205 protein-coding genes and 3 pseudogenes (1 of these 208 running past the window's edge) are annotated in these 228798 nt (G+C 72.4%); 120 read left to right on the top strand and 88 right to left on the bottom strand.

Going from position 1 to position 228798, the window contains the following annotated elements; all coding sequences use genetic code 11:
• The first annotated feature begins 851 nt into the window (after positions 1-851).
• From QSK37_RS10380 to QSK37_RS10370, 3 genes are all read left to right on the top strand, one after another.
• A complete protein-coding gene (locus QSK37_RS10380; RefSeq protein WP_285619351.1) occupies positions 852-1940 on the top strand; it encodes a HesA/MoeB/ThiF family protein in 1089 nt (362 codons plus the stop codon).
• The gene (locus QSK37_RS10375) at positions 1937-3175 is read left to right on the top strand and encodes a zinc metalloprotease (RefSeq protein WP_285619349.1); all 1239 of its coding nucleotides are present in this window, start codon (positions 1937-1939) and stop codon (positions 3173-3175) included. The genes QSK37_RS10380 and QSK37_RS10375 overlap by 4 nt, the downstream gene beginning before the upstream one ends.
• A gap of 369 nt (positions 3176-3544) precedes the next feature.
• Complete coding sequence (locus tag QSK37_RS10370; RefSeq protein WP_285619348.1) at positions 3545-4813, top strand: MFS transporter; 1269 nt, start codon at positions 3545-3547, stop codon at positions 4811-4813.
• On the opposite strand, the gene QSK37_RS10365 is transcribed toward QSK37_RS10370, so the two are convergent.
• From QSK37_RS10365 to eccCa, 5 genes are all read right to left on the bottom strand, one after another.
• Positions 4793-5833, bottom strand: coding sequence for a pentapeptide repeat-containing protein (locus QSK37_RS10365; protein ID WP_285619347.1), 1041 nt, complete (start codon positions 5831-5833; stop codon positions 4793-4795). The genes QSK37_RS10370 and QSK37_RS10365 overlap by 21 nt on opposite strands.
• A 198-nt stretch (positions 5834-6031) precedes the next feature.
• Positions 6032-6853 carry a class I SAM-dependent methyltransferase gene (locus tag QSK37_RS10360; protein WP_285619346.1) on the bottom strand — a complete coding sequence of 274 codons (822 nt, stop codon included), beginning with the start codon at positions 6851-6853 and terminating at the stop codon, positions 6032-6034.
• Between the two features lie 94 nt (positions 6854-6947).
• The gene (locus QSK37_RS10355; protein WP_285619344.1) at positions 6948-9686 is read right to left on the bottom strand and encodes an AfsR/SARP family transcriptional regulator; all 2739 of its coding nucleotides are present in this window, start codon (positions 9684-9686) and stop codon (positions 6948-6950) included.
• 109 nt (positions 9687-9795) lie between these two features.
• Complete coding sequence (locus QSK37_RS10350) at positions 9796-12027, bottom strand: hypothetical protein (RefSeq protein ID WP_285619343.1); 2232 nt, start codon at positions 12025-12027, stop codon at positions 9796-9798.
• Positions 12009-15971 carry a type VII secretion protein EccCa gene (gene eccCa, locus QSK37_RS10345; protein WP_285619341.1) on the bottom strand — a complete coding sequence of 1321 codons (3963 nt, stop codon included), beginning with the start codon at positions 15969-15971 and terminating at the stop codon, positions 12009-12011. The genes QSK37_RS10350 and eccCa overlap by 19 nt, the downstream gene beginning before the upstream one ends.
• Before the next feature lie 156 nt (positions 15972-16127).
• On the opposite strand from eccCa, the gene eccD reads away from it, so the two are divergent.
• From eccD to QSK37_RS10270, 15 genes are all read left to right on the top strand, one after another.
• Positions 16128-17501, top strand: a complete 1374-nt coding sequence (gene eccD / locus QSK37_RS10340; protein WP_285619339.1) for a type VII secretion integral membrane protein EccD — start codon at positions 16128-16130, stop codon at positions 17499-17501.
• A gap of 12 nt (positions 17502-17513) precedes the next feature.
• Entirely contained in the window at positions 17514-18950 is a 1437-nt protein-coding gene (gene eccB / locus QSK37_RS10335; RefSeq protein ID WP_285619337.1) for a type VII secretion protein EccB, read from the top strand.
• Positions 18951-19013: 63 nt separating this feature from the next.
• The gene (locus tag QSK37_RS10330; RefSeq protein ID WP_285619335.1) at positions 19014-19343 is read left to right on the top strand and encodes a hypothetical protein; all 330 of its coding nucleotides are present in this window, start codon (positions 19014-19016) and stop codon (positions 19341-19343) included.
• Between the two features lie 40 nt (positions 19344-19383).
• The gene (locus QSK37_RS10325; protein ID WP_285619333.1) at positions 19384-19674 is read left to right on the top strand and encodes a hypothetical protein; all 291 of its coding nucleotides are present in this window, start codon (positions 19384-19386) and stop codon (positions 19672-19674) included.
• A gap of 5 nt (positions 19675-19679) precedes the next feature.
• Positions 19680-20207 carry a hypothetical protein gene (locus QSK37_RS10320; protein WP_285619332.1) on the top strand — a complete coding sequence of 176 codons (528 nt, stop codon included), beginning with the start codon at positions 19680-19682 and terminating at the stop codon, positions 20205-20207.
• Positions 20208-20275: 68 nt separating this feature from the next.
• The gene (locus tag QSK37_RS10315; protein WP_285619330.1) at positions 20276-22285 is read left to right on the top strand and encodes a hypothetical protein; all 2010 of its coding nucleotides are present in this window, start codon (positions 20276-20278) and stop codon (positions 22283-22285) included.
• A 40-nt stretch (positions 22286-22325) separates the two neighbouring features.
• On the top strand, positions 22326-22634 hold the full coding sequence (locus tag QSK37_RS10310) for a hypothetical protein (protein WP_285619328.1): 309 nt from the start codon (positions 22326-22328) through the stop codon (positions 22632-22634).
• A gap of 72 nt (positions 22635-22706) precedes the next feature.
• On the top strand, positions 22707-23150 hold the full coding sequence (locus QSK37_RS10305) for a hypothetical protein (protein WP_285619326.1): 444 nt from the start codon (positions 22707-22709) through the stop codon (positions 23148-23150).
• Complete coding sequence (locus QSK37_RS10300; protein WP_285619323.1) at positions 23143-24153, top strand: hypothetical protein; 1011 nt, start codon at positions 23143-23145, stop codon at positions 24151-24153. Before QSK37_RS10305 ends, QSK37_RS10300 begins: the two co-directional genes overlap by 8 nt.
• A 37-nt stretch (positions 24154-24190) precedes the next feature.
• Positions 24191-27502, top strand: coding sequence for a right-handed parallel beta-helix repeat-containing protein (locus QSK37_RS10295; RefSeq protein WP_285619321.1), 3312 nt, complete (start codon positions 24191-24193; stop codon positions 27500-27502).
• The gene (locus tag QSK37_RS10290) at positions 27499-28743 is read left to right on the top strand and encodes a S8 family serine peptidase (protein ID WP_285619318.1); all 1245 of its coding nucleotides are present in this window, start codon (positions 27499-27501) and stop codon (positions 28741-28743) included. Before QSK37_RS10295 ends, QSK37_RS10290 begins: the two co-directional genes overlap by 4 nt.
• A gap of 229 nt (positions 28744-28972) precedes the next feature.
• The gene (locus QSK37_RS10285) at positions 28973-29377 is read left to right on the top strand and encodes a hypothetical protein (protein ID WP_285619316.1); all 405 of its coding nucleotides are present in this window, start codon (positions 28973-28975) and stop codon (positions 29375-29377) included.
• A 155-nt stretch (positions 29378-29532) separates the two neighbouring features.
• Positions 29533-30105: a sigma-70 family RNA polymerase sigma factor gene (locus QSK37_RS10280; protein ID WP_285619314.1), complete on the top strand. Its 573-nt coding sequence runs from the start codon at positions 29533-29535 to the stop codon at positions 30103-30105.
• Positions 30106-30206: 101 nt separating this feature from the next.
• Positions 30207-30668 (top strand): YbaB/EbfC family nucleoid-associated protein, encoded by a 462-nt coding sequence (locus QSK37_RS10275; RefSeq protein WP_285619311.1) that lies wholly within the window; start codon positions 30207-30209, stop codon positions 30666-30668.
• Between the two features lie 64 nt (positions 30669-30732).
• Entirely contained in the window at positions 30733-40827 is a 10095-nt protein-coding gene (locus QSK37_RS10270) for a WXG100-like domain-containing protein (RefSeq protein ID WP_285619310.1), read from the top strand.
• A 22-nt stretch (positions 40828-40849) separates the two neighbouring features.
• Here the strand turns inward: QSK37_RS10270 and QSK37_RS10265 are convergent, their stop codons facing one another.
• From QSK37_RS10265 to QSK37_RS10240, 6 genes are all read right to left on the bottom strand, one after another.
• Positions 40850-43642: an AfsR/SARP family transcriptional regulator gene (locus tag QSK37_RS10265; protein ID WP_285619307.1), complete on the bottom strand. Its 2793-nt coding sequence runs from the start codon at positions 43640-43642 to the stop codon at positions 40850-40852.
• 70 nt (positions 43643-43712) lie between these two features.
• Positions 43713-44918 (bottom strand): histidine kinase, encoded by a 1206-nt coding sequence (locus QSK37_RS10260; protein WP_285619305.1) that lies wholly within the window; start codon positions 44916-44918, stop codon positions 43713-43715.
• Positions 44915-46666: a sodium/solute symporter gene (locus QSK37_RS10255; RefSeq protein WP_285619304.1), complete on the bottom strand. Its 1752-nt coding sequence runs from the start codon at positions 46664-46666 to the stop codon at positions 44915-44917. Before QSK37_RS10255 ends, QSK37_RS10260 begins: the two co-directional genes overlap by 4 nt.
• A 35-nt stretch (positions 46667-46701) precedes the next feature.
• A complete protein-coding gene (locus QSK37_RS10250) occupies positions 46702-47073 on the bottom strand; it encodes a hypothetical protein (RefSeq protein WP_285619303.1) in 372 nt (123 codons plus the stop codon).
• 354 nt (positions 47074-47427) lie between these two features.
• Entirely contained in the window at positions 47428-48225 is a 798-nt protein-coding gene (locus tag QSK37_RS10245) for a LytR/AlgR family response regulator transcription factor (protein WP_285619302.1), read from the bottom strand.
• A gap of 539 nt (positions 48226-48764) precedes the next feature.
• Positions 48765-49310 carry a hypothetical protein gene (locus QSK37_RS10240; protein ID WP_285619301.1) on the bottom strand — a complete coding sequence of 182 codons (546 nt, stop codon included), beginning with the start codon at positions 49308-49310 and terminating at the stop codon, positions 48765-48767.
• Here QSK37_RS10240 and QSK37_RS10235 point away from each other — a divergent pair.
• Positions 49276-49692 (top strand): SGNH/GDSL hydrolase family protein, encoded by a 417-nt coding sequence (locus QSK37_RS10235; protein WP_285619300.1) that lies wholly within the window; start codon positions 49276-49278, stop codon positions 49690-49692. The genes QSK37_RS10240 and QSK37_RS10235 overlap by 35 nt on opposite strands.
• Positions 49693-49776: 84 nt before the next feature.
• Here QSK37_RS10235 and QSK37_RS10230 read toward each other — a convergent pair whose 3' ends face one another.
• The 10 genes from QSK37_RS10230 to QSK37_RS10185 form a co-directional block, all read right to left on the bottom strand.
• On the bottom strand, positions 49777-50781 hold the full coding sequence (locus QSK37_RS10230) for a substrate-binding domain-containing protein (RefSeq protein ID WP_285619299.1): 1005 nt from the start codon (positions 50779-50781) through the stop codon (positions 49777-49779).
• 33 nt (positions 50782-50814) lie between these two features.
• Positions 50815-51816 (bottom strand): ABC transporter permease, encoded by a 1002-nt coding sequence (locus QSK37_RS10225; RefSeq protein ID WP_285619298.1) that lies wholly within the window; start codon positions 51814-51816, stop codon positions 50815-50817.
• Positions 51813-53306 (bottom strand): sugar ABC transporter ATP-binding protein, encoded by a 1494-nt coding sequence (locus QSK37_RS10220; protein ID WP_285619295.1) that lies wholly within the window; start codon positions 53304-53306, stop codon positions 51813-51815. The genes QSK37_RS10225 and QSK37_RS10220 overlap by 4 nt, the downstream gene beginning before the upstream one ends.
• 13 nt (positions 53307-53319) lie before the next feature.
• Positions 53320-53724, bottom strand: coding sequence for a D-ribose pyranase (gene rbsD, locus QSK37_RS10215; protein WP_285619293.1), 405 nt, complete (start codon positions 53722-53724; stop codon positions 53320-53322).
• Positions 53721-54659, bottom strand: coding sequence for a ribokinase (locus QSK37_RS10210; RefSeq protein WP_285619291.1), 939 nt, complete (start codon positions 54657-54659; stop codon positions 53721-53723). The genes rbsD and QSK37_RS10210 overlap by 4 nt, the downstream gene beginning before the upstream one ends.
• Positions 54660-54759: 100 nt before the next feature.
• The gene (locus QSK37_RS10205) at positions 54760-55614 is read right to left on the bottom strand and encodes an aldehyde dehydrogenase family protein (protein WP_285619289.1); all 855 of its coding nucleotides are present in this window, start codon (positions 55612-55614) and stop codon (positions 54760-54762) included.
• Positions 55611-57026 (bottom strand): aldehyde dehydrogenase family protein, encoded by a 1416-nt coding sequence (locus tag QSK37_RS10200; RefSeq protein ID WP_285619286.1) that lies wholly within the window; start codon positions 57024-57026, stop codon positions 55611-55613. Before QSK37_RS10200 ends, QSK37_RS10205 begins: the two co-directional genes overlap by 4 nt.
• Before the next feature lie 4 nt (positions 57027-57030).
• Positions 57031-57975, bottom strand: coding sequence for a deoxyribose-phosphate aldolase (gene deoC, locus QSK37_RS10195; protein WP_432705560.1), 945 nt, complete (start codon positions 57973-57975; stop codon positions 57031-57033).
• A 14-nt stretch (positions 57976-57989) separates the two neighbouring features.
• Positions 57990-59036: a LacI family DNA-binding transcriptional regulator gene (locus QSK37_RS10190; RefSeq protein ID WP_285619284.1), complete on the bottom strand. Its 1047-nt coding sequence runs from the start codon at positions 59034-59036 to the stop codon at positions 57990-57992.
• Between the two features lie 276 nt (positions 59037-59312).
• Entirely contained in the window at positions 59313-59765 is a 453-nt protein-coding gene (locus tag QSK37_RS10185; protein ID WP_285619283.1) for an Lrp/AsnC family transcriptional regulator, read from the bottom strand.
• Positions 59766-59875: 110 nt separating this feature from the next.
• On the opposite strand from QSK37_RS10185, the gene QSK37_RS10180 reads away from it, so the two are divergent.
• From QSK37_RS10180 to QSK37_RS10170, 4 genes are all read left to right on the top strand, one after another.
• Positions 59876-60775 (top strand): EamA family transporter, encoded by a 900-nt coding sequence (locus QSK37_RS10180; RefSeq protein WP_285619281.1) that lies wholly within the window; start codon positions 59876-59878, stop codon positions 60773-60775.
• Positions 60772-61752, top strand: coding sequence for an aldo/keto reductase (locus QSK37_RS10175; protein ID WP_285619280.1), 981 nt, complete (start codon positions 60772-60774; stop codon positions 61750-61752). The genes QSK37_RS10180 and QSK37_RS10175 overlap by 4 nt, the downstream gene beginning before the upstream one ends.
• 68 nt (positions 61753-61820) lie before the next feature.
• Entirely contained in the window at positions 61821-62354 is a 534-nt protein-coding gene (locus QSK37_RS51670; RefSeq protein WP_432705551.1) for a DUF3761 domain-containing protein, read from the top strand.
• A 149-nt stretch (positions 62355-62503) separates the two neighbouring features.
• A complete protein-coding gene (locus QSK37_RS10170) occupies positions 62504-62809 on the top strand; it encodes a hypothetical protein (protein ID WP_285619279.1) in 306 nt (101 codons plus the stop codon).
• Here the strand turns inward: QSK37_RS10170 and QSK37_RS10165 are convergent, their stop codons facing one another.
• Positions 62810-64003 carry an ROK family transcriptional regulator gene (locus QSK37_RS10165; RefSeq protein ID WP_285619278.1) on the bottom strand — a complete coding sequence of 398 codons (1194 nt, stop codon included), beginning with the start codon at positions 64001-64003 and terminating at the stop codon, positions 62810-62812. It abuts the gene before it with no gap.
• Between the two features lie 169 nt (positions 64004-64172).
• On the opposite strand from QSK37_RS10165, the gene QSK37_RS10160 reads away from it, so the two are divergent.
• From QSK37_RS10160 to QSK37_RS10140, 5 genes are all read left to right on the top strand, one after another.
• Entirely contained in the window at positions 64173-65036 is an 864-nt protein-coding gene (locus QSK37_RS10160) for a sugar phosphate isomerase/epimerase family protein (protein ID WP_285619277.1), read from the top strand.
• A gap of 21 nt (positions 65037-65057) precedes the next feature.
• Entirely contained in the window at positions 65058-65714 is a 657-nt protein-coding gene (locus QSK37_RS10155) for a nucleoside/nucleotide kinase family protein (protein WP_285619275.1), read from the top strand.
• Positions 65711-67402, top strand: coding sequence for a sodium:solute symporter family protein (locus tag QSK37_RS10150; protein ID WP_285619274.1), 1692 nt, complete (start codon positions 65711-65713; stop codon positions 67400-67402). Before QSK37_RS10155 ends, QSK37_RS10150 begins: the two co-directional genes overlap by 4 nt.
• A gap of 19 nt (positions 67403-67421) precedes the next feature.
• Complete coding sequence (locus QSK37_RS10145) at positions 67422-67685, top strand: hypothetical protein (protein WP_285619273.1); 264 nt, start codon at positions 67422-67424, stop codon at positions 67683-67685.
• A 195-nt stretch (positions 67686-67880) separates the two neighbouring features.
• Positions 67881-68753: an alpha/beta hydrolase gene (locus QSK37_RS10140; protein WP_285619271.1), complete on the top strand. Its 873-nt coding sequence runs from the start codon at positions 67881-67883 to the stop codon at positions 68751-68753.
• Here the strand turns inward: QSK37_RS10140 and QSK37_RS10135 are convergent.
• Positions 68709-69707, bottom strand: a complete 999-nt coding sequence (locus tag QSK37_RS10135; protein WP_285619269.1) for a LysR substrate-binding domain-containing protein — start codon at positions 69705-69707, stop codon at positions 68709-68711. The genes QSK37_RS10140 and QSK37_RS10135 overlap by 45 nt on opposite strands.
• A 192-nt stretch (positions 69708-69899) precedes the next feature.
• On the opposite strand from QSK37_RS10135, the gene QSK37_RS10130 reads away from it, so the two are divergent.
• From QSK37_RS10130 to QSK37_RS10095, 8 genes are all read left to right on the top strand, one after another.
• Positions 69900-71228, top strand: a complete 1329-nt coding sequence (locus QSK37_RS10130; protein ID WP_285619267.1) for an MFS transporter — start codon at positions 69900-69902, stop codon at positions 71226-71228.
• Positions 71225-72070: an MBL fold metallo-hydrolase gene (locus tag QSK37_RS10125; protein WP_285619265.1), complete on the top strand. Its 846-nt coding sequence runs from the start codon at positions 71225-71227 to the stop codon at positions 72068-72070. Before QSK37_RS10130 ends, QSK37_RS10125 begins: the two co-directional genes overlap by 4 nt.
• A gap of 98 nt (positions 72071-72168) precedes the next feature.
• Entirely contained in the window at positions 72169-73617 is a 1449-nt protein-coding gene (locus QSK37_RS10120) for a 2-hydroxymuconic semialdehyde dehydrogenase (RefSeq protein ID WP_285619263.1), read from the top strand.
• Between the two features lie 10 nt (positions 73618-73627).
• Positions 73628-74413 carry a 2-keto-4-pentenoate hydratase gene (locus QSK37_RS10115; RefSeq protein ID WP_285619261.1) on the top strand — a complete coding sequence of 262 codons (786 nt, stop codon included), beginning with the start codon at positions 73628-73630 and terminating at the stop codon, positions 74411-74413.
• A gap of 133 nt (positions 74414-74546) precedes the next feature.
• Positions 74547-75290, top strand: coding sequence for a 2-keto-4-pentenoate hydratase (locus QSK37_RS10110; protein ID WP_285619259.1), 744 nt, complete (start codon positions 74547-74549; stop codon positions 75288-75290).
• Positions 75287-75739 carry a RidA family protein gene (locus tag QSK37_RS10105; RefSeq protein ID WP_285619257.1) on the top strand — a complete coding sequence of 151 codons (453 nt, stop codon included), beginning with the start codon at positions 75287-75289 and terminating at the stop codon, positions 75737-75739. Before QSK37_RS10110 ends, QSK37_RS10105 begins: the two co-directional genes overlap by 4 nt.
• Entirely contained in the window at positions 75736-76311 is a 576-nt protein-coding gene (locus tag QSK37_RS10100; protein WP_285619255.1) for a 3-hydroxyanthranilate 3,4-dioxygenase, read from the top strand. Before QSK37_RS10105 ends, QSK37_RS10100 begins: the two co-directional genes overlap by 4 nt.
• Positions 76308-77315: an amidohydrolase family protein gene (locus tag QSK37_RS10095; RefSeq protein ID WP_285619253.1), complete on the top strand. Its 1008-nt coding sequence runs from the start codon at positions 76308-76310 to the stop codon at positions 77313-77315. Before QSK37_RS10100 ends, QSK37_RS10095 begins: the two co-directional genes overlap by 4 nt.
• A gap of 142 nt (positions 77316-77457) precedes the next feature.
• Here QSK37_RS10095 and QSK37_RS10090 read toward each other — a convergent pair whose 3' ends face one another.
• Complete coding sequence (locus QSK37_RS10090) at positions 77458-78012, bottom strand: EF-hand domain-containing protein (protein ID WP_285619251.1); 555 nt, start codon at positions 78010-78012, stop codon at positions 77458-77460.
• A 201-nt stretch (positions 78013-78213) separates the two neighbouring features.
• Here QSK37_RS10090 and QSK37_RS10085 point away from each other — a divergent pair, with 201 nt between their 5' ends.
• Both QSK37_RS10085 and QSK37_RS10080 read left to right on the top strand, forming a co-directional pair.
• A complete protein-coding gene (locus QSK37_RS10085; protein WP_285619249.1) occupies positions 78214-78555 on the top strand; it encodes a hypothetical protein in 342 nt (113 codons plus the stop codon).
• A 48-nt stretch (positions 78556-78603) separates the two neighbouring features.
• Positions 78604-78825: a hypothetical protein gene (locus QSK37_RS10080; protein WP_285619247.1), complete on the top strand. Its 222-nt coding sequence runs from the start codon at positions 78604-78606 to the stop codon at positions 78823-78825.
• Positions 78826-78846: 21 nt separating this feature from the next.
• Here QSK37_RS10080 and QSK37_RS10075 read toward each other — a convergent pair whose 3' ends face one another.
• The gene (locus tag QSK37_RS10075) at positions 78847-79551 is read right to left on the bottom strand and encodes a hypothetical protein (protein ID WP_285619246.1); all 705 of its coding nucleotides are present in this window, start codon (positions 79549-79551) and stop codon (positions 78847-78849) included.
• A gap of 123 nt (positions 79552-79674) precedes the next feature.
• Between QSK37_RS10075 and QSK37_RS10070 the strand changes: the two genes are divergently transcribed.
• A complete protein-coding gene (locus QSK37_RS10070; RefSeq protein ID WP_285619243.1) occupies positions 79675-80196 on the top strand; it encodes a MazG-like family protein in 522 nt (173 codons plus the stop codon).
• 285 nt (positions 80197-80481) lie between these two features.
• The gene (locus QSK37_RS10065) at positions 80482-81711 is read left to right on the top strand and encodes a DUF4136 domain-containing protein (protein WP_285619242.1); all 1230 of its coding nucleotides are present in this window, start codon (positions 80482-80484) and stop codon (positions 81709-81711) included.
• A 19-nt stretch (positions 81712-81730) separates the two neighbouring features.
• Here QSK37_RS10065 and QSK37_RS10060 read toward each other — a convergent pair whose 3' ends face one another.
• The gene (locus QSK37_RS10060) at positions 81731-84505 is read right to left on the bottom strand and encodes a glycosyl hydrolase family 95 catalytic domain-containing protein (RefSeq protein ID WP_285619241.1); all 2775 of its coding nucleotides are present in this window, start codon (positions 84503-84505) and stop codon (positions 81731-81733) included.
• A 183-nt stretch (positions 84506-84688) separates the two neighbouring features.
• On the opposite strand from QSK37_RS10060, the gene QSK37_RS10055 reads away from it, so the two are divergent.
• From QSK37_RS10055 to QSK37_RS10010, 10 genes are all read left to right on the top strand, one after another.
• The gene (locus QSK37_RS10055; protein WP_285619239.1) at positions 84689-85474 is read left to right on the top strand and encodes an SDR family NAD(P)-dependent oxidoreductase; all 786 of its coding nucleotides are present in this window, start codon (positions 84689-84691) and stop codon (positions 85472-85474) included.
• Positions 85475-85477: 3 nt separating this feature from the next.
• Entirely contained in the window at positions 85478-86845 is a 1368-nt protein-coding gene (locus QSK37_RS10050) for a class-II fumarase/aspartase family protein (RefSeq protein WP_285619236.1), read from the top strand.
• Positions 86838-87785: a thiamine pyrophosphate-dependent dehydrogenase E1 component subunit alpha gene (locus QSK37_RS10045; RefSeq protein WP_285619234.1), complete on the top strand. Its 948-nt coding sequence runs from the start codon at positions 86838-86840 to the stop codon at positions 87783-87785. The genes QSK37_RS10050 and QSK37_RS10045 overlap by 8 nt, the downstream gene beginning before the upstream one ends.
• Entirely contained in the window at positions 87778-88785 is a 1008-nt protein-coding gene (locus tag QSK37_RS10040) for an alpha-ketoacid dehydrogenase subunit beta (protein ID WP_285619233.1), read from the top strand. The genes QSK37_RS10045 and QSK37_RS10040 overlap by 8 nt, the downstream gene beginning before the upstream one ends.
• Positions 88786-88848: 63 nt before the next feature.
• Positions 88849-89829: a sugar ABC transporter substrate-binding protein gene (locus QSK37_RS10035; protein WP_285619231.1), complete on the top strand. Its 981-nt coding sequence runs from the start codon at positions 88849-88851 to the stop codon at positions 89827-89829.
• Entirely contained in the window at positions 89826-91337 is a 1512-nt protein-coding gene (locus tag QSK37_RS10030) for a sugar ABC transporter ATP-binding protein (protein ID WP_285619229.1), read from the top strand. Before QSK37_RS10035 ends, QSK37_RS10030 begins: the two co-directional genes overlap by 4 nt.
• Positions 91327-92556, top strand: coding sequence for an ABC transporter permease (locus QSK37_RS10025; RefSeq protein WP_285619228.1), 1230 nt, complete (start codon positions 91327-91329; stop codon positions 92554-92556). Before QSK37_RS10030 ends, QSK37_RS10025 begins: the two co-directional genes overlap by 11 nt.
• Positions 92553-93026 carry a VOC family protein gene (locus tag QSK37_RS10020; RefSeq protein WP_285619226.1) on the top strand — a complete coding sequence of 158 codons (474 nt, stop codon included), beginning with the start codon at positions 92553-92555 and terminating at the stop codon, positions 93024-93026. The genes QSK37_RS10025 and QSK37_RS10020 overlap by 4 nt, the downstream gene beginning before the upstream one ends.
• Positions 93017-93859 carry an amidohydrolase family protein gene (locus tag QSK37_RS10015; RefSeq protein WP_285619224.1) on the top strand — a complete coding sequence of 281 codons (843 nt, stop codon included), beginning with the start codon at positions 93017-93019 and terminating at the stop codon, positions 93857-93859. Before QSK37_RS10020 ends, QSK37_RS10015 begins: the two co-directional genes overlap by 10 nt.
• Before the next feature lie 2 nt (positions 93860-93861).
• Positions 93862-94947, top strand: a complete 1086-nt coding sequence (locus tag QSK37_RS10010; RefSeq protein ID WP_285619221.1) for a Gfo/Idh/MocA family protein — start codon at positions 93862-93864, stop codon at positions 94945-94947.
• 40 nt (positions 94948-94987) lie between these two features.
• Here the strand turns inward: QSK37_RS10010 and QSK37_RS10005 are convergent, their stop codons facing one another.
• Together QSK37_RS10005 and QSK37_RS51665 are read right to left on the bottom strand one after the other, a co-directional pair.
• Positions 94988-95539, bottom strand: coding sequence for an RNA-guided endonuclease InsQ/TnpB family protein (locus QSK37_RS10005; protein ID WP_285619220.1), 552 nt, complete (start codon positions 95537-95539; stop codon positions 94988-94990).
• Between the two features lie 274 nt (positions 95540-95813).
• Positions 95814-95909, bottom strand: a pseudogene (locus QSK37_RS51665) (helix-turn-helix domain-containing protein); the annotation flags it as partial.
• Positions 95910-96016: 107 nt separating this feature from the next.
• Here QSK37_RS51665 and QSK37_RS10000 point away from each other — a divergent pair.
• The 3 genes from QSK37_RS10000 to QSK37_RS09990 all read left to right on the top strand — a co-directional run bounded on the left by QSK37_RS10000 (position 96017) and on the right by QSK37_RS09990 (position 101447).
• Positions 96017-97009: a LacI family DNA-binding transcriptional regulator gene (locus tag QSK37_RS10000; protein WP_285619218.1), complete on the top strand. Its 993-nt coding sequence runs from the start codon at positions 96017-96019 to the stop codon at positions 97007-97009.
• Positions 97010-97137: 128 nt separating this feature from the next.
• On the top strand, positions 97138-100023 hold the full coding sequence (locus QSK37_RS09995; protein ID WP_285619216.1) for a beta-galactosidase: 2886 nt from the start codon (positions 97138-97140) through the stop codon (positions 100021-100023).
• A gap of 14 nt (positions 100024-100037) precedes the next feature.
• Positions 100038-101447: a glycoside hydrolase family 28 protein gene (locus QSK37_RS09990; RefSeq protein ID WP_285619214.1), complete on the top strand. Its 1410-nt coding sequence runs from the start codon at positions 100038-100040 to the stop codon at positions 101445-101447.
• A gap of 64 nt (positions 101448-101511) precedes the next feature.
• Here the strand turns inward: QSK37_RS09990 and QSK37_RS09985 are convergent, their stop codons facing one another.
• Complete coding sequence (locus QSK37_RS09985) at positions 101512-101841, bottom strand: hypothetical protein (protein WP_285581122.1); 330 nt, start codon at positions 101839-101841, stop codon at positions 101512-101514.
• 399 nt (positions 101842-102240) lie between these two features.
• Between QSK37_RS09985 and QSK37_RS09980 the strand changes: the two genes are divergently transcribed.
• A complete protein-coding gene (locus QSK37_RS09980; protein WP_285619212.1) occupies positions 102241-103098 on the top strand; it encodes an endo alpha-1,4 polygalactosaminidase in 858 nt (285 codons plus the stop codon).
• Between the two features lie 220 nt (positions 103099-103318).
• Here QSK37_RS09980 and QSK37_RS09975 read toward each other — a convergent pair whose 3' ends face one another.
• The 3 genes from QSK37_RS09975 to QSK37_RS09965 all read right to left on the bottom strand — a co-directional run bounded on the left by QSK37_RS09975 (position 103319) and on the right by QSK37_RS09965 (position 105676).
• Entirely contained in the window at positions 103319-104125 is an 807-nt protein-coding gene (locus QSK37_RS09975) for an acyl-CoA thioesterase (protein WP_285619210.1), read from the bottom strand.
• A gap of 75 nt (positions 104126-104200) precedes the next feature.
• Positions 104201-104860, bottom strand: a complete 660-nt coding sequence (locus tag QSK37_RS09970) for a class I SAM-dependent methyltransferase (protein ID WP_285619209.1) — start codon at positions 104858-104860, stop codon at positions 104201-104203.
• Positions 104861-104923: 63 nt separating this feature from the next.
• A complete protein-coding gene (locus QSK37_RS09965; protein WP_285620082.1) occupies positions 104924-105676 on the bottom strand; it encodes an aldehyde dehydrogenase family protein in 753 nt (250 codons plus the stop codon).
• Between QSK37_RS09965 and QSK37_RS09960 the strand changes: the two genes are divergently transcribed.
• Together QSK37_RS09960 and QSK37_RS09955 are read left to right on the top strand one after the other, a co-directional pair.
• On the top strand, positions 105642-105881 hold the full coding sequence (locus tag QSK37_RS09960) for a hypothetical protein (protein ID WP_285619208.1): 240 nt from the start codon (positions 105642-105644) through the stop codon (positions 105879-105881). The two genes, QSK37_RS09965 and QSK37_RS09960, sit on opposite strands and share 35 nt — an antisense overlap.
• A 19-nt stretch (positions 105882-105900) precedes the next feature.
• Entirely contained in the window at positions 105901-106443 is a 543-nt protein-coding gene (locus QSK37_RS09955; protein WP_285619207.1) for a hypothetical protein, read from the top strand.
• 49 nt (positions 106444-106492) lie between these two features.
• On the opposite strand, the gene QSK37_RS09950 is transcribed toward QSK37_RS09955, so the two are convergent.
• On the bottom strand, positions 106493-107308 hold the full coding sequence (locus QSK37_RS09950; RefSeq protein ID WP_285581135.1) for an SAM-dependent methyltransferase: 816 nt from the start codon (positions 107306-107308) through the stop codon (positions 106493-106495).
• Positions 107309-107482: 174 nt separating this feature from the next.
• Here QSK37_RS09950 and QSK37_RS09945 point away from each other — a divergent pair, with 174 nt between their 5' ends.
• Complete coding sequence (locus QSK37_RS09945) at positions 107483-108349, top strand: alpha/beta fold hydrolase (RefSeq protein ID WP_285619206.1); 867 nt, start codon at positions 107483-107485, stop codon at positions 108347-108349.
• 3 nt (positions 108350-108352) lie between these two features.
• Here QSK37_RS09945 and QSK37_RS09940 read toward each other — a convergent pair whose 3' ends face one another.
• Positions 108353-109225 carry a LysR family transcriptional regulator gene (locus QSK37_RS09940; protein ID WP_285619205.1) on the bottom strand — a complete coding sequence of 291 codons (873 nt, stop codon included), beginning with the start codon at positions 109223-109225 and terminating at the stop codon, positions 108353-108355.
• Between the two features lie 72 nt (positions 109226-109297).
• Here QSK37_RS09940 and QSK37_RS09935 point away from each other — a divergent pair, with 72 nt between their 5' ends.
• A complete protein-coding gene (locus QSK37_RS09935) occupies positions 109298-110212 on the top strand; it encodes a DMT family transporter (RefSeq protein ID WP_285619203.1) in 915 nt (304 codons plus the stop codon).
• A 17-nt stretch (positions 110213-110229) separates the two neighbouring features.
• Here QSK37_RS09935 and QSK37_RS09930 read toward each other — a convergent pair whose 3' ends face one another.
• Positions 110230-110868: a flavin reductase family protein gene (locus QSK37_RS09930; RefSeq protein ID WP_285619202.1), complete on the bottom strand. Its 639-nt coding sequence runs from the start codon at positions 110866-110868 to the stop codon at positions 110230-110232.
• 251 nt (positions 110869-111119) lie between these two features.
• On the opposite strand from QSK37_RS09930, the gene fes reads away from it, so the two are divergent.
• On the top strand, positions 111120-112364 hold the full coding sequence (gene fes / locus QSK37_RS09925) for an enterochelin esterase (protein WP_285619201.1): 1245 nt from the start codon (positions 111120-111122) through the stop codon (positions 112362-112364).
• A 24-nt stretch (positions 112365-112388) separates the two neighbouring features.
• Here fes and QSK37_RS09920 read toward each other — a convergent pair whose 3' ends face one another.
• The gene (locus QSK37_RS09920) at positions 112389-116282 is read right to left on the bottom strand and encodes an amino acid adenylation domain-containing protein (protein WP_285619200.1); all 3894 of its coding nucleotides are present in this window, start codon (positions 116280-116282) and stop codon (positions 112389-112391) included.
• A gap of 92 nt (positions 116283-116374) precedes the next feature.
• On the opposite strand from QSK37_RS09920, the pseudogene QSK37_RS51660 reads away from it, so the two are divergent.
• Positions 116375-116455: pseudogene (locus QSK37_RS51660) on the top strand (helix-turn-helix domain-containing protein); the annotation flags it as partial.
• A gap of 50 nt (positions 116456-116505) precedes the next feature.
• Entirely contained in the window at positions 116506-117525 is a 1020-nt protein-coding gene (locus tag QSK37_RS09915; protein WP_285619199.1) for an RNA-guided endonuclease InsQ/TnpB family protein, read from the top strand.
• A 44-nt stretch (positions 117526-117569) separates the two neighbouring features.
• Here the strand turns inward: QSK37_RS09915 and QSK37_RS09905 are convergent, their stop codons facing one another.
• From QSK37_RS09905 to QSK37_RS09885, 5 genes are read right to left on the bottom strand one after another with little or no spacing between them, the layout of a single operon-like run.
• A complete protein-coding gene (locus tag QSK37_RS09905; RefSeq protein WP_349497952.1) occupies positions 117570-118436 on the bottom strand; it encodes an isochorismatase family protein in 867 nt (288 codons plus the stop codon).
• Positions 118437-118447: 11 nt separating this feature from the next.
• Entirely contained in the window at positions 118448-120097 is a 1650-nt protein-coding gene (locus tag QSK37_RS09900) for a (2,3-dihydroxybenzoyl)adenylate synthase (RefSeq protein ID WP_285619198.1), read from the bottom strand.
• Positions 120094-121299, bottom strand: a complete 1206-nt coding sequence (locus QSK37_RS09895) for an isochorismate synthase (RefSeq protein ID WP_285619196.1) — start codon at positions 121297-121299, stop codon at positions 120094-120096. The genes QSK37_RS09900 and QSK37_RS09895 overlap by 4 nt, the downstream gene beginning before the upstream one ends.
• 50 nt (positions 121300-121349) lie before the next feature.
• Positions 121350-122147 (bottom strand): 2,3-dihydro-2,3-dihydroxybenzoate dehydrogenase, encoded by a 798-nt coding sequence (locus QSK37_RS09890; RefSeq protein ID WP_285619194.1) that lies wholly within the window; start codon positions 122145-122147, stop codon positions 121350-121352.
• Positions 122144-123103: an ABC transporter substrate-binding protein gene (locus QSK37_RS09885; RefSeq protein ID WP_285619193.1), complete on the bottom strand. Its 960-nt coding sequence runs from the start codon at positions 123101-123103 to the stop codon at positions 122144-122146. Before QSK37_RS09885 ends, QSK37_RS09890 begins: the two co-directional genes overlap by 4 nt.
• A 159-nt stretch (positions 123104-123262) precedes the next feature.
• Between QSK37_RS09885 and QSK37_RS09880 the strand changes: the two genes are divergently transcribed.
• From QSK37_RS09880 to QSK37_RS09855, 6 genes are all read left to right on the top strand, one after another.
• Complete coding sequence (locus QSK37_RS09880) at positions 123263-124348, top strand: FecCD family ABC transporter permease (protein WP_285619191.1); 1086 nt, start codon at positions 123263-123265, stop codon at positions 124346-124348.
• On the top strand, positions 124345-125394 hold the full coding sequence (locus QSK37_RS09875) for a FecCD family ABC transporter permease (protein ID WP_285619189.1): 1050 nt from the start codon (positions 124345-124347) through the stop codon (positions 125392-125394). Before QSK37_RS09880 ends, QSK37_RS09875 begins: the two co-directional genes overlap by 4 nt.
• The gene (locus QSK37_RS09870; protein ID WP_285619187.1) at positions 125391-126212 is read left to right on the top strand and encodes an ABC transporter ATP-binding protein; all 822 of its coding nucleotides are present in this window, start codon (positions 125391-125393) and stop codon (positions 126210-126212) included. The genes QSK37_RS09875 and QSK37_RS09870 overlap by 4 nt, the downstream gene beginning before the upstream one ends.
• A gap of 87 nt (positions 126213-126299) precedes the next feature.
• Positions 126300-126686 carry a DUF2752 domain-containing protein gene (locus QSK37_RS09865; protein ID WP_285581161.1) on the top strand — a complete coding sequence of 129 codons (387 nt, stop codon included), beginning with the start codon at positions 126300-126302 and terminating at the stop codon, positions 126684-126686.
• Positions 126687-126697: 11 nt separating this feature from the next.
• Positions 126698-126982: a hypothetical protein gene (locus tag QSK37_RS09860; RefSeq protein ID WP_285581163.1), complete on the top strand. Its 285-nt coding sequence runs from the start codon at positions 126698-126700 to the stop codon at positions 126980-126982.
• 126 nt (positions 126983-127108) lie between these two features.
• Complete coding sequence (locus tag QSK37_RS09855; protein WP_285619185.1) at positions 127109-128230, top strand: NAD(P)/FAD-dependent oxidoreductase; 1122 nt, start codon at positions 127109-127111, stop codon at positions 128228-128230.
• A gap of 13 nt (positions 128231-128243) precedes the next feature.
• On the opposite strand, the gene QSK37_RS09850 is transcribed toward QSK37_RS09855, so the two are convergent.
• Positions 128244-129488, bottom strand: coding sequence for a serine/threonine-protein kinase (locus tag QSK37_RS09850; RefSeq protein WP_285619183.1), 1245 nt, complete (start codon positions 129486-129488; stop codon positions 128244-128246).
• Between the two features lie 128 nt (positions 129489-129616).
• On the opposite strand from QSK37_RS09850, the gene QSK37_RS09845 reads away from it, so the two are divergent.
• Positions 129617-130534 carry a DUF72 domain-containing protein gene (locus tag QSK37_RS09845; protein ID WP_285619182.1) on the top strand — a complete coding sequence of 306 codons (918 nt, stop codon included), beginning with the start codon at positions 129617-129619 and terminating at the stop codon, positions 130532-130534.
• A gap of 158 nt (positions 130535-130692) precedes the next feature.
• Here QSK37_RS09845 and QSK37_RS09840 read toward each other — a convergent pair whose 3' ends face one another.
• The 3 genes from QSK37_RS09840 to QSK37_RS09830 all read right to left on the bottom strand — a co-directional run bounded on the left by QSK37_RS09840 (position 130693) and on the right by QSK37_RS09830 (position 133837).
• A complete protein-coding gene (locus QSK37_RS09840; RefSeq protein WP_285619180.1) occupies positions 130693-130956 on the bottom strand; it encodes a hypothetical protein in 264 nt (87 codons plus the stop codon).
• 1035 nt (positions 130957-131991) lie between these two features.
• Positions 131992-132876 carry a Gfo/Idh/MocA family protein gene (locus tag QSK37_RS09835; protein ID WP_285619178.1) on the bottom strand — a complete coding sequence of 295 codons (885 nt, stop codon included), beginning with the start codon at positions 132874-132876 and terminating at the stop codon, positions 131992-131994.
• A 34-nt stretch (positions 132877-132910) separates the two neighbouring features.
• Complete coding sequence (locus tag QSK37_RS09830) at positions 132911-133837, bottom strand: TIGR03620 family F420-dependent LLM class oxidoreductase (RefSeq protein WP_285619176.1); 927 nt, start codon at positions 133835-133837, stop codon at positions 132911-132913.
• 162 nt (positions 133838-133999) lie between these two features.
• On the opposite strand from QSK37_RS09830, the gene QSK37_RS09825 reads away from it, so the two are divergent.
• The 4 genes and pseudogenes from QSK37_RS09825 to QSK37_RS09815 all read left to right on the top strand — a co-directional run bounded on the left by QSK37_RS09825 (position 134000) and on the right by QSK37_RS09815 (position 136427).
• Positions 134000-135313, top strand: coding sequence for an NAD(P)/FAD-dependent oxidoreductase (locus tag QSK37_RS09825; protein ID WP_285619174.1), 1314 nt, complete (start codon positions 134000-134002; stop codon positions 135311-135313).
• A 60-nt stretch (positions 135314-135373) separates the two neighbouring features.
• Positions 135374-135583 (top strand): annotated as a pseudogene (locus tag QSK37_RS51655) (serine hydrolase); the annotation flags it as partial.
• A gap of 58 nt (positions 135584-135641) precedes the next feature.
• Complete coding sequence (locus QSK37_RS09820) at positions 135642-136067, top strand: hypothetical protein (RefSeq protein WP_285619172.1); 426 nt, start codon at positions 135642-135644, stop codon at positions 136065-136067.
• Between the two features lie 42 nt (positions 136068-136109).
• Positions 136110-136427 carry a putative quinol monooxygenase gene (locus QSK37_RS09815; protein WP_285619170.1) on the top strand — a complete coding sequence of 106 codons (318 nt, stop codon included), beginning with the start codon at positions 136110-136112 and terminating at the stop codon, positions 136425-136427.
• A gap of 74 nt (positions 136428-136501) precedes the next feature.
• Here the strand turns inward: QSK37_RS09815 and QSK37_RS09810 are convergent, their stop codons facing one another.
• From QSK37_RS09810 to QSK37_RS09790, 5 genes are all read right to left on the bottom strand, one after another.
• Positions 136502-137557: an MBL fold metallo-hydrolase gene (locus QSK37_RS09810; RefSeq protein WP_285619168.1), complete on the bottom strand. Its 1056-nt coding sequence runs from the start codon at positions 137555-137557 to the stop codon at positions 136502-136504.
• Between the two features lie 49 nt (positions 137558-137606).
• Entirely contained in the window at positions 137607-138500 is an 894-nt protein-coding gene (locus QSK37_RS09805; protein ID WP_285619166.1) for a diacylglycerol/lipid kinase family protein, read from the bottom strand.
• Between the two features lie 93 nt (positions 138501-138593).
• The gene (locus QSK37_RS09800; RefSeq protein WP_285619165.1) at positions 138594-141119 is read right to left on the bottom strand and encodes an FtsX-like permease family protein; all 2526 of its coding nucleotides are present in this window, start codon (positions 141117-141119) and stop codon (positions 138594-138596) included.
• Between the two features lie 3 nt (positions 141120-141122).
• Complete coding sequence (locus QSK37_RS09795) at positions 141123-141884, bottom strand: ABC transporter ATP-binding protein (RefSeq protein WP_432705550.1); 762 nt, start codon at positions 141882-141884, stop codon at positions 141123-141125.
• Positions 141881-142114 (bottom strand): hypothetical protein, encoded by a 234-nt coding sequence (locus QSK37_RS09790; protein WP_285619138.1) that lies wholly within the window; start codon positions 142112-142114, stop codon positions 141881-141883. Before QSK37_RS09790 ends, QSK37_RS09795 begins: the two co-directional genes overlap by 4 nt.
• A 170-nt stretch (positions 142115-142284) precedes the next feature.
• Between QSK37_RS09790 and QSK37_RS09785 the strand changes: the two genes are divergently transcribed.
• Positions 142285-143562: a sensor histidine kinase gene (locus QSK37_RS09785; RefSeq protein WP_285619136.1), complete on the top strand. Its 1278-nt coding sequence runs from the start codon at positions 142285-142287 to the stop codon at positions 143560-143562.
• Positions 143550-144209, top strand: coding sequence for a response regulator (locus QSK37_RS09780; protein ID WP_285619134.1), 660 nt, complete (start codon positions 143550-143552; stop codon positions 144207-144209). The genes QSK37_RS09785 and QSK37_RS09780 overlap by 13 nt, the downstream gene beginning before the upstream one ends.
• A gap of 5 nt (positions 144210-144214) precedes the next feature.
• On the opposite strand, the gene QSK37_RS09775 is transcribed toward QSK37_RS09780, so the two are convergent.
• Together QSK37_RS09775 and QSK37_RS09770 are read right to left on the bottom strand one after the other, a co-directional pair.
• Positions 144215-144604, bottom strand: a complete 390-nt coding sequence (locus tag QSK37_RS09775; protein WP_285619133.1) for a 4Fe-4S dicluster domain-containing protein — start codon at positions 144602-144604, stop codon at positions 144215-144217.
• Entirely contained in the window at positions 144601-146199 is a 1599-nt protein-coding gene (locus tag QSK37_RS09770; protein WP_285619132.1) for an FAD-dependent oxidoreductase, read from the bottom strand. The genes QSK37_RS09775 and QSK37_RS09770 overlap by 4 nt, the downstream gene beginning before the upstream one ends.
• A 299-nt stretch (positions 146200-146498) precedes the next feature.
• On the opposite strand from QSK37_RS09770, the gene QSK37_RS09765 reads away from it, so the two are divergent.
• Complete coding sequence (locus QSK37_RS09765) at positions 146499-146945, top strand: hypothetical protein (protein ID WP_285619130.1); 447 nt, start codon at positions 146499-146501, stop codon at positions 146943-146945.
• Positions 146942-147187, top strand: a complete 246-nt coding sequence (locus QSK37_RS09760; protein ID WP_285619129.1) for a hypothetical protein — start codon at positions 146942-146944, stop codon at positions 147185-147187. The genes QSK37_RS09765 and QSK37_RS09760 overlap by 4 nt, the downstream gene beginning before the upstream one ends.
• A gap of 146 nt (positions 147188-147333) precedes the next feature.
• Here the strand turns inward: QSK37_RS09760 and QSK37_RS09755 are convergent, their stop codons facing one another.
• The 7 genes from QSK37_RS09755 to QSK37_RS09725 form a co-directional block, all read right to left on the bottom strand.
• Positions 147334-147966, bottom strand: a complete 633-nt coding sequence (locus QSK37_RS09755; RefSeq protein WP_285619127.1) for a GntR family transcriptional regulator — start codon at positions 147964-147966, stop codon at positions 147334-147336.
• 33 nt (positions 147967-147999) lie between these two features.
• Positions 148000-148779: an N-acyl homoserine lactonase family protein gene (locus QSK37_RS09750; protein WP_285619125.1), complete on the bottom strand. Its 780-nt coding sequence runs from the start codon at positions 148777-148779 to the stop codon at positions 148000-148002.
• Positions 148776-150230 carry an FAD-dependent tricarballylate dehydrogenase TcuA gene (tcuA, locus tag QSK37_RS09745; RefSeq protein ID WP_285619123.1) on the bottom strand — a complete coding sequence of 485 codons (1455 nt, stop codon included), beginning with the start codon at positions 150228-150230 and terminating at the stop codon, positions 148776-148778. Before tcuA ends, QSK37_RS09750 begins: the two co-directional genes overlap by 4 nt.
• Before the next feature lie 80 nt (positions 150231-150310).
• A complete protein-coding gene (locus tag QSK37_RS09740) occupies positions 150311-151213 on the bottom strand; it encodes an NAD(P)-dependent oxidoreductase (protein WP_285619121.1) in 903 nt (300 codons plus the stop codon).
• Positions 151210-152541 (bottom strand): MFS transporter, encoded by a 1332-nt coding sequence (locus QSK37_RS09735; protein WP_285619119.1) that lies wholly within the window; start codon positions 152539-152541, stop codon positions 151210-151212. Before QSK37_RS09735 ends, QSK37_RS09740 begins: the two co-directional genes overlap by 4 nt.
• A 21-nt stretch (positions 152542-152562) precedes the next feature.
• Entirely contained in the window at positions 152563-154035 is a 1473-nt protein-coding gene (locus QSK37_RS09730) for an aldehyde dehydrogenase (RefSeq protein WP_285619117.1), read from the bottom strand.
• Positions 154032-155237, bottom strand: a complete 1206-nt coding sequence (locus tag QSK37_RS09725) for an alpha/beta fold hydrolase (RefSeq protein WP_285619116.1) — start codon at positions 155235-155237, stop codon at positions 154032-154034. Before QSK37_RS09725 ends, QSK37_RS09730 begins: the two co-directional genes overlap by 4 nt.
• Positions 155238-155364: 127 nt before the next feature.
• Between QSK37_RS09725 and QSK37_RS09720 the strand changes: the two genes are divergently transcribed.
• Complete coding sequence (locus QSK37_RS09720; protein WP_285619114.1) at positions 155365-156849, top strand: FAD/NAD(P)-binding protein; 1485 nt, start codon at positions 155365-155367, stop codon at positions 156847-156849.
• A gap of 14 nt (positions 156850-156863) precedes the next feature.
• Here QSK37_RS09720 and QSK37_RS51650 read toward each other — a convergent pair whose 3' ends face one another.
• On the bottom strand, positions 156864-157841 hold the full coding sequence (locus tag QSK37_RS51650; RefSeq protein WP_432705549.1) for a PaaI family thioesterase: 978 nt from the start codon (positions 157839-157841) through the stop codon (positions 156864-156866).
• Between the two features lie 227 nt (positions 157842-158068).
• On the opposite strand from QSK37_RS51650, the gene QSK37_RS09710 reads away from it, so the two are divergent.
• From QSK37_RS09710 to QSK37_RS09700, 3 genes are all read left to right on the top strand, one after another.
• The gene (locus QSK37_RS09710; protein ID WP_285619112.1) at positions 158069-158983 is read left to right on the top strand and encodes a LysR family transcriptional regulator; all 915 of its coding nucleotides are present in this window, start codon (positions 158069-158071) and stop codon (positions 158981-158983) included.
• Between the two features lie 2 nt (positions 158984-158985).
• Positions 158986-159321, top strand: a complete 336-nt coding sequence (locus tag QSK37_RS09705; RefSeq protein WP_285619108.1) for a hypothetical protein — start codon at positions 158986-158988, stop codon at positions 159319-159321.
• Positions 159322-159499: 178 nt separating this feature from the next.
• Entirely contained in the window at positions 159500-160990 is a 1491-nt protein-coding gene (locus QSK37_RS09700) for an LCP family protein (protein WP_285619105.1), read from the top strand.
• Between the two features lie 6 nt (positions 160991-160996).
• On the opposite strand, the gene QSK37_RS09695 is transcribed toward QSK37_RS09700, so the two are convergent.
• Positions 160997-162331, bottom strand: coding sequence for an MFS transporter (locus QSK37_RS09695; RefSeq protein WP_285619104.1), 1335 nt, complete (start codon positions 162329-162331; stop codon positions 160997-160999).
• Positions 162332-162440: 109 nt separating this feature from the next.
• Here QSK37_RS09695 and QSK37_RS09690 point away from each other — a divergent pair, with 109 nt between their 5' ends.
• The gene (locus QSK37_RS09690; RefSeq protein WP_285619102.1) at positions 162441-163058 is read left to right on the top strand and encodes a TetR/AcrR family transcriptional regulator; all 618 of its coding nucleotides are present in this window, start codon (positions 162441-162443) and stop codon (positions 163056-163058) included.
• A gap of 27 nt (positions 163059-163085) precedes the next feature.
• Here the strand turns inward: QSK37_RS09690 and QSK37_RS09685 are convergent, their stop codons facing one another.
• Positions 163086-163283: a DUF3072 domain-containing protein gene (locus QSK37_RS09685; protein ID WP_285619100.1), complete on the bottom strand. Its 198-nt coding sequence runs from the start codon at positions 163281-163283 to the stop codon at positions 163086-163088.
• A 243-nt stretch (positions 163284-163526) separates the two neighbouring features.
• On the opposite strand from QSK37_RS09685, the gene QSK37_RS09680 reads away from it, so the two are divergent.
• Positions 163527-164564: a fatty acid desaturase family protein gene (locus QSK37_RS09680; RefSeq protein WP_285619099.1), complete on the top strand. Its 1038-nt coding sequence runs from the start codon at positions 163527-163529 to the stop codon at positions 164562-164564.
• Between the two features lie 326 nt (positions 164565-164890).
• Here the strand turns inward: QSK37_RS09680 and QSK37_RS09675 are convergent, their stop codons facing one another.
• Positions 164891-165622: an SDR family NAD(P)-dependent oxidoreductase gene (locus QSK37_RS09675; RefSeq protein ID WP_285581222.1), complete on the bottom strand. Its 732-nt coding sequence runs from the start codon at positions 165620-165622 to the stop codon at positions 164891-164893.
• Positions 165623-165684: 62 nt separating this feature from the next.
• Here QSK37_RS09675 and QSK37_RS09670 point away from each other — a divergent pair, with 62 nt between their 5' ends.
• Together QSK37_RS09670 and QSK37_RS09665 are read left to right on the top strand one after the other, a co-directional pair.
• On the top strand, positions 165685-166554 hold the full coding sequence (locus QSK37_RS09670; RefSeq protein WP_285619098.1) for a DMT family transporter: 870 nt from the start codon (positions 165685-165687) through the stop codon (positions 166552-166554).
• The gene (locus QSK37_RS09665; RefSeq protein ID WP_285581225.1) at positions 166551-167411 is read left to right on the top strand and encodes a DMT family transporter; all 861 of its coding nucleotides are present in this window, start codon (positions 166551-166553) and stop codon (positions 167409-167411) included. The genes QSK37_RS09670 and QSK37_RS09665 overlap by 4 nt, the downstream gene beginning before the upstream one ends.
• Here QSK37_RS09665 and QSK37_RS09660 read toward each other — a convergent pair.
• Entirely contained in the window at positions 167392-168453 is a 1062-nt protein-coding gene (locus tag QSK37_RS09660) for an MGDG synthase family glycosyltransferase (protein ID WP_285619097.1), read from the bottom strand. The two genes, QSK37_RS09665 and QSK37_RS09660, sit on opposite strands and share 20 nt — an antisense overlap.
• Positions 168454-168482: 29 nt before the next feature.
• Between QSK37_RS09660 and QSK37_RS09655 the strand changes: the two genes are divergently transcribed.
• The 15 genes from QSK37_RS09655 (at position 168483) to QSK37_RS09585 (ending at position 182479) form a co-directional block, all read left to right on the top strand.
• Complete coding sequence (locus QSK37_RS09655; RefSeq protein WP_285619096.1) at positions 168483-169193, top strand: polysaccharide deacetylase family protein; 711 nt, start codon at positions 168483-168485, stop codon at positions 169191-169193.
• A gap of 186 nt (positions 169194-169379) precedes the next feature.
• Entirely contained in the window at positions 169380-170246 is an 867-nt protein-coding gene (gene hpnC / locus QSK37_RS09650; protein WP_285619095.1) for a squalene synthase HpnC, read from the top strand.
• A complete protein-coding gene (hpnD, locus tag QSK37_RS09645) occupies positions 170243-171100 on the top strand; it encodes a presqualene diphosphate synthase HpnD (RefSeq protein WP_285619094.1) in 858 nt (285 codons plus the stop codon). Before hpnC ends, hpnD begins: the two co-directional genes overlap by 4 nt.
• A gap of 240 nt (positions 171101-171340) precedes the next feature.
• Positions 171341-172666: a hydroxysqualene dehydroxylase HpnE gene (gene hpnE, locus QSK37_RS09640; RefSeq protein ID WP_285581234.1), complete on the top strand. Its 1326-nt coding sequence runs from the start codon at positions 171341-171343 to the stop codon at positions 172664-172666.
• A gap of 8 nt (positions 172667-172674) precedes the next feature.
• Complete coding sequence (locus QSK37_RS09635; RefSeq protein WP_285619093.1) at positions 172675-173676, top strand: polyprenyl synthetase family protein; 1002 nt, start codon at positions 172675-172677, stop codon at positions 173674-173676.
• Positions 173677-175548 carry a squalene--hopene cyclase gene (shc, locus tag QSK37_RS09630; RefSeq protein ID WP_285619092.1) on the top strand — a complete coding sequence of 624 codons (1872 nt, stop codon included), beginning with the start codon at positions 173677-173679 and terminating at the stop codon, positions 175546-175548. It begins immediately after the preceding gene.
• Complete coding sequence (locus QSK37_RS09625; protein WP_285619091.1) at positions 175548-176147, top strand: phosphorylase family protein; 600 nt, start codon at positions 175548-175550, stop codon at positions 176145-176147. The genes shc and QSK37_RS09625 overlap by 1 nt, the downstream gene beginning before the upstream one ends.
• Positions 176147-177151, top strand: coding sequence for an adenosyl-hopene transferase HpnH (hpnH, locus tag QSK37_RS09620; RefSeq protein ID WP_285619089.1), 1005 nt, complete (start codon positions 176147-176149; stop codon positions 177149-177151). Before QSK37_RS09625 ends, hpnH begins: the two co-directional genes overlap by 1 nt.
• A gap of 72 nt (positions 177152-177223) precedes the next feature.
• A complete protein-coding gene (locus QSK37_RS09615) occupies positions 177224-177562 on the top strand; it encodes a YbaB/EbfC family nucleoid-associated protein (RefSeq protein ID WP_285619088.1) in 339 nt (112 codons plus the stop codon).
• Entirely contained in the window at positions 177550-178452 is a 903-nt protein-coding gene (locus QSK37_RS09610) for a WXG100-like domain-containing protein (protein WP_285619087.1), read from the top strand. Before QSK37_RS09615 ends, QSK37_RS09610 begins: the two co-directional genes overlap by 13 nt.
• A gap of 31 nt (positions 178453-178483) precedes the next feature.
• Positions 178484-179026 (top strand): LysM peptidoglycan-binding domain-containing protein, encoded by a 543-nt coding sequence (locus QSK37_RS09605; RefSeq protein ID WP_285619085.1) that lies wholly within the window; start codon positions 178484-178486, stop codon positions 179024-179026.
• 93 nt (positions 179027-179119) lie between these two features.
• On the top strand, positions 179120-180169 hold the full coding sequence (locus QSK37_RS09600; protein WP_285619083.1) for a Dyp-type peroxidase: 1050 nt from the start codon (positions 179120-179122) through the stop codon (positions 180167-180169).
• The gene (locus QSK37_RS09595) at positions 180166-180966 is read left to right on the top strand and encodes a family 1 encapsulin nanocompartment shell protein (RefSeq protein ID WP_285581250.1); all 801 of its coding nucleotides are present in this window, start codon (positions 180166-180168) and stop codon (positions 180964-180966) included. The genes QSK37_RS09600 and QSK37_RS09595 overlap by 4 nt, the downstream gene beginning before the upstream one ends.
• Before the next feature lie 107 nt (positions 180967-181073).
• Positions 181074-182099 (top strand): MDR family NADP-dependent oxidoreductase, encoded by a 1026-nt coding sequence (locus tag QSK37_RS09590; protein ID WP_285619082.1) that lies wholly within the window; start codon positions 181074-181076, stop codon positions 182097-182099.
• Entirely contained in the window at positions 182099-182479 is a 381-nt protein-coding gene (locus tag QSK37_RS09585) for a MerR family transcriptional regulator (RefSeq protein ID WP_285619080.1), read from the top strand. Before QSK37_RS09590 ends, QSK37_RS09585 begins: the two co-directional genes overlap by 1 nt.
• A 177-nt stretch (positions 182480-182656) precedes the next feature.
• Here the strand turns inward: QSK37_RS09585 and QSK37_RS09580 are convergent, their stop codons facing one another.
• The gene (locus tag QSK37_RS09580) at positions 182657-183031 is read right to left on the bottom strand and encodes an RNA-binding S4 domain-containing protein (protein ID WP_285619079.1); all 375 of its coding nucleotides are present in this window, start codon (positions 183029-183031) and stop codon (positions 182657-182659) included.
• A 55-nt stretch (positions 183032-183086) separates the two neighbouring features.
• On the opposite strand from QSK37_RS09580, the gene QSK37_RS09575 reads away from it, so the two are divergent.
• The 4 genes from QSK37_RS09575 (at position 183087) to QSK37_RS09560 (ending at position 187848) form a co-directional block, all read left to right on the top strand.
• A complete protein-coding gene (locus QSK37_RS09575; RefSeq protein ID WP_285619078.1) occupies positions 183087-184112 on the top strand; it encodes an aminotransferase class V-fold PLP-dependent enzyme in 1026 nt (341 codons plus the stop codon).
• A gap of 343 nt (positions 184113-184455) precedes the next feature.
• Positions 184456-185574 (top strand): peptidoglycan DD-metalloendopeptidase family protein, encoded by a 1119-nt coding sequence (locus QSK37_RS09570; RefSeq protein WP_285619077.1) that lies wholly within the window; start codon positions 184456-184458, stop codon positions 185572-185574.
• A complete protein-coding gene (locus tag QSK37_RS09565; RefSeq protein ID WP_285619075.1) occupies positions 185561-186346 on the top strand; it encodes a hypothetical protein in 786 nt (261 codons plus the stop codon). The genes QSK37_RS09570 and QSK37_RS09565 overlap by 14 nt, the downstream gene beginning before the upstream one ends.
• A complete protein-coding gene (locus tag QSK37_RS09560) occupies positions 186343-187848 on the top strand; it encodes an NADH-quinone oxidoreductase subunit NuoF family protein (protein ID WP_285619073.1) in 1506 nt (501 codons plus the stop codon). The genes QSK37_RS09565 and QSK37_RS09560 overlap by 4 nt, the downstream gene beginning before the upstream one ends.
• A 16-nt stretch (positions 187849-187864) precedes the next feature.
• Here the strand turns inward: QSK37_RS09560 and QSK37_RS09555 are convergent, their stop codons facing one another.
• Positions 187865-188224: a hypothetical protein gene (locus QSK37_RS09555; protein ID WP_285619072.1), complete on the bottom strand. Its 360-nt coding sequence runs from the start codon at positions 188222-188224 to the stop codon at positions 187865-187867.
• 23 nt (positions 188225-188247) lie between these two features.
• On the opposite strand from QSK37_RS09555, the gene QSK37_RS09550 reads away from it, so the two are divergent.
• From QSK37_RS09550 to QSK37_RS09540, 3 genes are read left to right on the top strand one after another with little or no spacing between them, the layout of a single operon-like run.
• Positions 188248-188418, top strand: coding sequence for a hypothetical protein (locus QSK37_RS09550; protein WP_285619068.1), 171 nt, complete (start codon positions 188248-188250; stop codon positions 188416-188418).
• A complete protein-coding gene (locus QSK37_RS09545; RefSeq protein WP_285619066.1) occupies positions 188403-188618 on the top strand; it encodes a MarR family transcriptional regulator in 216 nt (71 codons plus the stop codon). Before QSK37_RS09550 ends, QSK37_RS09545 begins: the two co-directional genes overlap by 16 nt.
• A 28-nt stretch (positions 188619-188646) precedes the next feature.
• Positions 188647-188871 (top strand): hypothetical protein, encoded by a 225-nt coding sequence (locus QSK37_RS09540; RefSeq protein WP_285581270.1) that lies wholly within the window; start codon positions 188647-188649, stop codon positions 188869-188871.
• On the opposite strand, the gene QSK37_RS09535 is transcribed toward QSK37_RS09540, so the two are convergent.
• From QSK37_RS09535 to QSK37_RS09525, 3 genes are all read right to left on the bottom strand, one after another.
• The gene (locus QSK37_RS09535) at positions 188838-189188 is read right to left on the bottom strand and encodes a hypothetical protein (RefSeq protein WP_285619065.1); all 351 of its coding nucleotides are present in this window, start codon (positions 189186-189188) and stop codon (positions 188838-188840) included. The two genes, QSK37_RS09540 and QSK37_RS09535, sit on opposite strands and share 34 nt — an antisense overlap.
• Positions 189189-189421: 233 nt before the next feature.
• A complete protein-coding gene (locus QSK37_RS09530) occupies positions 189422-189769 on the bottom strand; it encodes a DUF6191 domain-containing protein (protein WP_285619064.1) in 348 nt (115 codons plus the stop codon).
• 503 nt (positions 189770-190272) lie between these two features.
• Entirely contained in the window at positions 190273-190425 is a 153-nt protein-coding gene (locus QSK37_RS09525) for a hypothetical protein (RefSeq protein WP_285619062.1), read from the bottom strand.
• A gap of 107 nt (positions 190426-190532) precedes the next feature.
• Here QSK37_RS09525 and QSK37_RS09520 point away from each other — a divergent pair, with 107 nt between their 5' ends.
• The 3 genes from QSK37_RS09520 (at position 190533) to QSK37_RS09510 (ending at position 195824) form a co-directional block, all read left to right on the top strand.
• Entirely contained in the window at positions 190533-193013 is a 2481-nt protein-coding gene (locus tag QSK37_RS09520) for a penicillin acylase family protein (RefSeq protein WP_285619061.1), read from the top strand.
• A 142-nt stretch (positions 193014-193155) separates the two neighbouring features.
• Positions 193156-194166, top strand: coding sequence for a PP2C family protein-serine/threonine phosphatase (locus QSK37_RS09515; RefSeq protein WP_285619060.1), 1011 nt, complete (start codon positions 193156-193158; stop codon positions 194164-194166).
• 404 nt (positions 194167-194570) lie between these two features.
• Entirely contained in the window at positions 194571-195824 is a 1254-nt protein-coding gene (locus tag QSK37_RS09510; protein ID WP_285619059.1) for an MFS transporter, read from the top strand.
• Positions 195825-195871: 47 nt separating this feature from the next.
• Here the strand turns inward: QSK37_RS09510 and QSK37_RS09505 are convergent, their stop codons facing one another.
• The 4 genes from QSK37_RS09505 to QSK37_RS09490 form a co-directional block, all read right to left on the bottom strand.
• Positions 195872-196423 (bottom strand): MBL fold metallo-hydrolase, encoded by a 552-nt coding sequence (locus QSK37_RS09505; RefSeq protein ID WP_285619058.1) that lies wholly within the window; start codon positions 196421-196423, stop codon positions 195872-195874.
• 67 nt (positions 196424-196490) lie between these two features.
• On the bottom strand, positions 196491-197738 hold the full coding sequence (locus tag QSK37_RS09500) for a L,D-transpeptidase (RefSeq protein ID WP_285619057.1): 1248 nt from the start codon (positions 197736-197738) through the stop codon (positions 196491-196493).
• Positions 197739-198103: 365 nt separating this feature from the next.
• Positions 198104-198598 (bottom strand): YybH family protein, encoded by a 495-nt coding sequence (locus QSK37_RS09495; protein ID WP_285619056.1) that lies wholly within the window; start codon positions 198596-198598, stop codon positions 198104-198106.
• 17 nt (positions 198599-198615) lie between these two features.
• On the bottom strand, positions 198616-199092 hold the full coding sequence (locus QSK37_RS09490; RefSeq protein WP_285619055.1) for a winged helix-turn-helix transcriptional regulator: 477 nt from the start codon (positions 199090-199092) through the stop codon (positions 198616-198618).
• Between the two features lie 62 nt (positions 199093-199154).
• Here QSK37_RS09490 and QSK37_RS09485 point away from each other — a divergent pair, with 62 nt between their 5' ends.
• Positions 199155-200600 carry an MFS transporter gene (locus QSK37_RS09485; protein WP_285619054.1) on the top strand — a complete coding sequence of 482 codons (1446 nt, stop codon included), beginning with the start codon at positions 199155-199157 and terminating at the stop codon, positions 200598-200600.
• Here QSK37_RS09485 and QSK37_RS09480 read toward each other — a convergent pair.
• Positions 200592-202298, bottom strand: a complete 1707-nt coding sequence (locus QSK37_RS09480) for an IlvD/Edd family dehydratase (protein WP_285619053.1) — start codon at positions 202296-202298, stop codon at positions 200592-200594. The two genes, QSK37_RS09485 and QSK37_RS09480, sit on opposite strands and share 9 nt — an antisense overlap.
• Before the next feature lie 92 nt (positions 202299-202390).
• On the opposite strand from QSK37_RS09480, the gene QSK37_RS09475 reads away from it, so the two are divergent.
• From QSK37_RS09475 to QSK37_RS09455, 5 genes are all read left to right on the top strand, one after another.
• Positions 202391-203050, top strand: coding sequence for a maleylpyruvate isomerase N-terminal domain-containing protein (locus tag QSK37_RS09475; protein WP_285619052.1), 660 nt, complete (start codon positions 202391-202393; stop codon positions 203048-203050).
• A gap of 79 nt (positions 203051-203129) precedes the next feature.
• Positions 203130-204647, top strand: coding sequence for a TIGR02677 family protein (locus QSK37_RS09470; RefSeq protein WP_285619051.1), 1518 nt, complete (start codon positions 203130-203132; stop codon positions 204645-204647).
• Positions 204647-206026: a DUF2398 family protein gene (locus tag QSK37_RS09465; RefSeq protein WP_285619050.1), complete on the top strand. Its 1380-nt coding sequence runs from the start codon at positions 204647-204649 to the stop codon at positions 206024-206026. The genes QSK37_RS09470 and QSK37_RS09465 overlap by 1 nt, the downstream gene beginning before the upstream one ends.
• Positions 206023-210753: an SbcC/MukB-like Walker B domain-containing protein gene (locus tag QSK37_RS09460; protein ID WP_285619049.1), complete on the top strand. Its 4731-nt coding sequence runs from the start codon at positions 206023-206025 to the stop codon at positions 210751-210753. The genes QSK37_RS09465 and QSK37_RS09460 overlap by 4 nt, the downstream gene beginning before the upstream one ends.
• The gene (locus QSK37_RS09455) at positions 210750-211997 is read left to right on the top strand and encodes a TIGR02679 family protein (protein WP_285619048.1); all 1248 of its coding nucleotides are present in this window, start codon (positions 210750-210752) and stop codon (positions 211995-211997) included. The genes QSK37_RS09460 and QSK37_RS09455 overlap by 4 nt, the downstream gene beginning before the upstream one ends.
• A gap of 56 nt (positions 211998-212053) precedes the next feature.
• Here the strand turns inward: QSK37_RS09455 and QSK37_RS09450 are convergent, their stop codons facing one another.
• The 7 genes from QSK37_RS09450 to QSK37_RS09420 form a co-directional block, all read right to left on the bottom strand.
• The gene (locus QSK37_RS09450; protein ID WP_285619047.1) at positions 212054-213994 is read right to left on the bottom strand and encodes a complex I subunit 5 family protein; all 1941 of its coding nucleotides are present in this window, start codon (positions 213992-213994) and stop codon (positions 212054-212056) included.
• Positions 213991-214335: a sodium:proton antiporter gene (locus QSK37_RS09445; RefSeq protein ID WP_285619046.1), complete on the bottom strand. Its 345-nt coding sequence runs from the start codon at positions 214333-214335 to the stop codon at positions 213991-213993. The genes QSK37_RS09450 and QSK37_RS09445 overlap by 4 nt, the downstream gene beginning before the upstream one ends.
• Complete coding sequence (locus QSK37_RS09440) at positions 214332-215012, bottom strand: MnhB domain-containing protein (protein ID WP_285619045.1); 681 nt, start codon at positions 215010-215012, stop codon at positions 214332-214334. The genes QSK37_RS09445 and QSK37_RS09440 overlap by 4 nt, the downstream gene beginning before the upstream one ends.
• A gap of 64 nt (positions 215013-215076) precedes the next feature.
• The gene (locus tag QSK37_RS09435; protein ID WP_285619044.1) at positions 215077-215346 is read right to left on the bottom strand and encodes a Na(+)/H(+) antiporter subunit B; all 270 of its coding nucleotides are present in this window, start codon (positions 215344-215346) and stop codon (positions 215077-215079) included.
• Entirely contained in the window at positions 215339-215614 is a 276-nt protein-coding gene (locus tag QSK37_RS09430; RefSeq protein ID WP_285619043.1) for a monovalent cation/H(+) antiporter subunit G, read from the bottom strand. The genes QSK37_RS09435 and QSK37_RS09430 overlap by 8 nt, the downstream gene beginning before the upstream one ends.
• 2 nt (positions 215615-215616) lie before the next feature.
• Positions 215617-215880 carry an MrpF/PhaF family protein gene (locus QSK37_RS09425; protein ID WP_285581311.1) on the bottom strand — a complete coding sequence of 88 codons (264 nt, stop codon included), beginning with the start codon at positions 215878-215880 and terminating at the stop codon, positions 215617-215619.
• Positions 215877-216335 carry a Na+/H+ antiporter subunit E gene (locus QSK37_RS09420; protein ID WP_285619042.1) on the bottom strand — a complete coding sequence of 153 codons (459 nt, stop codon included), beginning with the start codon at positions 216333-216335 and terminating at the stop codon, positions 215877-215879. The genes QSK37_RS09425 and QSK37_RS09420 overlap by 4 nt, the downstream gene beginning before the upstream one ends.
• A gap of 315 nt (positions 216336-216650) precedes the next feature.
• On the opposite strand from QSK37_RS09420, the gene QSK37_RS09415 reads away from it, so the two are divergent.
• From QSK37_RS09415 to QSK37_RS09405, 3 genes are all read left to right on the top strand, one after another.
• Positions 216651-217697 (top strand): S1 family peptidase, encoded by a 1047-nt coding sequence (locus QSK37_RS09415; protein WP_285619041.1) that lies wholly within the window; start codon positions 216651-216653, stop codon positions 217695-217697.
• Between the two features lie 87 nt (positions 217698-217784).
• Entirely contained in the window at positions 217785-218369 is a 585-nt protein-coding gene (locus QSK37_RS09410) for a TetR/AcrR family transcriptional regulator (protein ID WP_285619040.1), read from the top strand.
• 83 nt (positions 218370-218452) lie between these two features.
• Positions 218453-219205 (top strand): SDR family NAD(P)-dependent oxidoreductase, encoded by a 753-nt coding sequence (locus QSK37_RS09405; protein ID WP_285619039.1) that lies wholly within the window; start codon positions 218453-218455, stop codon positions 219203-219205.
• A 473-nt stretch (positions 219206-219678) separates the two neighbouring features.
• Here the strand turns inward: QSK37_RS09405 and QSK37_RS09400 are convergent, their stop codons facing one another.
• The 3 genes from QSK37_RS09400 to QSK37_RS09390 form a co-directional block, all read right to left on the bottom strand.
• A complete protein-coding gene (locus QSK37_RS09400) occupies positions 219679-219837 on the bottom strand; it encodes a hypothetical protein (protein ID WP_285581323.1) in 159 nt (52 codons plus the stop codon).
• Positions 219838-219925: 88 nt separating this feature from the next.
• Positions 219926-220429: a CBS domain-containing protein gene (locus QSK37_RS09395; protein ID WP_285619038.1), complete on the bottom strand. Its 504-nt coding sequence runs from the start codon at positions 220427-220429 to the stop codon at positions 219926-219928.
• Positions 220426-220854 carry a pyridoxamine 5'-phosphate oxidase family protein gene (locus QSK37_RS09390; RefSeq protein ID WP_285619037.1) on the bottom strand — a complete coding sequence of 143 codons (429 nt, stop codon included), beginning with the start codon at positions 220852-220854 and terminating at the stop codon, positions 220426-220428. Before QSK37_RS09390 ends, QSK37_RS09395 begins: the two co-directional genes overlap by 4 nt.
• 286 nt (positions 220855-221140) lie before the next feature.
• Here QSK37_RS09390 and QSK37_RS09385 point away from each other — a divergent pair, with 286 nt between their 5' ends.
• Both QSK37_RS09385 and QSK37_RS09380 read left to right on the top strand, forming a co-directional pair.
• Complete coding sequence (locus QSK37_RS09385) at positions 221141-222814, top strand: GAF domain-containing sensor histidine kinase (RefSeq protein WP_285619036.1); 1674 nt, start codon at positions 221141-221143, stop codon at positions 222812-222814.
• A gap of 234 nt (positions 222815-223048) precedes the next feature.
• The gene (locus QSK37_RS09380; RefSeq protein ID WP_285619035.1) at positions 223049-223891 is read left to right on the top strand and encodes a universal stress protein; all 843 of its coding nucleotides are present in this window, start codon (positions 223049-223051) and stop codon (positions 223889-223891) included.
• Positions 223892-223924: 33 nt separating this feature from the next.
• On the opposite strand, the gene QSK37_RS09375 is transcribed toward QSK37_RS09380, so the two are convergent.
• The 4 genes from QSK37_RS09375 to QSK37_RS09360 all read right to left on the bottom strand — a co-directional run.
• A complete protein-coding gene (locus QSK37_RS09375) occupies positions 223925-224710 on the bottom strand; it encodes an HAD-IIA family hydrolase (RefSeq protein WP_285581331.1) in 786 nt (261 codons plus the stop codon).
• A gap of 62 nt (positions 224711-224772) precedes the next feature.
• Positions 224773-226476 (bottom strand): ATP-binding SpoIIE family protein phosphatase, encoded by a 1704-nt coding sequence (locus tag QSK37_RS09370; RefSeq protein WP_285619034.1) that lies wholly within the window; start codon positions 226474-226476, stop codon positions 224773-224775.
• Positions 226473-227141, bottom strand: a complete 669-nt coding sequence (locus QSK37_RS09365; protein ID WP_285619033.1) for a class I SAM-dependent methyltransferase — start codon at positions 227139-227141, stop codon at positions 226473-226475. Before QSK37_RS09365 ends, QSK37_RS09370 begins: the two co-directional genes overlap by 4 nt.
• Before the next feature lie 225 nt (positions 227142-227366).
• Positions 227367-228798: the 3' portion of an adenylate/guanylate cyclase domain-containing protein gene (locus QSK37_RS09360; protein WP_285619032.1), read on the bottom strand. 173 nt of this gene lie beyond the right edge of the window; only the last 1432 of its 1605 coding nucleotides appear in the window; the start codon falls outside the window, past its right edge — the gene reads right to left on this strand; it ends in the stop codon at positions 227367-227369.

Below are 228798 nucleotides of genomic sequence, written 5' to 3'. Positions count from 1 at the left end.
TTCGTCCGGGCGAGGGCGGCCGTGAAGTACGGCGACCGTCGTGGACGCCGTCGGTCTCCGGCCGGACCAAGATCGGACTCAAGGGGCTTCCGGCGACATCCCGGGGCCTCGACCGATTCCGTGCGCATCGCGTGTCATGCCGCGGATCTTGTGCCGGACGATCTGTGGGAACCGGTGGCTCCCGCTCCCGAGAGGCGCCACCACTTCGCGGCGGCTTGCCGTGATCAGCGGTTCAGCAGGCGGAAGCAGTCCCCAGAGGGGTGCGGTGAGCAGCGCGGCTGGGGGGTGAGCGCAGACGTAGAAATAAAGGAGATTTTCGGCGTCGGACGCAAGAAGCCGCCCATCGCGGGCGGCGCTATTTCGCCGTCTGAAGAAATGATATCGACTCTCGGCTGTACGAACACGGGTCTAGCGCACGTATCTATCATTCTATGAATGCGATATGGAAGGCGTCCTTCAATATGCCGTCATCTCCGTCGGTCGCGCCACTGTCTTCTGCGCCATATCGGAGCGCTCCATTAGTGCAGGTCAGCCATGTTCTTCCGGTGGCGCGGCGGGCGGTGGCCCGCCCGCCGGCCTGATTGGCGCTGAGACTCAGCCGCCCTCGCCGCTGACACCGGTGGTCTGCTTCTTGTCGAGCAGCTTGATCTTAATCTTCTCCATTGTCGCCCTCCTTTCCATGTGAGTGGTAATGCGACTGACACAACAGGTAATTACCTTCTCCTCATGATTAATGTGAGGTATGAACGTGTCAAGGGTTTCGTCTGGAGCGGAGGTTCTTTGCGATGATGCTGCGGCCGCGGATTAAACCTGAGCACGCCGCCTACCGGACGGTCTCCGGCGCCGTGCGGATGGGCAGTGTGATTTTCGGGATCGGGGTGGAGATCGACGACCCGGACGGCTGGGTCTGGACGTTGACGCAGGCTCTGGACGGTGCCCGTACTTCCGGCGAGATCGCGGAGCAGGTCGCCGCGGCGCACTCGGAGGTGACCGTCGCGGAGGTTCTTCAGGCCGTGGCGGATCTTCAAGCGGCGGGCCATCTGGAAGACGTCGACGCCCCGCCGCCGTCGTTGTCCTCGGCGGAGCAGGAGCGTTACAGCCGCGGCGTCACGCTGCTGCGCTGGCTCGACCGCAGCCCCCGCCGCAGCGCGTGGGAGATGCAGGAACGGCTGCGGGACGGGCGGGTACTGCTGGTCGGCCTGGGCGGCACCGGAGGTTTCTGCGCGCAGGCCCTGGTGGCCTCGGGTGTCGGGCACCTCCACTGCGTCGACCACGACACCGTGGAGTTGTCCAATCTCAATCGCCAGCCTTTGTACCGTCAACGGGACATCGGCCGGCCCAAGCTCGACGTGGCGCTGGAGGATCTGCGAGCCCTCAACCACCACCCGGAGATCACCGGCGAGCAGCGCCGCGTGTCCGGTCCCGAGGACCTCGCGATGCTCCTGGACGCCGGCCCGGCGCCGTACGACCTGCTCGTCATGTGCGCCGACCAGCCGCCCGAGATCCGCCGCTGGGCCAACCGCGTCTGCCTGGGCACGGGTACGCCCTGGGTCGACGGCGGCTACCACGGCCCGCTGGCCACCGCCGGCATACACGTCCCCGGCGACGGGGCCTGCTGGGAGTGCCAGCGCGCGGGAGAGGCCGACCGCCGCGATCTCGGTCTGGCGCCAGGTCAGGAGGAGGAGGCGGCTTCACCGCGGATGGCGTGGCACCCTGTCACGGCGGTCACCGCCGGCCTTTCCGGTTCGCTGGTCGCGCACGCCGCCCTGGCGTTGCTCACCGGCGCCCCGCCGATGGAGCCCGGCTTCCGGTACGGCATCAACCTCGCAGCCTTGGACGATACGGTCCTGCAGCGCTTCCCGCGTCGGCCGGACTGTCCTGCCTGCGGTGAATCGTCGACGGCCGGTGACGCGACACCGCCGGCCGGAGCGGTGCGATGACGACCCGCGTCTCCCCGCCGAAGGTCGGGGACCGCACCCGCATCCGGTTGCACGAGCTGGCCTCCCGGCCGGACGGCGAGGAGGTGATCGTCGGGCGGCTCGACACCGGCGACTTCGTGGTGTTACCCGCTGTCGGCGCCCGGGCGATCGAGCTGCTCGAACAGGACCTGACCGCCGGGGAGGCCCGGCGCGTCCTTGCCGAAGAGACGGGTGCTGACCTCGACATCTGCGACTTCGTCAGTGATCTGGCGGCGCTCGGTTTCGTGGCCGAGGTCGACGGTGTCCTCCTGTCCGGCCCCGCGCCGCCACGAGCCACCTTCCCGTGGCTCACGCCCCGCCTCGTGGCCTGGTCGCTGAGCCCGATCGTGCCGATCGCACTGGGCGCGGTGGTCGCGGCCGCTTTGATCGTCCTGGCCGCTCGCCCCCGCCTGATGCCCGGTTACCACGACCTGCTCTGGAGCCCGTACGGCAGCCTGGTCCTGCTGGTGGTGTTCGCGGTCGGCTGGCCCTTGCTGTTCCTCCACGAGACCGCGCATCTGATCGTCGCCCGCGCGGCCGGGGTGCCCGCCCGGATCGAACTCGGAACCCGGTTGCAGTTCCTGGTCGTGCAGACCGACATGAGCGGGATCGACCTGGCCCCGCGCCGCCATCGGCTCACCGCGTACCTTGCCGGCAGCACCGTCAACCTCACCATCGCCGCTACGGGCATCCTCGTGCTGGCCGCGACCGGTCCCCACACCCCTGCCCACCGTGCGCTCGCGATCCTGGTACTTCTGGCGCTGATCCCGCTGCCGTTCGAAGGCATGATCTTCATGCGGACCGACGTGTACTTCGTCCTGCAGGACCTCACCGGCTGCCGCGATCTGTTCGGGGACGGCCGCGCCTATATGCGGTACCTCGCTGGCCGCGTGCTGTCACGCGGCAAGCCCCGGGTCGCGGACCCCAGCCGCCAACTGGCCCCGGCGCAGCGACACGCGGTTCGCGTCTACAGCGTCGTCCTCCTCACCGGAACCGCGCTGGCCTTGGCCGCGCTGGCCACGGTCACCGTCCCCACCGACCTCACGATGCTGATCCACGCCGTCCGCCGCGCCGGGCCCGGCCACGGCTCCGGCGAACGCCTCGACGGCCTCGCGGTACTGCTCTTTCTCGGCGGGCCGCAGGCCCTCTGGGTCCGTACGAAATGGCGTCAGTACCGCGCTCGAAAAGTCGCCCATCGGCTCGGGAGCAGCCGCTGAGCACCGGGAAGGAGCTTTTCTTGCTACTTCATCCCATGTGTCCCACTTCCTATTGACACAGAAGGAGGCGCCCGCCAAAGTTGCCTGCGAGCGCCCATTCAAGAGCCGGTCGGTCCGCCTTTACGAGGCCGCTGTGGGCGCCGTTTCCACGTGTAGGTTGGGGGTGAGACGGAATGGACAACACGCAGAACTGGGTTCCCGAGAACTGGGTCCCGAAGAACTGGGTTCCCAAGAACTGGGTGCCTCGCTGACCAGGTGTTTCTCTGGGAGCGATGCCGGTCCGGGGTGCGGGCTCCGATGCCCTGGTACACAACTCCCCGGACCGGCCGATGAGATATGCGCCGGTAGGGAAAGTGGGGCATCCTTTACATGGTGGCGTCCTCTTCGTCCACTGAATCGGACCATTCGCTCACCGGCGCGCGGGGCGACGAAAGCGCCAGGGCCGGATATGGCGCCGTGTTCGCGGTCAAAGAATTCCGTGCCGTCTTCGTCGCTCATATTCTTTCCGTGCTGGGCGGCGTCCTCGCCGAGGTCTCGCTGGCCGTCCTGGTCTTCCGGCAGACCGGCTCGGCGCTGTTGACGGCTCTCGTCTTCGCCCTCGGTTTCCTGCCCTACGCGCTCAGCGGGGTCGCGCTGTCCGGCATCGCCGACCGGTATCCGCCTCGCCGTGTGCTGGTCGCCTGCGACCTGCTGTCGGCGGGCTGTGTGATGCTGATGGCGATCCCGGCGACCCCGATCGCCGTCCTGTTCCTGCTGCGTTTCGCCGTCTCGATGATCTCACCGCTGTTCACCGGCACCCGGGCGGCGAGCCTCGCGGACATCCTGCAGGGGGACCGGTACGTCCTGGGGCGCTCGCTGATCCGGATCGTCTCGCAGGGTTCCCAGGTCATCGGCTACGGTCTGGGCGGCCTGGCGCTGGCGTGGGTGTCGCCCCGCACCGCGCTACGCGTCACCATCCTCACGTTCCTCTGTTCCGCTCTGTTGCTACGCCTGGGCACCCGTGACCGGCCCGCGCGGGTGTCGGGAGGCGGCGCGATGACACGTGATTCGATCGCCTCGGCCGGACGGTTGCTCGGCGACGCTCGCATTCGCGCGCTGCTGCTGATGTGGTGGGTGCCGCCGATGTTCTTCGTGGTCGCCGAAGGGGTCGCCGCGCCCTTGGCCGCCGCCTCTGGGGCGGGCTCCGCCGGCTTCGGCCTGTTCCTGGCCGCGATGCCCGTCGGCACCGTGGTGAGCGAGGCGCTGATCGGCACCCTGCTCGGCCCCGCCGCCCGCGACCGCCTCACGCTGCCGCTCGCGGCCGTATCGCTGCTACCGATGATCGCGTTCGCGGTCCACCCGCCGTTGCCGCTCGCGACCGGATTGATGCTGCTCACCGGGCTGTGCGCCGCGTACACGCTCGGCATGGACAGGTGGTTCGTCGAGGCGGTTCCCGAGACGATGCGAGGTCAGGCCATGTCCCTGTTGGGCGCCGGCATCATGACCCTCCAGGGTCTCGGTATGGCCGTCGGCGGCGCCATCGCCGCCGTGGTCCCTCCCTTCATGGTGATCTGCGCGGCCGGGCTGCTGGGCACGGTGAGCGTCCTCGGTGTGCTGCGCTCGGTCCGCAGACAGCTGCTACGCGGGAGGCAGCAGTAGCCCCGGGGGCGGGTCCGTGGCGAGGTCCTTGCTGAGGCCGCCCCGGCGGCCGGAGAACGTCGCGTCGGTGAAGTCGACGGTGGCGCCGGAGAAGGTCGCGCGGGTGAAGGCGATGGCGGTGCCGGAGAACTCCGCGTCGGTGAAACGGAGGGTGCCGCCGGACAACGTCGTGTCGGTGAAGTCGAGAGTGCCGCCCGAGAACGTCGCGTCGGCGAATGCGGCGGTGGTGCCGGAGAACTCCGCGCCGGTGAAGCCGATGATGCCGCCGGAGAGCGCCGTGCCGGTGAAGTGCACGGTGCCGCCGGAGAACTCCGCGCCGGTGAAGTCGACGGCGCCGCCCGAGAAGACGGCGCCGGAGAAGTCGATGGAGGCGCCGGAGAACACCGCGCCGATGAAGTGGTGGGTGGCGCCGGAGAACGTCGCGTCGCCGAAGTGGACGGTGCCGCCGGAGAACTCCGCGCCGACGAAGTGGACGGGGCCGCGGGAGAACTCCGCGCCGGTGAAGTCGATGGCGGCGCCGGAGAACCGCGCGCCGGTGAAGTCGACCGTGGCGCCCGAGAACACGGCGCCGGTGAAGTCGAGGGTGCCGCCGGAGAACACGGCCTCACGGAAGTCGACGGTGCCGCCGGAGAACACCGCGCCGCTGAAGTCGCCTCCGTCGAAGCGGACACCGGTGAAGTCGAAGTCATGGCCTCGCCAGGAGACCCGAGCGTTGTCGCGCAGGTGCGCGGTGATGATCGAGATGACGGTGTGGTGCACCTCCTGGCTGCCGCCGAACGACAGCTGTTCGGCGGCCGGAGGGCCGTCCGGCGGATGTTCGTAGGGCATCCGCAGGTAGGCGCACAGCTCGTCGATGCAGGTCTGCCGGCTGTCCTGCCAGTCGTCGGCCAGGCCGGCCAGCGCGTAAACCCCGGCCAGGCGTACCGCGGTGTCGGCGTGTTCGAGCCGCCTCGTCGCCGTGGCGAACCGTCTGTTGAACACCCGCACCCGGTCATCCTCTCCGCGCCGCTGCTCGGACATTTTCCCGCCTTCGGCGGGACACCGCTTGCGGAAGCCCATCACCGAGGAACCTCAATACGTCCAGAATGTCCTCCACCGGCGGAGACGTACACGCCCTCAAGCGCGTCAGTTTGAAACCTTCTACACCGGACTCGTCAAGGCGTCGCGAACGCCCGGCCGCCGCGTTCGTCACCACCGCCGATCACCCGCCTTGGGGACTCAGCTGGGCCGACGGGTCCAGGCGGAGATCAGGCTGAATCCGATCTCGGCGAAGGCCTTGTCATCGAGGCAGGCCAGGCCCGCCTCCGCCTCTTCCGGGCTGAGGACACCGTTCTCCACCATCGGCGGAAGTGCCTGGACCGCCGTCAGGCGCATCGCCTCGTTGCCCAGGCTGCCGCGGTAGCACGGGCACATCAGCGCGGACATGCCCAGGTCCGCCCAGCCCAGCTCGCCGAGGGAGCGGGCCACGTGCCGTGGCCATCGAACGTCGGTGCCCGTACGGCGCAGGACCTCCTCGATCGCGGTGGTCAGCCGGCCGAACGCCGGGTAGGCGGAGTCGCCGAGCGGGCAGATCAGAGGCTCCTCGATGACCAGCCAGCCTCCCGGAGCCACCCACTCGCTCATGCGCCGGATGACCCGCTCCCGGTCCGGAATGTGGGACAGGACCGCCCGGCAGTGCACCAGGTCGAACGCGGCCGCCGGGAGACGGCCGGTCCGTACGTCGTGCCGGACGATCGACAGGTTCGGCAGGCCCGCCCCGTCGAACAGGGCGGGGTCGATGTCGGTGGCGAGGACCGTCGCTCCGGGGCGGGCTCGGGCGAGCCAGCGTGCCGTCGCTCCTCCTCCCGCGCCGATCTCGGCGAAGCGGCCCGAGGCCGGCAGGTCCAGGTCGGTCAGGACCCGCTCGGTCGCCGGGGCGAAGAGGGCGTCCAGGACATCGAGCCGCTCCCGCGTCCGGACGGCCGTGTTGGCGAGGACTCCGTCCACGTATCCGTCCGCCGAGGGGGTGGGGACGGTGGGCTTGGCCTGGCTCGTCGACATGCGCGGTTCTCCCCTTCTGCGCCAAGCCCTCCAACGGGCCCTCGGCGCGTGTACCGGTCGAACGCGGCCCTGCCCCGGCCGGGTTCAGCGGTGCTCATCCGTGTAGGGAGGCACCGGTGCGCAAGCGGGTCGCCCGCACGGCCTCCACCTGAGCCGCCTCGGTCTGGCCGAGGTCCCGGAGGATCATGGCGAGCAGTTCGCGGCAGTCGGCCTCCGTGTCGGGCCGCCGGTAGCCGGTCAGGAGCCGGAGCGCGGCGCGGGCCGACTCCGCGGCCTCCTCACCACGCCGCAGCCTCCACAGCACCTCCGCTCTGGTGAACAGGGGGAATGTCCGGTTGTCGGCGGTGAGCCCGGCCGCGATGCTCAACGCCGCGTCGATCTGCGCGAGCGCGCCCGGCAGGTCGCCGGCGTCGCGGAGCGCCCGTCCCGCGTGGTGGTGGAGGACCACCCGGATCTCGGCCTCGCCGAGCGTCTCGGCGAGTGACAGCGCACGGGCGAACGCCTCATACGCCTGGCGCGCCGCGGTGCCGAGCTTCAGCAACCCCAGACCGAGCCGGACGTGGCCGTTCACGAGCAGCCGCGGGTCACCGTCGCGCTGCGCCAGCTCGATCGCCCTGGTGAGGTGCTCCACCGCCTCCCGCGGACGGCCACGTTCGGCGAGAGCCGTGCCGAGGCTGCCCACGGCCCGGGTCTCGGTGGCCCGGTCGCCGGCGGCGCGCGCGGCGTCGTACGCGGCGGCGGCGACCTCGGGCCAGCGACTCAGACTGGGCGCATGGTAATAGAGCGCCTGGACGTTCTCCGACAGCCGCCATACCTCGCGGTGTCGTCCCTCCCGCAGTCCCTCCAGGATGAGGGCGCGTACGACCGGCTCCACACCGTGGAACCAGGTGAGCGCGGCGGCGCCGTCCGCCGGATCCGGGGCGCCGCCGGAGGGCGGCCGCGCCGGGTGGGAGACCAGCATGCGGTAGACCGGGACCTTGAGCGTGGCCCGCGCCGTCGCCTCCTGGTAGTACTCCAGCAGACGCAGCCGCGCGGCCGCGCGCTCACCGGCGGTGAACTCCTCCGCGGCGAGCCCCTGGCAGTAGAGGACGACGAGGTCCTGGCGCGTGTACTGCCCGGGATGGGACTCGGTGACCATGTGCCAGGCCGCCAGCCCGTCGAGCGCCTCGCGCGCCTCGGGCAGTGAGGAGGAGAGCAGAGCCGCCGCCGCGTGCGGATCGACGCTCGTGCCGGGGTGCAGCCCGAGCAGCGTGACCAGGGTACGTTCGGTGTCCGGGAGCTGGGCGCGGGTGAGGTTCAGCGCGGCCGTGAGGCCGGTGTCGCGGTCCTGGTCGATCTCGTCCAGGCGTGTACGCTCGTCGGTCAGCTCGGCGACGAGGTCGGCGAGCCGCCGGTCCGGCCGTACCGCGAGACGGGCCGCGCAGACGCGCAGCGCGAGGGGCAGATGGTCGCACAGCTCCGCCAGTCGCGCGGCGGGCTCGGGCTCTTCGGCGACGCGCTCGCCCACGCACTTCTCCAGCAGCGCCGCTGCCTCGCCGGGGGAGAACGCCGGGAGCGCCCGGAGCGCGCCGGCGTCGGTGACCGCAAGGTCGAGCATCGCGTTCCTGCTGGTCACCAGCGTGGCGCAGCGGCGGCCGTCCGGAAGGAGCCGGCGTACGGTGTCGGCGTCGACGGCGTTGTCCAGGACGATGAGCATCCGGAGCGTACGCGTGAGGGCGCGGAAGAGTCCGGTACGCTCGCCGTCCCGCTGCGGGATCTCCGCCTCGGGGACGCCCAGCGCCAGCAGGAAGCGGGCCAGGACCGCCGCCGGGTCCTCGGGCCCGATCCCGTCGAAGCCGTGCAGATCGGCGAACAGCCGGCCGTCGGGGAACTGTTCGGCGGCGGCGTACGCCCACTGAAGGGCGAGCGTGGTCTTGCCGACTCCGGCCGGACCGGTCACGACGGCCAGGGGCGCGTCGTTCGCGGCGCCACAGATCTGGTCCAGCCAGTCGCGCTCCTCGACCCGGCCGACGAAGACCCGCGGCTCTCGCGGCAGCAGGCGGGGCGCCGGCCGCTCCGCCGCGGCCGTCGGGACGTCCGCGGTCCGGCCCGAGCCGGTCGGCGTGGCGGGTCGCCGTGACGCCTCGAGGACCTGGTCGAAGGCCGCCCGCAGCTCCGGGCCCGGCCGTACGCCCAGCTCCCGGCGGAGCCGCTCACGGGTCCGGTGGTAGACACCCAGGGCCGCGGACCGACGGTCCTCCTGGTGGAGGCAGCGCATGAGAGCGGCCAGTAGCGACTCGCGCAGGGGGTTCTCCTGCGCGGCCGTGTGCAGCAGCGGGATGAGCCGGCCACCCGAGTCCCGCTGGATCTCGATTTCGGCCCAGGACTCCAGGGCGTGCAGCCGGATCGCGTTGAGACGTTCGGCCTGCGCGCCGAAGAACTCGCCGGCCGCCAGGTCGGCGAGGGCGGGACCGCGCCACAGGCGCAGGGCCTGGTCGAACAGGTCCGGGGCGTCCACCCCGGCGGCCGAGGCGCGCGCGACGAGCCGTTCGAACCGGTGGGAGTCGACCAGGTCCGGCTCTCCGGTCAGGCGGTAGGCCGACCCATGGGTCTCCAGAAGGAGCCCGGCGGGCAGTATCCGACGCAGGGCCGCCACGTGCCCCTGCAGCGCGGCGCGTGCCTGCCGGGGCGGCGCGCCGTCCCAGACGATGTCCGCGAGCCGGTCGACGGGCACGAGATGACCGAGATCGAGAGCGAGCGCGGCCAACGCGGCGCGGCGGCGCGTCCCTCCGACGTGAAGGGGCGTGGCGTCGGCCGAGAGCAGCTCGGTCGTGCCGAGTAACCGGATCCGCACCAGGACTCCTCGGGCCGGCTCACCGGACGATCCGGTCACCGTTCCTGAGCGCACGGTACACAGCCCGGCGGCCGGATGACCATCACTGAGCGGAGGCCGGGTCACGCCATCATCCGGTCGGTTCGGCGTCGGCCGGGACGCCGGGGGCCACGTGGAAACGGCCAGGGCGGCCGACCGCCCGCCATCCCTCCGGCGACGTCGCGTCGCGCCTCTCCAGCCAGGCGAGCAGCCGGTCCCGGGCCTTGCGGTCCTGCGCCCGGTCCGGCTCCGCGCCGGACATCTCGCGGAGCAGCACCCGGGGGCCGGGCGTGTCGAGGAGGACGAACCGGGTGCCGGGCGGAAAGACCACCTGCGGCTCGTCCCCGGGGCCGGCGAACACCGCCGGACGACGCCCGGTGCTCGACCAGACGGCGATCTCCACCGGCGCGGCCAGGTCCGCGTCGGCGGCGGTGATCGCCGCGACCGGAGCCGGCTCGGTCACGACGGCTCCGGGCTCGTAGACCGCGAACGCGGTCCGCTCGAGGGCCGCGCCCAGCAGCACGGGCCCTCGGTGGCAGGGCAGCCGCCGGAGTCCGGAGCCGAGGCAGGCCAGGACCGCGCCGGCCGGTCCGCCGTCGCCGCGTCGCGCGGCCGCCACGAGTTCGGCGCGCGACATCGGTTCACCGACATCGGCCTGGTAGAGCAGCACGGCGACGAGATCCGTCCGATCGTCGCCGGACGCGGCGCGCAGGCCCGGCAGCCGGGCGATGGCCTGGTCCACCCGGCTTGCGTAGCGCAGGAAGTGCTCGCCCGCGAGTGCCCTGAACGCCGCCCGGTCGCCGGGCGTGCTGCCCTGGAACTCCTCCGAGGCGGCGACGCCGGACCTCAGTACACGCGCGGGGCGGAGAGTGGGATCGGGTACGCCGTCGCCGGACTCGGTCCGCACGGTGGGAGAGGCGGCGGCGTCGAGCCCGGCCGCCGGCTGCCCCACCGGTGCGGGAACGGCGGGCGCGCGCGTCTCGGGTACGGCGGCCGGGAGGTCGAGGCCCGCCCACTCCAGCGCGTGCGTCTCCGCGAACGCCCTGGCGGCGGCCTCGCTCCGCGGATCCGCGCGGAACGCCCCCACCAGGGCGAGGTGCGCACGCTCGGCCTCCGGCAGGTCGGCCAGGACGCCCGGGAGTTCCCTCCAGACCGCCTCGGGCACGGACCGGTCGCGGGCGCCGACGATCAGCACGGGACGCCGGAGATCAGGAGGGTGCAGCCGCGAGTCTCCGGCCGGGGTCTTGGCAGGGCGCAGCCACAGGCCCGCTGGGACCGCCTCCAGTTCCCAGCCCGCGAGGACGCGGAGGACGCCGGGCCCTACGTCCCCGGGAGGAGGCTCTGCCCAGGCTCGCCAGCCGGAGGGCAGCACCTGCCGGAGCCGCCATGACGCGGTGAGCTCGCGAAGCCACGGCTCCCAGGTGGGCCACTGGCCCGAGGCGTCCAGGAAACGGCAGGTGTGCCCGCCGGTCGTCCGTGTCGGCAGGCCGACGGCCAGCCGGACGTCGGTCCGGAGGAGATCGGACAGTCCGGCGCCCATGCGGGTGAGTTCCGCCGGCGACGCCCAGGGGGCTGCGAGGCAGACCGCCTGGCCGTCGAGCGGAACGGCGGGGCCGGGCGGCTCTTCGGCACCAGGGACGAGCGCCGCGGCCAGGTCGGCGACGGTGAGGACCGGATGCTCCGGTGTGCCGACGACGAGCAGGTGAGTGCCGTCCGGCGCCGAGGCGAGATCGGTCACGGCACCGGACGGCACGCCGTCCGCCGCGAGCCACCGTCCGCCCGCGAGCGGGACGACGGCCGGGCCCGCGGACGCGGGAGGCCAGGCCGGGCCGAGGCGGCGTGGCGGCCCGGTCGGGTCACAGCGCCACCACGACGCCGGGTCCGCCTCCGCCACGCCGGCGACCCGCAACGTGCCGTCCGGCTCGATCCAGACCATTCCGTCCGGGGCGATGACCGGCAGCCCGGCAGCCTCGGCGACCTGCGCGGCGGGCCGCCGGTCGCCGATGGGAGCGGCCAGCCCGGACGCGGCGAGGATGAGGGCCGAGGCGCCGCGACCGGCCGCGATCGCGGAGAGGCGGCCGAGCCCGTCGTAGAGCACGTCCGGAGCGTCGTGCGCCGCGGCGAGCACCACCAGGGCGCCGGGCACGGCGGGCAGCGCGGTCAGCGCCGTCGACAACGCCTCGCCCGGTCCTCCCGCGGACACGATGACGAAGTGCGGTCCGACCGCCTGGATCGACGATCTCGCCTCCGCGTGCGGACCGGATGGGGCGTCCGGGCCGGTGGCCGGGTGGTTCGCGCCGGTGTTCACGACAGTGGGGCGCATCGCCCACCCTCCTTGCCCGACAGGGCGGTCTGGATCTGGGTCGTGCGGCGCCGCGTGATGTGCAGCGCACGGCCGGTGGGGAGCCGGCGGGGCTTGACGTTGCCGAACAGATAGCCCTCCGAGGGCGGGCACGACAGGAGCACCGCGGGCGTGTTGACCTCCAGCATCCTCCGGAGGAGCGGATCGCTGAGGGCGCGGCCGGCGTTGTTGGCCCCGCGCGCGACGATCAGGTGCAGGCCGATCTCGGTGCCCTGCGCCAGGTAGTCCAGCAGCGGCGCGAACGGGTGGGTCGCCGAGCCGGTCGCGACCAGATCGTAGTCGTCCACCACCACGAAGAGCTCCGGGCCCTCCCACCAGTCGCGGAGTTTGAGCCGGGCCAACGGGATGTCCGCCGGTGGCACCCGGTTCTTCATCGCCCGCGCCGCGCCCTCCACGCCCTGGCGCAGCACGTCGACCGCGACGGCGTACCCCAGCCGCTGGTCGTCGGGTACCACGTCGTGGAGCTCGCGCCGGAAGTCGACGAGCATGATCTTTGCCTCGGCGGCGGAGTAGGCGCGCAGAACCGAGGCCGTGATGTGCTTCAGCAGGTTCGTCTTGCCGGACTCAGCGTCCCCGATGACCAGGAGGTGCGGGGACTCCTCGAAGGAGTGCCAGATCGGGGCGATCTCGGTCTCCTCGACGCCGAGGGCGATCTCCAGCCGCCCGCGCGGGGCGGGGAGCTCGGCGGCGTCGAGCAGCAGCGGCAGCATCCGCACCTCGGGCGCTCTGCGACCGGTCCACGCCTCGGCGACGGCGTCGACCAGGTCGGCGACGCCCTCGCTGAGGTCCGACGTGGCGCCGGAGCCGTCCATGCGCGGCAGCGCGGTGAGGAAGTGCGTCTGGTCGGCGGTCAGTCCGCGGCCCGGGGAGTTCGGCACCTTGGCCGCCGCCCTCATGTTGATCATGGAGTCCACCGGATCGCCCAGCCGCAGCTCGAAGCGGGTCTGCAACTGGTCTCTCAGCCCGCCGCCCACCTCGCCCCACCGCGTCGTGGCGACCATCAGGTGGACGCCGTAGTTGAGACCGCGCTGGGAGATCAGCGTCAGAGGCTGCACCAGGTCGTTGAACTCCTGCCGCAGGGTGTTCCACCCGTCGATCACCAGGAACACGTCGCCATGCGTCTCGTCCGGCAGTTCGCCCGCCGCGCGAAGCCGCCGGAACGCCGCGACCGAGTCGATGCCCAGCTCGGCGAAGTACCGCTCCCGTCGAGAGAGGACCGCGTTGATCTCGGCGACCGTACGCAGCACCCGCTCCGCGTCGTGCCGGCCCGTCACCCCGCCGACGTGCGGCAGGCGACGCAGCGACGCCAGCGTGCCGCCGCCGAAGTCCAGGCAGTAGAACTGCACCTCCTCCGGCGTGTGGGTGAGGGCCAGTCCGGCGATCAGGGTGCGCAGCAGTGTGCTCTTGCCGCTCTGCGGCGCCCCGGCGATGCCGGTGTGGCCGCCGGCCCCGGACAGGTCGGCGACGAGCAGGTCGCGTCGTTGCTGAAAGGGCAGGTCGACGACGCCCACCGGCGTGGAGAGCGTGCCCCGGTCGGTCGTCGCCGTCAGCCCGCATGACGGGTCCGGCGCGAGCGGCGGAAGCAGCTCGTCCAGCGACGGCGGCACCGCGAGCGGTGGCAGCCACACCTGGTGCGCCGGCGGTCCCGCGTCGACGAGCCGCTCGGCCGCGACCTCCAGCAGCGATCGCGACTCTTCCTCCGGGACCTCCTCCGGCTTCTGTGGTGCCCGCCGGGGCGTGACGTACCCGGTGCCGTACGCCACGACCTGGCCGGCCACCACCGCGGCCGGCGCCCCCCGGCGCCGAGGCCGGTACGCGCCGGAGACGTACGCCGCCTTGAACCGCGTGAGTGTGGAGATGTCGCTGCGCAGGAAGCCGTTCCCGGGCTGGGAGGGGAGCTCGTACGCGTCGGGGACCCCGAGGACGCCGCGGCTCTCCATCGCCGAGAAGGTGCGCAGCCCGATCCGGTACGACAGGTGCGACTCCAGCGCGTGCATGCGTCCCTCGTCCAGGCGCTGAGAGGCGAGGAGCAGGTGGACGCCGAGCGATCGACCCAACCGTCCGATCATGATGAACAGCTCCATGAAGTCGCGGTGCGCGGCGAGCAGCTCGGAGAACTCATCGACCACCACGAAGAGCGTCGGCAGGGGAGCCAGCGTCGTCCCCGCCGCGCGCGCCTTCTCATACTCCAGCAGCGAGCTGTAGTTGCCCGCGGATCGCAGCAGCTCCTGCCGCCGGACCATCTCCCCGTGCAGGGCGTCGCGCATGCGGTCGACCAGCGCCGCCTCGTCCGCCAGGTTCGTGATCACCGCGGAGGTGTGCGGCAGCCGGTCCAGACCGAGGAACGTCGCGCCGCCCTTGAAGTCGACCAGGACGAAGTTGAGCGTCTCGGAGGAATGGGTGATCGCCAGCGCGAGGACCAGGGTGCGGAGGAGCTCGGACTTGCCCGAGCCGGTGGCACCGATCAGCATGCCGTGCGGGCCCATGCCGTCCTGCGCCGACTCCTTGATGTCCAGGTCCACCGGCGTCCCGTCGGCGGTGATGCCGAGCGGCACGCGCAGTTCGTCCTTGGCCTCGCGCGCCTCCCAGTGCGCCTGGACGTCGTGGGTGTACAGGTCGCCGATGCCCAGCAGCGTGGTGAGGTCGAAGTCGGTGGCGAGCGGCTCGGTGGTGTCGGACGAGTCGCCGAGGCGGTACGGCGCCAGCCGCAGCGCGAGCCGTTCGGCGGCCCGGAGCGTCAGCTCGTCCGGCACGCCGAGACGAACGATCTCGTCCTTGCGGTTGCGGCCGGCGCCGACCATCGTCAGCTCACCGTCCTCGATCCGCAGGCGCAGCGTGCCGGGGTCGGCCTTCCACTCCAACGCCTCGCCGAGATCGACGACGATGGCGTTGCGGTAGCCGCCCCTGGCCAGCCGGCTCGACGTCGGCACCGCCACCCCGTCCAGCACGAGCACGGTGAACGGCTCGTCGCGACCCGGCATCGCCTCCCGGTCGTACGGCGGCCGGCCGGTGAACTCCTGGCCGAGCAGTTCCTCCAGTTCCCCGGCCGAGCCACCGACCAGGCGGACCAGGCCGGCACCGTCGGTCTCGGTCGGATGCAGCGCGTGCGGGAGCCACTTGGCCCACTCCCACGCCGCTCGCCGGTCGGGCGCGGCGGCGATCGCGACGCGCAGGTCGTCGGGGGCGTGGAAGACCGCCAGCTGGGCCAGGAGGGCACGGGTCATGGCACGCGCGGCCTCGGCGTCGTCGGAGCGCAGCAGCAGATGGGCGAAGCCGCGCAGGTAGATGAGCGTCGGCTGGCCGCCCACCGTCCCGTACGAGTGGATGAACCGGCGCAGTGCGTGGGCGCACAGCGGCTCGAGGTCTTCGACCGGCTTGGTGGCGAGCGGCGCGAGCTTGGCGGCGAGCCGCTGCGGGCCTGTGCCGATCCGTACGTCGCTGAAGTCAGGATGGCTCGGGCGGCGCTCCCACAGCCGGGACGTGCGGACGAGCGACCGCAGCTCCTCGGGCGCGGGATGCCGCCAGGCCAGCGCCAGCCGCTGCGCGTCGATCGTCTTGCGGACCTGGCGACGCATCTGCGACAGGTAGCGCAGATAGTCGCGGCGTTCGGCGCGCAGTGCGCGCTTGCGGTCACCGGACGCTCGCAGGAGCTGGGCGACGAGCATGCCGACGGCGGCCAGCGCCATCATGCCGATCGCCACATACGTGAGCGCGTCACCGCCGCCGGGCCGCAGGAAGAGGAAGACCATCGCGAGTGAGCTCAGCGCCATCGGCGCCATCGTGAGCATGTTCGCCATGCCGCTCTGCGGCTCCGGCAGCGCCGGCGGCTCCTGCAGCTGGATCTCCCCATCGGGCATCTCCGGTCCAGGCCGGCGGGCCGTGCGGTTGATCAGTACGACGCTCACCGAGAGGCTCCTCACTCGCGCGGTTCTGTCCGGTCAACGGCGCGCGTACGACGCCCGGTTCAGCGCGTGAACCGCCCGTCGGGTACGCGCCGTTCACCGGGTGGACACGAGGAGGTCCGCGATCGCCCGCACCGCGGGCCGGGAGGAGTGAGACGCGTGAGTAGTGCCGCCACCGGGCTGTGCCGGCTGAGGTTCCGCGCGCCCGAGTCGGTGTTCGAGCTGGCGGTTCCCGCCGACGTGCCGCTGGCCGACCTGTTGCCCGCCATCATCCGGCACGCGGGTCCGGACCTGGAGGAGAAGGGGCTCGACCACGGCGGGTGGGTGCTCCAGACTCTCGGCGCGGATCCGTTGGACGAGGAACGGACCGCCGAGTCGCTCGGCCTGTGCGACGGCGAGGAACTCCATCTCCGTCCGCGCCGTGAGGCGCTCCCGCCGGTGCACTTCGACGACCTGATCGATGGCATCGTCGAGGGAATGCGTGAGAACGGCGGCTCCTGGCGTCCGCGCGCCACCTACCGTGCCGCCGTCACCCTCACCGCGGTCGCGCTCGCCGGCGGGCTGGCCGTGCTCGCGCTGCCCGGACCGCCGCGGCCGCGGGTTCTGGCCGCGGCCCTCACCGGCGCGCTCCTGCTGCTCGGCGCGGCCAGTTCCTCGCGTGCGGTCGGGGACGCGCGGGTCGGCGCGCTGCTGGGCGCGGTGGCCGTTCCGTACGCGGGGCTGGCCGGATTCCTGCTCCCCGCCGGTGTTCCCGGACCCGGGCTGACCGGCGCCCGGCTGCTCGCCTCCGGGTCGGCCGCCGCGGGGGCGGCGGTCCTGGCCCTGGCCGCGGTGGCCTGCTCGGCGCCGCTGTTCCTCGCCATGGTGCTCGTGGCACTGCTCGAGGTGCTGGCCGGCGTGCTGGCGCTGGCCGGCATGCCGCCCGTACACGCGGCGGCGATCATCGTCGTGATCACCGTGGTCTTCGGCGGGTTCGTTCCCGGCGTCGCGTTCCGGCTGTCGGGGATGCGGCTGCCGATGCTGCCGCGCAACGCTGAGGAACTGCAGGAGGACATCGCGCCGTTCCCGGCTGGTGAGGTCATCGCCCGCAGCGCGGTGGCCGACGCCCACCTGAACGCGCTCCACATCGCGGTGGGTGCGGTGTGCACCGCCGCCGGCACTCTGCTGGGTCTGTCCGGTGGCTGGGCGCCGCGCACCATGGCGGCCGCCCTCGGCCTGCTGCTGGTGCTGCACGCCCGCACCGTCGGCGGCGTCACCCAACGGCTCGCGATGCTCGTGCCCGGCGTGGTCGCAGGGGCGCTGTTCCTCGCGCGCGTCGCCGTCGGTGACACGGACCGCATGGTCGTCCTGTCGGTCCTTCTCGGCGGCGCCTGTGCACTGCTGGTCGTCGCCTGGACGGTGCCCGGGCGGCGCCTGCTGCCGTATTGGGGCCGGGCCGGCGACCTGCTGCACACGTTCGCCGCGCTCAGCCTGCTTCCGCTGGCGCTGTACGTCACCGGTGCCTTCCACGCGCTGCGCGCCATCAGCGGCTGAGGAGGCGGACGGATGCAGTCGCGACGCGACCAGGTCCAGGCCCACCTGTTCGTCATGGGTCGGCTGGCCTCCGCCATGCTGCGGGCCGACCCCGATGCCCCGGACGCCCCGACGGCCCGTACGAACCGCGGCGCGCGGATCGGGATCGCCGTCGCCGTCGCGATGGCCGTGATCGTCGCCATCTACGGGCTGATCAAGCCGGGCGGTCGTACGGACTGGCGAAAACCCGGCACCCTCGTCGTGGTGAAGGAGAGCGGTGCGCGCTTCCTCTACCTGGGCGGCGCGCTCCGCCCAGTGCTGAACGAGACCAGCGCACGGCTGCTGGCCGGCGACCGGATGTCGGTGGTCCAGGTGCACCGCTCCTCACTCTCCCATGCGGCGCGTGGCGCGCCGGTCGGCCTCGTCGGGGCCCCCGACGAGTTGCCGGACCCGGCCGCCCTCACGGCCGTGCCGTGGCTGGCCTGCGGCACGCGGAGCCCGAACGGTTCAGGCGGCATCACGCCCCGGCTCACCCTGCTCGTCGGGCCCACGGCCGAAGGCACGCCGCTCACGGCCGGAGAGGGCGTGCTGGTCGGTACCCCGGACGGCGCCGTGTACCTGCTCTGGCGCGGGTTCCGGATGAGGCTCGACCAGAGCCGGGGCGCGGTCCAGGCGCTCGGGTACGCCGACGCGACGGCGTACCCAGTCAGTCCGATGCTCCTCAACGCGCTGCCGGCCGGACCCGATCTGACAGCGCCTCCGATCCAGGGGCGGGGGCGGACGGGCCCGTCGCTCGCGGGCCGTTCCACCCGGGTCGGGCAACTGTTCGCCGGTCCCGGCGGTCACTACGTGCTCACCGAGTCCGGCCTCGTACCGCTCAGCGGCACGCTCTTCGCGCTGCTGCGGGGCGCGCCCGGCACCCAGCGCGACGCGTACCGGGGCAAGGCGGTCACCCCGGCGGCGATCGGCCCGCAGGACGTGGCGGCGCACGAGGCACCGGGCTCGGCCTGGTTCTCCGTCGCGCTGCCTGCCGATCCGCCGGGCCTCGTCACGGTGGGGGAGGACCAGGGCGTCTGCGCCGACGTGCGTCCCTCGGCGGGGAGGCCCACCACCTCCGTCACGTTGCTGAAGGCCGCCGCGGAGTCCGGTGGCCCGCCCGCCGCCGAGCCAGGTGTGCTGCCGGCGTGCACGGCCGCCGACCGGATCGGCGTACGGCCGGGCGGCGGCTCGCTGGTCCGCGCGCTGTCCGGGGGCGGCGCCGGGCAGACGGAGTACCTCGTGACCGGCGCGGGAGTGAAGTATCCGCTGCCGTCAGCCGACGCGGCCGGACGGCTGGGATACGGCGCCGCGCCGGTCGCGGTGCCGGATGGACTCCTCCGCCTGCTCCCCACCGGGCCGAGCCTCGACCCCGCGACGCTGGCCCGGAACGGGGTCGTCGGCCCTCCCGCGGCCACGGTCACGTGCGGCTGAACCGGCCGCCGCCACAGTGCCGTTCCACCCGTGAACAGGACCATCCACAAGGAAGGAACCCAGGTGAGTGCACCGAACCTGCAGACGGACGATGCGAGCGTCTCCAGGCTTCTCGCCAGTCTCCAGACCCAGATCGAGTCGATGAACCGCTCCATGCGGGGCGTTGAGGACGTCAACGCCGAGGTCAACCAGCACTTCAAGGCGGCGGCCTCCACGGCCTACCAGAACAAGATCAGCGACTGGGAGCAGCAGTACGCGAACGTCATCCAGGCGTACCAGGACCTGTGCGACAAGCTGCACGTCGGCTACAAGGGCATCGACGCGGCCCACGGCCAGGCGGCGAGCATCGCCACGGGCTGGGGCGAAGACGTCTACAACGCCCTCACCCCCTGACCCACCCCTGCCCCGACCCTGCCGACAGAAGGCGAACACCATGGGCACCATCGAACTGCACCACCAGAACATCGACGAGGCCGCCGACGCGCTCACGCAGGCGAGCAACACCATGCACCAGAGCATGGACGACTGCCTGCACGCGGTCACCACGGCGAGCGCGGATCTCGTCGGCGACATGCAGAACGCCGCGAACGACTTCTACACGGCGGTGCAGAACGCCGACCGCGCGATGACCCGGGACATCAACCGGGCCGCCGACATCCTGCGCGAGATGCACGGCCTGCTGCGGGACGCCGACCGCAACGGCGCCGGCGGCTTCCACCACTGATCGCCATGAGCGACGATTCCGATGGCGACACCCTCAAGGTGACCGATGAGTACCTCAAGGGGGTCGCGCTCGACAAGCTCAACGGCTTCATCCGGGACCTGCGGGCCAACCCCGCGATCGCGGCGGTGTCCGGGTTCGCGAACGCCGGCGACGGCAGCGGCCTCGGCGCCGTGCCGGGGGAGTACACCAAGCTCCTGCCCGGTGGCGGGCCGCTGACCTGGGCGAAGGAGCTACAGAGCCGGTTCCAGTCGCTGTGCGTCAGCCTGCAGACCGAGCTGAACGCGCTGGACACCACGATGACCAACATCTCCGTGGACCTCCAGACGGCGCAGTTGAAGCTGCAGAACGGCGAGGACGAGGCACTGTCGGCCGCGCAGATGGTGCAGGTGCTTGACAACGTCTTCGGCGGCGGGACCGGCGGTGGCTCGTCGTCCGGCGGCGGCACCGGCGGTAATGGCGGCGGAAGCAACGGCGGCGGGTCCGAGCCCGGCAACCCCGGGTCCGGCGGCTCCGCGGCGAACCACGGCAAGTAACCCAGCTGACCGGCGGGTGCCGGCGCGGAGTCCGCGTCGGCGCTCGCCACGACCGGGAGCTTTCAGGCATGCAATGGGAGGACGCGCTTGCGTCGTTCGCCTCGACCAAGCAGACGAGCGTCACACGCCGCGAGGACGTCGCGGCGGACGGCCAGGCGAGCTGGTTCCTGAGCCAGGGTCAGAACACCACGTACGCGAGCGAGGCGAACACCGGCTGGGACATCTGGTGGCCCTACTACTTCACGGAGACATTCCCCCTTAGCACCTCCTATCAGTACGCCACCATCGTCGGCCTCAACCTGGACTGGGGGCAGTTCGGCGCCGACCAGCCGCTCGGACAGTTCCTCGCGCAGCCGCAGAACATCCTGACCCCGCTGGTGTGGTCGCCCAACCAGAACGACACGACCAGCGTGTGGAGCTTCGACGCGGCCGTGACGATGCTGCAGGACCTGGACGCGTGGCTCACCGAGTGGATGCCGGTCATCAACCGCTGGGCGGACGCGATCAACGCCCCGGACGGCGACTTCCAGGGCAGCGCGGCGGCGGCGTTCCGCTACGTGCTGCGCGGCTTCGCCACCGAGCTGGGCACTCTGCACACCGAGCTGTTCACCCCTGACCCGTACTGGGCGTCGCTGGCCACGGCGCGCACCACCCTCGGCGCGACGCACGTCGCGCTCTGGAACGGCTACTCCGAATGGCGGGCGAACCGGCGCTCCCTCCCGATCAACTGCGTCAACGACGCGTTCAACGACGCCATGAACGCCGCCACGGTCACGGTCGACGCGTCCCAGCTCACCCTGGACAACCCCAGGGGCGTCAAGGTCACGGTCGACACGCCGCTGGGGAATCCGGAGAACCAGGACTTCTGGGACCGTGTGCAGCACAACGCCAAGGAGTATTGGCTGCTCGAGGTGCGTACCGCCCTCGATGCCGCGGCCGGGCCGGCGATCAAGGCGCTGGAGGATGCCTACCGTAACGCCACGGGGGCGCTCAAGGACGTGGGCCAGACGCAGTTGTCCCCGCCGCCCTCGCCCGACGCCACCGGAGATGGCCAGGGCGATGGCACCGGCGACGGTGAAGGAGGTGCCGGCATCGGGGACGGCCAGGCCGGAGACGGCGCGGATGGCGGCGCGGGTGCCGGCGCGGGTGCCGGCGCGGGAGCGGGCGCCGGCGGTAAGGGCAAGACGCCCGCCACGCCCTCGATCACGCCGGGCTCGCCGGCCGGCGGTGGCAAGCCCGGCGCCGAGCCGAAGACCCCTCGGCCCGTGTTCACGCCGAACACGCCGTCGACCGGCACCGACGTTCCGCTGCTGAAGGACGGCAAGCAGGTCCTCGACCCGAAGACCGGCCTGCCGATCATGGTTCCGGCGGGGACGACCGTCGCACCCAACGGCGAGCTCTTCGGCCCGAACGGCAAGCCGCTGCGCGGCAAGAACGGCAAGCCGATGTACGCCCCCAAGGGCTCCGAACCCGCCAAGCCGAGCGACCCGGCCCAGCCCGGGGCGCCCGGCCACGTCGTGGAGGCCACGGTCCCCAAGGGCTCCACGATCGGCCCGGACGGCGTCGTCAAGGGCCCGGACGGCAAGACCGTGCTCGACGCGAACGGCAACCCGTTCGTCGTCGCCAAGGGAAGCAAGATCGCCAAAGCAGGGACCATCCTCGGCCCGGACGGCAATCCGGTCCCCGAGCAGACGCAGCTGCTGGACGACGAGGAGCACGCGATGCTCCACCCGCAGCTCCTTCCGCGTCCGAAGACCACCGCGGGAGTACCCGCGACGCTGTCGGAGCCGCGGATCGCCCCGGCCGGCGGATCGCTTCCGGGCGCCGGCAACATCGGCATGAGCGCGCGGGCTCTGGAGAACGGCGGCCGGCCCGTCTCCGGCGAACTCGCCGCCCCGGAGCAGGCCCAGACGATGGGCCGCCAGATGGCCACCACCGGGGGCGAGCCGATGATCCCGCCGATGGGCGGCATGGGCGCCCCCACCGGACAGGATCGCCAGCGTACGACCTGGCTGGCCGAGGACGAGGAGGTGTGGGGCACCGAGGCCGACGCGGTCAGCGGCGTCATCGGCCGCTGACCGGCCCCGATCAGGAAACGATCAGGAAAGGAGCACGTTGATGGCCGAACGCCTCACGGCGGCGTCCGACCTCAAGAAGGCCTTCGCCGAGTTCGACGACATGTCACGTCTCATCGACGACATGCGCCTCAAGGCCGACGAGATCAACAAGTACAACAAGGAGTCGGCCGGCGACGACGACGTCGGCAAGCAGTACAAGTCCACGGTCGACACCCCGACCAAGAACCTCACCGAGCTGCTCGCCACCGTGCGCACGCGGGTCGACCAGGTCGGCGTCACCGGCCAGGACACCTCCGACCAGTTCCAGAACGCCGACGAGAACGGCAAGGACCTCACGAACGGCATGTGACGCCGCCCGCTGAACGGCGCCGGTGCCCGGCGCCGTTCCTCCGGCGGACACACTCTCTCAGAAAGGCCCCCGATGCCCGACGCGCCCGCCCCCCGCGAGTTCCGTCTCGCGACCGTCTTCGACTCCGTCGACCCGCTCACCGGACCGGCCTTCGCGCCCGGCCGCCCTCGGATCGAGGACGAGGACGAACGCACGGCGCTCGCCGCGTACCTGAACGCAGGCGAGCCCCTGGTGATGACGACCACCCTGATGGACGACGTGCTCGACGCCGGACGCACCAGCGTCGTACCGATGAACTTCCGCACCGACGGCATCTGGATCTGGACCGACACCGTCACCTACTACCTGGAGGAGCACCGGCTGGCTCCCGAGCCGGGCCTCCTCGCGCACCTGCGCGCCGCGGGTCCGTACGACTGGGCCGCCGACGATGCGACCCTCGAGGCCGCCACCGCGTACGTCCTGGTCCCGGCCGGGTCCAGGCCGGCGGAACCCGTATGGGAGGTGAGCGGTGCCTGAGCGGACCGATTCCGGCGAACCGCTCCCGTCGACGGGTGACCCGGACCCCGGTACGGGTGACCCCGCAGGCGGCGCGATGACCCGGCTCTCCAAGCCCATGATCGCCACCGCCGCGACGATGGGCATCGTGCTCGCCGGGCTGCCCCTGCTGCTGTCGCGACTCGCCGACGATCCGCCGCGTCCGCCGGCGCGGGCGCGCCGGGTCGCGGCCGGCTACACCCAGCCGGACATCTCCGGCGGTTTCGTGCCGGGCACGGATCCGCGCACGGCCGGCGGCGCTGGGCCTCGCCTGCGGCCGACCACGCCCGATCGGACTCCGAGCCCACAGCCGACGGACGGGCCGGGTGGCGGCTCGCCCGGTCCTAGCACCAGCCCCTCCGCGCGTCCGAGCGACACGTCCAACGGCGGTGGGCAGAGTCCAAGCGGCCGGAACACCGGTCAGGGCACCGGAGGGAGCGGCGTCCGGCCACTGGCCCGCTCGGCGGCGCACGCGACGTACGACGCGGTGTCCGGACCGCGCTGTACCGGCCGGGGCACCGGCTTCCATCACTACAACTGGTACGGCGACGGCGACGTCGGCTGGCACGACCACACCACCGGTGGCTGGGCCGGGAACGGCTGCCAGTCGGTCTACCAGTCCGTCCCCATGTCGGGTAGCTCCGGCAAGGACAACGGCAACTCCGTCGTGTGGACCTTCAGCACCGGGCCGGTCTCTCATGGCACCTGCCGGGTTTCGGCCTACATCCCGCGCGACACCGACGTGGTCGCGGTCGGCGGCGACCCGACGTACTACACCGTGCAGAACCAGTTCTCACGGGGGAAAGGCACCGTCGGCTCGTTCACCATCACCCAGGTCGCCCATCGCGGCCAGTGGGTGAGCGCCGGTTCGTACCAGGTGAGCGGCGGCCGGTTCGCGGTCATGCTGCACAGCCGCGGCAAGCGGACGCGGCCGAACGCCCACCATGCCGCCGCGCCCATCCGCGCGACGTGCACCGAGAGCTGACCCGCGACCTCACCCGAACACAGTGAAGGGGACCGGCATGACGCGCCCAGTACTGACCGTGTGCGCCGAGGAACGGGACGGTGCGTACCGGACGATCGGCGCGGCCCTCGACGTGGCCCGCAGCGGCGCGGTCATCAGCGTGCGGCCGGGCCGCTACGAGGAGAACCTCATCATCACCAAGATGGTGACCATCGCCGCCGACGAGGCGCTCGGCAGCGTGCGGATCGTGCCACGGCGCGGCGCGGTGATCCAGGTGGTGGCCGAGGCCGTCCAGCTCACCGGCCTGGTCCTGCAGGGGTGCGACGAGGAGCTGCCGGCCGTCGACGTGCCGCGCGGCCAGGCGGCGCTCCAGGACTGCGAGGTGATCGGCGGGTCCTGGACCGCTCTGCTGATCCGCGGACGGGGCTCGCTGGCCATGCGCGACTGCCGTGTGGTCAACCCGGCGGGCGCCGGTGTCGTCGACACCTCCGCCGGCAACAGCGTCATCGAGCACTGCGTGCTGGAGCACCTCGGCACCTCCGCCGTCGTGATCGGCGAACGCGCCGATCCGGTGGTGCGCGACTGTGTGCTGCGCGACGCGCGCGGCAACGGCGTCTGCGCCAACGGTGAGGCGCGCGGCACCGTCGAGTCCTGCGAGATCGTCGCGACGGACAAGCCCGGTATCGCCCTGGAGGAGTCGGCCGCGACCCGTGTCCTGCGGTCGTCGGTACGCGACGGGCCCATCGGCGTCTTCGTCGGTACGGCCGTGCGGGTCGTCCTGGAGGACCTGACGGTCACCACCACCCGCGGACCCGCCATAGCGCTGGCGGGCGGCACGGACCCGCTGGTACGGCGCTGCCGCACGGCACGGACGCAGGGCCACGGCATCCACATCACGGGGCGGTCGCGGGGCAGGTTCGAGGACTGTGAGGTGTCCGCCACCGACGGCGCCGGAATCTGGGTCGGGGAGAACTCCGGTCCCGTGTTCGCCCGGGTCGCCGTACGGGACTGCGGCGGCGCGGGGGTGGAGCTCACCGATGGATGCGCCCCCGAGTTCGACCGGCTGGAGGTACGCGACGTGGCGGGCACCGCGGTGAGCGTACGGGAGGGCGCGGACCCGCTGTTGCGGCGGCTGACCGTCACCGGCGTCCGCGGCCACGGCGTCGAAGTGCTGCGTGGCGGCTGTGGCCGCATGGAGGCGTCCGAACTGCGCTCGACCGGTGGAGCCGGAGTGCGGGTGGCCGAGGGCGGCGACACCTACGTCGGTGGCACGACCGTACGCGACGCGGGTACGTCCGGCGTCGAGGTCGGAGCCAAGGGCACCCTGTCACTTCGCGACTGCGACATCGAGGGAAGCGCTCAGGACGCGGTGCTGCTGGAGGAGGATGGAGAGCTTTCGGCCGTACGGACCCGGATGCACGCCAGCCGTGGGCACGGCGTCTTCGTGCGCGCGGGCGCGCGGGCCGTCCTGGCGCAGTGTGACGCCGTCGGCAACGGCGGGGACGGGGTCCGCGTCGAGTCGGGCGAACAGGTGCGCCTCACCGACTGCACGGTGGCCGAGAACCGCGGTGAGGGCCTGCGCCGGACCCGGTTCTCCGACCGCGTGTCCGTGGAGAAGCTGACCAGCCGCGACAACGCCGCCGCGGAGGCGAACGCGACGGCCACGGTTGAACCCGGCGTGTCAGGGGAGACGACCGCGGAGCAGGACCCGGAGGGTCCACTCGCCGTGCTCCGGTCCCTGGTCGGCCTTGACGGCGTGAAGGAGCAGGTCACCACGTTGGTCAATCTCAACAAGCTGGCCAAGCGGCGGGAGCGTGCGGGCATGCCGAGCCTGCCGATGAGCCGCCACCTCGTCTTCGCCGGTCCGCCCGGCACCGGCAAGACGACGGTGGCGCGGCTGTACGGCGGTATCCTCGCCGAGCTCGGCGCGCTGCGCAGCGGCCATCTCGTGGAGGTGGCGCGCGCCGACCTGGTCGCCTCCATCGTCGGCGGCACGGCGATCAAGACGACTGAGGTGTTCGAACGCGCCCTCGGCGGTGTGCTCTTCATCGACGAGGCATACACGTTGTCGGCCGGCAGCGGAAGCGGGCCGGACTTCGGCCGCGAGGCGATCGACACGCTCGTCAAGCTGATGGAGGACCACCGCGACGACAATGTCGTGATCGTGGCCGGGTACTCCGCGGAGATGGAGGAGTTCCTGGGGTCCAACCCGGGGCTCGCCTCGCGCTTCAGCCGTACCGTCGAGTTCGAGAACTATTCCGTGGACGAGCTCGTCTCCATCGTGGAGCGGTCGGCCGCGGGGCACGGCTACTCGCTCGCGCCCGGCACGCGGGAGGCGCTCACGGCGCGCTTCGACCGTATGCCCAAGGGCCGTGACTTCGGCAACGGCCGCGCGGCGCGCAAGGTCTTCGAGGAGATGGTCGACCGTCAGGCGTCCCGGCTGACCGCCTGGCCCGAGGCCGGCGACGCGGACCTGGCGGTGCTGCTACCCGACGACGCAGGCACCGACGCGGGATCGCCGGGGACGGCCGAAGGTGACCGGCCGGACCTGCTGGAGCGACTGCGCTCGATGATCGGACTGCCGGCCGCCAAGCGGCAGGTCGAAGACCTGGTCAACCTCATCGCGCAGGCGCGCCGACGCGAGGCGGCGGGGCTGCCGAGCATGGCCGTCGGTCACCATGTGGTCTTCGCCGGTCCGCCCGGCACCGGCAAGACGACCGTGGCGCGGCTGTACGGCGGCATCCTCGCCGAGCTGGGCGCGCTGCGCAGCGGTCATCTGGTCGAAGTGGCCCGGTCCGACCTGGTCGGCCGGTACGTCGGGCACACTGCCCAACTGACCCGCGAGGTGTTCGAGCGGGCCCGTGGCGGCGTGCTGTTCATCGACGAGGCGTACACGCTGACACCGCGCAACGGCGGCACCGGTGACTTCGGACAGGAGGCCGTCGACACGCTGATGAAGCTGATGGAGGACCATCGTGACGAGATCGTGGTGATCGTCGCCGGGTACGACGAGGAGATGCGGGGCTTCCTGGCCTCCAACCCGGGACTCGCCTCCCGGTTCGCCCGGCGGATCGCCTTCGAGCACTACACCGACGAGGAACTGGTCGCCATCGTGGAGCTCCAGGCGGAGGCGGCCGGGTACGCCCTCGCGCCCGCGACCGTGACGGCGCTGGGCGAGCGGTTCGCCGCCACGCCGCGGGACCGCGGGTTCGGCAACGGCAGGTTGGCCCGACAGACGCTGGAGAGCATGATCACTCGGCAGGCGGGCCGGCTCTGCCGGCTCGATATGGGCGACGTGACCGAGCTCAGCCTCCTGCTGCCGGAGGACCTGCCGGCCGGCGACGGCGAGGTTCTCGGGAGCCCGCTATGAGGTCACGCGGCGCTCTCCGGGATCTCGTCACGCGTGCGGCCGCCTGGGCCGGCGCGGTCACCACGCTGACCGCGTCGATCGGCCTCACCCCCGCCGCGGCGACGCCCGGCCCCGCCTCGCTGCCGGGCGTCTCGCAGACGGTCTCCGGCGGCACGTCGGGCTGTCTCAAGCCGTCCACGGCGGAGAGCGTCCGCGTGCCCTGGCCGCAGACCTATCTTCGGCCCGAGAACGTCTGGCCGCTGACGCAGGGAGCCGGGGTGAGAGTCGCCGTCGTCGGCTCGGGAGTCGACGACGGCTCCGGCCTCCTCGGGACACGGCTGACCCTCGGCCCCCGGCTGTACGGCCACGGCGACGCCGGGCGCGATTGCGTCGGGCATGGAACGTTCATCGCCGGACTGATCGCGGCCCGGCGGCGTGCCGGCGTCGGCTTCGCCGGCATCGCGCCGCAGGCCGAGGTCCTGTCCGTCGCGGTCACCGATGACATCGGCGTCACCACGCCCGGCCTGCTGGCCAAGGGCATCAGGGCGGCCGCCGACGCCGGCTCCGACGTGATCGACGTCGCCGTCCCGGTGACCGCCGGCAGCCCGGCCCTGGCGTCGGCGGTCGGCCATGCGAACGCCCACGGCGCGCTCGTGGTCGCCCCGGCGGCGGCCGACGGCCATCCGGGCGGCCCGGTCTACCCGGCCGCGTACCGGGATGTGCTCGCCGTCTCCGACATCGGCCCGAACGGTCTGCCGCCCCAGTCGGCGGCGAGCGGCGGGAGGGTCGACCTGAGCGCCCCCGGAGACGCCGTGATGAGCGTCGGTCCCGGTGGCCCCGGCGACTTCACCGGTACCGGACCCAGCTACGCCGCCGCTCTCGTGGCCGGCACCGCGGCGCTCACGCTTGCGTACCGGCCGCGCATGAGCCCGGCGGAACTGAGGAGCCGCCTGGAGATCACTGCCTACCACCCGGGCACCACCATGCCGGATCCCCGGCTCGGCTACGGCACCGTCGACCCGGCCTCGGCCGTCGGCATGGCCCTGCCCGAGCAGGCGGGCGCGGCGGCCCGGTCGACCGGCCCGAGGCCCGTACCGGCGATGCCGCCGCCCCGGCCCCGGCAGGGCAACGCGCCGGCGTACCGCGTGGCGGCGGGCGCGGCGGCCGCGATCGCCCTGGTCGGCTTCGGCGCGGTCGTCATCCCACGAGGCCGCCGCCGCGGCTGGCGTCCGAGCATGCGACGTCCGGACCCGCCTGCGTGACGGACACCAGCCCCACACTCCCGCCGAGCGATCGCCCAGACCTTTTGGGGGCGGGGCCGATTCCCTCTTCCCTACAGGACCTCCGCTCGCATCGGGTGGAGCGCCGAGCGATCTCCGCGACGAACGGTGCGACGAGCGGGCGAGCGGTGAACCCGAGAGTGGGCACGGCACGTTCGACGAGTGGGGGAGCAGACGCTTGGGGGCGCTCCGGATGGGCAGGCGCCGAGCTGTGAGCGAGGACGACGAGGACATGGACGGCGGACGGCGCGTCGATGGCGAGCCGGCGGTACGCCGTCTCCTCCGCTCCTGGATGAGCCGGCCCGCCCCGGAGGACGATGAGGCGGACAACGCCTGGCCAGGCGGGCTCGGCGCCGGCCTCGACGTGCCGCCCGCGGCGGCGGGAGAGGTCATCGCCGCCGCTCGCCGCGTCGCGGGCGACGGCCGGGCGGACGCGGCATGGCCGGCGCCCGAGCTCCGGCTGATCGCCGAGACGATGGTGCTCGACGAGCACCCGTCCGCATCCGAGTGGACGGACGCCGAACGCGGCGAGGCCCTGCACTGGGTCACGCTGATCATCCACCGCCACGGTGAGAACGGCGTGCAGCGACTTATCGCCGAGTTGAACGCCCGCTGATCCACGGCGTAGGAGCGAAGTTCCTGGTCAGCGCCTCGCTTGAGGTGCTCCGTTAGTAAAGTTGGCTAATTATTGGGGCATCGTTGGCGCCCCTCGTCATCCTTCTGCCACAGGCCACGGAGACCGAGGCCGGAAGAAGGGGAGAGGGATCGCCCATGCCGACCGATGACGCGACCGCACGCGGTACCACCCACGGGGCCGGAGCCCCGCCGGCCAGGCTCGACGACGCGACGCTGGCCGAGCTGTACCGGCTGCACGCCGGCTTCCTGATGCGAACGCTCGTGCGGATCACGAACGGCGACCGCGGCAAGGCCGAGGACATCGTCCAGGAGACGCTGCTGCGCGCCTGGCGAAACCCCGGCTCCCTCACCCGCGGCCCGGCCGAGGCACGCCCGTGGCTGTTCACGGTCGCGCGACGGATCGCCATCGACCACTTTCGGATGGTGGGCGCCCGGCCGCAGGAGATCTCCGACGAGGCTCCGAGGGGCCGAGTCCCGACCTATGACCCGTACGACTCCGTGCTGGAGGCGTGCGACATCGAGGCCGTGCTCGCCAAGCTTCCCTCCCACCATCGCGACGTGCTCGTCGAGCTTCACCTGAAGGGCCGGTCGGTGGCCGACGCGGCACGGGCGCTCGGCGTGCCGGCCGGGACGGTCAAGTCGCGCAGCCACTACGCCATCCGGGCGTTGCGCCCCATGCTCGAGGCGGCCGGGGTTCACGCCGCCTGACGGTCCCGTCACGTCGAACCGTTGTCGCGCCGGCCGCCGTTCCCTCCGGTGAGGCGTCCCCGCGTGGGGCCCTCCCAGCTCGTCGAACGGGAGAGGTGGGCATGTCGTCGCCGCTGACGGAGCAGATCGAACAGGCCATGGTCCGGCTGAAGGAACATCGGGACCGGATGGAGGAGGTCCGCGCCGAGCTGCGAGAGGCCACCGCCTCGGTCACGTCCAAGGACCGCATGGTCACCGCCAAGGTCGGACCGCAGGGCCAGGTCGTCGCCCTGACCTTCCACACGACCGCCTACCGCGCGATGGCGCCCGCCGAGCTCGGGGACGTCGTGGCCGACGTGCTGAACGAGGCACGCGCGAAGCTCGGCGAGCAGGTCGTGGAGAAGATGCGTTCCCTCAGCGGTATCGGCGAGGCGCTGCGGCACTCGATGACCGGCGGGACCGAGCTGGAGGAACTTCTCGCCCCGCTCTACGCCATGCGCCCGGACACCGGTGGGAAGGCGATCTCCACCGGCACGACGCGCAGGGCCGGCAAGGTCCGCAGGCAGGAGGAGTTCGATGGCTGACCCGCGCACCGTTCCGCCCCGTACGGGTCCCGGCGGCCGGTAAGAGGCCCGCGGTATGGCGATCATGCTTCCTCCCGACCTGGCGTCGATCTTCGCTGCGGTCGCGGGCATGGAGTGGCCGGAGGCGAATGAGGACGACCTGCGGGCGGCCGGTGACGACTACCAGGCGATCGCCGATGACATCCCGCAGCTGAAGGAGTACATCGTCGAGCTGGTCAACGTCTGCCTCCAGAAGTTCGAAGGCGAGGCGGCCGACGCCTTCGTGTCCTCGATGCGCGAGCTCATCGGGCAGACCGGTGGAACGGACTACCTGGGCAAGGCCGCCGACGTGGCGACGGAGCTGGCCAAGACGGCGCACGACACCGCCAACGAGGTCGAGTACACGAAGTGGATGGTGATCGCCCAGCTCGTGCTGCTGGTCGCCGAGATCGCCTACGACATCTTCTGGGCACCGTTCACGTTCGGCGAATCCCTCGTCAACATCACCTGGCAGTGGGCCCTCGTCCGCGAGACCATCCAGATCATATTCAAGTGGCTCCTCAAGTCCATCACCATGCACACGTTCGCGAGCATCGGCGAGAGCCTGCTCATGGACGCGACCATCCAGGGGATCCAGTTCGCCCAGGGGCACCGGCACGAGTGGGACAAGAAGGCGACGCTGCAGTCGCTGGAGTTCGGCGTCATCGGCGGCGTGCTGTCCGGACCGCTCGACCTGATCGGCATGGGCCTGGGCAAGGTCCTCGGCGGGATCATCGGCAAGAGCCCCGGACGGATCCTCGCCCACGAGCTCGGCGACGCGATGAAGGGCGCCGGGCACATTCTCGAGGACACGGTCGGCGACTCCATCAAGCATGCGACCGGGACCGTGGTGAAGGACGTGGCCGGCGACTCCATCGAGCACGCGACGGGGAAAGCGACGAAGGACCTGGTCGACGACGCTCTCAAGCACACGACGGAGACCGGGGTCAAGGACGCGGCCGGGAAGTGGCCGGCCGGAAAGGGCGCCGCGGCCTTCGCCCGGGACCTGGGCGACGTGATGGGCGCCGCCCTGCCGCAGATCCAGCAGGGCTTCACGAAGTTCGGCAAGGGCACGATCGCGCAGGCGTTCGAGGACCGTGTCGCCAAGATCTTCGGCAAGCACCTGGGGCCCGTGCTGGGTGACGAGACGGCCGGGCAATTGGGCCGCGAGTTCGGTGCCACGTTCACCCGGGAGTGGCGCAGCCTCGACACCGACCTGAGCGCCGAACTGCGCGACGTCCTGAGCCACGCGCCGCTCAGCGACACCGGGGTCAAGGCGCTGGCCGACGCGCTGCCGGAGCTGGCCGCGCACATGCATGAGGGGAACCGGCTTTTCCAGGTCGGCCACGCCATCGGCGAGCAGCTCAAGGAGGGCGTCCACAACGTCCTCAGCGAGGGCTTCTACAACATGATCTTCACCGACGGCCACCAGTTCAGCAGTACCTGGCAGACCTTCGGTGCGGGTGTCGCGATGGGCCTGCTGGGCCGGATCGGGCACCACGTGGCCTCGCCCATCTCGGCGAAGTACGCGGCATGGGTGTCGAACTGGCAGCACGCGCCCATCCACGAGGGTGACAGCAAGTACTTCGGTCCCCTGCACCCGCTGACCCTGATGTCGCTGGCCTCGAACCTGGCCGGGCACCCCGCGCCGTTCCCCGTCCCGCGCCTGGGCCCGCATGTCGCCGGTCCGAAGACGTCCTCCGACGGCGCGCTCCCGGACGGTTCGCCGCGGGCGCACCGCGATGAGGAGAAGGAACCGCTCCTCGGCCCGTCGCGCGTACGCACCGAGAGCGGCGACACCGCCTCGATCGACGACACCGCCTCATACGACGGCTCGCGAATCTCGCTCTCCTCCGACGACGGCTCCGCCGCGTACGACGGTCCCTTCACCGGCGGCGGCCCGGTCTCACGAGAGGGGCCGGCCTCGCGCGACGACCTGGCCGCGCCCGAGCCGGTACGCACACAGTCCGGCGAGCCTCCGGCGACCGCCGAGACGCACCCGTGGCCGACCTCCGCACAGGACACTACGCACGCGGGCACTACGCACGCGGACCCCGGCACGGGCGCCGCCACACCGGTCCGTACCCACCACGACGGCCCGCCCGTACCCACCCCGGCCGCGTCCCCGGCCTCGCCGGGTGACCACGAGACACCGTTCCACTCGACGCGCGTCGACCTGTCCTCCGGCACCTGGTTCCCCCGGGCGCACAGCACGCGGACGCACGAGACCGCCGCCCGCGCGGTCCCCGGCGCCGACGGATGGCACCTCGTCGTCGGGCACGGCGCGCCCGGCAAGGTGGAGATCGGCGGGCGTCTCGCCGGCGCGGCCGAGGCGCTCGCGCACGTGGGCACCGAGAGCAAGCTCACCTTCGTCACCTGCTACGCCGCCCGGCCTGGCGACGACGGCGTCGCGCTCGCCCTGGACGCGCACCTGCGGACGGGTCAGGAGACCCTGGGGCCCACGCACGAGGCGATCGTCACCACCGGCGGCGACGTGATCTCCGGGGTGTTCGGGGTGGACGGGAACGGCCGCCAGGTCGTCATCCCCAAGGGCGACTGGGTCGTCTTCCGCGACGGCAAGGCGCACGCTCTTGGCACGACCTCGCTGAAGGAGGCGTACGCCCGGCTGAACGCGAAGGAGAGCCCGGTCGGCCCGGCACCGGCCGAGGACGTCGGTCTCGCGCACGGCGTCAGCGCGGCGCAGCGCAAGGGCCTGGAGAAGTACGGCTACGCCCCGCTGCGCGAGCACGCCACCGACTCCGCGGACTCCTTTTACACCTCGCTGCTCGCCATGACGACCCCCCAGCTCGCCGGCTTCTACGGCAGGCGCCCGACCCCCGACATGATCCGCCAGAGCCTGCACGACGGGCTGCGGGAGGACCTCGGCGGGCCGGAGCCGCGGTACGCCCGGTTCCTTGCCGAGGGGCAGCGGGTGGACCGCCTGCTGGCCGGCGTGATGGACCCCGCCGCCTGGACGTCGCAGCTCGCCGAGATCCTCCCGCACGTGGCCGCCGACGTCTTCAAGCTCGACCTCGGCGTGGTCGGCGGTGACGGCAGACCGCACATCTCCGGCCAGATCCTCGGGCCGCATCGCAAGGGGCATCCGGACGGCAACCCGTTCCTGTTCGTCCGCGTGGGTGGTGACCACTTCGTCGCGACGCAGCGCACGCACGGCGACGGCCCGGCGTCGACGGTGCCTCGGCCGGAGGAGATCCACGGCCTCGGCCAGGACGGCGGCCAGGGCGGCGGAGCGTTCACCCGCCCGCTCACGAGCGACGAACACGACCTCGTGGAACAGGCCGGCCGCGACGCGGTACGCCATCCGCAGATCGAGGTGTACAGCACGCTGGCCCACGCGCTGGGGGTCACCGAGTACCTCGGCGCCCGGCTCCGCGGGCAGGACGACGGCCTCGGGGACCTGATCCAGCGTGCCCTGCGGAACGAGCCGGGCGCCGCCGACGAACTCGACACGCTGGAGCGCATCGTCGCCGAGCACCGGAAGGCGACGTTGGAGCCGGGCCCGTTGAACGAGGCGGCTCACGTCGACCGCGTACGGACGGCGTCCGACGCGACCGGGACACCGTTGCCCGGCCATGCGGCCGTGGACGCGGCCCGCGCCGGCGCGTACCACGCGCTGCGCGACCGGCTGGGTGATGCCGTCGGCGGCCCGCCCGACTCCAGGAGGGGCATCCGCGCGGCCCTGAGCCGTGTCGAGGCGGCGGGTCGCGCGGCGCGCCAGGACGCGATCGCCGAGGCTCGCCGCCGGGTATCCCCGCCGCACAACATCGACCATGCGCCGGAAGAGGCGAAGCAGGCCGCCGTCGCGCGGTACCGGAGGCTGATGGACGAGGCGGAGAGGTCCGCCATCGCCCCAGGCGGCGCCGCCGACCGGGCCGAGCACGAGGCACGTGAGCGAGAGATCGCCCGGCGGCTCAAGTCCTACCGCGCCGACGACGAGGAGTTCGACCGGCTCCGGTGGGCGCGGCTCATGCGTACCGGCCCGCATGTGATCGAGCAGGCCGACCGCGCCGGCTTCGCGGCGGCGCGGGAGACCCGCCAGGCGATCAAGGACCAGGCGTCCACCGCCGCCGAGTGGAACCTCCGCACGGACGCGGTGCGCCACGAGCAGCTCACGGCCGACCCGCCGCGCGAGCTCCCGCCCGGCTTCGGGGAGGTCGGAGCCGGCGGCGAGAGGCACTATCCGCTCGGGCACCGCGGCCGCGTGATGCGGCTCGGCGACGCCTGGTTCGGCGACGACGCCGCGATCTCCCGGCTGGTCGGCGGAGGTCTTCCGCAAGGCACCGGCCAAGCCCTCCACGACGCGGTGAAGGCCGCCGTGGAAGAACGGCTGCGGAGTCTGGGCAACCGGGTGGTGGCCCAGCACATGCTGGAGGGCGGACTGCGGCTGCGGGTCACGGTCGACGGGCAGCGCTACGAGGTCAAGGCCGTCCTCGACCTCGGCGACTTCGGCCAGGCCCACTACCTGCCCGCGGTCGAGTCGCAGCGGAACCCGACCGGCCCGGCGTCCCAGTCGGTGCTGCCGGGCCAGCGGCACCACGGCGCGGTGGAATCCGACCACGAGAACATCGCGGGCCACCGGGTGGGCGGCGCCAACACCCGGAGCGCGAACCTGACGTGGAACCTGACCACGCCGTTCGGCATGCCCCCGAACAAGGTGATGTCGGCGACGGTCGAGGTCTCCGTCGGCGGTGAGAGCTCCACGAGCTGGGCGCAGGGCAGCGACGCGGTCGCGGCGACCAAGCGGCTGTTCGAGCTCAGCGGCGATGAGTCCCACTTCGAGTTCCCCGGTGCCCGTCTCACCGTGGAGCTGAAGAACCTCGACCAGCAGGGGGCGCTGCGGCCGGTCCACGTCCCGGTCCCGGCGCGTCTCGGTTTCCCCAAGGACCTGACGCCGCGCCAGCCGCCCGGCGGCGGTCCGGTTCGGCCCGTCCACCCGGCACAGCCCGGTGCGGACGGCTGGTACCACGGCGTCCAGCCCGCCCGGCTGGACCACGGCGGAGACGCGATTCGGGACACGGTCAAGCGCGTCGACCGCGTCCTGAGCAAGATCACGCATCTCCCGCAGTCGATCTCCGGCCTGGGCGGCCTGCGTGAGGAGGTCATCCGGCGCCTGCCGAACCACTCCGTCGACGTGGGCTCGGAGCTGTACGAGGGCATCCAGCACTGGATCAGCGAGACCAACCTGCTGCGCAACTACGGTGACCTGACCACGATCGGCACCCTGTCCCCGGCGTACCGGACCGGCGATGGCGACGCGTCCGCACACCTGACCGTGACCTCCACGATGCTGGGCGCGAAGCGGATCGGGCCCGGCCCGGTGCCGATGAAGGAGGAGGCCCAGCGCTGGATCAACACCGGCGGCACCAGCGAGAACTCCGGGGCGATCGGGATCACCCCCGTCAAGGCGAACTTCGGGTACACCATCGGCGATCCCACGGCGCCGTTCGGTTTCAACCACTCGCTCGGATTCGGCTTCAGCGTCGGCGCCCGGCTGTCGACCACGCGCACCAGCAACGCGAACATCGGCGCGGGTGAGGTCCGTGGCCTGGTCTACGACGGCCCGAGCGTCCTGTACCAGCTGACCACCCGGATGTCGGTCGAGGTCACCAGCGACATGAAGGGCTTCGCCAACGGCCGCGGCCCGCTCGCCGCCCGCGACGTGACGACCTTCGTACGCGTGCCGATACACGAGGCGAAGCGGTTCGAGGCGCTGGTCGAGCGCGAGATGGCCGGGCCGAAGGGCAGCGACGCGTGGCAGCGCGCCAACGCGCTGGTGCCGGCCGACCAGGACCCGCGGCCGGACGACCAGAAGGCCCGGAACGATCTGGAGGCGGCCGAGGCCTCGCCGCGCCACCCACCGGAGTCGATGGCTTCGGGACAGGGCATCGGGTTCTCGGCCGTGGGCCGGCTCGGCGGCGCCGAGGCCGTGCTCCCGCAGATCGAGGCGGTCCTGAAGAAGGTGGAGCACGCTCGTGACTGGGTCCCGGACTGGTCGCCGATGGAGCTGAAGTTCCTGCGCCGGTTGCTCCTGCCCAAGTTCGGAAAGGAGGCCCTCGTCAACGGGGGCAGCGGGCTATTCCAGCGTGGGATCAAGGACCGCCTGTACCGGCCGGTGGACAACGGGACCGAGGTCATCACGATCGAGGTGAAGGTGGACCGCGACCCGCTCCCGGCGGCCAGCGGACGGCTGAGCCACACCAAGCTGGAGCTCATGCCAGCCGGGTTCGCCGGCGCGAGCGGCGGCGACTCGCTGTCCTCGTCGGTGTCGGGGACCGCGAACGCCGGTGTCACCGTCGGGGTCGGTGACCGTACGGGCGACGAGCTGAGGCAGGTCAGCCTCTCGGCGGAGGGCGGCGTCTCCTCCGGCAGGTCGGCCTCGACCAGCGTCGGCGCGTCGGGTTTCCAGATCCAGGCGATGCTCTACAACGGGCCCGCCCGTACCTTCGACTATGTGGTGAGGTATTCCGTCACCGTCTCGATCAGGCATATCCCCTCACCCGTCCCCGGCGACCTGCCCAAGGTCCTCTTCCGGCACCTCAAGAACATCAGGCGGGCCTCCGACCACGAGCCGGAGGACATCTATCCGGCGAACGTCCCCGGTGCTCAGGCGAGCATGGTCGCCCGGCTCAGCGGCGCCAAGGACGACGAGTACACGGTGCGCTTCGTCGTACCCGAAGGGCTGTCCCCGACCGACCCGGCGGCGAACCCGGACGCGGGCCGGCTCACTCGGCCGTACGACTACACCGTTCCGCCGCCCACGCCGGGCAACCACGCCGGCGGCGGCAAGGCGACGGTCCGGCTGCCGGACCTGCCGCAGCCGATCCAGCGGAACCACAAGCCGCTGAACGGCGACGACATCGTGATGGAGACGATCGGCTCCCATCACGTGGAGACCGAGGTCGAGCGGCTGCTGCGCGAGGTGGGGATCGACCCGGACAAGGCGGGGGACATCACCTGGACGACCACGGGCACCGAGATGCTGACCGGCGCCAACGTGCGCGGCCCGTCGCCGGTCACCGCCACGCTGATCAAACAGGGGATCATCAAGGACGCCCACACCGTCGTACGGATCGAGGGGTATCCCATCGGCAGCCGCCCCACGCCGCAGGGGCTGAAGACGCTGAAGATGGACGTCGCCGAGGGCGGCTCGAACGTCTCGGGCAGCCATGGCTCGTCCAAGGACAGCTCGTACAAGGTCAACGTCGGCTTCGGGGTCCTCTCCGGGACATCCGGCGGGACCCAGCAGAACTTTCCCGGCATCAGCCGTGGCGGCGACATCCCCGGTGTGCCGCGGTCCAGCGAGGCACGGACCACGGCGCTCAGCCCGACGTCGGGACGGCTCATCCAGATCCAGGACAACTTCACCGAGCACGTCGCCGACCTCGCCTACGTGATCACCGTGGTGAACCAGAAGACCAACATGTTCGAGTCCGACACCCCCAAGGTGGCGGCGAGCATCATCCAGATCACCGACGGCATTCACTACCTGCGTTCGACCACGCCCCAGGTGGATCCGCACGCGCCCCACATCAGGTCCGCCGCGAACCCGGCACCCGGCGGCAAGCCCACGGTCATCCGCGCCCGACAGCCGCACGGGACGACCGTGCCCGGCGCCCCGCGGTGGCGCCGCAGCGACAAGATCGTCCCGCGCTTCCCCGCGACCCAGGCCGACGCGCAGAAGATCACCCGCGGTGAGCAGGGCCGTACGCTGCCCGTCGACGGGCTGCTGCATCACGCCGCGGCCTCCGAGCGGCTGCTGGTGCCGTCCGGCGACAACCTACGCCACGCCGGCATCACCGGAGACGGCAACCCCGTGCTGGACGGCGTACAGCGGGTCCTGCAGAAGAACGCGCCCAAGTCGCTGGAGGACTACTGGCAGGTCTTCGGCGCCGACGAGGCCCAGCAACCGCTGCCGGCCAAACTGTCGAGCCTGCTCAACGTCGGGTCCGCGGAGGCACTGATCGACACGATGCTGGGACCGGGGCTGATCCTCCACACCAGCCGTTCCAGCGTCCTGCACAACGAACGCGTGTGGCTGCTCCTACGGGCACACCGCGACCCGAACGGAAAGGGCTACTACTTCGTCGAGTCCAAGCCGAACGCCAACGTCGCGCGATATCACTTCCGGCAGAACCGCGGCGAGACCGGCCAGGGGCGTCCGCGCGGCGTCGAATGGTCCAGCAGCACCAAGACGAACGAGGCCCCGTCCAACGCCGGCCGGGCCGACTCGGCCGCCGTCACGCCGGGCGGCTCGGTCTCGCGGTCGACCAACACCGGGCGCTCGACCGCGCAGATCGACGCGAGCCGCAACACCCTGTTCGTCGGCGGCGGCGCCGACCGGTACGCCGGAGAGCTCCGGCTCGACATCTCGCTCGTCCGTACGCCGAACCCGTCCCGGACCCTCAACACCGTGCTGTTCACCCTGCCCGACAAGGTGTCGATGCTGACGCACGGCCGACTCGACATGACCAAGGTGGACGGCCACGAGTCGATCATGCTCACAGAGCGCGTCCTGATTCCTCCGTCACTGCTCAAGCCGGACATCCAGCCGTACGACCCGGCCGGCGGCCATGTCGCGGTCACCGAGGTCCCGTACAACTCGACCGTGGCGGACCTCGGAGGACAGGCGCTGCCCATCACCAAGCAGCAGCTGCTGGACCGCTCGGTGTTCACCCTGGGCTTCGACCACGACAAGCTCCAGGTGCTCAGCGACGAAGTGCTGAAACGGCTCGGAAAGAGCCCGGACAATCCGGCGTACGACGCCGCGACCGGCCGGATGGCGAGCCACGGCACCCGGGCCCGCGACGCGCTCTACACCCTGCTGTCGCACCCGATGCTGACCAACGAGCTGGAGCTCATGCTCGGGGAGCACGGCCTGGTCTCACCGCCGCTCGTCCGCGAGGGCGGGCCGTTCACCGACACGCACGCCAAGGTCACGATCAAGGCCGAGTTGTTCGACCCCCGGGTCGCCAACTACTTCGACGGCTCGCTGGAGTCCAACACCTACCACTTCACCGAGTCGAACGAGAGCCGGTCGCACGGTGACGGCTGGGGGGTGAACAGCTCGTCCGGGCTCACCGGCGTCTCCGGCAGTACGGATAAGCAACCGCCCGGGTCGCACGCGACGCAGAAGCCCTCCGGCACGGTGAACGTTGGGGGCAAGCAGACCACGAGCCGGTCCAGCACCGTGGTGCACAAGCAGATGCCGAGGACCGTCTCCCGCGGCCGTACCGAGTCCTGGCTGCGGGTGAAGACCGACGTCCTGCTGAAGATCACGATCGAGGCGCGCAACCAGCGCGGGCCGCTCGACTTCCCCGGCGGCACCTCGGAGATGGCCTTCCACGTGCGCAACGGCGTCGAGCTGGCGTTCGGCTCCGAGCTCGCGCTGAAGACGTTCGACGTGCCCGAGCTGCACGCCCACGGCATCCCGACTCCCTCGGGCGTCTTCGTACCGGCCAGGAATTTCCCCGGCGTCCCCGACGACGGGATGCGGCGGCTCCAGGCCGCGCTCAGCTTCCCCGCGGTCGGCGGCGCAACGGTGATCCACGTGCACGGCGACCCCGCGCGGCCCGGCAACTTCGTCGTGGGGAGCCGCTCACTGACACCGCAGGAGTTCGACCGGCAGGTCCTGTCGCGGCACGACCTGGGACCGGGGCGATACCTCGTCATCGTCGGCAACGACATCAGCAACCCGATCGGCGACGGTCCGTCGGCCGCCCAGATCATCGGCGCCGCCCATCCGGGCCTGCAGATCATCGGGGCCGACGGCCCGGTCCTCACCACCTACGGCGGCGCCGTGTTGACGGGCAAGTTCACCCACGACGGGCTCCAGCCGCGTGCGATCTCCTGGCAGGGCGAATGGGTGCTGATCCCGGCCGACGGCGGGCCCCCGGTGCCCCTCGGACCCGACCTCATCGGCGCGCTTCAGGCGCTCGGCCCGGGCATGACGATCACACCCCCGCGCGACGTCCTGCCCCCGCCCGGTCCCTCCTACTGGAGCGGCTCGCCCGGGCCCGGCCAGGGCTCCGGGGGCGGGGCGCCGCTGCCCGGCGGCACCTCGATCACCCTGCCGTACCTCAGCTGGGGCGGGTACCGCGGAGGCCCGTCCGGACGTGCCTGACCCGCGCCGTACGGCACGCGTCTCAGCGGTGTTCGAGTGCGGAGAGCCGCCGGCGGAGCCGTTCGGCGAGGGAGGACTCGCCGCGAAGGGAGTACAGCTCGATCGCCGCCCGGAGGTGCTGGATCGCGTCGCGGGTCCGGCCCAGTTCCAGGTTGAACTCCGCGTACTGGTGCTCGGTGAGCGCGTGAATCTGCAGCGAGCCCGCGGTACGGCAGAGCTCCAGCGTCCGGCGCCAGACCTCCTCGGCCTCCGACGAGCGGCCGAGGACCTGCAGGGCCTGCGCCTCGTTGACCATGGCCGAGAGCTGGAAGGTCGCCCCCGGATGCTCGCGGAGCAGGTCACGTGCCTCACGCGCGTAGCGCAGCGCCGCCTCGGCGTCGCCGGCCATCCCCCGTAGCGCGGCCGCGTTGCTCAAGATCGAGTCGGCGTGTTGCCGGTGACCGCCCGTACGGACCAGGTCGAGGGCCGTCTCGGAGATCTGGCCGGCCGTGCCGAGGTCACCGGCGAGGCCGGTCGCGAGCGCCCGTACACCCAGGATGTAGACGTAGAGGTCGCCGTCGGCCGGCCCGGTGCGGGCCAGCGCCCGGTCGAGGAGCTCCAGGGCTTCCTCGACGCGGCCGTTCCCGCTGAGGGCGCTCGCCGTCGCCGCCTCCATGGCGGCCAGCGAGCGTCCGCCGCCGGCGAGGCCTGCCGCCCGCAGGCCGACCCGCAGACAGCTCAGCCGGTCGGTGAGCTGGCCCGCGCCGTAGTAGAGCGGGTTGGCGGACCAGGCGAGCCGCCAGGCCCGCTCGGGCTCGCCCTGGTCGGCCGCGATGCACACCAGGGCGCGGATCACTGGTTCGTGCGCGCGGAACCAGGCCAGGGCCGACCGCACGTCCGGCACCGGCGGGAGCGCCCGCGGCGCATACTCCAGCGGCCCGGAGGTCTCGTAGAACGGCTGCACCCGGCGTACGGCGTCGCGGGCCGCCGCCATGTGGTGGTCGAGCAGCCGGGCGAGCGCCTCCCGGCGCGTCTCGGCGCCCTCGCCGGACAGCAGTTCGGCTCCGTACAGGCGGATCAGGTCATGCCGGGTGTATCGGCCGGGCGCGCTCTCGGCGAGCAGGTGGTGGGCGGCCAGCGCGCCAAGCGCCTGCCGGGCACGGGTGACGTCGGCGCCGAGCAGCGCCGCGGCCGAGGACAGGTCGACCTCCGTGCCCGGATGCACGGTGAGCAACGCCAGGAGCCGCCCGGCCGTGGGCGGCAGGTAGCGGTGGGTCATGGCCAGCGCGCCGCGCACGCTCATGGCGCCCTGCGTGTCGAGCGTGAGCAGCCGGGTGCGTTCGTCGCTGAGCTCGCCGACCAGGTCGGCCAGGCTCCAGGTGGGCCGTGCCATGAGGCGCGCCGCGGCGATCCGCAACGCCAGCGGGAGACGTTCGCACAGCTCGGCCAGACGTTCGGCGGCCTCCGGCTCGGCGCCCACGCGTTCCTCGGTCAGCAGGCGCCGGAGTAGGCCGATGGCGTCGTCGGAGGGCAGGGCGCCGAGGTGGAGCGAAGCAGCCGCCTCGGTGACGAGCAGATCCTCCAGCCGGTTGCGGCTGGTGATGACCGTGGCGCAGCCGGGCCCATCCGGTAGCAGGGGCGTGACGTCGCGAGCGGCGCGGGCGCCGTCGAGGATCACGAGAAGCCGGCGCTCCCGGGTCTGGTCGCGGAACATCGCGCTGCGAGCATCCGGGTCCTCGGGGACGGCGTTCTCCGGGACGCCCAGCGCCCCCAGGAACGAGCCGAGTATCCCGGCCGGGTCGGCGGGACCGGCCGGGTCGAAACCGCGCAGGTCGGCGTACAGGTGGCCGTCGGGAAAGCCGGAGGTCACGGTGTGCGCCCAGCGGATGACGGTGGCCGACTTGCCCGCACCGGCCGGTCCGACCACCACGGCGAGACCGCCGCCCGTCCGGTCGGGCCCGCACTCGCGGTCGAGCCGGCGCGACTCCTCCAGCCGCCCGACGAACCCGGCGGGCGGTCTGGGGAGCGCGCTGGAACGGACTCGTGGCATGGCGGGCGCGGCCGAGGACGGCCCTCCGACCGGAGTCGTCGCGGGCCGCGGCGTGCGGGCGTGGTCGTCGGCGGTCACGGACGCCAGCGCCTCTTGGAGCACCGGCCCGGGCGCTATGCCGAGCTCCTCGTCGAGCCGCACCCGCGCGTGCTGGTAGGCGGCGAGGGCGTCGGAGACCCGCCCGGCCTGGTGGAGACAGCGTATGAGCAGCGCGACCATCGGCTCCTGCAGGCCGTCGGCGCGTACGCTCTGCTCCAGCGCCGGGATCGCCGCCGAGCCCTGGCCGAGCCGCAGGCGGTGCTCCGCCCAGTCGCGCATGGCGCGGGTCCGCGCGTCGTCGAGCCGGTCGGCGAGCGCGTCGCGAAGTTCGGTCTCGGGCAGGTCGGACAGAGCCGCGCCGTTCCACAGGCTGAGCGCCTGCTCCAGCCGGGCCACGGCGCCGGCGTCGTCGAGCAGGGCGGCCTCGGCGGTGAGCGCGTCGAAGCACAGAGCGTCGACCGCGTTCGCGTCGCCGGTCAGTTCGTATCCGGGCGAGCGCGTGAGCAGGACGAACGACGACGAGGCGAGGGTCTTGCGCAGCGCGGCCACATGTCCCTGGAGCGCGGGCTTGGCCTGCGCCGGAGGGCGGTCACCCCAGAGGAGCTCGAAGAACCGCGCCAGAGGCACGCACCGGTCGAGCTCCAGGGCCAGCAGGGCGAGGACGGCACGTCGCTTCGGCCCGGACACCTCGACATGGGTTCCGTCATCCCGGTGCAGCTCGACCGGGCCGAGCAGCCGTATTCGCATGTGGTCTGTCCCGACCTCTCTAGGCAGCCGAGCGTAACGACGCCCGCCGCACGTACGCCCTGGGCCGATCTCATCGCGCCGGTCCGGGCGAGGGGAGCACGCCCTTGTGGTACTTCGGGATCCGGACGGTGACCTTCATCCCCGCCTCGACGCCCGTCTCGGCTACGAGGCCGTAGCCGTCCCCGTAGACCTGCCGCAGCCGCTGGTCGACATTGCGCAGGCCGATGCCGGTCGAGGGGCCGCCCTCGCCGTCGAGGATCCGGCCCAGGTGCCGGGGGTCCATACCGGCGCCGTCATCCTCGATGGCGACGATCGCGTCGACGCCGGCGTCCTGCGCGGTGATCGTGATGTGGCTCGTGCCCGCGGAGTCCTCCAACCCGTGCTTGACGGCGTTCTCCACCAGCGGCTGCAGGCACAGAAACGGCAGTGTCACGGGAAGCACCTCCGGCGCGACCTGCAGCGTCACCTCCAGGCGGTCGCCGAAGCGCGCCCCGGCCAGGGTGAGGTACTGCTCGATGGAGTGCAGTTCCTCGGCCAGCGTGGTGAAGTCGCCGTGCCTGCGGAAGGAGTAGCGGGTGAAGTCGGCGAACTCCAGCAGCAGTTCCCGCGCCCGGTCCGGGTCCGTACGCACGAACGACGCGATCGCGGCGAGCGAGTTGTAGATGAAGTGCGGGGAGATCTGCGCGCGCAGTGCGCGGATCTCGGCCTCGATCAGGCGGGTTCGTGACCGGTCCAGCTCGGCGAGTTCGAGCTGGACGGAGATCCATCGGGCGACCTCCTCGGCGGCGCGCACCAGCCCGGCCGACTCGGCGGGCCCGTACGCGATCAGGGTGCCCAGGACCTCGTCCTCGACGGTCAACGGCGCGACGAAGGCCCAGCCCAGCGGGCAACCGGGCTTGTGGCAGCCGGTGGGGACCGCGGCGGCCCGGCGCTCTTGGAGCATCGACGCCGCCTGCGCCAGCGCCTCCGCCCGGTGATGGTCGCCACCGATGCCGTCCCAGGTGAGGACGGACGCGCGGTCCGTCAGGCAGACCGCCCGCGTGCCCAGCAGGTCACGTATCCGCCGCGCGGACTTGCCCGCCGTGCTCTCGTTCAGGCCCGCGCGCAGGGGAGGGGCCGCCAGCGAGGCGGCGTGCAGCGCGGCGAGGGTGGACGCCTCGGTGAGCGCGCCGGCGCCGGCACCCGCCGTACGGCGAGGTCGCGCGCTCCACCTGCCGACCAGCACGCCGACCGCCAGCAGCAGGACGCCGCACACGCCGAGGAGCGCCCCGTTCATCCGCCCGCCCCGCGTACCGCGGCCGGATCCGGGCGGCCCCCCGGATCCTCCGGCGTGTGCAGCCGCCGCATCATCGCCTCCGTGCCGCCCGGGACGCCGCCCTGTGTGGCGAGCGAGACGATGACCGTGACGAGGAAGGACAGGGGAACCGACCAGAGCGCGGGAGACCCGAGTAGCGAGGCCCACCAGCCGCCGTCCATGCCCCCGACGATGGTCGCCACGACGGCGGCGAGAGCCGACCCGCCGCCGACGACCAGCCCGGCGGCCGCGCCCTGCGGCGTGAGCCGCCGCCACCAGATGCCGAGCGTGAGCAGCGGGCAGAAGGCCGCGGCGGACAGCGCGAAGGCCATGCCCACCGAATCGGCCACCGGCAGGTCACCGAGCAGCACCTGGGCCACGGCCGGGACGCCGGTGGCAAGCAGCGTGACCCAGCGGAAGCGCCGTACTCCCCACGAAGTACGGCCGCGGGACGGCAGCACGTGCTTGGTGAGCACGCCGGTCACCGCGATGGTCAGCCCGGAGGTCGTGGCCAGGAAGGCGGCGAACGCCCCGGCGGACAGCAGCGAGCCCAGCAGTTCACCGGTGACCCCGCGGATGAGCCGTGCGGGTAGGACGAGCACGGCCGCGTCGGAGTCGCCGGTGAGAATGAGGTCGGGCGCGTGGAGCCGGGCGAGCATGCCGTACACCGGGGACAGGAGGTAGAACGCGCCGAGGAGCACCAGCACGACCACCGTCGTACGCCGTGCCGCGGCGCCGGTGGGGCTGGTGTAGTACCGCACCACCACGTGCGGCAGGCCCATCGTGCCGAGCAGGGTGGCGATGATCAGGCTGTAGGTCGTGTAGAGCGAGTGCGGCTGCGGGCCGCTGTCGACCGACTGGTCGGCCCGCCCGCCGGACATGACGACGGTGTCGGGCACCGGGGTGCCCGCGGCGAAGTCCAGCCGGGCACCCTGCTCGACATGGTGCCGGCCCGGCCCCAGGTCCAGTGTGGTTCCGGCGTAGCCGCGGCCGTCCACGTCACCGGTCACCGTGACGCGGACCGGGCGGGTGACGGACAGGTCGAGGGGGGAGGACAACGTGACGTGCGTCCGTTCGCGGAAGGTGAGCTGCTTGCCGTACGCGAGCCGGTGACCGTCGTGCGTCTGCCACGCGACCAGCAGGAATGCCGCGGGGACGAGCAGCGCGGTCAGCTTCAGCCAGTACTGGAACGCCTGGACGAAGGTGATGCTGCGCATCCCGCCGGCGGCCACGACGACGGTCACCACGGCGGCGACGAGAAGGCCTCCGGCCCACCGAGGTGCACCGGTGATGACGGTCATGGTGAGCCCGGCCCCCTGGAGCTGGGGGACGAGGTACAGCCAGCCGACGCCGACGACGAACACGCTCGCGACCCGGTGGACGTACCGCGATTCCAGCCGCGCCTCGGCGAAGTCCGGCAGGGTGTACGCGCCGGAGCGCCGCAACGGCGCGGCGACCAGCAGCAGGAGCACGAGATACCCGGCGGTGAAGCCGAACGGGTACCACAGCATGTTCGGCCCGTACACCAGGATCAGCCCGGCGATGCCGAGGAACGACGCCGCCGAGAGGTACTCCCCACTGATCGCGGCGGCGTTCAGGCCCGGGTTCACGCTGCGGGACGCCACGTAGAAGTCCGATGTCGTCCGCGAGATGCGCAGCCCGAGGGCGCCGATGAGCACGGTCGCGAGGATGACCAGGACGATGGCGGGGACGGTGTAGGCGGCGTTCATCGCCGGCCCCCACGGTATGGCGCTGAGTGGACCACTCAGTCACCCTCGGTGCGACGCGCGAAGTCCCGTTCGTGGCGCTCCGCCCTGCGTACGTACCACCAGCCGAGCAGCACCAGCGGCGGGTAGCAGGCGAACCCGAGGATGAGCCAGGTCAGGCCCGGTCCCGACCGGATGCCACCGGAGGCCGGCGCCAGCACCAGGAGGAGTGGCAGTAACGCGGTGGGCACGGCGAGCGCGACGACGCCGACGAGGGAGGAGCGGAGCTGACGGCGCATGAGGGAGTGCAACCGGGGATCCTCATGGACGGCGGCCCGCGCCGCGGAGACCGGCGGGCTCACCGGAGCCTTGCGAGGGCGATTCGGGGATCGGGTGACCACTTCGCGTCGCGGGATCGGCTCGACGCTCATGGCGATCACCTCCCGGCTCACACATGCCAGCGCCAGGAGTGTATGCAGCCGAGAACGCGACGGCTAGGCCAGCCGCCGTGTCCTTTCGGGAACGTCGCTATTTCGTTGTCTTTTTCGGGATTGCGGCGGCCTCACGGTCGGGTCGTCGGGCTGCGGTGCGTTCTCTCTTTCCGCGGCCACCGTACGGGCGGTCGCCGGTACGGTCATCGGAGCGCGGGGGGCGATCGCCCGGCGGGCGGTTTCCCGCGCCGAGCGGTCGCGTTCGCGCGCCGAGTGGCAGCCCGAGAGCCGAGCGGTCGCGTTCGCGCGCCGAGTGGCAGCCCGAGATCGGTGGCCCCGGGGCCGGCCGCCGGCTCAACCGCCCTTGGCCTGCCGGAGCAGGAGTTCGCGCAGCTCGCCTGCGTGCCGGCGGCTCACCGAGAGCACCGCCGTGCCGACGCGGATGCTCATGCTCCCGCGGTCGAGGCGCAGCTCGTCGATGCGGCCCAGCGCGACCAGATGGCTGCGATGCACACGGACGAACCCGCGGGGGCGCCACTGCTCCTCCAACGTGGAGAGTGGGATGCGTACGAGGTGGACGTCGCGTCCGGTGTAGAGGCGGGCGTAGTCGCCGTGGGCCTCGGCGTACAGGATGTCGTCGATGGGGATGAAGCGGGTCACGCCGCCCAGCTCGACCGGGATGTGGTCGGGATCGCCGACCCCGGCCGCCGGCATGAGACGCTGAGCGGTGGCGGCCCCGCCCTTGCCGCGGCCGTCGCGGGCGGCGACCTGCTCGACCGCCCTGCGTACGGCCTCGGCGAGCCGTGCCTTGTGCACCGGCTTGAGGACGTAGTCGACGGCCTCCAGATCGAACGCCTGCACGGCGAAGTCCTCATGCGCGGTCACGAAGACGACGAGCGGAGGCGCGGCGAATCCGCTGAGCAGCCGTGCCATGTCCAGTCCGCTGAGACCGGGCATGTTGATGTCGAGGAAGATCACGTCGATCGCCGACTCGCCGTCGGGCCCGCCGTCGACGGCGAGCCCGATCCGGCGCAGGGCCTCGGTGGAGTCCGAGGCTCCCTCAGCCCGCGACACCCGGGGGTCGGCACGCAACAGGTAGAGCAGCTCTTCGAGTTGGGGCGCCTCGTCCTCGACCGCAAGCACGCGCAGCATGAACGCCGAGTGTAGACGCGCGCGCCCGACCGTTCGTCGCTCATCGAGCGTACGGTCGGCGCCGGCGGGCCACCGCTCGTCCGCTCGACATACGGGCCGGACGCGACGTTTACCCGCTCATCGAGTCCTCGTCGCCGCTGGTCGCGCGGGCCGCCTCGAGTGGTTCCGCCGGTCGCGCGGCGTTCGTACGGTTTGGTGCATCGGACCCACGCCGGGAGACGCAGAAGGGGCTTGGAGAAGACATGAGCACCGATTCCGCCGAAGAGAGCCGGACCGTCACGTCGCGCCACCACTCCGAATCCGCGGTCACCGCCAAGGACGCGCGCCGCTGGGCCCTTCTCTGACCTCCGCGCTCGCGTACTACCGATGTGCGAGGGCAGTCCCACCCCGTCAGGGGCGCCTCTGGCACATGGGGCGTGGGCACCGGATGACGACGCCTCACCGTGGCGGCCAGGCGTCGCCGGAGAACTCCGCGCCGCCGCCCCGGTATTTCCCGTCTCGGGCGCCGGCGTAGGAACCCTGGGACACGGCTCGACGCGTCAGTGCCAGGACTGGTGGGAGAGCACTCTGCTCACCATCGCGGGCGTGGCGACTTTCAGCTCGCAGGCGAGAGCGATCGCGGCCTCGTAGTCAGGGCCGCCGATGATGCACGGTTCGTCCAGGTCGCGCAGGTTCTGGGTCTGAACCCGGTAAGGGTGGGTCCAAGGGGCCCATGGCGCGTCGTTGCTCCAGTAGCGGTCGATCGCGGCCTCGGTCATGACCTCGCCCACGCCCGCTCCGCGATCGTAGGCGACGGATCTGCGGAAGGAGTGGTCACTGGCCTCGGTGACCGGCCATTCGCGGACAACGCGCCCATCGACCACGACCGCCAGCTTCTCCACGATGGCGAGATACCGGTATCCCATCGGGATGTCGTCGTAGACGGAACCGGGTACCACCCGCTCGTCTCCCGGCACCCAGCCGTAGCCCCAGCCGCGTGCCTCCACCACGTGCTGCGTACGGGCCTCATCGACGTCGAACGGGTCCAGTCCGCCCTTCGGCGTCTCATACGTGACCTTTGTCGGCGGAACGCGCGGAGTATTCATCGGTCGATTCCTACCCGTTCCAGCCGGAGGCCGCCAGTGCCGAGCGCGGGGCGCCTTCTACTCCGACTGCGCCGCCGTGCTCGACCAGGTGCGCACCGCCGCGCCGGACGCGCTGTTGGTGGTCGGTGGGGCGTGGATGCCGAGCGACGGAGGCATGTGGACGGACTGCCGGCGCATCGCGCACTACGACGCGCTGATCGCGGAGCAGGCGCACCGGCACGACGGCATGTACGTCCCGTTCACCGACCTGTTCGACCACGACCCGAACCGCGACCCGACGGGCGTCCCGGCGTTCGGCGAGTACACGACCGACGGGTTCCACCCGAACGACGCCGGCCACCGCGCGATCTACAACCGCTACCGGATCGCGCTCGGACTGTAGGCGGCGCAGGCACGCCGCAGGTGCCCAGCACGGCGCGATCGTCATGGGCCCGCCAGCCGTGGTGGGCTGAGCGGGCCCTCCGCGTCAGCGCAGGGACGAGGGGACGTCCGCGGTGTCGCCGAGTCCCACGAGGTACTTGGCGTACTCCTTGACGTTGTCCTTGGTGATCAGCTTCCCGTGGAGCGTCTCCTCGGTGTTGACCTTCGTCCCGGAGAGGATGTCGCTCGCGAGGCTGCTGACCTTCTGGCCGAGCGCGTACGGCGACTCGGCGTTCGTCGCCGCCATCTGGCCGGAGGCGATGGCGGCGAGCGCGTCGGAGATGCCGTCGTTGCCGACGAGTTTGACCTTGCCGGCGAGGTTGCGGGCCTTGAGCGCGGACAGCGCGCCCATCGCCATCTCGTCGTTGGCGGCGTAGACCCCCTCGATGTCGGAGTGCGCCTGCAGGACGTTGGTCATCACGTTGAGCGCTTTGGCGCGGTCGAAGCCGGCCGACTGCTTGGCGACGACGGTGATGCCCTTGTACTTGGCGATCTCCTCCTCGAAGCCCTTGCTCCGGTCCTGTGCGACGTTGGTGCCGAGGATGCCCTGGATCTCCGCGACCTTGCCCTTGCCGCCGAGGGACTTGGCGAGCGCGTCGGCGGCGTTGCGTCCCGCCTCGACCGCGTCGTAGCCGACGAAGCAGGTGAGCTTTCCACCGGACGGCTTGCGGTCGAACGCCATCACGGGGATGTTCGAGGAGTTCGCCTGGTTCACCGCGGAAGTCGCGGACTGGCTGCTGACGGGGTCGAGGATCAGGACTCCGACCTGCTTGGAGATGGCAGTCGTGCTCAGGTTGAGGGCGGTCGCGTCGGAGTTGTCGGCGTTCTGCACGGCCAGTTTGAGGCCCTGCTTGGACGACTGCGCCTGGGCGCCGTTCTTCACGCTGACGAAGAACGGGTTGTTCAGGGTGCTCATGATCATGGTCGCGTCCTTCTTGCCGGACGCGGCCTTGCCGCCGGTGGCCGCCGAGCCGCCGCCGCCCCGGCTACAGCCGGTGAGGGAGAGCGCGGCCGCCGCGGTGAGGGCGATGACGGAACGGGCGATACGCATCGTTGGGGGCTCCTTGGTTCGTTGCGATGGGGGTCACTGCCGGGCGAGTTCGGGTGTGGTCGAGGAGGGTGCCGCGTCGCCGGGTCCGCTGCGTCTGGTCACGAGTCCGCGGAGGGCGTCGAGGTTGCGGTCGAGGAAGACGGCCAGCAAGATCACCAGGCCTTTGACGACGTCCTGGAGGAACGGCGACACGTCGAGCAGGTTCATCCCGTTGTCGATGACTCCCAGCACGAGGGCGCCGACGAGGGTGCCGACCAGCGTGCCGCGGCCCCCGGCGAGGCTGGTGCCACCGATGATCACCGCGGCGATGGCTTCGAGTTCGAGGCCGGTGCCCGCGGTCGGCTCCGCGGTGGACAGCCGGGCGGTGAGGATGAACCCGGCCAGCGCCGCGAGAACACCGCTGATCACGAAGGCGAGCACCTTGACCCGCTGGGTGCGGATGCCGGACAGCCGTGCCGCCTCGGCGTTGTCGCCGGTGGCGTACACGAAGCGGCCGTAGCGGGTCCGCGCGAGCACGAAACCGAACACCGCGAACACGACGAGCATGATCAGTACCGGGACGGGGATGCCGGCCAGCCGGTTCTGGCCGATGCCCTGGAACGTGTAGTCGGTCACCGCGACCGGGTTGCCGGACGTCAGCTGCAGGCTCAGGCCGCCGAGCACCGACATGGTGGCGAGCGTCGCGATGAACGAGGGCATGCGGGCCTTGGTGACCAGCAGCCCGTTGATCAGACCGACGGCGACGCCGACCGCGACACCGGCGGCGAGCGCCGGGAGGAGGCCGTCGGAGCGCAGGACTTGCGCCGTCACGACCGCGGAGAACCCGAGCGCCGCGCCGACGGACAGGTCGATCTCGGCCAGGATGATGACGTACGTCTGCCCGACCGCCAGCAGCGCCGCCACGGAGGCGGCCAGACCGACGTTGAGCAGGTTCGTGCTCGTGAGGAAGACCGGCGAGGCGAAGCTGAGGATGATTCCGACGAGCAGCAGCATCCACAGAGCACGCAGCCGGTTCGCGAGGGTCTTGAGGTTCATGCGGCACCTACCAGGGCGTGCTCGAGGATGGACTGCTCGTTGACACGGTCGCCGGTCAGCTCCGTGACGATCCGGCCTTCGCGCATCACCACTACGCGGTCGGACATCGCCACGAGTTCCGGCAGGTCGGAGCTGACCAGTACGACGGCGACACCATCGGCGGTGAGCTTGTTGATGATGCGGTAGATCTCGGTCTTGGCTCCGACGTCGACACCGCGGGTGGGCTCGTCCATGAGGAGGACCCGGGGACCGGCCATCACCCACTTGGCGAACAGGGCCTTCTGCTGGTTTCCGCCCGACAGCGAGCCGACGGCCATGGCGGGCGACGCGGCCCGTACCCGCAGGTCGGTCATGACGGCGCCGGTCTCGGTGCGTTCGCCGGCCCTGCGTACGACCCCGCTCACGCCGGTGAAGCGATGCAGTGAGGCGAGCGACACGTTCGCCTCCACCGACAGCGCGGTGCACAGCCCCTCGGCCTGCCGGTCCGGCGACAGGTAGGCGATGCGGCTCTCGATCGCCTCGCGCGGATTCCGTACGCGGACGGGGGAGCCGTCGATGGTCACCGATCCGCCGGTCATCGGATCGAGTCCGAACAGCGCCCGGAGCAGGGTGCTGCGCCCGCACCCCACGACGCCGCCGATGCCGAGCACCTCGCCGGCGCGGACCTGGACGTCGATGTCGTGGAAGTCCGAACCGGCCACGCCTTTCGTCTCCAGCACGACCTGATCGGTGGCGTTGCGGTCCTTGGGGTAGAAGTCGTCCACGCCCTCGCCGACCATCGCCGTGACGACCTGCCGGGTTTCGAGGTTCTCCACCGCCTCGTCGAGCGTCACCCGCCCGTCGCGCAGGACCACGATCCGGTCGGCGAGGTCGAACACCTCATCCATCCGGTGGCTGATGTAGATCACCGACACGCCGGCGTCCCTGAGCCGCCGTACCTGCGTGAACAGCCGTTCCGACTCGCGCTCGTCCAGCGCTGCGGTGGGCTCGTCCAGGATCAACAGGGACGGCTCGTGCGTCATGGCCTTGGCGATCTCGACCATCTGGCGCTCGGCGACGTTGAGGCTGGAGACCGGCCGGCGTACGTCGAGGTGCACGTCGAGCTTCTGGAGCGCTGCCTCGGCGGCCTCGATCATTCGCCGCTTGGCGACGAGCATGCGACCGAACCGGCGTTCCCGGTCCAGGACGTACATGTTCTCCGCCACGCTGAGGTGCGGGAAGAGGTTCTGCTGGAACTCCTGGTAGATGACCTCGATGCCGAGCGCCATCGCGGCCTGCGGGTCCTTGAGCACGACGGGTGTGCCGTCGACCAGAATCCGCCCGGCGTCGGGCTGGTGGGCGCCGGAGATGATCCGCGTGATCGTGGACTTGCCGGCGCCGTTCTCTCCGGCCATGGCGAGGACCTCGCCCGGGGCGATCTGAAAACCGACGCCGCGCAGCACATGGTTGTCCCCGAAGGACTTGTGCACGTCGGCCAGTTCAATGCGCATGTCAGTCTCCCGGTCAGTACACGACGCCCGCGGTGAGCAGCACGTTCGCGTACGGGGTGAACTCGCCGGACCGTACGGCGGCGCGAGCGGCACCGGTGGCCCGCTTGAACTCGGTGTGCGGGACGAACTCGAGCGCCACGCCCAGGCGCTCGAAGCGCTTCTCGACCTGCGCGAGCATCTCGGGGCTGGCCTGCTTGATCTCCTCGGAGAGCAGCACCGCCTCGACCGCGAGTTCGTCCAGTACGACGTCCAGGACGTCGAGGAAGTGCGGCAGGTTCTCGCGGAGAGCCAGGTCGACGCGCTCGACGTCGGACGGGATGGGCAGGCCCGCGTCGGTGACGACGAGCCGGTCGGTGTGGCCCGTCTCGGAGATCACCCGGGCGAGCTGGCCGTTGAGGGTTCCGCCGTTGCGCCTCACTGAATGGCTCCTTCCAGAGTGGTGATGAGTGCGTCGACGGCCTGCCGGTCCGGAAGGGACGGGCTGGCGCCGGGGCGCGTGGTGGCCAGGGCGCCGGCGGCAGTGCCGCGCTGGATGGCGAGGTCGACGGGCATGCCGGCGGCGATGCCGGCGCCGAGGCAGCCGGTGAAGGCGTCGCCCGCCGCGGTGGTGTCGACCGGGGTGACAGGGAACGCCGGGAAGTGGCGGGTTCTCCCCGCCATGACGGACACGACGCCGGCCGAGCCGAGGGTGATGACCGCGTGTCGTACGCCGCGTTCGAGGAACCAGGCTCCCGCCCGTACGGCGGAGTCGGGGCCGTCGACCTCCACGCCGGTCAGCGCCTGGGCCTCGCTCTCGTTCGGCGTGACGATGTCGACGTACCGCCAGACGTCCTCCGGCAGCGGCTGCGCCGGAGCCGGGTCGAGTACGACCGTCAGCCCGGCCGCCGCGCCGGCCTTCGCGGCATGGCAGGTGACCTCGGCCCGGACCTCGAGCTGGAGGAGTAGCACGCCGACCGAGCCCTGGGTGGCCTGGATGCTCTCGTCCACCATCTCGGTGCTGAGGTCGGCGTTGGCCAGGGGAGTGATGACGATGTCGTTCTCGCCGGAGGCGTCGACGCGGATGTGTGCCACGCCGGTACGGCCCTCGACCGTACGGACCTCGCTCAGCTCCACGCCGTGGGAGCGCAGACCCGACAGGACGATCTCGCGGAACGGGTCCTGTCCCACACACGCGGCCATCCACGTCGGCGCGCCGGCGCGGGCCGCGGCGACGGCCTGGTTGGCTCCTTTTCCGCCGAGAACCAGGGTGAAGTCGTCGCCGAGCACCGTCTCCCCGCGGTTCGGGAGCCGTTGACTGAACGCCGTGACGTCCGCGGTGATGCTGCCGACGACGAGTACACCGCTCGGTTCCATGGCGGTCCTCCTGTTCCAGGGATGCTGTTTCAGGGATGACTGGGCTGGGGTCACGGCGCTCGCCGTGTCCCTGGGGCTTGTTATGAAGGGGTGGGCCGGGTCAGATCCCGACGGGGTGCCAGACGGTCTTGGTCTCCAGGAATGCGGTCATTCGTGCGATGCCGGGGTCGGTGGCCCGGTCGTTCGTTGTGGGCGACAGGACGCGTTTGAGGTTCTCCGCGGCGGCCTGTTCGCAGTCGGTGGCGAGGTCCTCGTCCGCGCCGGTGAGGTCGAGTCCGTTGATGTCCATGTGTGAGGCGATCCAGGGGGCGAGTTCGGTGCGGTGGCCGGTGAGGATGTTGACGACGCCGCCGGGGAGGTCGGAGGTGGCGAGGACTTCGGCGAGGGTGATGGCGGGGAGTGGCGCGGGTTCGGATGCGATGACGATGGTGGTGTTGCCGGTGAGGATGGCCGGGGCGAGTACGGATACGAGGCCGAGGAGGGGGCCGTCGGGTGCGAGGATGCCGATGACGCCGGTCGGTTCGGGGGTGGAGAAGTTGAAGTACGGGCCGGCGACGGGGTTGGCGGTGCCGGTGACCTGGGCGATTTTGTCGGCCCATCCGGCGTACCAGACCCACCGGTCGATGGCCGCGTCGACCTCGGTGCGTGCGGCGGTCTTGGTCAGGCCGCTGCCGCGTAGTTCGTCGGTGAACTGGTCGCGGCGTCCCTCGAGCATCTCGGCGATGCGGTAGAGGATCTGCCCGCGGTTGTACGGGGTGCGGGCCGCCCAGCCGGGTTGGGCCTTGCGGGCGGCGACGACGGCGTCGCGGACGTCTTTGCGGGAGGCGCGGGCGGCGTTGGCGAGGAAGGTGCCCTTGGCGTCGTTCACGGCGTAGGACCTGCCGGATTCGGATCGGGGGAAGGCACCCCCGATGAACAGCTTGTAGGTTTTGCGCACACTCAGCCGCTCGGTCATCGCAGGTAGGCCTCCAGTCCGTGTCGTCCGCCCTCACGGCCGAAGCCGGACTCCTTGTAGCCGCCGAACGGTGAGGCTGGGTCGAACTTGTTGAAGGTGTTCGCCCACACCACCCCGGCGCGCAGCCGTTGGGCCATCCACAGGATCCGGGACCCCTTCTCGGTCCACACGCCCGCCGACAGCCCGTAGGGGGTGTTGTTGGCCTTCTCAACCGCTTCTTGGGGGGTGCGGAACGTCAGCACCGACAACACCGGCCCGAAGATCTCCTCCCGCGCGATCCGATGCGACTGCGCCACCCCGGTGAAGACCGTCGGCGCGAACCAGAACCCCCGGTCGGGCAGCTCACACGGCGGCGACCAGCGGACCGCCCCCTCGTTGTCTCCGGCCTGGGACAGTTCACGGATCTTCGCCAGCTGCGCGGCGGAGTTGATCGCACCGACGTCGGTGTTCTTGTCCAGCGGATCACCCACCCGCAACGTCGCCATCCGCGTCTTCAGGCGATCCAGCAACTCCTCGGCCACCGACTCCTGCACCAGCAGCCGCGACCCGGCGCAGCAGACGTGGCCCTGGTTGAAGAAGATCCCGTTGACGATGCCCTCGACCGCCTGATCCAGGGGGGCGTCGTCGAAGACGATGTTGGCGGCCTTGCCGCCGAGCTCCAGCGTCAGCCGCTTACCCGTGCCGGCCACAGCCCGGGCGATCTGGCGGCCGACCTCGGTCGAGCCGGTGAACGCGACCTTGTCGATACCCGGATGTTCGACCAGCGCCCGGCCGGTCTCCCCGGCGCCGGTGACGATGTTGACCACGCCGGGCGGCAGGTCGGCCTGGCGGCAGATCTCGGCGAACGCCAGCGCGGTCAGCGGGGTGGTCTCGGCGGGTTTGAGGACCACCGTGTTCCCGCACGCCAACGCCGGCGCGATCTTCCAGGCCAGCATGAGCAGCGGGAAGTTCCACGGGATGACCTGCCCGGCCACGCCCAGCGGCCGCGGGTCGGCCACGGCGTACTCCAGCTTGTCAGCCCAGCCCGCGTAGTAGAAGAAATGCGCCGCCACCAGCGGCAGGTCCACATCGCGGGACTCGCGGATCGGTTTGCCGTTGTCGATCGACTCCAGCACCGCCAGCTCCCGCGAGCGCTCCTGGATGATCCGCGCGATCCGGAACAGGTACTTCGCCCGCTCGGCCGCCGGCAGCTTGGACCAGACATTCTCGTAGGCTTTGCGGGCGGCGGCGACGGCCCGGTCGACATCGGCGGAGTCCGCCTCAGAAATCTCGGCGAGGACCTCCTCACTCGCCGGGTTGACCGTCTTGAAGTGGTTGTTCGCGTCGGTGAACGCACCGTCGATGAACAGCCCGTAGGCGGGTTTGATGTCGACGATGTCGCGGGACTCGGGCGCGGGCGCGTACTCGAACATCGGCTCAGTCCAAGGTGAAGTAGTCGGGACCCGCGTACACGCCGGTCGTGAGCTTACGGCGCTGCATCAACAAATCATTCAAAAGCGAAGACGCCCCGATCCGGAACCAGGCCGGCGTCAGCCAATCCGGCCCGGCGGTCTCGTTGACCAGCACCAGATACTTGATCGCATCCTTGGTGGTCCGGATCCCACCGGCGGGCTTGACCCCCACCTGACGGCCCGTACGCGCCCGGAAATCCCGCACCGCCTCCAACATCACCAGCGTCACCGGCAACGTCGCCGCCGGACTCACCTTGCCCGTGGAGGTCTTGATGAAGTCCGCCCCGGCCATCATCGCCAGCCACGAGGCTCGGCGCACATTGTCGTAGGTGACCAGCTCACCGGTCTCCAGGATCACCTTCAGGTGCGCCTGACCACACGCGGCCTTGACCGCGACGATCTCCTCAAAGACCTTCGCGTAATCACCCGCGAGGAACGCGCCCCGATCGATCACCATGTCGATCTCTCCCGCACCGTCCTCGACCGCGCGACGCGTGTCGGCGAGCTTGGCCTCCAACGGCGCCCGCCCGGACGGGAAGCTCGTGGCGACACTCGCCACACCGACACCACTACCCGCCAAAGCACGCACGGCCTCGGCCACCAGATCGGAATAGACACAAATCGCCGCCACCATCGGCACGCTCGCGTCACCCGGATCCGGATGCATGCCCTTCGCGCACAACGCGCGGACCTTACCCGGCGTGTCAGCACCCTCCAGCGTGGTCAGATCCACCATCGAAACGGCCAGATCAATCGCCTCCGCCTTCGCCGACTTCTTGATCGACCGCGTCGCCAAACGCGCGGCACGCTCCTCCGCACCCACCTGATCAACACCCGGCAACCCATGCAGGAAGCCGCGGAGCGACCCGGCCGTCGAGGTGATCTCAGCCAATCCGGAGTCGGCCGGAATCGTTGGAGTGACGGTCACAGCGATCGAGTCCTTCCTGTTCGGCGTCCGGGCAATTCGGTCTCCTCTTGTGGTGGGGCGGTCGAGGCCCGTTCAACGAGCTTGGTGTCCAGGACGATCCGGCGAGGGATGTCATCGGCGTACTGCTCGTCGAAGCGGCGCAGGAGCAGCCGCATGGCGAGGACGCCTTGTTCCACCATCGGCCGGTCGATCACCGTCAGCGGAGGGCGGAGCAGCGGGCCCGTGTCGAGGTCGTCGAAACCGATCAGGCTTATCTGGGCGGGAATGTCCACCCGCATGTCGTTCAGTGCTTTGAGGGCGCCCAGGGTCATGAGGTTGTTCGCGGTGAATATGGCCGTCGGGGGTTCGGGCAGTGACAGCAGCACCATGGTGAGCTGGTAGCCGCTCGCCTCCCGAAAATCACCGATCAGGTCATGGTCAGGCCGGATGTCGACGCCCCCGGTGGCCAGCGTCTCCACGAAGCCATCGCGGCGGCAGCGGCCCGGGGTCGTGTCCTGGTTCCCGCTGATGGCGGCGATGCGCCGATGCCCGAGCCCCAGCAGATGCGCGGCGGCCTGCCGGGCACCGTCGTAATTGTTGACGAGCACGGCATCGAACTGCTCACCATCGGCGAGATCGCGGTCGATGAAGACCATCGGCACGTCGGCGTCCCGGACGTGCATCGGGGTCTGGTCCTGCTCAGTGGCCGGCGCGAGGATCACGCCGTCCACCTGCCGGACCATGTCCGCGATCACCTCGTCCTCCTGCTCGCTGCTCTCTTCGCTGTTGGCGAGCAGGATCCGGTAGCGCTGGCGGCGGGCGACGGACTCCATCCCCTTGACCACTGCGGCGAAGTAGGGATTCGTGATGTCCGGAACCACCGCCCCGATGGTCCGGGTCCGCCCGGACTTCAGGGATTGCGCGGCGGCGCTCGGCCAGTAGCCCAGTTCGTCCACGGCCGCCTGAATCGCCTCGGGCGACCGAACCCGCTGTCCGCGCAGGAACCGCGAGACCGTCGCTGGAGAGACCCCGGCGCGCGCCGCGACGTCATGGATGGTGGCCACATCGCTCCTCTACTGAAACCGTTGTCAGAGCATGGTTGCAGTTTGGGCCGCCCTGGCGTCAATAGCCCATTGCCGTCATGTTGCTGATCCGTTACATCCGGCCTCTACCAGGCTCGTTTGCTGGGGAGACGTTCACGGAGAGTCGTGGTCGGCAGTCCTGGAGCCCGGAGGTCGCGGCCACGAAGTGAAACCGTTGTCACTACGCCATGGCCTACGTCGGCGTCGGCCGTTGAACCCGGGTCTGGCCGCTCTGGTACTCCCAGAGGAGGCTTCGCCTCAACTCTTGTCCGGGTCCGGAATGGGGAGCGGGCGAGGAGGGACCGGCGTGGAGACGACGATCGAGGTCGTCGTCTGCCCGTGGATGAGGAAGCGGTCGATGACCTCCTCCAGCTCGGCGATCGACGGTGCGTGGACCTTCAGGAAGAAGCAGTCCTCTCCCGTGATCCGATGGCACTCGACCACCTGCGGGGTGCGGAGGGCGGCCTCGGCGACCTTGGGCAGCTGGCCCGGACCCGGCCGGACGCGTACGAGCGCGGTGACGGCCATCCCGAGGGCCTCAGGCGCGACGTCCATGTGGAAGCCGGTGATGACGCCCGCGCGTTCGAGGCGCTGTACGCGTTCGGTGACCGCGGGCGCGGACATTCCGACCCGGCGGGCGAGCTCGGACATCGACAGGCGGGGGTCGGCGTGCAGCTCGGAGAGGAGCCGCGCGTTGACCCCGTCGATCATGCCGGGATCATAGGCGTCACGGCCGTTACGGCGTGAATTCAACGGCAATCCGCGTCTCCCGCCTTCAAAGAGCCATTCAGGTTCGCGTCCAGGCTTGTCACGCTACTCCGGTGAAGTCGTCCATCACCACACCGGTTCTCGGGCCGTCGCGCCTCCGTGACCGCGTGCCCCCGCAGGCGTACTTCGGTGTGAGCGCGATCTTCCACTACCTCGGGCCCTCGTTCGCCGTCCTGCTGTTCGCCCACGTCGGCGTGCTCGGGGTCGCGTGGCTCCGGATCGCCGGCGCGGCGGTCGTCTTCGCCGTCTGGCGGCGCCCGTGGCGGCTGGTCGGGCGGATGCGGCCCGCGCGACTCGGCGTTCTCGTCGCACTGGGCGTGGTGCTGGCGGCGATGAACACGGTGTTCTATCTGGCCTGCGCGCGGATTCCGCTGTCGACCGTCGGGGCGATCGAGTTCCTCGGCACGGTGCTGCTGGCCGCGGTCGGTGTGCGGAACGGCCGTAACCTGCTCGCTCTCGCGCTCGCCGTCGGCGGGGTCGCCATGCTCGCCGAGATCAGGTTCGTCGACGCGCCGCTGGGGTTCGCGTTCGCCCTCGCGAACTGCGCGTTGTTCGTGGTGTACGTCATCCTCGGCCATCGCATCGCCAACACCGGGGCGGGCCTGAACGGGATCGACCAGCTCGGTGCCGCCATGCTGGTCGCCGCCATCGCGGTGACGCCGTACGGCCTCGGCGGCGCGACCCGTGCCTTCGCGCACCCGTCCTGGTTGCCGGCGGGCATCGGCGTCGGCGTGTGCTCCTCGGTCATCCCCTATGTCACCGACCAGCTCGCGATGGCCCGCCTGCGCCGGGCGACATTCGCGCTCATGCTCAGCATCCTGCCGGCGACCGCGACCGTCATCGGCCTGGTGGTGCTGGCCCAGCGCCCCACCATCGAGGACCTTGCCGGCATCGCGCTGATCACGGCCGGTGTCGCGCTCCACCAGGAACCGGCACGGAAGGAGTCTCCATGAGGTACGTCCGGCTCGGTGCGTCGGGTCTGAAAGTGTCACGGGTCTGCCTGGGCATGATGACCTTCGGCGACACGGCCACCCGGAAGTGGCACCTGGAAGAGGAGGCCGCCGAGCCGATCGTCGAGCAGGCGGTCGAGGCGGGGGTGACCTTCTTCGACACCGCCGACATGTACTCGGGCGGCATGAGCGAGGAGATCACCGGACGGTTGCTCGCCCGGCTGTTCCCGCGCCGCGACGACTATGTGCTCGCCACGAAGGTCTATTACCCGACCGGTTCCGGGCCGGGCGACGGCGGGCTGTCGCGCAAGCACGTCATGGCCGCCATCGACGCGTCGCTGCGTCGCCTCGGCACGGACCACGTCGACCTGTACCAGATCCACCGCCTGGACCGTGAGACGCCGGTCGAGGAGACGATGGAGGCCCTGCACGACATCGTGAAGGCCGGAAAGGCCCGGTACATCGGGGCGTCCAGCATGTACGCCTGGGAGTTCGCCAAGGCGCAGTACACCGCGCGGGCGGCGGGCTGGACGCGATTCGTGTCCATGCAGAACCACTACAACCTCATCTACCGAGAAGAGGAGCGGGAGATGATCCCGCTCTGCCGCGACCAGGGGGTCGGAGTGATCCCTTACAGCCCGCTCGCGCGCGGCGTACTGGCCGGAAACCGCGCTCGGGACGGCAGGCCCGTCACGGTACGCGCCGGCAGCGACCCGCTCGCCGAGTCGAGGCACGACGAGACCGACTTTGAGGTCGTCGACGTCGTACGGGCGATCGCCGGCGAACGCGGCCTCGCTCCGGCCCAGGTGTCCCTCGCGTGGCTCTTCGGCCGGCCCGGCGTGGTGGCACCGGTCGTCGGCGCCACGAAGCCGCACCATGTGGACGACGCCGTCGCGGCCCTGGAGGTCACCCTGACCGAAGAGGAGATCGCGCGGCTGGAGGCGCCCTACCGGCCCCACCCGGTCATCGGCCACTCCTGATCGTCCTGAGCGCCGGACTTACTACGTAAAGGCGGTGCCCTGGAACGGCCGCCCCGCGCGCGGGCGCCATGCTCATCCCCCCGGGCAAGCAGGATGTTTCCCCCTATGTCCGGCACCGGTCACAGCCCGCCGCTCCCGTCATCCGCGTCGACGCAACTCGCGTCACACAGGCACCAACGACGGGAGATCTTATGCGCCGATCCTTGATCATGCTGCTCGCCGCGTGTATGGCGGGTGTGCTGTTGTTGACGGGGTGTAAGTCACCACAGGACGCGAGCGGACCGGTGCCGTCCGCGTGGCCGGGGGACTCGGCTTCGGCGGAAAGCTCGCCGGACCCCGTGCCGTCGATGGTGACGCCGTCGGATCCGCCATCGAGGACGGCGCCGAGCTCACCGCCGAGAAGGACGCATCGGGTGACGCATCGCCCGGTGACGCGTCGCCCCGTCGTCCGCCGGCGGCCCACGCATCGTGCGTCCGTGCCGAAGGCGCCCTCTCATCCGTCCGGTGCCACCGCGAGATGCAAAGACGGCACCTTCTCGTACTCCCAGCACCACCAGGGCACGTGCTCCCACCACGGCGGCGTCGCGGTCTGGTACAAGTGACGCCGCCCGTGCGTGCAAGGCCGGGCCAACGGCCGTTGAAATCCGGGTGATCCCCGGCCGGTTCCGCTGCTCGCCGGGCCCCCGAACACGTACACCGGTGGGTGACAGGAGAGCCATCGGCTCTTTGGTGCGGGTTGAAGGGATCCGACGTGAAGCTCAGGACTCTTGCCGTCGCGGCCACGGCGGGCGCCGCCACTCTGCTGCCCACCGGCGCCGTGGCCGCCACCGGAGGTTTCTACTGGAGCCCGGACGGCAGCGGCGTACAGTCCGCTTCGATCGCGAATCCGGTGTCCGGCCGCTGCTACGTCCTGCGGGGCAATCGGCCCCCCTTCTACGCGGTCAACGTCACCAACAGCACCGCGCACTACTACCGTTCGGCCGGCTGCTCTGGCGAGGTGGGATCGCTGACCCCGAACATGACCGGCAACGTCACCCCGTACGTGAAGTTCGACTGATCAGGTCCAGCCGAGGGTCCGGTCGACCGCGGCCGGGGCGAAGACGGCGTCGCCCAGCAGATGGCCCGCACCGACGATGCCCGCCTCCTCGCCCAGGCCGGTGCGCACGATGGACAGGTCGCGCGTCACCAGCGGTGACGACTGCCGGTAGACCACCTCGCGGACCGTCGCGAGGAACGACTCGTCCGCGTCGACGAGCGGGCCGGCGACGGCGATCACGTGGGGGTTGATCAGGCTGGCCACGTCGGCGACGGCGTGGCCGATGATCCGGCCTGAGCGGCGGACCAGCCGCCGTACCTCGGGATCCCGGGCCCGGGCCAGGCGCACGACGTCGCGCACCGACGCGGCCTCGCGGCCCAGCTCACGCAGGTCGCGGACCAGCGCCCAGCCGGAGGCGTACGCCTCGACGCATCCGCTGTTGCCGCAGCGGCACAGCGGCGGGTCGCCGGTGCGGCCGGACTCGATCGCGGGGATGTGGCCGATGTCGCCGGCCGCGCCGAGCGCGCCGCGGTGGATGCGGCCGCCGAGCATGAGGCCCGCCCCCACGCCGGTCGCGGCCTTGACGAGCAGCAGGTCCTGCTCGCCGGGATGGCAGGCGCGGTGTTCGCCGAGGGCCATGAGGTTGGCGTCGTTGTCGACGAGCACCGGGCCGGCGAACTCTCCGGCGAAGAACTCCGGCACGCGGTAGTCGTCCCAGCCGGTCATGATCGGCGGACTGACCACGGTGCCGCTGCCGAACTCCACGGGGCCGGGCACGCCCAGCGCGACGCCACGGACCGCGTCGCGGTCGCGGCCGCACTCGGCGAGCAGCGCGCCGAAGTGACGGCGGACCGTGCCCAGCACCCGGCGCGGCCCGGTCGCCACGTCGAGGTTCACGGTGCGGCGGGCGAGCGGGCGGGCCACGAGGTCGGTGACCGCGGTGCGTACGTGGCTGCCGCCGATGTCGGCCACCAGCAGCACTCCGGCGGCGGCGTCCACCTCGAACGATCCGGCCGGGCGTCCCCTCGTCGAGTCGCCGCCGGCGGACTCGACGACGTACCGGGCGCGGGTGAGCGCGTCGAGCCGCTGCGCGACGGTCGACCGGGAGAGCCCGGTGTGCGCCATGATCTGCGCGCGCGTGGTGGCCCGCCCCGAACGGATCAGTTCGAGGAGCGCTCCCGGCCCCGTCGGACCGCCTGCGGCGACCTGTGCCACGGCGCTCCCTTCCACGACCTCCCCGGGCGTCCGTCCGCCCGTACGGGGAGAGCATAAACCGCCTTATGCGTTCTCATCAGGCGAATATGCGCAGCATCACATCCACTTTTGCTTGTCGATTACGCATAAGTCGGACTAGCTTCGCGTGGCAGGAGCCAAGGAGGTGACCGTGAACCCTCTGGGCGTGCACTCACTGGTGTGGGTCGGAGAACTGTCGCCCGAACCGCTGCGCGGCGCGGTCGAACGGTCGCGCGAGGCCGGGTTCGACCTGATCGAGCTGTCCCTGCACGACCCCGGCGTCATGGACGTCGCGGACACGCGCGCCGCCCTCGCCGCGGCCGGCCTGGACGTCGCCTGCTCGCGCGGGCTCGACTTCGACGCCGACATCTCCAGCGACGACCCGCGGACCGTCGGGCGTGGCGCCGTCCAGCTCGCCGAGTCGGTACGGCTGACCCGCGAGCTGGGCGGCCGTTACTTCGGCGGGGCGCTGTACAGCGCGCTCGGCAAGTACCCCCGCCCGGTCACCGCCCGCGGGCGGGCGAACTGCGTGGCGGTCCTGCGCGACCTCGCCGCCGAGGCCGCCGGCGTCACGCTGGGGCTCGAGGTCGTGAACCGGTACGAGAGCAACGTCGTCAACACCGCCCGGCAGGCCCTCGACCTCATCGACGACATCGGCGCCGACGGCGTGGTGGTCCACCTGGACACGTACCACATGAACATCGAGGAGGGCGACCTCGCCCGCCCGGTGCACGAGTGCGCCGAGCGGCTCGGCTACGTCCACGTCGGCGAGAGCCACCGCGGCTACCTGGGCTCCGGGACGATCGACTTCCCCCGGTTCTTCCGCGCCCTCGCGGCGATCGGCTACCAGGGGCCCATCACGTTCGAGAGCTTCTCCTCCGCCGTCGTCGCGGAGGGCCTGTCCAACAACCTCGCGATCTGGCGGAACCTGTGGGACGACGGGGCGGACCTCGCGCGGCACGCTCGCGCGTTCGTCACCGAACAGCTCACCGCCGCCCGGATGAACCGCCGCTGACCCCCGGAGGCGTCCCCCCCCATGGCGCAAGAGTCCCTCGTTCGCCGGGCCCGCACGCTCGCCCCGCCCGGAGGGCGCGCCCTGCTCGGCATCACCGGGCCACCGGGTGCCGGGAAGACGACGATGGCCGAGGCGCTGCGCGAGCGGCTCGGCGCGGCGGCGGCGTACGTGCCGATGGACGGTTTCCACCTCGCCGACGTCGAACTCGACCGGCTCGGCCGCCGCGACCGCAAGGGGGCGCCGGACACCTTCGACGCCGCCGGCTACGTCGCGCTGCTGCGGCGCCTGCGCGAGAACACCGACGAGGTGGTGTACGCCCCCGCGTTCGAACGCGACCTCGAGCAGCCGATCGCGGGGAGCATCCCGGTTCCCCGTTCCGCGCCGCTGATCATCACCGAGGGCAACTACCTGCTGCTCGACGACCCGCCGTGGCGCGCCGTACGCGACCTGCTCGACGAGGTGTGGTTCGTCGACGCCGACGAGGCGACCCGCGTCGACCGGCTCGTGCGCCGCCACGTCCGCTTCGGCAAGTCCCCTCCGGCCGCCCGAGCGTGGGTTCGGCGGGTGGACCTGCGCAACGCGGCCACGATCCTGGCCGGGCGTGAGCGCGCCGACCTCGTCGTGACCTCCCCGATGGCGCCGCGAGACCCCGAGGAGGAAGAAGTGATCGCCGAATGAACGTGTCGGCCGCCGGAACGCTGGACGTCAACGGCCTGGACTACACGATCCTCGCCATCTACTTCGCCGTCGTCGTGGCGATCGGCCTGCTCGCCAGACGGGCTATCGCCACCAGCGAGGACTTCTTCCTGTCCGGCAGATCCCTGCCCGCGTGGGTGACCGGCCTGGCGTTCATCTCCGCCAACCTCGGCGCGCTGGAGATCCTGGGCAACGCGGCCAACGGGGCGCAGTACGGCTTCGCCGCCGTGCACTTCTACTGGGTCGGCGCGATCCCCGCGATGGTGTTCCTCGGCCTGTTCATGATGCCGTTCTACTACGGCAACAAGGTGCACAGCGTGCCGGAGTACCTGCGGCGGCGGTTCAACGCGCCGACGCACTTCTTCAACGCGCTGACGTTCGCGGTCGCCCAGGTGCTGATCGCGGGGGTCAACCTCTACGCCCTCGCGCTGGTCGTGAAGAGCCTGCTCGGCTGGCCGCTCTGGCTGGCGATCATCGTGTCGGCCGGGCTGGTGCTCGTGTACATCACCCTGGGTGGTCTGTCGGGCGCCATCTACACCGAGGTCCTGCAGTTCTTCGTCATCCTGGCCGGGCTGATCCCGATCGTCGTGATCGGGCTGCACCAGGTCGGCGGGTTCGGCGGCCTGGTGGACCGGGTGCACGACCGTACGCTGCTCGACACCTGGCAGCAGAGCGGCGTCGGGCACTGGAAGAACCCGCTCGGCGACTGGCTCGGCCTGGTCCTCGGTGAGGGCTTCGTCCTGTCGTTCGGATACTGGACGACCAACTTCGCGGAGGTCCAGCGGGCGCTGTCCGCCAAGGACATGTCCGCCGCGCGCCGTACGCCGCTCATCGGCGCCTTCCCGAAGATCTTCTTCCCGCTCCTGACGATCGTCCCCGGCATGATCGCGCTGGTCACGATCCCGCACTTCGGCGGCGAGGGCGGCCCCGACTACAACGACGCGATCCCGGCGCTGATGGGCCGGCTGTTGCCGAACGGCGTGCTCGGCATCGCGCTCACCGGCCTGCTCGCGGCGTTCATGGCCGGCATGGCGGCCAACGCCAGCGGCTTCAACACCGTCTTCACGTACGACATCTGGAAGCCGTACGTCGCCCGGGACCGGTCCGACCGCTACTACCTGAACGTCGGCCGGATCGCCACCGTGGTCGGCATCCTCATCAGCGTGGGCACGGCGTTCATCGCGTCCGGCTACGGCAACATCATGAACTACATCCAGTTGCTGTTCTCGTTCTTCAACTCGCCGCTGTTCGCCACGTTCGTGCTCGGCCTGTTCTGGAAGCGCACGACGCCGTGGGCCGGTTTCTGGGGCCTGGTCGCGGGCACCGCCGCGGCGGCCGCCATGCACTTCGCGGCCTTCCACATCGGATACTTCTATCCGGGCGGGCATCTCGACCCGACGCACGCCACCATCAACGCGCAGATGGCGAACTTCTACGGCGCGATCGTGGCCTTCGTGGTCGACGTGGTGGTGACCGTCGCCGTGACCGCGGTGACCCGGCCGAAGCCGGACCGCGAACTCGCCGGCCTGGTGTGGCGGCTGCCGTCGGAGGGCGGCCTGGTGGAGGCGCGCGAGCCGCGCCGGCACTGGTGGGAGTCCGAGCCCCTGCTGGGCTCCGGCGCACTCGGCATCGCGCTCGTGCTCTCGATCGTCGTGCTGTTCGTCAAGTAGACCTCGGAAGGGTGCTTCGATGTCCGAACAATCCGGCACCGGCTCGGCCAACCGCTCGCGGCGGCTGTTCGACCTCCGGTACCTGATCAGCGGCCTGTTCCTCGTCTACGGCGCGATCGAGGTCGTCACGGGACTGCTGGACTCCGCCGCGGAACTCGCCAAGGCCGACGGCATCCGGATCAACCTCTGGCTGGGCATCGCCATGCTGGTCCTCGGGCTGGTCTTCCTGCTCTGGGCGAGGCTACGGCCGCTGCGGCCCGCCGACCACGACGACGGGGGATGAGGCGCCTCGAACGGGTGCGGCGTGCGCCCCCGCCCGAGCGGCACGGGTGAGCGGCCCGTCCTGGTCCGGGCGTGCAGCGGCACCGTTCTCGCGGCCCCCACCGTCGCCGGCATGACCGTACGGACGACGCCCGCCACACCCCCGTGACAGGGGATGGGGGAGCCGCTCGAGGTCGCGTGCTGGCATCATGCGCGCATGGATCTGCACGAATGGCCTGGTCACGACCTCACCGACGCCGAGCTCGACGTCGCCTACAACGTGAGCGCCAAGGCGGGCGAGGAACTGTTCGCCCGCCACATGGCCCGCTACCGCTCGATGTCGGAGGCGGCGGTGGACGGTCTGCCGGGGCGGCCCGGCCTCGTCTACGACGAGGCGAGCGGCGAGGCGCTGGACGTGTGGGGGATCGAGGACGGGCGGCTCCGCCCGGTGTTCGTGTTCGTGCACGGCGGCTACTGGCGGGCGCTGTCGCGCCACGACTCGGCCTTCATGGCCCGGATGCTGGACGGCGCGGGTGTGGCCACCGTCGTCCCCGACTACACGCTCGCCCCCAAGGCCACCCTGGAGGAGATCGTCCGGCAGGTGCGGGCCGCGGTCGCCTGGGTGTACCGCGACGGCCGCGAGCACGGGCTGGACCCGGACCGGATCGTGGTCGGCGGCAGTTCGGCCGGCGGTCACCTGACCGGGATGACCATGGTCGGCGGCTGGCAGGAGGGGCTCGGGCTGCCCGCCGACGTGGTCAAGGCCGTGATGCCGTTCAGCGGCCTGTTCGACATCCGCCCGATCCAGCGCGTCTACGCCAATGAGTGGCTGCATCTGGACGTGGAGCGTGCGGCGGCGCTCAGCCCGGAGCTGCTGCCGGCCGGGCGGCGGTTCCCCGCCGTGATCGCGGTGGCCGAGCACGACGGCACCGGCTTCCTGGAGCAGTCCCGCCGCTTCCACCGGCACTGGGGCGAGGCCGCCGAGCTGCTGGTCGTACCGGAGCGCGACCACTTCGACGTCGTTCTGGATCTGGCCGACCCGCGGTCAGCGGCGAGCCGGGCCCTGCTCGGCCTGGTCCGCTCCGTCTGACGCTCGGCCCGCTCCGTCCGAGGAGAGCCGCGCCGACAGCTCGGCCGCCTGCTCCCGCAGGTGGCCGAGCATCAGCCGGGCCGAGGGCGTCGGCGGGCGGCGGGCCGGCATGGTCACACCGACCCGGCGCCGTACCTGGTCCAGCGGCACCGGCAGCGGCGCGATCCCGCCCCCGGCGGTGGCCACCAGTTCGGGCAGCGCGGCGATCGTGTCGGTGTCCTGGACGAGGCTCCGCACGGTCAGGATCGAGGTGCACTCGACCAGGTCGGCGGGCAGCGGCAGGCCACGGTCCCGGAACACCTGCTCCAGCTCCTGCCGCAGCGCCGTGCGCTGGAGCGGCAGCACCCACGGATAGTCCAGCAGGTCGGCCAGCCGCAGGTCCGGCCGGCTTCGCGCCGGGTGCCCCGCCCGCGCCACCAGTCGCACGGGCTCGCTGTACAGGTCGACCTGACACAGCTCGGGAATGTCGTCGATCGGGTTGAGCCGGCTCACGACCAGGTCGACCTCGCCGTCCATCAGCCGCGGGACCAGCACGTCGAACGTGGCCTCCTGGACGATCACGGTGATGCCCGGCCGGTCCCGCTTGAGCGCCGCGATCGCGCGCGGCAAGAGCACGTTGGAACCGGCCAGCAGGGTGCCGATGGTGACGGTGCCGACCGCGCCGTCGGCCAGCCCGGTGATCCGCTCACCGGCGCGGCGCAGCTCCGCCAGCACCGACCGGGCGTGCTCGACGAACGCCTCGCCGAACAGCGTCGGCGTCATCCCGCGCGGCCCGCGAGTGAACAGCTCCACGGCCAGGATGCTCTCCACCTCGCGTAGGCTCCGGGTGACCGCCGGCTGGGCCAGCCGCAGGTGTTCGGCGGCCCGCAGCACGCTTCCCTGGTCGGCGATCGCCACCACCAGGACCAGGTGCCGCAGCTTGAGCCGTCCGTTGAGCAGGTCGATCGCACGCATGGCCACTTGATATCACAAGAAGGTGATAGGGCCGCGCGCGGCGATTACGCGGTGGTTATGCGTTGTGCGGTCGCCCCGGCGCGCCATACCCGGATGGCCATACCGCGGCGGACAAACGCTATTAGTGCGATATGTCCGCTCCTTCTAGGGTTTCGGCCACAGCGCCGAGGGCTGTCAACTGGGAGGACGCGCGTGGGCATCGACACCAGACCACGGAACCGGGCGGTCGCGGCGAGCTTCGTCGGCACCGCCATCGAGTGGTACGACTTCTTCATCTACAGCACCGCGGCGGCGCTGGTCTTCAACAAGCAGTTCTTCCCCGACTTCGCTCCCGTGGTCGGCACGTTGCTGGCGTTCTCGACGTTCGTGGTCGGGTTCGTGGCACGGCCGATCGGCGGCGTGCTGTTCGGGCACCTCGGTGACCGCAGGGGACGCAAGTCCGTGCTTGTCGTCACGCTGACCCTGATGGGCGCCTGTACGTTCGTCATCGGGCTCCTGCCGACGTACGCGCAGGTCGGCATCTGGGCACCGATCCTGCTGGTGACGGTCCGCTTCGTGCAGGGCATCGCGCTCGGCGGGGAGTACGGCGGCGCCGTCCTGATGGCCGTCGAGCACTCCAACCCCGCCCGCCGCGGCTTCTTCGGCAGCTGGGTGCAGGTCGGCGTACCGGTGGGGCTCGCCCTGTCGAACCTGGTGTTCCTCCTGACCCAGCTGCTGCCCGCGGGCGCCGTCGAGGATTGGGGCTGGCGGGTTCCGTTCCTGCTCAGCGCGTTGCTCGTCGCGGTCGGCTTCCTTATCCGCCTCCGGGTCGAGGAGACCCCGGAGTTCCGCGAGGTGAAGGAGGAGCGCGGTGCGGCCCGGCGGCCGGCGGTCGAGGCCGCCAAGAGGTCATGGGCGCCGATCCTGCTGTGCGCCGCCGCCGGGTTCGCACCCGGCACGATGTTCTACGCCACGATCGTCTTCGGCCTCAGCTACGGCACCGGCCACGTCGGGGTGAGCCGCGGGACGATGCTGGGCCTGACGCTGATCTCGATGGCCGTGGTGCTGCCCTGCCTGCTCTACTTCGGCGCGTTGTCGGACCGGATCGGCCGCAAGCCGGTCTTCGCCGGCGGAGTGGTCGGCATGGCGCTGACCGCGTTCCCCTGGCTGCTGCTGGTGGACACCGGTTCGTTCGGCCCGATGCTGGCCGGGTACCTGCTGGTCTCGATCCCGTTCAGCGCCGCGTACGGGACGCTCGCGACGCTGCTCGCCGAGCTGTTCCCGACCGGCGTGCGGTACTCGGCGGTCAACATCTCCTACGCGATCTCCAACGTCTTCGGAGCCGGTATGGCGCCGATCGTCGCCACCTCGCTGCTGATCCGCACCGGCTCGGGGCTCCCGATCGCCGGGTACATCGTGGTGGTGTGCGTGGTCTCGTTCGCCTGCCTGGCGGCACTGCGGGAGACGGCGGAGGCGCGCCGGCGCCGGGTCGCCACCCCTGCGGCGGCGGAGGCCGCGGTCGCCGACGGGGCGGCCGGGTGAGCGCGGCGGTGCCCGTGCCGAGCCTGGACCTCGGCGGGATCGAGGTCGCCTGGCTGGCGGACATTCCGAGCATGGAGTTCGCCCCGGACGATCTGCTGGTCCCCGGTGGCGGCGACCAAGGTCCGGGCCGGAGTCTCGACCTGACGTTCGGCGGCTACCTGATCACCACCGACGCCGAGACCGTGCTGGTCGACACCGGTGTGGGCGACGGCAAAATCCGGCCCCGCCCCGGCTGGGACCGGCGGTCGGACGGCGCGCTGCCCGCCGCGCTGGCGCGGGCCGGCCGCGCCCTCGCCGACGTCGGCGCCGTCCACCTCACCCACCTGCACGCGGATCACGTCGGCTGGAACACCGCCTGGGACGGCGAGTCCTGGATCCCGACCTTCCCCGAGGCGAGGTACCTGGCCTCGGGGGACGAACTGGACTGGGCGCGCGAGGGACACGGCCGCGACCCCGGCTTCCTGTACGGCTCGTACGCCGACAGTGTCCTGCCCCTGATCGAGCGGGGACGGCTGGAGGCGGTCGGGGACGGCTTCCGGATCGGCGACCGGATCGAGGTCCGTGCCGTGCCGGGGCACACCCCCGGCTCCTCGGCCGTGATCGTACGGGGGAGGCGGGAGACCGCCGTGCTCTCCGGCGACCTGATCCATCACCCGCACCAGTTCGCGCATCCCCTGACCTGCTCGCGATTCTGCGTGGACCGCGTGGCGTCGGCCAGGGCCAGGCGCGGGCTCCTGGACTGGACGGCGCGGCATGGGGCGATCCTCATGCCGGCGCACTTCGGCTGGGGGCGGGTCGAGGTCGCGGACGGTCGGTTCCGCTTCCGTTCGATCCCGCGCTGATATATCCGAAATGAAATACCTATCGAATACATAGGTATTGGACAGTTATAGCGCATCCGAATGAAGATGCACGGGATGACGAAAAAGGAGGCAGCCTCATGAAGCCGGCCCACTACGTCGGCGGGACCTTCCTCACGGACGAGCCCGGCGGGACGTGGTTCCCGCTGGTCGACCCGGTCGACGGGACCGAGTGCGGGCAGGCTCCCGAGGCCACCCGGGAGACGGTCGACTCGGCCGTACGGGCGGCGCGCGGGGCGCTGGAAGGCGCCTGGGGCGCGGCCGCCGACACCGAGCGGGCCGCCGCGCTGCGCCGGATCGCCGACGGGATCGAGGCGCGGTTCGAGGAGTTCGTCGACGCCGAGGCCGGTGACACCGGCAAGCCCCGCGAACTGGCCGCGACCATCGACATCCCGCGCGCGATCGGCAACTTCCGCGCCTACGCCGACCTGCTGTACGGGCGGCCCGAGCGGGCGTACACCACGCAGATCCCCGGCTGGAGCGCCGGGGCGGGCGGGCAGGCGCTCAACTACACCGTCCGCCGCCCCCTCGGCGTCGTGGCGATCATCTCTCCGTGGAACCTGCCGCTGCTCCTGCTGACCTGGAAGGTCGCTCCCGCGCTCGCGGCGGGCAACGCGGTGGTGGCCAAGCCGTCGGAGGAGACCCCGTCCACCGCCACCCTGCTCGCCTCGGTGATCGACGAGGCCGGGCTGCCCGGCGGCGCGTTCAACCTGGTGCACGGGCACGGCGCGGGCGCGGCGGGGGAGTTCCTCACCGGCCACCCCGGCGTGGACGCGATCGCGTTCACCGGAGAGTCCGCGACCGGCGCGGCCATCATGCGCGACGCCGCCGACCACGTCACGCCGGTCTCGTTCGAGCTGGGCGGAAAGAACCCGGCGCTGGTGTTCGCCGACGCGGACCTGGCGGCGGCCGTGGAGGGCACGGCACGCTCCTCGTTCACCCACTCCGGCCAGATCTGCCTGTGCACCGAACGGGTGTACGTCCAGCGTCCGGTCTTCGACGAGTTCGTCGCGGCGCTGGCCGAGCGCGCCCGCACGCTGGACGGCTACGGCCCGATGATCTCGGCGGAGCACCGCGACAAGGTGCTCTCGTACTACCGGCTGGCCCGTGAGGAGGGCGCCACGGTCGTCGCGGGCGGCGGCGTCCCGCGGTTCGGCGACCGCCGCGACGGCGGCTTCCACGTGGAACCGACCGTGCTGACCGGGCTGCCGGAGACCGCCCGGACCGTCCGCGAGGAGATCTTCGGGCCGGTATGCCATGTCGCACCGTTCGACACCGAGGAGGAGGCGCTGCGGCTGGCCAACGCCGGCCCGTACGGGCTGGCCGCGACCGTGTGGACCCGGGACCTGTCGCGCGCGCACCGGGTCGCGCCGCGCGTCGAGGCCGGGATCGTCTGGGTCAACTGCTGGAACCTCCGTGACCTGCGGACCCCGTTCGGCGGGGTCAAGGCCTCCGGCATCGGGCGCGAGGGCGGGGAGTACTCCCTCGACTTCTTCTCCGAGCCCGTCAACGTGTGCGTCCAGATCTGAGAGCGAGCCCGTGAGAGACACATCCATCGCCGATGCGGCGGACCGCCTCCTCGAGGCGTACGCGACCGGCGTCCCCTGCGCGCCCGTCCGCGACCTGATCGGTACGGACGACGCGTACCGCGTGCAGCGGCGCCTCACCGACCACTGGCTGGCCGAGGGCCGCCGACCGGTGGGCCGCAAGATCGGCCTGACCTCGGCGGCCGTTCAGCGGCAGCTCGGCGTGGACAGCCCCGACTTCGGGACGCTGTGGGCCGACATGGCCGTGCCGGACGGCGCCGAGATCCCCGCCGGGGCCGTGCTCCAGGGGCGGGCGGAGGCCGAAGTGGCGCTCGTCCTGGAGCGCGACCTGCCGCACGAGCGCAACACCGCCGCCGACCTTCTCCGGGCGACCGCGTTCGCGCTGCCCGCGATCGAGGTCGCGGGCAGCCGCATCCGCGACTGGGACATCACGCTCGCCGACACCGTCGCCGACAACGCCTCGGCGGGCATGTACGTGCTGGGCAACCGGCCCGTCCCGCTGTCCCAGGTGGACCTGCGGCTGTGCGGCATGGTCCTCGAACGCCGCGGCGAACAGCTGTCGACCGGCGCCGGCGCCGCCTGCCTCGGCCATCCGCTGAACGCGGCGCTCTGGCTGGCCGACACCCTCGCGCAGGCCGGCGACCCGCTGCGGGCCGGCGACACGGTGCTGACCGGCGCGCTCGGCCCGATGGTCCCGATCCTCCCCGGGGACGTGCTGGAGGCTCGCGTCGAGGGACTGGGCGACGTCCGGGTTGCATTCGCCAAGGAGGACTCATGAGTGAACGAAGTGAGCGAATCCGGGGGCACAGCGTCCATGGTCACTCTTCCGACGAAGGAGGACTCATGAGTGAACGAAGCGAGCGAATCGGGGGCACAGCGTCCATGGTCACTCCTCCGACGAAGGAGGATTCATGAGTGACGTCGAGGCGCTGGCCTGTACGTTGGACGAGGCGGCACGGGACGTCCGCGCCATCCCGAAGCTGACCGACACCGCCGAGCTGGACGTGGCGACCGCGTACGCGGTACAGCGTCGGGTGATCGAACGGCGGCTGGCGCGGCACGAGCGGCCCGCCGGGGTGAAGATGGGCTTCACCAGCAAGGCAAAGATGGTCCAGATGGGCGTGCACGACGTCATCTGGGGTCTGCTCACCGACGCGATGCTGGTGGAGTCGCACGTCGAGGTGGACCGGTTGATCCACCCCCGGATCGAGCCGGAGATCGCCTACCTGATCGGCCGCCCGGTGCGCTCGCCCGCCGACGTGGACGCGGCCGTCGCCGGGGTCGCGGTCGGCTTCGAGGTGCTCGACTCGCGCTACCTGGACTTCTCGTTCACGCTGCCGGACGTGATCGCCGACAACGCGTCCGCCGCCGGGTACGGCGTCGGCGCCTGGCACGAGCCGCGCGACGTGTCCAACGTCGGAATGCTGATGGAGATCGACGGGCGGGTCGTCCAGACCGGATCGTCGGCCGCGATCCTGGGCGACCCGATGCGTTCGCTGCGCGCCGCCGCCCGGCTCTCCGAGCAGGCGGGCATCGTGCTGGAGCCCGGCCAGGTCGTGCTCGCGGGCGCGGCGACCGCGGCCGTGCCGCTGCCCAAGGGCGTACACGTCCGGGTGACCGCGTCGGGCCTCGGCTCGGTCGAGGTGACGACGTGAGCGAGCGGAGCGAGCGAGTCGGCGGCGACGCGCTGGTGGTGGAGGGCAAGGCCAGGCCTCGGGGCCGATTCCCGCACATGAAGCGGGCCGGCGACCTGGTGTTCGTGTCCGGCACGAGCTCGCGCCGCCCCGACGGCACCTTCGCGGGCGCGAGCGCCGACGACTTCGGCGTCACCGACCTGGACATCCGCGCGCAGACTCGCGCGGTCATCGAGAACATCCGTGATCTGCTGAGGGCGGCCGGGGGAGACCTGTCCGACCTCGTCAACGTCACGACCTACCTGGTCAACATGAACGACTTCGGCGGCTACAACGAGATCTACGCCGAGTATTTCGACGAGACCGGACCGGCCCGCACCACCGTGGCCGTCCACCAGCTGCCACACCCGCACCTGCTCATCGAGATCGCCTGCACGGCGTACATCCCTGTGAAGGAGCCCGCACCATGACCCTCCTGCCGCAACTGTCCTTCGGGGCGCCGTTCAACTTCGAGCGGTGGATCGATGAGCACCGCCACCTGCTCCGGCCCCCGGTCGGCAACGTCCAGGTCTGGCAGGACTCCGGTCTGGTCGTCATGGTGATCGGCGGCCCCAACCAGCGCACCGACTTTCACGACGATCCGACCGAGGAGTACTTCTACCAGCTCAAGGGCAACATGGTGCTGCGCGTCATGGAAGAGGAGGGCAAGCCGCCGGTCGACGTGCAGATCAACGAGGGCGACGTGTTCCTGCTGCCGCCGCACGTCCGGCACTCGCCGCAGCGGCCCGAGGAGGGCAGCATCGGCCTGGTCGTGGAAACCGCCCGGCCCGAGGGCACACAGGAGGCGTTCGAGTGGTACTGCACGAACTGCCACCACCTGGTGCGCCGCGTCCAGTTGCAGGTGCGCTCGATCGTCGACGACCTGCCACCGGCGTTCCAGAGCTTCTACGACGGTGACCGCACCTGCGGCAACTGCGGCGCGGTCCATCCGGGCAAGCTGTGGCCGGAGGAGCTCCGTCCCAGGACCGAGGTCCGTGCGTGACGGTCATCGACGTACACGCGCACGTGTTCCCGCGCGTCTCCAGGGAGGAGGCGCGCGTGCTGGCCGGCGCGGGAGAGCCGTGGCTGCGCGAGAACGGCGACGGCACCGGCATGATGATGAGCGGCGATGCCGAGTACCGGCCGGTCGGCGCGGGGCTGTGGGATCCGGAGATCCGGGTCGCGGCCATGGACGCCGCCGGCGTGGACGTCCAGGCGGTCTCCTCGACCCCGCTGATGTTCGGGTACGAGGCCGAGCCCGCCCGCGCGGCCGAGTGGTGCGAACTGGTCAACCAGCGGATCCTCGACCACTGCGCGCAGGCGCCCGGCCGGCTGCTCCCGCTGTGCCAGGTGCCGCTGCAGGACGTCGAGTCGGCCTGCGAGATCGTCTCCAAGGCGGCCGCCACGGGGCACCGGGGCGTGCACATCGGCAACCACGTCGGCCCTCGCTATCCCGATGACGCGGACATCGTGGAGTTCCTCGCGCACTGCGCCCGGGAGGGCATGCCGGTGCTCATGCACCCGTGGGACATGCTCGGCGGCGATCGGATGGCGGGCCGCTACATGCTGCCCTGGCTCGTCGGCATGGCCGCCGAGACCCAGCTGTCGATCCTGTCGCTCATCCTGTCCGGCGCGTTCGAGCGGATCCCCGAGTCGCTGCGGATGTGCTTCTGCCACGGCGGGGGCAGCTTCGCCTACCTGCTGGGACGGGCCGACAACGCCTGGCACAACCGCGACATCGTCCGCGAGGACTCGCCGCGGCCGCCGTCCGCGTACACCGACCGGTTCTTCGTCGACTCGGCCGTGTTCGACCCGCGCGCCCTGCGCCTGCTGGTCGAGGTCATGGGCGCCGAGCGGGTCATGCTCGGCACCGACTACCCGTTCCCGCTGGGCGAACTGGAACCCGGCTCGACCGTCCGCGCGTGCGAGCCCCTGACCGAGGACGATCGCGATGCGATCCTCGGCGGCAACGCCCACCGCTTCTTCGGCCTGGACGGGACCGCCTGAGGGTGAAGCGGTGGATACCGTGCGCGGAGTCCCGCGTTCGGGGCGGCCCACATGAGCAGGTCGCTCATCCGGGACATGGCGCGCCGGCCGCCCTGACCCTCGGCGCCGGCGGGTGTCCATGTCCATCCGGCCGGCGCGGGCATCAGGAGTCGGGCGCCACCAGGACGTGGCCGGGAATGTCGGTGCGCTCGGAGCGGTACCAGTCCACGATCGCGGCGGCCCAGTGGTCGACCGCGATCCGGCCTTCGCCCGATGGGTCCAGCTCCTCGAACACGGTCGCGCTGGCGGCGCTCGGGAATCCGCTCGCGGTCATGCAGGTGAGAAAGTCGTCGCGTTCGACGTATCCGTCGTCGTCCCGGTCGACCAGCGCGGCGACCGAGGTCGCGTAGTCGGTCACGGTCTGTTCGGCGTCGCCGGGGTCGCCCAGCTTGGCGAGGTACTCCTCGCGGCTGATCCGGCCGTCCGCGTCGGTGTCGAGGGTCGCGCGCAGGCCCGCCCAGAAGCGGCGATGTCCGTTGAGGACCGCCTGGCCCTTGGCCGACTCGCGCGGCTCGCCCATCGCGCTGAGCACTTCGGCGGCGAGCCGGTCGAAGTCGCTCTCGTCGAGGTAGCCGTTGCCGTCGGCGTCGAGGATGCGGAACCGTAGCAGCACCCGCTCGCGGGCGCCGGAACCGTCCTGCGCGGACCCATGACTCATCGAGACCTCCTGATCACCTTATGTGACCATTAACCTACACTAAGTAGGTGTCGGCGAGAAGGTCTCGGTGGCGCCGGGCTTCCAGCGCGTGAAATGGCGACAAGGCGTGCGCGAAACGGCGAGCCGGAGCAGAGGCCGGTCATTACCGTCCCCCGTGACCGAGGCCCCGCGGAGGCGGTCCGGTGAAAGAGGGGGCGTGAGATGACGGCGCGGGCGGTGCTGACCGCAGGCCTGGTGCTCCTGATCCTTGCCTTCGCCGCCGCCTGTGGCGGCGACCACGTCGACCGGGCGAAGCTCAAGGCCGGCCTCGAGAATTCGCTCTTCCCGGTCGGTCCGGGGTTGTACAAGGACGGTCAGGTCGACTGCTATGCGGGTCTGCTGATCAAAACGGCGAACACTTCGGACCTGAACTCCTTCATTGCCGGCAAGAAGCGATACGCGCAGATTAGACCGCGCAGCGACAGCGCCAAGCGTGAATTCCACGGGAACGTGAACACCTGCATTCCCAAGGGGCAGGGATACGTTTTCCCGAATGGATGGTAGCCGTGTGACCGTGCCGGTGGGCGGCCGGTTCGCTGGTTGGAGAGGGAAATGAAGGCGGACGAGACCGAGACCCCACTCCATACCGCGTTCGGCCGCGGCTTGCTCGTGGCGGTGCTGGAGGTCCTGCTCGGCGTCATGGCCTCGATCTTCGACGGCTTCCTGCCGTACGGCGGGTTGCTCATCGTCGTGGGCGTCGGGTTCCTGGTGCCGGTGATCGTCGGGGAGGGCCGATCCAAGCGAGGCGCAGCCGAAACCGCCGGACCGTCGTGATGACGGCCGGGCGGACCCCGTCTACTCCAGGGCCGCGTGCGCCTTCCGGTACGCCTGCCGAGCCAGGCGTACGGCATCCGCCCTGGTGACGTTCGTGCCGACGAGCTCCGTCGTCCCCAGGTACCCGGAGCCGGTGAACAGGACCTGCCACGCGCGCAGCCGCGTGCCGCCGGTGACCTCATCGGTCTGGACGATCCGCCCGCCGTCTCCGATGTCGAGGGGCTGATCGGAGATCACCTTGGCCGTGATGGTCGTACCGCCCGCACGCGCCTTGACGGTCCGGCACGCCCGCGGGATCGGCTGGGCGACCGCCTGCTCGGCCGCCGGGCCGGAGGCCGCGACGAGCAGTTCCGAAGGGGACCGGCCCACCTGCGCGAAACTCACGAAGGCGCTGGGCGCGGAGCCGGCGACGTTGATGCCGGTACGGCCGGGACCGCCGCACGAAAGGTCGCCGGTGACCGGCGGCGCACCCCCGGAGAGCTTCTTGGTCACCGTCTCGAACGGACCGCTCCCTCGGGAGACCGCGACGGCTCCGGCAGGTGGTTCGATCAGCGCGCCGGCGAGCTGCCGCGCCGTGTGGCCCGGCGACGTGGATGCCGATCCGCTCTGTTCACCATGCGGCGACGCCGTGGCCGGCACCGCGCTCGTCTCACCCCCGCGACATCCCGTCATCGCCGTCACCGCGACCACCGCGACGGTCGCCGCCCATGCTGCCCTGGTCTCCATTGCCACGCTCCGCTGGCCGATTCGGCGGGGTATTGACTAGGACGCACTGGCGGCAGGCTCCGTTGACCGACACTGCCCGGACGATCGCGGGGCGTGGCGCCCCTCAACGTGAAGGAGACGGGAGTGACCGGTCTTCAGGAGCTCGCCGCCGCGATCGCCGAACGCCTGCGGGAGCATTTCCCGGACACGGATCTCGCCCAGCAGCAGGTGCTGTGTCTCGCCGAGGAGGCGGGGGAGTTCGCCGGCGCGTACCGCCGCTGGGCGGGCATGGCTCGCCGCACCGGCTCGTGGGACGACGTGATGGCGGAGCTCGCGGACGTGGTCGTGACCGCCTACGTGGCCGCGAACGTCCTCGGGCTCGCCGACGGGATGGAGGCCGCCCGTCGGCCCGCCGGCGAGCCGGCGGCCCACGACGTGTTGCGGCAGGTTCGAGCCCTGTTCTGCGCGGCGGCCGAGGTGGTCGCGGCCTTCGACCGCGGGGACGGGGAGGGGCCACCGCTCGCGACGCGTCTCGCGGGTGTCGTCGACCTCGGGGCCGAGACCGCGCGGGTGCTGGGGATCGATCTGGATGAGGCCGTGCGGACGAAAACCGCTGTGATCATGACCCGGGGCTGGCGGGACGACCCTGCCGAGACCGCCGGGTGAAAGGCGCCGGAGCACGCCCGGGAATCCCGGGCGCGCTCCGGCGCCGAACAAGCCTCGCCGCCGGGCCCGGTCAGCCGGTGACGAACGTGACGTAGCTGGAGCCGCCCTGGCCGCTCACGCCCGAGTTCGGTCCCAGGCGTACCTGACCGGCCGGCACGGTCTTCTTGAAGACCGCGAGTGGCCGGTCGCTGGCTTTGCCGCGACACCCGGGCGCATCGTCATCGCCTCCGGGCGAAATACCATGGCGGCTGGAGGCGATGCCTCGTGAAACGGGACGATGCGAGCATGCGTGCGGTCCGGCAGGGCGGCTGGTGGAGGTACGCCGCCCGACCGGCCATGGCGTTATCGCTCATCGCCGGTGCGGCGTGTGCCGCTTCGCCGGGAGGATGGAACGACGCGTTCCGCCACCCGGAGTTCCCCGAACGTACGGCGCCCGCCGGCACCTACCCGTGGGTCGAACCGGATGACCCGTCCGCGGTCAAGGTGTCGGCAGCCGATGGACTCATGAACGCCGTCGTGGTCGGCGACGTCATCGTCGTGGCGGACCGGGTCAAGAGCGTGCCCGCCGGCTCGACGGGCGCTCTCGGCGTGCGGGTGCGTGGTGTGGACCCGGCAGGACACACCCTGTTCACCGGCCCGACAATGGCGGCCGAGTCCGGCCAGTCGGACGGACCGAGACTGCATCTGATCGGAGACGGTCCCGAACTCCGTGTCGCCTTCGCATACCACAAGACCGGTCCCGGCGGACGGTTTTCCTACGCCGACTTCTATGACCCGTCCGCGCGGGGCCACGTGCGTCCCCGCACTGTGCGGTTCCCCACCGACGAGCAACTGGAATGGGCTGGAGACACCGCCTTCCAGGGCGCGCTGCTCGATGACGGCGGCCCGATCACGATCCTGGACGCCGACGGCACGCTGAGCCGGTGGCATCGCCCGGGATGGTTGCCGGTCGCGGCCACCGGCGACGTCGTCGTCGACGCCCACCGCGGCAACGACAGCCGGCACCAGGGTTTCGAGGTGGTCGACCGCCGTACCGGCCGGGTGCTGTGGTCCGGACGCGGCCAAACCGTCTACGCCGTGTCCACCAAGGCCATCATCGCCGGATACACGCGCCGGCTGGTGCTGTCGGAGCTGCGCACCGGCAAGGTCATCGCCCGTGGCAATGACCCCCTGTCGAGTGGCGGCACCCCCTCCGACGCCGACGGCACCCGGCAACAGGGCGATCTGATCACGACCTGGCAGGTCGCCGGCAGCACGCGCCATCGATGGGTGCACGGCGGCTGGAACGCCGGCTACTACGCCATCTGGAAGGACGACCTCTACGGCTTCCAGAGTCCGGGGAACCCGATGGACGACAACCCGATGGCGCTGTGGATTCCGTCTACCGGGGTCCCCCACAGGTTTCCCGTCACCGGGAAGGCCGCACCTCTCGGCGTCACCAGCGACGGTCACGCCGTCGCCCTCACCGGCACCGTTCGCGGCTATTCCCTGTACGTCCTCCCTCTGCGCCGCTGAGCGGGCCCGGTTCCCGGAGTCAGCCGGTGACGAACGTGACGTAGCTGGAGCCGCCCTGGCCGCTCACGCCCGAGTTCGGTCCCAGGCGTACCTGACCGGCCGGCGCGGTCTTCTTGAAGACCGCGAGTGGCCGGTCGCTCGTCTGGACCGTCATGTCGGTGCGCGTGAAGCCCTGGCCGGCCGGCCAGCCCGGCCACCACGATCCCTCCCCGCGCGTGTCGAAGGCCACGTACACCGTCGCCGGACGCGTCAGGTCGAACGTCAGGTAGTCCGCGGGCTCGGTCAGCTTGGAGTCGTCGTTCGCGCCGCGGATCATGACCGCGCCGTCGAGGGCGCCCGGCAGATCCGTGACCGTGTAGCCGCGATCGACGTAGACCGGGGCTCCGACGGCCGCGCGGACCAGGGCGTGCAGCTTGTCCGGCTGCTCGACGGTCACCAGGTCGCTGTTGATCTGCGGGATGCTGTGCGCGACTCCGAGCGTGCGCTGCCCGAGGGTCTTCACCTTGTCCGCGGGCTGCCCGCCCAGTTCGCCGAACGTGAAGGACGAGTAGGGCTGTGCCGTACGTTCCAGCAGGTAGCTCGCGCCGCGCTTGACCGGCAGCGTGATCTGCGCCGCCGTGGTCGCCGCGACGACGGGTCGGCCGCAGGCGCAGTCGCCGTCCACGACCTGGATCTGCCGGCCGGGCCACGGATTCTGGATCTTCAGCGTGTCCGTGCTGCCGGCCTGGATGCCGACGAGTGACGGTGTGCCGCCGCGCGTCTCCACGCTGACGCGGTGGCCGCCGGGGATCTGCACGGCGCCCGTGGTGTTCCAGTCCGCCGGCCACGCCGGGGCGACGCGGACGGTGCCCTCGTAGGACTGCACGAGGGACTCCTGCAAGGCGGACGCCACCACGGCCCCCCAGCCGTCGTAGTACCCGCCGCCGCGCACCGGATCGGAGTTGCGGCTGTGCGCGGCGAAGCCGTTCGGGAAGATCTGGAAGTCGGACGTGCCCTGGACCAGCAGGTTCTTCATGTCGGCGGCCCGGCCTAGCCGGGCGGCCCATACCGAGTCCGACGCCCATTCCCGCGTCTGGACGTACACGCGGTTGGTGAACGTCGACTGCATGAGCGAGGAGTCCGCGCCGTACCGCCCCCACGGCCACAGCGCCTCCAGGTCCGGGTCCTGGGTGTTGTGCGCCGCCTCGTCCGTGCCCGACCAGGCGAGCACCGGCTGGCCGCCCCGCGTCGTCGTACGGAACGGCGGGAGCTTGGCGACCGCCTGCCGGAGCCGCTTGGCGAGGTCGTGGTCGCCGTGCTGGTCCGCCAGGCCGGCGACGATCGGGAAGATCGTCCGCATCGCGGCGAGGTCGGGGGTGGGGTCGGTGGTGTCCCACTGCACCTCGAGGGCGTTGACGTGCTGCAGGTGCAGGTACCCGTCGTCGCCGGGGCGCAGCACGGACAGGTAGAACCGGGCGACCCCGCTCATCAGCGGATACCCGGCGTCGAGGAGCGCCCGGTCACCGGTGTAGCGGTACTGCGACCACAGGTTGGCGACGACCTCCGGGCCGGTCGACAGGATGCGGTTGACCCAGTCGGGGGCCATGCCGCTGTCGCACGATCCGGCGGTGCCGTCGAAGCGCAGGAACTCCGGCACGCATACGCCCTCGGCGCCCGGCCAGTGCTCGGCGGTCCACTTCCGCATCTTGGCGAGGCGGTCCAGGTACAGCCGGAAGTAGGGAGTGTTGAGCGCGGCGGTGCCGGCCCCGAGGTTGGTGTACACCGGCTGCCTCAGATTGAAATGCCACCAGTTGGCCGCCGACCAATGGATGTCGTCGCGCCACGGAGAGAACAGGCTGGTGACGCCGCCGTGGCTGCTCGGCACCGATGAGCGCATCGACGCCGCGGACATGTACAGCTGCGTCGCCCGCAGGTTCTCCAGGTACTCGCCGGTGCCGTCCGGCGAGCTGATCTCCATCGGCGCCGCGTCGTTCCAGAACCGATGCCACCAGCGCAGGTGGCTCGCGTCGGCGCCGGCGTCGAAACCTCCGCGCACCGCGGACCGCGCCGCACTCGCCACGTCGCCGCCCTTGTAGGCCGGAACGCCGACCACGATGCGGAAGCGGCCGTCCTGGCGGGGCTTGAAGGTGAGGTGGACGGTCAGGTCGCCGGTCACCGAGGCGTGCACCTGGCGTCCGTCCGCGGTCACCGCGGTGATCGCCCCCGACGTGGTGCCGGAGGGATCGTCGTGGAACGTCTCGGCCAGTGCCGCCACGCCGCCCGACGCGTACGTGACGGGGCTGCGGCCCCGCCACAGCTTCAGGTCGGCGGTCTGCGTCCGGTCCGGGTCGGCGCCGGCGACGTCCAGCACGAACTGGTCCGCGCCGGCGCGGACGAGGGCACTCGCCGTCATGCCCCCGCCGCGCTGCTCCAGGTCGGCGTCGTACAGGCCGAGCCGGCCGCGGTAGTCGGCGGCGCTCATCAGCGGGAACAGCCCGGGGACGACCAGCTGGCCCGCGCTCTTGAGGTCGGGGAACGTGTCGCTGCGGTTGAGCTGCGCGGTGAGTCCGTCCGCGGACCAGACCGCGGCGCCGAGCCGGCCGTTGCCGAGCGGCATGCTCTGGTGGTTCTGCCACGGCGGGCTCTGGAGGACCAGGTCCGAACGTGACACGACCCCGCGCGGATCCGTCTGCAACGCGCCGTGCCGCCAGGCCGTCGTGGGTGGTGGTGCCGCGCCGGCGGGAGCGATGGGGGCCACCATCGCCGCCGTGACCGCCGCGCAGGCGATGAGGATGGACAACCGGCCGCGTCTCATGACGTCATGCACCTCGTAGGTCAATCGATTGACTGAGGTCGAGCGTTCCGGATTGTGACCCCGGTGCCGTCGAGCCGTCAAGGTCTGGCGGTCCAGAGGCGTGGAGCGAGACGAAAACGGGCACACGTCACAGACGCCCCCTTGTTTTCGCCGTGTTTCCGCTGTTACGTTCCAGTCAATCGTTTGAACGAAGCGAAGGAGGACGCCCGGATGGGGGTCGCGATCGACCTGACGGGGCGTACCGCGCTGGTCACCGGTGCGGCGGGAGGTCTCGGGTCCGCGTGCGCCAGGGCGCTGGCCGAGGCGGGAGCCGAGCTGGTCCTCACCGATCTCGATGAGGAGCGGCTCGCCGGAAGCGCGGCCGGGCTCGAGGCGCGCGTGCGGGCCACCGACCTGACCGACCAGGAACAGGCGACCGCGCTGATCGAGGAGGTCGGCGAGCTGGACATCCTGGTGAACTGCGCCGGGATCATGCGGACCACGCCGTTCCTGGAGGTGTCACCGCAGGAGTGGCGGCGGATCGTCGACGTCAATCTCAACGCGACGTTCTGGATCACGCAGGCGGCCGGCCGCCGGATGGTGGAGCGGGGCGGCGGATCGATCGTGACGCTCGCCTCCGTCGCCGCGCGGTCCGGCCGGCCGAACGCCTCGCACTACTCGGCCACCAAGACCGCGCTGCTGTCCCTGACGAAGTCGGCGGCCGAGGCGTTCGCGCCGGTACGGGTCAACGCGGTCTGCCCGGGCGTCTTCCTCACGCCCATGTGGGAGGAGATCATCGCCGACCGGGACCGGAGGTTCGGCGCCGGTGCGGGACAGGGCTATCTGAAAGAGGTCGGCGACCGGGCGCCGCTGCGCCGTCCCGGCCGCGCGGAGGAACTCGCGTCCGTGGTGCTCTTCCTGGCCAGCGACCTCGCGTCGTACGTGACCGGCCAGGCGCTCAACGTCGATGGCGGACTGGAGATGGACTGACGGATGGCGACGCCGAGGATGACGCAGACCTTCAAGCTGCTGCCCGAGCTGTTCGGCGACGGCGGCATGGCGGATGTCTTCTCCGCCGAGCGCACGGTGTCGGCGTGGCTCCGGGTCGAGGCGGCGCTCGCACGGGCGCAGGCCGACTCCGGGGTGCTCACCGAGAGCGAGGCCGAGGCCATCGCCGGGGCGTGCGTGCTCACCAACATCGACCTGGACCGTCTCTGGCGTGAGGCGGTCAACGTGGGCTATCCGATCCTGCCGCTGGTCCGGATGATCGCGGCCGCGCTGCCGGAGGGCCCCAACGGCCGGGTCCACTACGGCGCCACGACGCAGGACATCATGGACAGCGGCCTGTCTCTTCAGATGGGGGAGGCGCTGGACCGCCTGCTCGTGCTGGTCGGGGAGTTCGGCGACGCGCTCGCCCGGCTGGTGGAGGAACACGCGGGCACCGTCATCGCCGCGCGCACCCACGCCCAGCAGGCGGTTCCCACGACCTTCGGGGCCAAGATCGCCGTGCTGCTCGCGGAGGTGACCCGGCAGCGCGAACGGCTCAGGGCCGCCGCGCGGACGGTACGGATCGTCTCGCTCTTCGGCGCCGGGGGGACCTCGGCGGCGCTGGGCGAGAAGGCCGGCGCGGTACGGGAGGGGATGGCGCGCCGGCTCGGCCTGCGCACCACCGACGTGCCCTGGCACGTGGCCAGGGACGGCGTCGTGGAGTTCGGCGTCGCCTGCGCGGGGGTGACCGCGACGGCCGCGCGGTTCGCACGTGAGGTCGTCGACCTGTCCAGGACGGAGGTCGCCGAGGTCCGCGAGGCCGACGGTCACCACCGCGGCGCCTCCTCCACCATGCCGCAGAAGGCCAACCCGATCGGCTGCGAGGCGATCATCGGCATGTCCGGCACCGCCGGAGCGCTCAGCTCGGCCCTGTTCCGCGCGATGGAGGCGGGCCATGAGCGGGCGGCGGGGGAGTGGCAGGTCGAGTGGTACGTCGTGCCGCAGCTCGCGGAGCTCGGCGCCGGCGGGCTGGCCACGGCCGCCCAGGTCGCCGGGGGACTAAGGGTCTTCCCCCAGGCGATGAGGGACAACCTCGACGCCGAGGGCGGACTGATCATGGCCGAGGCCTACATGATGCGGCTCGCTCCGGCCCTCGGCCGGGAGCGGGCCCACGATCTGGTGTACGAGGCGGCCCACCGGGCACGGGCCGAGCGCCGCCCGCTGGCGGAGACCCTGCGGGAGCTGGCCACGCCCGGCGACTCGGCCGCCCTGGAAGAGATCCCGATCGCCCCCGACTCCTATCTCGGTGACGTCGAGGCGATCTGCACGGCCGCGCTGGCGGCGTGGCGAACGGAGGGTGCCGACGATGAGTGAGCGGCGGCTCGCGGACCTGCTGGCCATGTGGCGGATCCGCGCTTTCGAGGAAAAGGTGCGCGACCTGCGGGCCGAGGGGTCGATCGTCGGCTCCGTGCACCTGTGCATCGGCCAGGAGGCCATCCCGGTCGGCGCCTGCGACGCCCTGGAACCGGAGGACGCGCTGTTCGCGACGTACCGCGGCCACGGCTGGGCGATCGCCAGGGGCGTGCCGGTCACGCCGCTGTTCGCCGAGCTGATGGGCCGGGCCACCGGCGTGAACGGCGGCCGGGGCGGCTCGGCCTACTTCACCGCGGCCGACCACGGCTTCCACGGCGAGAACTCCATCGTCGGCGCCGGCGCGCCGATCGCGTGCGGCGCCGCGCTCGCGGGCCGGTTCGACGGCTCCGGCCGCGCGGCGGTGACCGTGTTCGGCGACGGCGCGATGAACCAGGGCGCGGTGCACGAGGCGATGAACTTCGCCGCGGCCTTCGACCTGCCCGTGGTCTTCGTCTGCGAGAACAACGGCTACTCGGAGCTGACGCCGATCGCCGACATGGTCCGCAGCGACCGTCTGGCGGGCCGGGCCGCGGCCTACGGCATGCCCGGTCACCGGATCGACGGCAACGACGCGGAGGCGGTCCGCTTCCACATGCGCGACGCGCTCGAGGTCGCGCGCGAGGGAGGCGGGCCGACGCTGCTCGAATGCGTGACCGAGCGCATCGCGGGCCACTACATCGGCGACGCCGAGACCTACCGGCGCCCGGGGGAGATGGACCGGATCCGGCGGAGAGAGCCGATCACCCGGCTGCGGGAGGGCCTGCTCGCCGACGGCGTCCCCGCCGCGGAGATCGACGCGGTCGAGACGCGGGCCAGAGGCGAGATCGACACGGCCGCCCGTACCGCCCTGGCGGCGCCGCTCGCCGACCCGGCGACCGTGAAGGAGCACCTGTATGCCTGAGATGAGCGGGACCGGTGAGGTCCGCAAGCTCTCCTACGGCGAGGCCGTCAACGCGGCCCTGCACCGCCTGATGGAGGAACTCCCCGAGACCCTGGTCTACGGAGAGGACGTCGGCGAGCCCGGAGGCGTCTTCGGCGTCACCCGCGGCTTGCGCAAGCAGTACGGCGACCGCGCGTTCGACACCCCGATCAGCGAGTCGGCGATCCTGGGCAGCGCGGTCGGGGCGGCGATGATGGGCCGGCGCCCGATCGTCGAGATCATGTGGGCGGACTTCTCCCTCGTGGCCCTCGACCAGATCGTGAACCAGGCCGCGAACGTCCGGTACGTCTCGAACGGCAGGCTCGCCGCCCCGCTGACGATCCGCACCCAGCAGGGCGGCGCCCCGGGCGCGTGCGCGCAGCACAGCCAGTGCCTCGAGGCGCTCTTCCTGCACGTCCCGGGCCTTCGGGTCTGCATGCCGTCCACCCCGCAGGACGCCTACGACCTGCTGGTGACGGCGGTGCACAGCGACGACCCGGTGCTGGTGGTGGAGAACCGGATGCTCTACTTCGGGGCCAAGGAAGAGGTACGGGTCGGCGGCGCGGCGGGACCGATGGGCGGAGCGCGCGTCCGCCGCTCCGGCACCGACGCCACGGTCGTCACGTGGGGCGCGATCACCGCCCGGGTGCTCGAGGCCGCGGAGTCCCTCGCCGGTGAGGGCGTCGACGTGGAGGTGCTGGAGACGCCCTGGCTCAACCCGTTCGACACCGAGGCGGTCACGGCCGGCGCCGCCCGCACGGGCCGGCTCGCGGTGGTGCACGAGGCCAACGTCACCGGAGGGTTCGGCGCCGAGGTCGTGGCGCGCGTCACGGAGTCGGGAGTGCCACTGTCGGCCCCGCCGCTCCGCGTCGGCACCCCCGACACGCGGATGCCGGCCGCGCCGGTCCTGGCGGAGGCGCTGGTGCCCGATGCCGCGCGCATCGCACGCGAGCTGCGGGCGCTCGTGCGAGGCGCCTCCTGAGCAGACCGTCCGGAGCCTCGGGGTGCCTTTATTAGTCAATCGTTTGACCTTCAGGAGAACCCAGTGCGCAAGCCAATCCTCGTCGCGGTCGCCCTCGCGGCCGCCGTGACCGCCTGCAGCAGCTCGACCGGTTCCACGTCCGCGCAGAGTGGAGGGAAGAAGCACTACACGATCGGCGTCTCCAACCTCGGGCTGAGCTTCCCCTTCCCGGCGGCGATCAGCAAGGGGATCAAGGAGCAGGCCGCGACGCTCGGCGTCCGGCTCGTCGAGCTGGACGCGCAGGGCAAGGCCGACAAGCAGAGCAACGACGTCCAGGACCTGATCGCCCAGCAGCCGGACGGCGTCCTCATGCTGCCCGTGGACTCCGGTGTCGCCCAGGGCCTGGCGGACCGGCTCAGCGCCGCCAAGATCCCGACGGTCGCCGTGGCCTCGCAGGTCGGCGATCCCAAGCAGCGCAAGCTCAAGGACGTCTACCCGAGCCTGGTCGCCCTGGCCACCCAGGACGAGTACGCCGCCGGCGCCCAGGCGGGGCAACTCGCGGCCAAGATCGTGCCCGGCGGCGGGAAGATGGCCGTCGTGGAGGGCCAGGCGGGCTTCGCCGAGGTCACGAACCGCTGGCAGGACTTCCCCCAGGCGGCCGCGTCCAAGGGCGGGACGTTCACCGTCGTGGCCCGCCAGCCGGGCGACTGGGTCCAGGACAAGGCGCAGTCGGCGTGCCAGAACATGCTGGCCTCCAACTCCGACATCCGCCTCTTCTACGCCGAGTCCGACGACATGTCGGTCGGCTGCGCCAAGGCGGTGGCGGCCGCCGGCTCCAAGGCGAAGGTCATCGGCATCGGCGGCAGCAAACTCGGCATCGACGCGATCAAGTCGGGTCAGGTCGCCGGCACCGTCTGCTTCAAGCCGGAGGACCTCGGCAAACTCGCGCTGAACACGCTCTACCAGGACCTGACCGGCCAGAAGAAGCAGAAAGCCGCGTTCGTCACCTACGACACGCCGGTCATCACCAAGGACAACCTCAACGACTGCACGCCGCAATGGTGACCACGCTGCTGTCCCTCGAAGGCGTCGGCAAGACGTTCCCGAGCGGCATCGTCGCCCTCCGCGACGTCCGGCTGGACGTCCGGCCCGGCAGCGTCCACGGCCTCGTGGGCGCCAACGGCGCCGGCAAGTCGACGATGATCAAGGTCATCGCGGGGGCACACGCGCCGACGGCCGGCACGATGCGCTGGAAGGGCGAGGAGGCCCGCTGGCGGAATCCCGGGGCCGCCCGGAACGCCGGCATCGCCACGATCATGCAGCACGTGCCGCTGGCGCCGGCGCTGACGGTCCTGGAGAACGTCTTCCTCGGCAGCCCGGGCCCCTGGCGGCTCCAGCGCGGCCGGCGCGCGGAGCTGGACCGGCTGCTGGACCGCGTGGGCTACGCGATCGACCCCGACGCCGAAGTGGCCGACCTGGCCATCGGCGAACGGCAGATGGTGGCGATCCTGCAGGCACTGGCCACCGGCGCCGAGCTCGTCGTCATGGACGAGCCGACGGCCTCACTCGCCGACGCCGAACGTCAGGTGGTCTTCGACGTGGTCCGGCGGCTGTCCGCGCAGGGCACCGCGTTCCTGTACGTCTCGCACTTCCTCGACGAGGTGCTCGACCTGACCGACCAGGTGACGGTGCTGCGGGACGGCACCGTCGTGGAGGACGGCGCGACCGCCGCGTACGACGAGGACCGCCTGGTCCAGGCGATCGTCGGCCGGGACCTGCTCGCCGCCGAACGCCGCGCGCCCACGCCCGTCGAGACCGGCCGCCCGCCGCTGCTCACCGTCCGCGGCCTCGACTCGCCGGCCGGCGTGCACGAGGTCTCCTTCGAGGTACGGCCCGGTGAGGTCGTCGGCCTCGCCGGACTGCTCGGCTCCGGCCGGTCGGAGATCCTGCACGCGGTCTACGGGGCCGACCCCCGCGCGCGTGGCGAGGTGCTCGTCGACGGGCGGCGCGTTCGCCGTGGGCCCCGTGCCGCGGTCGCCGCCGGCATGGCGCTCGTCCCCGAGGACCGGAACGCGCAGGGCCTGGTGGGGGCGTTCCCGATCTGGAAGAACATCTCCCTGCCCGACCTGTGCTCGCTCGCCTCGGGCCGGGCCCTGCCGAAGGAGGGGGCCGAGCGGCGGCGCGCCGTCCGGGCCATCGAGGACCTCGGCATCGTCTGCCCGGGACCCGACGCCGCCGTCACCGAGCTGTCCGGCGGCAACGCGCAGAAGGTCGTGTTCGGCAAGTGGCTGTACGGCGGCGCCCGGGTGTTCCTGCTCGACGAACCCACGGCCGGGGTCGACGTCGGCGCCAAGGCCGACATCCTCGACCTCATCCGCGGGTTCACCGCCGAGAGCGGCGCCGTGCTCATCGTGAGCAGCGAGTTCGAGGAACTGCTGGCCGTGGCGACCCGCGTCCTCGTCATCCGCGAGGGGCGCGTCGTCGCCGAGCGCGCCGCCCATGAGACCTCCGAGGAGGAACTGCTGATGCTCGCCAATGGTTTCGACGGCGGAGGAGCCCCGGATGCCGACTGAGACGCGTCATCGCTCACTCACCCTCGTGGCGACCCGCTCGCGGCTGGCCGCCGCGTTCCGGCCCGGCAACGCCGGCGTTGTGTACGCCCTCGTGCTCATCGTCATCGTGCTGACGGCCCTGTCCGCCCAGATGGGCCGGCCGAGCTACCTGTCGGCGACCAACATCACCAACATCCTCGACCAGTCGTCGCTGGTCGCGATCCTCGCCGTCTTCACGACGGTCGTGCTGATCAGCGGGAACTTCGACCTGTCCATCGCCTCGGTCGCGGCGTTCTCCGCGGCCACCGCGCTCAGCCTGGTGAGCTCGCTCGGACTGCCGCTGGCCATGGCCATCGCCCTGGGCGCCGGTCTCGTGTGCGGCGTCGTCAACGGCGTGATCGTCCAACTGGTGGGGATCAACGCGTTCATCGTGACGCTCGGCACCATGACGGCCGTCCGCGGCCTGGTGCTCATCGTCACGAACGGCCGTACGATCACCGCCAAGGACCCGGACGCGCAGCGGTCCCTGATCTCCTTGCAGGCCGGCTACTGGACGCTCTCGCACCTCCTGGCGATCATCGGCGTCCTCGCGCTGGTGGCCGGGGCCGTCGTGCTGATCCGCCGGAGGGACCGCAGGGCCGGCATCGTCGCGGTGGCGGTGGGCGTCGTGCTGATCGCCCTCGACCCGGTGTTCGGGTACGAGGTGCGGCTCAGCAAGCCGACCTACTACCTCATCGTCATCGCCGCCGTCACGTGGGCGGTGCTGCGGCACACCGTGATCGGCCGCCGCCTGTACGCGGTGGGCAGCAACGCCGAGGCGGCCCGCCTGTCGGGCATCAACGTCAACCGGTACAAGATCGGCGCGTTCGTGCTCAACGGGCTCGGCTCCGGGTTCGTCGGCGTGCTGTTCGCCGCGAAGCTGCTCGCCATCAACCCGACCGGCCTGCAGGGCACCGAGCTGACCGTCCTCGCGGCGGCCATCCTCGGCGGCACCTCGCTGTTCGGCGGCATCGGCAGCGTGCTGAAGTCCGTGGTCGGCGCGCTGATACTTTTCACTCTCGACAACGGCTTCAACGTGCTGAACCTGGGCGCCAACTACCAGGGGGTCATCGTCGGTACGGTCCTCATCGTGGCCGCCGCGATCTACACGATCGCCGGCCGCCAGCGTCAGGCCCGCGGCGGGCGCAGGTCGGCGGCGCGGGCCACACCCGGTCCGAAGAAGCAGGAGGCCCTGCGGTGAACGGCGTCTGGCACTTCTCCTTCACCGTCGCGGACCTCGACCGGTCGATGGCCTTCTACCGGGACCTGCTCGGCTTCACCCTCGTGCACCGCCAGGACCAGGACAACGACTACACGCGCCGGCTCGTCGGCTACCCCGACGCCGTGCTTCGCGTGGCACAACTCGCCGTCCCCGGCCAGCCCCGCGGCGTCTCCAGCCACGACCTGGAACTCGTGGAGTACGTACGGCCACGGGGCGCGCCCCGGGACCCGGCGCGCCACCTGCCGGGCGCCGCCCACATGGCCCTCACCGTCGAGGACGCACGGGCGGAGTACACGCGGCTGTCCGCGGCGGGGGCCCGGTTCGTCTCCCCGCCGAACGAGATCACCGCGGGAGTCAACGCGGGCGGGGCGGCCTGCTACTTCCTCGACCCCGACGACATCACCCTGGAGCTCGTACAGCCGCCGCCGAGGGAGGACTCATGGCCGTGATCGACGCTCACCTGCACTTCTGGGATCTGGAGACGGGCTCCTACCCGTGGCTGACGCCCGCCTCCGGTTCGATCTTCCGCACCTTCGCGCCCCCGGAGGTGCTCCCACAGCTCGACGCCGCGGGAGTGGACCGCGTGGTGCTGGTGCAGGCCGCCGGCACCTACGCCGACACCGACGCGATGCTCGCGCAGGCGGACGCCCATGACGTCATCGCCGCCGTCGTCGGCTGGGTGCCGCTGAACCGCCCCGCCGAGGCCGCCCGGGCCCTGGAACGGTACGCCGCGCATCCCAAGTTCGCGGGGGTGCGGCATCTCATCCACGACGAGACCGATCCCGACTGGGTGGTCCAGGACCCGGTGATCGAGGGCCTCGGCCTGCTCGCCGAGGCCGGGCTGCCGTTCGACGTGGTCGCGGTGCTCCCACGGCACCTGGAGCACGTGCCGACGCTCGCCGAACGCGTGCCGGGCCTGCGCATGGTCATCGACCATCTCGCCAAGCCGCCGATCAGGGAGAAGGGGTGGGAGCCGTGGGCCTCGCTCCTCGCCCGCGCGGCCGAGTACCCCGACGTGTACGCCAAGGTCTCCGGGCTGAACACCGCCGCCGACCCCGAGACCTGGACCGCCGAGGACCTGCGGCCGTACGTCGACCACGCGCTCGGGCTCTTCGGGGCGGACCGGCTGATGTTCGGCGGTGACTGGCCGGTGGCGACACTGGCCGGCGACTACGCCAAGGTGTGGAGGGAGACCGGCGTGCTGCTGCGGGACCTGCCGGAGACCGAACGGGCCGCCGTCCTGGGCGGAACCGCCGCGCGCTTCTACGGCATCGGGGGCTGACCGTGCTCGATGTCTTCGCCCCCATCGCCGCCGCCGTCGACCTCACCATTCCGCCCGAGCACCGGCTGCCCGTCGCCGTCGTCGGCGCGGGCGCCATCGTCGACGTCGCCCACCTGCCCGCCTACCGCGCGGCCGGGCTGGAGATCACCGGCCTGTTCGACCTCGACACCGGCAAGGCGCGGGCCACGGCGCGCGACCACGGCATCGAGCGGGTCTACGGATCGCTGGAGGAGCTGCTCGCCGACGAACGGGTGGCCGTCGTGGACATCGCGGTCGCGCCGAACGCCCAGCCGGGCATCGCCAGGACCGCGATCGAGGCCGGCAAGCACCTGCTCTGCCAGAAACCCTTCGCGCCCGACGCCGCCACCGGCCGGGAACTGGTCGACCTCGCCCGCGAACGCGGCGTGAAGGTCGCGGTGAACCAGCAGCTGCGCTTCGACGAGGGAATCGCCGCCGCGCGGGCCATGGTCAGGGCCGGCTGGATCGGCGAGCCGACGGCGATGACCTTCACCGTGAACATCTACACCGACTGGAGCGCGTGGGACTGGCTCGTCGCCTCCGACCGGCTGGAGATCGCCTACCACTCGATCCACTACCTGGACGCGGTCCGCTCGATCCTCGGCGACCCGGAGCGCGTGTTCTGCACCGGGAGCCGCACGCCCGGCCAGGTCGCCAAGGGCGAGACCCGGACGATGAGCACGCTGGTCTATCCGGGCGACGTACGCGCGCTGGTCCACGCCACACACGAGAACCGGACGGGCGACTACGAGGCCGCCTTCCGGATCGACGGCGCCGAAGGGGCGATCAAGGGCACGCTCGGGCTGCTCTACGACTACCCGCACGGGCGTCCCGACACCCTGGAGGTCAACAGCCGGACCCTGCCGACCGACGGCTGGCTGCCCTACCCGGTGACCACCCGGTGGCTGCCCGACGCCGTCGCCGGGCCGATGGGGTCGCTGCTGGCCGCGATCGCCGAAGGCGGCGAGCCGGATACGGCGGCGGCGGACAATCTCCGTACCCTCGATCTCATGGACGCGCTGTATCGATCCATGCGGACCGGAGAGAGTGAAAGACTCGGTTCGTTTTGACGTCCTCCGTCTGAAGGCGGGGGATTTCAACCCGATTCCCCTACCGAGAGGAGGGAACAGGTTGAGGTTCGCGGTTCATGGCCCCGCCCAACGGCTGGAGGGCTCCCCGCACGGGAGGTCGGTCGGGGCTGGTTGGTCGGGAGAGGCACGTCACGGCATGCCCTGCCGCGATGTTCTTGGCCGCGTTCACGTCCGCGTGATCGACATGCCCGCAGGCGCGACAGCGAAAGACCGCTTGGCTCTCACGGTTGTCCGCTGCGCAATGCCCACAAACATGACAGATCTGGGATGTGTAGGCGGGGTTGATCTTCTCGACTCGGCCGGCGGCTTTGTGCTCCAGACGCCTTGCCAGATGACCCCATCCGGCCGCGTGGATGGAACGGTTGAGTCCGGCCTTGGCCCGCACGTTCACACCCGGCGCAGCGATGGTGCCGCGTGCGGAACGGACCATATTGCCGATCTTCAAATCTTCGATGCGGATCAGGTCGAAGCGGCGGGCCAGATCGGTGGAGGTCTTCTCGGCCCAGTCCGGCGGGCATGTCGCGGGACCAGCGGACGGGTACCCAGCCCACCTTCGGTATCCGAACTTCACCGACCTTGCGGGACAGCCGCCGTACATCCCAGTGGTTACCGCGCTGTCCGACGATCCGGAACCCTTCATGGATGCCCGTCTTACGCCATGTTGGACGCCGATGCGTCCCAGCGAAGAAGTTCGCCCTGGCTTGGGCGAAATCCCGCAACGCCTGCTGCTGCACCGTCTGCGATCCCGCCGCCAGCCACGCGCACTCTCTCCTGGCCTCGGTCAGCTGACGGGACTGTTCGGCATAGCCCGGCGCACTCGCCCGCCCCGGCCGCCAATGCCGATGCTGCTCCACTGCGAGATTCCACACATACCGGGCATGCGCGCAGTGCTCCAGCAACGCCGCCTCCTGAGCGGGCGTGGGCTGGAGCCGAAATCGCATGCCGGCACGCTAACCACCACCACCGACATTCTGAGGAGGGAGCGGCGTTTAGACCCCGGCCGCAAGGCCGGGGTCTCCACGCCACGTAGCCGATGAGAACGGCCCGTGTGACTCTGGCGGACGTCGCCGCGATGGCCAAGGTGGACCGCGCGGTCGTGTCCCGGGTGGTCAATGACGATCCCACCCTCAACATCCGGCCGGAGACCCGCCAGCGGGTCCTGGCGGCGATCAAGGAGCTCGGTTACCGGCCCAACGTAACCGCCCGCAGTCTCCGTACCGCGCGGGCCCACATGTTCGGGCTGTTCATCCCCGACTTCGCCAACCCCGTGTACGCGGAGATCATCAAGGGCGCCGAGGCCGCCGCCGCGGCGCTGGGGTGCGTGCTGGTCACCGGCAGCGCCACCGGCGCCGGGCTGGGCGGCTACATGGACCTGCTCGGCCCCGGCCGGATCGACGGCCTGCTGCTGGCGGGGTCGGGGGAGGACACCGGGCTGATCGAGCAGCTCCACCGTGCCGCCGTGCCATGGATCATGCTCAACCGGCGCAGCCCGGCGGTCGACCGCTACGTGATCCTGGACGACGAGCGTGCGGCCCGGCTCGCCGTCGGGCATCTCGTCGGGCTCGGCCACCGGCGCATCGCCCATCTCGCCGGCCCGTCCGGCGCGGACACGGCGCAGCGGCGGTTCGCCGGCTACTCCGCGGCGATGCGTGAGGCCGGGCTGCCGGACGGGCCGATCGCCGCCGCCGACTACACGCCGGCCGGCGGGGCCGCGGCGATGGGCTCGCTGCTCGCCGACCCCCATCCGCCGACCGCCGTCTTCGTGGCCAATGTGGCGTCCGCCATCGGCGCGATGGAGCGGGTGCGCGAGGAGGGGCTGGAGATACCCCGCCAGATGTCCATCGTGGCCGTGCATGACCTGGACCTCGCCAGCTATCTGGCGCCGCCCCTGACCACGGTGCGGATGCCGCTGGAGGAGCTGGGTCGCCGTGGTGTCTCGCTGCTGAACGGCCTCGAGCCCGACGACAGCGTCGAGGAGATCCTCGCCGGCCCGATGGCGCTGATCACCCGGGCCTCCACCGCTCCTCCGCCCGAGGACTGACGACCGCGGCGCCCCGGAGCGTGGGCGGTGCCGACGTCGGCCAATCCGGATCAAACGATTGACCTGCGTGGCACCGCACGGTAGGACCGGGGTTTAGGAAAACCTTTTCCCGACGAAGGGATGGGCCGATGGCGATCCGGCGGCCTCTTCTGGCCCTGGTGCTCGCGTGCCTGCTGACGACCGGCCTTCTCGCCGGGCCCGTGCACGCCGAGAGCGGGGCCGGACGGCACACGGTCGGCTATGACCGTTACTCGCTGACGATCGACGGTAAGCGGATCTTTCTGTGGTCCGGTGAGTTCCACTACTGGCGGTTGCCCAGCCCCGCCCTGTGGCGTGACGTCCTGGAGAAGATGAAGGCCGCCGGGTTCAACGCGGTGTCCATCTACTTCGACTGGGGCTACCACTCACCGCGCCAGGGCGTGTACGACTTCACCGGGGTGCGTGACGTCGACCGGCTGCTGGACATCGCCGACCAGGTCGGGCTGTACGTCATCGCCCGCCCGGGCCCGTACATCAACGCCGAGACCGACTCCGGCGGCTTCCCCGGCTGGCTGACGACGCTCAAGGGCAAGGCCCGCTCCACCGATCCGGCCTACCTCGCCGCCGCGAACGAGTGGCTCGGCCGGATCGACCGGATCCTCGCCCGGCACCAGGTCACCGACGGCCGCGGCCCCGTGCTCCTCTACCAGGTGGAGAACGAGCTCTACAACGTGAAGCAGAGCGAGGAGGAGAGCCGGGCGTACCTGGGCGCGCTGGAGAAGAAGGTCCGCTCCGACGGCATCACGGTGCCGTTCACCGGCGCGAACGACGCCAGGTTCACCTCCGGCACGGGCGCCGCCGACCTCGAGGGGTACACGGTCTACCCGCAGAGCTTCAACTGCGCCGAGCCCGGCAAGTGGAAGCCGGTCCCCGACGACTACGGGCAGTACCGTGCGGGGCTCCCCGACACACCGGTGAACTTCGCCGAGTTCCAGGGCGGCGCGTTCGACCAGTGGGGCGGCGCGGGCCATGAGAACTGCCGGACGCTGACCGGCCCCGACTTCGAGCGGGTCTTCGAGGAGGCCAACATCGCCGCGGGCGCGACGATGCAGAACTTCTACATGACCTACGGCGGTACGAACTGGGGCTGGCTCGCCACGGACTTCGACTACACGTCCTACGACTACGGCGCCGCGATCGACGAGGCGCGGCGGCTCACCCCCAAGTACACCGAGCAGAAGTTCCTCGGCTACCTGGTCCAGTCCGTGGCCCCGCTGCGGACCACGGATCCGCTCACCACCGCGCCGCCGGACAACACCGCGGTCCGGATGGACGCGCGGGTCGACCCGAACACCGGGACGCGGTTCTACGTCGTGCGCCACGCCGACTCGACCTCCACCGCCGACGACCGGACGCACCTCGCGCTCGACCTCGGCGCGGTGGGCCGCTACCCGAGCGTGCCGAGCGCGCCCGGCACCGACCTGACCCTCGCCGGGCGGGACTCGAAGCTGCTCGTCGCCGCGTACCGGTTCGGTGGCCAGGAGCTGGTCTATTCGACGTCGGAGCTGATGACGCAGGGGACGTTCGCCCAGCCCTCCGGCACCGGCGAGCAGGACATCGCGGTGCTGTACGGCCGCCACGGCCAGGACGGGGAGACCGTCCTGCGCTACGCCTCCCAGCCGAAGGTCACCGTGCTGTCCGGCTCGGTGCGGGCGAGCTGGGACGCCGGCCGGCACGACCTGCGACTCGACTACGCGCACGACGGCCTGGCCCGCGTGCTCGTCCACGGCGGCACGCGCGACCTGCTGTTGCTGATCGGCGACGACCAGGCCGCCGGGAGCTTCTGGCGTGTCGACACGAGCGCCGGGCCGTTCCTCGCCCGCGGCCCCTACCTGGTACGCGGCGGATCCGCCTCGGGCCGCAGCGGGGAGGTCGCGCTGACCGGCGACACCGACCGGGCCGGACCGCTGGAGGTCTTCACCCCGCAGGACGCGCGTTCGGTGCGCTGGAACGGCCGCCCGGTCCGCGTGACGCCGACGAGTTCCGGCAGCCTCAGCGGGGAGCTGGCCGGGCCGCGCCCGGTGTCGCTGCCGGCGCTGACGAACTGGCGGTACCGCTACGAGACGCCGGAGGCCCAGCCGGGCTTCGACGACTCCACCTGGCGGGCCGCCGACCACACCACGACGGACAACCCGTACTGGGACGGCAAGGCGCCGGTCCTGTACCCGGACGACTACGGCTTCCATCACGGCGACACGTGGTACCGCGGGCACTTCACCGCGACCGGAGGCCAGACCGGCATCACGCTGTCCGCCACGGTCACCGACCACGGCGCGTACGCCGTCTGGCTGAACGGCCACTACCTCGGCAGCGGCGGCGACGGGAGCAAGCAGTTCGACTTCCCCGCCTCGGCGCTCCGGCCGGGCGCGGACAACGTCGTGTCCGTGCTGGCCGAGAACATGGGCCACGATCAGGACCGGGCCGCCGACGACTCGTACCGGGAGCCGCGCGGTCTCACCGGCGCCGAGCTCACCGGCTCGGCCACGACGGTCAAGTGGCGGATCCAGGGCGACCAGGGCGGCGAGAAGCCGGCCGACCCGGTGCGCGTTCCGTACAACAACGGCGGCCTGTACGGGGAGCGGGCCGGCTGGTACCTGCCGGGCCGCCAGGACGCGGCCTGGCCGACGGTGAGCCTGCCGCACGCGGAGCCGACCCCCGGCGTGGGCTGGTACCGGACGACGTTCCGGCTGAACGTCCCCAAGGGACAGGACGTCCCGGTCGGGCTCCGGATCGACGACGACGCGGCGCGTCACTACCGGGCACTGATCTTCGTCAACGGCTGGCAGGTCGGCCGGTACATCAATGACGTGGGTCCGCAGCACGTGTTCCAGGTGCCCGCCGGAATCCTGCGGACCGACGGCGAGAACACGATCGCGATCGCGGCCTGGGGCCTGGACGGCTCCGGCGGGCTCGGTGACGTCTCGCTCGTGCGGGAGGGCGACTACGCCGGTCCCGTCTCCGATTCTTCGCGATGAAAGGAATCCTCCCGATGACCTCACACGACTGGTCGCGCAGGACGGTGCTCGGGACGGCCGGCGGCCTGTTCCTGGCCGGAGCCGCCGTGGCGGTGAGCGGGCCCGCCGGGGCCGCGACCACCGGTGGCCACGGGCGGCCCGGGTGGGGGTACGCCGAGGGCATCGCGCGGCGCGTGCGGCCGCCGCGGTTCCCGGACCGCCGTTTCCCGGTCACGTCCTACGGTGCGGTGGGCGACGGGCGGACCGCGTGCACCGAGGCGTTCGACCGGGCCGTCAAGGCATGCAACGCCGCGGGCGGCGGGCACGTCATCGTCCCGGCCGGTACGTACGCGACCGGGCCGATCCACCTGCTGGACAACGTCGACCTGCACCTGGAGAAGGGCGCGCGGATCACCTTCAGCACGAACCCCGCCGACTTCCTGCCGGTGGTCTACAGCCGGTGGCAGGGCATCGAGTGTTACAACTACTCGTCGCTCATCTACGCCTACGGCCGCAAGAACATCGCGGTCACCGGATCGGGCACGCTCGACGGCCAGGCCGGGTACGACAACTGGTGGTCCTGGAACGGCGACGACGCGGCGGACGCGGCGTGGGCCACGCTGCAGAAGATGGCCGCCGACGGTGTCCCGGTGAGGCAACGGGTGTTCGGCGCCGGATCCGACCTGCGGCCGAACTTCATCCAGTTCTACCGGTGCCGGAACGTCCTCATCGACGGGGTCACGATCGTCGACTCACCGATGTGGGAGATCCACCCGGTCCTCTCGGAGAACGTCACCGTCCAGAACGTCACCGTCGTCAGCAAGGGCCCGAACAACGACGGCTGCGACCCGGAGTCCTGCCGGTCCGAGGTGATCCGCGGCTGCTCGTTCGACGTCGGCGACGACTGCATCGCGATCAAGTCCGGTCGCGACGCCGACGGCCGCCGGGTCGGCGTGCCGTGCTCGGACGTGCTCATCGAGGACACCGAGATGATCAACCGGTACGGCGCGATCGCCATCGGCAGCGAGACCTCGGGCGGCGTGGCGAACGTGTACGTGAGGAACTGCCGGATGGGCGGCTCCGATCTGCACTACGGCCTCTACGTGAAGACGAACTCGGTGCGCGGCGGGCTGATCGAGAACATCTACCTGAGGGGCATCGCGGTCAGCGGCATCAACCACGAGTTCATCTCCATGAACCTCAACCACGGCGAGGGGGACACCGGGGACCACGACCCGATCGTGCGCAACGTCGAGGTGCGCGACCTGACCTGTGACAAGGCGCGTGCCGTCGCGAGCATGGTCGGCTACGAACGCGACCCGATCACGAATGTCCGACTGCGCGACTGCGCGTTCAGCGAAATCCAGCAGGACAGCCAGATCCAGTACGTCGAGGGCCTGTCAATTCGCGACGTCCTGGTCAACGGCGAGCCCATGACTCGTTGATTTTCGCGGAATGCAGCGATGCGTGGCGGCGGGGGCGCGCGGAGCGCCGCCACGCAGTTCAATTTCAGTCGAAATGAATCTGTGAGAACACTATCCCGGCCGGACCGAAGTACTTCTCCTGGTACTTCTTGAAGCCCACGTGCGTGCCGTTGTCCGCGCGCACGAGGTAGCCGCGGTGGTCGCCGGACCGGATGAGGTCGACGCCGACGGAGGGCATGTCATACGTGACGTCGTGCCCTTCCGTGCACTCACTCGTCGGCGTGCCGCCGGCGTAAAGGATGAAGAATGTGTCGGGAGTGCAGACGACGTCGGCGTGTGCCGGGGCGGCCATTGTGGCCGAGGCCACGGCGATGCCGGTCGCGGTCACTCCGGCGGCGACGAGTCGTTTGATCATCGGGCTCCTTTCGAAAAGCCTCCGAACGTTTCATTGGGTAAGACGTGGGCGCGCTCGGAAAGGTTTACCGATGATGACTCGTGAATTCTTCATGTCGTGACGCGCGGGCCGCGAACGGAGTTCGCCGACTCGACCCGGAGTGGGCCGCGGCCGCCGCGAAACGGCGAAACGGCAGGTCGCTCGCTTTCTCGCCGGAAAGGGTTGCGCGAGACCCGTCGATGGGCGATCCTCTCTGCTGGCCGACGGAAGGAGCGATCTTTCGCGTGCTGGCGTCAGTCCTGCGGATCCCCATGGGCGACGCCACCCCTGCCGCCGCGGTGATGCCGGGGCCGGTGAGTACGGGGAGTGCGGAACAGCACGCATGCCGCCCCGTGGTTCTCCGTCTCACGAGGAGCGTTCATGCGTCATCGAGTACGCCTCATCGTCGCCGCTCTCGCGGCCCTCTTCACCTGTCTGGCGCCGGCCGTGCCGGTCCAGGCCGCCGCCGCCCTCCCGGCTCCGGTCTCGTGTGCCGGCTGCTGGCATCCGGCCTTGAACACCAGCTGGCAGTGGCAGCTCTCATCGGTGCCGTCCGCGCCGTACCTGGACGTCACCATGTACGACATCGACGGCTTCGACGCCACGGCCGGTGACGTCTCCCAGCTGCACTCCACCAAGTCCGGCCGCAAGGTCGTCTGCTACATCAGCGCGGGCACGTACGAGGACTGGCGGCCGGACGCCGGGAAGTTCCCGAGCGGCGTCCTCGGCGACGACGTCGACGGCTGGGCGGGCGAGCGCTGGCTGGACATCCGGCAGTACGCCGGAACACTCGGCACGATCCTCAAGGCGCGCATGGACATGTGCGCGTCCAAGGGCTTCGACGCCATCGAGTTCGACAACGTCGACGGCTACACCAACGACTCCGGCTTCCCGCTCACCGCGAACGACCAGCTGAACTTCAACGCCTGGCTGGCGAACCAGGCGCACAGCCGTGGTCTGTCGGTCGGGCTGAAGAACGACAACGGCCAGCTCAAGACCCTCCAGCCGTACTTCGACTGGGCCCTCAACGAGGAGTGCTGGACCTACGGCGAGTGCACCAGCGCGCAGACCGGCGGCTACGGCTATGACAAGTACGTCGCCGCGGGCAAGGCCGTCTTCAACGTCGAGTACGACCTGGCCACCTCGAAGTTCTGCTCGAAGGCCAACGCGCAGAACTTCAACTCTTTGAAGAAGGACCTGGACCTGACCGCCTACCGGGTTCCCTGCCGCGGCGTCTGACCGTTCCGGCCGTACCGGCCCCGCCGGATCGCCTCCTCGGCGTTCCGGTGGGGCCCGTCGCAGGTAAGCGGTTCGGCCGATGTCAGATCGGCATGGCACGCGCCGTAATCGGTCGAACCGATTACGGGAAGAGGTGGTCAGATGATCGACAGGCGGGCGTTCGGGAAGCTCATCGGAACCCGGACTACGTGCGTTGTCATCCGGCGCCATCGCGCCGTGGTCATCGTCGCGACGAGTCGCCGGGTTCCCGCAGGAGGGCCTCCTGGGCCACCGAGGCGACCAGGGTTCCGTCGAGGGTCCGTACCGAGCCCTGAGCCAGGCCGCGGGCGCCCACGTGGGCGACGGGGTTCATGGAGTACAGCAGCCACTGGTCGACGCGCGGCGGGCGGTGGAACCAGACGGCGTGGTCGAGGCTCACTCCCAGTGCCCCGGACTCGGGCGACCGGGCCGCCCGTACGACGGCGAGGTCCGACAGGTAGGTGAGCACGCACGCGTGCCGTGCCGGATCCGCGCCGACCGGCGTCGTCACCCGCGCCCAGAAGGGATGGGCGACCGGGAAGGGGCCCTCGGGCGGGGCGACCGGCCGGATCTCGACCGGCTGGTCGTCGCCGAACAGCAGGGACAGCCGCACCGGGCGGAGACCGTCGGGCGGCGGTACGGACGCGGGAGCGGCCGCCTGCCAGTCCTCACCCGGCTCGGGATCGTGGAAGGAGGCGATCATCTCGAAGATCGGCTTCCCTTCCTGGCGGGCGGTGACGTCGCGCGTGGAGAAGGCGCGTCCGTCGCGCGTCCGGGTCACCTCGAACCGCAGCGGCAGGCCCGGCCGGCCGGGCCGCAGGAAGTAGGCGTGAAGGGAGTGCGCCCGCCGTCGCGCGTCGACGGTGAGACCCGCGGCGCGCAGGGCCTGCGCCGCCACCTGCCCGCCGAAGGACCGCTCCAGCGCGCCGTCCTGCGGGGCGGAGAGGAACGAATCGCCGTCGAGTCGTTGGAGTTCGAGTGAGTCCCAGAACAGCGCTGCGTCGGTCACGGGTCCCTTTCGTCCGGACGAGGCGGGCGCGGGACATTCTCCCCCAGACCGGGCGCGCGGACCCGCGCGGCATCGCTACTCGGCGTCGGTCGCCCTCCGTCCGAGCAGGTCGTATCCCACGAAGGTGAACATGGACTCGCCCGCCGCCAGAGGTCGTGGTTCGGCCGTGAAGCGGTGCACGCCGACCCCGAAGCCCGCGTCGGGCGGCGACAGCCAGAGCCGCTCGAACCCGGACTGTTCGAACCAGTCGCAGATCAGCGGCACGCGGTCGGGGGCCGAGCGATGCCGGGTCCAGATGACGGTTCCTCCGGTCTTGGTGAGCTGAGGGCCGAATGTGATGGTGCGCTGGATGTCCTCGTCGGTGAGGTTGCCGAACAGGCCGCACATCAGGACCACGTCGGCCGGGACCATGCCGCGGTAATGGTCGATGAGCGCGGCGTCGGCCGTGAGCACCTCCACCTGGTCGAGCCCCGCGGCTTCGACCGCCGCCGAGGCAGACGCGGTGTTGCGTTCGTCCAGTTCCACCAGCCGCGCTCGAACGTCGGCCCGGCGGGAATGGCCGTCGAGCACCTCCAGCAGGTCCCGGCCCTGGCCGGCGCACAGGCTGACGACCCGCAGCGGCCCGGGCGGGCAGGCGTCCAAAGCGGCACCGACCTGTCGTCGCACCGCTTTCAGCCGCCGGGCCAGCGATGAATCCGGACGGTCGTACTCGTCGTGCCAGGCCCGCCAGTCCACGAGCGTCACCCTAACCGCCGGATGGGACGGCCGCCGGCCTGTCGAAGGGGTGTCCCGGGCCGGTCATACGGTCATCGTCATCAGCTCCACGTACGTGGCGAGGCCGGCGGCGCCGTACTCGCGGCCGAGGCCGCTGGACTTGCGGCCGCCGAACGGTCCGTCGAAGGTGATGGGCCTGCCGTTGACGCCGACCGTGCCGGTGCGCAGGCGGCGGGCGACCGCGACGGCGCGGGCCTCGTCGGCCGACCAGACGCCGCCGGACAGGCCGTACTCGGCCCGCAGGTCGACGTCGTCCAGGAGCACCGCCGCGGACTTGCCGCCCGGCTCCAGGCTCACGCGCTTGAGCTGCTCGCCGGCGATGGCGGCGATGCGGCGGCCCGCGCGGGTGGAGCCGGTGAAGGAGATCTCGTCGACGCCGGGGTTCGCGACGATGTGCTCGCTGGTCTCCCGGTCGGCCGGCAGCACGCTCATCACGCTCTCGGGCAGGCCGAGCCGGTCGACCAGGTCCGCGAACAGCGCCATGCTGAGGGAGTTCTCCGGCGACACCTTGAGCACGACGGTGTTGCCCGCGAGGAGCGCCGGGACCACCTTGGCGAGCGCGGCGGACAACGGGGAGTTCCACGGGATCACCGCCGCGACCACGCCGATCGGCTCGCGCCGTACGACGGTGCGGAACGCCTGCGCGGGGTCGGAGGGCGTCCGTTCCTCCTCCCAGCCGAACTCCTCCGCCGCCCTGACGTAGGCGTTCACCGGCCGGCCCATGCGGCCCTGCCCGGCGCGGGTGAACCCCAGCGCCGAGCCGTTCTCGGCCGTGATCAGCGCGGCGATCTCATCGGCGCGTTCCTCGCGCAGCGTTGAGGCGGCGGATCAGCGCGATGCGCTCGCCCGGTCCGGTGCGCGGCCAGGAACCGTGGTCGAACGCGGCGCGCGCGACGGCCACCGCCCGGTCCACATCCGCCGGCGCGGCGCGAACGCCGTCGCCGCCGGCGGAACCTGGAACCGTCGCGCGGCCATCCGATAGGGGACGTGAGGAGCAGTGCATGACGTTCATGGATCAGCTGCCGACCCTGGCCGGTGTGATCGTCGGCGCCGTCGGCTCGTACGCCGCGTCGAGTCTCACCGAGCGGGCCCGATGGCGGCGGGCGCACGCCGAACGCTGGGACCAGCCGAGGTTCCAGGCCTACGCGAGTTACGCCAACCTTCTGAAGGCCCAGCTCCGCATCTCACTGAGGATCGGGGCGGCACGAGGCTTCGACCATGTCGTGGATCCCCTGGATCCGGAGGAGGGGCTGCAGAGGCTCGCCGAGGCGGAGTCGCGACGCGCGGCCGAATGGGAGTCCATGCTGCTGGTCGGCGACGCGTCCACCGTCGCCGCGGCCCGGACCTGGCATGAGGCCGTGTGGGCCGTGGAGTCGTACGCCCGCGGCCTGAAGGACGACTCGGCCGGCTGGGAGGGCGCGCTCAGGCGGGCGAGCCAGGCCAGAGACGCCTTCTATCACCACGCGCGCAGGGATCTCGGGATCGAGGGCCCGCCGCCGCCCTCGGGGAACTGGCCGAGATCCTGGGCCGACGAACCGGCCTGATCAGCGTACGGACATGCGCCGAACCGGTCGGCGTACGCCCCGCCGGCCGTCACACCTTGCGGGCCACGCCGCCGAACGTGGACACCTCGGACGGCGGGCCGAACGGGCTGGGCTCGGGCCGCCAGCGTGACACCGACACCACGCCCGGCTCCAGGAGTTCGAGGCCGTCGAAGAAGCGGGCGAGCTGCTCGGGACTGCGGAGCAGGTAGGGGACCGCGCCGCCCGAGTTGTAGCGCCGGTGGGCCTCCTCGCGCGCCTTGTCGACGTCGGTGCCGTCGCTGAGCACCAGGTGGCTGCCGGGCGGCAGGGCGTCCAGCAAGCGGTCCAGGATCGACCGTGCCTCGTCGTCATCGCTGATGTGCGCCATGATCCCCAGCAGGATCAGGCCGACGGGCCGGCTGAAGTCCAGGGTGCGGGCCGCCGCCTCCAGGATCGTCTCCGGCGCGCGGACGTCGGCGTCGATGTAGTCGGTGGCGCCCGGCGGTGTGCTCGTGAGCAGGGCGCGCGCGTGCGCGAGCACGAGCGGGTCGTTGTCCACGTAGACGATCCGGGACTCCGGGGCCACCCGCTGGGCGATCTCGTGGGTGTTGTCGACCGTGGGCAGGCCGGTGCCGATGTCCAGGAACTGCCGGATCCCCACGTCATCGGCGAGGTGGCGGACGGCGCGGGCGAGGAAGTGCCGGACCGCTCGCGCGACCTCCGGCATCCCGGGGAAGATCTCGCAGAACGCGTCACCGGCCTCGCGGTCCGCCGGGTAGTTGTCCTTGCCCCCGAGCCAGTAGTTCCAGATCCGGGCCGAGTGCGGGACGCCGGTGTCGAACGCGGACTGCGGTGTCCCGGTGGGGCTGAGCGAGTCGTCGGTCACGGAAACTCTTCCCTCAATGGCGCGATCTTCGGACATCTCCGAATTACGGGTATCCAACCGTTGTGACGCTGAAACCATTATTCCGGGTCGTTCGCCCGGCCGGACCGATGAGTTTCGCCGGCGCTCGAAGTCCGCACCGGGGAAGGACGAGGATCACCGGCAGGGAGAGCGACCATGACCGAACCGAAGACGGACACGCTGGCCGTACCCGGCGCCGTGCTGCACTACGACGTCCGGCGCCACGACTCCGGCGACCACCCGGTCCTGCTCCTCATCGGCTCGCCGATGGGCGCCGCGTATTTCGCCACCCTGGCCGGGCACTTCACCGACCGTACGGTCGTGACCTACGACCCGCGCGGGGCCGAGCGCAGCAGGCGTACCGACGGCGCCGCCGAGTCCACACCCGACGAGCACGCCGACGACCTGCACCGGCTGATCGCCACGCTGGACGCCGGCCCGGTGGAGATCTTCGCCAGCAGCGGCGGAGCCGTCAACGCCCTGGCCCTGGTGGCGCGGCACCCGGAGCAGGTCCGCACGCTCGTGGCGCACGAGCCGCCCGTGTCGCAGGAACTGCCGGACCGCGCGCCGGTGCTGGCCGCGTGCGTCGACATCCACGAGACGTACCTGCGCGGCGGCACGGGCCCCGCGATGGCGAAGTTCATCGCGCTCCTCAGCCACGAAGGACCGGTCCCGGACGGGTTCGCCGACCGGCCGGCGCCCGACCCCGCCGCCTTCGGCCTGCCGGCCGAGGACGACGGCTCCCGCGACGATCCGCTGCTCGGGCAGAACATGGTGTCGTGCAACCACTACCGGCACGACTTCGCGGCGCTGCGCGCGGCGCCGACCCGGATCGTCATCGGGGTGGGCGCCGAGTCCGGCCGGGTGCTGACCGGCCGCGCGGCCGTGGCAGTGGCCGACCGCCTCGGGACGAGGCCCGTGACGTTCCCGGGCGGCCACGGCGGGTTCCTCGGCGGTGAGTACGGCGGTGGCGGCGAACCGGACGCGTTCGCCGCCACCCTCCGCGAGGTCCTCGCCGGCTGACCTCTAGGCGGGCACAGCGTCCATGCCGTCCAGGCCTTCCACGATCGCGGTGACGGCCGGATGCCAGGGGCGCCCGGGCGGGCCGGTGAGCACCAGCCGGCGGGTGCTCTCCTGGGCGAGGGGCACCATGACCAGCCGTGGGACGAGCATCGCACCGGCCAGGGCCGGGACGATCGAGACGCCGATCCCGGCCCGGACCATCGCCATCAGCGTGCCCATGTCGCGGATGCGGTGCGTCGGGTCGAACGGAACGCCCGCCCGGCGGTGCAGCTCGCGGATGTGGCGTTCGCAGCCGCCGAGCGAGAGCAGGAACGCGTCGTCGGCGAGGTCGGCGACGTCGACGGCCGCCTCGCCGGCGAGCGGATGGTCGGCCGCGAGCAGGGCGTGGAAGCGGTCCCGGCCGATGGTCGCGCCCGGCCCGGGCGGCGGGTCGACGAGGACGGCGAGGTCGACGGTGCCGTCGCCGAGCCAGCCGCCGACCTCCTCGTCCTCGCCCTCGAACAGGGTGATGTCGACCCGGGGGAAGTCGGCGCGCCACCGGGTCATCAGCTCGGGCAGCAGACCCTGGCACACCGTGGTGGGCGCGGCCAGCCGGAGACCGCCGCCCGGCCTCCCGTCCCGCTCGTCCGCGAGGTCGTGGATGGCGGCCGCCGCCGCGACCGCGGCACGAGCGTGGGGCAGAACGCGCTCGCCGAAGGCGGTCGGCCGCGGGGGCGCCTGGCGGGTGAGCACGGCCGAGCCGAGGCCGCGTTCGAGCGCAGCGACCGCGTGGGAGACGGCGGACTGGCTGATCCGCAACGTCTCGGCCGCCGCGCCGAACCCGCCCTCGTCGAGCACCGTCACGAACGCCCGCAGCTGGCTGAGATTCAGGGTCATGAGTGACTCTCATGAGAGGTGGCGCGCTACTTGTTGGACTCATAGTGCCAGTCCGGCGCATCATCCGATGCCGTGATCGAGCTACGACGAACGCGAGCGGCGCGCCGGACGGCCGGCGACGGCGCCGGGCCGCGCTGGATTCCGGGCTTCGCACTGCTGTCGCTGGTCTGGGGTGCGAGTTTCGCGCTGATCAAGATCGCGGTGGACGCGGGGGTCGCGCCGATGTGGGTGGCCCTGTGGCGCTGCTTCTTCGGGGCCGTGGCCCTGGGCGCGGTGTGCGCCGTACAACGGCCGGCACAGCCGCGCGACCGGGCGACGTGGGCGCACGCGCTGGTGGTGGCGCTGCTGTTCAACGCGGTGCCGTTCGCGCTGTTCTCCTACGGCGAGACGCGGGTCAGCTCGGTGCTGGCCGGCGTCTGGAACGCCACCACCCCGCTGACCACGCTGGTCTTCGTCCTCGCGCTGATGCCGGGGGAGCGGCCCACCGTACGGCGCGTGCTCGGCCTGCTGACCGGGTTCGGCGGCGTCCTGGTGGTCCTCGGCGTCTGGCACGGGCTCCGGGGCGGCACGATCTCGGGCGACCTGGCGTGCCTGGGCGCGACCACCTGTTACGGCGCGGCGTTCGCCTACACGCGGAGGTACTTCTCCGGCCGGGGCGACGCGGCGCCGGCACTGGCGCTGACGCAGGTCCTCTGCGCGACCGTGGAACTGGCCCTCGTCACGCCGCTGCTCGCCGGGCCGCCGTCATGGCCCGGCGTGCGCGCCGGCGTCGCCCTGGTGGTGCTGGGCGCCGCCGGCACCGGGCTGGCCTACATCATCAACCTGTCGGTGATTCGCGCGGCGGGGACGACCGTGGCCGCGTCGGTCACCTACGTCACTCCGGTCTGGTCGACGCTGCTGGGCGCCTGGCTTCTCGGGGAGCCGCCGGGCTGGAACACCCTCGTCGGCGGCGCACTGGTGCTGGCCGGTGTGGTCGTGTCGCGGTGAGGCGTCCCCGGGCGGCCTCAGACGGCGCTCGGCCGGAGGCGGTGCGGCATCTGCCAGCCGCCGGCGAGCCGCGACGGGTGCACGTTGTGGCCGCCGCCGAAGAACTCGCAGAACTTCATGATCAGCGGGTCCCAGCCGACCGGGTCCACATAGTGCGTTCCCGGAATGACCAGGTCCTCCTCGACGTGGGACCGTACGACCTCGACCTCGAAGGCGGTCGCGTGCGCCGAGTCGCCGCCGAACGGGTGCGTCGCGACGAGCCGGCACTCCAGCTGGATCGGGCACTCGGCGACCCGGGGCGGCGCGACCAGCTCCGACGGCTGCTCGGTCAGTCCCGCCACGGCGAACTTGCCCGGCTCGTGCCGGTAGCCCTGCCGCGCCTTGTACTCGGGCACGACCGGCTTGCCGGTGGTGAGCGCGAGCCGGTCGACGGCCTCGGCCATCGCCGACGACGGCAGGTTCAGGACGCACTCGCGTTCGCGCCGCAGGTTCGCCGTCGTCTGGCCGCTGTCGCCCAGACCGAGCATGCAGTTGCGGCCCAGCCACCAGGCGGACGACATCGGCGCGAGGTTCGCGGTGCCGTCCTCGTTGCGTGAGCTGATCAGTACGACCGGAGTGCCGAAGTACAGCACCTTCAGATCGGGATCGATGTGCACTCTTCCGTCTCTCGTCCGGTGAGGGAACGGCCCCGGCCGGGACCGGTCACCACTGTGCGTGACACCGGCCCGCGGTCGCTGGCGGGAATCCGACCTCGCGTTCGGCGGGGGCGAGCGGCCGGTGTCTCGGGGCGCGGTCCGCCCCCTGGGCCGTGGCATCTGGACGGTACGCTCGACCGCGAGGTGGCCGGGGGACGCGGCCCCCGCGCCGATCTCGCCGTCCTCCGGGAGCCAGCCGTATGTTCGCCTCCGTGCCGCCCGTGGGCGCCCCGAGCCATCCGCCCCGATCGGCGCGGCCGCAGCCGGTGCCCCGGCTCGCCGATCCGGTGCTCGCCCTGCCCGGCCCGGATGACGTCGCGGAGTTCTGGGCGGACGTCCGCCGGCGCGGCACGCCGCTGGTCGCGCCCGACCCGCGGGGCGGCCCGGGCCGGCTGGCCGTGACGTTCCTGTGGCGGGGCACTCCCGCCACGCGCGCCGTGCAGGTGCTGCCCAACAAGCTCGGCGACCCGCGTGACCCCGAGCGCAACCTGATGGAGCGCGCGCCCGGCACCGACGTGTGGCACTGGACGGTCCGGCTGCGCGACGACTGGCGCGGCACCTACGACTTCTTCGTCGACGAGGGCGGCGGCCCGGAGCCGGGCGGGCCCGACTACTGGCGATGGCTCCGCACGCGGCGCCGGGCCGACCCGTTCAACGCCCGTACGCTGCCGCGCCGCTGGAGCGGCGACCCCGTCTCCTACGCCGAGCTGCCGGCCGCGCCGCGCGCGGTGCACTGGGAGCCGCGGCCGGACGTCGCGCGCGGCGCCGTGGCCGAGCACGAGGTGGCGAGCGAGCACCTCGGCGGCCACCGGCGCGTCTGGCTGTACACCCCGCCGGGCGCCGAGTCCTCGGCCGACCTCCCGGTCCTCGTCCTGCTCGACGGCGAGCACTGGCAGCCGCGGCTCGGCGTCGCGCGCCTCCTCGACAACCTCATCGCGGACGGGCGGATCCCGCCGCTCGCCGCCGTCCTGCCCGACTCGGTGGACGGCGACACCCGGTGGGCGGAGCTGACGTGCCGGCCGGAGTTCGTCGCCTTCCTCACCGACGAGCTGCTGCCCTGGGCGGCCGCGCGGCTGCCGCTCACCGACGACCCCGCCCGTACCGTGGTGGCCGGGCAGAGTCTCGGCGGGCTCACCGCGGCCTTCGCCGGGCTCTCGGCGCCGCACCGTTTCGGCAACGTCCTGGCCCAGTCGGGGTCGTTCTGGTGGCCCGACGGCCCGGAGCCGGAGTGGCTCACCGGCCGCATCGCGCACGGCCCCCGGCTGCCGGTGCGCTTCTGGCTCTCCTCCGGCGAGCAGGAATGGGTGCTGCTCCCGGCCGCCCGCCGCCTGCGCGACACCCTCGCCGCCGCGGGGTACGACGACGCCGTCTACCGCGAGTTCAACGGCGGCCACGACTACCTGTGCTGGCGTACGGAACTGGCCGACGGCCTGGCGGGCCTGCTGTCCGGCGGCTGAGCAGGAACGCACCCGCCAGGCCGGTCAGGGGCCGAGCTCCTTCAGGCGCGCGGCCAGCACCGCGGCGATGTCGTCGAGCCACCGGTCGCGGATCAGCTCGGGATGGGTGCAGGGCAGGTCGTGGTCGGCGATCGAACCGGTCACGTGCGGTGCCCACGCCTCGCGGGTGAGCCAGTCCTCGGCCCGGGGCGCGGCGGCGGTGAAGAACAGCAGGTCACCGTCGTAGACCCGGTGCCGGTGCTCGCGCATCATGCGCGCGTGGCCGGGCACGATCTCGACGATTCTTGACAGCGTGCGGTCGCCGAGGCCGGCGAGGGGGCTGCCCGCCCGGCGCAGTGTGGCCAGCACGTCCTCGCGGTCGCGTTCGTCCGTGCGCTCGAAGCCGGCCATGCGCAGCACCGCGGTGAGGGCGTCGCCCTCCTCCGGAGCGGGCCGCTCGCGCCACTGCTCGGCCGGGAACGCGTCGAGCAGCGCCACCAGGTCGACCCGTTCACCGGCCTCCTGGAGCGACACGGCCACCTCGTGCGCGAGGACACCCCCGACCGACCAGCCCAGCAGCCGGTACGGTCCGTGCGGCCGGACCGCGCGGATGCGGCGGACGTAGCCGGCCGCCTGCTCGCGCAGCGTGCGCGGCAGCGGCTCCTCGCGGACCAGACCCGGGGCCTGGACGCCGTACACGGGCTGGTCCGGGCCGAGGCGCGCGGCCAGGCCCGCATAGCACCAGGCGATGCCGCCCGCCGGATGGAACGCGAAGAGCGGCGGCCGGTCGCCGTCGGCGCGCAGCGGCAGCAGGACGTCCAGCGCGTCCTGCGACGCCGGTGCCGCCCCGTCGAGGCGCGCGGCGAGCGCGGCCGGGGTCGGCGCCTCGAACAGCGAGCCGATCGTCAGCTCGGTCCCGAGTTCCTCCCGCACGCGCGACACCAGCCGCGCCGCCAGCAGTGACGTGCCGCCCAGGTCGAAGAAGGCGTCGTCGGGGCCGACCCGCTCGACCCCGAGCACCTCCGCGTACAGCCGGGTCAGTGTCGCCTCGTGCGGTCCGGACGGCGGCCGCGCGTTCCCGCCGCCGGTGAACTCCGGGGCGGGCAACGCGTCGCGGTCCAGCTTGCCGCTGGGGCTCAGCGGGAAGGCGTCGAGGGCGACGACCGCCGCCGGGACCATGTGCTCGGGAAGCACCCGCGCCAGCTCCGCCCGCACGGACGCCGGGTCGGCGCCGCCCGTGACGTAGCCGACGAGCCACTGCCGTCCCGGCCGGTCCTCCCGCACCACGGCGCAGGCGCCGTCCACGCCGGGCCGCGCCGTCAGCGCCGCCTCGACCTCGCCTAGCTCGACGCGCTGTCCCCGCAGCTTCACCTGGTGGTCGGTGCGGCCCAGGTACTCCACCTCGCCCTGCTCGGTCCAGCGGGCCAGGTCGCCGGTCCGGTACATGCGCCCGTCCGCTGGACCGTACGGGTCGTCGACGAACCGTGACGCCGTCAGCTCCGCGCGGTTCAGGTAACCGTCGGCGAGCTGCCGTCCCGCCAGGTAGAGCTCGCCCGGCACGCCCGGCGGGCAGGGCCGCAGCGCCGCGTCGAGCACGTACAGGCGGGTGTTCCAGACCGGCCGGCCGATCGGCACCGGGCCGGAGCCGTCCGTCGCGCAGGCGTGGTAGGTGACGTCGACCGCCGCCTCCGTCGGCCCGTACAGGTTGTGCAGTTCGACCCCGGGCAGCGCGCGCCCGAAGGCGTTCGCGGTCTCGCGCGGCAGCGCCTCGCCGCTGCAGAAGACCCGGCGCAGGCCGCCGCACTGCGACACGTCGGCCTCGGCCAGGAAGACCTGGAGCATCGACGGCACGAAGTGGCAGGTGGTGACGCCCTGCTCCCGGATCAGGCGGGCCAGGTAGGCCGGGTCCCGGTGGCCGCCGGGCTCGGCGACGACGAGCGTCGCGCCCTCGCGCAGCGGCCAGAAGAACTCCCACACGGACACGTCGAACGACGACGGTGTCTTCTGCAGCACCCGGTCCTCCGCGGTCAGCCGGTACTCGTGCTGCATCCAGCGCAGCCGGTTGTCGATCGCCCGGTGCGAGACGACGACGCCCTTGGGCCGTCCCGTCGAACCGGAGGTGTAGATGACGTACGCGGTGTGTGCGGGCGTGAGCGGCCGGGCGGGATCGATCGGCGGGTACGCGGACACGTCGAGGCCGTCGAGGGCGACGACCGGGGTGCGGGTGTCGTCCGGGAGACGCCCCTCGTGGTCGGTGACCGCGCACACCGGCGCGGCGTCCTCCAGCATGAACGCCAGCCGCGGGGCCGGATAGCCGGGGTCGAGCGGCAGGTACGCCGCGCCCGTCTTCAGCACGGCGAGCAGGGCGACGATCAGCTCCGCCGAGCGCGGCACCGACACCGCCACCACCGCCCCGGGCCGGGCGCCGAGGGACTGCAGGTGGCGGGCCAGCCGGTTCGCGCGAGCGTTCAGCTCCGCGTACGTGAGGCGGGTGTCGCCGTACACCAGCGCGGTCGCGTGCGGGCTCCGTATCACGCGCGACTCGATGGGCCCGATGAGCGTCGTCGGCGGCACCGCGTGGTCCGTGCGGTTGAACTTCTCGACGACGCGGACGTGTTCGGCCGGCGTCGCGATGCCGTGCGCGGACAGCGGGGCCGACGGGTCGACACCGGAGAGCCGGTCCACGAGGTGGAGGAGGCGCTCCTGGTGCGCGGCGAGCGCGGCGTCGTCGTACAGCGCCGGGTTGCCGTCGTGGTCGACGCGCAGGCCCCGGCCGTCGGCGCGGTCGTAGACGTTGACGGTGAGGTCGTCGACGGGACCGGCGGACAGGTTCCGCGCCCGCGCGGGCGCGCCGGCGAAGTCCACGCCGTAGTCGAAGGGCATGACGTTGACGAGGGGGCCGACCAGCCCGCGGTTCCCGCCGAGGAGGCCCAGGTCGCGGCGGATGTCCTCGTAGCGGTAGCGCTGGTGACGGCGCAGCTCCCGGATGCCGAGCACGACCTGCCGGACGAGCTCGGCGAACGTCGCCTCGGGGGAGACGGTGAGCCGCAGCGGCAGCACGTTCATCACCATCGCGGGCACGCGCAGCGCGACCGACCCCATGCGGCCCATCATGGGCAGCCCGAGCACCACGTCGGTGCGTGCGGTGGCGCGGGAGGTGTAGAGGGCCTGCGCGGCGATCAGGACGTCCGGCCAGGTCGCGCGGAGCCGGCCGGCGAGAGCGCGCACGCGTTCGGCGGACTCGGGCGGCAGGTACGCCGTGTGACGCAGGAACGTGCGGGAGGACGCCGCGCCGCGTCCGGCGAGCCGCGGAGGCTCGGGCGGGTCGGCCAGGGACTCCGCCCAGTGGGCGCGGTCGGCGGCGAAGGCGTCCGAGGAGCGGTACTCGGCGTCCTGCGCGACGAGTTCGGCCAGGGACCCGAAGGTCCGCGGGCCGGGCTCCTCGCCGCGTGTGAGCGCCCCGTACACCTCGGCGGTCCGCCGCACGAGCAGGGAGTAGCCGTAGCCGTCCATGACGATGTGGTGGATGCGCTGGTACCACAGCCACCGCTCCTCGCCGACGCGGAGCAGGGCGTGACCGAACAGCGGGCCGGCGGCCAGGTCGACGGGCTCGGCCAGGTCGGCGCGCATCCACTCCTCGGCCCGCCGGCCGGCGTCACCGGTCCGGTGCAGGTCCCGTACGGTCAGCGGCGGCTCGACCGCGGCGCGCACGTGCTGGCGCGGGCCCTCCGGCGTGTCCTCGACGCGGACCCGCAGCGCGTCGGTCTCGGCCACCACCCGCCGCAGGGCCGCGGCGAACAGCTCCGGGTCCAGCGGTCCGTCGATCTCCAGGCACTCCGCGGTGTTCTGCGCCGGGCTGAGCGGGTCGAGCGCCTGCGCGTACCACATGCCCGACTGCGCCGCCGTGAGCGGCAGCACGGTGTTCGCCGGGTCGGTCATCGGTTCCGCGGTGTGGGGACCCCGGCCTTCGGGCCGGGGTCCCCACACCGCTCCCTCCTCAGAATGTCGGTGGTGGTGGTTAGCGTGCTGGTATGCGATTTCGGCTTCAGCCCACGTCCGCTCAGGAGGCGGTGTTGCTGGAGCACTGTGCGCATGCCCGGTATGTGTGGAATCTGGCGTGTGAGCAGCATCTGCATTGGCGGCCGGGGCGGGGTCTCAGACGGTGCAGCAGCAGGCGTTGCGGGATTTCGCTCAGGCCATGGCGCGTTTCTTCGCTGGGACGCATCGGCGTCCGAGGTGGCGTAAGGCGGGGGTGCATGAGGGGTTCCGGATCGTGGGCCGCCGTGGGGGCCAATGGGATGTTCGGCGGCTGTCTCGCAAGGTCGGTGAGGTTCGGATTCCGAAGGTGGGCTGGGTGCGGTTCCGCTGGTCCCGCGACGTCCCCGACGAGGCCAGGTCGTTCCGGGTGAACCGGGATCGGGCGGGCCGCTGGCATGTCTGTTTTGCGGTGATCCCACCGCCGGTCGAGGGGCCGGGTACGGGTGCGGTCGTGGGTGTGGATCGTGGTGTGGCTGTCTCGGCCGCCCTGTCTACCGGTGAGTTGTCCTCGGTGCCGGGCCTGCGCGACAGCGAGGCCGAACGCCTGGGGCGGCTGCAACGCCGGCTGGCCCGGGCGCAGCGGGGGTCGAACCGGCGCAGGCGTATCAAGACCGCGATCGCCCGGTTGAAAGCCCGCCAAACCGACCGTCGCAAAGATTGGGTCGAAAAGACTTCCACCGATCTGGCTCGCCGTTTCGACCTGATCCGCGTCGAAGATTTGAAGATCGGGGCCATGGTCCGTTCGGCGCGCGGCACGATCGCCGCGCCGGGGGTGAACGTGCGAGCCAAAACGGGACTCAACCGTTCCATCCACGCGGCCGGATGGGGCCACTTGGCGATCCGGCTGGAGCACAAAGCCGCCGGCCGGGTCGAAAAGATCAACCCCGCGTACACCTCCCAGACCTGTCATGCCTGTGGGCATTGCGCAGCGGACAACCGTGAGAGCCAAACGGTTTTCCGCTGTCGCGCCTGCGGGCATGTCGATCACGCGGACGTGAACGCGGCCAAGAACATCGCGGCAGGACGTGCCGTGACGTGCCTGCCCCGACCAACCGACCCCGACCGACCTCCCGTGCGGGGAGCCCTCCAGCCGTTGGGCGGGGCCTTGAACCGCGAACCTCAACCTGTTCTCTCCTCTGCGTAGGGGGATCGGGTTGGAAATCCCCCGCCTTCGAACGGGGGAGGACGTCAAGAAACCCCCAGGAGCGGGGCCCAGGACTCGATGGCCGGTTGCTCGGCGAGGTCGGCGAAGGCCGCCTCGACGCCGTGCTCGCGGCGCCAGCGTTCCAGCAGCGTCATGATGCGCACCGAGTCGATGCCGTAGTCCACGAGGTTCTCGTCGACCGGGATGTCCGCGGGGTCCTCGCCGAGGGAGTCGGCGACGTCGGCGCGGATCCGTTCCACGGTGAGGCCCGTGCCGCCCAGCGGCCCGCTCAGGAGCGCGTCCGTGGTGGTCACGACGGCGCAGCGGCCGGCCGCCCAGCGCAGCGCCATGTCGTGCTCCTCGCGGGAGAAGTCGGCGACGGCGTCGGCGACGACGAACGCCTGGATGTCCCGCATCCAGGCGTCGCAGGCGCTCATCAGCACCCCGATGTGCGCGTACACGCCGACGACGATCAGCTGGTCGCGGCCCGACTCGCGCAGCAGCGCCTCCAGGTCGGTGCGTACGAACGCGCTGTACTTCCACTTGGTGATGACGGTGTCCCCGTCCTCGGGCGCGACCGGCTCCGGCATGGCGAGCGCCTGCGGGTCGTCCGCGACGCCCCGGCCCCAGAAGTCGAGCTGGAGCCCGCGCTCCTCCGGTGTCTGGCCGCCGCGCTGGGCCGAGTAGACGACCGGCACGCCGAGGCGGCGGCAGCGCCGCAGCAGGCCGGTCGTGTTGGCGAGCATGCCGGAGACGGGCTGCTCGCCGGACGGGAACGCGCCGAGGAAGTGGTTCTGCAGGTCGTGGACAAGGAGTACGGCGCGCGCGGGGTCCACGGTCCAGGCGGCGCGGTTGGCGGGCAGCTCGTCCTCGACCGGGAGCGGGTAGGAGGCGATGGCGGGAAGTGCCATGGTGTGGCCTTTCACTGCTGTTCGTGGGTGACCGCGGTGGATCGCAACCGCTTCTTGCTGACCTTGCCGACGCCGGTGTGCGGGAAGGCGTCGACGAACTCGATGAGGTCGGGGACCTTGTAGGCGGCGACGCCGCGCTCGCGGACGAACCGCTTGATGGCGACGGGCTTCAGCGGCTCCGCGCCCGCGCGCAGGATGACGTAGGCGAGGGAGCGCTCACCGAGGTACTCGTCGGCCACCGCGACGACCGACACGTCGTGCACGGACGGATGGGCGAGGATGATGTTCTCGATCTCCGCCGGCGCCACCTTCTCGCCGCCCCGGTTGATCTGGTCCTTGGCCCGGCCCTCGACGACGAGATGGCCGGTCGGGGTGCGGCGGACGATGTCTCCGGTGCGGTAGAAACCGTCCTCGGTGAAGGCCGTCGCGTTGTGCGCGGGCGCCCGCCAGTAGCCCCGGACGGTGTACGGGCCGCGCGTCAGCAGGTGCCCGAACTCGCCCTCGGCGACCTCGTTCCCCGCGTCGTCGACGATGCGGATCTCATCGTCGGGTGAGATCGGCCGGCCCTGCGTGGTGACGACGGTCTCCTCGTCGTCGTCCAGCCGCGTGTAGTTGACCAGGCCCTCGGCCGTGCCGAACACCTGCATGAGCCGGCCGCCCAGCGCGGGCGCCAGCCGCCGTGCCGCCTCCTCGCCGTACTTGGCGCCGCCGACGAGCACGAGCTCCAGGCTCGACAGGTCGTACCTCGTGGCCGGGCCGGCCTCCGTCCACACGAGGGCGAGCGGGGGCACCAGCCCGGTCATCGTGATCCGCTCCCGCTCGATCAGCGGGAAGGCGGTCTCCGGGTCGGGCCGGGGGCACAGCACGACGGTGCCCCCGGCGTACAGCGTGCCCAGCCAGCCGGGCGAGCTCATCGGGAAGTTGTGCGCGGCCGGCAGCACGACGAGGAAACGGGTGTCCGCGCCGACGTCGCAGATCTCGTTCGAGCCCCGCAGCGAGTAGATGTAGTCGTCGTGGGTGCGGGGGATGAGCTTCGGCACGCCGGTGGTGCCGCCCGACAGCTGCAGGAACGCCAGTTCGTGCGGTTCCGGCCCGGCCTCCGGCGGGTCCGCGGCGACGGGCACGTCCGCCAGCGCGGTGTGGACGCCCGGCTCGCCGGCGACGAAGACGTGCCGCAGGCTCGGCGTGCGCTCCTGGACCCGGGCCGCGAGCGCGCGGTGGTCGAAGCCCGCGTGCCGGTCGGGGATGACGTAGGCGACCGCCTCGGTGAAGGAGCAGAAGTAGCCGATCTCCGTGTCGCGGTGCGCGGGCAGCGCGTACACGGGCAGCGCGCCGATCCGGAACAGCGCGAAGACGACCTCGACGAACTCGCCGACATTCGGCAGCTGCAGGACCACCCGGTCGCCCCGGCCGATCCCGCGCGCCGCGAACCCGGCGGCCAGCCGGTCGGCGCGCTCGTCCAGCTCCCGGTACGTCCAGGTGCGCCGCTCGGGCGCCGGGTCGACCAGCGCGGTCCGGTCCGGGTGCGCGGCGGCGCGCTCGCGCAGCATGCGGCCGAAGGTCTCCCCGCGCCAGTAACCCGCCGCGCGGTAGCGCTCGGCGAACTCCGGCGGCCAGGTGGGCGCGTCGACACCCGGCGTGGTGGCCGGTGCCTCACTCACAGGGCGGCCCCCACGGCGTTGAGGAACGTGCGGAACTTGGCGCTCGTCTCGGCGGTCTCGGTCTCCGGCGTGGAGGCGGCCACCACGCCCGCGCCCGCGAACAGCCGCAGCGACCGGCCCTCGGCCTCGGCGCAGCGGATCGTCACGACCCACTCGCCGTCGCCGTCGGCGTCCTGCCAGCCGACCATGCCGGTGTACGGGCCGCGGTCGAAGGGCTCGGACTCGGCGATGACCGTGTGCGCGAGTTCGGTCGGCGTGCCGCACACCGCCGGGGTGGGGTGCAGGGCCGAGGCCAGGTCCAGGGCGGTGACGCCCGGGTCGGCGAGCGCGCCGGTGACGGTGGTGGACAGGTGCCACATGTCCCCGGTGCGGGCCAGCGTCGGCCGCGCGGGCACGTCCAGGCGGGAGCAGAACGGCGCGAGCGCCTCGCGTACGGCGTCCACGACGACGGCGTGCTCGTGCAGGTCCTTCGGCGACTCCAGGAGCGCGGCCGCGCGCCGGACGTCCTCGGCCAGGTCCGCGCTGCGGGGCGCGGAACCGGCGAGCGGGTTGGCGATGAGCCGCCCGTTCCGCCGGGCGACGAGGAGCTCGGGACTGGCGCCGATCAGCAGCCGGCCCGGCGCGCTGGGCACGGCGAACGTGTAGCCGGCCGGGTCGCGGCGGGCCAGGCGGCGCAGCATGGCCGGCAGGTCCGGCTCGCGCGGCGCCGTCAGCTCGAGCGTGCGGGCGAGGACCACCTTGGCGAACTCCCCGGCGCGCATCCGCTCGACCGCGGCGGCGACCGCCGCGCCGTAAAGCTCCGGCGCGGGCACCTCCCGCACCTGCCAGCCGGCGGGCTCGTCCTCGCGTACGGGCAGCGCGATCAGCGGGTCCTGGTGCAGCGGCGGCGCCCACCGTACGGACTCGGGCACGGCCAGCGCGGGCGGCGCGTCCGGGGCGAAGGGCAGCGAGCCGACGACGACCGGTGCCGGGTCGCCCGCGCGCCGCCGTGCGTCGAGGACGTCCCGTACCCGTCGCGTGAGCGGCCGGGCGTCATGGGGCACGTCGGCGGCGGTACCGCGGCCCAGCAGCGTGGCGTGGGGCGAGGCGAGGAACCGGTCGGTGCCGGGCTGGTAGGCGTCGAGCAGGGCGGTCGCCTCGCCGGGTGACAGCAGCCGGGGGCCGGAAGCCGGGGGAGGAGCGTGGTGCAGGGAGGTGGACATGGGGTCTCCAGTCGGGGGAGGGCACGAGCCGGCGGAGCGGGGGCGGTCGCTCAGGCCCGAAGGGTGGCTCCGCCGTCGACGTACAGGTCGTGCATGGTGATGTGACGGGCACGGTCGGAGACGAGGAACAGGACGGCGTCGGCGATGTCGGCCGGGTCGGCGATCCGGCCGAGGGGGATGCCCGTGCGGTGCGCCGCGAGGTCGCCCTCGATGACGCGCCGCGCGGCGGCCTCCTCGTCCTGGACGCCGGCGGCCGCCCACATCGAACGCTGCATGTCGGTGAGGGTCGAGCCGGGCGAGACGGTGTTGCAGCGGACCCCGCGGGCGGCCACCTCCAGGCCGAGGCACTTGGTGAACATCACCGCGGCGGCCTTGGAGGCGGCGTAGGCGGACATGCCCGCCCGCGGCACGCCGGCCGCGTTCGAGGCGACGGTGACGATGCTGCCGCGGCCGCGTGCGGCCATGCGGCGCGCGGCGGACCGTGAGACGTGGAAGACGCCGTCGGTGTTGACGGCGAACGTGTGCGCCCAGTCCTCGTCCGTCAGTTCCGTGACGTCCGAGCGGCGCAGTACGCCCGCGACGTTGACCGCGACGTCCAGCGGGCCGAGCGCGCGCTCGGCCTCCTCGACGAGCGACTCGACGGCGGCCGCGTCGGTGACGTCGAGCGCCCGGGCGGTGACCTGACCGGGGTACGTGCCGGCGAGCGCCTCGGCGCCTTCGAGGTCCAGGTCGGTGGCGAGGACGCGGGCACCGTCGCCGGCCAGGCGCGCGACCACCGCGGCGCCGATCCCCCGGCCCGCCCCGGTGACCAGGGCGAACCGTCCGTCGAGTTCCGGACCGGCGCTCACCTGACCATCGCCTTGCGGATGTCGTCCAGGACCGAGACGGCCGCCTGCGGACCGCCCAGGCTCGTCCACTTCGACCCGTCGATCACCGTGGCGTGCTTGTCGCGGACGGCGCCCAGCTGCCGGTAGGCGGGCTTGCCGGCCAGTTCGCCGAGCAGTCCGGCGTCCGGGCCGGTGGAGGAGAGAGTGCCGATGAACAGCCAGTCGCCGTCGATCTGCTCGAGGTTCTCGTCGCTGATCGGGGTGGAGTGGCCCGCGCCCTTCTCGTTCTGGATACCCGGACGCTTGAAGCCCAGGTCCGCCAGGACGTCGCTGACGAACACGCCCTGCTGCATGACGGCGGTGCCCTTGGCCGAGTAGCGGGCCACGGACACGCTCGCGCCGGCCTCCCGGCCGAGGTCCTTCTTCAGCGCCGCGACCTTCGTGCCGTAGTCGGCGACGAACTTCTCCGCCTGGGCGGACCGGCCGAGCACCTTGCCGGTGAGCTGGACGGACTTCTTCCAGTCCTTGGTGGCGTCGGTCGTCAGGACGGTCGGGGCGACCTTCCGCAGCCGCCCGAGCACCTGCTTGTCGGCGAGCTGCCCGGCGAGGATGACATCGGGTCTGGCCCGTACGACCTTCTCGAGGTCCGGGCCGGTCACCGCGCCCACGAGCGGGATGCCCTTCGCCTGTGCCGCCAGGTACTCCGGCGCGCCCTGCCGGCCGCGGCCCGCGGTGAGGCCCACCGGCCTGACGCCCAGGGTGAGCGCCGAGTCCAGGTCGAGTTCGCTGAGCACCACGACCCGTTTCGGCGCGGCGGGCACCTCCACCGTCGCACCGGTCGCGTCGGTCACCGCGGTGGTGGCCCCCTTCGCGTCACCGGCGTCCGCGGATCCGCAGGCGGTCGCGGTCAGCGCGCAGGCGGTGAGGAAGGCGGCCGCGACGGCGGGGCGGGCGCGGCCGCGTGAAGAGAAGAGCACGGTGAATCTCCCTGTTTTGGCGGTGAGCGGGCGGGGGAAACGCGGTGAAAGGCCGGGCACTGGCCGGAAACCGGCATGGCGAAAGGGGGGTTCTCGGGCAGACGTCTGCCGTTCGAAATCGCCAGGTTCGGGCGGGCGAACTTAGGTTAGGCTAACCTCATGTCGATCGCGCAAGGGGTGCGGCCGAAAAGATCCGGATCCGGTCATCACGGACCCCGCCCGTCGCCGGTGCGGCCCGCCTTCTGGGTCCTGGCCGCACTCGCCCTCCTGCTGGTCCTGGTGTTGTCGTCCCTGCTCATCGGCACCGGATCGAGCTCTCCCCGCGACGCCTGGAACTACCTCGCCGGCGATCCCGCCGCCCGCGCCGACGCCCGGCTGCGGCTCGCCGTCGTCGGCGTACGCCTGCCGCGCACCCTCGCCGCCGTGCTCGTCGGCGCCTGTCTCGGCACGGCCGGATGCCTGCTCCAGGCCGCGACCCGCAACCCGCTGGCCGAGACCGGGCTGCTCGGCGTCAACTCCGGCGCGGCCTTCGCGGTCGTCCTCGGCCTGACCTTCTTCGGCGCGTCATCGTCGGCCGCGCTGCTGGTGTGGGCCCTGGTCGGCGGGATGGCCGCGAGCGCGGTGGTCCTCCTGCTCGCCGCGTCGGGGCGGACCGCCGGGTCGCCGCTGCGGCTGGTCCTCGCGGGCTCCGCGCTCGGCGCCACCTTCCACGGCCTCACCTCGTACGTCCTGCTCGGCACGCAGTCGACCTTCGACACGTACCGGTACTGGACGATCGGCTCGCTCGCCGGGGTGCGGACCTCCGAACTGGCGCCGCTCCTGCCGCTGGCCACCGTGGGCCTGCTCGCGGCGCTCTGCTGCGCCCGGCCCCTGGCGGCGCTCGGCCTCGGCGACGACGGCGCCCGCTCGCTCGGCCACCACCCCGGCCGGATCCGGCTGGCCGTCGCCGGGAGCGTGTCGCTGCTCGTCGGCTGCGCCGTCGCCGTCGCCGGGCCGATCGCCTTCCTCGGGCTCCTCGCCCCGTTCGCCGCGCGGGTCCTGACGACCGGGGCGCGGATGGCCGCGCAGCTCGTCCTGTCCGCGCTGATCGCGGCCGACGTCATGATCCTCGCCGACGTGCTCGCCCGGATCGTCATCCGGCCCTGGGAGACTCCGGTCAGCGTGCTGCTCGCCTTCGTCGGTGGTCCGCTGCTCGTGTGGATCGCCCGCTCGTCCCGGCTGTCGACCGCGGGAGCCTCGGCATGACGGACGTCACTCCGCCCGACAGCACGCCCCTGCGCACGGGGACCCTCTCGTGGCTCTTCCCCCGGCGCAGCGCGCTCGCCGCGGCGTTCCTCGTGCCCCTCGTCGCCGTCCTCGTCGTCGTCGCGGTGACGGCGAGCTCGACCGGCATGAGCCTGGAGCAGACCGTCTCCGGCCTGCTCCGCGCGGGCGACCCCGGAAGCATCATGATCGTCTGGGATCTGCGGCTGCCTCGCGTCTTCGCGGGCCTCATGGTGGGCGCCGCCCTCGGCGTCTCGGGCTGCCTCACCCAGACCCTCGCCGGCAACCGGCTGGCCACCCCCGACCTCGTCGGCGTCAACGAGGGCGCGACCGCCGCCGTCGTCGCCTCCGCGGCCGGCTCGGCGACCGGCATGGTCGGTGACTGGTGGCTCGGCCCGCTCGGCGCGGTCGCCGCCGCGGTGCTGGTCGTGCTGTGCGCGGGCGGCGCCGGCGTGGCCGGCCACCGCCTCCTCGTCGTCGGCATCGGCGTCTCCACGTTCGTCGGCGCCGTCAGCGACCTCGTCATGTCCCGCCAGAACGACAACACCGCGGGCGGCGTGTTCCTGTGGGCCGTCGGCAGCCTCAACGGGCGCGACTGGAGCGTCGGCGGGCCGCTGCTGATCGCGCTGCTGTTCCTCCTGCCGCTCTCGCTCGCGGCCGGGCACCGCCTCCAGCTCCTGCGCTTCGACGACGACATGGCGGCTTCCCTCGGCGTCGACCTGCGGCGGGTACGGGCCGCGGCCCTCGCCCTCGCGGTCGCCCTCGCCGGGGTCGCCGTCGGTGTCGGCGGGCCGATCGCCTTCGTCGCCCTCGCCGCTCCGATCCTCGCCCAGCGACTCGCCGGCCCCACGCGCGTCCCGGTGACCGGCTCCGCCCTGACCGGCGCCGCGCTCGTCACCGCCGCCGACGCGCTGGGCCGGGTCGTCGCCCCCGTCGAGCTGCCGGTGGGCGTCGTCACGAGCGTCCTCGGCGGGCCGTTCCTCCTCTGGGTTCTCTTCCGCTCGCACCGGACCACCGAAAAGGCATGACCTCCCTCATGACACCTGGCCTCGAAGTGCGGTCGCTGCACGCCGGCTACCCCGGCCGTCCCGTCGTCAAGGACGTCGACCTGACCGTCCCCGCCGGGCGGGTCGCCGCGATCGTCGGCCCCAACGGCTGCGGGAAGTCGACCCTGCTGCGCGCCGTCGCCCGCCTGCACCGGCCCGGCTCCGGCACCGTCCATGTGGACGGGGACGACGTCTGGCGGCTCAGCCGGCGGCAGGCCGCGCACCGCATCGCCCTGCTGCCCCAGTCGCCGCGCGCCCCCGAGGCCGTGACCGTCGCCGGACTCGTCCGGTACGGCCGCCATCCCCACCAGGGCCTGCTGCGCCAGTGGTCGCGCGAGGACGAAGACGCGGTGCGCGAGGCGCTGGAGGCCACCGGCACCGCGGAGCTGGCCGGCGAACGCCTCGACCGGCTCTCGGGCGGGCAGCGGCAGCGCTGCTGGCTCGCGATGGTGCTCGCCCAGCGCACGCCCGTCGTCCTGCTCGACGAGCCCACCAGCGCCCTCGACCTCGGCCACGTCGTCGACGTCCTCGAACTGGTCCGCGAGGTCGCGGCGGCGGGCCGTACGGTCGTCATGGTCCAGCACGACCTGGCCGCCGCCGCGCGCTACGCCGACACCGTCGCCGCGATGAAGGACGGCCGGGTCATCGCGACCGGCGCGCCTCGCGACACCGTGGACGAGGCGCTGGTGAAGGAGCTGTACTCCGTGGAGGCCGACATCCTGCGCGCGCCCGGGGACGGCTCGCCGGTCGTCGTACCGCGGGCGCGGCCACCGGTGACCGAACCCGGTGCCGAGCTGTGATCTTCGTCTCCTCGTCGCCGGACCGGCGGCGAGGGATCAGTGTGGAATTCACCGAGACGCAGCTCGTCCGTGGTGCACACTGTGCGTATGGTGACCTCGCGCCCGCTGGCGGCGGCTTGGCGGTCGGCGGTGCTCGTCGCCGTCGTCGTCGGGCTCGCCCTGCTTCGCGTTCCGCGCCCGCCGACGTTGTGCCTGCTACGGGAAGCGACGGGGATCCCGTGCCCGATGTGCGGGTTCACCACGGCCGCGGTCCGTCTCGGGCACGCCGACCTCGTCGGGGCGGCCGGTGCCTCCCCTTTGGCGGTCGCCGTCTGCGCCGGGTTCGTTCTCGTGCCGTTCATCCGGCGTTCCAGAGCGGCGACTTTTTGGCGTGAGCTACCGAATCGATGGCGACAGTTGCTGCCTGTATTCGCTATTGTCGCGATTCTTGCTTTCGCGGAGATCTGGCAGCTCCAGCGCTTCGGCATTATCTAACGGGAGGAATTATGGGATACCCGCCTCAGCCGCCGCCCCCTGGTTACGGTGGTGCGGGCTACCCGCAGCAGGCCCCGCAGTCCAGCACGCCTCAGGTCCTGGCGATCATCGGCATCGTGTGCTGGTTCTGCTGCTCGCCGGCGGCGATCGTGCTCGGGCTCGTCGCCCAGAGCCAGTTCCGCGCCCAGGGGAGGCCGGACACGATCGCCAAGGTGGCGTGGATCGGCGGCATCGTCGCCGTCGTGCTCGGCATCCTGAGCTTCATCGTCCGGATGTCGGCCATGAACTCCAGCTGACCGACGACACACCGAAGCCGGGCCGGGATCGTCCCTCGGCCCGGCTTCGCCGTTGTGTGAGGTCGCTGCCTCCGTACGGTGGTGACACGCGCCGCGACCGGCGCGCCACCACACGGAGGGAGAGCCGTGGAGATCATCGTTGTCGGCGCGGGCATCGTCGGGGCCAGCACCGCCTACCACCTGGCCGCGGCCGGGGGGCGGGTGACGCTGGTCGACCGGGCGGACGAGGGGCAGGCGACGGCGGCCGGAGCCGGCATCGTCTGCCCGTGGCTGTCCCGGGGAACCGACCCGGCGCGATACCGGCTCGCGAGCGCGGGCGCGCGCTACTACCCGGAGCTGGTCGGCCGGCTGAACGCCGACGGCCGGTCCGACACCGGGTACGCCCGTACCGGCGCGCTGGCCGTGGCCGGCTCGGCCGAGCGGGTACGGGAGAGCGCCGAACGGGCCCGGCGCCGACGGGCCGACGAGCCGGAGGTCGGCGAGGTCACCGTGCTCGACCCCGGTGAGGCGAGGCGGCTGTTCCCGCCGCTACGGGATGACTGGCCGGCGGTCCACGTCACCGGCGCGGCCCGCGTGGACGGTGCGCGGCTGCGCGACACGCTGCTGGCCGCCGCCGAGCGGCGGGGGACGGTACGCCGGAGCGGCTCCGCGCGCGTCACGCTGACCGAGGACGGCCGGTGGACCGTGGCGGTCGACGGAGACGCCGTCCCGGCCGACGCGGTCGTCCTGGCGGCGGGTGCGTGGTCCGCCGACGTTCTCGCGTCGCCCGCGACGCCCCTGCCGGTCGTCCCGCAGCGGGGGCAGATCGTGCACCTGCGGCTGCCCGGCGCCGACACCCGCCGATGGCCGATCGTGCTGCCCGAGGGCGACCACTACATGCTGGCCTTTGACGACTCACGGATCGTGGTCGGGGCGACCCGTGAGCACGGCACCGGATTCGACCACCGGGTGACCGCCGCGGGACTGCGCGAGGTGCTGGATGAGGCCATCTCCGTCGCGCCGGGCCTGGCCGACGCCACGGTCGCCGACATCCGCGTGGGCTTCCGCCCGGCGAGCCTGGACGAGCGCCCGCTCCTCGGCGCGGTCGCGGGAGCCCCGGGACTCATCGTGGCGACAGGGTTCGGCCCGACCGGCCTGACGACGGGGCCGTACGCCGGAGCGGTGGCGGCCGAACTCGCCCTCGGCCGTACGCCGGAGCTCGACCTGAGCCCGTACGACCCGTCTCGTGTGGTCGAAGCTCGCGGTTGACGCCTGCGCCCGGCTACTTGGGGCCCTTCTTGTGGTTATGCTGCTTGCCCTTGGCCTTGCCGTGCGACGAGGGCGCGTGACCGCCGGCGGGCTTCGTGGTGGGGGTGGTGTCCTCCGGCCGGCCGAGGGTCCGGGTGCCCCGCTGCGGGGTCCTGGCCGGCTCGCGGGAGATCACGGCGACGTCCGCGGCGCTCGGCGGCCGATGCGTCTGCTGGACGGGGGCGCTGCCGCCGGCCGACGTCGCCGGCTGTACCGCCTGCGGCAGGATCCACGTGCCCGCGGCGACGGCGGCGACCGACGCCGCGCACGCCGCGGCCAGCATCCTCGGCCTCCGGCGGGTGTCGGTGATCGGTGTCAGGTTCGTCGCGGTGTCGTCCGCCAGGTCGCCGGCCGCGAGTGGGTCGGCCGGGTCCAGGCGGGCGAGCAGCTGGGCGGCGGTGGGCCGGTCGTCGGGGTCCTTGGCGAGCGCGGAGGTCACCAGGGACCGCAGGGACGGGTCGAGGCCGCCCAGGTCGGGCTGCTCGAAGAGGGCCCGGCCGGCCATCTCCAGGGCGTCGCCCTCGCCGAACGGGTTCCGTGCGGTGCCGGCGTAGGCGACGAGACATCCCCAGCAGAAGACGTCGGAGGCGGGCGAGGCGGGCCGGCGGGCCAGGCGTTCGGGCGCGATCCAGCCGACGCTTCCGACGACCTTGCCGGTCTCGGTGGGCCCACCCGCGGCGGAGACGCTCTGGGCGATACCGAAGTCGATGACGCGAGGGCCGGTCGGTCCCATCAGGACGTTCGCCGGCTTCAGGTCGCGGTGGACCAGGCCCGCCCGGTGAATCGCGGCCAGCGCGCGCAGCACGCCCGTGGCGAGCGTGCGCAGCCGTTCCGGCGGCAGCGCGCCGTCCCTGGCGATGATCTCCTTCAGCGAGGGGCCCGCGACGTACTCGGTGACGATGTAGGGCGGGGTCTGCGCGGTGCCGTCCGCCAGCGGGCGGGCCGTGTAGTGCGAGGGGACCCGGATCAGGGACGCCACCTCGTCCCGGAACCGGGCCCGCGCCTCCTCCTCGCCGACCGTTCCCGTGTGCGCGACCTTGACCGCCGCCAGGCGGCCGTTCTCGTCGCGGCCGAGGTACACCACGCCCATGCCCCCGGCGCCGAGCCGCCCGATCAGCGTGTGGCCTCCGACCGTGACCGGATCCCCGGGTGCCAGCGGGAGTACGTCTGCCGGCAGGACCGCACTCCCGCCCCCGACCAGTACCGGTGTTCCGTCCATCCGCGTCCCTCCTTTGGGATGCTTCGGATTCCCCCGTCTTCCCGTCCTAATCGTGATGAACGGGATGAACTGCCGTTTCTCGCGGATCAACCGGGCGGCGACGCCGGCGATCCGCCTATCGTGGGAACGTGGGTGACGTGCTGGTCGGCACGGCGTCATGGACCGACGAGACACTGCTCACCTCGGGGTGGTATCCGCCCGGGGCCCGTACGCCGGCCGAGCGCCTGCGCTACTACGCGAGCCGGTTCCCGGTGGTGGAGGTCGACTCGACCTACTACGCGCTGCCCGGCGAACGGACCACACGGCTGTGGGCGCGGCGGACGCCGGCCGGCTTCACGTTCGACGTCAAGGCGTTCTCCCTGCTCACCTGTCATCCCACCCGCGCCGCGGCGTTCCCGAAGGACCTGCGCACGGCGCTGCCGCCCAAGGAGGGGAACTTCTACCTCCGCGACCTCGACCCGGAGGTCGTCGAGCAGGTCTGGCGGCGCTTCGTGACCGCGCTGACGCCGCTCCGCGAGGCCGGCCGGTTCGGGGCGGTGCTGTTCTCCTTCCCGCGCTGGTTCCCCATCGGCCGGCACAACAAGGACTACGTCGTGGAGTGCGGGCGGCGCTGCGAACCGCTGCCGATCGCGGCGGAGTTCCGCAACCGGACCTGGATGAGCGAGGAGAACCGGGAGGAGACGCTCGGCTTCCTCCGCTCGCACGCCATCGCGTACGTGTGCGTCGACATGCCCCAGGGCCGTCCCTGGTCCATTCCGCCCGTGACGGCCGCCACCGCGGGCCTGGCGGAGGTCCGCTTCCACGGCCGTGGCCGGTGGACCGGCGACGACCGGTACGAGCGCTACGGATACCTGTACTCCACCCGGGAGCTGGCGGAGTGGGCGCCGCGCATCTGTGAGCTCGCCCGGGAGACGTCGAGCACGCACGTGATCATGAAGAACGCCTACCGCGACCACGCCCCGCGCAGCGCGCGCCGGCTCACCGAGCTGCTGGAGGCGATGCCGGACTGCCCGGTCCGGTCACCGGGCGTCACGGGGCGGCGGTGAGCGGCGCGGATCCGGCGGGCGGGTGACGGCCGTCGAGGCTCCCGCGCCCTGCCGGAAGAACGTACGGGCCGCCCCGCCGGGGAGGCGGCCCGCACCGCGATCCGTGGCGTGTCCGGGAGGCGTGCTCCGGGCCACGGCGGACCGTCACCGGTGAGAGGTCACACGAGGGTCGTCCCCGCCAGGCACCGGCCCACGACGTCTCCGGTCGGAACGGTCTCGGCGTCCAGAGCGGAACAGACGGGGGAGTCCCCGCTGAGGCCCGAGACGCCGCTGTCGTTTCCGTCGTCGCCCCCCGTCTGAAGGGCCGCGATCGTCCGGCCGGGCTGCGCGGCCGGGGCCGCCGCGGCGAAGGCGGGCGCCGCGAATCCGATGGTCATGGTCGCCAGCGTGGTGCCGGCCAGGACCATTGTCTTGAGTCCCATGTCTCCCCTTAGATGTGAGTAGGTGCAGGCCAGTGCCTTGCTACCGGCATCGCCACGCGTTTCGCTGATTACCCGCGGATCCGGCCTTCGCCCAGGTTGTGTACTGGTTTTGGGGAAGATCTAGGCGCGCTTCACGCCCGATGCGCCACTTCCCGCGCCATTCCGGCCTCACGCCCGAGCCAGACGAACGGCGCGAAAGCGGGATCGCGCGCAGATTTCACCGATCGTCCTGTTCACCCGCGCGAGGCGGGACCCACCTTCACCCGGGCGAGCCGGAACCGCCGCCTGTGGACTCGGGCCGGCGAGCCCCCGACGCGGCAGGAGGCGCGCGTCTCCAGACCCGGGTTTTGACCGTCGTCGGCCCGCACTCGAACGGCCGCCTGCGAGACCGACTTCTCGGCGCGGCTGCCAGGGGAGCGAAGATGGCGCTGAGGAGTAACGACCGGGAGCGGCACCGGCATCGGCCGCTCCAGGTGAGCCCGCTGTTCGGGGCCGCAGATCCGGCGTCCGGCACCACGACGGTCCTTCCTCGGCACGAACCGCCCGACGCCCGATGACGCCGGCGACCGTCGCGCGGCTGATCCGCGACGAGCTCATGTTCGACCTGGCGCTCAAGCGCCGCTGGGCGCGACGCAACGCCGGCCGGTATGGCGCCGGCGCCCGGCCCAACCTCGTGATGGGCGTCAACGTCCAGGTGTGCTGGAAGAAGTTCTGCGACCACTGGGATATCGGACCCCGCCTCGTGCCCATGGAGGGCGACCGGTTCCACCTCGGCGCCGAGGCGTGCGACGAGAACGCGATCGGCGTGGTCGCCGGAGCGGGTCAACTACCTCGGCGGCGATCTGCCGACCTTCACCCTCAACTTCTCCCGGCCTGGTTCCCAGGTCATCGCTCAGCATCACACCTTCCTACGGCTTTGCCACGAGGGTTACGGCGCGGTGCAGGCGGCGCTGCGGGAGGTGGCGACGTATCTCGCCGGACGGATCGAGGAGCCTTCCGTCACTGACGGCGCGGCCGGGTGATGGCGGCGGGTCGTCAGCGGCCGGTGAGCAGGTCGGTGGTCGCGGCGTCGAGCAGCCGCTGGAGATGGAGGCCGTGCCGGACGTCCAGCGGGTGCGGCGCGTGCCGCTCGATCGCGTCCGCGAACTCTTCGACCATCGTCGCGTACGCCTCCGGTCCGGTGACCTCCGCACCGTCGATCACGGCGGAGCCGCCCGAGCCGAAGACCTCGACCTCCGCGCGGGCCGGTTCGTCCGCCGACGCGGTCGCGTACAGCGAGACCTCGCTGAAGCGACCGCCCTCGTGTTCGAGCAGCAATCCGACCCACCCCCATGGCTCGCCGTGTGCGCGGATCGACGCCGTGTGGCCGAGTGCGGCGTCGAGCAGGTCCAGGACGTCGACCCCCATGTCCATGAGCACGCCGCGGTCGGGCCGCCAGGGCCGGGCTGGAGTGTCGCCGGCCAGAGCGGCGGAGATGAGCCGTCCGGTGCCGCCTTGCGGGTGCGTCCGCTCGACCTGGGACGACAGAAACGAGCGCACGGTCGGAGAGTAACGCCAGGTCAACGCGATCTGAGAGATCACATCGGTGGCGGCGACCACGTCCGCCAGCTCCTCGGCACCGGCCAGCTCACCGGCGATCGGCGGTCTCAGCAGCACGTGCTTGTGCCGTCCCGCCGCGATCACGGCCAGGGGCGACTGCGCGGCCGGCGGCACGGCGAACGCGACGGCGTCGCAGTGGTCGAGCAACTCGGCGAACCGGTCGTACGCGGGCACGGAGTGGCGTTCGGCGAGAGCGCGGGTGGCGTCGGGAGACGGCGACCACACGCCCGCGAACGCGGTCTTCGGCCACGATGCCAGCGACGGCGCGTAGATCTCGGCGGCCGAGCGGCCGGTACCGGCGAGGCCGATCGCCCTGGTCATGGTCTCACCGTCACGTAGACCGGGGCCGGCACGGTCAGCCGACCAGGACGGGTGCGAGGGTCCGCAGGTGCTCGACCTGCTCGGCGAAGGTCCGGGCGATCGGCTGCACGCAGACATGGTCGGCGCCGGCGTCGTGGTGGGCGCGGACACGTTCGGTGATGGCGTCCGGATCACCGTGGCACACGATGGCATCGATGAGCGCGTCGCTGCCGCCGTTCTTGAAGTCGGCGTCGGAGAAGCCTAGCTCGCGCAGGTTGTTGAGGTAGTTGGGCAGCGCGAGATAGAAGGCCGCGTAGTCGCGGGCGGCGGCCCGCGCCCGGTCCGCGTCGGTGTCGAGCACGACGGCCTGTTCGGGCACCAGGAGCGGCTCCGGGCCGAGGATTTCGCGGGCCCGCCTGGTGTGCTCGGGCGGGACGAAGTAGGTGTGCGCGCCCTGGGCCCGGCTCGCCGCAAGCTCCAGCATCGAGCGGCGGAGCGCGGCCAGCAGCCGCGGCGGCGCCTCGGGCAGCGGTGGCCCGAACTTGGTGGCGTCCATGGCGTCGAGGTAGGCACGCATGGTGGACACAGGTCTGGTGTAGTCGTGGCCCCGAGGGTTGACCAGCGGTGCGTGGCTCACCCCCATGCCCAGCGTGAACCGGCCGGGCCACGCGTCGGCCAGCGTGTTGGCTCCGTTGGCCGCCGCGATCGCGTCCCGGCCGAAGATGTTGGCGATGCCCGTGGCGACGTTCAGCCGCTCCGTGCCGGACAGCAGCACGGCCGCGTGCGTGAAGGACTCCCTGGTGTCCGGGCCCTCACCGAACCAGAACGTCGAGTAGCCCAGCTCCTCGATGGTCGCCGCCCCTTGCTGTTCCTCTTCCGCCGAGATCTCCGCGACGGTCGTCATGAACCAGACGCCGACCCGGCCCAGTCGTTTCCTGACCGCCGTCAGGTCGGACGGAGATGGTGGTCTGCCTTCGGCCATGCCGGTTCCCTTCCACATCGGCTACCGCCGTGTCCCTCCAGCGTTACGTGGACGGAGGCCGCGCCGGGTCAGGGCCGGTTCAATCTTGGCAAAGAACTGCTCGTCGGGCCGTGGGTGGGCATATCCGTAACAAGGCGTAGCCGCGAACGGCAGGAGAACGGAATGTCCAGAGGCCGGGTCGTGATCGTCGGAGCCGGTTTCGCCGGGTTCCACGCCGCGCGGACCTTGTCTCGCCTGGCCGGACATCTGGTCGAGGTCGTGTTGATCAACCCGGCCGACTACTTCCTTTACCTTCCGCTGCTCCCCGAGGTCGCCGCCGGGATCCTGGAGCCCCGGCGGGTGGCCGTCCCGCTCAGCGGATGTCACGCCGGTGTCCGGCTCGTGCTGGGCACTGTGGGCGGCATCGACATCGCGGGTCGCCGGGTCGTCTGCACGGCGCCGGACGGGAGCCGGCGTCGGCTGGACTATGACCGGCTGATCCTGGCCGTGGGCAGCGTCAACAAGCTCCTCCCCATCCCGGGCATCGCCGAGCACGCGTACGGTTTCCGCAGCCTGGCCGAGGCGATCTACCTGCGCGACGCCATCCTGCGCGACATCGAGCTGGCGGGCACGACCGACGACGCCGCCGAACGCAGGGCACGCTGCACGTTCGTCGTCGTGGGCGCGGGATACACCGGGACCGAGGTCGCCGCGCACGGCCAGCTGCTCACCGAACAGGCAGCCGGGCGCTGGCCGAACCTCCGGGGCCGGCCGATCCGATGGCTGCTCGTCGACCTCGCCGAGCGCGTGTTGCCGGAGCTGGACCTACGGCTGTCGGCCACCGCCCACCATGTCCTGACTCGCCGGGGCGTGGAGATCCGTACGCGGACCACGGTGGAGGAGGCCTCCCACGACGGAGTGCGCCTGTCGGACGGGGAGTTCGTGGCGACCCGCACGCTGATCTGGTGCGTCGGTGTCCGCCCCGACCCCCTGGTCGAGGCGCTGGGCCTGCCCACCGTCCAGGGCCGACTCGTGGTGGACGAGTATCTGAGCGTGCCGGGCCATCCCGAGGTGTACGCCTGCGGCGACGCCGCGGCCGTGCCGGACCTCACGCGCCCCGGCCGGATCACCGCGATGACGGCGCAGCACGCGCACAGACAGGGCGTCACCGCGGGCAGGAACGTCGCCGCCTCCTACGGCCACGGCCACCGCCGGCCATACCGCCACCACGATCTGGGCTTCGTCGTCGACCTCGGCGGCGCCAAGGCCGCGGCGCACGTGACGGGGCTGTCGCTGGCGGGCGTGCCCGCCAAGGCCGTCACCCGCGGCTACCATCTACTGGCCGTCCCGCACAACCGGCTGCGCATCTCCTGCGACTGGCTGCTCGACGTGCTGCTGTCTCGCCAGCTCGTGCAGCTGGGCGTGGTGCCCGCCACGGCCGTCCGCCTCGCCGCCACCGCCGAACACGCCGCACCGCGCGGAGCCCCTCCACTTTGACGTGGCGGTCGTGCGAACACACCGCCGCGGCACCTACCCCAGCGCGGGGTAACGTGACGGATACCGAGCTCCGGCCCGTACCACGAACGGCACGGCATCCCCGGGGCCGCACTCGGCATCCTGCGCCTGACGCCCGGCGGCGACGAGGTCGCCGAGGCGGCCACGGGCGTCCTCAACCGGGAGACCGGCGTGGCGGCGACCGCCGACTCGCTGTTCCAGATCGGATCGGTCTCGAAGGTCTGGACGACCACCCTCGTCCTGCAACTCGTCGACGAGGGGCGGCCCCGAGCTGAGGCTGGCCGGCGCGGAGACCGTCGCGAAGCTGACCATGCGTCATCTGCTCACCCACACGACCGGTGTCGACGGCGACGTGTTCACCGACACCGGGCGGGGCGACGACTGCCTGGCGAAGTACGCCGAGGCGCTGGCGGAGCCCGAGCCGTTCGCGGCACCGGCCGAGCCGGCCTCCGCCGACGTGGACCGGCACGCGGGCACGTACGAACGGGCGGGTGAGCGCCTGGAGATGGTCGGAGGCGAGCGCCCGCGCCTGCGAAGGACCGCCACCGGAGCGCCGGCCGCGCTCCTCCCCGAGAGCGAGCGGGAGCAGGAGCACGACCTGGTACCGGTGGAGGAGGACCTGTTCGCCGTCCGCGCCCCGCGGACGGGGATGTGGCTGCCCGTGACCTTCTACGCCCTGCCGACCGGCGAGCGGTACCTGCACCTCGCCGGCCGCGCCACCCCGAAGGTGCCGTGAGACCGCCTGCGTCGCATGGGGGAGTCGGTAGCGTTGCCGGTCATGAGCCGGATCGCGCGATACGGGAAGTTGGTCGCTCACGAGGGGCGCGGGGCGGAACTCGCGGAGCTGCTCCTGACGGCCGCCGCCGGTCTGGAGGGGGAGCCGGGCTGTGAGCTGTACCTCGTCAACCGGCAGGCGGACGCGCCCGACACCATCTGGGTGACCGAGCTGTGGCGCGACCAGGACGCGCTGGACGCCGTACTCGAGACGATCAAGGGCAGTCCCGAGACGGCCGCCGCGATGAAGCTCGTCGAGGCGGCGGAGATGATCGAACTGGATCCGCTGGGCGGCAAGGGGCCCACGCCGCGGGTCGCCTGAGACCCCGCGACGACACCCCCTGTGCGGGACCGGACGCGCCGCTCCCCGAGACGTCGGTACCCGCGCCGGGTGGGTCAGGCGGCGGTGAGGTGGTAGGTCGTGCCCGAGCTGCTCGCCACCCAGGCGCCGGGCAGCGCCGCCGCGAGCGCGTGCTGGGCGCGCCAGCCGGTGCAGTGGCCCGGTACCACCAGGTCCGGCGCGAGTCCGGTCAGTGCCTCGACGGTGGGCGCGATGACCGGCTCGAAAGCCGGTCCGCCCAGGTGGAGGCCGCCGGCCAGCGCGTGCAGCCGGTCGACGCCCGTCAGCCGCTGGGCGTGGCGCACGATGTTGATCGCGCCGGCGTGGCCGCAGCCCGTCAAGACCACCAGGCCACGGCCGCGGACGTGCACGACCAGCGCCTGGTCGTCGGCTACGGCCGGGTCGTGGACCCACTCGGTGCCGGTCCAGGCCTGGTGCGGCGGAGGCATGCCGCGCTCGAACTCGGTGGTGCGGTCCACCTCACCGGTGATCAGCACGGATCCGTCCACGAGCAGTGAGGGGTCGCGCCGTTCGATGACCTCGAAGCCCTCCGCGTCCAGCGACCGGCGACTCAGGGTCGGCAGCTCCTCCGCCGGGCGTCCGGGTACCGCGAGCCGGCGCCGGGTCCACACTCCCGGATGCACCACCATCGGCAGCGAGCGGACGCCGCGCCGGCCGGCCAGCCCCGCCAGCCCGCCCGCGTGGTCGAAGTGGCCGTGGCTGAGCACGACGCCGTGGATGTCGTCGAGCGCGACGCCGAGACGGCTCGCGTTGACGACCATCGCGTCGGGCGACAGGCCGGTGTCGAACAGCAGCGTGGTGACCCGGCCGGCCCGGCGGACCCGGACGAGCGCGGAGAAACCGTGCTCGGCGATCATCCCGGCGGGCGTGCGGCCGCCCTCGAACTGCGGCGCGGCCACCATGCCCATCCCCATCGGAGGCCGGCGGGTGCGCTCGTCACCGGTCAGCAGCCCGTCGAAGACGTTGTCCACCAGAGTGACGATCTCGACCTCGTCGACCGGCTCCAGCGTGATCGGGTCGACCGCCGTGCCCGGCGCCGGGCGTGGAAGGGAGGCCGCCGGCTCGTCCGGTCCGGCCGTCGTGTCGCACATACGGGCAGCGTAGGGGAGCGACGGATGGGCGTCGTCCCCGCCTCGTCGCTCAGTCGCGGTCCGGCGGGGCGATGATCCGCCACGCCTTGGGGACGACGCGCCAGGAGCGCTCGGTGAACGGCCCGGACACCTCGCCGTCGCTGTTGACGAGGAACTCCTCTCCGCTGATGGTCGCGCACGTCGCCGCGGTGTACACGACGTCGTCGTGGTGCTTGTGCGCGCCACTGCGCAGGCCGAGCGCGTACCGGACCCTGGCCAGCGGGCCGGTGGCGGCCGAGACCACCAGTTCGACGCGGCCGTCGCCGGGGGAGGCGTCCGGGGCGAGCAGCGCGCTGCCGCCGGCGATGCCCGGCGCGTTGCTCAGCCCCACCATGAGCAGCTTGTCCTCGGCGACGATCTCGCCGTCGGCCTCGACCTTGAGCCGCCAGCCCCCGGCTCGCGCCCCCGCCAGGACGGCGCCCACCGGGAAGGCGGCGGACTTGAGCCAGGGCTTGAACCGGGCGGCCTGGGTCGCGGCGACGGCGCCCACTCCGGCGTGGACGGCGTTGAGCACCACGCCGCCCTCGTCGTCGGCGAGGAGGTCGAGTTCACGGGTGCGTCCTTCGCGGAGCACGCGCGCCGCCTCGTCCGGGTCCAGGGGGATGCGGAGGTTGCGGGCGAGGTCGTTGCCGGTGCCGAGCGGCAGCAGGCCGACGGTCCGCCGGTCCAGTTCGCCCCGCGCGTAGAGGGTGGCGACGAGCCGGTTGATCGACCCGTCGCCGCCGGCCGCGACGACGGTCTCGTCGCCGGGCTCTCGCCGGTCCAGCGCCCGTTCGAGCTCGTCGGCCGAATCGCACTCGCAGACGGTCACGGGCTCCTCGCCTCCGGCCCGCAGACGCTCGCGCACACGCTCCAGCGTCCCGGAGTCGAAGCGCCCGGCACCGCCGTGCGTGATGATCAGCATCTGTTCCTCCCGTTCCGCGAACATCCCGTACGGGCACGGAACACCCGTTTCCGGCCCTCGCCCCTTTCTGCCTCCGAGCAGGCGTTCTAATCATCAGGCGCGGGTGAGCGCCTGGGCCGGCGGGGTGCGCAGGGCGCGGCGGGTGGGCACCTCCATCGTGAGGAAGGCCAGCGCGGCGACGACGGCCGCGATGGCGGGGAACAGCCACAGCGGCCCGGCCGGCCACGGGCGGTGCAGGAATCCGGCGGCCAGGAGCACGAGCGGTACGACGGACAGCAGCAGCCCCGTGCCGAGCGCGACGACGCAGATCAGCGTCGCCTCCCGGCGCATCATCGAGCGGATCTGCCCGGGCGTCGCGCCGATCAGCTGCAGCGCGGCGATCTCGTGACGGCGCTGGACGGTACTCGCGATCAGCTTGTTGGCGATGCCGAGGAGGAGGTAGCCGAGCAGCACCGCGAGGATCGCGATGTTGATCCACAGCTCCGGCGGCACCCCGTACGCGCCGTCCGGCGCGCCGTACGCCCGGCCGAGCGCCAGCCCCGGGCGCGCGGAGGCGAGGGCGGTCAGGCCGCGCGCGGCCGCGTCCGAACCGTCGGTGCGGATCAGCAGGCTCTGGTCGAGCCCCGTGGTGGTGTGCCCGGCGGCGAGGTCACGGGAGACCGCCACCGGGCCGAATCCCAGGCCGCGCGAGTAGATCGCCACGACGCGGGCGGTGACCGGGGCGCCGTCGCCGAGCACCAGGTTCACCGTGCCGCCCAGCGACGCGTTCCGCGATCTGGCGGCCCCGGCGTCCACGGCGACCGTCGCGCCCGTGAGATGCGCCAGGTCGCCGGACCGTACGCCGAGGTCGAGGACCGACGACGCGGCCGGGGAGAGGATCGGCGCGGAGTGGTAGTCGGTCTCGTCGTCGCCCAGCATCTTGTAGGTCCAGATGACCGTGGTGCCGCTGACCGGGGCGACGGCCCGCACGCCGGGCGTGGCCCGTACGGCGGCCGCCAGGTCGTCGGGCAGCCCGCCCACCCCGGGCGCGGTCATCGTGAACTGGGCGCGGGTGGCGGACGCGACGTCGTTCGACGTGGCCTTGAGCATCGTCGTCTGGGTCAGCGCGTAGGTCAGCGTGAACACCACCGCCATGGCGAGTGTGGTGACGGCGCTCGCGACGCGCAGGGCGTACCCGCGGCTGTTCGCCACGGCCAGCCACGTCGGCGCGGACACCCCGGCGGGCAGCCTCCGCGCGAGCGTCCGGCTGATCCGGCCGACCACCACCGGCCCGGCGAGCCCGAGGCCGATCGTCGCGACGATGCCGGCGAAGGCGGTCACGGCGGCGCCCTGCTCCGTTCGCGTCAGCAGGGGGGCGACGGACAGGACGGTGGCCGCGGCCATCAGCAGGAACCCGGCGAGGGCACGGCCACGGGACGGCGTACGAGGCTCGCTGCGCGACTCGGCGACCGCCTCGGTGGCCGCCATCCGCGACGTGCGCAGCGCCGCGCACCAGGCCGAGGCCCGTACGACGAGGAGCAGCAGGAGGGCGGCGGCGACCGCGGGCAGCGGGCTGAAGGTCAGCGGCAGCGAGGAGGGGACCATGCCGGCGAACACCAGCAGCGCCCGGAGCCGGTCGGCCAGCAGGTACCCGAGGGGGATGCCGGGGACCAGCGCGGCGGCCGCGACGACGACGGCCTGCGCGGCGGCGAGGCGGCGGACCTGGCGGGGCGTCGCGCCGACGGCGCGGAGGAGGGCGAGGTCCCGTCGCTGGGCGCCGATCGAGACGGCCAGCGAGCCGCCCACGATGAACCCGACGACGAGCAGGGTGACCCCGGCGAGCGAACCGGCGAACAGCGGCAGGGCGCCGCGCCCGGCCATCGCGTCGGGGGCCTCGACGTCGCCCCGCGCCGCCCCGGTGGACACGACCAGCCCGGCCGGCCCCGCGATGGCACGGGCCCGCTCCGCGACGGAGTCGCGGGCGCCGGGGGCGGTCCGCAGCGCGACCAGGTCGACCCGGCCCCGCCCGCCCAGGCTCGCCGCGGTCGCGTCGGTGAAGAAGATCCCGCCGCCGGAGCCGCCGACCACGGCCGAGACCCGGTACGTCGCGCGGTGACCGGCCGCGACCACGGACACCCGGCCACCCGGCGCCACGCCCGCGGCGGCCGCGGTGCGCGCGTCCAGGGCGACGTCACCGGGACCCGCCGGGGCCGCGCCGGACACCCGAAGGCGGTCCGGCAGCCCGGTCGAGGACCATCCGTGCCCGGCGGTGGCCGGGTCCCCGGTGACCGCGGCGGGCAGGACCGCGCCGCGCCGGTCGAGGACGGCGGCCGGGAAGCTCACGTCGCCGACCGCCGCGGTCACGCCGGGCAGCCGCGCCAGCCGCGCGGTCAGCTCACGCGGCACCCGGGCGCGCTCGGGCAGCCCGACGGCCAGGTCGCCCTTCGGGCGGTACGTCTGGGCGGCCGAGACGACGACATCGGCCCCGGCGAGCCGCTCGACCGGGGCGTGCGAGCGGAACCCCGACTCGGCCAGCACCCCGATGCCGGTGACGAAGGCCGCGCCGCCGAGGGCGGCGCAGGCGATCGCCGCCAACGCGGCGATCCGGTGGCGGGCCATGCGCAACGCCAGGTGCAGCATCGCTTACTCCGATTCCAGGGTGGTGATGCGGTGCGCCAGCTCGGTGGCGGTGGGCCGGTGCAGCGTCTCTCGCAGGCGTCCGTCCGCCATGACCAGGACCTGGTCGGCGCGGGCGGCGGCGGCCGGGTCGTGGGTCACCATCACGACGGTCTGACCGAGGCCCGAGACGAGGTCCCGCAGCAGGCCGAGCACCTCACGCGCGGTCTTCAGGTCCAGCGCGCCGGTCGGTTCGTCGCCGAACACGACCGCGGGCCGGGTCACCAGCGCGCGGGCGATGGCGGCGCGCTGCTGCTGCCCGCCGGACAGCTCGGCCGGCCGGTGTCCGAGCCGGCCGCCCAGCCCGACCCGTTCGACCAGCAGGCGCACCCAGTCGTGGTCGGGCGCCCGGCCCGCCAGCCGCAGCGGCAGCGTGATGTTGTCCGCGACGCTGAGCGAGGGCACCAGGTTGTACGACTGGAACACGAACCCGACGCGTTCGCGGCGCAGCTCGGTGCGCCGGGTCTCGTTCAGCCCGTCGATGGCGACGCCGTCGACGGAGACGCTCCCACCGGTCGGCGTGTCCAGGCCGGCGGCACAATGCATCAGCGTGCTCTTGCCCGATCCGGACGGGCCCATGATCGCGACGAACGCGCCGCGCTCCACGGTGACGGACACGCCGTCGAGGGCGCGGACGCCGCCCGGGTAGACCTTGGTGACGTCCCGCAGCGCCACGGCGGGCGCCCGACGCGCCGTGGGCGCGGGCCCGCGCTCGGCCACGGTCCTCATTCGGACCGCCGCCGGTAGTGCTGGACGATCAGGGCGGCGCCGCAGGCCAGCGTGGCCACCCCGAACGCCACGCCCACGAACACGTTGACGCCGGTGGTCGAGGTCACCATGTTGCCGGCCGCGCTGACCACCAGCAGCAGCCACAGCACCGGCCGTACGATCCCGCCCCGCTCGTTCGGGGAGTCGGGCGGCGTCTCATGTGCCTCGGTGATGCGGTACGGATCGGTCACGGCGTGCTCCTCGCTCGCTGGGGGGTGACGGGCCACAACGCTAGGAGCGGCGATCCGCCGAGACGATCCAGCCAACGAGCCGATCGTGGTACAGCAGGCTGTACTCCTTTCCCGGGGAACTGACAGGGATCGGCCCGGTGTCCTAAGGTCACTCGCCGAAGGAGGTACCGATGCCGGCGAACCCGCCAGAAACGGTCGCCCCGGCACGGACCGGCCGGCGGCACGTGAAGACGCGCGTCCGTGCCCTCATCGACGCGCTCGAACATCTCGTCGGCGGTTTCGGCACCGCCCTGCTGGCGTTCGCCGCGCTGCTGTGGCTGGCGGTCGTCGCACTGGGGTGTCTCGCCGGCCTGCGCCGGCTGCTGGCGCCCAGCGCGCCGCGGGTCGTACGCTCCATCGCCGAGCGGGAGCGCGCCCGGCTCTCCCGGTGGGGGCCGGCGATCATCGGTCCGGCGACGCCTCCGCCCACCCATATCCGCGCCGCTCTCGCCGACCCGGACGGCCGGCGGGAGGTGCGCTGGCTGTTCGTCCACGGCACGCTCGGGCTGTTGCTCAGCGTCACGGCGGTGGTGCTCGTGGTGTACACCGTGCAGGACGTCACGTTCCCGCTGTGGTGGCGGTGGCTGCCGGCCGACGAGCCCAATACACCGACCGTGGTGTCCTGGACCGTGAACGACGAGTCCGGCGCGCTGGTGGTCGCGCTCCTCGGCGTGGCGCTGTGCGTCCTCTTCGCGATCCTCGGGCCCGGAATGGCACGGCTGCAGGCGCGGCCGGGGACGCGGCTCCTGGCGCCCTCGGGTGAGGTCGACCTGTCGCTGCGCGTCGCCCAGCTGTCCGCGACCCGCGCGGCCGCGCTCGACGCCCACGCCACGGAGCTGCGGCGGATCGAACGCTCGCTGCACGACGGCACGCAGAACCGGCTCGTCGCCGTCACCGTGCTGCTCGGCGCGACCCGCCGTGCCCTCGCCCGGGACCCCTCGAGCGCCGACGAGATGCTCGAACGCGCGCAGCAGGCCGCCGAACAGGCGCTCGCCGAACTGCGCACGGTCGTCCGCGGCATCCTGCCGCCCGTACTCGCCGACCGGGGGCTCGCCGGCGCACTGGCCGGGCTCGCGTCGGACTGCGGCGTCGACTGCAGGGTCGACGTCGACGTGCCCGGCCGGTGCGCCGCCTCCGTCGAGGCGACCACGTACTTCGTGGCGGCCGAGGCACTCACCAACATCGCCAAGCACAGCCGGGCCCGGCACGCCACGGTGACCGTACGCCGGCAGGGGCAGGAGCTGTCCCTGCGGATCGAGGACGACGGCGTCGGCGGCGCGGACGAGCACGAGGGCTCCGGCATCACCGGTATACGCCGCCGGGTCGAGGCCCACGACGGTCGCCTCGCCCTGACCAGCCCGCCCGGCGGCCCGACGATTCTCCAGGTGGAACTGCCATGCGGATTGTGATCGCCGAAGACGACCCGCTGCTGCGCGAGGGGCTGGCGCTGCTGCTGCGCGCCGAGTCGCTCGACGTGGTGGCCACGACGGAGGACCCGGAGTCCTTCCTGACGGCCGTCGACACGCACGGGCCCGACGTCGCCATCGTCGACGTACGGATGCCGCCGACCCACACCGACGAGGGCATCAAGGCGGCCGTCGAGGCGCGGCACCGCCTGCCCGGCCTCGCCGTGCTGGTGCTGTCGGCGTACGTGGAACAGGCGTTCGCCACCGACCTGCTCGCGGGCGGCGCGGCCCGTCTCGGGTACCTGCTGAAGGAACGGGTCGGCCGGGTGGAGCAGTTCCTCGACGCGCTGCACCGGGTGGCGGACGGAGGCACGGCCATCGACCCGGAGGTCGTCGCCCAGCTGCTCACCCGCACCCGCCCGGACACCGCACTGGACCGCCTGACCGCCCGCGAACGCGACGTACTCGCCCTGATGGCCGAGGGCCTGGGCAACACGGCGATCGCCGAACGCCTGTTCGTGACCGAGGGCGCGGTGCACAAGCACATCCGGAGCATCTTCGCCAAACTCGACCTGGCCCCGACCGATCGCGCCGACCGCCGTGTCACCGCGGTCCTGCGCTACCTGGAGAACACCCAGCGCCGCGCCTGAACGACTCAGCCCGCGCGGTCGCCGGGTTCGGGCGGGGGACGGCGGCCGGGTTGGCCGGACATGCCGGCGGTGAAGACGAAGCTGCGGTCGGCGGTCGAGCCGGGGGTGCGGCCGCGGCCCCAGCCGATCGCCCGGCGGTACGCTCCCAGGCGGCCCGAGCGGCTCAGCCAGGCCTCGTCGGTGTAGGCCGAGCCCGCCGGCGCGGGGGCGGACAGCGGCGCGACGAACAGGGCGTCGACCGGGCAGTAGGCCTCGCATATGAAGCACGTCTGGCAGTCGGACTGCCGGGCGATGACCGGGACGCCGTCCGGCCCCCGCTCGAAGACGTCCATCGGGCAGACCTTGACGCAGACGTCGCAGGCGACGCACCGCTCGTGGCTCACGACCTCGATCACGCGGTCCTCCCCGTCCCGGCCACGGCGGGCGGACCGACCGGGGCGACCGGGTCGAGGGCGGTCCAGACCTCGTCCAGCCCGCCGGTGAGGATCCGGCGCCGCAGCGCCGGATCGCGTTCGGGCCGGTCGTCCCGCAGGTGCACGCCGCGCGACTCCTCGCGGACCAGGGCGGCCCGGTACATCCACCGGGCGTGCGCCACCAGCGACGCGGCCTCGCGCGCCCGCAGTGTCGTACGGCCGTCCGTTCCGGCGAGGCCGGTCTTCGCACGCTCCCACAGCGGGTCCAGGGAGGCGAGCGAGGCCGCGAGCCCCTCGGCGTCGCGGAAGAGGTTGCGCTCCAGCGGCAGCACCTCCTCCTGCACCGCCCGTACGACGTCGGCCCCCGAGAGCCCGGTGTCGCCCGCGGGCCGCAGCCCCGCCCGCCCGTTCGCCCGCGGTTCCCCGCGGGGCGTCCCGCGGGCGGCGGCGAACCGTGCCGCGGCCGCCCCCGCCCAGGTGCCCGAGGAGATCGCCCAGGCGCCGTTGAAGCTGCCGCCGCCGCTCGCCGCCCCGGTGATCAGCTCGCGGGTGGCCACGTCACCGGCCGCGTACAGGCCGGGGACGGTCGTCGCGCATCCGGCGTCGACGATCCGCAGCCCGCCCGTGCCGCGGACGGTGCCCTCATAGACGAACCGCACCGGATAACGCGTGGTGAACGGGTCGATGCCGGCCTTGTCCAGCGGCAGGAAGTAGTTCGGCTGTGAGTCGCGCATCAGCCGGCGGAGCGCCGGGGGAGCCCGGTCGAGCCGGGCGTACACCGGCCGGCCCTCGGCCGCCAGCCGCGCGAGCCGGACGCGGGCGTCGCCGGGCGCGTCGAACGCGATCGGCGTGCCGTCCGGCTCGTAGTAGCTGGCGTAGTGCATCATCAGGCCCTTGGTGTGGTTCCCGTACGCGGGGGAGAGGCCGTACACCGCGGAGAACTCCATCCCCGACAGCTCCGCCCCGAGCTCGGCCGCCATGAGGTGCCCGTCGCCGGTGTCGACGTTGAGCCCGAAGGCGCCGGACAGGAACGCGCACCCGCCGGTGGCCAGCACGACCGCCCCGGCCCGTACCTCGTAGCGCTCCCAGCCCTCCTGACGGCGCAGCCCGGCCGCGCCCGACACGGCCCCGGCGGAGTCGGTCAGCAGCTCCAGCGCCGGATGGTGGTCGAGGACGCGGACGCCGGACCGCCGCACCCGGCCGCGCATGCGGCGCATGTACTCCGGCCCCTGCAGCGTGTTGCGCCGCTCTCGCCCGTGCTCGTCCGACGGAAACCGGTACCCCCAGCCGGCGAGCCGGTTGACCTGGCGGTACGTCTCCTCCTGCACACGGGTCATCCAGGTGCGGTCGGTGAGACCGCCTCCGGCCGCCTCCCGCTCGGCCATCGCGGCGTCGCGGACGTCCGGGTCCTCCGGCAGGTACCACAGGTTGTTGCCGCCGGAGGCGGTCGCGCCGCTGGTGCCGCAGTAGCCCTTGTCGGCGAGGACCACGTCGGCGGCCGCGCCCGCCGCCGCGATCGCCGCCCAGGCCCCGGCCGGGCCGCCACCCAGCACGAGCACGTCGGTGTAGAGCCGCATGTCCGATCATTTGCCCTTCTCGGTAATGATCCAGTCATCGATCGAGAAATCGCGCTTGGCGATCGTGATTCCGGCGTGGCCGAGGATCTCGGAGATCACGTGCGGCGGCGCCCCGGACGAGGATCGGCGAGCCGCCGGCGGTGTGAACGCGGCTACCGCTTCGGAGCCGTGGTCGAAGTTCGGAAGATCTCGGCTGGCGCTGAGACAAGGCGAGTTACGGTGATGGTCAACCGATGGGGGAAAGGAACGTATTTGTGAGCGGCCAAGCCGATCGGAGCGAGCGGGCTCCTCTGCGGACGATGCCCTGGTGGGTCGCGGTCATCAGTGCCGCAGCCGTTGCCCTTTCCGCAACGGTCACGACGCTTTGGCTATTGTCGATCGCCAGGCGTGATGCTTCGTTACGGCTTGAAGCGATCAAGGATGGCCTGACCGTCGGGGCCGGGACGGGCGGTGCCGCCGCGTTACTGCTCGCGATGCGCCGTCAGTGGCTGAGCGAACGGACTCAGGCGCACGCCGAAGACCTCGCACATGTCACCCAGGCCCATGCCGAGGAAGTCGCTCGGGATACCGCCTATGACGCGACCCAGCGTCGCGTCACCGAGCTGTACGCCAGAGCCGTTGAGCAGCTCACCGGCAAACTGTCATTGATGTCGTCTGTGCCTATCTTCGAATGCCCTTCGATCCAGCTCCGTTGGCACCTATCGGTGGCCGACAGTCGACTGTCGGCGAAGAGCCTGGCGACATGATGGAGGGAAACGGCCACGATGACAGCGACGTCAAACAAGAACTCCAGGTGCGAATCGCTGCTCAACGTCTCCTGGCCCGCCACCTCGCTCTGCCGCACGACGGCATTGCCGCCGAGCAGAACATGACTGCACCAGAGAAATACTGGGCCAGCCACCCCAACAGCAATCACGTATGGCCGGCCGACTGGCAAGTCGCGCCTTCCGGGCCCCCCGGAATGGCGCCGTTGGTCCGACGACCGTGATGCGGACTCCAGCAACATCGCCGAGGCGACGGCGCTGAACCCGCCAGCAGCACCCGGCCGTGATTATCCCCTTCCCACTGCAACGCCGAGTGTGTCCGCCCTTCGGCGACCGACGGCCCGACGGCTCGCCGTCCCGCGACCGGCTCTCAGCCGATGATCTCCTCGCGGTAGATCCGGAGGCGGATGTCGCGGGCCTTGGTCATGTGCCGGCCGGCCAGTTCCGCGGCCTTCTCCCGGTCGCCCGCGCCGACGGCGGTGATGATCTCCTCGTGCTCCCGCAGGGCCTCCTCCCACCGGCCGGTGCTGGAGAGGGTCGTGGCGGGGTAGCGGGTGAGGTGGTTGTTGAGCCGGGTCAGCAGGTCGACGATCGTCCCGTTGTGTCCGGCCGCCCAGATGGCCTCGTGCACGGCGCGGTTCGCCATCGCCATCGCCACCGGGTCGTCGGTCGAGGTCGCGGCCATGGCGTCCTGTGCGGCGCGGACGCGGATCAGGTCCAGTTCGGTGCGGCGCTCGGCCGCGGCGCCGGCCGCCGTGGCCTCCAGCGCGATCCGGGCCTCATAGATCTCCAGGATCTCCTCCGGGCTGCGTCCGCGCACGCGCATGCCGCGGTCGCCCCGCTCCACCAGGCCGTCCTGTTCGAGACGCCGCAGCGCCTCCCGCACGGGAGTGCGGGAGGTGCCGTAGCGATCGGCGAGCGCGACCTCGGGCAGCGGAGCGCCCGCGTCGAACACCCCGGCCACGATCTCCGCCCGCAACCGCTCGTAGACATCCGCCTGCACTGACCCTCACCTCTCGCATACACCCGTATGCAGTCAGGCTATCCGGGCGGCGATCCCCTCGAGGCCCGTCACGGCGGGGAACCGGTCGAGCACCCGCGGGTCGTGGCCCGGGACGATGAGCTCCTCCGCGCCGGCCAGCGCCCGCATCGCGTCGAACGCCTCGTACATCGACGGCAGGTGGTTGACCACGGCGTACGGCCGGTCGCGCCCGATGTTCTCGTAGAAGTGCGAGCCGTCCGCGGCCAGCACGACGTGCCCCGCCTCGGTGGCCACGCGCAGGACCTGCAGGCCGGGGGTGTGCCCGCCGAGACGGTGCGCGGTCACCCCCGGCGCCACCTCGTGCACGCCGTCGACCAGCCGCACGCGGCCGGTGAGATTCTGCTCCACGAGGTAGGCGACGTCCCCGGGTTCGGCCAGGTGAGCGTGCTCGCCCCGGGACGCGTGCCGGGACGTCCAGAACGCCAGCTCGCGTTCCTGCAGCACGATCCGTGCCCCCGGGAAGTCGCGGAGGTGCCCGGTGTGGTCGTAGTGCAGGTGGCTGAGCACGACGTGGGGGATCGTGTCCGGGTCGACGCCCAGCGACCGGATGGTGTCCATCGGGGACCGCAGGTACTCGCGGTTCCCCCGGCGGGCCGCGGTCTCCGGCGTGAACCCGGCGTCGAACAGCACCGCCTCGTCGCCGGACACCGCCAGCCACACGTAGTACGAGATCGGGAACCTGTCCAGGGCGCACGGATCGTGCCCGTAGAAGTGCTCGCCGCGGACCGACGCGTCCCGGTGGGCGAACCGGACGGCGTACACCTGCCAGGTCATCGGGGCCCCGCCGCGTGGTGGCCGGCCAGCCGGCCGAACACCGCTCCCGAGGTGAGGCCGCTGCCGCCGGGGTAGTTGCCGGAGAACAGCCCGCCGACCATCTCTCCCGCCGCATACAGGCCCTCGATCGGGCGGCCGGCGCCGTCGAGCACGTTCGCCGACTCATCGATGTGCAGCCCGCCGAACGTGAAGGTGATGCCGCAGCCCACGGAGTAACCGTGGTACGGCGGGGTGTCCAGCGCCTGCGCCCAGTTCGACTTGGGCGGCTCGACGCGCGCGGCGCGGCCGTCCTTCACCGCCGGGTCGAACGGGACGTCGACGATGGACGCGTTGAACTCGCGGACGGTCCGCGCCAGGCCCGCCGGGTCGATGCCGAGCTCGGCGGCCAGTTCGTCCAGGCTGCCGGCCTGCGCTCCGGTGATCGGCGTCGAGTCGTACTCCTCGCTGCGCAGCAGCGGCCGGGTCTTGGCGTCGAAGAGCTGGAACGCGCGGCCGCCCGGCTGCTTGAGGATCTCCCGGCCGTACTTGGCGTAGGTGTAGTTGCGGTAGTCGGCGCCCTCGTCCAGGAACCGGCGGCCGTCCCGGTTGACGACGATGCCGATCGGGTAGCTCTGCCGCGTCAGCTGGTTGGTCAGCACCCGGTCGCCGCCGGCCGGGTCCGCGCCGGCGTCCCAGGCCGTGCTGTGGCAGGAGGTCCAGTCGCCGTACGGCGCGGCGCCGGCCTCCAGCGCCAGCCGCAGGAGGTCACCGGTGTTCGTCGGGCAGCCGCGGACGTAGGCCTGCCGCCACTCCTCGCCCATGTGCCGCGCCCGCATCTCCGGGTTCGCCTCGAACCCGCCGGCGGCCAGCACGATCGCGTCCGCGGTCACCGTGTGCTCGGCGCCGTCGGCGTCGCGGTAGGCCACGCCGCGGCCGGCGCCCAGGTCGAGCCGGTCCACGCGCGCGCCGTACCTGATCTGCACGCCCTCCCGGAGCGCGGCCTCCGTGTGCTGGGCGATCAGGCCCTTGCCACCGTCCACGGAGCCGATGTAGAGGCCGCCGAAGAAGACCCACTTGCCGTGGGAGACATAGGACTGGCGTTCGTACATCAGCCGCCATCGCAGCCCCTTGCCCGCGAGCCACCGCAGCGTCTCCGCGGACCGGGTCACGAGCAGCTTGGTCAGCACGGGATCGCAGCGGCCCTCGGTGACCCGCTCCATGTCGTGCTCGAAGGCGCCGGCGGGATAGGCCGGGACGACCGTCTCGGCCATCCGGCCGGTCGTCGCCGGGTCGAGCAGGTCGGCCAGGTCCGCGATGTCGTCGAACGCGACGCGGAAGGCCCCCGCCGTGTAGAAGGAGTTCCCGCCGGCCTCCTCGGCCGGCGCCTTCTCCAGCAGCAGGACCCGCGCCCCCCGTTCGGAGGCCGCGTGCGCCGCGCTGAATCCGGCGTTGCCGCCCCCGACCACGATCACGTCGTAATCGGTTGGGAGTCCTCCTTCGTCGGAGGAGTGACCAGGCACGCGTGTTTCTTTGGTTCGCTCGCTTCGCTCACTCACGAGTCATCCCCTGTTTCCTGTGTCGTCTCGTTCATCGGGCGGCCGGTCCACTGCTCCCACAGCGTCGCGATCGCGGCGTAGTCCAGCCGGCCGAGTCCCTGGGCGACGCCCAGCTCGTAGACCGTGTGCGCGCTCTGCACGGCGAACAGCGGCACGCCGGTCTGCTGCGCCATCGCCAGCGCGAGGGTCGAGTCCTTGCGGGCGGCCTCGGTGGGCATCCCGCCCTCGTAGTCCCCGCGCAGGATCCGCTCGGCGAACCGGTGGGTCAGCGGGCGGGTCAGCCCGGCGTCCGGTCCGGTGAGCAGCTCGACCAGCTCGCCGCCGGACACCCCGGTCGCCGCCGCCAGCGCCCCGGCCTCGACCAGCACGACCATGACCGCGTGCGCCACCGCGTTGTTGATCACCTTGGCGGCCATGCCGCTGCCGGGTTCGCCGAAGCGCATGATCCGCTCCGACATCGCCCGCAGGACCGGCTCCGCCTTGCGCACGTCCGGCTCGCGCCCGCCGACCAGCAGCGTGGCCCTGCCGTTCGCCATCTGGGCGACTCCGGACAGGATCGCCGCGTCGACCAGGCCGACACCGTGCTCGTCGCACCGGCGTACCTGCTCGTGGACATCGGCGGGGTTGACCGTGCTGGTCTCGACGATCACGCTGCCGGGGCGCATCTTCGGCGCGAGCGTGCCGATGACCTCCAGTGAGATCTTCGGTGTCGGCAACGACAGCACGACGATGTCCGAGGAGGACAGTCCGGCGAGTTCGGCGGGCGTGACGTTCGGTGTCTCCGCCGCCCGCGCGACGCGCTCGGCGTCGACGTCGTAGGCCAGCAGCGTGTCGTGGGCGGCGAGGCGGCCGGCGATCGCACCGCCCATGTTGCCCAGCCCGCACAGCGAGATGGTCATCGGGCTCCTCTCGTCAGGTCGGCGTGCTTGGTCTCCGGGCCCATCAGCGCCCCGGCCAGCGCGAGCAGCCCGCCGAGCACCACGAGAGGGATCTGCGTGTACTTGTAGGGCAGCAGGGCGTCCAGCCAGAGGAGGAAGAAGCTGTAGCAGGAGGGGATCAGCACGGCGAAGGTGTAACCCACGCCGAAGCCCGACGCGCGGACCCCGGGCGGGAAGCGTTCCGGCAGGTAGGCGCTGAGGATGCACCACGGCGCGTTCGCGATCACGACCACCACTCCGGCGAGCACGAGCGTGCCGACGCTGCCCCCGCCCGGGTCGGAGTTCGCGATCATCACCCAGTACACGACGGGCACCACGGTCGCGGTGAGGGCGGCGAACAGGACCAGCACCGCCCGCCGCCCGATCCGCTCGGCGAGCCGGCCCACGCCGAGGTAGACGACCGCCAGTACGGCGAACATCGTCATCGTGCCGACGGTGACCGCGGTGCTCGGCAGCTTCAGCACCTTCGTCAGCAGGCCGGGCATCATCGACACCGCCGTCTGCAGCGACAGCCACATGCCCGTCATCAGCAGGAAGATCTGCCCGAGGCTGCGGCGGTTCGGCCCTCGCGCGAACAGCGCGCGCAGCGGCGACTCCGGTGATCCGGCCGCGGCGGGCTCGTCGTCCTCGACGCGGCGGAAGTACAGCAGCACCGCCACCGACAGCAGCGCGCCGACGAAGAACGGCACCCGCCAGCCCCAGCTCAGGTACGCCCCGGACGCGGTCGGCGCGACGAACAGCATGAGCGTGGTCAGCGCGCTGATCGCGATGAACGCGAACGGGTAGCCCAGCATGATCCGCGCCGACACCTCGGCGCGGCGGCTCTGGGGCGCGCGCTCCATCGCCAGGGGCACCGCGGCGGTGTACTCACCGCCGAGGAACACCCCGTCGACGAACCGCAGCAGGATCAGCGCGACGATCGCGAACCAGCCCCACGACCCGTACCCGGGCAGAAGGCCGATCAGCAGCGTGACGACGCCGAAGCCGCCGATGGCGACGACGGTGGTGCGCTTCCGGCCGATCGAGTCGGCCAGGTGACCGAAGAACGCCGCGCCGACGGGCCGGCCGATCAGGGTCACGACGAAGGTGACGTAGTAGATCGTCGTGCTCGCGACCGTGCCGAGGTCCTTGGGCTGGAAGTAGGCCAGCGCGGGCGCGAGCGCGATCGTGGGCAGGTAGATGTCGTAGAAGTCGACGAAGTAGCCGAGGAAGGCGCCCACGGTGCTCCGCCTGCTCTCGGCGGACAGGCGTTCGCGTGGGGGCGCGGTGGGGATGACGGCTTCGGTCATGGTCGTCTCCGGCGTGGTGCCTCAGGTGCGAATGGAGAAGGGGTCTCCGCTGGTCCCGGAAAGGTCGATCATCACGTTCTTGGTGGTCAGGTACTCGCTCAGCGCCTCGGCGCCGCGTTCCCGGCCGTAGCCGGACTTCTTCGTGCCGCCGAACGGAGCCTGCGCGGCGCTGGACCGGTAGGTGTTGACCCAGACGGTGCCGGCGACGATCCGCCTGGCGACCCGGTGGGCGCGGGTCAGGTCATTGGTCCACACGCCGGAGGCGAGGCCGAACTCGCTGTCGTTGGCGATGGCGACGGCCTCGTCCTCGTCGCTGAAGCGGATCGCGCTCAGCACGGGACCGAAGATCTCCTCACGTGCCAGCGGCGAGGCGTTGTCCACCTCGGCGAACACGGTCGGCCGGACGAACAGCCCGGCGCCCAGCTCCGGGTCGGCCAGGGGTTCCAGCCCGGTCAGGGCCACGGCGCCGCCGTCGGCGCCGTTCGTGATCGCCCGCCGGATCCGGTCGAACTGCGGGCGGTTCGCGACCGGGCCGAGCTGGGTGGGCTCGAGCATCGGGTCGCCGAGGCGGATCGCGCGGGCCCGCTCGGCCACCGCCGCGACCACCTTGTCGTAGACGGAGTCCTGCACGAGCAGCCGGCTGCCCGCGATGCAGGTCTGCCCGCCCGCCGCGAAGATCCCGGCCACCGCGCCGATCACTGCGCGGTCGAGATCGGCGTCGGCGAAGACGATGTTGGGCGACTTTCCGCCGAGCTCCAGCGTCACCGGCACGAGGTTCTTCGCGGCCGCCGTGGCGATGGCCTGCCCGGTCGGCACGCTGCCGGTGAAGCTGATCCGGTCGAGGCCGGGGTGCCCGGACAGGGCCTGCCCGGCGTCGGCCCCGCCCGTCACGATGTTCACCACGCCCGGCGGGAAGCCGGCCTCCTCGACCAGGTCCGCCATCGCCAGGGTGGTCAGCGACGCGTGCTCGGACGGCTTGATCACCACGCAGTTGCCCGCCGCCAGCGCCGGGGCGAGCTTGTTGGCCAGCAGCTGCATCGGGGAGTTCCACGCGGTGATCAGCGCGGCGACGCCGATCGGCTCGGCCGTCGTGTAGTCCAGCGTGTCCGGAGAGTCGAGCGGGATCGTGCGGCCGTACAGCTTGTCGGCGTAGCCGGCGAAGAACCGGTAGTTGCGGGCGGCGAACCGCGCCTGGTTGCTCGTCTCGCGCAGCAGCTTGCCGTTGTCGCTGGTCTCCAGCCGGGCGAAGTCACCGGCACGCTCGACCAGCAGGTCGGCCAGGCGGTGCAGCAGCTCCGCGCGGCGCACGCCGGGTGTGGTGGACCATCCGCCGTCGAAGGCCGCCCGCGCGGCGGCCACGGCGTCGGCGACGTCCGCCGGTGAGGCGTCGGGGATGCGGGCGATCTCCGTGCCCCGGAACGGGTCGGTGGCGGGCAGGGTCCGCCCGGCCGACGCGGGCACCCGTTGCCCGCCGATGAGCATCAACTGGTTCATGCGAGCCGCTCCGTACGGTCGTCGATCAGGGAAAGGGCGTCCAGCAGGTGCGGGACGAACAGCGGAGGGTTCTCGGCGTGCGGGAAGTGGCCGAGCCGGGGCATCACCGCGAACGCGGCGCCGGGGATCTTCTCCGCGGTGCGACGGGACATCTCCGCGGTGCACGAGTAGTCGTACTCCCCGGTCAGCATCACCACGGGGCAGCGGCCGGTGTCGATGCCGGCCACGCGGTCGGTGGCGTCCCAGTCCCCACTGTAGAAGAGGATGTCACCGGCGAATGTGCCGTGTCCGCCCTGGCTGTAGCCCCACCAGACCTCGGCGCGGTACTCGGCCGGGCTCTGCGGGGCCATCAGCCCGTCGACCCACTCCGGCACGAACAGCGTCTGGTCGACGCGCGGGTCGCGGGCCCAGGAGACCTGGCGGCCGGGCACCTTGTCGCTGGCCTCGCAGGCGACGACCCCGCCGAACCGGTCCGGGTGACGGAGCGCCAGCTCCAGGCAGATCTCCCCGGCCATCGAGGCGCCGACCACCACCGGGCGGTGCAGGCCCAGCGCGTCCGCCAGCGCCACCACCGTCTCGGCGTAGCGGTCCGTGGTCAGCGCGTACGTCCCCGGCGCCGCGCCGGGCGGCGGCGCCGAACGGCCGTGCCACGGCAGGTCGAAGGCGACCATGTGGCGGTTCGCGCTTAGCCGGTCGTCGTTCATCAGGTACGTGAACTGGCGGGAGTCGGCGCCGGCGGTGTGCAGGAAGATCATGTCCGGCCCCGTCCCCGACTCCTCGTAGAAGACGCGGTGCGGCACGCCGTCCAGCCGCACGGTCGTGTAGCCGCCGGTCGTGGCGTGCGCCTCGGGCAGCGGGCCGGCCACCGGCTCCGGCTCACCGGACGCGAGGGTCCGGCCGATCTCGAGCACCCGGCGTACGAGGTGCGCGTGCTGGGCGAAGGCGAGTTCGTCGCCGCGGATCTCCGTGCCGGGAACCCGCATGAGCATGCCGAAGAAGCTCTGGTACCAGGGCGGCGGGACGCGCTGGAAGAAGCGTTGCCAGGCGGCATCGGGCGCCCGCAGCTCGAAGGCCGGCGCGCCGGACCCCGCTCCGAAGACGAAATCGACCCCGCAGGCCGTGAAGGACACCTCCGCGGCGGACGCGAGGGCCAGGCGCTCGTCCGTCGCGCAGGTCTCCCGCCAGAGCTTTCCGTCGATCATCTCGTCTCCTCGCACACCGTTGTATCCCTTTGTATACAGAGGCATGCCGTCCAAAGTCAACGGCATGTTTCCGGGTGAGAGCCGTTTACCTATATTCCTTGTCGGAAATACCAACTAAGCTGCTACGGTGACTCTTTCTCCAGCCAGGGCAGGTGCCGTGCGGCACCGCGTGCCCGTGGTCGCCATCGTCGGCGGAGGTGCGAGCGGCACCCTGACCGCCGTGCACCTGCTGCGCCGCGCGACCGGCTCCGGGGTGCCGCTCCGGGTCGCGCTGATCGACCGCGACGGGCGGCACGGCATGGGACAGGCGTACGCGACGACCGATCCCCGGCACCTCCTGAACGCCGGCGCGGCCGCGATGAGCGCCCTGGCCGACGACCCCGACCACCTGCGGCGCTGGACCGGGCGGGCCGGGCTGGAGGCGGCCGGATCGACCTTCATCCCACGGGGCGAGTACGGACGCTACCTGCGGGAACTGCTCGACGACGTGGCCGGCCGCACCCTCCCGGGCGGACGGCTGGCGCGGCTCACGGGCACGGTCACCGCGCTGAACCGGCCGGAGCCGTACGGGCCGGTGCGCGCGCACCTGGCGAACGGCGGCCGGATCGACGCCGACGCCGTCGTGCTCGCCACGGGCAACCGCCCGCCCGCCGCGGGACGGGTCACCGCGTACGGCCGCCGTCACATCGCCGATCCGTGGGCGCCCGGCGCGCTCGCCCCGATCCACGACGGCGCCCCGGTCCTCATCCTCGGCACCGGACTGACCATGGTCGACGTGGCGATCAGCGTGCTGGGCGCGCATCCGGACGCCGTGGTGTACGCGGTCTCGCGGCACGGTCTGCTGCCCCGGCGGCACCGATGTACGCCGGCGCCTCCGGTGGAGGCGCCCGTACCCGAGGGCGAGCTACGGCTGTCCGGTCTCCTCGCCGCGGTCCGCGCCGCCGTCACGGCGGCAGGCGGCGACTGGCACGGCGTGGTCGACGCCCTGCGGCCCCAGGTCCCGTCGCTGTGGGCACGCCTCAGCGTCGAGGACCGGCGCCGTTTCCTGACGCTGGTGGCCCGCTACTGGGAGGTCCACCGGCACCGCATTCCTCCCGCCACGGCCGACCGGATCGACGCGTTCCGCGCCGCCGGCCGTCTCCGGCTGCTGCGCGGACGGCTGCTGTCCGCCACGCCCGGCCCGGACGAGGTGACGGTCCGGCTCGATGAGGGCGGCGGCGAACGCGAACTGCGCGTCGGCTGGTTCGTGAACGGCACCGGCCCGGCCGCCGACGTCAGCGGCGACCCGCTCCTGTGCGGCCTCATCACCGCGGGGCTGGCGCGCCCCGACCCGCTGCGACTCGGCCTGGACGCCGACGAGACCGGCGCGCTCCTCGACGGCGCGGGCCGGCCGCAGGAGAAGATCTTCGCTCTCGGTCCGCCGCTGCGCGGCCTGCGGTACGAGACCACGGCGATCCCGGAGATCCGGGCGCAGGCGGCGGCGCTCGCGCCGCACGTTCTCCACGCGGTCGCCGCCACGCCGGTTCCGGCCCAGGTCCGCCCGGCCGCGCGTACTCCGGCGACCCGTCACGACGGCTTCCCGGTGACGGGTTCCCGAGCGACGGCGGGCTGACCGGCGCCGCCGGGTCAGCGCAGCGTCGCCCGGACGGCCTGCCAGGCGGGGACGCTCAGGAGGGCACGCCACGAGGTGAACAGGTCGAGAAGCTCCGGCCCGTACCGGGCGTGAAGGTCGGGGTTCGCCCGCATGACGTCCAGCTCGTTCGCCGCGGTGAGCTCGGCGAAGTCCCGCCGCAGGGCGAGCGGCGGTTGCAGCACGGCTCCGGTGAAGCGGTCACGGAACGGCCCCGCGGGATCGGCGAGGCCGGGGTGGGAGAAACGGCGGTCGCAGCCGGCGTAGAAGTGGACGAGGCCTTCCGCCTCCTCGCCGATGAGGGCGGTCAGCTCGTCCCGGTGGTCCGGGTCGCCGAGCGCGGTGGCGAAGCCGTCGGTGCCGTAGTAGGCGTGACAGAGCCCGGCGAGGCGTAGCGCCGGCCGTGCGCCCCACTCCGCGAGCAGCGCGTGCACCCGCTCCAGATGGGCCAGCAGAGTGCCGCCCGGATGCGCGATCTCGGCCGCGCCGCGCGAGGCCAGCCTCTCGACCACGGGGGCGATCCGCGGCTCCTCGTCGGCGATGTCCGGCTCCGGATCGCGCGGGCGGTCGCGCAGCATCGAGGTGACCCGCGCCGTGCAGACCCTGCGGTCCTGCTCGTCGGTGATGACGACGTCGCAGGTGACCAGCGTCCGCCCGGCGTGCGACACCGTGGCCACGGCCGTGACGTGGCCGGAGCCGGCGGGCCGGTGGTGGGTCGCGTTGATCTCGATGCCGACGGCCGTCCGGCCCGGACCCGCGTGGATCGCGGCGGCGCAGGAACCGACGGCCTCGGCGAGGGCGCACGACGCGCCGCCGTGCAGCACGCCGTACACCTGCGTGTTGCCCTCCACCGGCATCCGGGCGACCACCCGGCCGGTCGTGGCCTCCAGGTACTCGATGCCCAGCCGGCCGTCCAGCGGGCTGCTCGCGCCGCCGAGCTCCCGGCTCAGCCTCTCCAGCTCGTGCAGGGTCATGTCGCGTGTCCTCACTGACAAGTCGGTCGGCGCCCGCCCGCGACGCCACCGGTGCCGGTGACCGTACGCCCCGGGGTCGCCGGACGGCGCCGGACCGGCGCCACGAGCGGGTTGCCGCCACGGCCGCGGGCCCTGGGGCCCGGCCGTTGCCGCCATCCTCGAAGCCGGGTGTGGCCCGAGTCAATTCCTGGCTTTCCTGGGGATCACCCCAGCGATAGCTTGGGTCGGTGACTCTCGACGACCTGCGGGTGTTCATCGCCGTGTACGAGGCCGGAAATCTCAGCGCCGTCGCCCGCGCCCATTCCTGCACCCAGTCGGCGGTGAGCCAGCACGTCAAACGCCTCGAACGGGAGACCGGCGTGGCGCTGATCGAACGACGGCCCCGCGGCGTGGCGGCGACTCCGGCGGGACGGATCCTGTACGAGGCGGCGCTCGGCGGCATCGGCGCCCTCGACGTCGCGCTCCGGCGGCTCGGCGAGCTCCGCGACGGGCACGGCGGCACGGTCAGCGTCACCACCGGCGGCGTCACCGTACGCCACTTCATGGCCGGCGCGATCTCCGCCTTCCGCCACCGGTATCCGCACGTCGGCCTGGAGTTCCGTTCGGCCCAGTCGACGCGGCGATGCGTCGAGCTGCTGCACGGCGGGGGCGCCGACCTGGCGTGGGTCACCCTCGATCGGCCGTTGCCCCAGATCCGGCAGCGGCCGGTCGTCGACCTGCCCTGGGTGCTGGTGGTCCACGCCGACGATCCGCTGGCCGCGCGGGACTCGCTGGAGCCCGCCGACCTGGCGGCCATCCGCTACATCGCCCACCCGGAGAACTCGGCCTCCCGGCGCCGCCTGGAGGAGGACTTCATCCGGCTGGGGGCGGGCCCGCCCACACCGGCCGGGGTGGCCGACTGGGACACCGCGGTGCTGCTCGCCGAGCTCGGCATCGGCCATGCGATCCTGCCCGCCCTGCCGAGGCTCGTCACCCCGCCCGACAGCCCGATCCGCGCCGTTCCCATCCCCGCCCTGACCCCGCTCACCGTCGGCTGGGCCGTCCGCCAGTGGAACGTCCTCAGCCCTCTCGCCACCGAGTTCGCGGAGCTCGTCGCCGCCGACAACGGGCCGTGCCGTGACGGGGGCGAGGGGGAGACGTGAGCGTGGGAGACGATCTGGCCACGCCCCTGCGCGTGCTGGAGGGCGTCGCGGAGTTCGTCGTCACGACACGCGACCCGGTCTGCGGCGAGCGGCTCGTGCCGATGGGCCGGCGGCCGGCCGGTGACGGTTCCTACGTCCGGCGGCTCTCCGCGACCGGCGACGTCGCCCGCGGCGAAGGCGGTGCCGAACGAGTTCGGGCGGTGGGCCGCGGCCTCCCTGGAGACGGTCGCGTGGCGGGCCGCCGGGTGCGTGTGCCACCGCTCGACCTGCGGCTCGCCATCGCCCGCCGGCGCGGCCTCACCGACCGCGCGGCGGTGGTCCGCGGGCTGGTGCGGTGACCCGGCGGTGTCGGGTGACCACCGTGAGGCTTTCGTCGGCTTGTACCAGATTTAGGTAAATTTCCGCCAGCGTGACCGACTCTGCTGCACAATGACGCCCGGTGCCAAGCCTCGCTGCCCGCCTCAGCGAGCCCCGTGCGCTGATCTCGCATGAGACGCGACGAGCAGAGGAGATGTCATGGCACGACGTGGCGGCCGCCCGCCCGTTCCCATCGCCGGGCTCTGGCGCGCCCTCGGACTGACCCTCGCCTCGGCGGTGGTCTGGGGCGTCGCCCACGTCGCGGCGGGACGCCGCGCCGCGGGGTTCTCGCTCATGGCCCTGCTCGGGTTGCTGGTGTTCGGCGCGGCAACGGCGGCGCTGGCCTTTCAGGAGCGGCTCAAGCAGATGGTGGTCCAGGGCGCCTGGCTGAACGCGATCGCCGCCGGCATCCTGCTGCTGGCGGTCGTCTGGGCGTTGATCGTGATCCGGTCCTTCCAGGTCGTGTGCCCGCGGGGGCTGCCGGGCGCGATGCGGGTCACCGCCGGCGCCCTCGTCGTGACCCTGGCGCTGGTGGTCTGCACCCCACTGGTGTACGCGGCGAACGCGACGTACGTGCTGCGCGACACGCTGTCGAGCATCTTCCCCGGCGACGACAAGTCCGGCGGGGCCGTCAACGCCGCCGACCCGTGGAAGAACCGGCCGCGCGTCAACATCCTGCTGCTGGGCGGGGACGGGGGTAAGGACCGCACCGGCATCCGCACGGACAGCATGACGGTCGCGAGCGTCGACACCAAGACCGGCAACACGGTGCTCCTCAGCCTTCCGCGCGCGCTCTACCGGTTCCAGGTGCCGCCGCGGCTGCGCTCGGTCTGGCCGAACGGCTACACGGGCGACTACCCGCCGAACGGCACCTGCCCGGCCGGCGCCTGCCTGCTCAACGAGCTGTACATCCAGGGCGAGAAGAGGCATCCCGAACTCGAGCCCGGCTACAAGAAGGGCCAGCGTGGCCCGCACCTGCTCGAGGAGGTCATCGGCTATCTCACCGGCCTGAAACTCGACTACTACGTGCTGGTCAACCTCGAGGGCTTCAGGGACATCGTGGACGCGATGGGCGGAGTCAAGGTGCACGTGCAGGCGTCGGCCGACGGGAAACCGCTCCCGATCGGCGGCGACCCGGACCGTGGGATCCCGCCGTCGGGCTACCTGACGCCCGGCTGGCACCACCTGGACGGCGAGCACGCCCTCTGGTATGGCCGTACCCGCCACGCGGACGACGACTTCCACCGCATGGACCGGCAGAAGTGCCTGATGCGGGACATCGCGAACCAGGCCGACCCGCAGAAGGTGGTCACCCACTTCGAGAAGCTGGCGAACGCGGCCAAGAGCACCATCTCCACCAACATCCCGGCCGCGCTCCTGCCCGCCCTGGTCAAACTGGCCGGCACGGTCAAGCGCGGCGCCGACATCAGCAGCCTCTCCTACGACCCGTCGAAGATCCCGGGGTTCCACACCGACCGGCCGGCGGACGCGGCGATCGTCTCGGTGATGCGCCGCGCGGCGGCCCAGGCCATCGCCAAGAGCGCTCAGCCACCCGCCCCGCCGGCGAGCGCGACGCCCGGAGCGCGCCGGACACCGGCCGCCGGGAAGACGTCGTCCGGCGCGTCGGTCTCGCTGAAGAACGCCTGCTGAGGCCGCTCAGCCGCTCGTACGCGCGCGCAGCGCGTACGCGCCGGCGGCCAGGGTGCCCGCGCACAGCGCGGCGGAACTGAGGCCGAGCGACCAGTGCACGCCGATGGCGGCGGCGGCGAGGCCGACGGTGAAGCCGCTTCCGGCCCGCAGCCCGTTCGCGGACATGCCGTACAGGCCGATGACCCGGCCGCGGTCGGCGGCGGACGCGCGCAGCTGTACGACGGTCTGCCCGATCGACATCGACGCCAGGTTGGCCACCCCGCCGGCCACCACCAGCAGCACGGCGAGCGGATAGCTGGTGGTGGTGGCGAAGAACAGGCTGGTCACGCCGTAGATCGTGGTGCTGATGACGGCGGCCTTGGCGGTCGGCCGGATGCGGCCGGTGACCTCGAGCAGGATGCCGCCGATGACGCCGCCCGCGCCGTTGGCGAACAGCAGGATCCCGTACGCCGCCCCCGCGCTGCCGGCCCCGAGGTCGTGGGCGAAGATCGGCATCACCGACTGCAGCGAGGCGCCGACGAAGAACGACCCGAGCCCGGCCAGGATGATCATGCTGACCATGGTGTGGTCGGAGCGAACGTCGCGCAGGACGCGCAGCGAGCCGAGGACGCCGACCCGCGGCCGGGCCGCACCCTGGTCTCGGGTGTGACCGGTGAACCGGGTGCGGAACAGGAACAGGGTCAGCGGCAGGTAGAACGCCACGTTGGCGAAGATGCCGGCGGTGGGGCCGAGCCCGAGCAGCAGCGCCGAGCCGACGACCGGGCCGAACAGGACGCCGAGGCTGCGGAAGGTCGCGTTGAGCCGTACCGCGCTGGGCAGTTCGTCGCGGCCGGCGAAGTCGTGCAGCATCAGCTGTTCGGCGGGCGCCCACAGCGAGCCCGCGCACCCGTGCAGCACGAGCAGCAGGCAGGCCTCCCACACGCGCAGCGATCCGGTGAGGAAGAGCACGCCCCAGGCGATGGAGACGAACATGAACAGCGCCTGCGCGCCCTGGATGAGACGGCGGCAGTCGTACCGGTCGGCCCAGGAGCCGAACAGGACCGACAGCAGCAGGAAGGGCACCCAGTGGCTGATGACCTCGAAGCCGGTCAGCGCGGGGGAGTGGAACTTCTGCCACAGCACCCAGTACGTGATGACGTGCTCGATGTTGTCGGCCATCATCGCCAGGCCGGCGCCGAACAGGTACGGGCGGCAGTCGCGGTTTCGCAGGGCCGCGAATCTCGGCACGGCGCGGCCGCCCGCCGGGGAGCCGGTCGCGAGGTCCGGCTCGGGTGGGATGACGGCCGGTCGGCCGGTCCCGGCTTCGGGCATGTGGGTGGGGATGCCGCAGGCGGCGCACATGGGGATACCTCACGCCGATGGTCGGGGGGATGGGTTGCCGCGGCGCCCGGGTCGGCGTTTCCCACTTACGGCTCACGGTGACTCGTAAGTCAACGTATCATAGCGAGACATGGTGTCTCGCTACACTCGCGGTGTGGTCCTCAACACCGACCCGGCCGCGCCCGGCGCCCGGATGGGGCGGCCCCGGAGCGAGCGCGCCCGCCGGGCGGTGCTCCACGCCGTCGACGACCTCCTGGTCGACGTCGGCTACGCGGCGATGACGATGAAGGGCATCGCCGAGCGGGCCGGCGTGGGGCGGCAGACGGTGTACCGGTGGTGGTCCACCAAGGCCGAGATCCTCCTGGAGGCGTGCCTCACCGACGCCCGTGAGGAACTCGTCGTCCCGCCGCACGCGGACCCGGCCGGCGACCTGCTCGCCTACCTGACCGCCCTGACCGAGTTCCTCACCACCTCGCCTCCGGGGCTCGCCTACCGGGCGCTGGTCGGCGAGGCGCAGCACGATCCCGCCGTACGCGAGCTGGTCCACGGCGCCGACCTGCTGACCGAGAGCGCCCGCGGCGTCCTCGACCGCGTCCGCCGGAGCGCGCCGGACATGCCGGAGACCGCCCTGAGCGCCGCTCAGCTCGCCGGCCCGGTCGTCACGCGGATCCTCACGACGCCCGCGCCGCTGCCGGAGCCGCTGCTCGAAGCCCACGTCGCGTCGCTCCTGCGCGCCTGGGGACGCTGACCGGGGAGGTCTCCTCTCGGCGGTCGCTCAGGCCTGGCGCAAACGTTCGCTGCGGTCCTGGAGGTGGTCGATCAGCTCCGACGCCTCGGCCTTGGACAGCCCTGCGGGCACCTCCTCTCCCGCCTCGCGGGCGAGAGTTCGCAGGTACGACTCCTGTGGACCGGTCATCGGCTCGTCGCCGGTGGCCCAGTCGCCGGGATCCTTCTCCACGGGTCCGTGGCTCATCGTCATCACTCCTTCGAACTGAGGTTCGAACCCCTACCCCCCTGCGCGGCGGCCCTAACCTCTCGGCGCCTCGAAGGAGGGTGGGGCCAGCACCACCATGGGAGCGGTGGTACACGCACCCCGGTACGGGTGCTGACCGGCTGGGACGCCGAGCCCGCCGTTCCTACGGTTTCAGTCAACCGATCACGGCCTCCGAACCCCGGAGGGGCGGGTGCGCCCCGGCGCCGTACCGAGGAGATATCGATGACCCTGACATCCGACGTCACCGTGGCCCGGAGCGGGTTCGCGCCACTGGTCCAGCAGATCCGCGCCCACGGGCTGCTGGACCGCCGCCGAGGCCGCTACGCGTGGCTGATCGGGCTGGACCTGCTCGCCTATGGCGCGGTCTGGGTCGCGGTCGCGCTGACCGGCGTCTCGTGGTGGCAGGCCGTGCTGGTGCTGCCGGCGGCCTTGTTCACGACACGCCTGTACTTCATCGGGCACGACGCCGGGCACGGGCAGATCGCGGCCACGCGGCGGGCCAACCGGCTGCTGGGCCTCCTCGTCGGGAACCTGGGGCTCGGGCTGAGCTACGGCTGGTGGACCGACAAGCACAATCGGCACCACGCCAACCCCAATCACCAGGACAAGGACCCGGACGTCAGCCCGGGCGTCCTCGTCTGGTCCACGGACCAGGCGGCCGGCCGCCGAGGCGCGTTCACCCGCTGGTTCACCCGCAACCAGGGCCGGCTGTTCGTTCCCCTGCTGCTTCTGGAGGGCATCAACCTCAAGGTGAGCAGCGTCCGGTACATCGTGGGCCGCTGCCGTCGCGGCGACCGGCGCGGGCAGGCGTGGGTGGAGGCGCTCCTGCTGTGCGCGCACTTCGGTGGTTACCTCGGGCTGCTGTTCACCGTGCTGTCGCCGGGCGCGGCGATCGCGTTCGTCCTCGCGCACCAGGCGCTGCTCGGCCTCCACCTCGGCTGCGCGTTCGCCCCGAACCACAAGGGCATGCCGATGCCGGGACCGGGGGAGCGCTGGGACCACCTGCGCAAGCAGGTCCTCACCTCGCGGAACGTCCGCGGGGGCGCGGTGACCGACTGGTTCCTCGGCGGCCTGAACTACCAGATCGAGCACCACCTGTTCCCGAGCATGCCGCGCCCTCACCTGAGGCGCGCGCAGCCGCTCGTCCGCGAGCACTGCCGCCTCGTCGGCCTCCCGTACACCGAGGAGGGGCCCATCGAGTCCTACGTCACGGCGCTCCGCCACCTGGACGCCGTCGGTGGTGGCGCAAAGGCGGCCTGACCAGGGGGGATACCATGTGGGATGGCTTGCGAGTCCGCCCAACGAGGGAGCGTTCGCGATGGGTGTCCTCTGATTCCCGGCGATCGTCCTGGGGACCGTCGGCGTCACGGTCAGGGGGCTCTCCCAACTCCTCGCCATCGGGGCGCTGATCCTCCTGATCGACATCGTCGGCGGCCTCCGGTTCGGCCGCCGGCGTGGTCCCCGCTCCGCGCGCCGACGGCGCGGCCCACACGAGGGAGCGGGGGAACGGGAGACCAGATGAGCCGCCCGCCGGCCCGATCTCACACTGAGGCGCGTCCGCTGCCCGGATCCGCGGACGGGACCCGTCAGACGCCCCCGAGGAGGGCGGCGAGTCGCCGGAAGACGCCGGGCGCCGCGCCCCTGAGCCGGGCGGGCGCCTCCAGCCAGCCCGGCACGTACACCTCGGCCCGCTCGCGCTCGACCGCGCCGACGATGGCCCGTGCCACCCGCGCGGCCGGCACCGGGACGGGCCGGGACCGCTCGTACGGCGCGCCGCGCCGGTCGAAGAAGGGCGTGTCCACGACGCCGGGCAGCACCACGGACACGCCGACGGCCGTCTCGGCGCGCAGCGCCTCGGCGAAGGCGATCAGGCCGGCCTTCGCGGCGGAGTACACCGCCTCGCCCGGCACACCGACGACGCCCGCGATGGAGGCCACGAACACGAGGTGGCCGCGGCCCCGGGCGACCATTCCCGGCAGCAGGAGCCGCGTCAGCCGCATCGGTGCGGCGAGGTCGACGGCCAGCAGGTCGTCGATGGTCCGTTCCGGCATGGTGGCGAACGCTCCGGCCCAGCCCGCCCCGGCGTTGGCCACGAGCACGTCGACCGGCCCCGCCTCGGACGCGAGCGCCGTGGCGCCGGCCGGCAGGTCGGCGGCGATCGCCCGCCCGCCGGTCTCGGCCGCCACCGCGTCCAGGGCCGCGCGGTTCCGCCCGGTCAGCAGCAGCCGCGCCTGGGCGTCCGCCATCGCCCGTGCGGTCGCCGCGCCGATGCCGGAGGAGGCGCCCGTGATCAGTACCAGGCGGTCGTCGAGCCTCATGAGCCGATCCTGCCCACCCGTGCGGCGATGCTCACGGACCGGCTGACCGGCGGCCCGGCCCAATGAAGATCTTTTTCGCGCTGGCGGCGGCCGTCCTCATCGGAATCGGCTTCGTCGCCCAGCAGCACGCCGCCTACCGGGAGCCGCTCGGCGAGATGCTGCACCTGAAGCTGCTCAGCCATCTGGCGCGCAACCGCCTGTGGCTGCTGGGCATCGCGGCGATGGTCTGCGGCCAGGTGCTGGGCGCGACCGCCCTGGACGAGTCCGACGTGTCCTCGGTCGAGCCGATCCTGGCCACCAACCTGCTGTTCGCACTGGTCTTCGCCCACGTGCTGTACCGCGAGCCGTTGAACCGCAGGGTCTGGCAGGGCGGCCTCCTCGTGACGGCCGGGTCCGGGCTGTTCCTCGCCTTCGGCCGCCCCCATGCCGGGCAGCCCCCGGGCCCGGAGTCGACGCGCTGGCTCGTCGCCGCGGTCGTCGTCGTCCTCGTGGTGTTGCTCGTGCTGACGGCGCGGCCACGGTCGCTGCGTACGAAGGCCATGCTGCTCGCCGCGTCCGCCGGAATGCTGTGGGGCATCCAGGACGTGCTGACCCGCGGCTCCCTGCTCGTGCTCGGGCACGGCGTGGGCGGCCTGGTGCGGAGCTGGCTGCCCTACGGGATGATCCTCGTCGCGGTCGCCGGGCTGCTGCTCGCCCAGAGCGCCTTCGACGCCGCCCCGCTGCGGATCTCGCTGCCCGCCGCGACCGCGGCCGAACCGCTGATCGGCATCATCCTGGGCATCCTGATCTTCTACGAGCGCGTCCGGACCACCCCGGAGGCCCTCGCCGCGATGGTCGCCGGTCTGCTGATGATGGTCGGCGGCATCGTCGTCCTCGGCCGGTCGCCGTACCTGGGCAAGCGGGAGACGGTCGAGACGGAGAGGCAGCGATGATCGCGGTCGCGCTGGCCGTGCTGGCCGCCGCGAGCAACGCACTCGCGTCCGTGCTCCAGCGGCGTGCGGCGCGTACGGCCCCGGCGGGCCAGGCGTTCCGGCTCGGCCTCATCGCCTACCTCATCCACCGGCCCGCGTGGCTCGGCGGCATCGCCGCGCTCATCGGCGGGTTCGCGTTCCAGGCCGGCGCTCTCCTGTTCGGCGGGCTCGCCCTGGTCCAGCCGATCCTCGTGGTGGAGCTTCCGATCACGATGATGTTCATCGGCTGCGTGTTCCGCGTCCGGCTGGACCGGCGGTCGTGGCTGGCCGTCGGCGTGCTCACCGGGGGGCTGGTGATGCTCCTGCTGGGGGCCATGCCGTCGGAGGGCCACCAGGTCCCCAGCCGGATGCTGTGGGCGGTCGCCACCCTCGTCACGCTCGGGCTGGTCGCCCTTCTGCTGACGGTGGCGCGGCTGGCGACCGGCGCGGGCCGCGCCGCGATCCTCGGGGTCGCGGCCGGCCTGGGCTTCTCCTTCACCGCCGCGCTGATGAAGCAGGCCGTGCGCGAGGTGGAACGGCCGTCCACTCTGTTCACGACCTGGACGGTGTACGCCATGGTCCTGGCCGGGCTGGTCAGCCTCTTCCTGCTGCAGAACGCCTTCCAGAGCGGGCCGCTCGTCGCCGTGCAACCGGCGCTGACCGTCGCCGACCCGGTCGCGAGCATCGGGTACGGCGTGGGCCTGTTCGGCGAGACCATCCGGCTGGGTGCCTGGTCGGTGCTGGAGCTGTTCGCCGTCGGGCTGATCGTGTACGGCAGCACGCTGCTGTCCCAGTCGCCGCCGCTCCGCCGTCAGAAGGTCATGGCAGCAGGCACCTGAGCAGGTCCTCCACCGGCCGCCGCTCGAACAGGGCGCCCGCCCGCTTGAGCCGCCGGCCGCGTTCGAGGGGAGACCGCAGCCGGTCCAGCGAGGCGAGCAGCTCCGCGCCGTCCCGCGCGTGGACGCCCACCCCGGCGCGCGCCATCGCCCGCGCGCCCGCCAGACCGTGCCCGGGGATCGGCCGGTAGCAGATCACCGGGACCCCGGCGGCGACCGCCTCCTCGCAGGTCAGCCCGGACGCGTTGTCGATGACCGCGTACGAGGCGGCCATCAGCTCGGGCACGTCCTCACGCCAGCCGAGCGCGACACAGCCGCCGGTGCGGTCCAGGCTCCGGCGCAGCCGCCGGTTCGCCCCGCACAGGACGACCGGCAGATAGCGGCCCGAGTCCGACAGCACCCGCGTCGTCTCCTCGACCCGGCCCACGCCCCACGACCCGGCGGTGACGAGCACGCGCGGCCGGCCACCGGGCGCGAGCGCCGGCGCGGCGCGGAGGCGCCGGAACTCCGGCCGTACGACGGGCGCGTGACACCACGCCGGGCGTCCGGTCGCCGCCCGTACCTCGCGGACGGCGGCGGGCGTCAGGCACAGGTGGCCGTCGTTGCCCGGATGCAGCCAGAGCCCGTGGACCGCGAAGTCGGTCACCATCACCAGGCTCGGCACCGGGAGCCGGCCGTGCGCGCGCAGGTGCCCGGCGGCCTGCGCGGCCACGTGGAACGTCGAGATCAGCGCGGACGGCGCCCGCCGGCGGACCAGGTCCTCCAGCCGCGCCGCGACCAGGGCGGTGAGCGGCGAGATCGCGGGTGCGCGCGGCGAGGCGAAGAAGACCCGGTAGATCCCGGCGTACAGCCACGGCGCGTGACGCACGGTCCAGCCGTACCCGCGGCGCATCCCGTGTCCTGACCGCAGCGGCAGCAGGTCGAGGACGTCGGTCACCTCGGCGCCGATCCCCATCGTGGTCAGGCGGCGCGCGAGCTCGCCCGCGACCCGGTCGTGCCCCGCGCCCATCCCCGCACTCAGGATCAGCACGGGTCGGGTCGACACCGGCGGGCCCTTTCCGCAGACTGGAGACCGTGGGGCACGCGCCGATCGCGATCGCGGCGGCCGCGGTCGCCGCGGTCCACGTCGCGCCGGCCGCGACCTGGCTGCCGGCCGTCCGCCGCGCCTTTCCCGGACTGGCCGGGACCGGCGCCGCCGACCACGTCGCCCTGACCTTCGACGACGGGCCCGATCCGCGCTCGACGCCGTGTTTCCTGGACGAGCTGCGACGGCTCGGCTGCTCGGCGACCTTCTTCGTGCTGGGCGAACTGCTCGAACGCCATCCCGGCCTCGGCCGCCGCCTCGTCGCAGAGGGCCATGAGGTCGCCGTCCACGGCTGGCGGCACCGGTACGCCCTCACCACCCGGCCCGGCCGGACCGCGGCCGAGATCCGCGCGACCGCCGCGCTGGTCACCGAGGTCACCGGGGCACGCCCGTCGTGGTACCGCCCGCCCTACGGCGTGCTCAGCGCCGAGGCCCTCGCACAGGCCGGCCGGTGCGGCCTGCGGCCGGTGCTGTGGAGCGCGTGGGGCCGGGACTGGACGGCCGACGCCTCCCCCCGGTCGGTGCTGGCGACGCTGGAGCCGGACCTGCGAGGCGGGGCCACCGTCCTGCTGCACGACTCCGACCACACCGCCGCTCCCGGAGCGTGGCGGTCGGCGCTCGGCGCCCTGCCGGAGCTCGTGGGCCGCTGCCGCGCGGCCGGTCTTCGCGTGGGGGCGCTGCGGGACCACGAAGTGGTCTGACCGGCCGCCGGGCGGTCGCCGGACGCCACCGCGAGACCGGCGCGCGAATCGTTGGCCCGGACTTGGTTTCGCATTTACCATAAGCGTGCCATTCGCATCCGATAATGCGTTGTCTAAATTGGGTAATGTGCAGGGTGCTGGTCTACGTCTGAGTTTATTCGACGGCATGCCGGAGATCATTCCTTCATGCTGTCCAGCGTGCCCACCAGGCGAGATGTCGTGCGCAAGGCCCGGCACGAGAACTTTCCCGTCGCCTCACGCCTGCTGCCACGCCGTTATCGCGGCCACCTTATGAACGTTTATTTGTTCGCTCGTTCGGTGGACGACGCCGGGGATGAGTCCGCACCCGCGTGGCGGCTTTCGTACCTCGACGCGATCGACGCCGACCTCACGCGCCTCTACGCGGGGTCGGCGCCGCGTCTGCCCTTCGTCCGCGCGCTCGCCGGCACGGTCGAGGCCTGCGCGATCCCGCCGGAACCGTTCCGCCGGCTCGTGGAGGCCAACCGCCGGGACCAGTCGGTGTCGCGGTACACCACCTACGACGAGCTGCTCGGCTACTGCGAGCTGTCCGCCAACCCGGTCGGGCACATCGTCCTGCACGTCTTCGGCCGGGCCGACCCGTCGCGGTTCGCCCTGTCGGACCACGTCTGCACGGCGCTGCAGATCATCGAGCACTGCCAGGACGCCGCCGAGGATCACGCGCGGGGCCGGGTCTACCTGCCGGCCGAGGACCTGCGCCGCTTCGGCGCCACCGAGGAGGACCTGGTCCGGGCGCCGACGTCCGTGCCGCTGCGCCGGGTCCTGGCGCTGCAGACCGGCCGGGCGAAGGCCCTGCTGGACTCCGGCGGACCGCTCGCGGCCTCGCTGACCGGGTTCGCGCGGTTCGCGGTGGCGGGGTACGTCGCCGGCGGGCGCGCCGCCGTCGCGGCGCTCGAACGGGCCGACCACGACGTGGTGGGCCGGGCCGTACGCCCCGCCACCCGCAGGCTGCTGGCCGAATGGCCGGTGGCGGCCGTGGGCCGCACGGCACTGGGACGAGAGGCGGCACGGTGAGCACGGCCGAGGCCTACCGGCACTGCGAGCAGGTCGTCCGTGAACGGGCGCGCAACTTCGCCTACGGCATCCGCCTGCTGCCGCCCGCCAAGCGCCGCGCGCTCAGCGCGGTGTACGCCTTCGCCCGCCGCATCGACGACATCGGGGACGGCAGCGGGCCCGCCGCCCAGAGGCTGACGCGTCTGTCCGAGGCCCGCACCGCGCTGCACCGGGCCGAGCCGGACCCGGGCGACCCCGTGCTGGTCGCCCTGCGCGACGCCGCGCGGCGGTTCCCGATCCCGGTGCGCGTCTTCGACGAGCTGATCGACGGCTGCGCGGCGGACGTCGAGGGCGTGTCGTACGAGCGGTTCGGCAGCCTGCTGGCCTACTGCCGGTGCGTCGCCGGGTCCGTCGGGCGGCTGTCGCTCGGCGTCTTCGGCACCTCCGACCCCGACACGGCCGAGCCGCTGGCGGACGCGCTCGGCGTCGCGCTGCAGATCACCAACATCCTGCGCGACATCCGTGAAGACCGGCTCGCGGGCCGGATCTACCTGCCCGCGGAGGACCTGGAGCGGTTCGGGTGCACGCTCGACATGGACGCGGCCGGCGAGTTCACCGACCCGCCGGACCGGCTCGCCGCGCTCATCCGCTTCCAGGCCGAACGCGCGCGCACCTGGTACGAGCACGGAGACCGGCTGGTGCCGATGCTCGACCGCCGCAGCGCCGCCTGTACGGCGGCGATGGCCGGGATCTACCGGCGCCTGCTGGCGCGCATCGCCGCCGACCCCGCCGGGGCGCTCAGCACCCGCCTGTCGCTGTCGCGCTGGGACAAGACCATGGTCGCCGCCCGCTCGCTCACCGGGGCGCAACTATGACCGAGCGGAGCGAGGGAGTCAAAAGGCGCGGGCCTGTGGTCACGTCCTCCGACGGGGGAGGGCTCGTGACCGAGCGGAGCGAGGGAGTCGAAAGGCGCGGGCCTGTGGTCACGTCCTCCGACGGAGGAGGGCCCGTGACCGAGCGAAGCGAGGGAATCGAAGGCGCGGGCCTGTGGTCACTCCCTCCGACGGAGGAAGACTCATGACCGCCCGGTCACTCTTGCCGACGAAGGGGGTTTCATGACGGGGCGCGTCGCCGTCGTCGGCGGCGGGCTGGCGGGCATCGCCGCCGCCCTCGCCGTGGCCGAGACGGGCCGGCCCGTGACGCTGTACGAGGCGCGCCCGCGGCTGGGCGGCGCGACGTACTCGTTCGAGCGGGACGGGCTCACCGTCGACAACGGCCAGCACGTCTTCCTGCGCTGCTGCACCGCGTACCGGACCCTGCTGGAGCGGATCGGCTCGGCCGGGTACGTGCGGATCCAGGATCGGTTCGAGGTGCCGGTGCTCGGCCCGCACGGGCGCTCCGCCCGGCTGCGGCGCGGACGGCTCCCCGGCCCGTTCCACCTGCTGCCGGCTCTGGCCCGCTACCCGATGCTGCCGCCGGCCGCCCGGCTGCGTGCCGTACGGGCCGCCGTGGCGCTCGGCCGGGCCGACCCGGCCGACCCCGCGCTCGACGCGATCGACCTGGACACCTGGCTGGCCGCCCACGGGCAGGACGGGCCCGCGCGGCGCCTGCTGTGGGAGCTGTTCGCGGTCGCCGCGCTCAACATCGGCATGGACCAGGCGGCCGTGGGTCCGGCGGCGATGGTGTTCCGGACGGCCCTGTTCGGGCGCGCGGACGCCGCCGACATCGGCGTGCCCGCCGTCCCGCTGGGCGAGCTGCACGGCGTGCCGGCCCGCGCCGCCATCGAGGCCCGCGGCGGCGAGGTGCGCCTGTCCGCGAAGGTCAAGGCCATCGAGCCGGGCCCGACGGTGCTGCTGGACGGCGTACGGGAGGAGGCCTCGGCCGTGGTGGTCGCCACGCCGCACCGGCAGGCCGCCGAACTCGTCCCGCGCGAGGCGGCGCCGGACCGCGACCGGTGGAGCGGCCTGGGCGCCAGTCCGATCGTCAACGTCCACGTGGTCTACGACCGGCGGGTCACCGATCTGCCGTTCGCCGCCGTCGTCGACTCGCCGGTGCAGTGGGTCTTCGACCGGACCGCCGCCGGCGGCCCGGACCGCGGCCAGTACCTCACCGTCTCGGTGTCGGCGGCACGCGACTGGATCGACCGGCCCGCGGCGGAGGTCCGCGCGGCCTTCCTGCCGGCGCTCGAACGGGTCTTCCCGGCCGCCCGCGCCGCGCGCGTCACCGACTTCTTCGTCACCCGCGAGCGCCACGCCACCTTCCGGCAGGGGCCGGGAAGCGGCGCGCTCCGCCCGCCCCCCGCCACCCGGTGGCCGGGGCTCTACCTCGCCGGCGCGTGGACCGACACCGGCTGGCCCGACACGATGGAGGGTGCCGTGCGCAGCGGCCTGACCGCCGCCGCCCTCGTCCGGCGGCACCTCGACCGGAACGGCCCGTCATGACGGGCGACATGTCGGATTCCGTGCAGACCGCGCGGCAGGTGGCCGAGCCGGTGCTGCGCGAGGCCGTCGACCGGCTCGACCGGCTCACCGCGCGGGTGGCCGGCTACCACCTCGGCTGGAACGACGCGGAGGGCCGCCCGGTGCGCACGGGCGGCAAGAGCCTGCGGCTCACCCTGGCCGTGCTGTCCGCGCGGGCCGCCGGGGCGGACGCGCGGCGCGGCGCGACGGCCGCGGCCGCCGTGGAGCTGGTGCACGCCTTCTCCCTGCTCCACGACGACATCATGGACGACGACCGCACGCGGCGGCACCGGCCGACGGCCTGGGTCGTCTTCGGCCGGTCGGCCGCGATCCTCGCCGGTGACGCCCTGCTCGTCCTGGCCATGGACCTCCTGCTCGGACAGGGCACCCGCGGCGCCGTCGGCGCGGCCCGCTGCCTGAGCGCCGCCACGCAGCGGCTCATCGCCGGTCAGGCCGCGGACCTGGACTTCGAGCACCGGCAGGACGTCGGGGTGGAGGAGTGCCGCCAGATGGCGGCCGACAAGACCGGGGCGCTGCTGTCCTGCGCCTGCGCGATCGGCGCCCTGTCCGTCGAGGCGCCCCAGCCGCTGGTGACGGCGCTGGCGGCGTACGGAGCCGAGCTCGGCATGGCCTTCCAGCTGTCCGATGACCTGCTCGGCATCTGGGGCGACCCGCGGACCACCGGCAAGCCCGCCCTGTCGGACCTGCGGGCCCGCAAGAAGACCCTTCCGGCCGTGGCCGCGCTGACCAGCGACACGGTCGCCGGCCGCCGGCTGGCCGAACTCCTCGCCTGTTCCGGGCCGCTGTCCGAGGCGGACCTGCACGAGGCCGCGCAGCTCATCGACCAGGCCGGCGGCCGCGCATGGGCCGAGAAACAGGCCCAGCACCACCTCGACGCCTCCGAACGCATCCTCGGGGGCACGCCGATGCCCGCCGACGTACGCGCCGAGTTCTCCGACATCGCCCGCTTCATCACCTCTCGGGACCACTAGATGACCACTCTCCAGACCTCGCACCCCGCCGCCCGTACGCGGGCCGCCCTCGACGCGGCGACCGGCCACCTCCTCGACCTGCGATCCCCGCGGGGCTGGTGGAAGGGCGAACTGCAGACGAACGTCACGATGGACGCCGAGGACCTGCTCCTGCGGGAGTTCCTCGGCGTCCGCACACCGCGCGAGACCGCGGAGGCGGCCCGGTGGATCCGCTCACAGCAGCGCGAGGACGGCACATGGGCCAACTTCCACGGTGGCCCCGGCGACCTGTCCACCACCGTCGAGGCGTACGCCGCGCTGCGGCTGGCCGGCGACGCGCCCGACGGCCCGCACATGCGGGCCGCGCGTGAGTTCGTCCGCCGGGAGGGCGGGATCGAGGCGAGCCGGGTGTTCACCCGGATCTGGCTGGCGATGTTCGGCCAGTGGTCCTGGGACGACCTGCCCGTCCTGCCGCCGGAGCTGATGTTCCTGCCGCCGTGGTTCCCGCTCAACGTGTACGACTGGGCGTGCTGGGCCCGGCAGACCATCGTGCCGCTCACGGTCGTCAGCGCGCATCGGCCGGTGCGGCCGCTGCCGTTCGACCTGGCCGAACTGCGTACCGGCCGTCCCGCCGCCCGGCGCCCCGCGCCGGGGTGGGAGACGTTCTTCACCGCGTTGGACCGCGCCCTGCACCGCTACGAACGGCGGCCGCTGCCGGGACTGCGCCGTGCCGCGCTCCGGCGCGCGGTCGAGTGGATCGTGACACGCCAGGAGGCCGACGGCTCCTGGGGCGGGATCCAGCCGCCGTGGGTGTACTCCCTGATCGCCCTGAACCTGGCGGGCTACGACGTGGACCACCCGGTGATGCGCGACGGGCTGCGGGGGCTGGCCCGGTTCACCATCGAGGACGAGCAGGGCCGTCGTCTGGAGGCCTGCCAGTCACCGGTCTGGGACACCGCGCTGGCCATGAGCGCCCTGCTGGACGCCGGTACGCCCGGCGATCACCCGGCCCTCGTCCAGGCCGCCGGGTGGCTGCTCGGCGAGGAGGTCCGCGGACCCGGAGACTGGTCCGTACGCCGGCCGTCGCTGCCACCGGGCGGCTGGGCGTTCGAGTTCGACAACGACGGCTACCCCGACACCGACGACACCGCCGAGGTGATCCTCGCGCTGCGGCGCGTCGCGCACCCGGACGCGCGTCCGGCGATCGAGCGCGGCGTGCGGTGGATGTCGGGCATGGCGACCCGCGACGGAGGCTTCGGCGCGTTCGACGCCGACAACACCCGCACGCTCTGCACCAAGCTGCCGTTCTGCGACTTCGGCGCCGTCATCGACCCGCCGTCGGCCGACGTGACCGCCCACGTCGTCGAGGCCCTGGTGGCCGAGGGCCGCGGCGGGGAGGCGGTCACGCGCCGCGCGGTCACGTGGCTGCTGAAGGCACAGGAACCGGACGGATCCTGGTACGGCCGCTGGGGCGCGAACCACGTCTACGGCACCGGATCGGTGGTTCCCGCCCTCGTCGCGGCCGGCATCCGGCCGGGCGCGGCGTGCGTGCGGCGTGCCGTCGCGTGGCTGGAGGCCCACCAGAACGAGGACGGCGGCTGGGGCGAGGACCTGCGCTCCTACGACGACCCCGCGTGGGTCGGCCGCGGCGCCTCCACCGCCTCACAGACCGCCTGGGCGCTGCTCGCCCTGATCGCCGCGGGGGAGCGGAGCCCGGCCCTCGAACGGGGTGTGGCCTGGCTCGTCGACCACCAGAACGACGACGGCACCTGGGACGAGCCGTACTTCACCGGCACCGGTTTCCCCGGCGACTTCTACATCAACTACCACCTGTACCGGCTGGTCTTCCCGATCAGCGCGCTCGGCCGCTACCTGCGGGCGGTCGAGTCCTGATGCGCCTCCTGGTCTGTGCGCCGCTGGCCATCGAGGCCCGCGCGGTACGTCACGGCCTGCCCGTCCGGCCGCCGGAGGCCCTGGTGATCCGCACCGGTCTCGGGACCCGCCGCGCCCCGTACCTGCACGGCTGTGACGCCATGGCGGTCACGGGCTTCGGCGGTGCGCTGGACGCGACGCTGCGCCCGGGTGACGTGCTCGTGGCGACCGAGGTCTGGTTCGAGGACCGCCGGCTGCCGTGCGCCGCCGCCGAGACGCTCGCGTACGAGCTGGCGCGGCTGGGGGTCCGCGCGCAGACCGGGCCGCTGATCACCACCGGCCACCTGGTGCGCGAGCGCGAACGGCGGAGGCTGGCTCGTACCGGGGCGCGGGCGGTCGACATGGAGGCCGGACCGCTCGTGGCCGCAGCGGACGGCCGGCCGGTGACGGTCGTGCGGGCGATCGTCGACACGCCGGGCCGTCCGCTGCTCAGCCCGGCCGCCGTCCCGGGCGGCCTCGCCGCCCGCCGTACGTTGCGCCGCATCGGGCCGGCGCTGGTCAACTGGGCGAAGGCCGCGGAGTTCGCGTCGGCGGCCTCCTCGGAGAAAGGCGGCCGGTGATGGCCATGCCGCTGCGCCAGGCGGTCCGCGTCGCCGGGTACATCCTCGGCCAGAAGCTCCGGCGGCGGGCCAGATACCCGTTGCTCGTGGAGCTGGAGCCGCTGTTCGCCTGCAACCTCAAGTGCGCCGGCTGCGGGAAGATCCAGCATCCCGCCGACGTGCTGCGCCGGCGCATGCCGGTCGAGCAGGCCGTGGCCGCGATCGAGGAGTGCGGCGCGCCGATGGTCTCCATCGCCGGCGGCGAACCGCTCATGCACCCGCAGATCGGCGAGCTGGTCCGCGAGCTCGTCGCCCGCAAGAAGTACGTCTTCCTCTGCACGAACGCGCTGCTCATCCCGAAGAAGATCGATGAGTTCGAGCCGTCGCCGTACTTCGCCTGGACGGTGCACATCGACGGTCTGCGCGAGCGCCACGACGCGTCCGTGTGCAAGGAGGGCGTCTTCGACGACGCGGTCGAGGCGATCCGCGAGTGCCAGCGGCGCGGTTTCCGGGTCACCACGAACACGACCTTCTTCAACACCGACAGCCCGGAGTCGGTGATCGAGGTGCTCGACTACCTCAACGACGACCTGCGGGTGGACGAGATCATGGTGTCCCCGGGCTACGCGTACGAGAAGGCGCCGGACCAGGACCACTTCCTCGGTGTCCGGCAGACGCGCCGGCTGTTCCAGGAGGTGTTCGCCCGGGGGAACCGCCGCCGGTGGCGGTTCAACCACACGCCCCTGTTCCTGGACTTCCTCGAGGGCAAGGTCGACTTTCCCTGCACGGCGTGGGCGATCCCGTCCTACTCGCTGTACGGCTGGCAGCGTCCCTGTTACCTGATGGCGGACGGGTACGCGCAAACGTACCGGGAGCTGGTCGAGGACACCGACTGGAGCCGTTACGGCCGGGGCAACGACCCGCGGTGCGCCAACTGCATGGCTCACTGTGGGTATGAGCCGACCGCGGTTTTCGCTACGCTCGGTTCCTTGCGTGAGTCGCTGCGCGCGCTGCGTCAAAGTTGAACACCAGGTGATCGCGGCGAAAAGCATTGGCCCTACTATGTCGATAGGTTTGATTGACATCGCGGGGGGCCTGTGGATGCCGACAGAGAAAAGCTGCAAGCCGAACTCCGGCAGATCGAGGAGCGGGCCGGCAAGATACGCGAGGAGCTATCGGCCCTCGCGATCGAGGCCAAGAGCAACGACGGACTGATCGAGGTGACGGTCGTCGGCCAGGGGCGGCTGCACGCGCTCACCCTCGATCCCCGGGTGAAGCGCCTCGACGTGGAGGAGCTCGCCGAACGCATCGTCGGGATGACGAACGACGCCCTCGACCTGCTGCACCACGAGACGGCGGCCAAGATGCGCGAGGCGTTCCCCGAGTTCACCGACGACCTGCCGTTCGGCGGCGAGGAGAGCCCATGGCGGGTCTGAGCGGAGTGCGCGGAAACCTCTTCATCGGCGGCAACATCGCGCTCCTGGTCTTCTCCATGCTGGCCACCCCGTACCCCGAGGGCGACCCCGCCCGGGCGCGCCAGGCGGGCCAGATCTGGGCCGAGCTCGCCGGTGACATCGAGGAGTGGGGACGCGACGGCGACGACGCCGCGAACGCGGTCACGAAGAACAACGCCGGCGCGGGCGTCGACGCCTTCGGCAAGTTCTGGCACAAGTACGCAGCGCCCGACCCTCCGGCCAAGGGCGAGGCGACGCGGCTCGCCGACCTGTGCCGGCGCATGAGCGAGGCCTGCGAGGGCTACGCTTCGCTCGTCGAGAAGGCCCAGCACACCTTCGTCACTCTGGCGTGGGCCAACTTCGCGAGCGCGCTGTTCATCACCACGTTCCCCTGGCAGGCGGGCGCCGCGTACGAGATCACGCAGTTCCTCATGCGGCGGGCGCAGGCCGGGATCCTGGCCCGGCTCCTGGAGAGCGCGATCGCCCGCACACTGCTCGCCAAGCTGACGGAGTACTCCATCGGCAGCGCGTTCTTCGCCGTCGGCGACGTCGCCGTGATGGACGGCGTCAAGGCGCTGCGGGGCGACGACGTCGGCTCGTGGGGCGACAACATCGATGAGGTCATGAAGGAGTTCGCCGCCTCCGTCGCCTTCTACGGCGTGTTCGACGTCGCGGTCAAGCCCGCGAGCATGATCACCAAGAACAAGGACGTGCAGTACTTCGTGTCCCGCCTGGCGGGCGGGACCATCGGCTACGGGCCCACCTACGGCTTCCTCAACGGCAAGCGCGGCGACGACCTGGAGCCCACCGTCAAGGACACGACGCTGCGGACCCTGCTCTACACGACCATGGCGCACAAGCCGGCCGGCTGACCGGCCCCCGGACCTCGAAGGAAGCCCTACCGTGACTCCTCCCACCCTGCCCCCGGACCCGCCGACCCACGTCACCGTCACGCCGTGGGACACGCCCCACAGCACGCTGTCGGGCATCGCCGAAGACCTGTACGAGGACAGCACCAAGTGGCGCGACATCTACGCGGCCAACCGCGACCTCATCGGCGACGACCCGGGCGGACTGCGGATCGGCATGCAACTCGCCCTGCCGCCCATGGAGTTCTACCCCGGTCATGTCCGCTCCGTCGCCGGCGTCCTGGACCAGGAAGGCGGCGCCATCGGCACGAAGCTCGCGGACGCGATGCGCAGGCTGGACGCCATCGGCAACTTCTGGGGCGGCGACGACCTCGGCACGAAGTTCTACAAGGGCGCCGAGGGACATTCCGGCTACGAGACCGGGACCGGTCGCGCCCTCGACGGCGTCGTCGCGTTCGCGGACTTCTACCACAACGTCGCCGGGGGCCTGCGCGCCATGGCGGACCGTCACGACGACTTCGAGTGGGAGAACACGGTCCGGGTCCTGGAGACCGCCCTGAAGGCCGCCGAGAAGTAGGGCCTGTCACGGTCCGTGGCGGGTGGTTGCCGGCCGGACCCCCGCGGCTCGGTATCGTGGCGCGAACCGGACGAGAGCAGGGAAGAGACGCCAATGGGGGAGCCGAACGGCCGCGCCGAGCCGCAGGCGGTGCTCAGCCCGCTGACCAGGGCCGCGATATTCCTGGTCGTGACGATCGACCCGGGCGGGGAGCCCGTCGTACGCGAGCTGCTGCCCGACCTGGCCGGTCTCCAGCGCTCGATCGGGTTCCCCGCGCCCGAGGACCGGCTGAGCTGTGTCACGGGCATCGGCTCGGAGGCGTGGGACCGCCTGTTCGGCGGGCCGCGCCCCGCCGAACTGCACCCGTTCCAGGAGCTGACCGGCCCGGTGCACCACGCCGTCTCCACCCCCGGCGACCTGCTGTTCCACATCCGGGCCCAGCGGCACGACCTGTGCTTCGCCCTGGCGGCGCAGATCATGAAGCGGCTGCGCGGTGTGGTGACCGTACGCGACGAGGTGCACGGCTTCAAGTACCTGGACGTTCGCGACCTGCTCGGCTTCGTCGACGGCACCGAGAACCCGGTCGGGCCGGCCGCGGCGGACGCGGTGCTCATCGGCGACGAGGACGCGGACTTCGCCGGCGGCGGCTACGTCATCGTGCAGAAGTACCTGCACGACCTCCAGGCGTGGAACGACATGACGGTCGAGGCGCAGGAGCGGGCCATCGGCCGTACGAAGCTCGACGACATCGAACTGGACGACGACGTCAAGCCGGCCGACTCCCACGTGGCGCTCACCACGATCGTCGACCCCGACGGCACCGAACGCCAGATCCTGCGCGACAACATGCCCTTCGGCTCTGTGGGACGCGGCGAGTTCGGCACGTACTTCATCGGTTACTCCCGTACGCCCGAGGTCACCGAGCGGATGCTCGAACGCATGTTCCTCGGCGACGGTACGGCGAGCCACGACCGGATCCTCGACTTCTCCACCGCCGTGACCGGCACCCTGTTCTTCGTCCCGAGCGCCGACCTGCTCGAGGATCCGCCCGGCCCGCCCGAGGCGCCGGCCGGACCGGTCGAGACCCGGCCCGCGACGATCACCGACGCCCCGGCCGACGGCTCGCTGGGGATCGGCGACCTGAAAGGAAGAACGACGCGATGAACAACCTGCACCGCGAACTCGCCCCGATCTCCTCCGCCGCCTGGGCCGACCTTGAGGAGGAGGCCCGGCGGACGTTCGAGCGCCACGTGGCCGCCCGCCGGATCGTCGACGTGCCCGAGCCCGGAGGCGTCGAGCTGTCGGCGGTGCCGACCGGGCACCTGGACGACGTCGCCGCGCCCGCCGAGGGCGTCATCGCCCGCACGCGCCGGGTGCAGCCCATCGTCGAGCTGCGGGTGCCGTTCACCGTCGACCGCCGTCAGGTCGACGACGTCGAGCGCGGGGCCAAGGACGCCGACTGGCAGCCGGTGAAGGACGCCGCCCGCCAGATCGCCTTCGCCGAGGACCGCGCGGTCTTCGAGGGCTACGCGCAGGCCGGCATCACCGGCCTGCGCGCCGGCTCGTCCAACCCGGCGATCGCCCTGCCGGACGACGTCCGCGACTACCCGGACGCCGTCAGCCAGGCCGTGAGCACCCTCCGCCTGGCGGGCGTCGGCGGCCCGTACACCCTCGCGCTCAGCGCCGACGCCTACACCGCGGTGAGCGAGACCTCCGACCACGGTTACCCGATCCACCAGCACATCGCCCGCCTGCTGGACGGGGAGATCGTCTGGGCTCCGGCCATCGACGGCGCGTTCCTGCTGTCCTCGCGGGGTGGCGACTTCGAGCTCCGCATCGGCCAGGACGTCTCGATCGGCTACCTGTCGCACGACGCGACGAGCGTCGAGCTGTACTTCCAGGAGTCGTTCACCTTCCTCGCCTACACGAGCGAGGCCGTGGTGCCGTTCCGGGGAGCGTGACGGACGGTCGTCCACATGGTGAGACGGCCGGCTTGCCCCTGACGTGCGGGTCAGGAGTTAGCGTCGCGGCGCTCTTTGTCGTCACGCGTTCTCCTGAGGAGTCAACGATGCCCGAACACCCCCGTACGTCACGTGAGGTACGCCTCGCCGCGGTGCCGTCCGGGATCCCGAGGCCGGAGGACTTCACCGTCGCCGAGGCGCCGGTGCCCGAGCCCGGACCCGGCGAGGTGCTGGTGAAGAACCGCTTCTTCCACGTGTTCGCCGCGCTGCGCACGCTGATCGGCGGCAGTGTCGAAGGGGCGCCGTTCGCCGGGCTGCGCCCCGGCGACCCGCTGTTCGGCCCGGCGATCGGCGAGGTCGTCACGGCCCCGGCCGGCGGTGACCTGCGCCCCGGCGAGCTGGTCGCGCACTGGCGCGGATGGCGTGAGTACGCCGTCCTGGACGCTGAGGGGTGCGAGCCCCTCGGCGCCGCCCTGCCGGACCCGGTCGCGCACCTCTCCCAGGCCCGCACCGCCTACGAGGCCCTCACCCGCGCGCAGATGCGGCCCGGCGACGTGGTGTTCGTCTCCGGCGGCGCCGGATCGGTGGGGTCGATGGCCGGCCAGATCGCCCGCCTGCTCGGCGCGGGCCGGGTCGTCGGAAGCACGGGCTCCCCGGCCAAGGCGGAGCGGATGGTGGCCGAGTTCGGCTACGACGCGGCCGTGGTCCGCGGCGCCGGGCCGCTGGAGGAACAGCTCGCCAAGGCCGCGCCGGACGGCGTCGACGTCCTGTTCGACAACGTCGGCGGCGAGGACCTGCGCGCCGCCGTGGCGGCGGCCCGCCAGGACGCCAGGTTCGTGCTGGTCGGAGCCTTGTCGGGACAGATGTCCGACCGCGGCGGCGGCACGACGTCCCCGGTCGAGCTCGACTCCTTCCAGCTCATCGTCAAGCAGATCACGATGATCGGCTACAGCAACCCGGGCCGGGCCGGCGTGGACGCCGAGTGGCTGGACCGGTTCGCCGGCTGGCTGCGCTCCGGTGAGATCGCCTTCCCGTACGTCCGCGTTCCGGGCATCGAGAACGCTCCCCGTGCGTTGCACGACATGATGAGCGGACGGCACCTGGGCACGGTCGTGGTGGCACTGGAGGACTGATGCGGATCGGCGACGCGGCGGCAGCGGCGGGCACCACGCCCCGAGCTCTGCGGTTCTACGAGCAGAACGGGCTGCTGCCGCCGCCGCGGCGCACCGCGACCGGACAGCGGGAGTACGGACCGCGCGACGTCGCCCGCGTGCGGATCATCCGCCAGCTGCTCTCGCTCGGCCTGACGGTCGCCGACGTCCGCAGCTGCGCCGACCGTCTCGACATCTTCGAGGGCGACAGCCTGCCGCCGTACGGGGACCCGCGCGCGTGCGACGGGAGCTCGGGAGTCGTCCAGCGGCGGATCGCCGCGCTGGACGAGGAGATCGCCCGCCTGACCCGCCTCCGCGAGAACCTCGCGGCCCGCGTCGCCCCGGTCGAGGCGCGCACCTGAGCGACCCCGGTCCGCGTCACCGGGGTGCCGCCCCGCGCGGCGGGCCCGTGGCCGTGGCCGATTTTCTGGCGCCTCGCCTTGGGGACCCCGCGCCGTGCGACGGGCATCAGTACCGCGCGGCGGTGTCCCCGGGGCGCAGCGGTTCGCGGTAGCGGGGTGCCGCCTTCGCGTGGTGGGTCAGTGGCCGCGGAGGCGGTCCATCTCCCGGCGCTCGCGCTTGGTGGGGCGGCCGGCGCCGCGCTCTCGGCGCGCGACCGGCATCAGCAGCTCGCGCGGCGGCGGGGGCGGGCTGTTGTCGGTGAGGCACTCCTGCGCGACGGCCGCGCCCACGCGCTTGCTCACGATGCGGCGCACGACCACGATCCGCTCGCGTCCGTCGTGGCGCAGCCGTACCTCGTCGCCCGGCCGTACGGCGGACGCCGGCTTGACGCGCTGGTCGTTGACGCGGACATGTCCGGCCCGGCACGCCGCCGTCGCCATCGACCGCGTCTTCACGAGCCGTACCGACCAGATCCAGACGTCGACCCGAACGGATCCCTCATCCTCCGCCATGTCTCGACGATAATGGCCGGAACCGGCGCGGGCAGCCCGCGGGCACACTGGAACCGTGGATCTCAACGATGCGGTGCTTCTGTGGGAGCCCGAGCCGGGCTGGCTGAACACGGCGAGCTACGGCCTGCCCCCGAGACCGACGGTCGAGGCGGTACGCCGGGCGCTGGACGAGTGGCAGCGGGGCGCCCGGCCGTGGGCCGAGTGGGACGTCTCGACGGGGCGTTCTCGGGCGGCGTTCGCGCGGCTGGTCGGGGCCTCCGCCGACGATGTCGCGGTCGGCGCCACGGTCTCGCAGCTGCTGGCGCCCGTCGCCGCGTCCCTGCCGCCCGGAGCGGACGTGGTCGTGCCCGACATCGAGTTCACCTCCAACCTGTTCCCCTGGCTCGTCCAGGACCTCAACGTACGGACCGTGCCGCCGGACCGGCTGGCCGACGCGATCGACCGGCGTACGGCGGCGGTGGCCTTCAGCGTCGTGCAGTCGGCGACGGGTGAGCTCGCGCCGGTGGAGGACGTCCTGGCCGCCGCTCGATCCGCGGGCGCGCTGGTCGTCGCGGACGCCACTCAGGCGGTCGGCTGGCTGCCGGTGGACGCGACGCGCTACGACGTGCTCGTCTGCGCGGCGTACAAGTGGCTGATGGCCCCGCGCGGCGCCGCGTTCTGCTACGTCGGCGAGGCGGTACGCGACCGGTTCCGCCCGGTCGCCGCCGGCTGGTACGCGGGGGAGGAGCACGCCTACTACGGCCCGCCGCTCCGGCTGGCCGCCTCGGCCCGGCGCTTCGACATCTCGCCCGCGTGGTTCTCCTACGTCGGCGCCGCACCGTCGTTGGACCTGCTGAACGACATCGGCGTCGAGCCGATCAGGGCGCACAACGTGGCGCTCGCGAACCGTTTCCGCGCGGGCCTCGGCCTGCCCCCGTCGGACAGCGCGATCCTGAGCGTGGACGTCCCCGGAGCGGAGGAGCGCCTGGAGACCGCGGGCGTCCGCGCGGCGGTGAGAGACGGCCGCCTGCGCGTGTCCTTCCACCTCTACACCACGGAGGCGGACGTCGACGCCGCCCTCGACGCGCTCAGCTCGCCCTGACCCGGTCCTGAGCCACCAGGGATCGGCGGAGTCGGTGTTCGCCGACGAGACGCCCTGACCGTACGCCTCGCCGGTAGCGGCGCCACGCGGTTCAGGATCGGCCGCGTCTCCGTTTCGGCGGCCGCTCGATCCTCACCTGAGCGAGACGGCTCCGGTCGGCCTCGCCTCTGCCCGACATGTAGGGATTTTCGGGTTTTCTCCCGAGATGAGTGCGTTGATTCGGACGAGCTCTTACACTCCTCGCATCGGTTTTGGATCACTTCAGGTCCCCCCAGGAGGTGGTTCGATGCCCAGCCGTCACCGAAAAGTGGCGTCGCCCGGTTCACCGCATAGCGCGCGTTTATTGCTCTCGCTGGTCAACCGGGCCGGCGCGGTCAGCACGGCGCTTGTCGTCGCCGTCGGCCTCGTGCTGGCCGCCATCGTCGAGGAGAAGGTGCTTCCGGTCGGCCCCCGCCACCGCCCGGTCGCCGCTCCCGGCCCCACGCGCGGTGGCGCGCGGCACACGCCACCGTCGCGTTCGAAGCAGCGCCGCAAGCCGGTCAGCCCGGCCACACTGCTCGACCGCCAGGTCAAGAAGCTGGTGCTGGACCGCCGTGGTGCCGCCGCGCGCAGCGAGTACGGCGTGCGGACGGTCGCCTCACCCGTCGTCCACCAGAGCCGGTTCGACAAGAAGCGGATGTGGGTGCTCGGTACGGAGGCGATACCGCCGCCGGACGACAGCACCGCGATGCCCGAGGCTTCGCTCTTCCTCGCCCACGCCACCGGCACGACGTGGCAGGCGGCCCTGGCCGGCACCCCGGACTTCGCCGCCATGGTGGCCAAGGCGCCCACCTCGATCCTGTCCGCCGGTGAGCGCACCACCCTGCAGAAATTCGGCAAGGCCCGGAGCGCTCCGGCGGGAACGCGGCTGATGCTGCCCTGGACCATCGGCCAGTCGTGGGCGCTGGTGCCCACGGACCACGGCCTGTCCTTCGGCGGCGGCGACGGCCGGGTCCTCGCCGCCTCGTCGGGACGGATCTACCGGCTGTGCTCCTCCTCGCCGGACCGCGGCCTGGTGCTGGTGATCGGTGACGACGGCACCACCACCGAGTACTACCAGCTGGACCGGCTCACCGAGGTACCCGACGGCGAGCCGGTACGGCAGGGTGACTACCTCGGGCACACCGGCACCGACCAGCCCTGCGGCGGCGGTGGAGCGTCCCGCCCGCTCGTCCGCTTCGGGCTGCGGGACGCCGGCGGTCCGGTCTCGCTGGACGGAAGGCGGATCGGAGGATGGACGGTGCACGACGCTCCCGGTGAGGCGTTCGCCGAACGCGACGGCGTCCGCGTCGACGCGGGCAACCCGCTGCTCAACTTCGGCATCGACGTCTCGCCCAGCCCCACCCCGGCCAAGCCCAAGACCGACCCGGACCGCTCGCCGGACCCGGCCGCCGGACCCGGGGGTGTCGATGCCCAGACCTGACGCCGCGCTCGCCGGTGAACGCCGGCGCGTCCGGCCCGCGGTCGTGACCCTGCTGCTCCTCGTCGCCGTCCTCGCCGTGGCGCGCACGAGGCCCGGCGCCTCGGCGGTCCTGTGGGCACAGGACTTCCTGGAGTTCTTCTCCGGCGTCTTCACGCTGGTCGCGCTGACGGCCGCGGTCACCGCCGGCGTGGGTGCGGCGCAGCACCGCGTGCCGATCCGGTTCCGGATCCTCTTCCAGGCGGCGCACCGCGCGATGGCGGTGCTGGCCGTCGGATTCCTGGTGACGCACATCCTGCTGAAGATCATGGAGGCGCACGCCGGCGTCCTGGAGGCCGTCGTCCCGTTCGTCGGCGGAGCGGGCCGCCTGTACGTCGGCCTGGGCACCATCGCCGGTGACCTGCTGGTCCTGGCGCTGGTGACCGGCGTCCTCCGCGGCCGCTTCGTGGCCCGCTCCCGGCCCTGGCTGTGGCGGGCCGTGCACGCCACCGCGTACGTCATGTGGCCGCTGGCGATGATCCACGGACTGTCGGCCGGCCGCGCGCCCAAGTCCTGGGTGACGTGGAGCTACGTCATCTGCTTCGCGGTCGTGATGGCCGCGGCGGCGAGCCGGCTGCCGCGCATGGCACGTGACCGCCGCATGCTCGGCGCGCGAGCGCACGCGCGGCCCCAGGCGGCGACGCCCCGTACCCGCTCGGAGGCCGACGTGCCCGACGAGAAGTTCTGGGCGTCACTGCGGGCGGAGACCGGCGCCCGGTCCGGTGATCGGCGATGACCGAGTTCCGACACCTCAGCCCCGTACGGCTCGGCGCCGGGCTCGACCGCCTCCAGCGCATCGACCAGGCCACGCACCGGGCCGTCCACGGCGCGTTCCGCCGCCGTCGCCTGCGCGAGATGATCGATCTGGCCGAGAAGGTCGACCTGCGGGGACGCGGCGGGGCGGCGTTCCCGTTCGCCCGCAAGGTGGCCGCGGTCGTCTCGTCCGTGCGCCGCCGGGACTGCCGGCCGGTGGTCCTGGTCAACGCCACCGAGGGCGAGCCCGCGAGCCACAAGGACAAGTTCCTGCTCGACCGGACGCCGCACCTGATCCTGGACGGCGCGCTCCTGGCCGCCAAGGCGCTCGGCGCCCGCGAGGTCGTCGTCGCCGTCACCGACCAGGGCCGGCCCGCACGCTCGATGCGCACCGCGATCGCCGAGAGCGGCCTCGGCGGCTTCGTGCGCATGGTCCGCCTGCCCGAACGGTTCGTCACCGGCGAGGGCGGAGCGCTCGTCAACGGGGTCAACGGCAATCCCGCCGTGCCGCCCGGCCGCAAGGTGCGGGCCGCCGACTCCGGCGTGGACGGGCTGCCGACCCTGCTGTCCAACGCCGAGACCTTCGCCCAGCTGGCGCTGGTCTCGCAGCTCGGCCCGGACCTGTACTCCGCGGTCGGCACGGCCGCGGAACCGGGCACCGTGCTGCTGACCGTCTGGGGCGCCGACGGGCGGCCGCGCGTCATCGAGACACCGGCCGGCGTACCGCTGGCGCAGATCCTCGACCTCGGCGGCGCCAAGGTCGGTCAGGGCGTCCTCGTCGGCGGGTACCACGGCACCTGGATCACCCCGCCCGCCGCGAACCGCGCGCTCGTGTCGCGCGAGGGCATCGCCAAGGCGGGCGGCGCGCTCGGGGCCGGCATCATCCTGCCGCTTCCCAAGGGCGTCTGCCCGCTCGGCGAGGTCGCCCGCGTCGCGGCGTACCTCGGGGAGGAGTCGGCGCGCCAGTGCGGGCCCTGCCGGCTCGGGGTGCCGGCCATCGCCCGGTCGCTGAACGCCCTGGCGTCCGGCCGGCGCGGCCGCGAGGCGCTGGCGGCCGTACGGCAGGGGACGCAGACCGTGAAGGGCCGGGGAGCCTGCCACCATCCGGACGGTTCCGCCCGGTTCGTCACCTCGGCGCTGACCGCGTTCGCCGCCGACGTCGAGAAGCACCTGGCGGACGGCACCTGCGGCCGTCCCGTACGCGGGCTGCTGCCGATCGAGGAGGAGCCGGCGGTCGCGCATGCCGAGGACACGGGCCTGCGGCTCACCGTCGACTGGACGCGCTGCGCGGCCCACGGCCTGTGCGGGCACCTGCTGCCGGACCTGGTGCGCCTGGACGAACACGGCTTCCCGGTCATCGACGGCGCGAACGTGCCCCGCCGGTTGCTGGCCGACACTCGCCAGGCGGTCGAGATGTGCCCGGCGCTCGCCCTGCGCCTCAGCGGTGCGAACACCGGCGTACGCACCGCCGGAGCGGCCCGCTGACGGTGCGGCGCCGGCCTCACCGGCGGACGGCGGTGAAGTCGATCGGCCTCGGCCGTAGCCCTCGGCTCTGGTCGGCCGGCGCTCGCAGCCGCCGGGACATCTCATCGGCGGCGAGGCGGCGGCGGTCACCGTGGCCCGGCAGGATCCACTCGAACCGCGGCCGTCCTGGCTCGTCCAAGGCCATCGGAAAGGGGTCGAGGGCCGGGTCCGGCCGCCCTGACGCCGGGCGGATGGAGCGGGTGGGACAGGCGAAGGCGGCCGCGTGGAGCCGCCGGGTCTCCGCCTCATCGTCCGGCGGGCGCAGGATCCGTGACCGGCCGTCCACCTCGCCGATCAGGCCGGGCGCGAGCTGCCGGGAACGACCAGACCGACGCACCGGCCGACCGGATCATCGCGGCCATGACAGACCTCGCCGGAGCCCTGGCGCGCCTGAACGACCTGATCGCCCAGCGTCTCGGCATCGCGCCGACCGGCCTGTTCTGCCTGCACGTGCTCGATCGCGCCGGAACCTCCACCGTGGCGAGCTCGGTTCCCGGCTCGGCCGCACCACCGGCGTGGTCACGCACATGATCGACCGCCTGGAGAAGGCGGGATACGTCCGGCGCAGACCGGACCCGCGGGACCGCCGCCGCGCACTCGTCGAGCCCTCGGCTCCAGGACTCGAACGGATCGCCTCGTTCTACCAGGGGAGGGACGCCCGCAGCCGAGAATCGCCGGCCGTCTTCTCCGCCGACCAGCTGAGGGCGCGACCGAGGAATGTCACCGCCTGATCGGCGGGCCGTCCTCTAGGCTCCGGCCATGAGCGACAGGAAATGCACGCACTGCGGTACGAGCGGTCTGGAGCCGGGTTTCATCCGGGACGCGGGAGAAGGCTCCCAGGGCTTCGCGCGGTGGGTCGAGGGGGCGCTGCAACGGGGCGTCTTCGGCGGCGCGAAGGTGATGGGCCGCCCGCAGTGGGCGATCGACGTGTACCGCTGCCCACGGTGCCGTCACCTGGAACTGTTCGCCGAGAACCCGGTATAGGCGGCCCTCGCCGAGCGGCTCCGGCGGCGGATCGCCGTCAGGGACCGCTCGAGTTCGGCCGGCTTTTCGCGCAGACGCGCCGCCGCCCCGGCGATCGCGTCTTCGTCGAGCCCGCAGGAGCGTGGCTCATCCGCGAGCCGTTGCGGGTTCACGGATCTCACCTGCGCGATGACCCCATCACTGATCGGCCGGTCGAACCGGTCGGCCACGAAGTCGGAAATGATCGGGCTCTTGTCGGAGCTGGGGAAGCAATATCCGTGATCGATGGCCAACGGTCGACCGTTATCCCTCCGGGTCAGATAATTTCCGGAATTCATTCCGTCGGTCGGAACGGAAGTGCGGGCGCTCGACCTGGGGTTCACTTTGTAGATTTCCTGGCGCCGTCCGAGAGGGTGGCCTTCAACGGCCGGGTCGATCCCCTGCCGACTTCAACTCCGTCTGCGGCCACCTTGCCGCCGATCTTCGGCGAACGCAGAAAACGGAACGCGGCTCGGAATATCGAGTCTCAAACTGTGCACGGCGTGGAGGGCGGGGCGCCCGAGTAGTGGGATCAGCGCGGTCGCGGTTCGGCGGGTCCCTGCCGCGAGTTTCGGATGACCGCCTTGCCGGAGTCGAGGTCGACCTCGCTGCGGGGCGGCGCGCCGTCGCCTTCCTCGTCACGGAGCATGAGTGAGGTCCGCCGTTCGTCGAGCTCGTGCCGTTTGGTGGCATAGAAGATCGCTTGCATCTCGTCGAGCCCGGGCGCCGCGAGCGCCTGCCCGGACTCCGGCGAGCGCCAGGGCAGCCGCAGCCGACGGTGCGCGGCCCGGCCCATCCGGTCGATCGAGGCGAGGGCGACGAGCAGCAGCACCAGCCCGGGGATCGAGATCACGGCCATGAGCGCGAGGACGGCGGTCATGTGCCACTCAACGTACGGCCGCGGCGGTCGGTTCCGCGGCCGTGGGCGGTGCGACCCGGGTGCGAGGGGCGTCACGGCCTCGGGGGACAGGACGCCCCTCGCAGTGGGATCCGCGCGGTCGCGGTTCGGCGGCCCCTCGCCACGAACAAGGGGTCGCCCTTTCGATGGAATCTCCCCGAAGGCACACATGCTTCCGGAGCTCCCGCGACAAAGTCTAAAGGCGATCGGACGCTTCTCTGGCGGCTTCCCGAAAGGTCCAGAATATCCCCCTGGTAAATCCCTATTTAGGACTGCAGAAATCGTACATTCAGGCGGGGCGGGGGTGCTCGTCCACGTCACTCCGCCGGCGAGGTCGCCGAGGCCTCGTCACGGCACGCCGTGCGGCCCTCCGCCGGGCGCGGACGGCTCCGTCCTGAACCGGACCTCCGAGGGTGCCGGTGAACGGGGCATTCCGTGGATCCGCTCCTACGTGAGCTCCAATTCTCCTCGATTTTCGTCGCCGGTCATATTCGGGTAATCGGCAGTTCGAAAACCGCGCCCAATTCCGCGAAGAGGGCGGTGTAGCCTTCGCGGCCGAACGACGTGGCGGCGGACAGCGGGTGCGGCTCGACCGTGCAGCCGACGTTCCCCGTGTGCAGGCCGGGGATCAGGGACAACGATCCGGGCGACGCCGCCCCGCACAGGCCACATGCCACCAGGCCCGGACGAAAAGGAGGCGCGGTGGTCTAGCCTGCCATCCATCCTGGTACGGAAAGAGGCGTCCATGACGAGGTTCGCGCCGCTCGGGCGGCTGCCCCGCCCCGCTCGCTGGCTGGTCCGCGTCCTGATCGTGCTCCTGGTCCTCGCCCTGGTGCTCACCCTGTACGCGCGGTGGACGGTCCGGCGGTCCTATCCGCGGACGAGCGGCCGGATCGCCGTCCTGGGGCTGAGCAAGGACGTCACCGTCTACCGCGACCGGTACGGCATCCCGCAGATCTACGCCGACGACGCCGACGACCTGATGCGCGCCGAGGGTTACGTGCACGCGCAGGACCGGTTCTGGGAGATGGACTTCCGCCGCCACGTCACCGCCGGCCGGCTCTCGGAGCTGTTCGGCCGGACGACGCTCGACACCGACAAGGTCGTGCGGACGATGGGCTGGCGCCGCGTGGCCGAGCGGGAGCTGCCTCTCCTGCGTCCCGAAACGCGGCGCTACCTCCAGGCGTACGCCCAGGGCGTCAACGCGTGGCTGCGGCAGCATCCGAACACCGCGACGCAGAGCCTGGAGTACTCCGTGCTGGGTCTCCAGCGCACCGGCTACCACCCTGAGCCGTGGACGCCGGTCGACTCGCTCGCCTGGCTCAAGGCCATGGCCTGGGACCTGCGCAGCAACATGGACGACGAGCTCGGCCGCGCGCTGGCCGCCACGAAGGTGCCCAGGGACCGCGTCGACCAGCTCTACCCGGCCTACCCGTACGACCGGAACCCGGTCATCGTCTCCGGCGGCAAGGAGGCACGGGGCGGCCCGGTGAACGAGCCCCGCGCGCGTACGCTGCCGTCCGCGCTGGCAAAGGTCTCCGCCGCCGTCAACGCCATGCCGACGCTGATGGGCAACGGCGCGCCCGGTCTCGGCTCGAACTCCTGGGTGGTCGCGGGCAGCCGGACCGCCACCGGCAAGCCGCTCCTCGCCAACGACCCGCACCTCGCGCCCGCCATGCCCTCGCTCTGGTACCAGGCCGGCCTGCACTGCCGGCAGGTGGGCCAGGCCTGCCCGTTCGACGTCAGCGGCTTCACCTTCTCCGGCGTCCCCGGCGTCGTCATCGGGCACAACCAGCGCGTCGCCTGGGGCTTCACGAACCTCGGCCCGGACGTCACCGATCTGTACCTGGAGCGCGTGAGCGGCGGGACGTACGAGTACAAGGGCCGCCGGGAGCCGCTGCAGACGCGGACCGAGCAGATCAAGGTCGCGGGCGGCAGGCCGGTCACCATCACCGTACGGGCGACCCGGCACGGCCCGCTGCTGTCGGACGCGATGGACGACGCGCGCCGGGCCGGGAACGGGCTCGCCGTCGCGCTCCGCTGGACGGCGCTGGACCCGGGCCGTACGGCCGACGCCATCGGGCTGATCGACACCGCGCGGAACTGGTCCGAGTTCCGCACCGCCGCGGCGTCCTTCGACGTGCCCGCGCAGAACCTCGTGTACGCCGACGTCGACGGGAACATCGGCTACCAGGCGCCGGGGCGCATCCCGATCCGTACGAAGGGGGACGGCACCTGGCCCGCCGAGGGCTGGACGGGGGAGCAGGAGTGGAAGGGCTACCTCCCCTTCGACCGGCTGCCCGCGGTCTACGACCCCGAACAGGGCTACATCGTCACCGCGAACAACGCCGCCACCGGGCCCGGCTACCCGGACCTGCTGACCAAGGACTGGACGTACGGCTACCGCGCCGCGCGGATCCAGGAGCTCGTCCGGCAGACGCCGGTGATGGACGCCGCGGGGATGGCGCGGATCCAGATGGACGACCGCAACGGGTTCGCGCCGACGCTCGTGCCGCACCTGCTCCGCGTCGGCTCGGGCGCGGCGGTGAACCTGCTGCGCGGCTGGGACTTCACCCAGGGCGCCGATTCCGCGCCCGCGGCGTACTACAACGCGGTCTACCGGCACCTGCTCATCCGCACCTTCAACGACGAGCTGCCGGAGGGCGCCCGTCCCGACGGCGGCGACCGCTGGTTCGAGGTGCTGCGGAACCTGCTCGGCCGGCCCGACGACCCCTGGTGGGACGACGTGCGGACGGCCGGGGTGAGGGAGACCCGCGACGACGTCCTGCGCGCGGCCATGAAGGACGCCGACGCCGAGCTGCGCCACCGCCTCGGCGGCGACCCCGCCAAGTGGAAGTGGGGCGACCTGCACCGGCTGGAGCTGACCAACGAGACGTTCGGCGACTCGGGGATCGGGCCGATCGAGTGGCTGTTCAACCGCGGCCCGCTGCGCCTGGCCGGCGGCGACTCGCTCGTCGACGCCACCGGCTCGAACGCCCAGACCGGCTACGGGGTCGACTGGGTGCCCTCCATGCGGATGATCGTCGACCTCGCGGACCTCGACCGGTCGCGGTGGATCAACCTGACCGGCGAGTCCGGGCACGCCTTCGACACGCACTACTGGGACCAGGCGAAACTCTGGGCGCGGGGGGAGACGGTCCCGATGCGCGCCACGCCGGAGACGATCCGGCGCGAGGCCCGGCGGACGCTCACGCTGACGCCCTGAGAGTCCGCCGCCACGCACGCCGGGTGGCGGAAAGAACCCGGTCCGGCGCCGGCCGGACGTTATCCTGCCGCAGGGGGATGACGGGGGTGGCGCCATCACTGATCTGGGGGGATCCGGGGGACCCGGGCCGTGGCTTCGCTGGTTGCCGTTCCTGGCGATGGGCGTCGTCGGGCTGAGCGACCTGCTCGCGGGCCCGGACGTACGGTTCCGGCCGCTGCTCGCGCTCGGGCCGGCGTTCGCGGCGCTGTGGTGCGGCATGCGGCGCACCGCGCTCGTGGGCATGGCCGCGCTCGTCCTCGACGTGCTGCTCAGCTCCCACAGCCACGCGCTCGGCCGGCGGCAGAACACCCTCATGCTCGCCATGGTGGCCGGCATCACGGTCGCGAGCGTGTTCGCCAGCTCCGGACGGCAGAAGCGCGAGCGGCTGCTCGCGGAGGTCCGCTCGGTCGCCGAGGTGGCCCAGCAGGTGCTGCTGCGCCCGGTGCCGCGCCGGGTCGGCCCGGTGCACGTCGCGGTCAGCTACACCTCCGCGACCGCCGAGGCACGCATCGGCGGTGACCTGTACGAGGTCGCCTCGACCCGCTCGGGGGTCCGGGTGATCGTGGGCGACGTCCAGGGCAAGGGCCTGGAGGCGGTGGAGACCGCGGCGGCCGTCCTCGGCGCCTTCCGCGAGGCCGCCTACGACGAGCCCGAGCTCACCGGGGTGGTGGCGCGCATCGAGGCGTCGCTGGGCCGGCAGCTGTCGGGGGAGAAGTTCGTCACCGCCGTGCTGGCCGAGTTCGACGAGGGCGACACCGCGACGCTCGTCAACTGTGGGCACCCGTCGCCGCTCATCCTGCGCCAGGGCGGCGTCGGCGCGTTCGCCGAACCGGACGACGTCGCGCCGCCGCTGGGCCTGACCGGGCTCGCCGACATCCGGCCGCGGCCGTACACCATCGGCTTCGCGCCCGGCGACCGGCTGCTCTTCTACACCGACGGCGTGATCGAGGCACGCGACAGCGAGGGCCGCTTCTACCCCCTGGCCGACCGCAGCGGGCTGCTGAAGGCCGCCGACCCGGAGAAGGCGCTGGAGGAGATGCGCTCCGACGTGCTGCGTCACGTCGGCGGGCGGATCACCGACGACGCCGCGATGCTGCTGGTCCGCCGCCGCTGATGCCTGCGGGGCCGCTGTGGACGCTGATGTCTCCTGAAGGGTAGTGCGGTACACCCGCGCGGCTACTCCTCACGCATGGCAAAGAGCCCACTACTAAGAGTAGTGGGCTACTGAAAGTAATCAGCGCAGGTCACGGGGGTCAGAACATCGCTGGCCTCCGGTCCGTCGTGCCATTCGATAGGAGCGGAGATGTCGGGGATCACACTCGACCACGGAGTCCGGGAGGGGCCGGACGCGCCCGCGGCGACGCGATGTCGTCGTCCACGCGTGCGCGTGCCGGCCCCACCGCCGGCCGTCCGGCCGGCGACGCCGGGGTTATCGCCGGGGGCGTGTCCGGGTGACCGGCCGGGGGGCGCCCCCGGTCGGCCGCCGGACGGCCCGCCGGCACGCCGTGGAGGTGGCGCATGATCGCGACCCTGCGGCAGTTCCGGTCCTTCGGCCGGCCCGCCCAGATCCTGTTCATCAACGAGATCGGTGTGAGCATCGCCCTTCTCATGCTCGTGCCCTACCTCGCCGACCACCTGGTGCACGGGGTCGGGGTGGCGGTCTGGATCGTCGGCATCGTGATGAGCCTGCGCCATTTCAGCGAGGGCCTCTTCGTCATCGGCGGCACGCTCGCCGACCGCATCGGGTACAAGCCGATGATCATCGCGGGCTGCCTGCTGAAGGCCGTCGGCTGCGGAATGTACGCGGCGTTCGGCAGCCTCCCGTGGGTGATCGCCGCGTCGGTGCTGACGGGAGTCTCCAGCGCGCTGTTCATCCCGGCCAACCGCGCCTACCTCGCGCACGAGGAGAGCGAGCGGATCGTCGACGCGTTCGCGGTCTTCAGCGTCTGCCGTCGCCTGGGTGTGCTGGTCGGCCCGCTCGTCGGCATCCCGCTCATCGCCTTCGGCTTCCGCACGGTGAGCCTGGCCTCGGTCGTCATCCTGCTCGCGCTCGCGGCGGCGCAGTGGCGTTTCCTGCCCGCCGTCTCCGGGCCGGAGACCGGCTCGTCCCGGCCGATCTGGGCCGACTGGCGGGAGGCGCTGAGCAACCGGCCGTTCCTGGCCTTCGCGGGGACGATGTTCGCCTCCTACGCGCTGACGTTCCAGATCACGTTCGGGCTGCCGCTCGAGATCCGGCACGTCTCCGCCGGGCACGCGGGGATGACCGTGCTGTTCGTGATGTCCGCGATCCTCGGCCTCGCCCTTCAGGTCCGCCTGATCACCTGGTGCGAGAAGCGCTGGACGGCGGGTCAGGCGATGGTCCGCGGCCTGATCCTCATGGGCGTGGCGTTCATCCCGCTGATGCTGCCGCCGCTGCAGGGCTCGACGGTCGTCCGGCTGCTGCCGATCCTCGTGTGCGCGGCGACGCTCAGCATCGGGTCGATGATGCTGCACCCGTTCGAGATGGCGACGATCGCCAACCTTTCGGGCGGCCGGGTGATCGGCACGTACTACAGCGTCAACAACCTGCTGTCGGGCTTCGGCGGCGTCTTCGGCAACCTGGTCAGCGCGGCCGCGCTCGGCCTGTCGCACAGTATGGGCATGGCGAGCCTGCCCTGGCTGGTGCTGCTGCTTCTCGGCCTGCTGTCCGCGGCCTGCCTGCGGCTCGTGGACCGCGGCGACCGGCTGTCGCCGGTGCCGCTGCGACCGCAGAGCGCGGCGGCGGCGCCGTGAGGAACCGCGGGGTGACCGGCCCGCACCGGTCACCCCGCGTGCTCCGGTCAGGCGGGCGGCGGGAACGGCGCGCCGTGGCCCGGCACGATGAGGGCGGGGCGCAGCGCGAGCACGCGTTCGCGTGAGGCGCGGAGCGCGGCCGGGTCCTCGGCCAGCGGGTCCTCCTCCGGCCCTTCGGAGGTCCACCACAGGTGTGTGGCGGCCACCAGGCCGGTGGCGGTCTCGGCGAGAGTCGTGACGTCCTCGGCGGTGTGCCCCGGGGTGCGCGCCAGATGCACCGACGGCGAGAGCCGGAAGCCCTCCGCGTCGCGGCTCTCCCACAGGTCGCCGGAGTAGATCGCCCAGTGGTCGTGGAAACGGGCCGCCGGGAACAGCGCGGCGTTGAGCGTGTGGTCGGGATGGTGGTGGGAGAACACCACGTCGGTGACGTCGCCGACGCCGAAGCCGGCCTCGGCGAGCGGATCGAGGATCATCCGGCGGTCGGCGACCATGCCGGGGTCGACGACGGCGACCAGGTCGCCGTCGTGGATCAGGGTCACGGTCCCGGCGACGCGCTCACCGGCGTAGCCGCAGGTCAGAATGGTCACCGTGGCGGTCATGACGCCCTCCAGAAACGACGGAACCCGTGGGGTGCGTCCCCACGGGTTCCATTGTCGTGCGCGGTGCTCAGTTCGGGGAGGCCGCGGGTGGCGTGGTCGGGGTGGTGGCCCCGCCGGTCGCCACGGTCGTCACCGACCTCTTCAGGGCGCTGCCCTTGACCCAGGTCTTCCAGGGCATCTGGTAGAAGCCCCAGCCGTTGTTCCACTCCAGCTTCCGGGTGGACCCGGTGATGTTGATGACGTCGCCCCGCAGGCTGAGGTTGAAGAACCAGCGGGCGCCGGCGACGCTCTGGCGGACGCAGCCGTGGCTGCAGTTGCTGTGGCCGAGGCACTGGTACTCGCCGGGGCTCTGGTGGAGGTACTCACCGCTGTTGCTGATCTGTACGTCCTTCAGCACCAGCTCGTGGTAGTAGCCCGACTCGCCCTTCTTGATGTTGGGCGAGGTCATCCAGACCTCGGGGAGCTTGCCCATCGCGAGGTGGATGCCGCTCGTGGTGCGGAAGTCGTTGCCGTGGGAGTCGCCGCCGCCCATGCCGCCGCTGACCGGAATGGTCTTGGCGAGCCTGCCGTCGACGTAGACCTTGCTCTTGTGCGTCTTGAGGCTGACCTTCGCGATATGCGAGGCGCCGATCTTGAAGGTGCGGGTGAAGTCCTTCGTGCCGTACGACTTGGACGAGGCGCGGACGCCCGCCATGTGCGCCACCACCGACACCGACGTGTGGGCGGGCCAGTACGACTTCGTGCGGAAGATGACCTCCTGCGAGGTGATCCAGCGCCAGGCGCCCTCGACCGGCTTGGTCGAACGCACCTCCAGGGCCTTCTCCACCGCCGCCTTGTTCGTGACCGGGCTGTCGAAATTGATCATGATCGGCATGCCGATGCCGACCGTCTCCTTCGCGCGCGGCGTCACGTCGCTGACCGAGATGGTGGACGACGCCTTCATCGTGGTGAACTTGCTCGTCGCCGTGGTGACCTTGCCGCCGGCGTTCTTGGCGGTCGCCGTCACCGTGTAGGCGGTGCCCGGCTTGAGCGTCCACTTGGTCTGCCAGCTCTTCTTGTCCGCCGACAGGACACCCTCGACGGTACGCCCGCCGCCCTGCACCGTGACCTGGTCGATCTCGCCGCTCGACGCCGTCACCTGCACACCCTTGTCCGGGCGGACCTTCGAGACCCCGTTCGCCGGGGTGATCGTCGCGGCCGCGTCCGGAGCCTTGGCCGCCGACTGGCTGGCGTTACCGCTCGACGAGCAGGCCGCGATCGGGGCGAGGAGCACCCCGGCCGCCAGCGGCGCGAACCAACGACTCGACCATGTCACTTTCATCCTGCGATGCACCCCTGGGACCCCACTCTGCTGCAGACCATGCCAACTCAGCACAGAGAACGTTCGAGCCGTACATGTGATCGACCCCGCACAATCCGGGCATCATACTATCGATCACTGAAAGGCCATTCCGGGGTTTCTCAGGTATCTCCCAGTCGCTGGTGCCACGTCGGAAATCGCCCGGTGATTACGGTGAGCGACATTAGGCGGGGCGACCGTTCCTTATCCGCGGTCCCGGCCGAGGTCGAACGCGCTCTACCGGCCGCGTGGAGCGTTTCCATTTCGAGATCTTTCGCGCCCGGCGCCGCGTGCGGGTGGTGCATTTCCGCCGCCGCGCCAGGTCGCGATCCCTCGCGCGCTCAGCCGCGTACGGCGGCCTGGTAGGCGCGCAGCGCGTCGGGGTCGTCGACGCTGCCGTGATGGTGGATCTGCCGCCACCGTCCGTCATCGGGAACCCAGGCGAAGAAACGGCTCGTGCGGAACTCCACCGGCACCCGTCCGCGCTCGGGGTCGGTGTACTCACAGCGTTCGCGGCCGGCGAAGACCGCGGTGTCCGCCGTGAGGTAGGTCGCGGCGTCGGTGAAGGTGACACTCAGGTCCATGCCGCTCGCGAAGATCCGGCGGTACAGGCCGGCGATGGCCGCCCCGGACCGGATGATGCCGCCGACCGGATTGTCGAGCTGGGCGAGCTCGTCGTCGGACCAGACCTCGGCGAGCGCGTCGGCGTCGGCGTTGTTCAGCGCGTAATAGAAGGTCTCCAGCGCGGCGACCGCCCCCTCGCGGCCGCGCCGGGTCGTGTCGGCGAGCCGGTTGCGGGCCGCCGGGCCGAAGTCGTAGTCGACCACGTCGTACATGTCGCTCCTTGAGGAACTCACCGGGCCCGGCCCTCCTCGGCCCACGCGGGGTCGGTGACCTCCCGGGTGAGGTCGTCGGCGCGGACCCGCTCGCCGCAGGTGGTGCAGACCGTCACCGGCTCCAGCGGGTGGTCGTGGTGCAGGATCCGCACCGGCGGCGCGGTGACGGCCCACCGGTTGCCCCACGTCAGGAGTGCGCGGATGACCGGGCCGAGGTCGCGGCCCGCGTCCGTGAGGTGGTAGCCGTCGTATCGCCCGCCCTCCTCCGACGGCCGGCGTTCGAGCACTCCCGCCTCGACCAGGCTCTTCAGCCGCGCGGCGAGCCGGTCGCGCGGCGCGCCGGTGCCCCGCGCGATCTGGCTGAACCGGTGGTTGCCGAGCAGCACCTCGCGTACGGCCAGCAGCGCCCACCGGTCGCCGACGATCTCCAGCGCGGAGGCCGCCGAGCAGGGGCGGCCGGGAAGGGTGGCGGGATCGATGCGCGTACCGGTCATGGCTCCACGATAGGGGAGTAGAGGTTTGATTATCAAACCAGTTTGCGCCTAAGGTCTCCCTCATGACCTCTGTGGTTGGATTCTCAAACCGCTCTCGTGTGGCCGCCGGCGTCGTGGTGCTGGCCGTCTTCATGACCAACCTCGACCTGTGGATCGTCAACGTCGCGCTGCCCGCGATGGGCGCGAGCTTCTCTCACGGCGGACGCCCCGCGTCGCTGGCCGACCTGTCCTGGGTGCTCAACGCCTACGCCATCACCCTGGCCGCGCTGCTCGTCGTGCTCGGCCGGGCCGGCGACCGCATCGGACAGCGGCCCGTGTTCATCGCCGGGATCGTCGTGTTCACGGTCGCGTCGGTCGGCTGCGCGCTGGCGCCGGACCTGGGGGTCCTGGTCGTCGCGCGGGTCGTGCAGGCCGCCGGTGCGGCCGCCCAGCTGCCGACCTCGCTCGCCCTGCTCCTCGCCACCGTGCCCGCCGAGCGCCGGACCGGCGCCACCCGCGCCTGGGCCGCGTTCGGCGGCCTGGCCGCGGCGGCCGGACCGGTCATCGGCGGGCTGCTCGTCGAGGTCGACTGGCGCTGGGTCTTCGTGGTGAACCTGCCCGTCGGCGTTGTCGCCGTCGTCGCGGGGCTGATCGCCCTGCCCGCCCCCGAGGCGCGCGAGACCGGGCCGCTGCCCGACGTGTGGGGGGCGGTGCTGGTCACCGTCGCGGTCGCCGCGCTGACCGGGGCGCTCGTCGAGGCGCCCGGCTGGGGATGGACCTCCGGACGCACGCTCGGGCTGCTCGCCGCCGCGCTCGTGGTCGGTTCGTGGTTCGGGTGGCGGTCCGCGCGCCACGCGACGCCGCTGCTGGAGCTGCACCTGCTCCGCCTGCCCCGGTTCGGCGTGGCCGGCGCCGGCACGTTCCTGTTCGGCGTCGCGTTCGCCGTGATGCTGCTGTCCAACGTGCTGTGGTGCCAGGACGTCTGGCACTGGAGCGCGCTGCGCACCGGCGTCGCGCTGGTGCCCGGCCCCGCGCTGGTCCCGATCGTCACCGCGCTCACCGCGCGGGCCGCGCGCCGGTTCGGCCACGGCCCGCTCGTCGTGGCGGGCGGCCTGCTGTTCGCCGCCGGCATGCTGTGGCGGGTCGCCATGGTCTCCACCGCGCCGGACTACGCGCGCGACCTGCTGCCCAGCATGGTCCTCGGCGGCATCGGGGTCGGCCTGACGCTCGGCACGCTGATCGCGGCGGGCGTCCAGTCACTGCCCGCGGCCCGTACCGCCACCGGCTCCGCGCTGGTCAACTCCTTCCGGCAGATCTCCTCCGCCCTCGGCGTCGCGGTGCTGGTCACCCTGCTGGGCTCACGCGTGGACGCGGGGTCGGCCGGCGACTTCCGCCTGGCGTGGGCGTTCGCCGCCGGGCTGAGCGTCCTCACCTCTCTTCTCGGCGTCCTGCTCGTACGCGCCCGGACACCGGCCGCCGTTCCCGTACGACCCGGGCGGGAACGGGCGTCAAAGCGGACTTCAGTGTGACTCGCGGCGGACCTCGCTGCCGCTGGAGCCGGTGAGGAAGTCCAGGTCGGCGCCCTGGTCGGCCTGGAGGACGTGGTCGACGTACAGGCGCTCCCATCCCCGCACCGGGGCGGCGTGCGCGGAGGAGGACGCGGGCTCCCGCGCCGCCAGCTCGTTATCGGGCAGCTCGACGTCGAGCCGCCGGGCCGCCACGTCCAGGACGATCATGTCGCCGGTGCGCACCTTGGCCAGCGGGCCGCCCGCGGCCGACTCCGGAGCGGTGTGCAGCACGACCGTGCCGTACGCGGTGCCGCTCATGCGCGCGTCGCTGATCCGCACCATGTCGCGGACCCCGCGGGCGAGCAGCTTGGCCGGCAGCGGCATGTTCCCGACCTCGGGCATCCCGGGGTACCCCTTCGGACCGCACCCCCGCAGCACCAGGACGCTGTCCTCGTCGACGTCCAGATCCGGGTCGTCCAGGGCCGCGCGCAGGTCCTCGATGCTGTCGAAGACCACCGCGCGGCCCCGGTGGCGCAGCAGCGACGGCGACGCGGCGGCCGGCTTGATCACCGCGCCGTCGGGGCACAGGTTGCCGCGCAGCACGGCGATGCCCGCCTCCTCCTGGAGCGGCGCCGTACGGCGGCGGATGACCGTCTCGTCCTGGACCTCGGCGTCGGCCAGCCCCTCGCCGATCGGCCGCCCGGTGACCGTCGGCGCCGAACCGTCGAGCAGGTCGGCCACCTCGTTCAGCACCGCCCGCAGCCCGCCCGCGCGGTGGAAGTCCTCCATCAGGTGCGCGCCGGCCGGCTGCAGGTCGACGAGCAGCGGCACCTTGGCCCCGGTCTGGTCGAAGTCGTCCAGGGTCAGCGGCACGCCCGCCCGGCCGGCGATCGCCAGCAGGTGGACGACGGCGTTGGTGGAGCCGCCGATCGCGGCGAGGGCCACGATCGCGTTGAGGAACGATCCGCGCGTCAGGACCGTGCTGGGCCGCCGGTCGCTCGCCACCATCTCGATGATCGTGCGGCCGGCCTGGTGGGCGCGTTCGAGCAGCCGGCTGTCCGGCGCCGGGATGCCCGCGACGCCCGGCAGCGTCATGCCCAGCGCCTCGGCCATGCAGGCCATCGTCGAGGCGGTCCCCATCGTGTTGCAGTGGCCGCGGCTGCGGATCATCGACGACTCCGCCTCCAGGAACCGCTCCTGCGACAGCGTGCCCGCCCGCACCTCCTCGCTGAGCCGCCACACGTCGGTGCCGCAGCCGAGCGGCACGCCGCGGAAGTGCCCGGTCAGCATCGGCCCGCCCGGCACGACGATCGCCGGCAGGTCGACCGACGCCGCGGCCATGAGCAGCGCGGGAATGGTCTTGTCGCACCCGCCGAGCAGGACGACGCCGTCGACGGGGTTGGCGCGGATCATCTCCTCGGCCGCCATCGCCGCCAGATTGCGGAACAGCATCGCGGTCGGCCGCAGCTGCGTCTCGCCCAGCGAGGGCACCGGCAGTTCCAGCGGCACGCCGCCGGCCTCCCACACACCGGCCTTCACACTCGCGGCGACCTCATCCAGGTGGCTGTTGCACGGCGACAGGTCGGAGGCGGTGTTGGCGATCGCGATGTGCGGCCGCCCGTCGAACGCGTCGGAGGGGAGCCCGCGCCGCATCCAGGCGCGGTGGATGAAGGCGTTCCGGTCGGTCCCGGCGTACCAGTGCTGACTGCGCGGCGTCATGGCGTGCTCCTGCGATCGGCGGCGTCTACCGCCCATACTCGTCCCTGGCCTCCCGGATTGCGACCGTCCGGTGATCACGAGAGTCTGGGCGGATGGACGATCAGGCCATCCTCGGCACCGCCTACCGCGACGTCGTCGCCGCCGTGAGCGACCTGGACGGCGAGCAGGAGTGGCTGCCGACCGGATGCTCCGGTTGGTCAGTACGCGACCTGGTCTTCCACATGCGCGGCGACGCCCAGCGGGCGCTCGTGGCGCTCGCCACTCCGGCCGGCGCCGTCCCGGACACCGACGCGGTCTCCTACTGGTCGCACTGGCGGCCGGGCACCGAGGGCGCGCGCACCAACCTGCGCATGACGCGGATCAGCGCGAGCGTCCACTCCGGGCTGCGCCCGATTCTGGAGAGCTTCGCCGAGACCACCGAGGCCGTCGTGTACGCCGCGGCGCACACCGACCCCGCGATGCCGGTCCGTACGCAGGGACACGTCCTGACCGCCGGAGACCTCGTACGGACCCTGGTCGTCGAGGCGGCGGTCCACCACCTGGACCTCGTCGTGGCGCTGGACCGCCCGCTGCCGTCCGCCGGGCCGCTGCGGGTCGTGCACGAGACCCTCGACGGGCTACTCGGCGAGCCGCTGCCCCTGTCCTGGGACGACGTCACCTACGCCCGTACGGGAACCGGCCGCGCGCCGCTCTCGGCGGCGGACCGCCGGGCCCTCGGCCCGCTCGCGGACCGCTTCCCGCTGTTCGGCTGAGAGCCGATTGGGGCGCGAGTTGTCGGTGGTGTTGCCTAACCTTCCTTGGTCGGGCGGATGAATGACGGGGGAGATGGCTGTGAGTGGCCGTAGGGCGCTGGACTTGGACTCGCTGGTGGTCAGCGACCGGTTCCGGCTGTTCAACTTCACCCGGCGCGACGACCACGTCGCCTACCTCTGGGTGCTGCGGGCCATGGACAGGCTGCGCGCCGTCCACCAGGTCCAGGTCGACAGCGACCAGGTCGGGGCGGCCCTCGCGGAGCTGGCCGAGCAGTACGACGACGTGCCCACGCTCGACGGCAACCTGCGCAGCCGCCTCGACGCGCTGTACGAGGACCGGGTGGTCCACCGGTTCGACGACGCCTCACGGGCCGGCAACCTCGTCCGCTACCGCAACCGGCAGTCGGTCTACCAGTTCAGCGAGCTGGGCTACTGGGCCTACACCGCGGTCGAGGACCTCCTCGAGGCCCGCATCCAGGACGCCAACCTGTCCCGCCTGGTCTTCTCCGACATCCTGGAAGACCTCAAGGCCCTCGCCGCGGCCAACCGCGCGGGCGAGACCGAGCAGGTCTACCGCCGCCTGTCCCGGCTCGACTCGGTGATGGAGGACATGGGGCGGCGCTCGGCGCAGTTCCACGTGACCCTCGGGGAGATCGTCCGCTCCACCGACACCTCGCCGGACCTGTTCCTCCGCTACAAGAACGCCCTGCTCACGCACATGACCGACTTCATGGCCGAGCTCGACCGCTACCTCGCGCGGCTCGCCCGCGCGGTGCACGAGGTCGAGGACACCGGGCTCGGCACCCTCCTGGCCCGTGCCGCCGAGGCCGACGAGCGGCCGTTCATGCCGTACACCGAGCGGCTCGACGAGTGGGAGCGCCGCTGGGCCGCCCTGCGCGAGTGGTTCGCCGCCGAGGGCGACTCCCGCGCCGGCGAGCTGCGCGCGGCGACCCGCACGGCGGTCTCGGGCGTGATCGCGCTGCTGCGGCAGATCACCGAGGCCCAGCGCGGCGGCGTCAACCGCGCGACGCAGCTGCGGCACCTGGCCGAGTGGGTGTGGCGCGCCCCCGACACCGACGCCGCGCACGCGCTGATGTCGGCGGCGTTCAACCTGCGCTCGGCCCGTCACCTCGGCGGCGCGCACGACGACGCCGAGGAGATCTCCGACCGTGCCACCTGGTGGGACGCGCCCGGAGTCGAGCTGTCGATCAGTCTCTTCCGCACCGGCAAGGCGCCCACGACGGGCGTGCCGCAGCCCGTGCGGGCCAACGCCGGCGCCCGTGTCGAGCTGCGACGCCGGCAGGCGGCCGAGCGCGCCGCCGAGCGCGAGGCGGCCGGCCGGCTGCTGGATTCCGGCGCGTACGACCGGGTGCTCGACGACGACGAGACGCGGGTCCTGCTCCGGCTCCTGACCCGCGCCCTGGAGGCCCGCACGGTCGTCGCCGGCCGGCTCGGCGGCGGATCCGGCGCGAGCGACACGGTGATGATGCGTCTCTCGCCGTCCGAGGAGGGCAGCACGGTCGCCACCACCCGGGGGCGGCTGCACCTGCCCGGCTTCCGGGTCGAGCTGGCGCCCGCCCGGCGGGGGAGGTCCTGATGCGACGCCCCCGTGCGGCGGCCGGAGTCCAGGTCACCGACCTCGGCGCCTACCAGCAGGCGGTCCGCCGCGTGCTGACCTGCGACCTGATCACCGCCACCCGGCCGCGGCCAGGCGTGCTCGAACAGGTGCTCCGCTGGGCCGACGAGATGACCCACGACTTCCGTGAGCTGCTCGGCTACACCCTCATCGCCGACACGCGCCAGGTCCGGCTCGTACGCCGGCTCGACCGGCTCGACCCGACCCAGGGCCTGATGTTCGCCCGCAAGGGCGGCCGGCCCTTCGACCAGCGGCGGATGGCCTACCTCTGCCTCGTGCTGGCCTCATTCCAGCGGTCCCGGGTGGAGATCAGCCTGGCCGACCTGGTCCGGGTCTTCACCCCGGCCGCCAACGCCATCGAGGGCCTCGGCTTCGACCCGACGGTGAACGCGCACAAGGCGGCCGTGGTCGACGTGCTCGGCTGGCTCGTCGACCGCGGCGCCCTGCGCCTGTCCGACGGCTCGCTGGAGGCGTGGGCCCGCGACAGCGAGCACGGCGACGCGCTCTACGACATCGACCACGACATCTGCGCCGTCCTGTTCAAGCCCGCCCGGCCGGTGCAGCACCTGACGAGCGCGGCCGGCCTGCTCGACGACCCGCTGTCGCGCGTGGACGGCGCCGTGCACCCGCAGGCGGTGGCGCAGCGGGCGCGGAGACTGCTCACCGAGTGGCCCGTGGTCTACTACGACGACGTCGAGCCCGCCATCGCCGACCTGCTCCGCCGGCCGGGACTCGCCGAGGACCTGGCCCGCTTCACCGGCCTGGTGGTCGAGCGCCGCGCGGAGGGCGTCATGCTCGCCGACGCGGGCGGGGTGTTCACCGACCGGCCGTTCCCCGGGCGCGGCGGCGCCGTCAACCGTACGGCCGGGCTGCTGCTCGCCAAGATCGCCGATCTGCTCGAAGACCCCGAACAGGAGCCGGCGCTCATCGAGACGCCGAGCGAGGCCGACGACCACGCCGCGCTCGTGGCGCGGATCGACGCCGGCCTGCCGGAGGCCGGCGTCGTACGCGAGCTGGCCTGGACGCCGCCCGAGACGGCCGAACCCGCGCCCGGACCCGCCGGCACCGCGCCCCTGGTCGAGCGCACCCGGCTGGAGACGATGATCGACGAGTTGTTCGACGAGTTCGGCGCGGCGTCCTTCACCAGCGCCTGGCAGGGCGATCCGCGCGGCCTGCTCGACGCGGCGCTGACGTTCCTGGCCGAGCTGAGCCTCGTACGGCCGGTGCCGGGCGGGGTGCTCGTCCGGCCGGCGGCCGTGCGCTACCGCAACATCACGCTGGCCCTCGCCGACACCGCGCAGCTTCCGCTACCCGCGCCCGCAGGAGGAGAGACGTCATGACGGCACGGTTCCGCCCTTCCCGCGCGGGCGTCATCAACGTCTGGGACTACGCCGACGAGGAGTTCGTCTTCGCCGACGGACGGCTGGTCCTGCGCGGTCACAACGGGTCGGGCAAGACCAAGGCCCTCGAAGTGCTGTTCCCGTTCGTCCTCGACGGGGTCGCCGACGCCCGGCGGCTCGACCCGTTCAGCGGCGACAACCGGACGATGAAGTCCAACCTGCTCTACCGCGGCCAGGAGTCCGAGTACGGCTACGTGTGGATGGAGTTCGCCCGAGCGGAAGCGACCGAGCGAGCGGAGTGGGCGGCGAGGGACGAGCCGCCCGCGGAGCGAGTGAGGAGCGGACGCGATCAGTCGGCCCGATCGGAGCGGGCGGTGAGGGACGAAGGGGCGGATCAAGGGCGCGATCAGGCCGGTCCGGACGAGACGGTGACCCTGGTCATCGGCTTGCGGGCGCATCGCAACCGCGACGGCGTGCGCTCCTCCTTCTTCGTCACCGGCAAGCGGCTCGGCGTCGACTTCGGCCTGCTGGGTCCCGACTCACGGCCGCTGACCGACCGGCAACTGCGGGAGTCGCTGGAGCCGGGCGCCTCCTGCAAGACGGCCACCGAATACCGCGACGCCGTCGACGCGCGCCTGTTCGGCCTGGGCCGCGAGCGCTACACCCAGCTGCTCGACCTGCTCCTGGCGCTGCGGCGCCCGCTGCTGGCCAAGGACCTCGACCCCGGCAAGGTGTCCGACACGCTCACCGCCGGCCTCAGCCCGGTCGATGAGGACCTGGTCGACCAGGCGGCGCGCGACTTCGAGAACCTCGCCGCCGTACAGCGCCTCTTCGACGACCTGACCGCCGCCGACAGCGCGGTCACGGCGTTCATGGCCGACTACACGACCTATCTGCAGGTGCACGCGAAGGCCAAGCTCGACCGCGTCGAGTCGGGGTTCCAGGGCGCGACCGCGCACGCGCGGGGCGTCGCCGAGGCGCTGGCCGAGGTCGAGCGGGCCACGGCCGCGCACGCGGCGGCGGTCGCGGCCCGCGACGCCGCCGAAGAGGAGCGCGCCACGCTCGGCGCCCGGCTGGGCGCGCTGAAGAGCCACGACGCGTACCGCAAGCAGGGCGACCTCGACCGCATGCGCACGCAGATCGCCGCCACCGCGGCCGAGATCGACAAAGAACGTGCCCGCCTCGACCGCGCCGGGGAGACCGTACGCGCCCTGACCCGCGAGGCGGACGAGGCCGACGAACGCCTGCGGTCCTCACGGCAGGCGGTCGGCCGCTGGACGGACGCGCTGGAGGACGCCGCCGAACGGGCCGGCATCGCCATCGACGGCGACGGCCCCGCCGACAGCGGCGAGGAGCTGCTGGTCGACGCCTCCGCGCGGAGCACCGCGCGACGCGACGATGTGGCTCGCGTGCGCGAGCACCTGGCCCTGGTCGGCGCCGCCGAGACCGAGCGCGCCCGCGCGGAGGAGGCGGTGGCGGAGGCCGGTGACAAGCTGGCCCGGCGGGAGGCCGAGTGCGCCGCGGCCGACGCGCACCTCGCCGCCGTACGCGACCAGGCCTCCTCGGCGCTCGCCGACTGGGCGTCGCGCTGGTCCGGCGGCGAGGAACCGGTCGCCGAGGCCGCCGACGTCGAGGCGCTGACGGCCGCGCTGGAGTCGATCGGCGAGGCGGGCGCGCGGAGCCTGGCGGAGGTGTTCGCCGACCGGACGGACGACCGGCGCCTCGCCGTGGCCTCGCGTCGTCAGGAGCTGGCCGGGCGGCGTAGGCAACTGGCGGCCGACCTGGCCGAGCAGCGCGCGCTGCGCGTCGAGATCGAGGCCGAGCGCGACGACGCGCCGCAGGAGAACGACCTGCGCACCGCCGACCGGTCCGCCCGGCCCGGCGCGCCGCTGTGGCGGCTCGTCCGCTTCGCCGACGACGTCGAGCCGTCGCGGGCGGCCGGCATCGAGGGCGCGCTGTACGGCGCGGGCATGCTCACCGCCTGGGTCCACCCCGACCCCGCGCAGACGATGGCGGCGGTGGCCGCGGCCGAGTCCGACGGCTACCTCGTCCCGGTCTCCCCGGGTCCGGAGGGGCCGACGCTCGCCGACGTGCTGGTCCCCGAAGAACAGGACCTCGTGCCCGCCGCGGCCGTCGCGGCGGTGCTGGGCTCGATCGCGCTCACCGCCGACCTGGCCGGCCACACCGCCTCGGCGGCCGTCACCGACCGGGGCCAGTTCGGCCACGGCGTCCATGTCGGCGCCCGGCCCAAAGAGGCGCCGGAGTTCATCGGCGCCACCAACCGCGAACAACGCCGCCGGGCCCGCCTGGCCGCCTGCGACGAGGCGATCGCGGAGCTGGTGGCACGCGACGCCGAGGCCGCCGCCGAGTCGGAACGGCTGGAGGAGCTGCTCGGCGACTTCAAGCGCGCCCAGCGTGAACTGCCCCCGGCCAAGCCGGTGGTGGGCGCGCTCAAGCGGGTGGCCGACAACGCCATCCTGCTGACCGTCGCCCGTACCGCGGAGACGGAGGCGCGCAAGGCACTCGAAGGCGCGTCCGCCGAGGTCGACGCCCGCCGGCGGCGCCTGCGCCAGACGGCCGCCGAGCGCGGCATGCCGGCCACGGCCGAGGCGGTCGACGCGGTCGCCCAGGCGGTCGAGGACTTCACCGCGGCCGCCGGCCACCTCGACGCCGAACGGCGCAACGCCGCGTTCCTGGTGAACGACGTCGCCGGCCGCCGCGACAACATCGAACGCCTCGCCTCCGACCGCGCCGAGAGCGCCGAGGCCCTGGCCGACAAGGAGAAGACGCATGCCGCGGCGGTCGAGGAGCTCGCCGAGCGGGAAAATGCGCTGGACGCTCCGCTGAAGGAGGTCCTCGCCCGGATCGAGGAGACCGAGGCGCTGATCAGCGCGGCCGACGAGGAGTTCCGGCGGCAGCGGTCCGAGGCGGAGCGGCAGGACCGGCGCCTCATCAAGGCCGAGGCCGACCTGACCAACGGCCGCAAGCTGGTCACCGAGGCGATGAACGGCCTGTTCGAACAGGCGGCGTCCTTCGCCCCGTACGCCCACCGCGACCTGCGGATCCTCCTGGGCGTCGCCGACGCGCGCCCCTGGCCCTCCGACGCGAGCTGGGAGCCGGCCCGCGCCGCCGAGGCGGTCATCGAGGCCCTGTGCCGCCCCACCGCCCCGGAGACCGCCACCGGGGGTGCGGCGGGCGAGGCCGGTTCCGGTACGGCCGGTTCGGGCGGGCCGGGCGCGGCCGGGGCGGGCCCGGTGAGGGTCGGTGTCCCTGCTCCGGTCGCTCTGGGTGAGGCCGGTTTCGGTTCAGGCGGGTCCGGCGCGGTGGGAGCCGGGCCCGGCGCGACCGGGGTGGGTGCCTCTGCTCCGGGCGGGGCCGGTGAGGCCGGTTCCGGTGACGCCGGTTCGGGCGGGTCGGGCGCGGCCGGGGTGGGTGCCTCTGCTCCGGGCGGGGCCGGTGAGGCCGGTTCCGATACCGCCGGTTCGCGTGGGTCCGGCGCGGTGGGAGCCGTAACCGGGGCGGCCATGGCCCCGCTGGATCCCGAGGCGGCGGTGCGGGCGGCGTTCCCGGCCGGTGTGGTGGAGCTGCTCGACGCGTTCCGCGTCGAGATCGGCGGGGGCCGCCCGGTCACGGACGGCGCGCTCAAGAGCGCCGCCGGGCGGATGTCCGACGCGCTGCGGACCTTCGGTGACGCGCTCACCTCCTGCGAGGCCGACTACCGCCTCGACTACGACCCCACCGGCGTCGTGATGGTCTTCGTCATCGACGAGGACGGCCGCAACCCGGTCGGAGTCTTCGCCGGCCGGGTCGCCGAGCGTGCCCGCGAGCAGGGCGTCCTGCTGGAGCAGCGCGAGCGTACGGTCCTGGAGGACGAGCTGCTCACCGGCCTGGCCCAGCAGATCCACGGCCGGGTCCTGGCCGCGCGCGACCTCGTCCGCGGCATGAACGCCGACACGCGGTCCCGCCCGATGTCGTCGGGCACCGCGATCGGCATCCGCTGGGCCCACTCGGACAAGATCGACGACAGGCAGCGCGCCACCTCACGGCTGCTCACCCGCGACGCCCAGGGCCTGGGCCCCTCCGGCCTGGCCGAGCTGCGCGGCACCCTCCGCGAGATGATCCGCGACTACCGCGCCACCCATCCGCGCGCCACCTACAAAGAGGTGCTGTCCGAGGTCCTCGACTACCGCACCTGGCACACGTTCGAGCTGCTGCTCGTCGTGCCGGGCGATCCGGAGGTCCGGCTGACCCGGGCCCGGCACTCGGTGATGTCGGGCGGTGAGAAGTCCGCCGCGATCCACCTGCCCCTGTTCGCCGCCGCGAACGCCCTCTACTCCTCGGCCCGCCCGGACTGCCCGCGCATGATCGCCCTGGACGAGGCGTTCGCCGGCATCGACGACAAGTACAAGCCGGACCTGCTCGGCCTCACGGTCAAGTTCGACCTGGACCTGTTCATGACCGGGCACGACCTGTGGGTGCACCACGAGACGGTGCCGATGGCCGCCCACTACGACATGCACCACGACAAGACCGCGCACGCCGTGTCGGCGATGCTCGTCCTGTGGGACGGCACCCAGCTGGTCGACGCCGAGGCCGGGTTCGCGGGCAACGACGAGCTCGCTGAAGAACTCCTCGGCATCAAACCCCGCCGCCACGTCCCGCCCGCCGCCGACGACTCGCTCCTGAGCGCGTTGCCGGAGGGCGAGGACGAGGAGGACGAGCCGTGACGCTCGAGGAGCGGGCGATCGAACGCTTCCGCGGTCCGGACTACCGGCGGCTGCTGGACCGCGCACGCGACCGGCTCGAACGCCGCGGCGGATCCCTGAGCGGCACGATCAGCCTGCCCGACCTCACACACGAGGAGCGGAGGGCGCTCGACGGCCTCCTCGGCGGCGCGCGGCGGCCGGGAGCCAGGAGCACCTCGGTGGACCTGACCCGGCTGGACGCCGCCGTCCGTACGTCCTGCGGCCTGAGCCTCGCCGGGTTACTGGAGACGGTCTTCGGCCGGCCGCTGAGCGACCGCCCCGCCGAGAGGGCGGCCAAGGAGGCCGCGCGTGCCGAACTGCTCCGCCGGGTGGAGGAGAGCCCGCTGTACGCCTCGGCGGACTGGTTCCGCGACTGGGCCGGCGCCCGGGGCCGGCTGACCCGGCTCGTCACGCGGGACGACGCGCACCTGTTCGCCGACGCGGTCGCGGTCCTCGAACGCCTGGAGAGCTCCACGGGTACGGTCGAGCTGACGACGCTCGCCGACGAGGTGACCGGCGACACCAAGGCGCTCGGCCCGAGGTCCCCGCTGTCCAGGCTGGTCCTCGACGCGCTGGCACGCCGCGTCGGCGTGCCCCGCCCGGAGGCGGCGGAGGACTGCCGGCGACTGTGGGAGGTCTTCGGCGTTCTCCCGGACGACCTGGCGAGCCGCGTTCTCGTGCTCAATCTCCCGGCCGAGGGTGCGGGGCTGGGGGAGTGGCTCACCGGCGCCGCGCGGTACGGCACCCCGTTCCCGGTCACGCTGAACCAGCTCAGGAAGCACCCGGTCACCGCTGCCCGCCCCGTCGTGTACGTCTGCGAGAACCCCACCATCGTCCGGCGCGCGGCGGCCGAGCTGGGCGCGGCCGCGCCGCCTCTCCTGTGCACCGAAGGACTGCCGTCGCTCGCGTTCCACCGCCTCGCGAGCACCGTCACCACGGGCGGTGGCACGCTGCGCTACCACGGCGACTTCGACTGGCCGGGCCTGGCGATCGCGCACGCGGTGATGCGGCGTCACGGCGCCGAACCCTGGCGCATGTCGGCCGCCGACTACCTCGCCGGAGTCCGCGGCGCCGACCGTCACCTGCCGCTGAAGGGCCGGGAGTCCCCGAGCCCGTGGGCGCCCGACCTGGCCACGACCATGGCCGGGACCGGCCTGGTCGTCTCCGAGGAGACGGTCGCCGACCGCCTGATCGCCGACCTTCGGTCGGCCTCGGGAACACCGTAGTGCCGGCGCCATGGCGCCGAGTGCGTACGGCGGCCTACGTTTCGCGGCGCACCCGCTCAGGTTGTCGGCCTGTGTTTCGTGGCGGCTAGGGTTGTCGGCCCGCATTTCCTCCTGGGAGTGCCGGGATGGCCGCCTGTTGTAACACGTCCTGTCCGTCCGGCCGTGGGCGCGGTACCGGCCTTGTGCGGCGAAACGCGGCCGCGGCTTCTCACCGGCGGTCGCCGCCGAAGCGGCCGGGCACCACCTCGTCCAGGCACGCTACGGGAATCTCGCCTGCCCGGTCGTCCGCGCCCCGGTGTGCTCCGCCGCGTACGTGCCGGGTGATCGTCCACTGCTCCCTGACGTGGATCAGGCCAGCAGCAGCACCCCGAACAGGGCGACGCCCGCCAGCAGCCAGGCCACATAGTCGCCGACGTGCCCGGAGTGCAGGCGGTGCAGCACCCTCGCGCGCGGGACGTACCCCGGACGCCCAGCACGGCGATCGCGAACGCCAGGGCCACCGCCGGCAGGCCCGACACCACGCTCGTCGTCGTCCACGCCACCGGCTTCGCGCCCGGCAGGAGCGGCGCGACGGCGTGGCCCAGCACCGTACCCGGCAGCAGGCCGACCAGCAGTCCCGCGAGCACCAGCAGCAGTCCGGGTGCCAGCATCGTCCACGGCAGCCGGGACAGCTTGAACTCCGTCTCCGGCTCGTGGTGCTCGGTGGCGCCCGGCACCGGCCGCCCCGCGCCGTGGAACACCCGCAGCCACACCCGCAGCACCGCCCCTGCCGTCAGCGCGGACGCGGTGATCCCGAGGGCCAGGATCCAGTGCCCGCCCTCCTCCTCGATCAGGGCCTTGCCCGCCCAGGTGCCCGACGGCGCCAGGCCCGCCAGGCCGATGCCGCCGAGGAGGAAGATCGCGCCGGTGACGGGCATCGATCGTCCACGGCCGTGCAGGTCGTACTCGTCGACCGTCTCGTACCGGTTCAGCAGCGCCCCCGCCCCGACGAACAGGCCCGCCTTCACGCCCGCGTGGCCGATCAGGTACCAGGCGGCGCCGGCCAGCGCGTCCGCGCGCAGCAGGCCGAGGCCGACGAGGAGAAGGCCGACGTGACTGACCGTGGAGTATGCGAGCAGCCGCTTGATGTGCCGTTGCAGTACGCACATGATCCCGCCGAGCAGCGCCGCCGCCGAGCCGAAGACGATCAGCGCCGTACGGACCGGGGCGGCCGGGACGGCGTGCGCGAAACTCGTCAGGTACGTCCGGGCCACCGCGTACACGCCGAGTTCCACCATCACGCCGGAGAACAGCATGCAGACCGGCGTCGGCGCCACGGCGTGCGCGTCCGCCAGCCAGAAGTGGAAGGGCACCGCCGCCGCCTTCACCAGGAATCCGGTGCAGATGAGGACGAAGGAGACGGTCACCAGCGCGTCGTGGCCGTGCAGGTGCCGGCCGACCGCGGCGAAGCCGAGCTGGCCCGTACGGGCGTAGACGAGCGCGATGCCGGTGAGGGTGAGGTAGACCCCGAGGGAGTTCACGATGCCGAAGTTCAACGCGCCGTGCACGGTCTCCGGCTCCTCGGACTGGTACCCGGTCAGCGCGTACGCGACCACGCTCATCAGCTCGAAGAACACGAACGCGTCGAACAGGTCCCCGGTGAGCGTGAACGCGCACATCGCCCCGGTGAACAGCAGCACCAGCGTGTGGAAGACGGCCTGGAGGTCGTCGAAGTAGTGCCAGGAGACGATGAGCGCGCACAGCGCCACGACGGCGACCGTCAGCGCCAACCCGGCCCCGACGGTGTCGCCGACCAGGGCGATGCCGACGCCCTCGCCCCAGCCGCCCATCCACACCGTGGTGCCGCCGTGGGCGAGCACCAGCGCGAGCAGCACGATCTGCGCGGCGACCGTGCCCGTGGCCAGGGCGTCGGCGGCGAACCGCGGCAGCCGCCGCCCGACCGCCGCGAGCAGCGCCGCCACCGCGAACGGCAGCCCGATCGCCAACGGGAGGATCACGGTTCGAGGGAGCGCAGCTGGTCCGGGTCGACCGTGCCGCGGCGCTTGGCCACCTGCACCGTGAGCGCGAGGAGCAGCGCGGTCACCGTCGCCCCGACGACGATGTCGGTGAGCGTCATCGCCTGCACCAGCGGGTCGACGACGTTCCGCGTCGGCTTGATGTCGGAGAAGACCGGCGCGGTCGCCTTCTTCTGATAGCCGACGGTGAGCAGCAGCACGTACGTGGCGGACTGCGCCACCGACAGGCACACCACGGCGTGCACGAGGTTCCGGCTGGTCACGATGCCGTAGACGCCGACCAGCAGAATCCAGCCGGGGATCAGGTAGGGGAGATGGGTCATGAGTCCTTCCTCACGAGGAGGGCCTGCTCGAAGAACTTGGCCAGCGCGAGCACGAACGCGCAGCCGACCTCCAGGCCGACCACCGCGTTCATGGCCTTGACCTGGCCGGCGAACCACAGCGCCAGCACGACGAACGCGCCCGCCGCGAGCGCCTCGCCGGCCTCGAACATCGGCACCGGCCGGATCCGGGCGAGCGCGGGGTAGTCGCCGGCCAGGTAGACCAGGTGGATCGCGCTGCCGAGCACCACACCGCCCTGGAAACCGCCGCCGGGGGAGAGGTAACCGTGCGCGACGATGTAGACGCCCGTCATGAGCGTGACCGGCAGCAGCAGGTACCCGGTGATCCGCAGCGCGTCGAAGACCTGGGCGGGGCCGTACGCGTGCTCGCCCGCGGAGTCCTCCTGCTCGGCCCGTACGGTCCGCAGCACGAGGACGGCGGCGAGCGCGGAGGCCATGAGGATCAGCTCCTCGCCGAGCGTGTCGAGCGCCCGCTGGTCGAAGTTGATCGAGGAGATGACGTTGGGGGTGTGGCGGGCCAGCGCGTTCGGCAGCGTCCGCTGACCGTACGGGTGGAAGGTGCCGCCGAACCGGGGCAGCCGGAACGCGGCCAGCGCGAACAGCACCGCCAGCCCCGCCCCGCCGACGCCCAGCACGAGCAACCGCAACCGTCGGCTCACGGGTCCTCCTTCGTCGGGAAGGTGACCAGGGCGCTGTGCTTGTCGGTTCGCTCGCTCCGCTCGTTCACGACCGGTCCTTCTCGTCCGGCTCGCGTGTGTGGTGGCGGCGGATCGCGTGGATGGCCAGCATCACGATGAGGGGGACGACCACCGTGCCGACCCCGGTCTGCGACATCGCCACGTCGGGCGCCTGGAGCACCACGAACAGGACCGTCAGCACGATGCCGTACCCGGACAGCACGATCGCCTGCCGTGCCGGGTCACGTGTGAGCACCACCGCGGTCGCCATGAACGCCGTCAGCAGCAGGACCGCGACGATCAGTACCTCATTCATGGGAGACCCGCCTCCCGGCACGCGCGGTGGTGATCACGGTCGCCGGCCCGGTGACGAGGAGCAGCAGCCCGATGAAAACGATCTTCGCGACGTCGTGCCAGGACGACCACGGCGCGAGGGCGAGCCCGGCGGTCACCAGCGGCGCGGCGATCACCGAGCCGATCGAGACGAAGTGCAGTCGCAGGAAGCGGCCGCGGATCAGCAGCAGCCGTAGGGTGGCGAAGGTGATCAGCGCCGTGCCCGCCCAGATCAGCACGGTGCTCGCCACGTTCACGCGGTGCCGCCGAGGAAGCGCGCGTACACCAGCGAACCGGCGAACGACAGCAGCGCCACGACGAACGCCGCGTCGAGGTAGGCCGGTCGCCCGTACCCGGCGGCCAGCAGCATGAGTACGAGCGTCGCGGCCGGCCCGGCGAGGATGAGCCCGGCGAGCCGGTCCACCGGCTCGCCTCGCAGCGTCGCGAGCAGGCAGGGGAACAGCGCGGCCACCAGCAGCGCGAACGCCGCGGGCAGCCCGACGGCCAGGGCGGTCATCGCGTCACCTCGCGTTCGAGCGCGGACGGCCGGTCGCCGACCCGGTGGACGATGAGCACGTCGCGGTCCGGGTCGACGTCGGCGACGTAGGTGTTCGGTGCGACGGAGAGGGCCAGCGCGGTGTACCCGCGTCGTGTCGCCGGCTGCTCGTCCCGGGGCAGGGGGATCTCGGTGAACGCCCCGCGCGGGCGCCACAGCAGGCGCGCGAACCCGCTGACGGTCTGGTCCGGCAGGCGCAAGAGCCATCGCAGCCATCCGGCGCGGGGCCAGTACGTCTCGTCGTTGTCGGTCGCCAGCAGCGTCCGGCGGGTCAGGACCGCCGCCACGCCGCACGCGACCCCGGTGGCCGCTCCGACCACGATCTCGGTCGGGGAGATGGTGGAGATGATCGCCAGGTACACGGCGAACAGGACCACGGCCCAGATCGCCGCTTCGATGAACTCCCGTCGTCTCATGCCGCCGTTAGTTCCCAGGTACGTGGCGTGAATGCACCGATGACGCCACGACCCGGAGACCGCGAGAACGGATGACGGACGGTCGCCGCCGAGGTGAAATGGCCGGATTGGGACGTTCCAATCCCCTTGCGCGTGGTTTACAAACCTTGTCAAGGTTTCTGATGGCTAGGCAGCCGGTTCTCACCCCCCGCTCCGGCAGCCGCAGGGAATGCCACTCGTCGTGTCGGCATGCCCTGGGCCGCCGGGAGCCGAGCGCCAGTGCCCATGCCACCCGGGGCGCGCCACACGGGCGTGCCCGACACACTGGGAGGCACGTTGAAGTCCATTCCCCTGTCCCGGCGTACCGGTATGGCCGTCGCGGCCGCCGGAGTCCTCGCGATCGCGGTCGCCCCCGCGGCCCAGGCGGCGACTCCGAGCCCCACCGCGCAGGCGAAGGTCGCCTCCGAGCTGGCACGGCAGCTCGGATCCCGCTCCGCCGGCTCGTATCTCGACTCTTCGCGCACGCTGGTCGTCACGGTGACGAACGCGGCCGACGCGAAGACCGTCAAGGCCGCCGGGGCGACCCCGAAGACCGTCGCGCGTACGGGCGCGCAACTGCGGACGGCGAAGAAGGCCCTGGACGCCGCCGCGGTGCCGGGCACCGCGCGGATGATCGACCCGAAGACGAACCAGGTCGTCGTCGCGGTCGACAGCACCGTCACGGGCGACCGTCTCAGCAAGGTCGAGAAGGCCGCGTCCGCACAGGGCGCCGCCGTCCGCATCCGGCACGTGAGCGGTGAGTTCCGTCCGCTCATCGCCGGTGGCGACGCCATCTGGGGCAGCGGCTACCGCTGCTCGCTCGGGTTCAACGTGACCACCAGCAGTGGTGCCGCCGGCTTCATCACCGCCGGGCACTGCGGCAACGTGGTCAGCACGTGGTACTCCGACCAGGGTGAGAGCAGTGAGCTCGCCACGACCGGAAAGAGCGTGTTCCCGGGCAACGACTACTCGATCGCCACGTACACGGGCGGCGGCTCGCACCCCAGCGAGGTCGACCTGTACAACGGTTCCACCCAGGCGATCACCGGTGCCGGTGACGCGACGGTCGGCGAGTCCGTCCAGCGCAGCGGCAGCACCACCAACGTGCACGGCGGCACCGTGACCGCCGTCGACGCGTCGGTGACGTACGAGGAGGGCACGGTCAACGGGCTCATCGACACGAACGTGTGCGCCGAGCCCGGTGACAGCGGCGGCGCGCTGTTCGACGGCGGCACCGCGCTGGGTCTCACCTCCGGCGGCAGCGGCGACTGCAGCTCCGGCGGCGAGACGTTCTTCCAGCCGGTCCCGGCCGCGCTGAGCGCCCTGGGCGCCAGCATCGGCTGAGTCCCCGACGGGGCCCCTCCGGCGTGGTCCGGAGGGGTCCTTCGCGTTATTTGACAGCGCAGTCCATTACCGCCTAGCGTCAGCGCCATGCCCCGTACGAAGGAGTTCGACCGCGACGAGGCGCTGCGGCGCGCCGTCGAGGTGTTCTGGGACCGCGGCTACGAGGCCGCCTCCACCGAAGAGCTGCTCGCGGCGATGGGGATCGGCCGGCAGAGCATGTACAACGCGTTCGGCGACAAGCGGCGGCTCTACCTGGAGGCGCTGCGGCGCTATCAGGCCGAGACGAGCGCCGACATGTTCGAGCGGCTGAGCGCCGCCGAGTCGCCGTTGTCGGCGCTGGCCGGGGTGCTGCTCGAGGTCGCGCGCCAAAGCGACGACGAGCGCCGCCGCAGCTGCATGGCGGTCAACGCCGCGGCGGAGTTCGGCCGGTCCGACCAGGAGGTCGCCGCGATCCTCGACTCCGGGAGCGACCTGTGCCACACCGCGTACGCGCGGCTCGTGGCCCAGGCGAAGCGCAAGGGCGAGGCGCGCCCTGACCTGGACGAACAGGCGGCGGCACGTTTCCTGCACTCCACGCTCGTGGGGCTGCGCCTGCGAGCGCGTGCCGGTGCCTCGCCCGAGGTGCTGCACGACATCGCGACCATCGCCATCGACGGTCTTCGGGCCCGCTAGGAGATCCACGCGCCGCACCCGTGACGGGGCGGCGCATTCGTTCGCACTGTTTTTGGACTGTGCTGTCAAATAAGGATGAGAAAATGAGTGCACGGCTGGACGGCAGGACGGCGCTGGTTACGGGGTCGACGAGCGGCCTGGGGCGGGCGATGGCGGACGCCATGGCCGCGGCGGGCGCGCACGTCGTGCTCACCGGGCGCAGCAAGGAGGCGGGGGAGCGGGCCGTCGCCGAGCTGCGGGAGGCCGGTCACACGGCCGACTACGTGGCGGCCGACCTGGCCGAGGGACGGCTGGAGGCGCTGCGCCTGGCCGACGAGGCCGAGTCCCTGCTGGGCGGCCGGGTCGACATCCTCGTGAACAACGCCGGGATCGTCCCCGTCGGCCCGACCGCCGACCTGGACGAGGAGCTCTACGACCGTGCGTGGACCGTGAACGTCAAGTCGGCGTTCTTCCTGACCGCCCGCCTGGCCCCGGCGATGGCCGCCCGCGGCGCGGGCGTCATCATCAACACCGGCTCGATCGTGGTGCGCCACGGCTTCGTGGGCTCGGCGCTCTACAGCGCGACGAAAGCCGCGATCGAGTCGCTGACCATGTCCTGGGCCGCGGAGTTCGGCCCGAGCGGCGTCCGGGTCAACGCCATCGCCCCGGGCTTCGTGGCGACGGAGACGTCACCGTCGGAGCGCCTGGTGGGAGCGATGACCGCCTCCCCGGCGGGCCGGCCCGGCCGGGCGGAGGAGATCGGCCCGCTGGCCGTCTACCTGGCCGGCGACGACGCCGCGTACGTCCACGGCGCGTCCTTCGTTTTGGACGGCGGCTGGACCACCGCCCGCAGGTAGTGGGCAGCCGACACGGTGCGGCGACCCCGCCCGCCGCACCGAAGCCGCCGGCGTGGCGAGACACGGACGCCGGGCGCGCCCGGGGATCAGCGGGCGACGGCCCGGCCGGCGTCGGCCGAGGCGGGCGTGCCGCGGTGCTGTAGGCACGTCGCGCCAGTTCGGCACGGCGGTGCTGTGGCTGGGCGCACTAATCCGGTACGCGGCCCGGACGGCGTCGGCCGAGGCGGGCCTACGGCGGTGCTGTGGGTGTGTCGCGCTGGTGCGGTACGGCGGCGTGTCCGAGCTCTCGCCGGGTGGTGGTCCGGTCGGCGTTGGCTGAGGTGGGTGTTTCGCGGTGCTGTGGGTGCGTCGTGCCGATGCGGCGGCGCGCCTGAAGACCTCGCCGGGCGGCGCCCGGCCGGAGTCGGCCGAGGCGGGCGTACCGCGGTGCTCTGGGCGCGCCGGGCCGGTCCGGTACGCCGGGTGCGTCCGGCTCAGCGAACGGGCGGCGCGTCGGTGTGTTCGTGCAGTTCCCGCGAGAGCGCCTGGATGGCGTGGGTGAGCAGAGCCACCTTCGTCTCGAGTTGAAGGATGCGTTCCTCCAGGTGGGCGGCCGAAGGGGCGCGGAAACCGATGTTGATCTGGCGTGTCATCCTGCCTTCTCTCGTTCGCTGAAGGGCCCCGCCGGCCCACTCGGCGGCGCCGTCGGCGCCCGGCACCGCAGGCGGCGGGGCGTCCGGGTCAGCGTGGTGCCGCGCCGCCCTCGGCGTACCGGTTCGGCAGCACCGGCTCGATGCGGTACAGCGTCGGACGCTCCAGATGGCCCGGCGTCGGCCGGTGCCTGCGTCCCGCGACGGCGGCGACCAGGTCCCGTGCGGTGATCAGGCCCACGAGCCGGTCCTCGCCGTCGGTGACGGCCACGAAGTCCAGCTGGGCGGCGAGCATCGCCCGTGCCGCCGCGGCGATGGAGTCCGAGACGCCGACGTGAGGCATGAGGCGGTGGCCCACGACCGTGCTCACCGGCATGCGCATGCGGTCCGGACCGCCGCCGTCCCACGCGGCGGCCATCGTCTCGGCGTCCAGGACGCCGATGCAGTGACCGTCGGTGCTGACCACCGGTACGTGGTGGTACCCACCCTGGCGCATCAGCTCCCAAGCCATGAGCGTGGTCTCCTCGGCCGCGACGGTGAGCACCTCGGTGGACATCACGTCGCCAACGAGGCTTTCCTCGAAGCTCGAGGTCATCGTGTGGCCTCCAGATAGGTCGGGTGGATCCGTCGTCCGCTGACGTATTCGCCGCGGATGCGGATGAAGTAGCCGAGGCCTCGCGGGGCCCACGATCTCAGCGGGAGCCGGGAGAGGCGCTCGATCTCGGTGGCGACGCGGACGACCCGTGCTTCCCCGATCACGGTGACCGACCAACCCGAGCGGCTGCCCGGTTCGAAGGCGTCGGCCTCGAAGGCGACGACCGCACCGCGGGTGGCCGAGGCCAGCTTCGAGCCCGGCGGCATCGAGATGATCACGTCATCGCCGTCGAACACGAAGTGGACCGGCTCGATCGCGGGCAGCGCACGGTCGGTGAAGACCACCCGGCCGAGGGTCACGGACCGCATCAGCGCCAGGCAGTCGTCGCGATCAAGGACCTCGATCCCGTTCGCGTCGAGTCTCATGGCTCGATACTCCCCGTGGCCCCGACCGGCGGGCAGGGGCGAAGGTCCCGGCCGGGCCCGCCATTCCTCAGCATCGGGCCCCGGCGCGGAGGACCTTCGCCCGGCACCGCGTCAAGCTTGCGGACCACCGGGGCAGGACCTGGGACGGTCCTGCCGAAATGCCGTCTGACCTCGTCTTTCATACTGGTCTCAGCAGGACTTGCCGCTCGGGGCAGGACGTGGACGCGGACGACGGGAGGCATACGCCGTGTGCCCTGAAGGGCAGCCCGGGGACGATCGCGCCGGCATGGTGCTGCCGCAGCTACGGCTCGACGATCTTCTCTCTGAGCTGCAGTCGCGGCTCGCGGCGGTGCTCGCCACCCGCGACCGGGTACACGCGCTGCTCGAGGCGGTCGTCTCGATCGAGAGCGATCTGGAGCTGGACACCGTTCTGTACCGGATCGTCGAGGCGGCGACCACCCTCGTCGACGCCCGGTACGGCGCACTCGGGGTGATCGGCAAGGACGACCGGCTGTCCCGGTTCGTGACCGTCGGCATCACCGAGGAGGAGATCAAGGCGATCGGCTCCTGGCCGACGGGTCAGGGCATCCTCGGCCTGCTGATCAGGGAACCGGCCCCGATCCGGCTGGCCGACCTGTCCGCGCACCCGGCCTCCTCGGGGTTCCCGCCCGCCCATCCGCCGATGCACCGGTTCCTGGGCGTGCCCGTACGCGTGCGCGACGAGGTGTTCGGCAACCTCTACCTGACCGAGAAGGCCGGCGGCGGAGAGTTCGACGAGGACGACGAGAGCGTGGTCGCCGCCCTCGCCACGGCGGCCGGTGTGGCGATCGAGAACGCCCGCCTCTACGAGGAGGCCCGGCGGCGCGAACGCTGGCGGGAGGCCTCGGCCGAGGTGTCCACCTCGCTGCTGTCCGGCACCGCGCCGGCCGAGGTCCTCACGCTGGTGGCCCGGCGTGCCCGGGAGATCTGCGACGCGGACTACGCCATGGTGGCGCTCGCGGAGGGAGAGGAGCTCACCGTCCAGGCGGCCGACGGCGAGCACGCCGACCTGATCGCCGGGCGCCGCCCCCGGATCGACGACGTGCTGGCCGGACGGGTGTTCCGCACCGGCGAGTCCCTGATGCTCGCCGACGCCGGGGAGGCGGCCCGTACGGTCAGGTCCCCGCCGCCCATACCGCTGGAGGCCATCCTGGCCGTGCCGCTGGGGACCGGGCCGGAGGTACGCGGCGTGCTCGCGGTGGCCAACGCCCCGGGCCGGCCGGCCTTCACCGAGTCCGCCCGGCGGCTGCTGGAGGCGTTCGCCGCCCAGGCCGCCGTCGCCATCGAGCTGGCCGAACGCCGCCGTGACGCGGAGCGCCTCGTCCTGCTGGAGGATCGGGACCGCATCGCCAAGGACCTGCACGACACCGTCATCCAGCGCCTGTTCGCCACCGCGATGACGCTGATGAGCGCGATGAAGATGACCGACCGGCCCGACGTCGCCGTACGGGTCCAGCGCGCGGTCGACGATCTGGACGAGACGATCCGCCAGATCCGCTCGACGATCTTCGCGCTGCAGGCGGTACCCGGCGCCCGCCTCGGGCTGCGCGAACGAGTCCTGGAGGTGGTCGAGGGGACCACGGAGTGCCTGGGGTTCGCGCCCGCCGTACGCCTCGAAGGGCTGCTGGACACCACGGTGAACGCCGAGACCGGCGAACATCTGATCGCCGCGCTCCGGGAGGCACTGTCCAACGTCGCACGGCACGCGCACGCGCGCCACGTGTTCGTGACCGTCGACGCCGGCGACTCCCTCACGCTCGTGGTCGAGGACGACGGCACCGGCATCCCGCCGGTCGGCCGGCGCAGCGGCCTGCGCAACCTCGCCGAACGGGCCCGCTCCCTCGGCGGCTCCTTCGAGTTCCGCGACCGGGAGGGCGGCGGAAGCGTCCTGGACTGGCGGGTCCCGCTGCGCCACGACTGACCGGAGCGGCGAGCCGACGAGCGAGCGGAGTGGACGGTGAGGTACGAGCCGTCCGCGGAGCGAGTGAGGAGGTGAGCGCGACCAGGGAACCGGACGCCTCCCGGCCGAGGCGAGCGGCCCCGGACCAGGGGACTTTCGGCCTCTATCTGACGTCCGGCCGCCGCCGCGACGCTGGGGAGAGCAGCGGCGGCGGCCGAGGGGGTGCCCGCCGCGCGCCGACCACCAGGAGACATCATGATCCAGCCGATCGTCGTCGGAACCGACGGCTCGTCCCGAGCCGACCTCGCCGTGGAATGGGCCGCGGACGAGGCGACGCTGAGACACCGGCCGCTGCACATCGTGCACGCGGCCGAACGCTGGGACCACGACATGCCGTTCTACGCGACGCCGGGGACCTGCGAGTCACTGACGGAGACGGGCGAGCACGTGCTCGCCGAGGCCGTCGAACGCGCCGCCAAGGCCCGTCCCGGCCTGCCGGTCACCAGCGAACTGGTCTTCGACGCGCCCGTACGCGCGCTGCGGTCACAGGGCCGCCGTTCGTGCGAGATCGTGGTCGGCCACCGGGGTCTCGGCGGATTCACCGGGATGCTGCTCGGCTCCACCGGCCTGCGGCTGGCCGCCTACGTTCCGGTGCCGACGATCGTCGTGCGCGGCGAACCCCGGGAACGCCGTCACGAGGTGCTCGCCGGCGTGGACCTGTCCGAGACGCCAGGGGCGTCGGAGGAGGTGCTCCGGTACGCCTTCGAGGCCGCGGCACTGCGCGACGCGTGGGTCCACGTGGTGCACGCCTGGCAGGTACCCGCCATCCTGCCCACCGTCTCGGTGTGCGAGGCCGAGGCCGTGACACGTGACCGCCTCGACGACGCGCTCGCCCCCTGGCGGGCGCGCTATCCGGACGTCGGCGTGGTCGAGCAGACACCGCGCGGACACCCGGTCGGCGCGCTCACGGCCTGTTCCTCCCGTGCGGCCCTTCTCGTCATCGGACCCGGCTGCCGCGAGACCCGCCTCGGGTCCGTCGCCCACGGCGTCATCCACCATGCCGACTGCCCCGTCGCCATCGTCGGCCCGCCCCGGTAACCGGTTCCGGGGAGACGTCACGTGCGGCGGGGGTCAGTCGTCGACCATGTCCACGAGGTCGGCGATCGAGTCGGTGATGCGGGACGGGCGGAACGGGAAGCGGTCCACGTCGCCCGCCTGGGTCACGCCCGTCAGGACCAGGATCGTGTAGAGGCCCGCCTCCATGCCCGAGACCACGTCGGTGTCCATCCGGTCGCCGATCATGGCCGTCGTCTCCGAGTGGCCGCCCACGGTGTTGAGGGCGCTGCGCATCATCAGCGGGTTCGGCTTGCCGACGAAGTACGGGGTCACGTTGGTGGCCTTGGTGATCAGCGCGGCGACCGCGCCCGTCGCCGGGAGGGAGCCCTCGGCCGAGGGGCCGATCGGGTCCGGGTTGGTGGCGATGAACCGCGCGCCGCCGTCGATGAGGCGGATCGCCCGGGTGATCGAGGTGAAGCTGTACGTGCGGGTCTCGCCGAGGACGACGTAGTCGGGGTCGATGTCGGTCAGGACGTACCCGACCTCGTGGAGCGCGGTGGTCAGCCCCGACTCGCCCAGGACGAACGCCGACCCGTGCGGTCGCTGGTCGTTCAGGAACTGCGCGGTCGCCAGTGCGGACGTGTAGATCGACTCGACCGGGACGTCGAGCCCGGCCGCTCGCAGCCGTACGTGAAGGTCTCCGGGCGTGTAGATCGAGTTGTTCGTCAGGACGAGGAACCGCCGCCCCGCCTTGGTCAGCCGCTCCAGGAACTCCCGCGCTCCGGGTACCGGACGGCCCTCGTGGACCAGGACACCGTCCATGTCGGTCAACCAGCATTCGATCTCTTTGCGCTCACTCATGCGATCAATATCCCGCAATGACGTGAACGGACGGTACGCCGGGGCGGGGTCTTCTTCGCCGGTCACAGCGCGAGTTCGAACCAGACCGCCTTGCCCGCCGCCGTGTGGCTGGCGCCCCATCGGCTGGAGAGTCTGTCGACGAGGTAGATGCCGCGGCCGGCCTCGTCGTCGTCACCGGGTTCGCACAGGACGGGCAGGTGGTGATCGTCGTCGGTGACCTCGCACAGCAGCGTCTCGGTGCGCAGCAGCCGCATGGTGATCGGGCGCGTGGTGTAGCGGATCGCGTTGGTGACGAGTTCGGTCGCGAGGAGCGAGGCGGCGTCGATCTGGTCCTCCAGCCCCCAGCCGGTGAGCGTGTTGGCGATCAGACCCCGTACGTGACGTGCCGCCTGGGCGTGCGGGCGCATGATCCAGTTGGCGACGCTGGCGCTCGGGATGCCGTCGAACCGGGCGATGAGGAGCGCGACGTCGTCCTCGCGTTCGCCGGTGCGCAGGGCGCGCAGGACGTTCTCGCACAGGTCGTCGGGCGGGTCGGACACCTTCGCCAGGCTCTCGCGCAGCTCGTCGAGCCCCTCGGTGATGTCCTGGTCGCGGGACTCGACCAGGCCGTCGGTGCACAGCGCGATCAGCGTGCCGTCCGGCGCGGGCACCTCGATGGTCTCGAACGCGACGTTGCCGACGCCGAGCGGAACGCCGGCCGGCACCGGGACCAGTTCGGTACGGCCGTCGGCATAGGCGAAGACCGGCGGGACGTGCCCGGCGTTCGCGATCGCGCAGCGCCGGGCGACCGGGTCGTACACGCAGTAGACACAGGTGGCGAGGAACTGTTCGCCGGCCTGCCCGACGGTCTCCTCGAAGAGCTGGTCGAGGTGGCGGAGCACCTGGTCCGGGGGAGGGTCGAGGGCGGCGAGGGTGCGCACGGCGGTACGGAGCTGGCCCATCGTGGCGGCCGAGTGCACCCCGTGCCCCATGACGTCGCCGACGATGAGCGCGACCCGGCTGCCGGGGAGCGGGACCGCGTCGAACCAGTCGCCGCCGACCTGCGCGGCGGGGTTGCCCGGCAGGTAGCGGTAGGCGATCTCCACGCCGGGCAGCCGCGGCGGGTGCTTGGGCAGCATGCTGCGCTGGAGCGCGTCCGCGACGCGCGCCTCCCGCTGGTACAGCAACGCCTTGTGCGCGCCGAGCGCCGCCTGGTCGGCCATCAGCGTGGCGGTCAGCACGGCGGTCTCGTCGAAGCCGGGGCGTCCGGCCGAGCGCAGCAGCAACGCGAACCCGAGCAGGTGCCGCCCCGCGCGGAGCGGGACGACGACGAGCGACCCCGACCGTGCCGCCGGCAGCAGGCAGCCGACGTCGTCCTGGTCACGCGAGCCCGTGCCGTCCGGGCTTGGGTCGGGCCACATGACGAGTTGCCCGCTGCCGACGCTCGCCGCGAACGGGCCGGTCAGCTCGGAGACCGCGACCTTGCCGGGGAGCGCGCGGACCGTGCGCCGGGCGTCGCCGTCCGGTGCGGCGTGGCGGGCGACCTTGCACAGCACGCCGTCGGCCGGGGCGCCGGGTGACTCGGGTGGTTCGCCGTCGGTGAGCACCGTCTCGTACAGGTACGTCGCGGCGAGGTCGGCGACGCGCGGCACCGCCGTCTCGCAGAGCGAGGTCATGACCTGGGTCAGCTCCAGGTCACCGCCGATCCGTACCGTCGCGGCGTGCAGGAAGGCGAGATGCTCGTGTACGTCGGACGGGTCGGGCCGCCCGTGACCCCGCCACCTCACCGAAGGCCGTCGCGGCGGCAGAACAGGAACAGCTGCACCTCGGGCAGGAGCTCGGCGCTGGCCGGGGCGTACGTCAGGTGGTGCAGCTCGGTGACCTCGAACCCCGCCTCGGTGACGAGCGACACGAGTTCGTCGCGCATGTACCCGCTCACCCGTACGGGACTGCCGAGGAACTGGATCGGCGTGTCGTCGAGGTCCGCCTCCACCATGCCGAGCACCAGATGACCTCCCGGCGCGAGCAGGTCGTGAAAGTGCTCGAGCGCGGGCGGGATCTCCACGCGCGGCAGCATCAGCAGCGAGAAAAATGCGACAACTGCCGCGAATTCCCCCAAGGATGCATCAAGTTCCTCTATGGGGCGGCGGAGGAATTCCGCTTCCGGCACGTCCCGGCGGGCCAGGCGGAGCATCTCGTCGGAGATGTCGATCCCGACCACCGAGTGCCCGGCATCGGCGAGCTGCCGCGCGGTCGGAGTGCCCGTGCCGCATCCGGCGTCGAGGATCCGCGCCCCGGGCGGAAGCCGGTCGAGTAGCCGGCGCACGGCCGAGAGCTGCCCATCCTTGTGCGGGAACGCCTCGTCGTATCGCTCCCCGATCCGGTCGAACGCCCATGCCTGAGCGGTCTGCCGATCGGCCCGGGAACCCACGACGTACGGAGCCTGGGTCATCACACCGTCCCTCCTAGCCCCTCCGGCTGCGTCGAGCGTGGTGCCTATTCAACACGGATTCCGGCTCAAGCTCCGCAGAACCCCGCTTACACGTGTTGACAGAATTGGTATCCATTAGCGGACGTGCGGCGAGAACCCGTTGCAGCAGGCCGGAAAGCGTTTTCCATAGGAGCCGGAACTCCCTCACGACGCACGCCGGGAATGCGGCAATGGGACGTTTTCTGGCTACTTGCGGTGGTTGAGGAGGCGCAGGACCCGCTGGATCGTGCCCGGGGGAGGCGGGCCGAACGGCGAGGCGAGGCGGGTACGGGCGGGGCGGCCGCGCAGGGTCACCGTGTTGCCCAGGCGCCAGCGGGACGCCTCGCCCTGGTGCGCCGCGCCGACCACCGTGGCCGACGCCAGGAGGCGTTCGTCGGTGCTCTTGGCCAGGTCGCTCAGCCGGGCCGCCTCGTTGACCGGGTCGCCGATGACGGTGTACTCCAGCCGCTGTTCGGCGCCGATGTGCCCGGCCACGACCTGTCCCGAGGACACCCCGATGCCCGCGTGCAGCTGCGGCAGTTCGGCCCGCAGCCGGTGGGACAGCTTCCGGGCGGCGGCGAGCGCCTGACCGGCCGGGTCCTCCAGCTGCTGCGGCGCGCCGAAGACGGCCAGCGCCGCGTCGCCCTGGAACTTGTTGATCAGCCCGCCGTGCGCGGCCACGACCTCCACGACGATGCCGAAGTAGGCGTTGAGCAGGCCGACGACCTCGCCGGGCGGCCGGGTCGCGGCCAGCCGGGTCGAGCCCTTCAGGTCGGCGAAGATGACGGCCGCCTCGCAGACCTCGCCGCCGAGGGCGACGCCGTGTTCGAGCGCGTGCCGGGCGACGTCCTCGCCGACGTGCCGGCCGAACAGGTCGCGGATCCGCTCGTTCTCGCGCAGGCCGGTGGCCATGTGGTTGAACCCCGCCTGCAGGCCGCCCAGCTCGCCCGCGTCGTACACGGGCACGGACGCCTGCAGGTCGCCGCGTTCGATCCGGGCCAGGCCCTCCCGTACGGACCGGACCGGGTCGGCGACCGCGCGCGCGGCGATGTAGGTGACCTCGAACCCGACCAGCAGCGCCACCCCGCCGAGCACCAGGATGGTGACCGCGAGCTGCGTCAGCGACATGCCGGTCACCACCAGCGCGGCCACCGCGGTGATGACCAGGCCGAGCAGCGGCACGCCGGTGCCGAGCGCCCAGGCGAGCATGGTGCGCGGCGTGATGCCGAACCATCCGTCGTGGGGAGTGGGCCGCGACGCCATCACGATGGCCGCGAACGGGCGCAGCAGGCGTTCGGCGAGCAGGTAGACGAGCGCGCAGGTCGTGATGGCGCCGAGCAGGGTGATCATGCTCACCTTGAGCGCGAGCAACGGGGAGTAGGCCAGGTCGATGACGGCCCACCCGGCCGCGCCGCTAGCCCACAGCGTCGCCTGCATCGCCATCAGCCGCAACGGCCCGCGCAGGACCGCCCGGCGTTCGATCTCGTCCGGCTCGCCGTCGTGCGCGGCGAACGTGCGCAACGGCCGGCACAGCCGGATCCCCCACGCGATGCCGATCGGCGCGCCGAACAGGACGTACGCGGAGAACACCACCAGGTTGACCAGGCGCACGCGCGCGGGGTCGGCCAGACCCGGCGGG

The sequence above is a fragment of the Actinoallomurus iriomotensis genome (assembly GCF_030269445.1).
GTDB classification, from domain to species: Bacteria; Actinomycetota; Actinomycetes; order Streptosporangiales; family Streptosporangiaceae; genus Actinoallomurus; species Actinoallomurus iriomotensis.
Note: the sequence above shows the minus strand (reverse complement) of the source record. Positions and strands in the feature narration are given on the sequence as shown.

Excerpts from the sequence above, each read along its gene's own strand:
- QSK37_RS09490 (WP_285619055.1), bottom strand. The coding sequence starts at position 199,092 with ATGACCGGTACGCGCATCGATCCCGCCACCCTTCCCGGCCGCCCCTGC.
- shc (WP_285619092.1), top strand. The coding sequence starts at position 173,677 with ATGACCACTCTCCAGACCTCGCACCCCGCCGCCCGTACGCGGGCCGCC.
- QSK37_RS09590 (WP_285619082.1), top strand. The coding sequence starts at position 181,074 with ATGCCCGAACACCCCCGTACGTCACGTGAGGTACGCCTCGCCGCGGTG.
- QSK37_RS09520 (WP_285619061.1), top strand. The coding sequence starts at position 190,533 with ATGACGAGGTTCGCGCCGCTCGGGCGGCTGCCCCGCCCCGCTCGCTGG.
- QSK37_RS10140 (WP_285619271.1), top strand. The coding sequence starts at position 67,881 with ATGGATCTGCACGAATGGCCTGGTCACGACCTCACCGACGCCGAGCTC.
- QSK37_RS10265 (WP_285619307.1), bottom strand. The coding sequence starts at position 43,642 with ATGCGAATACGGCTGCTCGGCCCGGTCGAGCTGCACCGGGATGACGGA.
- QSK37_RS10275 (WP_285619311.1), top strand. The coding sequence starts at position 30,207 with ATGTCGTCGCCGCTGACGGAGCAGATCGAACAGGCCATGGTCCGGCTG.
- QSK37_RS09675 (WP_285581222.1), bottom strand. The coding sequence starts at position 165,622 with ATGAGGCTCGACGACCGCCTGGTACTGATCACGGGCGCCTCCTCCGGC.
- hpnH (WP_285619089.1), top strand. The coding sequence starts at position 176,147 with ATGGCCATGCCGCTGCGCCAGGCGGTCCGCGTCGCCGGGTACATCCTC.
- QSK37_RS10240 (WP_285619301.1), bottom strand. The coding sequence starts at position 49,310 with ATGAATACTCCGCGCGTTCCGCCGACAAAGGTCACGTATGAGACGCCG.
- QSK37_RS10220 (WP_285619295.1), bottom strand. The coding sequence starts at position 53,306 with ATGCGCATTGAACTGGCCGACGTGCACAAGTCCTTCGGGGACAACCAT.
- QSK37_RS09425 (WP_285581311.1), bottom strand. The coding sequence starts at position 215,880 with ATGACCGCCCTGGCCGTCGGGCTGCCCGCGGCGTTCGCGCTGCTGGTG.
- QSK37_RS10045 (WP_285619234.1), top strand. The coding sequence starts at position 86,838 with ATGAGTGAGCGGCGGCTCGCGGACCTGCTGGCCATGTGGCGGATCCGC.
- QSK37_RS09380 (WP_285619035.1), top strand. The coding sequence starts at position 223,049 with ATGATCCAGCCGATCGTCGTCGGAACCGACGGCTCGTCCCGAGCCGAC.
- eccB (WP_285619337.1), top strand. The coding sequence starts at position 17,514 with ATGCAGTCGCGACGCGACCAGGTCCAGGCCCACCTGTTCGTCATGGGT.
- QSK37_RS10350 (WP_285619343.1), bottom strand. The coding sequence starts at position 12,027 with ATGCGCCCCACTGTCGTGAACACCGGCGCGAACCACCCGGCCACCGGC.
- QSK37_RS09905 (WP_349497952.1), bottom strand. The coding sequence starts at position 118,436 with ATGGCACTTCCCGCCATCGCCTCCTACCCGCTCCCGGTCGAGGACGAG.
- QSK37_RS09680 (WP_285619099.1), top strand. The coding sequence starts at position 163,527 with ATGACCCTGACATCCGACGTCACCGTGGCCCGGAGCGGGTTCGCGCCA.
- QSK37_RS09815 (WP_285619170.1), top strand. The coding sequence starts at position 136,110 with ATGAGCCGGATCGCGCGATACGGGAAGTTGGTCGCTCACGAGGGGCGC.
- hpnC (WP_285619095.1), top strand. The coding sequence starts at position 169,380 with ATGCTGTCCAGCGTGCCCACCAGGCGAGATGTCGTGCGCAAGGCCCGG.
- QSK37_RS09580 (WP_285619079.1), bottom strand. The coding sequence starts at position 183,031 with ATGGCGGAGGATGAGGGATCCGTTCGGGTCGACGTCTGGATCTGGTCG.
- QSK37_RS10155 (WP_285619275.1), top strand. The coding sequence starts at position 65,058 with ATGGCGCAAGAGTCCCTCGTTCGCCGGGCCCGCACGCTCGCCCCGCCC.
- QSK37_RS51670 (WP_432705551.1), top strand. The coding sequence starts at position 61,821 with ATGCTCATCCCCCCGGGCAAGCAGGATGTTTCCCCCTATGTCCGGCAC.
- QSK37_RS09955 (WP_285619207.1), top strand. The coding sequence starts at position 105,901 with ATGACGTTCATGGATCAGCTGCCGACCCTGGCCGGTGTGATCGTCGGC.
- QSK37_RS09690 (WP_285619102.1), top strand. The coding sequence starts at position 162,441 with ATGGTGTCTCGCTACACTCGCGGTGTGGTCCTCAACACCGACCCGGCC.
- QSK37_RS10185 (WP_285619283.1), bottom strand. The coding sequence starts at position 59,765 with ATGATCGACGGGGTCAACGCGCGGCTCCTCTCCGAGCTGCACGCCGAC.
- QSK37_RS10225 (WP_285619298.1), bottom strand. The coding sequence starts at position 51,816 with ATGAACCTCAAGACCCTCGCGAACCGGCTGCGTGCTCTGTGGATGCTG.
- QSK37_RS09725 (WP_285619116.1), bottom strand. The coding sequence starts at position 155,237 with ATGATCGACGGAAAGCTCTGGCGGGAGACCTGCGCGACGGACGAGCGC.
- QSK37_RS09865 (WP_285581161.1), top strand. The coding sequence starts at position 126,300 with ATGGTGACCTCGCGCCCGCTGGCGGCGGCTTGGCGGTCGGCGGTGCTC.
- QSK37_RS09740 (WP_285619121.1), bottom strand. The coding sequence starts at position 151,213 with ATGACCATCTCGCTGTGCGGGCTGGGCAACATGGGCGGTGCGATCGCC.
- QSK37_RS10255 (WP_285619304.1), bottom strand. The coding sequence starts at position 46,666 with ATGAACGCCGCCTACACCGTCCCCGCCATCGTCCTGGTCATCCTCGCG.
- QSK37_RS09880 (WP_285619191.1), top strand. The coding sequence starts at position 123,263 with ATGTCGATCGCGCAAGGGGTGCGGCCGAAAAGATCCGGATCCGGTCAT.
- QSK37_RS10230 (WP_285619299.1), bottom strand. The coding sequence starts at position 50,781 with ATGCGTATCGCCCGTTCCGTCATCGCCCTCACCGCGGCGGCCGCGCTC.
- QSK37_RS09730 (WP_285619117.1), bottom strand. The coding sequence starts at position 154,035 with ATGAACCAGTTGATGCTCATCGGCGGGCAACGGGTGCCCGCGTCGGCC.
- QSK37_RS51650 (WP_432705549.1), bottom strand. The coding sequence starts at position 157,841 with ATGACCCTGCACGAGCTGGAGAGGCTGAGCCGGGAGCTCGGCGGCGCG.
- QSK37_RS09785 (WP_285619136.1), top strand. The coding sequence starts at position 142,285 with ATGCCGGCGAACCCGCCAGAAACGGTCGCCCCGGCACGGACCGGCCGG.
- QSK37_RS09840 (WP_285619180.1), bottom strand. The coding sequence starts at position 130,956 with ATGGGACTCAAGACAATGGTCCTGGCCGGCACCACGCTGGCGACCATG.
- QSK37_RS10145 (WP_285619273.1), top strand. The coding sequence starts at position 67,422 with ATGTCCGAACAATCCGGCACCGGCTCGGCCAACCGCTCGCGGCGGCTG.
- QSK37_RS09805 (WP_285619166.1), bottom strand. The coding sequence starts at position 138,500 with ATGCTGATCATCACGCACGGCGGTGCCGGGCGCTTCGACTCCGGGACG.
- QSK37_RS09410 (WP_285619040.1), top strand. The coding sequence starts at position 217,785 with ATGCCCCGTACGAAGGAGTTCGACCGCGACGAGGCGCTGCGGCGCGCC.
- QSK37_RS09770 (WP_285619132.1), bottom strand. The coding sequence starts at position 146,199 with ATGCGGCTCTACACCGACGTGCTCGTGCTGGGTGGCGGCCCGGCCGGG.
- QSK37_RS09765 (WP_285619130.1), top strand. The coding sequence starts at position 146,499 with ATGCCCTGGTGGGTCGCGGTCATCAGTGCCGCAGCCGTTGCCCTTTCC.
- QSK37_RS10315 (WP_285619330.1), top strand. The coding sequence starts at position 20,276 with ATGCAATGGGAGGACGCGCTTGCGTCGTTCGCCTCGACCAAGCAGACG.
- QSK37_RS09465 (WP_285619050.1), top strand. The coding sequence starts at position 204,647 with ATGCGACGCCCCCGTGCGGCGGCCGGAGTCCAGGTCACCGACCTCGGC.
- QSK37_RS09390 (WP_285619037.1), bottom strand. The coding sequence starts at position 220,854 with ATGAGACTCGACGCGAACGGGATCGAGGTCCTTGATCGCGACGACTGC.
- QSK37_RS09860 (WP_285581163.1), top strand. The coding sequence starts at position 126,698 with ATGGGATACCCGCCTCAGCCGCCGCCCCCTGGTTACGGTGGTGCGGGC.
- QSK37_RS09475 (WP_285619052.1), top strand. The coding sequence starts at position 202,391 with ATGGACGATCAGGCCATCCTCGGCACCGCCTACCGCGACGTCGTCGCC.
- QSK37_RS09435 (WP_285619044.1), bottom strand. The coding sequence starts at position 215,346 with ATGAATGAGGTACTGATCGTCGCGGTCCTGCTGCTGACGGCGTTCATG.
- QSK37_RS09795 (WP_432705550.1), bottom strand. The coding sequence starts at position 141,884 with ATGAGGACCGTGGCCGAGCGCGGGCCCGCGCCCACGGCGCGTCGGGCG.
- QSK37_RS10290 (WP_285619318.1), top strand. The coding sequence starts at position 27,499 with ATGAGGTCACGCGGCGCTCTCCGGGATCTCGTCACGCGTGCGGCCGCC.
- QSK37_RS09585 (WP_285619080.1), top strand. The coding sequence starts at position 182,099 with ATGCGGATCGGCGACGCGGCGGCAGCGGCGGGCACCACGCCCCGAGCT.
- QSK37_RS10280 (WP_285619314.1), top strand. The coding sequence starts at position 29,533 with ATGCCGACCGATGACGCGACCGCACGCGGTACCACCCACGGGGCCGGA.
- QSK37_RS10325 (WP_285619333.1), top strand. The coding sequence starts at position 19,384 with ATGGGCACCATCGAACTGCACCACCAGAACATCGACGAGGCCGCCGAC.
- QSK37_RS10060 (WP_285619241.1), bottom strand. The coding sequence starts at position 84,505 with ATGAGACGCGGCCGGTTGTCCATCCTCATCGCCTGCGCGGCGGTCACG.
- QSK37_RS09405 (WP_285619039.1), top strand. The coding sequence starts at position 218,453 with ATGAGTGCACGGCTGGACGGCAGGACGGCGCTGGTTACGGGGTCGACG.
- QSK37_RS09375 (WP_285581331.1), bottom strand. The coding sequence starts at position 224,710 with ATGAGTGAGCGCAAAGAGATCGAATGCTGGTTGACCGACATGGACGGT.
- QSK37_RS10210 (WP_285619291.1), bottom strand. The coding sequence starts at position 54,659 with ATGGAACCGAGCGGTGTACTCGTCGTCGGCAGCATCACCGCGGACGTC.
- QSK37_RS10310 (WP_285619328.1), top strand. The coding sequence starts at position 22,326 with ATGGCCGAACGCCTCACGGCGGCGTCCGACCTCAAGAAGGCCTTCGCC.
- QSK37_RS09945 (WP_285619206.1), top strand. The coding sequence starts at position 107,483 with ATGACCGAACCGAAGACGGACACGCTGGCCGTACCCGGCGCCGTGCTG.
- QSK37_RS09420 (WP_285619042.1), bottom strand. The coding sequence starts at position 216,335 with ATGAGACGACGGGAGTTCATCGAAGCGGCGATCTGGGCCGTGGTCCTG.
- QSK37_RS10200 (WP_285619286.1), bottom strand. The coding sequence starts at position 57,026 with ATGTTCGAGTACGCGCCCGCGCCCGAGTCCCGCGACATCGTCGACATC.
- QSK37_RS10305 (WP_285619326.1), top strand. The coding sequence starts at position 22,707 with ATGCCCGACGCGCCCGCCCCCCGCGAGTTCCGTCTCGCGACCGTCTTC.
- QSK37_RS10245 (WP_285619302.1), bottom strand. The coding sequence starts at position 48,225 with ATGCTGCGCGTGCTTGCGGTCGAGGACGAGGCGCCCCAACTCGAAGAG.
- QSK37_RS10380 (WP_285619351.1), top strand. The coding sequence starts at position 852 with ATGGGCAGTGTGATTTTCGGGATCGGGGTGGAGATCGACGACCCGGAC.
- QSK37_RS10295 (WP_285619321.1), top strand. The coding sequence starts at position 24,191 with ATGACGCGCCCAGTACTGACCGTGTGCGCCGAGGAACGGGACGGTGCG.
- QSK37_RS09700 (WP_285619105.1), top strand. The coding sequence starts at position 159,500 with ATGGCACGACGTGGCGGCCGCCCGCCCGTTCCCATCGCCGGGCTCTGG.
- QSK37_RS09460 (WP_285619049.1), top strand. The coding sequence starts at position 206,023 with ATGACGGCACGGTTCCGCCCTTCCCGCGCGGGCGTCATCAACGTCTGG.
- QSK37_RS10150 (WP_285619274.1), top strand. The coding sequence starts at position 65,711 with ATGAACGTGTCGGCCGCCGGAACGCTGGACGTCAACGGCCTGGACTAC.
- QSK37_RS10135 (WP_285619269.1), bottom strand. The coding sequence starts at position 69,707 with ATGCGTGCGATCGACCTGCTCAACGGACGGCTCAAGCTGCGGCACCTG.
- QSK37_RS10090 (WP_285619251.1), bottom strand. The coding sequence starts at position 78,012 with ATGAGTCATGGGTCCGCGCAGGACGGTTCCGGCGCCCGCGAGCGGGTG.
- QSK37_RS10120 (WP_285619263.1), top strand. The coding sequence starts at position 72,169 with ATGAAGCCGGCCCACTACGTCGGCGGGACCTTCCTCACGGACGAGCCC.
- QSK37_RS09830 (WP_285619176.1), bottom strand. The coding sequence starts at position 133,837 with ATGGCCGAAGGCAGACCACCATCTCCGTCCGACCTGACGGCGGTCAGG.
- QSK37_RS09540 (WP_285581270.1), top strand. The coding sequence starts at position 188,647 with ATGAGCGACAGGAAATGCACGCACTGCGGTACGAGCGGTCTGGAGCCG.
- QSK37_RS09505 (WP_285619058.1), bottom strand. The coding sequence starts at position 196,423 with ATGACCGCCACGGTGACCATTCTGACCTGCGGCTACGCCGGTGAGCGC.
- QSK37_RS09625 (WP_285619091.1), top strand. The coding sequence starts at position 175,548 with ATGCGCCTCCTGGTCTGTGCGCCGCTGGCCATCGAGGCCCGCGCGGTA.
- QSK37_RS09850 (WP_285619183.1), bottom strand. The coding sequence starts at position 129,488 with ATGGACGGAACACCGGTACTGGTCGGGGGCGGGAGTGCGGTCCTGCCG.
- QSK37_RS09780 (WP_285619134.1), top strand. The coding sequence starts at position 143,550 with ATGCGGATTGTGATCGCCGAAGACGACCCGCTGCTGCGCGAGGGGCTG.
- QSK37_RS10205 (WP_285619289.1), bottom strand. The coding sequence starts at position 55,614 with ATGACCGAGCGGCTGAGTGTGCGCAAAACCTACAAGCTGTTCATCGGG.
- QSK37_RS09510 (WP_285619059.1), top strand. The coding sequence starts at position 194,571 with ATGATCGCGACCCTGCGGCAGTTCCGGTCCTTCGGCCGGCCCGCCCAG.
- QSK37_RS10050 (WP_285619236.1), top strand. The coding sequence starts at position 85,478 with ATGGCGACGCCGAGGATGACGCAGACCTTCAAGCTGCTGCCCGAGCTG.
- QSK37_RS09535 (WP_285619065.1), bottom strand. The coding sequence starts at position 189,188 with ATGAATTCCGGAAATTATCTGACCCGGAGGGATAACGGTCGACCGTTG.
- QSK37_RS09400 (WP_285581323.1), bottom strand. The coding sequence starts at position 219,837 with ATGACACGCCAGATCAACATCGGTTTCCGCGCCCCTTCGGCCGCCCAC.
- QSK37_RS09530 (WP_285619064.1), bottom strand. The coding sequence starts at position 189,769 with ATGACCGCCGTCCTCGCGCTCATGGCCGTGATCTCGATCCCCGGGCTG.
- QSK37_RS09810 (WP_285619168.1), bottom strand. The coding sequence starts at position 137,557 with ATGTGCGACACGACGGCCGGACCGGACGAGCCGGCGGCCTCCCTTCCA.
- QSK37_RS10375 (WP_285619349.1), top strand. The coding sequence starts at position 1,937 with ATGACGACCCGCGTCTCCCCGCCGAAGGTCGGGGACCGCACCCGCATC.
- hpnE (WP_285581234.1), top strand. The coding sequence starts at position 171,341 with ATGACGGGGCGCGTCGCCGTCGTCGGCGGCGGGCTGGCGGGCATCGCC.
- QSK37_RS10100 (WP_285619255.1), top strand. The coding sequence starts at position 75,736 with ATGACCCTCCTGCCGCAACTGTCCTTCGGGGCGCCGTTCAACTTCGAG.
- QSK37_RS09870 (WP_285619187.1), top strand. The coding sequence starts at position 125,391 with ATGACCTCCCTCATGACACCTGGCCTCGAAGTGCGGTCGCTGCACGCC.
- QSK37_RS09365 (WP_285619033.1), bottom strand. The coding sequence starts at position 227,141 with ATGACCCAGGCTCCGTACGTCGTGGGTTCCCGGGCCGATCGGCAGACC.
- QSK37_RS09385 (WP_285619036.1), top strand. The coding sequence starts at position 221,141 with ATGGTGCTGCCGCAGCTACGGCTCGACGATCTTCTCTCTGAGCTGCAG.
- QSK37_RS10365 (WP_285619347.1), bottom strand. The coding sequence starts at position 5,833 with ATGTCCGAGCAGCGGCGCGGAGAGGATGACCGGGTGCGGGTGTTCAAC.
- QSK37_RS10025 (WP_285619228.1), top strand. The coding sequence starts at position 91,327 with ATGCCGACTGAGACGCGTCATCGCTCACTCACCCTCGTGGCGACCCGC.
- QSK37_RS10075 (WP_285619246.1), bottom strand. The coding sequence starts at position 79,551 with ATGGAGACCAGGGCAGCATGGGCGGCGACCGTCGCGGTGGTCGCGGTG.
- QSK37_RS09750 (WP_285619125.1), bottom strand. The coding sequence starts at position 148,779 with ATGACCTGGCAGGTGTACGCCGTCCGGTTCGCCCACCGGGACGCGTCG.
- QSK37_RS09600 (WP_285619083.1), top strand. The coding sequence starts at position 179,120 with ATGGGGGAGCCGAACGGCCGCGCCGAGCCGCAGGCGGTGCTCAGCCCG.
- QSK37_RS09565 (WP_285619075.1), top strand. The coding sequence starts at position 185,561 with ATGCCCAGACCTGACGCCGCGCTCGCCGGTGAACGCCGGCGCGTCCGG.
- QSK37_RS09560 (WP_285619073.1), top strand. The coding sequence starts at position 186,343 with ATGACCGAGTTCCGACACCTCAGCCCCGTACGGCTCGGCGCCGGGCTC.
- QSK37_RS09610 (WP_285619087.1), top strand. The coding sequence starts at position 177,550 with ATGGCGGGTCTGAGCGGAGTGCGCGGAAACCTCTTCATCGGCGGCAAC.
- QSK37_RS09990 (WP_285619214.1), top strand. The coding sequence starts at position 100,038 with ATGACCTCACACGACTGGTCGCGCAGGACGGTGCTCGGGACGGCCGGC.
- QSK37_RS10065 (WP_285619242.1), top strand. The coding sequence starts at position 80,482 with ATGCGTGCGGTCCGGCAGGGCGGCTGGTGGAGGTACGCCGCCCGACCG.
- QSK37_RS10110 (WP_285619259.1), top strand. The coding sequence starts at position 74,547 with ATGAGTGACGTCGAGGCGCTGGCCTGTACGTTGGACGAGGCGGCACGG.
- QSK37_RS09695 (WP_285619104.1), bottom strand. The coding sequence starts at position 162,331 with ATGTGCGCCGCCTGCGGCATCCCCACCCACATGCCCGAAGCCGGGACC.
- QSK37_RS09940 (WP_285619205.1), bottom strand. The coding sequence starts at position 109,225 with ATGACCCTGAATCTCAGCCAGCTGCGGGCGTTCGTGACGGTGCTCGAC.
- QSK37_RS09820 (WP_285619172.1), top strand. The coding sequence starts at position 135,642 with ATGCGTCATCTGCTCACCCACACGACCGGTGTCGACGGCGACGTGTTC.
- QSK37_RS09495 (WP_285619056.1), bottom strand. The coding sequence starts at position 198,598 with ATGTACGACGTGGTCGACTACGACTTCGGCCCGGCGGCCCGCAACCGG.
- QSK37_RS09920 (WP_285619200.1), bottom strand. The coding sequence starts at position 116,282 with ATGACCGACCCGGCGAACACCGTGCTGCCGCTCACGGCGGCGCAGTCG.
- QSK37_RS09445 (WP_285619046.1), bottom strand. The coding sequence starts at position 214,335 with ATGACCCATCTCCCCTACCTGATCCCCGGCTGGATTCTGCTGGTCGGC.
- QSK37_RS09670 (WP_285619098.1), top strand. The coding sequence starts at position 165,685 with ATGAAGATCTTTTTCGCGCTGGCGGCGGCCGTCCTCATCGGAATCGGC.
- QSK37_RS10080 (WP_285619247.1), top strand. The coding sequence starts at position 78,604 with ATGAAGGCGGACGAGACCGAGACCCCACTCCATACCGCGTTCGGCCGC.
- QSK37_RS10085 (WP_285619249.1), top strand. The coding sequence starts at position 78,214 with ATGACGGCGCGGGCGGTGCTGACCGCAGGCCTGGTGCTCCTGATCCTT.
- QSK37_RS09825 (WP_285619174.1), top strand. The coding sequence starts at position 134,000 with ATGTCCAGAGGCCGGGTCGTGATCGTCGGAGCCGGTTTCGCCGGGTTC.
- QSK37_RS09760 (WP_285619129.1), top strand. The coding sequence starts at position 146,942 with ATGATGGAGGGAAACGGCCACGATGACAGCGACGTCAAACAAGAACTC.
- QSK37_RS09735 (WP_285619119.1), bottom strand. The coding sequence starts at position 152,541 with ATGACCGAAGCCGTCATCCCCACCGCGCCCCCACGCGAACGCCTGTCC.
- QSK37_RS09895 (WP_285619196.1), bottom strand. The coding sequence starts at position 121,299 with ATGTCCACCTCCCTGCACCACGCTCCTCCCCCGGCTTCCGGCCCCCGG.
- QSK37_RS09635 (WP_285619093.1), top strand. The coding sequence starts at position 172,675 with ATGTCGGATTCCGTGCAGACCGCGCGGCAGGTGGCCGAGCCGGTGCTG.
- QSK37_RS10015 (WP_285619224.1), top strand. The coding sequence starts at position 93,017 with ATGGCCGTGATCGACGCTCACCTGCACTTCTGGGATCTGGAGACGGGC.
- QSK37_RS09595 (WP_285581250.1), top strand. The coding sequence starts at position 180,166 with ATGAACAACCTGCACCGCGAACTCGCCCCGATCTCCTCCGCCGCCTGG.
- QSK37_RS09395 (WP_285619038.1), bottom strand. The coding sequence starts at position 220,429 with ATGACCTCGAGCTTCGAGGAAAGCCTCGTTGGCGACGTGATGTCCACC.
- QSK37_RS10175 (WP_285619280.1), top strand. The coding sequence starts at position 60,772 with ATGAGGTACGTCCGGCTCGGTGCGTCGGGTCTGAAAGTGTCACGGGTC.
- QSK37_RS09480 (WP_285619053.1), bottom strand. The coding sequence starts at position 202,298 with ATGACGCCGCGCAGTCAGCACTGGTACGCCGGGACCGACCGGAACGCC.
- QSK37_RS09485 (WP_285619054.1), top strand. The coding sequence starts at position 199,155 with ATGACCTCTGTGGTTGGATTCTCAAACCGCTCTCGTGTGGCCGCCGGC.
- QSK37_RS09995 (WP_285619216.1), top strand. The coding sequence starts at position 97,138 with ATGGCGATCCGGCGGCCTCTTCTGGCCCTGGTGCTCGCGTGCCTGCTG.
- QSK37_RS10360 (WP_285619346.1), bottom strand. The coding sequence starts at position 6,853 with ATGTCGACGAGCCAGGCCAAGCCCACCGTCCCCACCCCCTCGGCGGAC.
- QSK37_RS10370 (WP_285619348.1), top strand. The coding sequence starts at position 3,545 with ATGGTGGCGTCCTCTTCGTCCACTGAATCGGACCATTCGCTCACCGGC.
- QSK37_RS10250 (WP_285619303.1), bottom strand. The coding sequence starts at position 47,073 with ATGAGCGTCGAGCCGATCCCGCGACGCGAAGTGGTCACCCGATCCCCG.
- QSK37_RS10260 (WP_285619305.1), bottom strand. The coding sequence starts at position 44,918 with ATGAACGGGGCGCTCCTCGGCGTGTGCGGCGTCCTGCTGCTGGCGGTC.
- QSK37_RS09550 (WP_285619068.1), top strand. The coding sequence starts at position 188,248 with ATGACAGACCTCGCCGGAGCCCTGGCGCGCCTGAACGACCTGATCGCC.
- QSK37_RS09835 (WP_285619178.1), bottom strand. The coding sequence starts at position 132,876 with ATGACCAGGGCGATCGGCCTCGCCGGTACCGGCCGCTCGGCCGCCGAG.
- QSK37_RS10040 (WP_285619233.1), top strand. The coding sequence starts at position 87,778 with ATGCCTGAGATGAGCGGGACCGGTGAGGTCCGCAAGCTCTCCTACGGC.
- QSK37_RS09985 (WP_285581122.1), bottom strand. The coding sequence starts at position 101,841 with ATGATCAAACGACTCGTCGCCGCCGGAGTGACCGCGACCGGCATCGCC.
- QSK37_RS09980 (WP_285619212.1), top strand. The coding sequence starts at position 102,241 with ATGCGTCATCGAGTACGCCTCATCGTCGCCGCTCTCGCGGCCCTCTTC.
- QSK37_RS09875 (WP_285619189.1), top strand. The coding sequence starts at position 124,345 with ATGACGGACGTCACTCCGCCCGACAGCACGCCCCTGCGCACGGGGACC.
- QSK37_RS10270 (WP_285619310.1), top strand. The coding sequence starts at position 30,733 with ATGCTTCCTCCCGACCTGGCGTCGATCTTCGCTGCGGTCGCGGGCATG.
- QSK37_RS09665 (WP_285581225.1), top strand. The coding sequence starts at position 166,551 with ATGATCGCGGTCGCGCTGGCCGTGCTGGCCGCCGCGAGCAACGCACTC.
- QSK37_RS09800 (WP_285619165.1), bottom strand. The coding sequence starts at position 141,119 with ATGCTGCACCTGGCGTTGCGCATGGCCCGCCACCGGATCGCCGCGTTG.
- QSK37_RS10320 (WP_285619332.1), top strand. The coding sequence starts at position 19,680 with ATGAGCGACGATTCCGATGGCGACACCCTCAAGGTGACCGATGAGTAC.
- QSK37_RS09685 (WP_285619100.1), bottom strand. The coding sequence starts at position 163,283 with ATGAGCCACGGACCCGTGGAGAAGGATCCCGGCGACTGGGCCACCGGC.